The sequence below is a fragment of the Thioclava arctica genome (genome assembly GCF_040892615.1).
Classification (GTDB): domain Bacteria; phylum Pseudomonadota; class Alphaproteobacteria; order Rhodobacterales; family Rhodobacteraceae; genus Thioclava; species Thioclava arctica.
Window position 1 is genome coordinate 386,547 of record NZ_JBFRYC010000001.1, and the last position, 189,886, is coordinate 576,432.

Annotated in this window: 169 protein-coding genes, 2 tRNA genes and 4 pseudogenes (1 of these 175 running past the window's edge); 117 read left to right on the top strand and 58 right to left on the bottom strand. The window is 61.4% G+C overall.

Annotated elements, in window-relative coordinates:
* The 10 genes from soxZ to AB4874_RS02075 form a co-directional block, all read left to right on the top strand.
* On the top strand, positions 1 to 125 hold the end of the coding sequence (soxZ, locus tag AB4874_RS02030) for a thiosulfate oxidation carrier complex protein SoxZ (RefSeq protein ID WP_295536784.1). 202 nt of this gene lie to the left of the window's left edge; only the last 125 of its 327 coding nucleotides appear in the window; its start codon lies beyond the left edge, outside the window; its stop codon occupies positions 123 to 125.
* A gap of 109 nt (positions 126 to 234) precedes the next feature.
* Positions 235 to 1,095 (top strand): sulfur oxidation c-type cytochrome SoxA, encoded by an 861-nt coding sequence (soxA, locus tag AB4874_RS02035; protein ID WP_295536785.1) that lies wholly within the window; start codon positions 235 to 237, stop codon positions 1,093 to 1,095.
* A gap of 154 nt (positions 1,096 to 1,249) precedes the next feature.
* Positions 1,250 to 2,941, top strand: coding sequence for a thiosulfohydrolase SoxB (gene soxB, locus AB4874_RS02040; protein ID WP_368390746.1), 1,692 nt, complete (start codon positions 1,250 to 1,252; stop codon positions 2,939 to 2,941).
* Between the two features lie 58 nt (positions 2,942 to 2,999).
* Positions 3,000 to 4,295: a sulfite dehydrogenase gene (gene soxC / locus AB4874_RS02045; protein ID WP_295536789.1), complete on the top strand. Its 1,296-nt coding sequence runs from the start codon at positions 3,000 to 3,002 to the stop codon at positions 4,293 to 4,295.
* Positions 4,276 to 5,409 carry a c-type cytochrome gene (locus AB4874_RS02050; RefSeq protein ID WP_368390747.1) on the top strand — a complete coding sequence of 378 codons (1,134 nt, stop codon included), beginning with the start codon at positions 4,276 to 4,278 and terminating at the stop codon, positions 5,407 to 5,409. The genes soxC and AB4874_RS02050 overlap by 20 nt, the downstream gene beginning before the upstream one ends.
* 192 nt (positions 5,410 to 5,601) lie before the next feature.
* On the top strand, positions 5,602 to 6,861 hold the full coding sequence (locus tag AB4874_RS02055; protein ID WP_368390748.1) for a glycerate kinase type-2 family protein: 1,260 nt from the start codon (positions 5,602 to 5,604) through the stop codon (positions 6,859 to 6,861).
* A 348-nt stretch (positions 6,862 to 7,209) separates the two neighbouring features.
* On the top strand, positions 7,210 to 7,608 hold the full coding sequence (locus AB4874_RS02060) for a response regulator transcription factor (RefSeq protein ID WP_368390749.1): 399 nt from the start codon (positions 7,210 to 7,212) through the stop codon (positions 7,606 to 7,608).
* Positions 7,608 to 7,901, top strand: a complete 294-nt coding sequence (locus AB4874_RS02065; RefSeq protein WP_295536796.1) for a hypothetical protein — start codon at positions 7,608 to 7,610, stop codon at positions 7,899 to 7,901. The genes AB4874_RS02060 and AB4874_RS02065 overlap by 1 nt, the downstream gene beginning before the upstream one ends.
* A gap of 1 nt (position 7,902) precedes the next feature.
* On the top strand, positions 7,903 to 10,602 hold the full coding sequence (locus AB4874_RS02070; protein WP_368390750.1) for an ATP-binding protein: 2,700 nt from the start codon (positions 7,903 to 7,905) through the stop codon (positions 10,600 to 10,602).
* Between the two features lie 55 nt (positions 10,603 to 10,657).
* Entirely contained in the window at positions 10,658 to 11,878 is a 1,221-nt protein-coding gene (locus tag AB4874_RS02075) for a FliM/FliN family flagellar motor switch protein (RefSeq protein ID WP_368390751.1), read from the top strand.
* A 7-nt stretch (positions 11,879 to 11,885) separates the two neighbouring features.
* Here AB4874_RS02075 and AB4874_RS02080 read toward each other — a convergent pair whose 3' ends face one another.
* Both AB4874_RS02080 and AB4874_RS02085 read right to left on the bottom strand, forming a co-directional pair.
* A complete protein-coding gene (locus AB4874_RS02080) occupies positions 11,886 to 12,395 on the bottom strand; it encodes a DUF6691 family protein (RefSeq protein ID WP_366929961.1) in 510 nt (169 codons plus the stop codon).
* Positions 12,395 to 12,820: a YeeE/YedE family protein gene (locus AB4874_RS02085; protein ID WP_295536799.1), complete on the bottom strand. Its 426-nt coding sequence runs from the start codon at positions 12,818 to 12,820 to the stop codon at positions 12,395 to 12,397. The genes AB4874_RS02080 and AB4874_RS02085 overlap by 1 nt, the downstream gene beginning before the upstream one ends.
* A gap of 211 nt (positions 12,821 to 13,031) precedes the next feature.
* Here AB4874_RS02085 and AB4874_RS02090 point away from each other — a divergent pair, with 211 nt between their 5' ends.
* The gene (locus AB4874_RS02090) at positions 13,032 to 13,370 is read left to right on the top strand and encodes a TraR/DksA family transcriptional regulator (RefSeq protein ID WP_295536800.1); all 339 of its coding nucleotides are present in this window, start codon (positions 13,032 to 13,034) and stop codon (positions 13,368 to 13,370) included.
* 132 nt (positions 13,371 to 13,502) lie between these two features.
* Positions 13,503 to 15,434 carry an enoyl-CoA hydratase/isomerase family protein gene (locus AB4874_RS02095; RefSeq protein ID WP_368390752.1) on the top strand — a complete coding sequence of 644 codons (1,932 nt, stop codon included), beginning with the start codon at positions 13,503 to 13,505 and terminating at the stop codon, positions 15,432 to 15,434.
* Between the two features lie 8 nt (positions 15,435 to 15,442).
* Here the strand turns inward: AB4874_RS02095 and AB4874_RS02100 are convergent, their stop codons facing one another.
* Entirely contained in the window at positions 15,443 to 15,658 is a 216-nt protein-coding gene (locus AB4874_RS02100) for a hypothetical protein (protein ID WP_295536803.1), read from the bottom strand.
* Between the two features lie 142 nt (positions 15,659 to 15,800).
* Between AB4874_RS02100 and AB4874_RS02105 the strand changes: the two genes are divergently transcribed.
* A complete protein-coding gene (locus tag AB4874_RS02105) occupies positions 15,801 to 16,052 on the top strand; it encodes a DUF2312 domain-containing protein (RefSeq protein ID WP_295536805.1) in 252 nt (83 codons plus the stop codon).
* A gap of 14 nt (positions 16,053 to 16,066) precedes the next feature.
* Here the strand turns inward: AB4874_RS02105 and AB4874_RS02110 are convergent, their stop codons facing one another.
* Positions 16,067 to 16,942, bottom strand: a complete 876-nt coding sequence (locus AB4874_RS02110) for a hypothetical protein (RefSeq protein WP_368390753.1) — start codon at positions 16,940 to 16,942, stop codon at positions 16,067 to 16,069.
* Between the two features lie 222 nt (positions 16,943 to 17,164).
* Here AB4874_RS02110 and AB4874_RS02115 point away from each other — a divergent pair, with 222 nt between their 5' ends.
* The 3 genes and pseudogenes from AB4874_RS02115 to AB4874_RS02125 form a co-directional block, all read left to right on the top strand.
* The gene (locus AB4874_RS02115) at positions 17,165 to 18,757 is read left to right on the top strand and encodes an ABC transporter permease (RefSeq protein ID WP_368390864.1); all 1,593 of its coding nucleotides are present in this window, start codon (positions 17,165 to 17,167) and stop codon (positions 18,755 to 18,757) included.
* Between the two features lie 49 nt (positions 18,758 to 18,806).
* A tRNA-Thr gene (locus tag AB4874_RS02120) sits at positions 18,807 to 18,882 on the top strand.
* A gap of 64 nt (positions 18,883 to 18,946) precedes the next feature.
* Positions 18,947 to 19,352, top strand: a pseudogene (locus AB4874_RS02125) (DDE-type integrase/transposase/recombinase); the annotation flags it as partial.
* 115 nt (positions 19,353 to 19,467) lie between these two features.
* Here the strand turns inward: AB4874_RS02125 and AB4874_RS02130 are convergent.
* Positions 19,468 to 20,232 carry a beta-keto acid cleavage family enzyme gene (locus AB4874_RS02130; RefSeq protein WP_368390754.1) on the bottom strand — a complete coding sequence of 255 codons (765 nt, stop codon included), beginning with the start codon at positions 20,230 to 20,232 and terminating at the stop codon, positions 19,468 to 19,470.
* Positions 20,229 to 21,551: an aspartate aminotransferase family protein gene (locus AB4874_RS02135; protein ID WP_368390755.1), complete on the bottom strand. Its 1,323-nt coding sequence runs from the start codon at positions 21,549 to 21,551 to the stop codon at positions 20,229 to 20,231. Before AB4874_RS02135 ends, AB4874_RS02130 begins: the two co-directional genes overlap by 4 nt.
* 141 nt (positions 21,552 to 21,692) lie before the next feature.
* On the opposite strand from AB4874_RS02135, the gene AB4874_RS02140 reads away from it, so the two are divergent.
* The 4 genes from AB4874_RS02140 (at position 21,693) to AB4874_RS02155 (ending at position 26,742) form a co-directional block, all read left to right on the top strand.
* Positions 21,693 to 22,556 carry a MurR/RpiR family transcriptional regulator gene (locus AB4874_RS02140; RefSeq protein ID WP_368390756.1) on the top strand — a complete coding sequence of 288 codons (864 nt, stop codon included), beginning with the start codon at positions 21,693 to 21,695 and terminating at the stop codon, positions 22,554 to 22,556.
* Between the two features lie 53 nt (positions 22,557 to 22,609).
* Positions 22,610 to 23,587: a TAXI family TRAP transporter solute-binding subunit gene (locus AB4874_RS02145; RefSeq protein ID WP_295530626.1), complete on the top strand. Its 978-nt coding sequence runs from the start codon at positions 22,610 to 22,612 to the stop codon at positions 23,585 to 23,587.
* A 111-nt stretch (positions 23,588 to 23,698) separates the two neighbouring features.
* The gene (locus tag AB4874_RS02150; RefSeq protein WP_295530622.1) at positions 23,699 to 26,314 is read left to right on the top strand and encodes a TRAP transporter permease; all 2,616 of its coding nucleotides are present in this window, start codon (positions 23,699 to 23,701) and stop codon (positions 26,312 to 26,314) included.
* Positions 26,311 to 26,742, top strand: a complete 432-nt coding sequence (locus tag AB4874_RS02155) for a universal stress protein (protein ID WP_295530619.1) — start codon at positions 26,311 to 26,313, stop codon at positions 26,740 to 26,742. The genes AB4874_RS02150 and AB4874_RS02155 overlap by 4 nt, the downstream gene beginning before the upstream one ends.
* A gap of 303 nt (positions 26,743 to 27,045) precedes the next feature.
* On the opposite strand, the pseudogene AB4874_RS02160 reads toward AB4874_RS02155, so the two are convergent.
* Together AB4874_RS02160 and AB4874_RS02165 are read right to left on the bottom strand one after the other, a co-directional pair.
* Positions 27,046 to 28,043: pseudogene (locus AB4874_RS02160) on the bottom strand (IS3 family transposase).
* A 205-nt stretch (positions 28,044 to 28,248) separates the two neighbouring features.
* Complete coding sequence (locus AB4874_RS02165) at positions 28,249 to 28,761, bottom strand: TetR/AcrR family transcriptional regulator (RefSeq protein ID WP_368390757.1); 513 nt, start codon at positions 28,759 to 28,761, stop codon at positions 28,249 to 28,251.
* Between the two features lie 82 nt (positions 28,762 to 28,843).
* Here AB4874_RS02165 and AB4874_RS02170 point away from each other — a divergent pair, with 82 nt between their 5' ends.
* From AB4874_RS02170 to AB4874_RS02195, 6 genes are all read left to right on the top strand, one after another.
* Positions 28,844 to 29,914, top strand: coding sequence for an alcohol dehydrogenase family protein (locus AB4874_RS02170; protein ID WP_368390758.1), 1,071 nt, complete (start codon positions 28,844 to 28,846; stop codon positions 29,912 to 29,914).
* Between the two features lie 214 nt (positions 29,915 to 30,128).
* Positions 30,129 to 31,220, top strand: a complete 1,092-nt coding sequence (locus tag AB4874_RS02175; protein WP_368390759.1) for an ABC transporter ATP-binding protein — start codon at positions 30,129 to 30,131, stop codon at positions 31,218 to 31,220.
* A gap of 26 nt (positions 31,221 to 31,246) precedes the next feature.
* Positions 31,247 to 32,197, top strand: a complete 951-nt coding sequence (locus tag AB4874_RS02180; RefSeq protein WP_368390760.1) for an extracellular solute-binding protein — start codon at positions 31,247 to 31,249, stop codon at positions 32,195 to 32,197.
* Positions 32,198 to 32,200: 3 nt separating this feature from the next.
* Complete coding sequence (locus AB4874_RS02185; protein ID WP_368390761.1) at positions 32,201 to 33,895, top strand: ABC transporter permease; 1,695 nt, start codon at positions 32,201 to 32,203, stop codon at positions 33,893 to 33,895.
* Between the two features lie 188 nt (positions 33,896 to 34,083).
* Positions 34,084 to 35,892 carry a PhoX family protein gene (locus tag AB4874_RS02190; RefSeq protein WP_368390762.1) on the top strand — a complete coding sequence of 603 codons (1,809 nt, stop codon included), beginning with the start codon at positions 34,084 to 34,086 and terminating at the stop codon, positions 35,890 to 35,892.
* 77 nt (positions 35,893 to 35,969) lie between these two features.
* Positions 35,970 to 37,604 (top strand): Aq_1262 family (lipo)protein, encoded by a 1,635-nt coding sequence (locus AB4874_RS02195; protein WP_368390763.1) that lies wholly within the window; start codon positions 35,970 to 35,972, stop codon positions 37,602 to 37,604.
* Between the two features lie 595 nt (positions 37,605 to 38,199).
* Here AB4874_RS02195 and AB4874_RS02200 read toward each other — a convergent pair.
* Positions 38,200 to 38,366 (bottom strand): annotated as a pseudogene (locus AB4874_RS02200) (transposase); the annotation flags it as partial.
* A gap of 122 nt (positions 38,367 to 38,488) precedes the next feature.
* Here AB4874_RS02200 and AB4874_RS02205 point away from each other — a divergent pair.
* Both AB4874_RS02205 and AB4874_RS02210 read left to right on the top strand, forming a co-directional pair.
* Positions 38,489 to 38,707, top strand: a complete 219-nt coding sequence (locus AB4874_RS02205) for a hypothetical protein (RefSeq protein ID WP_368390764.1) — start codon at positions 38,489 to 38,491, stop codon at positions 38,705 to 38,707.
* Positions 38,708 to 38,800: 93 nt separating this feature from the next.
* The gene (locus AB4874_RS02210) at positions 38,801 to 40,108 is read left to right on the top strand and encodes a Glu/Leu/Phe/Val family dehydrogenase (RefSeq protein WP_368390765.1); all 1,308 of its coding nucleotides are present in this window, start codon (positions 38,801 to 38,803) and stop codon (positions 40,106 to 40,108) included.
* 689 nt (positions 40,109 to 40,797) lie between these two features.
* Here the strand turns inward: AB4874_RS02210 and AB4874_RS02215 are convergent.
* The 3 genes from AB4874_RS02215 to otnK are packed head-to-tail and all read right to left on the bottom strand — an operon-like array spanning position 40,798 to position 43,625.
* Positions 40,798 to 41,691: an NAD(P)-dependent oxidoreductase gene (locus tag AB4874_RS02215; protein WP_295530589.1), complete on the bottom strand. Its 894-nt coding sequence runs from the start codon at positions 41,689 to 41,691 to the stop codon at positions 40,798 to 40,800.
* 25 nt (positions 41,692 to 41,716) lie between these two features.
* Positions 41,717 to 42,355 carry a 3-oxo-tetronate 4-phosphate decarboxylase gene (otnC, locus tag AB4874_RS02220; protein ID WP_295530586.1) on the bottom strand — a complete coding sequence of 213 codons (639 nt, stop codon included), beginning with the start codon at positions 42,353 to 42,355 and terminating at the stop codon, positions 41,717 to 41,719.
* Complete coding sequence (gene otnK / locus AB4874_RS02225) at positions 42,348 to 43,625, bottom strand: 3-oxo-tetronate kinase (protein ID WP_368390766.1); 1,278 nt, start codon at positions 43,623 to 43,625, stop codon at positions 42,348 to 42,350. The genes otnC and otnK overlap by 8 nt, the downstream gene beginning before the upstream one ends.
* Before the next feature lie 199 nt (positions 43,626 to 43,824).
* Between otnK and ltnD the strand changes: the two genes are divergently transcribed.
* Together ltnD and otnI are read left to right on the top strand one after the other, a co-directional pair.
* The gene (gene ltnD / locus AB4874_RS02230; protein ID WP_368390767.1) at positions 43,825 to 44,754 is read left to right on the top strand and encodes an L-threonate dehydrogenase; all 930 of its coding nucleotides are present in this window, start codon (positions 43,825 to 43,827) and stop codon (positions 44,752 to 44,754) included.
* Between the two features lie 3 nt (positions 44,755 to 44,757).
* The gene (gene otnI, locus AB4874_RS02235) at positions 44,758 to 45,528 is read left to right on the top strand and encodes a 2-oxo-tetronate isomerase (protein WP_368390768.1); all 771 of its coding nucleotides are present in this window, start codon (positions 44,758 to 44,760) and stop codon (positions 45,526 to 45,528) included.
* Positions 45,529 to 45,547: 19 nt separating this feature from the next.
* On the opposite strand, the gene AB4874_RS02240 is transcribed toward otnI, so the two are convergent.
* The gene (locus AB4874_RS02240; RefSeq protein WP_368390769.1) at positions 45,548 to 46,603 is read right to left on the bottom strand and encodes an aldo/keto reductase; all 1,056 of its coding nucleotides are present in this window, start codon (positions 46,601 to 46,603) and stop codon (positions 45,548 to 45,550) included.
* A 40-nt stretch (positions 46,604 to 46,643) separates the two neighbouring features.
* A complete protein-coding gene (locus AB4874_RS02245; RefSeq protein ID WP_368390770.1) occupies positions 46,644 to 47,327 on the bottom strand; it encodes an aspartate/glutamate racemase family protein in 684 nt (227 codons plus the stop codon).
* A gap of 430 nt (positions 47,328 to 47,757) precedes the next feature.
* Between AB4874_RS02245 and AB4874_RS02250 the strand changes: the two genes are divergently transcribed.
* The 7 genes from AB4874_RS02250 (at position 47,758) to AB4874_RS02280 (ending at position 55,464) form a co-directional block, all read left to right on the top strand.
* Positions 47,758 to 48,720 carry an ABC transporter permease gene (locus AB4874_RS02250; protein ID WP_368390771.1) on the top strand — a complete coding sequence of 321 codons (963 nt, stop codon included), beginning with the start codon at positions 47,758 to 47,760 and terminating at the stop codon, positions 48,718 to 48,720.
* Between the two features lie 173 nt (positions 48,721 to 48,893).
* Positions 48,894 to 49,826 (top strand): sugar-binding protein, encoded by a 933-nt coding sequence (locus AB4874_RS02255; RefSeq protein ID WP_295530565.1) that lies wholly within the window; start codon positions 48,894 to 48,896, stop codon positions 49,824 to 49,826.
* A 66-nt stretch (positions 49,827 to 49,892) separates the two neighbouring features.
* Entirely contained in the window at positions 49,893 to 51,395 is a 1,503-nt protein-coding gene (locus AB4874_RS02260) for a sugar ABC transporter ATP-binding protein (RefSeq protein WP_368390772.1), read from the top strand.
* A 48-nt stretch (positions 51,396 to 51,443) separates the two neighbouring features.
* Positions 51,444 to 52,337: an NAD-dependent epimerase/dehydratase family protein gene (locus AB4874_RS02265; protein WP_368390773.1), complete on the top strand. Its 894-nt coding sequence runs from the start codon at positions 51,444 to 51,446 to the stop codon at positions 52,335 to 52,337.
* A 117-nt stretch (positions 52,338 to 52,454) separates the two neighbouring features.
* On the top strand, positions 52,455 to 53,480 hold the full coding sequence (locus AB4874_RS02270; RefSeq protein ID WP_368390774.1) for a LacI family DNA-binding transcriptional regulator: 1,026 nt from the start codon (positions 52,455 to 52,457) through the stop codon (positions 53,478 to 53,480).
* A gap of 47 nt (positions 53,481 to 53,527) precedes the next feature.
* A complete protein-coding gene (locus AB4874_RS02275) occupies positions 53,528 to 54,370 on the top strand; it encodes an SDR family NAD(P)-dependent oxidoreductase (protein ID WP_368390775.1) in 843 nt (280 codons plus the stop codon).
* A gap of 8 nt (positions 54,371 to 54,378) precedes the next feature.
* Positions 54,379 to 55,464, top strand: a complete 1,086-nt coding sequence (locus AB4874_RS02280; RefSeq protein ID WP_295530550.1) for a tartrate dehydrogenase — start codon at positions 54,379 to 54,381, stop codon at positions 55,462 to 55,464.
* A gap of 256 nt (positions 55,465 to 55,720) precedes the next feature.
* Here the strand turns inward: AB4874_RS02280 and AB4874_RS02285 are convergent, their stop codons facing one another.
* Positions 55,721 to 56,503, bottom strand: a complete 783-nt coding sequence (locus tag AB4874_RS02285) for a helix-turn-helix transcriptional regulator (RefSeq protein WP_368390776.1) — start codon at positions 56,501 to 56,503, stop codon at positions 55,721 to 55,723.
* Between the two features lie 125 nt (positions 56,504 to 56,628).
* Here AB4874_RS02285 and AB4874_RS02290 point away from each other — a divergent pair, with 125 nt between their 5' ends.
* The 14 genes from AB4874_RS02290 (at position 56,629) to AB4874_RS02360 (ending at position 72,528) form a co-directional block, all read left to right on the top strand.
* The gene (locus tag AB4874_RS02290; protein ID WP_368390777.1) at positions 56,629 to 57,975 is read left to right on the top strand and encodes a glutamine synthetase family protein; all 1,347 of its coding nucleotides are present in this window, start codon (positions 56,629 to 56,631) and stop codon (positions 57,973 to 57,975) included.
* A gap of 51 nt (positions 57,976 to 58,026) precedes the next feature.
* Positions 58,027 to 59,160: an ABC transporter substrate-binding protein gene (locus AB4874_RS02295; protein WP_368390778.1), complete on the top strand. Its 1,134-nt coding sequence runs from the start codon at positions 58,027 to 58,029 to the stop codon at positions 59,158 to 59,160.
* A gap of 64 nt (positions 59,161 to 59,224) precedes the next feature.
* On the top strand, positions 59,225 to 60,313 hold the full coding sequence (locus AB4874_RS02300; RefSeq protein WP_368390779.1) for an ABC transporter ATP-binding protein: 1,089 nt from the start codon (positions 59,225 to 59,227) through the stop codon (positions 60,311 to 60,313).
* Between the two features lie 3 nt (positions 60,314 to 60,316).
* Complete coding sequence (locus tag AB4874_RS02305) at positions 60,317 to 61,189, top strand: ABC transporter permease (protein WP_368390780.1); 873 nt, start codon at positions 60,317 to 60,319, stop codon at positions 61,187 to 61,189.
* Positions 61,182 to 62,015 carry an ABC transporter permease gene (locus AB4874_RS02310; RefSeq protein ID WP_368390781.1) on the top strand — a complete coding sequence of 278 codons (834 nt, stop codon included), beginning with the start codon at positions 61,182 to 61,184 and terminating at the stop codon, positions 62,013 to 62,015. Before AB4874_RS02305 ends, AB4874_RS02310 begins: the two co-directional genes overlap by 8 nt.
* A gap of 22 nt (positions 62,016 to 62,037) precedes the next feature.
* The gene (locus AB4874_RS02315; RefSeq protein ID WP_368390782.1) at positions 62,038 to 63,213 is read left to right on the top strand and encodes an iron-containing alcohol dehydrogenase; all 1,176 of its coding nucleotides are present in this window, start codon (positions 62,038 to 62,040) and stop codon (positions 63,211 to 63,213) included.
* Between the two features lie 56 nt (positions 63,214 to 63,269).
* Positions 63,270 to 64,040, top strand: coding sequence for a carbon-nitrogen hydrolase family protein (locus tag AB4874_RS02320; RefSeq protein ID WP_368390783.1), 771 nt, complete (start codon positions 63,270 to 63,272; stop codon positions 64,038 to 64,040).
* Positions 64,041 to 64,569: 529 nt separating this feature from the next.
* Entirely contained in the window at positions 64,570 to 65,673 is a 1,104-nt protein-coding gene (locus AB4874_RS02330; RefSeq protein WP_295530522.1) for a transporter substrate-binding protein, read from the top strand.
* Entirely contained in the window at positions 65,670 to 66,278 is a 609-nt protein-coding gene (locus AB4874_RS02335) for an ANTAR domain-containing response regulator (RefSeq protein WP_368390784.1), read from the top strand. Before AB4874_RS02330 ends, AB4874_RS02335 begins: the two co-directional genes overlap by 4 nt.
* On the top strand, positions 66,256 to 67,143 hold the full coding sequence (locus AB4874_RS02340; protein WP_295530516.1) for an ABC transporter permease: 888 nt from the start codon (positions 66,256 to 66,258) through the stop codon (positions 67,141 to 67,143). Before AB4874_RS02335 ends, AB4874_RS02340 begins: the two co-directional genes overlap by 23 nt.
* Positions 67,143 to 68,063 carry an ABC transporter permease gene (locus AB4874_RS02345; protein WP_038132514.1) on the top strand — a complete coding sequence of 307 codons (921 nt, stop codon included), beginning with the start codon at positions 67,143 to 67,145 and terminating at the stop codon, positions 68,061 to 68,063. Before AB4874_RS02340 ends, AB4874_RS02345 begins: the two co-directional genes overlap by 1 nt.
* Before the next feature lie 74 nt (positions 68,064 to 68,137).
* Entirely contained in the window at positions 68,138 to 69,763 is a 1,626-nt protein-coding gene (locus tag AB4874_RS02350; protein ID WP_368390865.1) for an ABC transporter substrate-binding protein, read from the top strand.
* Between the two features lie 6 nt (positions 69,764 to 69,769).
* The gene (locus AB4874_RS02355) at positions 69,770 to 70,729 is read left to right on the top strand and encodes an acetamidase/formamidase family protein (protein ID WP_368390785.1); all 960 of its coding nucleotides are present in this window, start codon (positions 69,770 to 69,772) and stop codon (positions 70,727 to 70,729) included.
* A complete protein-coding gene (locus AB4874_RS02360; RefSeq protein ID WP_368390786.1) occupies positions 70,726 to 72,528 on the top strand; it encodes an ABC transporter ATP-binding protein in 1,803 nt (600 codons plus the stop codon). Before AB4874_RS02355 ends, AB4874_RS02360 begins: the two co-directional genes overlap by 4 nt.
* A gap of 187 nt (positions 72,529 to 72,715) precedes the next feature.
* Here the strand turns inward: AB4874_RS02360 and AB4874_RS02365 are convergent, their stop codons facing one another.
* Positions 72,716 to 73,336 carry a TetR/AcrR family transcriptional regulator gene (locus tag AB4874_RS02365; RefSeq protein ID WP_368390787.1) on the bottom strand — a complete coding sequence of 207 codons (621 nt, stop codon included), beginning with the start codon at positions 73,334 to 73,336 and terminating at the stop codon, positions 72,716 to 72,718.
* A gap of 122 nt (positions 73,337 to 73,458) precedes the next feature.
* On the opposite strand from AB4874_RS02365, the gene AB4874_RS02370 reads away from it, so the two are divergent.
* Genes AB4874_RS02370 through speB form a run of 7 tightly spaced genes read left to right on the top strand, consistent with a single transcriptional unit; the run spans position 73,459 to position 79,380 of the window.
* Positions 73,459 to 74,520: an ABC transporter substrate-binding protein gene (locus AB4874_RS02370; RefSeq protein WP_368390788.1), complete on the top strand. Its 1,062-nt coding sequence runs from the start codon at positions 73,459 to 73,461 to the stop codon at positions 74,518 to 74,520.
* 57 nt (positions 74,521 to 74,577) lie between these two features.
* A complete protein-coding gene (locus tag AB4874_RS02375) occupies positions 74,578 to 75,393 on the top strand; it encodes an ABC transporter permease (RefSeq protein WP_368390789.1) in 816 nt (271 codons plus the stop codon).
* On the top strand, positions 75,393 to 76,181 hold the full coding sequence (locus AB4874_RS02380; protein WP_368390790.1) for an ABC transporter ATP-binding protein: 789 nt from the start codon (positions 75,393 to 75,395) through the stop codon (positions 76,179 to 76,181). The genes AB4874_RS02375 and AB4874_RS02380 overlap by 1 nt, the downstream gene beginning before the upstream one ends.
* Entirely contained in the window at positions 76,178 to 76,933 is a 756-nt protein-coding gene (locus AB4874_RS02385; RefSeq protein WP_368390791.1) for an SDR family NAD(P)-dependent oxidoreductase, read from the top strand. Before AB4874_RS02380 ends, AB4874_RS02385 begins: the two co-directional genes overlap by 4 nt.
* Positions 76,927 to 77,634 (top strand): SDR family NAD(P)-dependent oxidoreductase, encoded by a 708-nt coding sequence (locus tag AB4874_RS02390; RefSeq protein WP_368390792.1) that lies wholly within the window; start codon positions 76,927 to 76,929, stop codon positions 77,632 to 77,634. The genes AB4874_RS02385 and AB4874_RS02390 overlap by 7 nt, the downstream gene beginning before the upstream one ends.
* A gap of 11 nt (positions 77,635 to 77,645) precedes the next feature.
* The gene (locus AB4874_RS02395) at positions 77,646 to 78,416 is read left to right on the top strand and encodes a creatininase (protein WP_368390793.1); all 771 of its coding nucleotides are present in this window, start codon (positions 77,646 to 77,648) and stop codon (positions 78,414 to 78,416) included.
* A 10-nt stretch (positions 78,417 to 78,426) separates the two neighbouring features.
* Positions 78,427 to 79,380 (top strand): agmatinase, encoded by a 954-nt coding sequence (gene speB, locus AB4874_RS02400; RefSeq protein WP_438273430.1) that lies wholly within the window; start codon positions 78,427 to 78,429, stop codon positions 79,378 to 79,380.
* A gap of 191 nt (positions 79,381 to 79,571) precedes the next feature.
* Here speB and AB4874_RS02405 read toward each other — a convergent pair whose 3' ends face one another.
* Positions 79,572 to 80,093 carry a hypothetical protein gene (locus AB4874_RS02405; RefSeq protein ID WP_368390795.1) on the bottom strand — a complete coding sequence of 174 codons (522 nt, stop codon included), beginning with the start codon at positions 80,091 to 80,093 and terminating at the stop codon, positions 79,572 to 79,574.
* A gap of 295 nt (positions 80,094 to 80,388) precedes the next feature.
* Here AB4874_RS02405 and AB4874_RS02410 point away from each other — a divergent pair, with 295 nt between their 5' ends.
* The gene (locus AB4874_RS02410; protein WP_368390796.1) at positions 80,389 to 82,365 is read left to right on the top strand and encodes an AsmA family protein; all 1,977 of its coding nucleotides are present in this window, start codon (positions 80,389 to 80,391) and stop codon (positions 82,363 to 82,365) included.
* A gap of 339 nt (positions 82,366 to 82,704) precedes the next feature.
* On the opposite strand, the pseudogene AB4874_RS02415 reads toward AB4874_RS02410, so the two are convergent.
* Positions 82,705 to 83,540 (bottom strand): annotated as a pseudogene (locus tag AB4874_RS02415) (IS5 family transposase).
* 230 nt (positions 83,541 to 83,770) lie between these two features.
* Between AB4874_RS02415 and ggt the strand changes: the two are divergent.
* The 5 genes from ggt (at position 83,771) to AB4874_RS02440 (ending at position 90,808) form a co-directional block, all read left to right on the top strand.
* Positions 83,771 to 85,531 carry a gamma-glutamyltransferase gene (ggt, locus tag AB4874_RS02420; protein ID WP_368390797.1) on the top strand — a complete coding sequence of 587 codons (1,761 nt, stop codon included), beginning with the start codon at positions 83,771 to 83,773 and terminating at the stop codon, positions 85,529 to 85,531.
* A 253-nt stretch (positions 85,532 to 85,784) separates the two neighbouring features.
* Positions 85,785 to 87,656, top strand: coding sequence for a heavy metal translocating P-type ATPase (locus AB4874_RS02425; protein ID WP_368390798.1), 1,872 nt, complete (start codon positions 85,785 to 85,787; stop codon positions 87,654 to 87,656).
* 201 nt (positions 87,657 to 87,857) lie between these two features.
* The gene (locus AB4874_RS02430; protein ID WP_368390799.1) at positions 87,858 to 88,835 is read left to right on the top strand and encodes a Bug family tripartite tricarboxylate transporter substrate binding protein; all 978 of its coding nucleotides are present in this window, start codon (positions 87,858 to 87,860) and stop codon (positions 88,833 to 88,835) included.
* 3 nt (positions 88,836 to 88,838) lie between these two features.
* The gene (locus tag AB4874_RS02435; RefSeq protein ID WP_368390800.1) at positions 88,839 to 89,285 is read left to right on the top strand and encodes a tripartite tricarboxylate transporter TctB family protein; all 447 of its coding nucleotides are present in this window, start codon (positions 88,839 to 88,841) and stop codon (positions 89,283 to 89,285) included.
* Positions 89,282 to 90,808, top strand: a complete 1,527-nt coding sequence (locus AB4874_RS02440; protein WP_368390801.1) for a tripartite tricarboxylate transporter permease — start codon at positions 89,282 to 89,284, stop codon at positions 90,806 to 90,808. The genes AB4874_RS02435 and AB4874_RS02440 overlap by 4 nt, the downstream gene beginning before the upstream one ends.
* 106 nt (positions 90,809 to 90,914) lie before the next feature.
* Here the strand turns inward: AB4874_RS02440 and AB4874_RS02445 are convergent.
* Positions 90,915 to 90,989 (bottom strand) — tRNA-Glu (locus tag AB4874_RS02445).
* A gap of 145 nt (positions 90,990 to 91,134) precedes the next feature.
* Entirely contained in the window at positions 91,135 to 92,877 is a 1,743-nt protein-coding gene (gene recJ, locus AB4874_RS02450; protein WP_368390802.1) for a single-stranded-DNA-specific exonuclease RecJ, read from the bottom strand.
* 262 nt (positions 92,878 to 93,139) lie between these two features.
* Between recJ and AB4874_RS02455 the strand changes: the two genes are divergently transcribed.
* Genes AB4874_RS02455 through AB4874_RS02465 form a run of 3 tightly spaced genes read left to right on the top strand, consistent with a single transcriptional unit; the run spans position 93,140 to position 95,345 of the window.
* Positions 93,140 to 93,838 (top strand): TerB family tellurite resistance protein, encoded by a 699-nt coding sequence (locus tag AB4874_RS02455; RefSeq protein WP_368390803.1) that lies wholly within the window; start codon positions 93,140 to 93,142, stop codon positions 93,836 to 93,838.
* On the top strand, positions 93,838 to 94,866 hold the full coding sequence (locus AB4874_RS02460) for an endonuclease/exonuclease/phosphatase family protein (protein ID WP_368390804.1): 1,029 nt from the start codon (positions 93,838 to 93,840) through the stop codon (positions 94,864 to 94,866). Before AB4874_RS02455 ends, AB4874_RS02460 begins: the two co-directional genes overlap by 1 nt.
* Positions 94,867 to 94,898: 32 nt before the next feature.
* Positions 94,899 to 95,345, top strand: a complete 447-nt coding sequence (locus AB4874_RS02465; protein ID WP_368390805.1) for an AAA+ family ATPase — start codon at positions 94,899 to 94,901, stop codon at positions 95,343 to 95,345.
* Here the strand turns inward: AB4874_RS02465 and AB4874_RS02470 are convergent.
* From AB4874_RS02470 to AB4874_RS02485, 4 genes are read right to left on the bottom strand one after another with little or no spacing between them, the layout of a single operon-like run.
* Complete coding sequence (locus tag AB4874_RS02470) at positions 95,342 to 96,892, bottom strand: Ppx/GppA family phosphatase (RefSeq protein WP_295530440.1); 1,551 nt, start codon at positions 96,890 to 96,892, stop codon at positions 95,342 to 95,344. The genes AB4874_RS02465 and AB4874_RS02470 overlap by 4 nt on opposite strands.
* Before the next feature lie 39 nt (positions 96,893 to 96,931).
* The gene (locus tag AB4874_RS02475) at positions 96,932 to 99,097 is read right to left on the bottom strand and encodes an RNA degradosome polyphosphate kinase (protein ID WP_368390806.1); all 2,166 of its coding nucleotides are present in this window, start codon (positions 99,095 to 99,097) and stop codon (positions 96,932 to 96,934) included.
* 51 nt (positions 99,098 to 99,148) lie between these two features.
* Positions 99,149 to 99,823: an HdaA/DnaA family protein gene (locus AB4874_RS02480; RefSeq protein WP_368390807.1), complete on the bottom strand. Its 675-nt coding sequence runs from the start codon at positions 99,821 to 99,823 to the stop codon at positions 99,149 to 99,151.
* A 3-nt stretch (positions 99,824 to 99,826) separates the two neighbouring features.
* The gene (locus tag AB4874_RS02485) at positions 99,827 to 100,915 is read right to left on the bottom strand and encodes an AI-2E family transporter (RefSeq protein ID WP_295530430.1); all 1,089 of its coding nucleotides are present in this window, start codon (positions 100,913 to 100,915) and stop codon (positions 99,827 to 99,829) included.
* Between the two features lie 202 nt (positions 100,916 to 101,117).
* On the opposite strand from AB4874_RS02485, the gene proS reads away from it, so the two are divergent.
* Complete coding sequence (gene proS / locus AB4874_RS02490) at positions 101,118 to 102,455, top strand: proline--tRNA ligase (RefSeq protein ID WP_368390808.1); 1,338 nt, start codon at positions 101,118 to 101,120, stop codon at positions 102,453 to 102,455.
* The gene (locus AB4874_RS02495; RefSeq protein ID WP_368390809.1) at positions 102,442 to 102,933 is read left to right on the top strand and encodes a hypothetical protein; all 492 of its coding nucleotides are present in this window, start codon (positions 102,442 to 102,444) and stop codon (positions 102,931 to 102,933) included. Before proS ends, AB4874_RS02495 begins: the two co-directional genes overlap by 14 nt.
* A gap of 39 nt (positions 102,934 to 102,972) precedes the next feature.
* Here AB4874_RS02495 and murD read toward each other — a convergent pair whose 3' ends face one another.
* Entirely contained in the window at positions 102,973 to 104,373 is a 1,401-nt protein-coding gene (murD, locus tag AB4874_RS02500) for a UDP-N-acetylmuramoyl-L-alanine--D-glutamate ligase (protein ID WP_368390810.1), read from the bottom strand.
* Between the two features lie 218 nt (positions 104,374 to 104,591).
* Between murD and AB4874_RS02505 the strand changes: the two genes are divergently transcribed.
* From AB4874_RS02505 to recN, 12 genes are all read left to right on the top strand, one after another.
* Positions 104,592 to 105,758 carry a peptidoglycan glycosyltransferase FtsW gene (locus tag AB4874_RS02505; protein WP_295530418.1) on the top strand — a complete coding sequence of 389 codons (1,167 nt, stop codon included), beginning with the start codon at positions 104,592 to 104,594 and terminating at the stop codon, positions 105,756 to 105,758.
* 14 nt (positions 105,759 to 105,772) lie between these two features.
* Positions 105,773 to 106,876, top strand: a complete 1,104-nt coding sequence (locus AB4874_RS02510; RefSeq protein ID WP_368390811.1) for a UDP-N-acetylglucosamine--N-acetylmuramyl-(pentapeptide) pyrophosphoryl-undecaprenol N-acetylglucosamine transferase — start codon at positions 105,773 to 105,775, stop codon at positions 106,874 to 106,876.
* Complete coding sequence (murC, locus tag AB4874_RS02515) at positions 106,873 to 108,282, top strand: UDP-N-acetylmuramate--L-alanine ligase (protein ID WP_368390812.1); 1,410 nt, start codon at positions 106,873 to 106,875, stop codon at positions 108,280 to 108,282. Before AB4874_RS02510 ends, murC begins: the two co-directional genes overlap by 4 nt.
* Before the next feature lies 1 nt (position 108,283).
* The gene (locus AB4874_RS02520) at positions 108,284 to 108,541 is read left to right on the top strand and encodes a DUF2484 family protein (protein ID WP_295530409.1); all 258 of its coding nucleotides are present in this window, start codon (positions 108,284 to 108,286) and stop codon (positions 108,539 to 108,541) included.
* A 40-nt stretch (positions 108,542 to 108,581) separates the two neighbouring features.
* Positions 108,582 to 109,511 carry a UDP-N-acetylmuramate dehydrogenase gene (murB, locus tag AB4874_RS02525; protein ID WP_368390813.1) on the top strand — a complete coding sequence of 310 codons (930 nt, stop codon included), beginning with the start codon at positions 108,582 to 108,584 and terminating at the stop codon, positions 109,509 to 109,511.
* A gap of 76 nt (positions 109,512 to 109,587) precedes the next feature.
* Entirely contained in the window at positions 109,588 to 110,502 is a 915-nt protein-coding gene (locus AB4874_RS02530; RefSeq protein WP_368390814.1) for a D-alanine--D-alanine ligase, read from the top strand.
* Positions 110,490 to 111,443, top strand: a complete 954-nt coding sequence (locus AB4874_RS02535; RefSeq protein ID WP_368390815.1) for a cell division protein FtsQ/DivIB — start codon at positions 110,490 to 110,492, stop codon at positions 111,441 to 111,443. Before AB4874_RS02530 ends, AB4874_RS02535 begins: the two co-directional genes overlap by 13 nt.
* Positions 111,440 to 112,765 carry a cell division protein FtsA gene (gene ftsA / locus AB4874_RS02540; RefSeq protein WP_295530395.1) on the top strand — a complete coding sequence of 442 codons (1,326 nt, stop codon included), beginning with the start codon at positions 111,440 to 111,442 and terminating at the stop codon, positions 112,763 to 112,765. Before AB4874_RS02535 ends, ftsA begins: the two co-directional genes overlap by 4 nt.
* A 267-nt stretch (positions 112,766 to 113,032) precedes the next feature.
* Complete coding sequence (gene ftsZ / locus AB4874_RS02545; RefSeq protein WP_368390816.1) at positions 113,033 to 114,772, top strand: cell division protein FtsZ; 1,740 nt, start codon at positions 113,033 to 113,035, stop codon at positions 114,770 to 114,772.
* A 230-nt stretch (positions 114,773 to 115,002) separates the two neighbouring features.
* Entirely contained in the window at positions 115,003 to 115,923 is a 921-nt protein-coding gene (gene lpxC, locus AB4874_RS02550; RefSeq protein WP_295530388.1) for a UDP-3-O-acyl-N-acetylglucosamine deacetylase, read from the top strand.
* Between the two features lie 181 nt (positions 115,924 to 116,104).
* Positions 116,105 to 116,953 carry an outer membrane protein assembly factor BamD gene (locus AB4874_RS02555; protein WP_295530385.1) on the top strand — a complete coding sequence of 283 codons (849 nt, stop codon included), beginning with the start codon at positions 116,105 to 116,107 and terminating at the stop codon, positions 116,951 to 116,953.
* Between the two features lie 21 nt (positions 116,954 to 116,974).
* The gene (gene recN / locus AB4874_RS02560; RefSeq protein ID WP_368390817.1) at positions 116,975 to 118,624 is read left to right on the top strand and encodes a DNA repair protein RecN; all 1,650 of its coding nucleotides are present in this window, start codon (positions 116,975 to 116,977) and stop codon (positions 118,622 to 118,624) included.
* 14 nt (positions 118,625 to 118,638) lie between these two features.
* On the opposite strand, the gene AB4874_RS02565 is transcribed toward recN, so the two are convergent.
* Positions 118,639 to 119,034: a Cif family virulence factor gene (locus AB4874_RS02565; protein ID WP_368390818.1), complete on the bottom strand. Its 396-nt coding sequence runs from the start codon at positions 119,032 to 119,034 to the stop codon at positions 118,639 to 118,641.
* Complete coding sequence (locus AB4874_RS02570; protein ID WP_368390819.1) at positions 119,031 to 120,407, bottom strand: FAD-binding oxidoreductase; 1,377 nt, start codon at positions 120,405 to 120,407, stop codon at positions 119,031 to 119,033. The genes AB4874_RS02565 and AB4874_RS02570 overlap by 4 nt, the downstream gene beginning before the upstream one ends.
* Positions 120,408 to 120,585: 178 nt before the next feature.
* On the opposite strand from AB4874_RS02570, the gene AB4874_RS02575 reads away from it, so the two are divergent.
* A complete protein-coding gene (locus AB4874_RS02575; protein ID WP_368390820.1) occupies positions 120,586 to 121,974 on the top strand; it encodes a bifunctional enoyl-CoA hydratase/phosphate acetyltransferase in 1,389 nt (462 codons plus the stop codon).
* A complete protein-coding gene (locus AB4874_RS02580) occupies positions 121,971 to 123,140 on the top strand; it encodes an acetate/propionate family kinase (RefSeq protein WP_368390821.1) in 1,170 nt (389 codons plus the stop codon). The genes AB4874_RS02575 and AB4874_RS02580 overlap by 4 nt, the downstream gene beginning before the upstream one ends.
* A gap of 133 nt (positions 123,141 to 123,273) precedes the next feature.
* On the opposite strand, the gene AB4874_RS02585 is transcribed toward AB4874_RS02580, so the two are convergent.
* The gene (locus tag AB4874_RS02585; RefSeq protein ID WP_368390822.1) at positions 123,274 to 125,073 is read right to left on the bottom strand and encodes an aminopeptidase P family protein; all 1,800 of its coding nucleotides are present in this window, start codon (positions 125,071 to 125,073) and stop codon (positions 123,274 to 123,276) included.
* Positions 125,073 to 126,950, bottom strand: a complete 1,878-nt coding sequence (gene cobT / locus AB4874_RS02590) for a cobaltochelatase subunit CobT (RefSeq protein WP_295530363.1) — start codon at positions 126,948 to 126,950, stop codon at positions 125,073 to 125,075. The genes AB4874_RS02585 and cobT overlap by 1 nt, the downstream gene beginning before the upstream one ends.
* 185 nt (positions 126,951 to 127,135) lie before the next feature.
* On the opposite strand from cobT, the gene AB4874_RS02595 reads away from it, so the two are divergent.
* On the top strand, positions 127,136 to 127,717 hold the full coding sequence (locus tag AB4874_RS02595; protein WP_368390823.1) for an NADPH-dependent FMN reductase: 582 nt from the start codon (positions 127,136 to 127,138) through the stop codon (positions 127,715 to 127,717).
* A gap of 66 nt (positions 127,718 to 127,783) precedes the next feature.
* On the opposite strand, the gene AB4874_RS02600 is transcribed toward AB4874_RS02595, so the two are convergent.
* Together AB4874_RS02600 and cobS are read right to left on the bottom strand one after the other, a co-directional pair.
* Positions 127,784 to 128,374 carry a hypothetical protein gene (locus tag AB4874_RS02600; protein ID WP_368390824.1) on the bottom strand — a complete coding sequence of 197 codons (591 nt, stop codon included), beginning with the start codon at positions 128,372 to 128,374 and terminating at the stop codon, positions 127,784 to 127,786.
* The gene (gene cobS / locus AB4874_RS02605) at positions 128,371 to 129,342 is read right to left on the bottom strand and encodes a cobaltochelatase subunit CobS (protein ID WP_295530351.1); all 972 of its coding nucleotides are present in this window, start codon (positions 129,340 to 129,342) and stop codon (positions 128,371 to 128,373) included. Before cobS ends, AB4874_RS02600 begins: the two co-directional genes overlap by 4 nt.
* Positions 129,343 to 129,515: 173 nt before the next feature.
* Here cobS and AB4874_RS02610 point away from each other — a divergent pair, with 173 nt between their 5' ends.
* Positions 129,516 to 129,947, top strand: a complete 432-nt coding sequence (locus tag AB4874_RS02610; protein WP_368390825.1) for a DUF4177 domain-containing protein — start codon at positions 129,516 to 129,518, stop codon at positions 129,945 to 129,947.
* Between the two features lie 309 nt (positions 129,948 to 130,256).
* A complete protein-coding gene (locus AB4874_RS02615; protein ID WP_295530345.1) occupies positions 130,257 to 130,877 on the top strand; it encodes a J domain-containing protein in 621 nt (206 codons plus the stop codon).
* A gap of 115 nt (positions 130,878 to 130,992) precedes the next feature.
* Here the strand turns inward: AB4874_RS02615 and AB4874_RS02620 are convergent, their stop codons facing one another.
* The 3 genes from AB4874_RS02620 to AB4874_RS02630 are packed head-to-tail and all read right to left on the bottom strand — an operon-like array spanning position 130,993 to position 133,305.
* Positions 130,993 to 131,511, bottom strand: coding sequence for a GbsR/MarR family transcriptional regulator (locus tag AB4874_RS02620; protein ID WP_368390826.1), 519 nt, complete (start codon positions 131,509 to 131,511; stop codon positions 130,993 to 130,995).
* Between the two features lie 14 nt (positions 131,512 to 131,525).
* The gene (locus AB4874_RS02625; RefSeq protein ID WP_368390827.1) at positions 131,526 to 132,296 is read right to left on the bottom strand and encodes a 2-dehydro-3-deoxygalactonokinase; all 771 of its coding nucleotides are present in this window, start codon (positions 132,294 to 132,296) and stop codon (positions 131,526 to 131,528) included.
* Between the two features lie 31 nt (positions 132,297 to 132,327).
* Positions 132,328 to 133,305: a zinc ABC transporter substrate-binding protein gene (locus AB4874_RS02630; RefSeq protein ID WP_368390828.1), complete on the bottom strand. Its 978-nt coding sequence runs from the start codon at positions 133,303 to 133,305 to the stop codon at positions 132,328 to 132,330.
* An 87-nt stretch (positions 133,306 to 133,392) separates the two neighbouring features.
* Between AB4874_RS02630 and AB4874_RS02635 the strand changes: the two genes are divergently transcribed.
* From AB4874_RS02635 to AB4874_RS02645, 3 genes are read left to right on the top strand one after another with little or no spacing between them, the layout of a single operon-like run.
* On the top strand, positions 133,393 to 133,908 hold the full coding sequence (locus AB4874_RS02635; RefSeq protein ID WP_295530334.1) for a Fur family transcriptional regulator: 516 nt from the start codon (positions 133,393 to 133,395) through the stop codon (positions 133,906 to 133,908).
* A complete protein-coding gene (locus AB4874_RS02640) occupies positions 133,905 to 134,672 on the top strand; it encodes a metal ABC transporter ATP-binding protein (RefSeq protein WP_295530332.1) in 768 nt (255 codons plus the stop codon). Before AB4874_RS02635 ends, AB4874_RS02640 begins: the two co-directional genes overlap by 4 nt.
* A complete protein-coding gene (locus AB4874_RS02645) occupies positions 134,665 to 135,447 on the top strand; it encodes a metal ABC transporter permease (protein WP_295530329.1) in 783 nt (260 codons plus the stop codon). The genes AB4874_RS02640 and AB4874_RS02645 overlap by 8 nt, the downstream gene beginning before the upstream one ends.
* Here AB4874_RS02645 and AB4874_RS02650 read toward each other — a convergent pair.
* The 5 genes from AB4874_RS02650 to AB4874_RS02670 all read right to left on the bottom strand — a co-directional run bounded on the left by AB4874_RS02650 (position 135,444) and on the right by AB4874_RS02670 (position 139,856).
* A complete protein-coding gene (locus tag AB4874_RS02650) occupies positions 135,444 to 136,397 on the bottom strand; it encodes a DMT family transporter (protein WP_368390829.1) in 954 nt (317 codons plus the stop codon). The genes AB4874_RS02645 and AB4874_RS02650 overlap by 4 nt on opposite strands.
* A gap of 206 nt (positions 136,398 to 136,603) precedes the next feature.
* A complete protein-coding gene (locus AB4874_RS02655; protein ID WP_368390830.1) occupies positions 136,604 to 138,079 on the bottom strand; it encodes a SulP family inorganic anion transporter in 1,476 nt (491 codons plus the stop codon).
* A gap of 135 nt (positions 138,080 to 138,214) precedes the next feature.
* Entirely contained in the window at positions 138,215 to 138,877 is a 663-nt protein-coding gene (locus AB4874_RS02660) for a DUF1638 domain-containing protein (protein ID WP_368390831.1), read from the bottom strand.
* A complete protein-coding gene (locus AB4874_RS02665; protein ID WP_295530318.1) occupies positions 138,874 to 139,032 on the bottom strand; it encodes a hypothetical protein in 159 nt (52 codons plus the stop codon). The genes AB4874_RS02660 and AB4874_RS02665 overlap by 4 nt, the downstream gene beginning before the upstream one ends.
* A 122-nt stretch (positions 139,033 to 139,154) precedes the next feature.
* Entirely contained in the window at positions 139,155 to 139,856 is a 702-nt protein-coding gene (locus tag AB4874_RS02670; protein ID WP_295530315.1) for a corrinoid protein, read from the bottom strand.
* 157 nt (positions 139,857 to 140,013) lie between these two features.
* On the opposite strand from AB4874_RS02670, the gene AB4874_RS02675 reads away from it, so the two are divergent.
* Positions 140,014 to 141,108: a PA0069 family radical SAM protein gene (locus tag AB4874_RS02675; RefSeq protein ID WP_368390832.1), complete on the top strand. Its 1,095-nt coding sequence runs from the start codon at positions 140,014 to 140,016 to the stop codon at positions 141,106 to 141,108.
* Positions 141,109 to 141,225: 117 nt separating this feature from the next.
* On the opposite strand, the gene bmt is transcribed toward AB4874_RS02675, so the two are convergent.
* The 3 genes from bmt to AB4874_RS02690 all read right to left on the bottom strand — a co-directional run bounded on the left by bmt (position 141,226) and on the right by AB4874_RS02690 (position 144,809).
* Positions 141,226 to 142,236: a betaine--homocysteine S-methyltransferase gene (gene bmt / locus AB4874_RS02680; protein WP_295530307.1), complete on the bottom strand. Its 1,011-nt coding sequence runs from the start codon at positions 142,234 to 142,236 to the stop codon at positions 141,226 to 141,228.
* 95 nt (positions 142,237 to 142,331) lie between these two features.
* Positions 142,332 to 144,359 carry a phosphatidylglycerol lysyltransferase domain-containing protein gene (locus AB4874_RS02685; RefSeq protein ID WP_368390833.1) on the bottom strand — a complete coding sequence of 676 codons (2,028 nt, stop codon included), beginning with the start codon at positions 144,357 to 144,359 and terminating at the stop codon, positions 142,332 to 142,334.
* 135 nt (positions 144,360 to 144,494) lie between these two features.
* Positions 144,495 to 144,809, bottom strand: coding sequence for a DUF1476 domain-containing protein (locus tag AB4874_RS02690; protein WP_295530301.1), 315 nt, complete (start codon positions 144,807 to 144,809; stop codon positions 144,495 to 144,497).
* Between the two features lie 205 nt (positions 144,810 to 145,014).
* On the opposite strand from AB4874_RS02690, the gene purC reads away from it, so the two are divergent.
* The 5 genes from purC (at position 145,015) to AB4874_RS02715 (ending at position 149,944) form a co-directional block, all read left to right on the top strand.
* On the top strand, positions 145,015 to 145,776 hold the full coding sequence (gene purC / locus AB4874_RS02695; protein ID WP_295530298.1) for a phosphoribosylaminoimidazolesuccinocarboxamide synthase: 762 nt from the start codon (positions 145,015 to 145,017) through the stop codon (positions 145,774 to 145,776).
* 14 nt (positions 145,777 to 145,790) lie between these two features.
* Positions 145,791 to 146,030, top strand: coding sequence for a phosphoribosylformylglycinamidine synthase subunit PurS (purS, locus tag AB4874_RS02700; RefSeq protein ID WP_368390834.1), 240 nt, complete (start codon positions 145,791 to 145,793; stop codon positions 146,028 to 146,030).
* A gap of 64 nt (positions 146,031 to 146,094) precedes the next feature.
* Positions 146,095 to 146,763 carry a phosphoribosylformylglycinamidine synthase subunit PurQ gene (purQ, locus tag AB4874_RS02705; protein ID WP_368390835.1) on the top strand — a complete coding sequence of 223 codons (669 nt, stop codon included), beginning with the start codon at positions 146,095 to 146,097 and terminating at the stop codon, positions 146,761 to 146,763.
* A gap of 46 nt (positions 146,764 to 146,809) precedes the next feature.
* Positions 146,810 to 148,609 carry a sensor histidine kinase gene (locus AB4874_RS02710; RefSeq protein WP_438273431.1) on the top strand — a complete coding sequence of 600 codons (1,800 nt, stop codon included), beginning with the start codon at positions 146,810 to 146,812 and terminating at the stop codon, positions 148,607 to 148,609.
* A gap of 3 nt (positions 148,610 to 148,612) precedes the next feature.
* Positions 148,613 to 149,944: a sigma-54-dependent transcriptional regulator gene (locus AB4874_RS02715; RefSeq protein WP_295530290.1), complete on the top strand. Its 1,332-nt coding sequence runs from the start codon at positions 148,613 to 148,615 to the stop codon at positions 149,942 to 149,944.
* Here AB4874_RS02715 and AB4874_RS02720 read toward each other — a convergent pair.
* Positions 149,935 to 150,849: a LysR family transcriptional regulator gene (locus AB4874_RS02720; protein ID WP_295530287.1), complete on the bottom strand. Its 915-nt coding sequence runs from the start codon at positions 150,847 to 150,849 to the stop codon at positions 149,935 to 149,937. The two genes, AB4874_RS02715 and AB4874_RS02720, sit on opposite strands and share 10 nt — an antisense overlap.
* A 365-nt stretch (positions 150,850 to 151,214) precedes the next feature.
* On the opposite strand from AB4874_RS02720, the gene AB4874_RS02725 reads away from it, so the two are divergent.
* From AB4874_RS02725 to AB4874_RS02750, 6 genes are all read left to right on the top strand, one after another.
* A complete protein-coding gene (locus AB4874_RS02725) occupies positions 151,215 to 152,432 on the top strand; it encodes an ABC transporter substrate-binding protein (RefSeq protein ID WP_295530284.1) in 1,218 nt (405 codons plus the stop codon).
* A gap of 70 nt (positions 152,433 to 152,502) precedes the next feature.
* Entirely contained in the window at positions 152,503 to 153,273 is a 771-nt protein-coding gene (locus tag AB4874_RS02730; RefSeq protein WP_368390836.1) for an ABC transporter ATP-binding protein, read from the top strand.
* On the top strand, positions 153,270 to 153,992 hold the full coding sequence (locus tag AB4874_RS02735; protein ID WP_295530277.1) for an ABC transporter ATP-binding protein: 723 nt from the start codon (positions 153,270 to 153,272) through the stop codon (positions 153,990 to 153,992). The genes AB4874_RS02730 and AB4874_RS02735 overlap by 4 nt, the downstream gene beginning before the upstream one ends.
* A 15-nt stretch (positions 153,993 to 154,007) precedes the next feature.
* Positions 154,008 to 154,913: a branched-chain amino acid ABC transporter permease gene (locus AB4874_RS02740; RefSeq protein WP_295530274.1), complete on the top strand. Its 906-nt coding sequence runs from the start codon at positions 154,008 to 154,010 to the stop codon at positions 154,911 to 154,913.
* A gap of 12 nt (positions 154,914 to 154,925) precedes the next feature.
* Positions 154,926 to 155,921 (top strand): branched-chain amino acid ABC transporter permease, encoded by a 996-nt coding sequence (locus AB4874_RS02745; protein WP_295530271.1) that lies wholly within the window; start codon positions 154,926 to 154,928, stop codon positions 155,919 to 155,921.
* 521 nt (positions 155,922 to 156,442) lie between these two features.
* Positions 156,443 to 159,295 (top strand): Rne/Rng family ribonuclease, encoded by a 2,853-nt coding sequence (locus AB4874_RS02750; RefSeq protein WP_368390837.1) that lies wholly within the window; start codon positions 156,443 to 156,445, stop codon positions 159,293 to 159,295.
* Between the two features lie 92 nt (positions 159,296 to 159,387).
* Here AB4874_RS02750 and AB4874_RS02755 read toward each other — a convergent pair whose 3' ends face one another.
* Complete coding sequence (locus tag AB4874_RS02755) at positions 159,388 to 159,615, bottom strand: sulfurtransferase TusA family protein (RefSeq protein ID WP_295530268.1); 228 nt, start codon at positions 159,613 to 159,615, stop codon at positions 159,388 to 159,390.
* Between the two features lie 94 nt (positions 159,616 to 159,709).
* Between AB4874_RS02755 and AB4874_RS02760 the strand changes: the two genes are divergently transcribed.
* The gene (locus AB4874_RS02760; RefSeq protein ID WP_295530265.1) at positions 159,710 to 160,453 is read left to right on the top strand and encodes a cytochrome c biogenesis CcdA family protein; all 744 of its coding nucleotides are present in this window, start codon (positions 159,710 to 159,712) and stop codon (positions 160,451 to 160,453) included.
* 71 nt (positions 160,454 to 160,524) lie between these two features.
* Here the strand turns inward: AB4874_RS02760 and AB4874_RS02765 are convergent, their stop codons facing one another.
* Positions 160,525 to 162,024 (bottom strand): CoA-acylating methylmalonate-semialdehyde dehydrogenase, encoded by a 1,500-nt coding sequence (locus tag AB4874_RS02765; protein WP_368390838.1) that lies wholly within the window; start codon positions 162,022 to 162,024, stop codon positions 160,525 to 160,527.
* A gap of 110 nt (positions 162,025 to 162,134) precedes the next feature.
* On the opposite strand from AB4874_RS02765, the gene AB4874_RS02770 reads away from it, so the two are divergent.
* From AB4874_RS02770 to coaD, 3 genes are all read left to right on the top strand, one after another.
* Complete coding sequence (locus AB4874_RS02770) at positions 162,135 to 163,052, top strand: LysR family transcriptional regulator (RefSeq protein ID WP_295530259.1); 918 nt, start codon at positions 162,135 to 162,137, stop codon at positions 163,050 to 163,052.
* Positions 163,053 to 163,124: 72 nt separating this feature from the next.
* Positions 163,125 to 163,559: a CBS domain-containing protein gene (locus tag AB4874_RS02775; protein ID WP_368390839.1), complete on the top strand. Its 435-nt coding sequence runs from the start codon at positions 163,125 to 163,127 to the stop codon at positions 163,557 to 163,559.
* A gap of 91 nt (positions 163,560 to 163,650) precedes the next feature.
* On the top strand, positions 163,651 to 164,148 hold the full coding sequence (gene coaD / locus AB4874_RS02780; protein ID WP_295530253.1) for a pantetheine-phosphate adenylyltransferase: 498 nt from the start codon (positions 163,651 to 163,653) through the stop codon (positions 164,146 to 164,148).
* A gap of 4 nt (positions 164,149 to 164,152) precedes the next feature.
* Here coaD and AB4874_RS02785 read toward each other — a convergent pair whose 3' ends face one another.
* The 6 genes from AB4874_RS02785 to purB all read right to left on the bottom strand — a co-directional run bounded on the left by AB4874_RS02785 (position 164,153) and on the right by purB (position 169,256).
* On the bottom strand, positions 164,153 to 164,875 hold the full coding sequence (locus AB4874_RS02785; RefSeq protein ID WP_295530250.1) for a YfdX family protein: 723 nt from the start codon (positions 164,873 to 164,875) through the stop codon (positions 164,153 to 164,155).
* A 234-nt stretch (positions 164,876 to 165,109) separates the two neighbouring features.
* On the bottom strand, positions 165,110 to 166,111 hold the full coding sequence (gene gap / locus AB4874_RS02790) for a type I glyceraldehyde-3-phosphate dehydrogenase (RefSeq protein WP_368390840.1): 1,002 nt from the start codon (positions 166,109 to 166,111) through the stop codon (positions 165,110 to 165,112).
* A 107-nt stretch (positions 166,112 to 166,218) separates the two neighbouring features.
* A complete protein-coding gene (locus AB4874_RS02795) occupies positions 166,219 to 166,362 on the bottom strand; it encodes a hypothetical protein (RefSeq protein ID WP_295536693.1) in 144 nt (47 codons plus the stop codon).
* Between the two features lie 201 nt (positions 166,363 to 166,563).
* Positions 166,564 to 167,646, bottom strand: a complete 1,083-nt coding sequence (locus AB4874_RS02800; protein ID WP_438273432.1) for a flagellar motor switch protein FliG — start codon at positions 167,644 to 167,646, stop codon at positions 166,564 to 166,566.
* Between the two features lie 74 nt (positions 167,647 to 167,720).
* Positions 167,721 to 167,873 (bottom strand): adenylosuccinate lyase, encoded by a 153-nt coding sequence (locus AB4874_RS02805; RefSeq protein WP_295536690.1) that lies wholly within the window; start codon positions 167,871 to 167,873, stop codon positions 167,721 to 167,723.
* A 78-nt stretch (positions 167,874 to 167,951) separates the two neighbouring features.
* Entirely contained in the window at positions 167,952 to 169,256 is a 1,305-nt protein-coding gene (gene purB, locus AB4874_RS02810; RefSeq protein ID WP_295536688.1) for an adenylosuccinate lyase, read from the bottom strand.
* A 75-nt stretch (positions 169,257 to 169,331) separates the two neighbouring features.
* Here purB and AB4874_RS02815 point away from each other — a divergent pair, with 75 nt between their 5' ends.
* Together AB4874_RS02815 and AB4874_RS02820 are read left to right on the top strand one after the other, a co-directional pair.
* The gene (locus AB4874_RS02815; protein ID WP_368390842.1) at positions 169,332 to 169,736 is read left to right on the top strand and encodes a DUF6314 family protein; all 405 of its coding nucleotides are present in this window, start codon (positions 169,332 to 169,334) and stop codon (positions 169,734 to 169,736) included.
* Positions 169,737 to 170,014: 278 nt separating this feature from the next.
* Complete coding sequence (locus AB4874_RS02820) at positions 170,015 to 170,698, top strand: sugar transferase (protein WP_368390843.1); 684 nt, start codon at positions 170,015 to 170,017, stop codon at positions 170,696 to 170,698.
* A gap of 91 nt (positions 170,699 to 170,789) precedes the next feature.
* On the opposite strand, the gene AB4874_RS02825 is transcribed toward AB4874_RS02820, so the two are convergent.
* Complete coding sequence (locus tag AB4874_RS02825) at positions 170,790 to 171,566, bottom strand: metallophosphoesterase family protein (protein WP_368390844.1); 777 nt, start codon at positions 171,564 to 171,566, stop codon at positions 170,790 to 170,792.
* A 126-nt stretch (positions 171,567 to 171,692) separates the two neighbouring features.
* Here AB4874_RS02825 and AB4874_RS02830 point away from each other — a divergent pair, with 126 nt between their 5' ends.
* Positions 171,693 to 172,904 carry a glycosyltransferase family 4 protein gene (locus AB4874_RS02830; RefSeq protein WP_368390845.1) on the top strand — a complete coding sequence of 404 codons (1,212 nt, stop codon included), beginning with the start codon at positions 171,693 to 171,695 and terminating at the stop codon, positions 172,902 to 172,904.
* 148 nt (positions 172,905 to 173,052) lie between these two features.
* Positions 173,053 to 173,376 carry a hypothetical protein gene (locus AB4874_RS02835; protein WP_368390846.1) on the top strand — a complete coding sequence of 108 codons (324 nt, stop codon included), beginning with the start codon at positions 173,053 to 173,055 and terminating at the stop codon, positions 173,374 to 173,376.
* Between the two features lies 1 nt (position 173,377).
* Here the strand turns inward: AB4874_RS02835 and xrtD are convergent, their stop codons facing one another.
* Entirely contained in the window at positions 173,378 to 174,958 is a 1,581-nt protein-coding gene (xrtD, locus tag AB4874_RS02840; RefSeq protein ID WP_368390847.1) for a VPLPA-CTERM-specific exosortase XrtD, read from the bottom strand.
* Between the two features lie 117 nt (positions 174,959 to 175,075).
* Positions 175,076 to 177,532, bottom strand: coding sequence for a tetratricopeptide repeat protein (locus tag AB4874_RS02845; protein WP_368390848.1), 2,457 nt, complete (start codon positions 177,530 to 177,532; stop codon positions 175,076 to 175,078).
* 251 nt (positions 177,533 to 177,783) lie between these two features.
* Between AB4874_RS02845 and AB4874_RS02850 the strand changes: the two genes are divergently transcribed.
* The 3 genes from AB4874_RS02850 to AB4874_RS02860 are packed head-to-tail and all read left to right on the top strand — an operon-like array spanning position 177,784 to position 181,056.
* On the top strand, positions 177,784 to 178,686 hold the full coding sequence (locus AB4874_RS02850) for an ExeA family protein (RefSeq protein ID WP_368390849.1): 903 nt from the start codon (positions 177,784 to 177,786) through the stop codon (positions 178,684 to 178,686).
* Positions 178,686 to 180,194, top strand: coding sequence for a GumC family protein (locus AB4874_RS02855; RefSeq protein ID WP_295536665.1), 1,509 nt, complete (start codon positions 178,686 to 178,688; stop codon positions 180,192 to 180,194). Before AB4874_RS02850 ends, AB4874_RS02855 begins: the two co-directional genes overlap by 1 nt.
* 16 nt (positions 180,195 to 180,210) lie before the next feature.
* Complete coding sequence (locus AB4874_RS02860) at positions 180,211 to 181,056, top strand: CpsD/CapB family tyrosine-protein kinase (RefSeq protein WP_368390850.1); 846 nt, start codon at positions 180,211 to 180,213, stop codon at positions 181,054 to 181,056.
* Between the two features lie 22 nt (positions 181,057 to 181,078).
* On the opposite strand, the gene AB4874_RS02865 is transcribed toward AB4874_RS02860, so the two are convergent.
* Positions 181,079 to 181,489, bottom strand: coding sequence for a response regulator (locus tag AB4874_RS02865; protein ID WP_295536660.1), 411 nt, complete (start codon positions 181,487 to 181,489; stop codon positions 181,079 to 181,081).
* Positions 181,490 to 181,836: 347 nt separating this feature from the next.
* Here AB4874_RS02865 and AB4874_RS02870 point away from each other — a divergent pair, with 347 nt between their 5' ends.
* From AB4874_RS02870 to AB4874_RS02890, 5 genes are all read left to right on the top strand, one after another.
* Entirely contained in the window at positions 181,837 to 182,565 is a 729-nt protein-coding gene (locus AB4874_RS02870; RefSeq protein ID WP_368390851.1) for a Crp/Fnr family transcriptional regulator, read from the top strand.
* Between the two features lie 552 nt (positions 182,566 to 183,117).
* A complete protein-coding gene (locus AB4874_RS02875) occupies positions 183,118 to 183,972 on the top strand; it encodes a cytochrome ubiquinol oxidase subunit II family protein (protein WP_295536654.1) in 855 nt (284 codons plus the stop codon).
* Positions 183,969 to 186,038 carry a cbb3-type cytochrome c oxidase subunit I gene (locus tag AB4874_RS02880; RefSeq protein WP_295536651.1) on the top strand — a complete coding sequence of 690 codons (2,070 nt, stop codon included), beginning with the start codon at positions 183,969 to 183,971 and terminating at the stop codon, positions 186,036 to 186,038. Before AB4874_RS02875 ends, AB4874_RS02880 begins: the two co-directional genes overlap by 4 nt.
* Positions 186,035 to 186,679: a cytochrome c oxidase subunit 3 gene (locus AB4874_RS02885; protein WP_295536648.1), complete on the top strand. Its 645-nt coding sequence runs from the start codon at positions 186,035 to 186,037 to the stop codon at positions 186,677 to 186,679. The genes AB4874_RS02880 and AB4874_RS02885 overlap by 4 nt, the downstream gene beginning before the upstream one ends.
* On the top strand, positions 186,676 to 187,110 hold the full coding sequence (locus tag AB4874_RS02890) for a cytochrome o ubiquinol oxidase subunit IV (protein WP_295536645.1): 435 nt from the start codon (positions 186,676 to 186,678) through the stop codon (positions 187,108 to 187,110). The genes AB4874_RS02885 and AB4874_RS02890 overlap by 4 nt, the downstream gene beginning before the upstream one ends.
* 51 nt (positions 187,111 to 187,161) lie before the next feature.
* Here the strand turns inward: AB4874_RS02890 and modC are convergent, their stop codons facing one another.
* From modC to modA, 3 genes are read right to left on the bottom strand one after another with little or no spacing between them, the layout of a single operon-like run.
* The gene (modC, locus tag AB4874_RS02895) at positions 187,162 to 188,250 is read right to left on the bottom strand and encodes a molybdenum ABC transporter ATP-binding protein (protein ID WP_368390852.1); all 1,089 of its coding nucleotides are present in this window, start codon (positions 188,248 to 188,250) and stop codon (positions 187,162 to 187,164) included.
* Positions 188,243 to 188,941 carry a molybdate ABC transporter permease subunit gene (gene modB / locus AB4874_RS02900; RefSeq protein WP_368390853.1) on the bottom strand — a complete coding sequence of 233 codons (699 nt, stop codon included), beginning with the start codon at positions 188,939 to 188,941 and terminating at the stop codon, positions 188,243 to 188,245. Before modB ends, modC begins: the two co-directional genes overlap by 8 nt.
* Positions 188,938 to 189,681: a molybdate ABC transporter substrate-binding protein gene (gene modA / locus AB4874_RS02905; RefSeq protein ID WP_368390854.1), complete on the bottom strand. Its 744-nt coding sequence runs from the start codon at positions 189,679 to 189,681 to the stop codon at positions 188,938 to 188,940. The genes modB and modA overlap by 4 nt, the downstream gene beginning before the upstream one ends.
* Positions 189,682 to 189,886 lie beyond the last annotated feature (205 nt).

Sequence of the window (189,886 nt, forward strand, 5' to 3'; positions counted from 1 at the left end):
CTGTTTCGACCAACCCCTATATCGAATTCGACGCCAAAGTGCCCGAAGCCGGTGAATTCAAGTTCACTTGGTATGATGATGACGGGTCGATCTACGAAGACAGCAAGAAGATTGCGATCGGCTAAGCCATAAGGCGATGCCACGGGGGCTAAGGGAATGCCCCGAACCAAGGATAACTCTGCGCCCGATGGGGAGATCGACGGGCGCAGAGGTCACCCAGGGAGGATCAGAGATATGACGCTGCGCACCAGCCGCACCATCCTTGCCGCCACCGCCATTTTGGCGCTGTGCACGGCGCCTTTGCGCGCCGAGATGGCGGATGACGAACTCAACATCAACGGCGATTCGCCGGTCGTTACCAAGGCGCCTGCCGCCGATTTCCTCAAGGGTCACCTTGACGAAGTCTATTCCGGCTGGCTGTTCCGCACGGACGATACCCGCGCAATGGAGCAAGACGATTTCGACAATCCGGTCATGGTCTTTGGCGAACAAGGCATGGACAACTGGAATGTCGTTGACGGCTCCGAGGGCAAGTCCTGCGCGTCCTGCCACGGCAAGATCGAAGAGGGCATGAAGGGCGTACGCGCCACCATGCCCAAAGTGAATGCCAAGGGCGAGCTGTGGTCGATGGAAGACTACATCAACGACTGCCGCACCAACCGTATGGGCGCAGAAGCCTGGGGTTGGGACAGCGGTCCGATGCACAACATGACGGTTGCGGTCTCGGTCCAGTCGCGCGGCATGCCGGTCAACGTCAAGATCGACGGCGACGCCGCCCCGTTCTGGGAAAAAGGCAAAGAGATGTATTACACCCGCTACGGCCAGCTCGAGCTGTCCTGCGCGTCGTGCCATGAAGAAAACTATGGCAACTACATCCGTGCCGACCACCTGAGCCAAGGTCAGACGTCGGGCTTCCCGGTGTATCGCCTCAAAACGGCGGGCGTGGTTTCGATCCACAACCGCTTTAAGGGCTGTATCCGCGACACCCGCGGCGAAACCTTCAAGCCGGGCTCGCCCGAGTTCCACAATCTTGAGCTATATGTCGCCTCGCGCGGCACCGGGCTTGAGATCGAAGGCGCTGGCGTTCGTCCCTAAAATACGGCGCGCGGGGCAGGGGATTCCCTTGTCCCGCGTGCGTCTTTAGAACATATTCAATTTTCACTATCTGTTTGAATTTGTTAGTCAATTTTGGGTTTGAGACGATGCTTTTTCCGTCCATCGGAAAGAGGAAATGAAGGAGAGACACAGCATGATTTCCCGGCGGGAATTTCTTCAGGCAAGCTTGGCTGCCTCGACCATCCTTGGTGCATCTGGCCTGTCGCGCTGGTCGCGCGCGATGGCACAACAGACGATGACGCAAGACCAGCTTTTGCAGTTTGAACCGCTGGGCAATGTCACGTTGATCCATATCACCGACATTCACGCGCAAGCGATGCCGATCTATTTCCGCGAGCCCGAGATCAACCTCGGCGTGGGCGATGCGCGCGGCAAGCCGCCTCATGTCACGGGCAAAGACTTTCTTGAGATGTTCAAGATCAAGCCCGACAGCCCCGAGGCTTACGCGCTGACCTATGACAACTATGTCGATCTCGCCAAATCCTACGGCAAGATGGGCGGCATGGATCGGGTTGCCACCGTGGTCAACGCGATCCGCGCCGAGCGTCCCGAGGCGATCGTGCTGGATGGCGGCGACACCTGGCACGGCTCGATGGTTGCGCTCAAGACCAAGGGTCAGGACATGGTTGATATCATGAACCAGCTTGGCACCGATGCGATGACCTCGCATTGGGAATGGACCTATGGCGAAGACCGCGTGAACGAGATCGTCGACACCTTGCCCTTCCCGTTCCTTGGCGCCAATATCTTTGACGCGGAATGGGATGAACCGGCTTACGAGCCCTATAAAATCTTTGAACGCAACGGCACCCAGATTGCGGTGATCGGGCAGGCCTTCCCCTATCTGCCGATCGCCAACCCGAAATGGATGTTCCCCGACTATTCGTTTGGTATTCGCGAAGAGCGGATGCAGGAGATGGTCGACGAGGTGCGTGCCAAGGGCGTCGATCTGGTCGTCTGCCTCAGCCATAACGGCTTTGACGTTGACCGCAAAATGGCGGGCCGCGTGAAGGGCATCGACGTGATCCTGACCGGTCACACCCATGACGCCGTCCCCGAGCCGGTACTGATCGGCGAGACGATCATGATCGCTTCGGGGTCGAACGGGAAATTCGTGTCGCGCATCGATCTGGACGTGCGCGATGGCAAGATGATGGGCTTCCGTCACAAGCTGATCCCGATTTTCTCGGATGTGATCGAGCCGGACAAAGATATGGCTGCGCTGATCACCAAAACCCGAGAGCCCTTCAAGAAAGAGCTTGAGGAAGTCGTGGGCGAAACCTCGAGCCTTCTCTATCGCCGCGGCAACTTCAACGGCACTTGGGATGATCTGATCTGTGAGGCGATGTTGTCCGAGCGGGATGCAGAAATCGCGATGAGCCCGGGCGTGCGCTGGGGGCCGTCCTTGCTGCCCGGTGACAAGATCACGATGGAAGACATCCTTGGTGTTACCTCGATGACCTATGGCGAGACCTACCGCACCGAGATGACCGGCGAGACGATCAAGACGATCCTCGAGGATGTGGCCGACAACCTGTTCAACACCGACCCCTATTACCAGCAGGGCGGTGACATGGTGCGCATCGGCGGCATGGGCTATCATATTGATGTCTCCAAGCCGATCGGTCAGCGCATCTCGAACATGACCTCGCTTAAGGATGGCGCGGATATTGATCCCTCGCGCAGCTATGTCGTGACGGGCTGGGCCTCGGTCAACGAGGGCACCGAAGGGCCGCAAATCTGGGACGTGATCGCAGACCATATCCGCAAGATCGGCACCGTCGATCTGAAGCCCAATGAATCGGTAGTGGTGACGGGCGCCTAAGCCCCAACCGCACCCGATGACGTAACCCCGATTGGGGCAAGAGACTGGAGGAGACTACATGGACGAGAAGGAACGCCACGCCACTCCGGCCACTGGCACCGGCTACAGCCGCCGCGGATTTCTGCGGGCAGGGGCTGCAGCAGGGGCATTGGTCGCGGGGGCAGGTGCCGCGCGCGCAGAGCAGCAACCCGATCCGTTGATCACCGAAGTGCAATCCTGGGCTCAGGGTTGGGGCGACGGTGTTGACGCCACGCCTTACGGGCTGCCGATTGAATTCGAAAGCGATGTTATCCGGCGCAATGTCGGCTGGCTGACGGCTGATGTGATTTCGTCGATCAACTTCACGCCGATCCACGCCTTGGACGGCACGATCACCCCGACGGGTTGCGCCTTTGAGCGTCACCACTCGGGCGCGATCGAGCTGAAGAAAGAAGACTACCGCCTGATGATCAACGGTCTTGTCGATAAGCCGCTGGTCTTCACCTATGAAGATCTCGAGCGTTTCCCGCGCGTCAACCGCACTTACTTCCTAGAATGTGCGGCGAACTCGGGCATGGAATGGGCGGGCGCGCAGCTCAACGGTGCGCAATTCACCCAAGGCATGATCCACAACATGCAGTATTCGGGCATTCCGCTGCGCACGTTGCTGGAAGAAGCTGGCGTTCAGACCGAAGGCAAATGGCTGTATGTCGAAGGTGCGGATGCGTCCTCGAACGGTCGCTCGATCCCGCTGGAAAAGGCGATGGACGACTGTCTTGTCGCGATCAAGGCCAATGGCGAAGCCCTGCGCAAAGAGCATGGCTACCCGGTGCGTCTGGTCGTTCCCGGTTGGGAAGGCAACATGTGGGTGAAGTGGCTGCGCCGCATCGAAGTGACCGACGAGCCTGTGCAGGCGCGTGAGGAAACCTCGAAATACACCGACACGCTGGCCAACGGTATCTCGCGCAAATGGACCTGGGTCATGGATGCGAAATCCGTGGTCACCTCGCCGAGCCCGCAAATGCCGATCAAACATGGCAAAGGCCCGCTGGTTATCACCGGTATCGCGTGGTCGGGCCGGGGCGCTATCACCAAGGTCGACGTGTCGATCGACGGTGGCGCAAACTGGCAGGAAGCGCGTCTGGCAGAGCCGGGCGTCGACAAGGCGATGTCGCGCTTTTACCTCGACATCGACTGGGATGGCTCGGAAATGCTGCTGCAATCGCGCGCCACCGATGCCACGGGCTACGTTCAGCCCACCAAAGACGCGCTGCGCGCGATCCGCGGTGAGAACTCGGTCTATCACAACAACGGGATCCAGACTTGGTGGGTCAAAGAAAACGGGGAGTCTGAGAATGTCGAAGTGTCGTCGTAATCTCACTCTGGCAGCCTTGCTCGCAGCACCTTTGCTGGCTGCGCCAGCGATGGCAGAGACATATAATCTGGGCCGTGCCGCACTGCCCGCCGAAATGAAAGCTTGGACGGTTGAGGTCTTCCCTGATGGCAAGAACTTGCCCGAAGGGTCTGGCTCGGTCGCAGATGGGGAGTCGCTTTTCTCTGACAAATGCGCGGCCTGTCACGGTGATTTCGCCGAAGGTGTGGACAACTGGCCCAAGCTGGCTGGCGGTGCAGACACGCTGGCACGCAAGGACCCGGTCAAGACGGTCGGCTCGTATTTCCCCTATCTTTCGACGGTGTGGGACTATGCCCACCGCTCGATGCCGTTCGGGGATGCGCAAACGCTGTCGGTCGATGAGACCTATGCAATCGTGGCCTATATTCTTTACTCCAACGATCTCGTTGCTGACGATTTCGTCTTGACCAAAGAAAACTTCCTCGACGTGAAAATGCCCAATGCGGACGGGTTCATTGTCGATGATCGCCCCGAGACGGAATACCCGCTGTTTTCAAAAGCGGGGTGCATGTCGGACTGTAAGAAAGACGTGCATATCACCATGAAGGCGACCGTTCTTAACGTCACGCCCGATCAAGGTGGGGATGACAGCGCCGCTGCCGATACGCCGGCGGATGCGCCTGCCGATACGGTTGCGGCGACGGCTGCAACCGAAGGGGCAAGTGCCGAAGCGATGGCGCAAGACGCCCCCGCTGCTGCCGAAGAAAGCGCTGCCGCTGCTCCCGCGGCCACTGAAGAAACGCTTGATGCCGATCCCGCGCTGGTCGCGGCAGGCGAAAAGGTCTTCAAAAAGTGCAAGGCCTGTCACCAGGTCGGTGAGGGCGCCAAGAACAAGGTCGGTCCGATTCTCAACGGGTTGATCGGGCGTCAGGCGGGCACTGTGGATGGCTTCAAATACTCGAAGTCGATGACGCAGCATGGCGAAGACGGTCTGGTCTGGAACGAAGAGACTGTGCAAGCCTATCTGGCTGATCCCAAAGGCTATATCCCGAAGAACAAGATGTCCTTCGCGGGTCTGAAAAAAGCTGACGATGTGAAAGCAGTGTTGGCTTATATCGAAAGCCAAGGTGGTTAAAAGGTCTCGCGGGGGCCGGGTCTGGCCCTCGCTACATCGCTTGGCAAAAGCCTTCTGCTTACCGTTTGAAACGCCCGTGCTTGTCACGGGCGTTTCGCTATTTCGCCCGCGCGCTGGGGGCGTGTGCCCTTTGTCGGGCTTGCAGCCCACCGCCCCCCGAGGATATTTGAGCTAATGCGAAGGGGAGACAATATGCGCGAGCAGGGTGGGATCGACGAGATGAAGGCGCGCGTGCGCGCGATGTTTGAGGCGGGGGTGGCGGCGGCCGATCCGGCGCGCGCGGTGTCTGAGGCGATGGATTGGGCGCGCGCGGACCCGCCGGGACCGGGTGGGCATTGGCAGGTTGTGGCCTTGGGTAAGGCGGGTTTGGCGATGGCAACTGCGGCTTTGGCCGCGTTGCCCAGCGACACGGCGGCCTTGATCGTGACCAATCCTGAGAATGCGCAAGGGGCGCAATCTCCTGCGGGCGCAAGACTGATTGCGGGCGATCATCCGGTGCCGGGGCCGGGCAGCCAAGCAGCGGGGCGCGCGATCCTTGAGGCGCTCGCCCGTCTTGGTCCGCAAGACCGCGTGCTGGCGTTGATATCGGGCGGTGGCTCGGCGTTGGCGGTCGCGCCGTCGGACGGGTTGAGCCTGTCTGACAAGGCCGAGGTGAGCCGCCTTTTGCTGGGCTGCGGGGCGGATATCGCGCAGATGAACCTGATCCGTCAGCAACTGTCGCGGCTCAAGGGGGGCGGCTGGTTGGCAGCCAGTGCCGCGCCGGTGACAGGGTTGATCCTGTCGGATGTGCCCGGCGATGATCTGGCGGTGATCGCCTCAGGGCCGACAGTTGCGCCAATTGGCACCCGCGCGCAGGCCGCTGATCTGTGTCGCGATCTTGGGATCTGGGATCAGTTGCCCGCATCGGTGCGCACCCATTTAGGTCAGCCAGAGCCAACGCGTAATCGACAGCAGGCGCGCAACCGTTTGATCGGGGCGAATGGGATATCGGTTGCGGCGATGCTGGCAGCGGGCGCGCAGGCGGCCCCTTTTGCGCTGAGTGGCGATGTTGGCGATCTGGCGCCGCGTATCGTGGCGCTTCTGGCAGATCTGGCGCCGGGCACCGCGCTGGCTTTCGGGGGCGAAAGCACGGTCACCTTACGGGGCGACGGCTTGGGCGGGCGCAATCAGGAATTGGCGTTGCGCGTGGCGCTATTGGCCGAGCAAGCGGGCGTGTCGGGGCCGTGGTGCTTTTTGTCCGGGGGGACGGATGGTCGCGATGGGCCGACGGATGCCGCAGGAGGGCTGGTGGACCCGCAAACATGCGAGTCTATCCGGGCGGGTGGCGAAGATCCTCAATCCCTATTGGCCAATAACGATTCCTACCGGGCCTTGCGGGCGGGCGGGGCGTTGTTGATGACCGGGGCGACGGGCACGAATGTGGCCGATCTTGCGATACTGGCGCGCGGCTGAGCGGGTCCGCCTGCGCGCGTAATCGCGGGTTCAGTGGCTTGCTGAAACGTCTCGGCTGGGGAGCAGGCGGATGAGGACTTCGCGCAGCGCAGCGATCGTAATGATGGTGACGGCGATGGTGTCAAATCCGAACATGGCAGTGTCCTCCAACAAAATGCCTGACCCTAATCTGGGATCGTTGCGTCGGTTTTGTCCGCGAATTGGGGCGTGAAAAAGGCAGGTATGAGGCGATTATGCGCCGCGTTTCTGCCTGAGCACGCGTGGTAAACGGGCCGTGCATCGCGCGCGTGCGCGCAATCGTTTGACAGGGCTGGGCGCGGTGGCGATAGTCGGACCGGGAGAGGGACAATGCCGCAACGCCAGGTTCTGCTGATCGAGGATGAACCCCATATCGCCGAGGCGATCCGCTTTATCCTGTCTCGCGCGGGATGGGGTGTGTCGGTGCTTGCGGATGGTGCGCAAGCGATGGCGCAGATCGTCGCCCAAGCGCCCGATGCGGTGATCCTTGATCTGATGCTGCCGGGGCGCTCGGGTTTGGAAATTCTGGCCGCGATGCGCACCGATCCGGCACTTGTCGCTCTGCCTGTCTTGATGCTGAGCGCACGCGGGCAGGGACGTGATCGCGATGCGGCCGAGCGCGCGGGTGCAACCGCTTTTCTGGCCAAACCCTTTGCCAATTCCGATGTGCTCGCCCATCTTGAGGCGATCACGGGCGGCGGGGCTGGCGCGCATTGGGAGCCTGCGTAATGCCGCAACCGGGTCAGCCGTTATTCCTTGCCCGGCGGTCCTATCGGCGGCGTCGTCTGATGGATGCGGCAAGGTTGCTGCCGGTGCTGGGCGTGGTGATGTTCGCGCTGCCCGGCCTGTGGCACCCGGCCGAGACCCTAACCCCCGATACCGGACGCGGTGGGCTGTATCTGTTTGCGGTCTGGATCGCGCTGATCTTTGCCGCCTTTTTGATTGCGCGCGGGCTGAGCCCGGTTCTGGATGCCGAGGAGATGCCCGAAGAGGGTGGCCCTTCGGCACAGGAGCCCGACTAGCATGGGGTTCAATAGCCTTGTTGCGGTCTGTGTAGGCTATGTGATCGTGCTGTTCGGGGTGGCGTTTCTCGCCGAGCGACGGGCGCGGCGCAACCGCCTGCGATTCTTGCGCAGCCCGTGGATTTATACGCTCTCGCTGTCGATCTATTGCACGGCCTGGACGTTTTACGGCGCGGTGGGCTATGCGGCGCGCTCGGGGCTGGAATTCGTTACGATCTATCTGGGGCCGACGCTGGTTTTCATCGGCTGGTGGTGGGTGCTGCGCAAGCTGGTGCGGATCGGGCGCACGCATCGGGTGACCTCGATCGCCGATCTGATCTCTAGCCGTTATGGCAAATCCAACACGCTGGGTGTGATCGTGACGGTGATGTCGGTGGCCGCCGCCACGCCCTATATCGCGCTGCAATTACAATCTGTTACGCTAAGTTTCGGGGTCTTCGCCTCGGGCGCGCCCGAAGGCTGGGCGTTGCCCGATCAGGGCGCCACGGCTTTGTGGATCGCGGGCGGGCTGGCGCTGTTTACCATTCTTTTTGGCACTCGCAATCTCGATGCGAATGAGCGCCATCATGGCGTGGTCACTGCGATCGCCCTTGAGGCGGTGGTCAAGCTGGTCGCGCTGGTGGCGGTCGGGGTGTTCGTCGTTTGGGGCTTGGGCGGTGGGCCGATGGATATGCTCGCACGCATCGACGCCTCGCCGATATCGGAGTGGCAGTTGCAACCGGGCCGGTTTGCCGGGCTGACCTTTGTCTCTGCGGCGGCGGTGCTGACCTTGCCGCGGATGTTTCAGGTGCTTGTCGTCGAGAATGTCGATGAGCGCCATCTGGCCACTGCAAGCTGGGCGTTCCCCGGCTATTTGATGCTGATGAGCCTGTTCGTGTTGCCAATCGCGGTGATGGGTCTTGAACGTATGCCTGCAGGATCAAACCCTGATCTGTTCGTGCTGACGCTGCCGCTGTCGCAAGGGCAGGACAAGCTGGCGCTGCTGGCGTTCTTGGGCGGGTTTTCCTCGGCCACGTCGATGGTGATCGTGGCGGCCATCGCGCTGGCGACGATGGTAAGCAACCATATCGTGACGCCGCTGTGGCTGGCGCTGCGCCGCTCGGCCACGCGCGAAGCGGGGGATGTGCGCGGGCTGGTGCTGGCCTCGCGTCGGCTCTCGATCATCGGCGTGCTGAGCATGGGCTACATTTATTATCGCCTGTCGGGCGGGTCTGAGGCCCTGGCCTCGATCGGTCTCATTGCCTTTGTTGGCGCGGCGCAGGTCTTGCCCGCGCTGCTGGGCGGGATCTTCTGGCGTGGCGCGACTCATGTGGGGGCGACGACGGGGCTTCTGATCGGCTTTGCGATCTGGGGCTATACGCTGTTTCTGCCCTCGGTCGGAGATGCGGGTCTGTTGCCGCAATCGGTGCTGGATGCCGGGCCGCTTGGCCTTGGCTGGCTGCGCCCGCATGCGCTGTTTGGCATTGAAGGGCTGGACCCGATCTTGCATGCGCTGTTTTGGTCTTTGCTGTTTAACACTTTGGCGTTCCTGATCTTTTCGATGGCGTCTTTCCCCGGCCCGATGGAGCGGCTGCAGGGCGTGGCCTTTGTAAACGTGTTTGACCAAAGCCCCGCCGCGCGGTCTTGGGCGCAGGGCGGGGCCGAGGCCGAAGACCTGCTGTCGATGTCACAGCGTATATTGGGGGCGCAAGAGGCGCAGCATTTCTTTCAGGCGCAGGCCGCAGCGCAAGGCAAGGTGGGCTTCCTGCCTGATACAACGCCTGCGTTCACCGCCCGGCTAGAGCGCAAAATGGCCGGGTCCGTCGGCGCAGCGACAGCGCATGCGATGATCGCGCAGCTGACCGGGGGCAGCTCGGTGAGCATGCAAGACCTGATCGCGGTGGCGGGCGAAACGGCCGAGGCCAAGGAATATTCCGCCCGACTTGAGGCGAAATCAGACGAGCTGGCGCGTGTTGCGCGTGCGCTGCGCGAGGCCAATGACAAGCTACGCGATCTGTCGGTGCAAAAGGACGCGTTTCTCAGCCAGATCAGTCATGAGCTGCGCACGCCCATGACCTCGATCCGGGCGTTTTCCGAGATCCTGATGGAGCCCGATCTGCCCGATACCATGCGCGCCCAATATGGCGAAATCATTCACGAAGAGGCGCGCCGCCTGACCCGGCTACTCGATGATTTGCTTGATCTTTCTGTGCTGGAAAACCGCCGTGCGCAGCTCGATATTTCGGTGATGAACCTGCATGATCTGATCAATCGCGCGGTACAGGCGGCCTCGGCCTCGCGCCCCGAGCGCGCCTTTCGCATCGAGCGCGATTTCCCCACCGAACATATGCCCGTCTTCACCGATACGGACCGGCTGGTGCAGGTGTTCATCAACCTGATTTCCAATGCGCGTAAATATTGCGAGGCAGAGCGCCCGGTGCTGCGTATCGAGGTGAAGAAACGGGGCAAACGGGTGCAGATCGACTTTATCGACAATGGCGCGGGCATTCCCAAGCAGTCGCAAAAACTGATCTTTGAAAAATTCGCCCGTCTGACCGATCAAAGCCGCGCGGGCAGCGCCGGGCTGGGCCTTGCGATTTGTCGTGAGATCATGGCCAATCTGGGCGGCACAATTGATTATCTGCCCGGTCAGGGGGGGGCTGCGTTTCGCGTCAGCCTGCCGTTGCGCCGTCAGGGCGTGCGAAGCGCAAGCGCCACCTAACTCCCCGGACTTATACTAATTGTAAACCTTGATCTGCGAAGTTTCAGGCAAGGCTATGTCAGATTTCAAGTGGATGGAGGGTATGGCACCAGAGCAGGGCAAATCGGTGCTGCGCAAAAAGGCCGAGGCGGGGCGTCCCGTCGCGGACGGCGCTGTGATGTCCGCCGAGCGCGCGATTTCCTCGGGTTTGGCGAAGGTGGCGCAGGATATGCTGACCCTGCCGTTGCGCGTCACCGCGCTTGAGGAAACGCGACGCAGCCTTGCTGATCTGCCTGAAACGCTTGAGGATTTATCGCTTTTGGCGCTGATTGAGGGGCCATCGGAGGCACTTGGGCTGATCGCGTTGCCCCCCGCCACTTTGCAGGCCTTGATCGAGATGCAAACGATGGGTCGGCTCAGCAAAACCCCGCCCGGCCCGCGCAAGCCGACGCGTATTGATGCCGCGATGGCGGTTGATTTCATCGATTCTCTGCTGACCTCGATCGAAACCTCGCTGATTGAAGATGATGCGATTTCTTGGGCGGGCGGGTTTCGTTATGCCTCTTATCTGGATGATCCCCGCCCGCTTGGCCTGTTGCTGGAAGATGTGACGTTCCGGGTTTGGACGGTGCAGTTTGTCTTGGGCGAAAGTGGCGAGCGCGAGGGTGCCTTTTTATGGGCTGTGCCGCAAAAGGGCCGGGGGGCGCATCTCAAACGCGACCCCAGTGTGGCTTGCACGGGCGACGAGGCGGGCGCGCATAAGACCCTTGCCGCCCTTCTTGTGCCACCTTGGGAAGAGCAGATCGAGCGCACGGTGATGAGCACGCCGGCGGAACTGACAGCGGTGTTGCATCGCATGACCCTGCCGCTTTCGGCCGTTTTGAATTTCAAACCGGGGATGGAACTGCCGCTGCCCGCTGATTCGCTCGAGCAGATCACACTTGAGGCGCAGGGGCGGCGCAAACTGTCTTTCGCGCGCCTTGGCCAAAGTCGGGGCAATCGCGCATTGCGTCTGACGGGGGCTGAACGCGCCGCAACCGATCACGAAGCGCCTGACGATACGCTGAGCGTGGGGGCAAGCCCGTTTGAGGCGAGCGGTTTGCCCGAAGCGCCTTTGGGCGGTTTGGGGGACCCGATGAATACGGCCTATGATGACGACGCCAGCGTCGATCTTGACGCGTTGGGCGGTTTTGGCGCAGCCGATGATCTGCCCGATCTGGGTGGGTTTGCCCCCTTGCCCGAAGCGGAAACGGCGACAGATGACCTGCCGCCGCTCAAGATTGGATCGGGTTTCTAAAGGCGTCTCAGCGTGCCGGGGCGCGACTGTCGCGGGCGAGGGCGCGCTCTTCCTCTGGAATGTTTTCGCATGGCGGCACTTCCAGCGTCGAGCGATCAAACACTGATAACCAGCCCTTGACCCGCGGCGCCAGCGCCATGCCTACCCCCATCGCGATGATAAACAGCCAGCCTTCCCAGCCGTTGAAACTCAGCGAGCCCATTGCCGGACCCGGGCACAACCCCGCCAGTCCCCAACCCGCACCAAACAGCAAAGATCCCAAAACCAGATTGCGATCGACAAGGCGGGGAAAAGGCCCGGGCATCGGAGAGCCGAGCACCGATTTTTCGCGCTTGCTGGCGAAAATCCAGACAAAGAACATCACGCCCACCGCGCCGCCCATCACGAAGGCCAAGGTCGGGTCCCAATTGCCAAAAATATCAAGCCATCCCTGCACCTTGGCGCTATCGACCATGCCCGCGACCAGCAGCCCCGCGCCAAACAGCCCGCCCGAGAGGAAGGCAAAGAAATTGCGCATCAGATCACTCCCAGTATGTGGCGAAAGACGACCAGCGAGAGCGCCCCGCCAAGCAGGTAAAACGCAGTCGCAACAATGCCGCGCAGCGAGAAACGCGAGATCCCGCACACGCCATGACCCGAGGTGCAGCCATTGGCGATTCGCGTGCCCGTTCCGACCAGCAGCCCTGCCAGAATAAGCACCCAGATCGTATGGCTGACATGGGTGTCGACGTTGCGATACAAAGGCACCAGAAGCGGCGGCACGGCCACGAGCCCGCCCAGAAAGGCGATGCGTTCTGACACGGTATCGCGCCCCGAACCGTCGATCAGCCCGCCAATAATGCCGCTCGCACCCATGATGCGCCCGTTAATTAATAGAAATACTCCGGCCCCTGCGCCGATCATCAGACCGCCGACGAGCCCCCAAATCCAATCCTGATGCATGAGATCTCCCTCGTGCTCTGTACGCATAATATGAACAACGCATTGCTCTCCCAAGCTTGCGGGTTCTCCCAAACCTACGGGTTCTCCCAAACCCGGCGTCGATGTATGTTAGGGCGTGCTTGCGATCATACGCAAGTATTTTGATATGTTGATGTACATCATTGAGCAATGTGGCGCGCAGTGCTGTAGTTGAGCAAATGGAGGATGCGGAATGAAAAGCGATAAACTGCGCCGGGCTGAGATCGAAGAGCGCAAAATGCACTTGCTGGAGCGGATCGAAGAGATTGATGCCGAGCTTGACAGCCATGTCGAGCAGGATTGGGAAGACGCCGCGAGCAAGCAGGAAGATGACGAGGTGCTTGACGAATTGGATATGGCAGCGCGTCAGGAATTGCGTGTGATTGAGGCTGCGCTGAACCGTCTGGATGCGGGCGAATATGGGTTTTGCGTCACCTGTGGCGAGCGCATCGACGAGGCGCGTCTCGACCTGTTGCCCGCGACCCCGTTTTGCCGACTGCACGCGCCGGGGGCAAGAAAGCCGGCCCAATAAGCCTGTGAGATGCGCATTGTGGCGGGGCCGGAACCCGCCCAAGGCGCAATTTAGCATTGTTTTGCAGCGCTTTGCCCGTAAACTCACATCGAAGAATAGGTTTGTGAGGCAAGTGTGATTATGGCGAGACGCGTGAAAATCGCACAGCGTGACGGGCTGGCCTGGATCACCTTGGCCGCCTTGGATGAGCAGGGCGCAGAGGCCGGGTTTGACCCCGATCTGCGCGTGGCGCTGCACAATGCGCTTGAACTGGTTTTGAATGACAAGGCGTTGCGCGGGATCGTGCTACGGGGCGGCGCCATGGGGTGGCCCTGCGCGCCCGACCCGCTGTCGGATTACGCCCATGATCCCAGCGCCCCGGATTTGGGGGCGTTATGCGCGGCTTTGGCGGGCGCGCGCATGCCCGTTTTGGCTTGCTTGAAAGGGCGTATTCAGGGCGGGGCATTGGCGGTGTCGCAGGCGGCGTCCTTGCGCATCGCGACCGAAGATACCTGCTTTTGCGCGCCTGAATTTACCTTGGGTGCGCTGCCTGCAGCGGGTGGGCTCGTACGTTTGGCGCGCCGTCAAGGCGGGGCGGCGGCACTGCATTTGATCGCGCCTCCCGGCCAACTTGACAGTGAACGCGCGCTTGCGCTGGGCCTGTGCGAGATGGTCTTGCCCGAAATCACTCCCGCCCAAGCCATTGCTGCGCTCGATACGCTGATTGCCGAGGGTGGGGGCTCTGCGGATGCGGCGCTGGATGATCCCGCGGCCTATTTCGCCGCTCTTGAGGTTCCCAAAGCCGATCTGATCCGCGGCCCGCTTGCCTCGGTCGCGCAGCGCGCAGCCGAGGTGGTTGAGGCCGCGGTGTTGCTGCCCCTTGAAGAGGCGCTCGATTTTGAGGCGGTGGCGTTTGACGATCTCAGCGCCACGCCGCTTGCCAAGGCGCTGCGCCACGCCCGCGCCGCAGAGGTTGCGGCAGCGCACTTGCCCGGTCAATCGGCAGATCACACGTCGCCCCCCCAGCGCCGCATCGGTCTGTGGGATCAGCCCGCCGCCTTCGCGGGCGCGCTTTTGGCGGCAGGTCATGAGGTGGTTTTCGGGGCCAGCCAAGCCAAACACATACAGACCGCTTTTTCAGCTATTGCGCGCGCGCAAGAAATATCGGTGCAAAAAGGCGCGCTTGATCCCGATCAGCGCGAGGCGGACTGGGCCCGCCTTGGCGCGGCCACCGATCCGGCGGGATTGGCCGATTGCGCGCTGATCATTGCCCAAGCCGGGGTGGTGGGCTTGCCAGATGCAGGTCTTTGCGTGTTGGAAAGCCGCGATCATCTTGATCCGCCCGAGCGCGGCATTGCTCTGACCCGCGAGGGCGATGTGGTCGAGCTGGTGGCCGGGCCTGACTGTTCGCGCGCGACCGTGCACGATCTGGCAATGGTGCTGCGCCAAGGCGGGGCGCATTTGGTTTTGGGCGGTTCCGGGGCGGCGGGGATCGTCGAGCATCTGCGCCTGAGCCTGATCACGGCAAGCGGGCGCACGCTGTTGGCGGGGGCCTCGCGCGATCAGATTGATCACGCCTTCGCGCAGGCCGGATTTGTGAAATCACCGCTGCGCCTGATTGAAACTCTTGGTGCCCCGGCGCTGAATGCGCGTCGCGCCAAGGCGGGCCTTGCGCCCGATCTGCTGTTGATGGCGATGGAGACGGCCGATCTTGCCCTCTATCAATCCAAGGATAGCGAGCCCGACTGGCTTGACACCTTGCGCCGCGAGGCCGGGATCGTGGCGCGCAAACTCAGCGCATCCGAGATCATGGCCCGCGTGTTGGCCGAGATGGCCAATAGCGGGGCGTGGCTGTTGCAGCACGCTCAGGCGCATCGTGCCAGCGATATCGATCTGGCCGCAATCCGGGCATTGGGATGGCCACGCGCCTTGGGGGGCGTGATGTTCGGTGCCGATCAGGCGGGGCTGGTGGCAATGCGCAAGCGTTTGCGCGCCTTGCACGAAGAGGGCGCCAGCGCCCCGGTCACGCTATGGGATGTGCTGATCCGCAACGGCAAGCATTTCGGCGATCTTGACGGGCGCTAAGGCGGAGGTCAGCCAAGGAAAATCCCAACCACGACCATCATCAGGCCGATCACCGACACGAACAGCGCGGCCATGTTGATCACCACGACGTGCTGCAGGCGCGCCCGCAAGGCGGCATCGTCAAGGCCTGCGCGTTTGGCTTGGGCGACTGAGACGATGCACCACAAAATGCCCAAAAGCCCGACGACCGACACCGCAGCCCCTGCCCAGATCAGATATTCCATGCCATCCTCCGTCAGCGCCGCTCGGTCGGCGCGGCCTTGCCCTAGCGGCTCTGCGCCCATGTGGCAAGCGAAACGCGCACGACCTCTTGATGCGGCGCACGCAGCGGGCTAGTCAGGGCCTCGATCAGAGCAGGAGAAAACCATGCCCAGCGATGCCGCCTATAACGTCGCCGCCGACGAGCTGCGTCAATTCATCGAACAATTCGAAAGCCTCGAGGCCGAGAAAAAAGACATAGCCGAGCAGCAAAAAGACATCATGTCCGAAGCCAAGGCGCGCGGTTATGACACCAAGGTGCTCAAGAAAATCGTTGCGATGCGCAAGCGCGACAAGGACGATCTGGCCGAGGAAGAGGCAATCCTCGATCTGTATAAATCCGCGCTGGGCATGTCGTAAGACCCGCCCGGGCCTTAGGGGGCGATGAATTCGACCCCCGGCAGCCGCGCAATCGAGGCCACATCGGCGTCATATTGCGCGGTGATTTCTGCGATCAACTCGTCGGTCCAGCCCGGCAGCGGGGCGTCCATCTCGATCTCGTCGGGCTGGACGTATTTGCCCAGGAAGGCGGCGGCGATCTTGCGCCGTTGCACGACTGATTTCACCGGATGGCTCTTGAGATAGGCACGCAATCTGGCGCGCCCCTCGGGCAGCATGATCTGGTCGAGAATCAGCATATCCCCCATCAGCCCCTGATCCTCGGGCAGCCCCGAAACTGCGCGCAACACTTCGGGCCAGATCAGCGGCACGTCTTCGTTGCACCACAGCACCAACCGACGCCCCTGCGCCGCCTCGCGCATGTCGCGCACCACTGTTTCCCAGCGCAAATCGCGCGGATCAAGCCCCGACATCAGCTGTTCATAGCTACGTTTTGGCAGGCGCTGGGCGAGTTGCAAGATCAAGGTGGCGGGGTTGATCAACGCCATGTGAAACTCTGTTTCGTCCTCGGGAAACAGGTTCGCAAGCGGGGCAAGCTTACTGGCCGCGCGGGTGTAAAACCCATGCTCGGTGATCACGCGTTCAGGAATGCATAGGAAGAATTCATGGCTGAAGATCAGCCGGTCCATATCGTGCTGATCCGAGCAGGCCTCGATAATTGCATCCTGCACCTGCAGCGGCGCGGGCTCGCCATGCAGCGACACAAGCGCGTCGCGCAGCACCATCCGATATTTCTGCGGTGGCGGCACTACGATTTTGAATTTCTCTAACACCTTGGGGTTGTTCGCCAAAACGCGAACGATCCGGTCCTCATCGGTCGAATGAGCCCCTAAGTGAAAAACGACTTTCATCTGCTCGACCCCGCATGTTTCAACGGCCTTGGCGGCGCGCTTATGATTATGGCGCACTCTAGCGGTTGAAAACTGGACAGGCAAATGCGTTTCAGTCTAGAAGGTGTTATGCGATCTGACAAAAATACTCAGGAAATAAACGGCCCGCGCCGCGTCGCGCAATTTGCCTCTAATCGCCGGGCAAATCGCGCAGGCGGCGCGCTGTGGTCGCTGGGCTCTGTCATGATCGCAGCGCTAGTTCTTGCCCCAATTCTGGCCGTTGTGGCGATGGCGTTTGATCCGCGTGAAAACATCTGGCCGCATCTGATGGCTACGACCTTGCCGCGCTATCTTGGCAACACCGCAGTGATCGCGATTGGCGTGGGCGGGATCAGCGCCGTGATCGGGGCGGGGGCTGCGTGGCTGGTGGTGATGCATCGCTTTGTCGGGCGGCGAGTGCTGGAATGGCTGTTGCTGTTTCCCCTCGCAATCCCGGCCTATGTCGGGGCCTATGCGCTGAGCGATTTCCTCGATTATTCCGGCCCCGTGCAGACCGCGCTTCGGGCCAGTTTCGACTGGGCCTCGGCGCGCGATTACTGGTTTCCCGAAATCCGTTCCCGCGAGGCGGCGGTCGTGGTGCTGTCGGCCGCGCTTTACCCCTATACCTACCTGATCACCCGCGCCGCCCTGCGCGAGCAATCGGGTGCCAGCTATGAGGTCGCGCGCGCACTTGGCGCGGGGCCAGTGGCGCTGTTCTGGCGCGTCGGCCTGCCGCTGGTGCGCCCAGCGATTGCGGCCGGAGCGGCGATCGCGATGATGGAGAGCGTGGCCGATTACGGCGTCGTTGCGCATTTCGGCGTGCAGACCCTGACCACGGGCATTTTCGCGACGTGGCTGGAGGGGGGCAATGCGGGGGGGGCGGCCCAGCTGGCATTGTTGATCCTCGGTGTGGTCTTCGCGCTGTTTGCGCTGGAAAAAATCTCGCGACGCAAGGCGCGTTACTATCAAAGCGCGCGGCATTCGCGCCCGGTCACTCCGGTGACGCTGCGCGGCTGGACGGGCTGGCTGGCGGCGGGGCTTTGCGCGTTGCCGGTGATGATCGGGTTCATTCTGCCGGTGAGCGTGATGGCGGCCCATGCGCTGGCCAGCCCCGAGCCATGGTTCGGACGCGGACTTGGCCTCGCGTTGTGGCATACGCTCAGCACGGGGGGCGCGGCGGCGGTTTTGACGATCACGATGGCTCTGTTCATGATCTATGGTGTGCGCATTTCGGGCCGCTGGCTGCCCAAAGCGCTCCTGCCTGTCACGACGCTGGGCTATGCGGCGCCGGGGGCGGTCTTGGCGGTAGGGATCATGATCCCGCTGGCGCGCCTTGATCACGTAATTGCCGATGCGATTGAGGCCATTTCGGGCCATGATCCGGGGTTGCTGCTGACGGGCTCGGCGGTGGCGATCGTGCTGGCCTATGTCGTGCGGTTTTTTGCAATCGCGCAGGGGGCGGTGGACGGGGCGTTCGCGCGCGTGCCGCCCTCGCTGCCCATGGCGGCGCGCAGTCTGGGGCGCGGGGCAGGGGGCGTTTTAAGCGCGCTCTACCTGCCTTTGATGCGTGGCTCGATCGGCTCGGCGCTGCTGCTGGTCTTTGTCGATTGCGTCAAGGAACTGCCCGCCACCCTGCTGCTGCGCCCATTCAATTACGAAACGCTCGCCACGCGGGTGCAGGAAAAAGCCAGTCTCGAAAAACTGGGCGAGGCTTCGCCCGCTGCCTTGCTTGTCTCGGCCGTGGGTTTGGTGGCGGTTCTGGTTCTGGCACGCGCAAATTTGGGCAAACGCATATGATCGCACGTCTTGCACGCGCGCGCGTGCCGCGCTATTGCGGGGCCAGTAGGCCGGCGTAGCTCAGTTGGTAGAGCGTCTGATTTGTAATCAGGGGGTCGGGAGTTCGAGTCTCTCCGCCGGCACCATAAATTCAATCACTTGATGAATGAACGGCCCTGCAATGACGCGGGTTTTTGTTTTTTGGGGAACCCCACGCACCGGGCCATGATCGACTCGGATCAAGGTTCGCAGTTCACCAGCCGCGAGTGGCAAACGTTTCTGCACCAGCATAACCTCGAACCCAGCATGAACCGGCGGGGGAATTGTCATGACAACGTCGTGGCCGAGAGCTTCTTGCAGTCTTCGAAGCGGGAACGGATCCGCCGCCGGACATAGCCCACATGCGAGGCCGCAAGGCAGGATGTGTTCCCTTCTCGCGCATGCGAAGCATACGCTGCCGGGCAGCGAATTATATAGAGATGTTCTACAACCCAAAAACGCAAACACACGAACAAGGGCATGCTGTCGCTCCCTCACGGTGATTGCCTGCTGTCACCTGCTAGCGATGGTTGACTTCGAAACCAGACAGCAGAAACTGAACGAGGCGGGTGTCTAGGAAACTAGGGGCACCTCGCCGAATTTTGCTCCGCCCGCAGCAGGACTATCCCGCCGCTAGCGTTGTCCAATTTTGCACCGCCGTTCTCATCACCTGGCGCGTCCTTGAATTCGACCTAGGCGCCGATTTCGAGGGCCGCAATTTGTGCAACACGTGCGGCATTGTCCGGGGCGATGCGACCATCGGCCATTTGAAGCGCGTTCTCAAACCCGACCCTTGCTTTGCCGCCCATACGCAGCGCGGCCTCTAGGCAAGCCGTTTCCCCTTGCCCAAACGCACAAAGCGCCCAATCCGGTGCGATCGCGATGTGCGCCATCCAGTCGATGAAGGGCGTCAGCATATCGGGCGTTGAAACCTGCCCCTCAACATAGCGCCCGAGTACGAAAATCAGCTGCAAATTAGGGCTGTGCAATAAGCGCGCGGGGAGCACCTGAGCCAGCGATTCTGCATCTTCGCGCGCATATAGAATGTGCTGAACGGCAATGCCTTGCGCGTCGGCCTGCGTGTAAAACCGGGTTGCGAGCGCGCTATCATCGCGCAACATTTCCCGCGTTGAGACCGACACCATATCCGCGCCGGAGTTCAGCGCGACATAGCGTTGATGTCCGGGAAGATAGAGCCCCGCAGCCTCGGTCGTGATCTGGATTGCCATGTCGCCAAGACGCGGGCGCAGATGGGCCAACGCCTCGCGGTAAGCGCCGCTATCCAGAAGATGCCCACCCGCATCATCGCGCAGATGCAAATGCAATGCGCCCGCACCTTCCGCGCGGCAGGCGAGCGCCGTGTCGGTGATCTCATCAAGCGTGATCGGCAGCGCCGGATGATCGGCGCGGGTTTTGCGGGCCCCATTGGGGGCAACCATGATGCGCGGCAAGCTCATCCCAGCACGCTCCGGATGGCCGTGTCCAATTTATCGATCAACTCGCCAATCTGGTCGTCGCTAAGAATGAAGGGCGGCGCGAGCAGAATGTGATCGCCGCGTTGTCCGTCGATTGTGCCCCCCATCGGGTAGCAGATCAGCCCGGCCTCAAATGCCGCGCCCTTGATCTGTTTGTGCAGGGCACGGGCGGGATCGAACGGCGCTTTGGTTGCGCGATCCGCAACGATTTCGAGGCCGCGAAACATGCCGCGCCCGCGAATGTCACCGATATTGGGATGCTCGCCGAACGCCGCGCGCAGCGCCGCATCCAGCTTTTCGCCTTGGGCCGCCGAGCGCGCGACCATCCCGCCCTCGGTCAGCTTGGTAAGCACCGCATCGGCGGCGGCGCAGGCTGTCGGGTGGCCGATATAGGTGTGGCCGTGCTGGAAAAACCCCGAACCCTGCACAAAAGCGTCATAGATTTCACTGGTGCACAGCGTCGCGCCAATCGGCTGATACCCTGCGCCCAACCCCTTGGCGATGGTGACTATATCGGGCGCAATCTCGTCTTGCTCACAGGCAAACAAGGTGCCGGTGCGCCCCATCCCGCACATCACTTCATCAAGGATCAGCAAGATACCATATTGATCGCAAATCTCTCGGATGCGCTTGAAATAGCCCGGCACCGGGGGCACCGCGCCCATCGTTGCCCCCACCACCGGCTCGGCGATGAATGCGATCACATTTTCTGCGCCGAGGCGCTGGATTTCCGTTTCAAGTTCATTGGCTACGCGCAGGCCATAATCCTCGGCGCTCTCGCCGTCTTCGCGCCAGCGATATTCATGCACGGGGGCAATGTGGCTTACGTCGATCAAAAGCGGATTGAACTTCGCGCGACGCCATTCGTTGCCCCCCGCCGCCAGAGCGCCCAGCGTGTTGCCATGATAGCTTTGGCGGCGTGCGATGAAATGCTTGCGGCTCGGCTCGCCCTTCTCGACAAAATATTGCCGCGCCATCTTGAGTGCGGTTTCCACTGCCTCCGATCCGCCCGACAGAAAATAGACCCGATCCAGGGTGCCGGGCGCGTGAGCGATCAGGCGATCTGCCAGCCGTTCCGCAGGGTGGGAGGTGAAAAATCCGGTATGCGCGAAGGCGAGTTGATCGAGCTGATCCTTGATCGCGCCGATCACATCCTCGTCAGAGTGACCAAGGCACGAAACGGCCGCGCCGCCTGAACCGTCAAGATAGCGCTTACCTTGGGCATCGATGATGTAGGCCCCTTCACCCCTTGTGGCTATGGGCAAAGTCGCTTTGGTGTGGCGCGGAAATACATGGGTCATGTCGGTCCCCCCTTTGGGACAAGAAAGCGTGAAACTCGCTTATACGGAAATGAAACATATGGATCATGAGTTGACAATAGATGAAACAACTGAAACGCTCACCGCAACGAGATTAATGGTGATGGAACCTGGGGAGGGGCATTGTCGGGCAGCTTCGAACAGCGATTGGCCGCGCAATACGGCAGTCTGAGCACACGTTTGCGTCAGGCTGGCGATTATATTGCCGACAACCCGATAAGCATCGCGACGCGGTCGCTGCGGGCGCTGGCGAGCGATTCAAAACTGGCCCCTGCAACATTCACGCGCCTTGCCCATGCGCTACAGTATGAAAACTTTGAGGCGCTGCGCGAAGTCATGCGCGACCAGATCGGGCGTCGGGTGCTTCCCTTTGCGGATCGCGCAGATCGGTTGCAAAAAGATTCGCTGAACCCGGAGGAAAGCTTTCTGACGCTTTATGGCGCTGCGTGTCAGGACAATATTGCAGCCCTCTCAGCCGCGATCGAACCGGAACAGCTTGAGCGCGTGGCGGACCGGCTGGCGCGCGCGCGCCGTGTGGTTTTATTGGGCGCACTCGGATCAACCGGGATCGCCGAATACACCGCCTATATCGCGAATTTTCTGGGTGACAACTGGGAGATCGGCGCACGGGCAGGGGCCTCTCTGGGCGCCACCTTGACCGGGTTGGACGAGCGCGATGCGGTTCTGGTCATCACCAAACCGCCCTTCGCGCGTTCCTCGATCCGGGGTGCCATTTTGGCCCATGAACAAGGTGCCTATGTCACATTGATCACCGATAGCCGGGCCTGCCCGGCGCTGCATGCGGCCGATGACAGTTTTATCGTGCCCACCGACAGTCCGCATTTCTACACATCCTATGTCGCCACCATGTTTCTGCTAGAGGCTATTCTGGCAATGGTGGCACGCCGCGCGGGACCCCGCGCAACCGAACGTGTCGCCGAGGTGGAGCGGCGCAACCGACTTCTTGAAGAAGTCTATGTGCGCTGAGCCGCCCGGTGTGATCGTAACCCAAGACTGAAAACGACCAACGGGAGTCAAATATGAAGAAGTTCCTCAAACTCGGCCTTGTTGCCGCGGTCGCAGGGGCGCTGTTCGCCCCCGCCGCGCAGGCACAGAACAAGGACCAGTTCATCACCATCGGCACCGGTGGCGTGACCGGGGTCTACTACCCCACGGGCGGCGCAATCTGTCGTCTGATGAATAAAAATCGCAAAGAATACCACGTTCGCTGCTCGGTCGAATCCACGGGCGGCTCTGTTTACAACCTCAACACGATCCGTGACGGTGAACTGGATTTCGGCATCGCTCAGTCGGACTGGCAGTATCACGCCTACAAGGGTGACTCGAAATTCGCGGAAAAAGGCCCGTTCGACAAGTTGCGTGCCGTGTTCTCGATCCACCCCGAGCCCTTCACCGTGGTCGCGCGCGCCGATAGCGGCATCAAGAACTTTGCTGATCTCAAAGGCAAACGCGTCAATATCGGCAATCCGGGGTCTGGCCAGCGCGGCACGATGGAAGTGCTGATGGATGCGATGGGTTGGAAAAAGTCCGACTTCGCGCTTGCGACCGAGTTGAAAGCCTCTGAGCAGTCCAAAGCCCTTTGCGACAACCAGATCGACGCGATGGTTTACACCGTGGGTCACCCCTCGGGTTCGATCCAAGAGGCGACGACCTCGTGCGATGCGGTGTTGGTGAATGTCACCGGCCCGGCTGTGGATAAGCTGGTCGCCGATAACCCCTACTATGCTAAGGCGACGATCCCGGGCGGCATGTATCGCGGCAACCCTGATGACACCCAGACCTTTGGTGTGCGCGCGACGCTGGTGACTTCGGCAGACGTGTCTGACGATGTCGTTTATGCGCTGACCGCTTCGGTGTTCAATAATTTCGACGAGTTCAAGAAACTCCACCCGGCCTTTGCCCATCTCAAGCCCGAAGAGATGATCTCGGCCGGTCTGTCCGCCCCGATCCATCCGGGTGCGCTGAAGTATTACAAAGAACGCGGCTGGATTAAATAAGCTGCGCATAACTTGGGCGGGTGCGTTTGACGCGCCCGCCCTTTTTAGACTTTTACGAGACAAACAAGCCGCGAATATGCGGGTGGCCAGCTAAGGCTGCAGGGGGAACGGATGGCGGAAAATCGCGCCTTGAATGAACAAGAGTTACAGGAATTGGTGCAAAGCTCCGATAGCGGAGCACGCAACCCGCGCGGCTGGGTTGGCATCATGGTCGCCGTGGTCGCGCTGAGCTGGTCGATCTTTCAGATCCTGCTGGCGTCACCAATCGGTCCCTACGTGTTGCCGGGCAATATGATCAACAACGCCCGCCAGATTCATCTGGCCTATGCCATTTTCCTGTCGGCGATGGCCTATCCGTTGTTCAAATCAGCCCCCAAGAATTACGTGCCTTGGTATGATTGGGTGCTCGCCATCGGCGGTGCTCTGGTGGCGATGTATGGCTATTTCTTCTACCAGAAGATCGTCAACAACGGCGGCTTGGCCGATACGCAAGACACCTATGCTGCCCTCGCCGGTATCTTCCTGCTATTCATCGCAGCGTACCGCACCCTCGGTCCGGTGATGGTGGCGCTTGCGGTCGTCTTTCTCGCCTATGTCTTCTTCGGCTCTTCTGAGATATTCCCCGAACAGATCCGCTGGGCCGGTGCAAGTTTGCGCAAGGCGATGAGCCATATGTGGATCACGTCTGAGGGCGTGTTCGGGATTGCGCTTGGTGTCTCTACGAAGTTCGTCTTTCTCTTTGTGCTGTTTGGCGCGTTGCTGGAAAAGGCGGGCGCAGGCAATTACTTCATCCAGATGGCGTTTGGCGCGCTGGGGCATTTGCGCGGCGGTCCGGCTAAGGCTGCTGTTGTTGGCTCGGCTGCGACGGGTCTGATCTCGGGCAGCTCGATTGCCAATGTGGTCACGACCGGCACGTTTACCATTCCGCTGATGAAGCGCGTGGGCTTTAGCGCCGAAAAGGCTGGCTCGGTTGAGGTCGCCTCGTCGGTGAACGGGCAGATCATGCCGCCGGTCATGGGGGCTGCGGCCTTCTTGATGGTGGAATATGTGGGGATTTCGTATCTTGAGGTGATCAAGCACGCCTTCATCCCTGCGGTCATCTCGTATATCGCGCTGTTTTACATCGTCCATCTTGAAGCGGTGAAAAACAAGATGCCGACCATCGGGGATCGCGTGGTCTCGGTCTGGCGCACGGCCTTTGGCATGTTCATGTTTTTCGCAGGCTTTGCGGCGCTGTGCTATGTCACACAATATCCGGTACGCCTCATTTCCTCGCTGGTCCCGGAAGGGGCGGCATGGGTGCTCGCGCTGTTAGTGCTTGCGGCCTATGTGGCGCTTGTTTGGGTGGCGGCCAAGGTGCCCGATCTGGAACCCGATGATCCCACATCCGAGATCGTCAAACTTCCCGAAGTGAGCAAAATCTACAAAGCGGGGCTTTACTATCTGCTGCCCATCGTGGTGCTCGTCTATTTCCTGATGATCGAGCGTAAATCACCGGGGCTGTCAGCGTTCTGGGCTTCGTTCCTGCTGTTTGCCATCCTGCTGACGCAAAAGCCGCTCAAGGCGATGTTCCGAGGCCAAAGCGACACGATAGCGCTGCTGCGTGAGGGGCTTTCCGATCTGATCGGGGGCATGATCGACGGGTCGCGCAATATGATCGGCATCGGTCTGGCAACCGCAACGGCTGGCATCATCGTGGGCACGGTTTCACTGACCGGGATTGGTCAGGTCATGGCCGATTTCGTCGAGTTCCTCTCGGGCGGCAACCTGATCTTGATGCTGATTCTGGTGGCGATCTTGTCGCTCATTCTTGGGATGGGCTTGCCGACGACAGCCAACTACATCGTCGTCAGCTCGCTGATGGTCGGGGTGGTTGTGCATCTTGGCGCCCAATCGGGGCTCGTGGTGCCGCTCATCGCAGTCCACCTGTTCGTGTTCTATTTCGGGATCATGGCGGATGTCACGCCACCCGTGGGACTAGCGAGCTTTGCCGCCGCAGCGATCTCGGGGGGCGATGCGATGAAAACCGGCTTCATCGCGTTTTTCTATAGCTTGCGCACCGTCGCGCTGCCCTTCGTGTTCATCTTTAACACTGATCTGCTTTTGATTGATGTGACGTGGTACAAGGCCATTGTGGTGTTCATCGTCGCGACGATTGGCATTCTCGTGTTCACGGCGGCAACGATGAATTTCTTCATCACCCGCTCGCGGATCTGGGAGACGGTGGCGCTGCTTCTGATCGCCTTTACCTTGTTCCGTCCCGGCTTCTTCATGGACAAGATCGAGGCACCCTATCACGAAGTGCCCCCCGCACAGATTTCTACGCAACTTGACAAGGCACCGGTGGGCAAGGAGTTGCGACTGGTCTTCTCGGGGCCAGATTACGACACCGGCAAACCCAAGGATCTGACGGTCTTGGTCAAGGTGCCCGCAGGGGCAGACGGTCAGGCGCGGCTTGATGCGCTTGGGCTGTCCATTACCGATCAAGACGGCAAGGCCGTGGCGGATGAACCGATGTTTGGCTCGGAGTTGCAGAAGAAACTCAGCGGCTTTGACTTCTACGGGGATACGCCGGTCACGCTTTCGACGGTGAAACTCCCCAATGAACAGACGCCCAAGGAGCTGATGTTCATCCCCGCCTTCCTGTTGCTCGCCCTTATCGCCTTCTTGCAATATCGTCGCAAAGAAGATGATGACGCCACTCTTGCTCAAGGAGACCTGGCATGACCGATACGATTTTATGCGCGATCGACGTGAACCGCCCCGAACCAGAGCGCAAAGTTCTGAAATGGGCTGCACGTCTGGCTGAGGTGGAAGGGGCGCAGCTTGATGTGATCACCGTTATCCCCGATTACGGAATGTCAGTCGTGGGCGGCTTCTTTTCGGGCGATCACATGAAAAAGGCGCGCGCCCAAGCCCATGAGCTACTCGAATCCTATGTCGGCGAGGTTTTGGGCGAGGAAGTGAACGCCAAGGTTCGCCACATCGTCGGCGTCGGCACCGCGTATCACGAGATTCTCTCGGTCGCTTCAAAGGACGGCGCAGATATGATCGTGCTGGGGGCTCATCGCCCCGATCTCAGCGATTATCTGCTCGGCCCCAATGCCGCACGCGTCGTGCGCCATTCGAGCTGTTCGGTCCTCGTGGTGCGTTAGAGGACCCGAACACCCGGTCGAGGTAATCGTCTTCGGTGACGAGGAGGAGCTTTAACGACATGACCGCCCCCGGCGGCATCGATGCGCCAAGATGGGGCTGCAACGATCCACAAAGGGGGACGGTCATGTCGGAGATTACCACGGTCGGGCTCGATCCGTTGGCTGACAGGCGAATGCGTAGCAATCGCCGATAGGCTGGCGAAGAATCTGTTTCAGGTTCATGAAGCCGATGGCGCAGGTCGAGCGGTCTTGCGCAAGAAACCGCTGCGAGCGAAACTGATCTTGTCACGCTTGCGTTCCGGTTTACTCACTCATTTCGGCTGCCTTTCGTTCGAAGGCTAAGGGAGTTTTCCCACCCAGCGATGAGTGCCACCGCTGTGGATTATAGACCCCATTGATATACTGGAAGATCGCTCCTTCTGCTTGGCGTCTGGTTGCCCAGCGGTTGCGCCAGATCAGCTCTGCCTTGAGAGATTTGAAGAACGTTTCGACCCTGGAATTATCGTAACAATTTCCCTTGCCGCTTATGGAGACTTCGAAGCCATGCTTTGCCAGGCGTTTTGGGTCGTCATGTGAACGGTATTGGGCTTTGCGATCGGTGTGGTGAGTGCACCCATTTGGAGGTTGTCGCAGCGCCACAGCCATACCCAAAGCGCGGATTGCCAGATCCCGTTTCATGCGATTGCGAACGGCCCATGCTGTTACCCGGAAGGGATTTGCGTGCAAATCACGCAGAGCAATGACACGGCGGGAATATAGATCCAAGATACAGCCAGCCCACTTCTGGTTCGGCCCATCCGCAGAGAAATCCTGATCCAACAGATTAGGGGCGCTATTGAAAGCCTGCTTGCTGTCTGTTGTGACGATGTTGTTCTCGGATAGGTGCCAAAATCACCATATCATCGCGTTGTCGTCGGCTCTTTGGTCGAGCCCTCCATGCATGAAAGCCACGCGATGTGACCTGCATAACTCGGCACAGAAATGCGACCGGCCAGTCTTTCTTCCAGATGTCGATGATCGCAAATCTCACCGGGTTTGGCCTGCAAAGAAGATCGCCGCTTTTTTAGCACTTCGCTCTCCTCGTGCAGCAAGCGGACTTCCTTGCGCAGGCGCTCGTTCTCTTGCCCAACATCTTCATGCCGCCCAGACATCAGATCGTCATGCGGATGCTTGTGGACCCACTTGTTCAGCGTCGTAAGGCCAACATTCAAATCAGATGAAACCTGGGGGCGTGTCAGGCCGTTCGTGGTGGCGATGCACACCGCGTCACGGCGAAAATCGTCTGTGTATCGTGTTGCCATTCCTTGCCTCTTTCATAGCAAACATTGCTCGATAAAGACCGGCACTTAACCGTGACAAGACCGGTTCAAACGCGCAGCAATTCTGAGTGTGAAAGATCGGGTTCTGATAAAGACACCGTTTGTTGCTGCACGATTGTAAAAGTGCTTCGACCACAGCGCCTTGGTCGAATGCTAGATCAAGCGGCCTAACCTGATGTTGTTTCGTTCAGCTGTTTGGGGCTTGCAGCGCATGGCCCAGCCGCTTGGCCGCATCGACCGCCGCCGCGCCGCGCAGTGGCCATGCCTGCGTTAGCCCTTCGATGATCACCAGAAGCGCGGTGTCATCGCCACCAAGCCCACATGCTGTTGCGGCCCGTGTTGCGACCTCTGCCTTATGGCGCTCAAGAAGAGCGCGCAGGGCAGGGCTTTCTGGATCAGCGGCCACAGCCGCATGAAAGAGACAACCATGGGAGGTCTCAGTCGCCATCCAATCTCCGACGCGGCTCAGGATCGTGTCGAGCGCGACGTCAGGCTCCTCCGGCAAGCCGTCGAAGACACGATGAAGGTAGCGCTGCTGCCGGTTTTCCAGCGCGGCCAGCACCATTTCAGCGCGCGAAGGCGTGTATTTGTAAAGCGTGCGCAGGCTTACACCGGCGGCGTCCCGCAGGTCTTCTACGCTGGGCTCAGCAAAGCCGCGACGCGCAAAAGCACGCTCGAGCCCATCGGATATTTTGCGCATCGTATCTGTCATACTTGACGATGTAGAATGATCCCTCTACCTACGCAAGTAGAGAGATCATTCTACACGGGAGCATGCGACAATGACCCTTCCTGCAACGATGAAAGCTGTCCTTTTGACGGGCCATGGTGGGCTGGACACGCTTGAATGGCGCGAGGATGTGCCAGTTCCGCGGCCGGGCACAGGTGAGGTGTTGATCCGCGTGGGCGCCGCGGCGGTGAATAACACCGACGTCAACACCCGCACGGGCTGGTATTCCAAAGCCGTGCGGGGCGATACCGGCTCGGCGGCGACGCAAGGTTATGCTGGTGCCTCGGACGCCGATGGGGGCTGGTCCGGTGCGCTCAGCTTCCCGCGTATCCAAGGGGCCGATTGCTGCGGTGAAATCATTGCGCTCGGCAAGGGCGTGGACGCCGCGCGATTGGGCGAGCGCGTATTGGTGCGACCGATGTATCGCCCCGAGGGCGGGGACCCCGACGCGCTTGAGACCTTCGGCTCGGAACGCGACGGCGCGTTTGCCGAGTTCACGACCGTGGACTCCGGACATGCATTGCGGATCGACAGCGCGCTCACAGATATCGAACTTGCCTCTTTTCCCTGCGCGTTCTCGACCGCCGAGGGGATGATTCAGCGCGCGCGTTTGGGCCGAGAGCGCGTGCTGATCACGGGCGCATCCGGGGGTGTCGGATCCGCGGCGGTGCAGCTTGCCAAGCGGCGCGGCGCGCATGTCACGGCTGTGACCAGCCCGGCCAAGATGGATGCGCTAAAGGCGCTTGGGGCTGACGCAACGTTGGAGCGCAACGACGCATTCCCCGAGGATGCCTTCGATGTGGTGCTTGATCTTGTGGGCGGAGCGCGTTGGCCCGACCTTCTCAATGCGCTCGCACTCCGGGGCCGCTATGTGACCTCGGGCGCCATTGCCGGACCGATTGTCGAGCTTGACCTGAGAACCCTCTATCTCAAAGACCTGACGCTGATTGGAAGCACGCGACAGGACCCACGCGTCTTCACCGACCTGATTGGCTATATCGAGGCTGGTGAAATCCGGCCCGTTATCGCCGAAACCTACCCGCTAAACGAGCTACGAGCGGCGCAAGAGGCGTTTCTTGGGAAGTCGCATATCGGCAAAATCGGGATCCAGATCGCTAGCTGACGGTCCCATAGCCATTGTCACGGAAAGGCGCAGTCATCTGGAACTCACTGCGCCCTTCCACTCGGGCAGAGCGAAGGCCGTGTCGTCGCCGAGTGGTTTCCTCAATGGCAGGCGCAAGGCGTCAACGGATAGAAACGCTCTAACAGGCGCGGGCGCTGTCACCCAGCCGTTACATCGCTTGAATATGTCCTGTCCGTGACAATCGGACCGGACAATGCTCGAATTTAACAAACGCCAAATCGATCGCCAACCAGAGGCCAGAGCCGATGGCGCAATACCCAGCGCTATTGCGGTCAGGGCCCTGCACCTCAACTATGGCGCGGCACAGATATTGCGCGGCATTGATCTGACGATCCAACCCGGCAAGGCGCTGGCGCTGCTGGGCCCGTCCGGCAGTGGCAAGACGACGCTGCTGCGGGTTCTGGCGGGGCTTGAGACGCCCAGTGCGGGGGAAGTGTCCGTTCACGGCAAGTGCGTGGCCGCGCCTGCGCAAAACCTTTTCGTGCCGCCCGAACGGCGCGGACTTGGCATGGTGTTTCAGGATTACGCGCTTTGGCCGCATATGAGTGTGGCCCGCAACGTCGCCTTCCCGCTTGAAATGCAGGGGGTCGGGCGCTCTGAGCGCGAGCAGCGTACCAAGGACGCGCTAGATCAGGTCGGGCTTGGGGCTTTGGGTGCGCGCCGTCCCTCGGCACTGTCAGGCGGGCAGCAGCAACGCGTCGGGATCGCGCGCGCGATTGCTTCGGGTGCGAAAACCATCCTCTTCGACGAGCCACTGTCGAACCTTGATCGCGAGCTGCGCGAAAGCATGGTCGACGAGATTGCCAGCCTCGTCGCGGATCTCGGTCTGACGGCCCTTTACGTCACCCATGATCACGCCGAGGCCTTTTCGCTGGCCGATGAGGTCGCGATCCTGCGCGCAGGCCAGATCGCGCAAAGGGGGACGCCAGAGACACTGGTAAACGAACCTGCCACGCCTTGGATTGCCGAGTTCTTGCGCCTTGGCGCGGTGCTGCCAGTCGGGGCCAACGGGGTGCTTTTCGCGTATATCACCCTGCCCGAGGGCGCGACCAGCGTTCTACTGCCCCGGCGTGCCTTGAGCATTTGCGCGCCCGCAGAGGCGGTCTTTTCTGCGCATGTGCTGCGCTGCCTGTATCGGGGCGAAGATTACCAGGTCACGGTCGCTTTGCCCGGCAACGTAGAACTCCAGATCGCTTCGCCGCGCCGCGTCGCGCGCGGCGCGCAACTCAATCTGCACATCGCCCCCGAGGCGCTGCGCTGGTTTCACACGCCAAACGTTAACTGACGTCCCGATCCAACGGAGAGATACCGATGAAAACGACCCTTCGCAGCGGCCTTCTGGTCCTCACGCTCAGCCTTGCGGGCGCTAGCGCCCAAGCCGATGTCACCGTCTACACGGCGGGGCCTGCGGGGCTTGCCAAGGCGCTTGCGGTAGATTTCACCGCCCAATCGGGCATCAAGGTGAACCTCTATCAGGCGACCACCGGCAAGGTCATGGCGCGCCTCAAGGCGGAAGAATCCAATCCGCAGGCCGATGTTCTGATCTCGGCTTCTTGGGACACCGCGACGTCATTCGCGAAACAAGGGCTGCTGCTGCCCTATACCTCGCCCAACGCGGCCAAGGTTCCCGACTTCCTGAAAACCGACACCGCCGTTGCGCAAGGCGCAGCCGCGCTTGCGATCGCCTGGAACCCGAAATCGGGCACGCCCAAGCCCGAAGATTGGTCCGATCTTGCCAAGCCCGCCTATAAAAGCATGGTGACCATGCCCGATCCGGCCCAATCGGGGTCGGCATTTGAGCTGGTGGCAGCCCTTTCGGGCGCTGGTCAGGACGCGCTGTTTGGCGATCTGGCATCCAATGGCGCGCTGGTGGCGGGGGCCAACAAGGCCGCGCTTAATCCGGTTCTGCAAGGCGCCAAGGCCGCAGTCTTTGGGGCGGTCGACTACATCGCGCTTGGGGCCAAGGCCAAGGGTGAGGCGATTGACGTGATCTTTCCGAAATCGGGCACTGTCGTCGCACCACGCCCGATGATGATCCTGAAATCGACAAAGAACGCTGAGGACGCGAAGAAGTTCATCGATTTCGTTCTGTCCGAGAAGGGTCAGGAAGAGGTCGCCAAGACCTACCTGATGCCCGCGCGCACCGACATCAAGGCGCTGCGCCCGACGATCACGGAACTCAACTTGCTGCCCGGCGATGACGCGGTTTATGCCAAGCGTGGCGCAATTCTCGACAGCTTCGCCAAGGCCTTTGGGAAGTAAGCGATGCAAGGGGGGCAGGCACCGCGCGGCATTCTGAGACCGCTCACGGCTGCGGCCCTGATCGTCGTCGTGGTCCTGCCCTTCGTCTTCATCTTGCTTCAGGCGATCTTTCCCGAGATCGGGGCCGGGTCTTTTGCCCGGCCTTTCGATCATCTGCACGCCACGCTCGGCTCGGAAGATTTCACCCGCCAAGCGCGCAACACCCTGCTGCTGGGCGTCGGTGTCGTGCTCGCGTCCAGCGTGATTGCCGTGCCCCTTGCGGCGATCCGCGCGCTTTACCGACTGCCCGGCGCGCTGATCTGGGATCTGCTGTTTCTGGTGCCGTTCATGATCCCGCCCTATATCGCGACGCTCGGCTGGATCCTCAGCTTGCAACCGATGGGCTATTTGCAACAGCTTACCGGGGTCAATCTTGCGCCATTCCTGTTCTCTTATCCCGGCATCGTCTTTGTCATGGCGCTGCATTCCTTCCCGGTGATCTATTTTGCCGCCTCGCGCAGTTTCGCGGCAATTGGGTCGCGGTTCTCGGATGTAAGCCGCGTTTTTGGCGCTGGGCCGGGCCGGGCATTTTGGCGTGTCACGCTTCCCCTTGCCACGCCCGCACTGGCGGCCAGCTTGCTGCTTGTCTTTGCGATGTCGATTGAGGAATACGGCACGCCGGCCGTGCTGGGCGCGCAGTTTGGTTTCGAGGTTCTGGTGACCGGGATCGACACGTCGATCTCGGACTGGCCGATCGATCTGCCCAAGGCGGCTCTTCTGTCGCTTGCACTGATGGCGATCTCGCTTGTGGCGTTCGCGATGCAAAAACGGATTGCGACGGCGCGCGATTTTGATGTGGTGGGCGGCAAAACCCCGCGCGCCCCGACGCGCAGTCTTGGGGTCTGGCGCGGCCCGGCGCTTGGCGCGTTCGCGCTTGTTGCGTTCCTGTCAACCGGCGCGCCGCTGCTGGCTATTCTCGCCACCGCGTTAAGCCGCACGCTGTCCGGTGGGCTTGCGGTGTCGAATATGGGCCTGCAGAACTTCGAGGCCGTGCTGAGCGACCGGTCCGGCGCGCTGTCCGCGATGGGCACAAGCCTTGGTCTCGGGGTGATCGCAGCGTTGCTTGCAGGACTTCTTGGGATTGCCATCGCCTATGTGACGCGGCGTGGCCCAAAACCCGGTGGCGGCGTGATCGAAGCACTCGCCATGTTGCCCAATGCCGCCCCCGGGGTGGTGGTCGCGCTGGGTCTGATCTTGCTGTGGAACCAACCTGCGCTGCCAATCACGCCCTATAACACGCTGGCTATTCTGGTGCTCGCCTATGTGTGTATCCTGCTGCCCCAGCCGGTGCGCTACACGGTCGCGGCTTTTCAGCAGGTCAATCCGTCGCTGGAGGCCGCAGCGCGGGTGCATGGGGCGAGTGCCGCTCGTACGGCGCAGCGCATCCTGATGCCGCTGGTCGCCCCGAGCGTTCTGGCCGCGATGCTGTTGGTCTTTACGGTGGCCGCGCGTGAACTTGTCGCCTCGCTCCTTATTGCCCCCGTCGGCACCGATACGATCGGCACCTATATCTGGCGCCAGTTCGATCAGGGATCAGTGGGCGAAGGCATGGCGGTGGCCTTCCTTGCCATCGTCGTGACGACACTCATCCCGCTCGCAATCCTGTCCGCGATCCGCAAATTCGAACGCTCTGCCTCAGCTCAGCAGGCTGCTTTTTGAACCGTCTGAATTCAGGATGCCCCACGCTGTCGCCCGATGTCTGGACGTTCGCCCAATTTAGCGCAACGCGATGTTTGAGACGCATTTGGAGCGGAGCGCTTTGAGAAGAATTTGAGAGGGAAAAGCGTCACAAAATGGAATCACAATCTCGTTATGAAAAGGTGATCGCAACCAATCAAGGACCAGCTATGTCGCTTCGTTCCGCTCTTCTTCAAGCCACCGCCATTGCCCTACTGCCGCTAGCGGCTCAAGCAGGGGATCTGTCCTTCGCGCCTGTGCCTTTTGCCAAGGATGACGCAGCCAAACGTGCCGCTATCGCCTCTGAAAAGGTCACCGTCGACGGCAAGGATTACGCCATTGGTTATCATGTGATGGCGCGCTCGGGCGACAAGATCGGCGATCACACATTCGCCCTGCTGACCGACAAGGACGGCAACCCGATCAAGTCCGCCGACGGCTCCGAGCATATCTCGGAAGACGCGGATTTCACCTCGTTGCTCCGTCAGGGCGACAAGCTGTATTCGGTTACGAATTTTGAATCGCGCCCCGGTGCGATGTATCTCAGCGAGGTCGAGCAGGATGGCGAGGGCAACCTCAAGCTGATCTCGACCAAGCCGATCAATTTCGCCGAATTCCACGGCCTCTGGGTGCCTTGCGCAGGCTCGGTGACCCCGTGGGAGACCCATCTGGGCTCTGAGGAATACCCCGCCGATGCACGCGTCATCGAAGCGGCCACCTCGCTTGATGAGATCGACGATTATGATTTTCCGATGGTGCGTTATGCGGGGCTGAACCCCGAGGATATGACGCTTGATCAGTTCCGCGACGCCTACAAACCCTATCGCTATGGCTTCCCAACCGAGATCGCGATTTCCGATGACGGCGAAGGCACCGCGCATAAGCATTTCTCGATGGGCCGGGTGGCTGTCGAGCTGGCCTATGTCATGCCCGACCGCAAGACCGCCTATATCTCGGATGACGGCACGAATGTGGGCCTGTTCCGCTTTGAGGCAGATAAGGAAGGCGATCTTTCGGCAGGCACGCTTTATGCCGCGAAATGGAACCAGACCTCGGATCAGGACGGCGGAGCCGCCGATCTCGAATGGGTCGATCTGGGCCATGCGGATGATGCGAGCGTTCAAAAGGCCATCGAATCCGGCATCCAGTTCTCGGATCTCTTCGAGACCGCCGAGATCGGTGATGACGGCACATGCCCCGAGGGATTTTCGGCCACGAACGCCGAAGGCAATGCCGAATGTTTGAGGGTCAAAGACGGCATGGATATGCTGGCGTCGCGTCTGGAAACTCGCCGCTACGCCTCGATGAAGGGCGCGACGACCGAGTTCCGCAAGATGGAAGGCATTACCTACGATCCCGACAAGCACCAGATGTATCTATCGATGTCGGCGGTCGAGAAGGGCATGGAAGACGGTGCCAAGCAGGACAAGGGCGGCATGAACGCAATCCGTCTGCCCAAGAACAAGTGCGGCACGGTCTATTCGCTCTCGCTTGATGACAAGTATGACGCGACGAAGATTATGGGCTTCATTTCGGGCAAGCCGCTGACCGAAGAGCGCAAGGCCAGTGCGATGGATGCGAACTGCGATCCCACGCACGATATGTGTGGCGACACGGCTGAACTGAACTCCTGCGATATCAACGGCATCGCGAACCCCGATAACATCACCTATATCCCGGGCTATAATACGCTGATCATCGGCGAAGATACCGGCTCGGGCCACCAGAACGATGCGATCTGGGCGATGAACACCGACACCAAAGAGCTGACCCGTATCCTGTCCACGCCCTACGGGTCCGAGACCACCTCGACCTACTGGTATCCGAATATCAAAGGCCACGGCTACCTGATGGCGGTGATCCAGCACCCCTATGGCGAAAGCGATGAGGACAAGTTGACGGACCCGGCTCAGGCGCGCGCCTATGTCGGCTATGTCGGCCCGTTCCCACCGATGGATGAGGCCGCCAAGACCCACTGATTGGGCCTTCCACATGGCATTGGCGAGGCTCGGGCAACCGGGCCTCGCTTTTTCGAACGCGAACAGGACGAAACCCGATGCTGCGTATCTCGATATTGGCCTTGCTGGGCTCTGCCACAATGGCCGGGGCGGTCGATCTGAAGACCACGATCCTGGGCAATCCAACGGCCTATATCCCCTCGCAATGCTACACCAAGACGCAGGACGAGGTGGGCAATGCGCATAACCCGTGCCAGACCTGTCACACCTATCCGCGCAGCCCCAATTACGTGCGCGACGCCGATCTTCAGACCGAATACGCCTTTCCCGCGCCTGCGCTGGAAAACCCTTGGACGAATCTTTTCGTCGACCGTCGCGCCCAGATCGCCGCGACCGAAAGCGCAGAAATCCGCGCCTATGTGCGCCAAGACAATTACCACGACGCGCAAGGCGACATCGCGCTCGCTGCGAAACTGGCCGTGCCGCCAGCCGCTTGGGATGTCGATGGGAACGGCGCATGGGATGGCTACACGCCGGATGTGCAGTTTTCCTTAGACGACGAGGGCTTTGACCGCCGCCCCAATGGTGCGCTGACGGGGTGGCGCGCCTTCGCCTATCAGCCGCTGCCCGGCACGTTCTGGCCCACCAATGGTTCGACCGATGATGTGCTGATCCGTTTGCCCAAGGCCTTTCGCGAGAGGGTAGACGGCACCCCCGATTTGACCATCTACAAGACCAATTTCGCGATCATAGAGGCGCTGATCACCCGCGAGGACGTGGCGATCGCGCCCACCGACGAGAGCGCCATGGGCGTTGATCTCGACCGTGACGGCGTGATGGGCACCGCATCGCTCGTGAAATTTGCCTTCGCACCGCTCGACGGCATCACCATGCACTATGCGGGGCGCGCCGGGGCCGAGGGGGCAAAGCTGGCCGCCGGGCTTTATCCCAAGGGCACCGAGTTTGTGCATACGGTGCGTTATATTGACCCGACGCCAGCGGGAATTGCCATGGCGGCGCGGCTGAAAGAGCTGCGCTATATGCGCAAAAAAGACTGGATCACCTATGCCGCGCTTGAGGAAACCGCGCTGGCCGAACTGAAAGAAGACAGCGCCTTCCCGGATCGCACGAAACAGTTTTTCGGCAACTCCGAGACCGGTATCCCCAACGCCTTCGGTTGGCGCCTGCAGGGCTTCATCGAGGATGTCAGCGGCGACCTGCGCCCGCAGAGCTTTGAGGAAACCGTGTTTTGCATCGGCTGCCATGGCACCTTAGGCACGAATGACGATTCCACCTTTGCCTTCGCGCGCAAGCTGGGCAATGGCGCGTTTCGCGACGGCTGGTATCACTGGAGCCAAAAGAGCCTTGTCGGTACACCAGATCTGATCCGCGCCGACGGTACGGGCGACTACGCCCATTACCTCACGAGCAACGCCGCCGGGGACGAGTTTCGCGCCAATGCCGAGGTGATTGAGGCATGGCTTAAGAATGGCGAACTGCCGCCCGTCCGCGCCGCCGCGTTGCGCGACAATATCGGCGCACTGATCCTGCCCTCACCGGAGCGCGCCGATGCCCTCAACGCCGCCTATCGTTTGATCGTGCGCGAGCAGAGCTTTGTGAAAGGCCGCGATGCGACGATTGCCCCAGTCGAGAGCACCGTCTGGCGCAAGGTGGAACAGGATCAGCCCACAGGCATTCAAAAGCCGCAGCAACCTTGGTTTGAGCGTCGCTAAACCGCCGCATCCGTCAAAGACAGGCGGTGTGAAAGGTAGATCATCGGCGCAAACCCGGCTTTGACGCGCCCCTGCGGGCCTTGCGCAAGTGGACTTTCATGCACAGCGCAGAAATCACCTTGGCTGAGGGCAGTTATGCGGACAAATCGGACCTTGGCTTATGCGAACCAAGGCTTTCATCGTGAATGGTTCCTAGATGCCATTTCTTCCCTGTACTGCCGATCTGTATCGGCACTTCGCGGCGGACGATGCGGATCACCCGCGGTAAGGGTGAATAGATCGGATGCAACGGTGAGAGGGCCAAGTACGTCGGTGTTTAACGTTTCATTAAGATCACCGCCCAGCACCACAGGCAGCTTTTCGGTCTTGCGAATGTCAGCGATCACTGAGCTGCTCTCTGTCCTTCGAACAGCTTACGACGTGATTTAGGCTTCTTTTTGCCGCCGCGTTCAAGGATCGCAGTGTGGCATCAACGGGTGAAGGGCGTTTTGGAAAGGATCCAGTGGATCGCTTCAGCCCTGAACAGGAGGAGCCTCGGGTCGAAGGCCCCATCCATTGCCCGGCAGGCGAATGCAAAGCAATCGGCCGAGAGGGCTCCGTCACCAAGGACCTTGATGTCGGTGCTGTCTGTCACCCAGCAGGGCACCAGTAGGTTGAGGGGCCCCGGCGTCCGACGGTTCGAGATCCTAACAGTGATGTTCTTCTATTTGCGGGGGGGGGCGGCCAATCCAGCCCAGCCAAAGTCAGGATGATCGACACCATCCGGTCGTTTGCCAAGTCGACATTGCTGTTCGGACCAATGGCGCTTCAATGCCGACCGGAAGCAAACGCCAACGCTGGCTTAAGCTTCTTCTCGGGCTAACCACGGGGCAAAGCAGACGTCTATGCTACGTGCAGCGATAGTCCAGTCTGCGCCCGTCATGGTCTGGACGGAGCCTTATGCTGCGCAAGGTATGAATGTCGTGTTTGGGCTGGTAGCGGTCAACCGGGGCGACACCGATGACCGGCTGGCGGTGGCCGAAAGCGACTATCCGAGTGTTGCACCTCCGCTAAGCGGCTATGGTCCTGAAGCGGGCCTCGCTGGTTTTACGATGAGAGATTGAGACATATCAACGACACTGCGGCATGTCTGGCGATAATCGAACCAGACTGTGCGCATTTCGTGCTTGCAGGCCGTATCATGGAGGTCCGAAACAATGCCGACCCAGAAGAAAGATCGAGAGGAAAACGTGCTTCCAGCCACCGGGATGCTGGCGAAATCCCGCGAGTCTCTGCGCAGTGCCTGTGAGCGGCTCAGCATCCACCCCGATGTGTTCGAAGAGCTGAAATGGCCGCGCGAAACGCTGGCCGCCACTCTTTTGATCCGGATGGACGACGGGAGCCGAAGGGCCTTCAAGTCTTGGCGGTGTCGCTACAATGATCGGCGTGGACCAACCAAGGGCGGCGTCCGATTTCATCCAAACGTCTCGCTCGACGAAATCGAGACACTTTCTTTTTGGATGACGTTCAAATGTGCCGTCGCCAACCTGCCGTTTGGCGGCGGGAAGGGCGGGGTTTGCGTGGACACCAAGGCGCTTTCGGCCAATGAGTTGGAGCGGTTGAGCCGGGCTTATATCGAGGCATTCGCCCCGTTCATTGGCCCCGATCGCGATATTCTGGCGCCGGACATGTATACCAATGGCATCGTCATTGCTTGGATGGCGGACGAATACAGTTCGATTTCAGGGCAGGCGTCTCCGAGCGCAATTACCGGCAAGCCGTTGGCCTTCGGTGGCACGAACGGACGCGTCGATGCGACGGCGCGCGGTGGATATTATACCCTGCGCCATCTGGAATCCTCGCTTGCGCTCGATCCCGATACCGCCACCGTGGCGATCCAAGGGTTTGGAAATGTCGGCTATCACTGCGCCAAGCTCCTTCATGCAGACGGATATAAAATCATCGCCATCTCGGATTCTGGCGGCGGCATATACGACAAAAGCGGTTTGGATCCGCTGGCTGTCATGCAGCACAAGCATGAGACAGGCGGCGTGAAAGGGGCAAAGGGTCAAGGTAAGACGAAGGAGATTTCAAACGCCGAGCTGTTGGAGCTTGAGTGCGACGTGTTGGTGCCCGCCGCATTGGAGCGACAGATCACGCTCGACAATTGCGACAAGATCAACGCCCGCATCATTCTTGAAATGGCAAACGGGCCCGTGTCACCCGAGGCCGATCGAAAGCTGAGCGAAGCAGGGCAAATCATCGTGCCCGATATCCTCGCGAATTCTGGCGGGGTCACGGTTTCGCACTTGGAATGGGTTCAAAACAGGTCCGGTTTCTATTGGGACAGTTCGCGTGTCCGCGATCACCTGAAACAAACGATGGAGACCGAAACGCAAGCGATCTGGGCTTTGCACAACGAAATGGGCCTGTCGATGCGTGATGCGGCCTATACCCATGGCCTTCGTCGGATCGCGGAATCCGTGGAAGCCCGTGGCACCCCCGCTTATTTCGAAGGGTCGTAGCCGCGCGAAGACGTCAAAGCTCACGCCCGGGGCCTATGGACGCAGCAGAAGCGGCTCCACTTCGTCGACGGTGATGAGGATAGGTTCATACCCATCGCGGCTCATGCGTTTGACGACGCGCATGCGCTTCCCGACATCAATCAGACGCATGAGAATGCCTAGGCGCTCCTTGAGGCGATGTGTGGCGTTGCGCAAATTTGACCATGCATAGGGGCGTAAACGGGTTCCGCCCCCGTCAAGGGTTTGTCGATGCAGTGGCGCTTAGCTCGGATATTCCACAACGGCTTGTGGTCAGCGCGTCCCAGATGCGGTGGGGAAATAGCCATACAGCAAATGCTGACCACAGTCTGGCTCTTCTGAGGGTGGCGGCGCCGGGCATGACGCGAGAGAAGGTTTGTTACGGCTGCACGCAAGAGCCTGCGCCGGCAGTTGGTCTCCTGCTCGGTTCGGCAGACAATGGCAGCGCAACTCGTCCGTCTGTGCTAGCCGACGCATATCCTTGTCACAAGCATCGGGGACTGGGATGTATAGGGCAGCTCACTATGTTCTGGGGATGCTGGGGGGCGGCGATTTTGATCTCGCACACGTATAGGCGGGCTTCGCGCGCTCATGCGGTGTTTTCGCATGTGACAGTTGCGACAGCCCGGCCATTCGATGCCGGGCTACCGTTACGCATCTTCTGCGCCCTGTTAATCGAGCCCGTTTGCGCGGGCCACGAAATCCGCGAGGTGCGGCACGTAATCTTCGGAGCCGTCGCCGCCTGTGGCCATCGCCATCGCGAAGGCGTTCTTGACGGAGCTGGTCAGCGGGGTGGCAACCGTGGCGGCGTTGGCCATCGATTCGATGTAGCGTAGGTCCTTGTAGGCATTAGACAGCGTGAAGCGGTGCGCCTCGCGGTTGCCCTCAAGCGCGTAGCCCATGAAGGTCTGATAGAAGCCGCAATCCATTCGGCCGCCGCGGATCACCTTGTCGAATTGCTCGATAGGTATGCCGACTTTGCGCGAGAGCGCGAGCGCCTCGGAATAGAGCGCGGCATAGCCAAGTGAGATAAAGTTGTTGAGCAGCTTCATGCGGTGCCCGTCACCCAAGCCGCCCACGCGCACGATTTTGCCAGCCCAGGTGTCGATTACCGGCTCGAGTCGCGCGAACAAGTCTTCGTCCGCGCCGACCATGCAATCGAGCGTTCCTTCCCAGGCTTCTTTCGGGGTGCGGCTGAGCGGAGCGTCGGCATAGGCCACGCCGATCGCTTCCATGTCCTGCGCAAGCTTCATCGTCACCGTGGGCTCGCCCGTCGAGCAATCCACGATCACGCTGCCGGGCTGCAATCCGGGCCGCAATTTTGCCACCGCCTCGGCAGCCTCGGGGGCACCGGTCAGGCACAAGAAGATGATTGAGGAACGGCTGGCAAGCTCTTCGTAGGAGCTCGCCTCGGTCGCGCCGCGCGACACCAGATCCTCGATCGGCTTGCGGTTGCGATGGGCAATCACGGTAAGCGGAAAGCCTTTCTCGACGATGTTTTTGGCCATGCCATGGCCCATCAGGCCGGTGCCGATGAAGCCGATGGTTTCTTGGGGTTTAGTCATTGGATACTCCGCTAAGGTCGATGGGTCAGAGATTGAAACGTGCACGCAAGTCAGAGACCTGCGCCGGGGTCAGCGGGCGGATGGCGTGCCCTTGCAACGCGAGGAACAGCTTGGAGGTCTCCTCCAGCTCCTCGGCAGCATATTGTGCGTTTGACAGGCTGGTGCCAGCGACGACGGGGCCGTGATTGGCCAGCAGGACCGAGTGATGGGCGCTCGCAAGGGAGCGCACGGCCTCGGCCAGTTCGGGGTCGCCCGGCGCGTAATAGGGCACCAGCGGCAGCTTGCCCACGCGCATAATGTGATAGGCGGTCAGCGGTGGCAATACGTCCTCGGGGTCGATGTCGCGCAAGATCGAGACGGCAGTCGAATGCGTTGAATGCAGGTGGATCACCGCCCCGGCGTCGCGGCGCTCGTCATACATCGCGAAATGCAGGAAGGATTCCTTGGTCGGCTTGTCGCCCGAGACGAAGTTGCCATCGCCGTCGAATTGCGAAATGCGCGCCGGGTCGAGCGTGCCGAGGGAGGCATTCGTGGGCGTCATCAACCAGCCGCCATCGGGCAGTCTGGCAGAGATATTGCCCGAGGAACCGGCGGTCAGGCCGCGATCAAAGAGCGAACGCCCGATGGTGCAGATTTGGTCGCGCAGGCGGGTTTCGTCAGACATGTTCTGCCTCCGGCTCCAGCAGGTCCCACGCCTTGAGGAAGAAATCCTCGGAGCCGAAATTCCCCGATTTCAGGGCCAGCGCGAGGTGCGGTTCTGACAGGCTCGCCGTCCAGGGCACACCGGGATCGATTTCGGGGCCGATCTCGAGCAAGCTGACGCCAAGGGCTGCGGTGACCGCCCCCGAGGTCTCGCCACCCGCGATCAGCATGCGGGTGAAACCTGCGTCGCTCAGGCGCTTGGCGACAGTCGCGAGCGTGTCCTCAACCAGCGCACCTGAGGCCTCACGGCCCAGACGGGACTGGATTTTGGCAAGCTGCCCGGGCTCGGCGCTCGAATAGATGAGCGGCGTGCTGTCGGCAGGCTGCGCGATTGCCCAGTCGGCGATCTCAGATGCTTCCTGTAGGCCCTCGCTTAGCGCGTTCACATCAATCGCGTAGCTCGGCAGACCCGCGGCCTGCGCGGTCGCGATCTGGCCGCGCGTCGCAACCGAGCAGGATCCCGCAAGGATCGCTGTGCGACCCGCCGGTGCGGGCATTCGGGTCGGGGCAGGGCGCGGATCGGTCTGTGCGCGCAGCGCGGCGGCCAAGCCCAGCCCGATCCCCGAGCCGCCTGTGATCAGCGGCATGTCGGCGCAGGCCGCGCCGAGAACCATCAGGTCCGTTTCGTCGAGCGTGTCGGTGACAACGATACGCGTGCCAGCTTTGCGCGCCGCGTCGAGGGCCGCGCGCAGCGCCCCCTCTCCCTGCCGGATCGTCGTGATATCGATGCAACCGACCGGGAGTCGGGTCTGCCGCCCCAATACCCGCACGAGGTCAGAATCGCGCATCGGCGTGAGCGGGTGATCCTTGAGCGGGCTTTCCGAGAGCAGCCGGTCACCCACGAAGAGATGGCCCTTGTAGACTGTGCGCCCGGTGGCCGGGAAGGCGGGGCAGGCGATTGTCTGCTCCGCGCCGGTGAAGTCCATCAGCGCCTCGATGACAGGGCCGATATTGCCCGCATCGGTTGAGTCGAAGGTCGAGCAATATTTGAACATGAGGCGCTGCGCCCCGGCATCGCGCAGGGCTTGCGCGGCTTGCAGCGACATCTCGACGGCCTCTGCGGCGGGGATCGTGCGCGACTTGAGCGCTACCACCACCGCGTCGGCGCCCGACAGGTCCGTATGCGGCCCGGGCAGGCCGATCACTTGCCGGGTCTTCAGCCCGCTGCGCGACAGCATCAGGCACAGGTCCGTGGCGCCGGTAATATCGTCGGCCACCGCTCCTATCAGCATAAAATTTCCCCCCTCAATGCATGCCTCACTGGTCGCCCCGATAGCTCGGGGCGGTGATTTCACATAGCCCTTGCAATGCCATCATGGCTCGGGCTAACGATGTAATGACAACGCTATCATTCCAGCAATGCAAGCGCAAGAACGACGCTGGAGGGGTGCGGGATTGAGATAAAAAATCGGCTATTGAGAGGTATTCTGGATGAAGTCACCCCATGAGACGAAGGTCTGCGTTATCGGTCTGGGATCGATGGGATTCGGCATGGCCGAGAGCTTGCTGCGCGCTGGGTTCGCAGTGACGGGCGTCGATGTGAATGTCGAAGCGATGGAGCGATTCGCAGCCCTGGGCGGTGCCGTGGCGCCCGATCCCATGACCGGAGCGCAGGCTGCGGACCTTGTGATCGCGGTGGTCGTCAATGCCGATCAGACCGAGCAGGTGCTGTTTGGCCCGCGCGGTGCTGTCGCGGCTATGGGGTCGGGCGGCGTCGTGATGTCATGCGCCACGATGGCCCCTGACCGCGCGCGCCAGTTTGCGGCGCGTTGCGTCGAGGCGGGGCAGGATTTTCTTGATACGCCAATCAGTGGCGGGGCCCTGCGTGCGGCAAGCGGCGAGTTGACGGTCATGGGCTCGGGGCCGTCCGAGGTCTTCGCCCGGATCCGCCCGGTGCTCGATTGCGTCGCGGCCAAGGTCTATGAACTGGGCGAGGAGGCCGGCACGGGGGCTGCCTTCAAGGTGGTCAATCAGCTTCTTGCCGGGGTGCATATCGCGGCCGCCTGCGAGGCGATCACCTTCGCCAAGGCGATGGGTCTCGATCTTGAGAAGGTCTACGAGGTGATCACCGCCTCAGCCGGAAACTCCTGGATGTTTGAGAACCGCGTGCCGCATGTGCTTGAGGGCGATTACAGCCCGCGCAGCGCGGTGGACATCTTCACCAAGGATCTCGGGATCGTCGCCGATATCGGACGGCACCTGAAGTTCCCGACCCCGATAGCAAGCACCGCCTTGCAGATGTTCGTCATGACCGCTGCGGCCGGGATGGGGCGCGACGACGACGCGTCTGTGGCACGGATGCTGGCCAATATCGCGGGGCTTGAATTGCCCGCGGCGGGCGGCTTGGTGGGCGAGGGTTGAACGATGCCGAAATTTGCCGCCAACTTGACGATGATGTTTACCGAGCACGATTTCCTCGACCGGTTCGGGGCGGCCCGGCAGGCAGGGTTCGACGCGGTCGAATACCTGTTTCCCTACGATCACCCGCCGGAGGCGATTGCCGAACGCTTGCAGGCCCATGGGCTGACGCAGGCGCTCTTTAACCTGCCGCCCGGAAACTGGGCGGCGGGTGACCGGGGGCTGGCCGCGCTTCCCGAGCGAGCCGAGGAATTCCGCGCGTCGATCGATACCGCGCTGCGCTATGCTGAGGCGACCGGGGTCGGGCGGGTGCACATGATGAGCGGCCTCGCGCCGCGCCAAGAGCCAGCGGCGCAGCAGGCTTATCGCGAGGCGCTGCGGCGGCTTTGCGATGCGGCTGGCGCGAAGGGGCTTGATGTGGTGATTGAGCCGATCAACAGCCGGGATATTCCGGGCTATTTCCTGAATGATTTCGCGTTCGCTGCCGAGTTGATCGATGCATTGGGCCTGCCCAACCTCAAGCTACAATTCGACATCTACCATCGACAGATCCTGCATGGCGACGTGCTTATGGGGCTGCGAGAGTTGGCGCCAATCATCGGGCATGTGCAGATCGCGGCGGTTCCCGACCGGCACGAGCCGGGGAGCGGCGAGCTTGATGACATACGGGTGCTGCGCGCGCTTGATGCGCTGGGCTATGACGGCTACGTGGGGTGCGAATATCATCCTGCGGGACGGACCGAGGACGGTCTGGGTTGGATGCGCGCCTTCGCCTGAGACGAAAGCGCGCCCGACCTTAGCTGCCCATGTAGTCGCGATGGAGCGCCCAGTCACCCGGGCTGAACCGACCCGAAGCGAATTGTTGCTGGTGCCAGTAAGGGTAAATCAGCGGCAGTTTGCTGACCTCGTGCAATCGTTTCAGCTCGTCCTCGCTCAGTTCCAGATCCACGGCGCGGAAATTGTCGCGGAACTGCTGTTCGTTGCGCCCGCCGATCACCAGCGAGCTGACCGCGGGACGGGTCAGCAGCCAAGCCAACGCGACCTGCGCTGCCGAGACGCCATGCGCATCGCCGATCTCGACCAGTGTATCGACAATGTTCCACAGTTTCTCCTCATCGCGGATCGGCGGTTCGGTCCAACCGGCGAACTGCCGCGAGCCTTCGGGTGCGCCCACGCCCCTACGGTGTTTGCCCGAGAGCAGGCCCGCGGCCAGCGGGCTCCAGACGAGTACGCCAAGCCCCTGATCGACCGAGATCGGCAGCAGTTCGTATTCCGCCTCGCGGGCTTCCAGCGTGTAGTGGATCTGTTGCGCCACGAAGCGCTCGCGAAAAGCGCGGTCGCTGACGCCGAGCGCCTTCATGATGTGCCAGCCCGAGAAGTTCGAGCAAGCGATGTAGCGCACCTTGCCTTGCTGCACGAGCGTGTCGAGCGCTGAAATCATCTCCTCCATCGGGGTCACGCCGTCCCATTCGTGCATGTGGTAGATGTCGATCCGGTCGGTGCGCAGCCGCTTGAGCGAGCGTTCGCACTCACGGATCAGATGGTAGCGCGAGACCCCCTCGTCGTTGGGCCCGTCTGCGATGCGCATCCGTGCCTTTGACGAGATCAGCACATCGTCGCGCCGCCCGTCGAGTACCTCGCCGAGGATCTCTTCCGAGAGGCCCGTCGAATACATGTTGGCCGTGTCATAAAGGTTGATCCCGGCGTCGATGCAGGTGTCGACCAGACGCTTTGCTTCGGGCACGCCTTGGCTGCCGACGGCCTTGAAGGCCCCCGCGCCGCCGAAGGTGAAAGTGCCCATCGTGAGCACCGAGACTTTGAGGCCCGATCGTCCGAGTGTTCTGTATTTCATTGCTATCTCCTCCTGTTGGATGTCTTTTCGCCGGCCGGGATCAGCGCGGCAGAATTTTTGCGATATGGGCGATACCGAGGGCCGGGCTTGTCAGCACTGGCGGGCCGTTCGGGCGGGGTTCGAGCCGGTCGAGCGCGCGTGCCATCGAGGCTTGCGCCAGCACCACCACGTCGCTTTCGAGGGCAAGTCGGGCGATTCCCTCGGCCACCTGCGCGTCGTGCTTTTCGCGGTCGCCCGACTGCAGCGTCTCGAAGGCGCCCTCGACCAGTTGGCTCGTTACCGTGCAGGACGCGCCGGTCTCGCGGGCCACTGCAGCGATCAGGTCGGCGGTGGGCGTCAGCGTGGTTTGCAAGGTGGCGAGCACGCCAATGCGACCGCCATTCGCCACCGCCGCCTGCGCCATCCCGGCGTCGATCCGCAACAGCGGCACGGGGCAGAGCGGGGCGATCATCTCGACCGCATTTCCGAGGCTCGAGCAGGTCACAAGCACTGCGTCGGCCCCGGCGTCGACGGCCGACCATATCATCCCTGTCAGTCGGCGCGCGGTCATTTCGCTGACGGCGCCGTCGCGGATCGTTAGGCGCAGCAGGCTTTCGTCGAGCATGTTGAAGACCTGCCATTCCGGCAGGTGTTTCCGGGTCAGCGCCTCAAGATCGGGAATCAATCCCGCGACGGTATGGATCATTGCCAGTTGGTTCGGTGATTCGTGTCTTCGTTCGGGCATGGTGTGGCTCCTGTCGGGCTTGCGGTGGCGCGGACACCCAGTAAGGCATGACAGCGCTGTCATTTTTGTCGATTATCATCACGGAGATGCTCGGATGACAAGCCCAATGTCCCGAAAGCCTTGTATGAAACGCCTTTAGCGGCCTCTGAGCCGCGTTCCGGCAACGGGCAGGTGGCCTTGCGGTGCGCCTGTGAAGTCAAGTTTTTGCTATTTGCTAATTGACAACTCTATTATGTCCACCGCAGTATGACAGCGCTGTCACAAAAGAAATGGCAGCGCTAGCATTTCGGATAATTCCTCGTCCGTCCCTCCAGTCCCCAACCGATACGTTCGGCTCTGGGATTTGTGCGGAGAGCGTCGGGGAAGCCGAGAAGGGAGGGGCGTTTTGGCACTGTCTGATAATTCGGTCGCGCCGACGGAAAGGAAATCCATGCGAGTTCTGCAACAATTGCTTCAACTGCGGCAAATGCGCGAATTCAACGTGCTGATCGCGCTGGTCCTAATGGGAGTGCTGATCAGTCTGTTCACGCCGTATTTCCTTACCGTGTCGAACCTGATGGGGGTGTCGCGGGCATTCTCGCTCACCGCGATCATGAGTATTGGCATGGTGATGGTCATCATCACGGGCGGGATCGATCTGTCCGTCGGCTCTGCTATGGGGTTGGCGGGATTGATTACCGCGCTGTGTTTCGATGCGGGTTTTTCGCAATATGTCGCGGTCGCCGCGGGGCTTGGCGTTGGGTTAGCCTTCGGCTTGACCAACGGGCTGCTGATCACCGCGATTGGCTTGCCGCCCTTCATCGCGACGCTGGGCACGCTCAGTATCGGGCGCGGCCTGATGTATATGATCACTCACGGGGTGCCGCTTACCCCCGACACCCCCGAGAGCTTCAGCGTGCTGGGGCAGGGCTATGTCGGACCGGTCCCGGTGCCGGTGGTGATCTTGCTGGTGCTGACGCTCGTGTTCACGATCATCATGACGCGCACCCGCTTTGGTCGCCACGTCTACGCGACCGGCGGCAACGAAAACGCCGCGCGACTGAGCGGGGTCAAGGTGCAGCGCGTCAAGCTTGCGGTCTATGTCTTGTCCTCGACGATTTCCGCGCTTGCCGGGGTGATCGCCTTCTCGCGCTACCTGTCGGCAGAACCTGCCTCGGGCTTCGGTTCCGAACTTGAGGTGATCGCTGCGGCCGCGATCGGTGGGGCAAGCCTCGCAGGTGGGATCGGCTCGGTGCTTGGCGCGGTCATCGGCGCGGCCTTGATCGGCGAAATCGCCAACGGCGTCGTGCTTCTCAATATCAACACTTATGCCCAGCAGGCCATTACCGGCGGCGTGATCTTGATCGCGGTCAGCCTGGATGTGCTGCGCAACCGGATGGGTGGGCGCGGCTGAGCCGCCCTGCTCGGGAGAAATAAAGACCAAGAAGTCGGGCCGCGTCTCGCCAGAGGAGAGGGCGCGCGCGAAACCCGAACGACCACAAGGCCCCGGTGCGGGGTGTGAAACTGAAACTGCATCAACAACAGGGGCTCGCCGCAACAAAGGTCGAGTCCGGAGGAGGAAAAAAGATGCGTATTGGAATGAAAGCCGCCGCGGCGGTTATGGCCCTCGCAACGGGCATGGGGGCGGGCGCCGCGCTTGCCAAGGACATCACCGTGGCACTGGTGCCGAAGGTGGCTGTGCCGTTCTTTGATGACTGCAACACTGGCGGGGCCGAGGCCGCCAAGCAGATGGGTGTGAACTACCAGTGGGTGGTGCCCGCCAACACGCAAGGCGCGACCCAGGTCAAGATCATCGAAGATCTGATGGCGCGCCACGTCGATGGCATCGGGATCTCGGTCAATGAGCCGAAATCGGTCGAGGGCATCATCAAGCAGGCCACTGCCGCTGGCATCAAGGTCGTCACCTTCGACAGCGACAGCGCCAATAGCAGCCGCAGCATGTATATCGGCACGATCAACAAACAGGCCGGCGTGACCATGGGCAACACCATGGCCAAGGCGCTTGGCGGTAAGGGCGAGGTGGCGATCGTCACCGGTCAGCTTGGCGCATCGAACCTCAATGAGCGGATCGACGGCGTGAAGGAAGCGTTGGCGCAATATCCCGACATCAAGTTGGTCGCAACCGAGGGCACCGAGGACGATCTGGCACGCGCCGTCTCCGTCACCGAGGCGCTCCTGCGCGGCAATCCCAACCTGTCGGGCATCTTCGGCATCAGTCAGGTCGGTGGTCCGGCTGTGGCCAAAGTGCTTGCGCAGCAGGAATTCAGCGACATGAAGGGAAAGATCAAGGTCTTTGCCTTTGACGATCTGCCCGACACGATCAAGGGCGTGAAGGAAGGCTTCATCGACGGCATCATGGTGCAGCGCCCGATCACGATGGGCAAGCTGGCGGTTGAGCATCTCGTGGCCCAGATCAAGGGCGAAGAGACCGATCCCCAGAACGTCGATACCGGTGTGACCGTCGTGACGGCCGACAACCTCGATAGCTACACCAAGTAAGCTCTGACAAGATCTGGGCGGGGCCGAAAATGGTCCCGCCCAATATTCCCCATGCCCGAGGCTGCGATGAAACCGTTTCTCGAAATGACCGGCATCTCCAAGACCTTTCCGGGGGTCAAGGCGCTCGACCGTGTCGACCTGCATCTTAACGCCGGGGAGGTGCATGTCCTGGCCGGTGAGAACGGGGCCGGCAAGAGCACTCTCATGAAGATCATGACCGGGGTGCTGCGCGCCGATCCGGGCGGTGAGATCCGGGTCGATGGCGAAACGGTCGTCATCAAGAACCCGGTGCATGCCCGCGCGCTCGGCATCTCGATCATCTACCAAGAACTCGCGGTGGTGAACAATCTTACCGTGTCCGAGAACGTCTTTCTGGCGCGTGAGCCGCTGGGACCGACTGGCCTGATCAACCGGAAACGGATGAACGCTGACACCCGTGCGGTGCTGGCCGAACTGGGCGTCGAGATCGACCCCGAAGCACTGGTCGGCACGCTCTCGATCGGGCAGCGCCAGCTCATCGAGATCGCCCGCGCGATTTCCTATAAATCCAAGCTCATCATCATGGACGAGCCGACCGCCTCACTAAGCCATCACGAGTCATCCACACTTTTGCGCATGGCGCGCAAGCTGACCGCGCAAGGTGTCGGCATTGTCTTCATCTCGCATAAGCTCGAGGAAATCTTCGAGATCGCCGACCGCGTTACCGTGCTGCGCGACGGGCGCACCGTGGATACCCGCCCGATCAGCGACATGACGAGCGACTTACTGGTGCGGCTGATGGTTGACCGCGAACTCGATCAGCTTTTCGGGCATCATCGCAGTCACGCCACCGACGAGGTGCTGCTGTCGGTGCGCAACCTGACTGAAAAGCGCGCGAAAGACGAAGGCGTCTTTGTGCGCGATATCGAATTTGATCTGCATCGTGGCGAGGTGCTCGGCTTCTTCGGGCTGGTCGGTGCGGGTCGGACCGAGGTGATGGAGATGATCTTCGGGAGCCGGCCCTATAGCGGTGAGATTTCCATCAACGGCACCCAGGTGCGCATCGGCTCGCCCTCGGATGCGATCACGCAGGGTATCGGTTTCGTGACCGAGGATCGGCAGTCGCGGGGGCTTGTCCTCGGCATGTCCGTGCGCGAGAACTTCTCCCTGACGCATTTGAGTGACTATTGCAGCCTGAACTTCGTGAACCGCAGCAAGGAGACCGCAGCCTGCGCCGACTACATCCGGTCGCTTGGCATCAAGACCCCGTCGCCCGAGCAGAAGGTGCTCAATCTTTCGGGCGGCAATCAGCAGAAAGTTGTGCTGGCGAAATGGGCCGCGCGGCGCCCGCGGATCCTGATCGTGGACGAACCCACTCGCGGGATCGACATCGGCGCCAAGGCCGAGGTTCATGCGCTGCTGGGCAAGATGGCCGAGGAAGGCATGTCGATCATCGTGGTCTCGTCGGATCTGCCAGAGATCTTGGCGATCAGCGACCGGGTGATTGTACTGAAAGAAGGACAGATCAGCGGAGAGCTACCCCGAAAAGATGCAACGCAGGAAAGTGTGATGCTGGCGGCGACCGGCTAAGGCCATCCCGCAAAACCTTAGAACCGAAAGAATGAAACGGAGACTGAAATGACCAAGCGCGTAGTGTTTACAGGCGGAACCGGCAAAGCGGGGCGTCATGCGGTGCCATATCTGCTGAGCAAGGGCTACGATGTGCTCAACCTCGACCTCAAGCCGCTTGATGTGCCCGGCGTGAATACGCTGATCACCGATGTGACCGATAGCGGCGCGGTGTTCAACGCATTGACCACGCATCACGACTTCGGCGGGTTCGAAAAGGGCGCGCCGCCCTCGGCCCCCGATGCGGTGGTGCATTTCGCCGCGATCCCGCGGGTGCTGATTGAGCCCGATAATGTCACCTATCAGGCCAATGTCATGAGCACGTATAACGTGATCGAGGCGGCGATGAAGCTGGGCGTTCGCAAGGTGATCATTGCATCCTCCGAGACGACCTATGGCGTGTGTTTCGCCGAGGGCGACAAGGATTTCCATTCCTTCCCGCTCGAAGAGGATTACGATAGCGACCCGATGGACAGCTACGGTCTCTCGAAGGTCTGCAACGAAAAGACCGCGCGTGCCTTCGCTGCCCGTTACGGTGCGGATATCTATGCGCTGCGCATCGGCAACGTGATCGAGCCCGATGAATACGGCATGTTCAAGAACTTCCTTGCCGAGCCGATGAGCCGCAAGCGCAATGCCTGGAGCTATATCGATGCCCGCGATCTGGGCGAGATCGTGCATCTGTGCATCGAGAAAGACGGTTTGGGCTATCAGGCGTTCAACGCGGTCAACGACACCATCACCGCCGATATGCCGACCACCGAGTTCTTGCAGAAATACTGCCCTAACACGCCGATCACGCGCGAAATGGGCCCCGACGAGGCACCGATTTCGAACCGCAAGGCACGCGAGGTTCTCGGCTTCAAAGAGGCCCATCCGTGGCGTAACTACGTCGATCTGTGATCGACGAGAGCGGGTCGGGACTTTCGGGTCGGACTTAGAGAGTCTAGGCAAACACGTCCGCAAGATGCATTGCTTGTCATCAACGGGCTTGTCCGAACCGAGCTGGAGGAAAGCGTCATGGGAACCAAGCAGCGATTGCCCGACCGCAAAAGCAAGATCACGGTGCGCGAGGTCGCGCGCCGTGCCAATGTCAGCGAGTCGACGGTATCGCGCATCATGCGCAACAAGGGGCTGGTCGCCGAGGCCACCCGCGAGAAGGTGATGGAAACAGTGCGCGCGATGGGCTACGTGCCCAACCGCATCGCTGGCTCGCTTGCCTCGCTTGACTCGTTCCTGATCGGCGTGGTCATCCCGTCGCTCTCCAATATTGTCTTTCCTGAGGTGTTGCAGGGCGTCCATGCCGGGCTCGAAGGAAGCGATCTGCAACCCGTGATCTCGACCACCGACTACGACATCGACCGCGAGGAGGTCGTGGTGCGCGGCATTCTTGCGTGGAAACCCGCCGCGATCCTGCTGGCGGGGTTCGAACATACCGAAGCCACCCGAAAGATGCTCGATCAAAGTGCGATCCGCGTCGTCGAGATGATGGATATTGACAGCACCCCGATCGACATCGCCGTCGGCATGTCCCATCACCGCGCGGGGCATGCGATCGGGCGCCACCTGATCGCGCGCGGCTATCGCCATTTCGGCTATGTCGGTCATGACTGGACTGCCGATCGCCGCGTCCGGCTGCGGTATGATGGGCTTTGCGAAGCGCTTGCCGAATCCGGCCTGTCAATTGAGTCCAAGGCAATGACCGATGGCGCCAGTTCGGTCGCAGAGGGCCGGGCGCAGACCGCACGGCTGCGCGCCCAAGCGCCGCAAATCGATGTAGCGGTCTATTCCAACGACGACATGGCGGTGGGCGGCGTGTTCCATTGTCTATCCGAGGGCATTCGATTGCCCGACGAGTTCGCCGTTTTCGGCTTCAACGGGCTCGATATCGGCAAGGAGCTTCCGCAACCTCTTTCGACCGTGCGCTCGAACCGCTATCTGATCGGCAAGAAGTCGATCGAGGAGGTTCTGGCCTCGCCCGAACGTCCGCCAAATCCCACAATTATCGACACCGATTTTGAGGTGTTCGCTGGCGCAACCGCCTGAGTGCGGCCCGCCGGTTCACCCGGATATCGATCAGAAAGGAGTTTCCCATGCATTCCGCTCTCGCCAATGGCAATGTCGCAGTCGTCACAGGTGGTGCTTCGGGCATTGGCCTTGCCGCCGCCAGCCACCTTGCGGGGCTTGGGTTGCGCGTCTGCATCGCCGATCTGCCGGGGCCTGCACTTGATGCGGCCGCAAGCGTCTTGATCGCACAGGGTGCCGCCGAGGCGGATGTGATGGCTCTGGCCACCGATGTATCGGACCGTGCAAAACTCACCGCGCTGGCCGATGCGGTCGAGGCACGCTTTGGCTCGGTCAACGTGCTGATGAACAATGCCGGGATGCAGCCGGGCAGCTCGATCTTCGACGCCGAGGGCAACTGGGACCGCATCCTGGAGGTCAATATGGGCGGGATCATCCGTGGCAGCCAGATCTTTGCGCCGCGCATGATCGCCTCGGGCGCGCCGGGGCTGATCATCAATACCGGCTCGAAGCAAGGCATCACCACACCGCCGGGCGACCCGGCCTATAATGTCTCGAAGGCCGGGGTAAAGGCCTTCACCGAGGCCCTGCAGCATGAATTGCGCAACCGCGAGGGGGCCCGCGTCGAGGCGCGGCTGTTCATTCCGGGGTTCGTCTACACGCCGCTTACCGCGAATGGCCGCACCGAGAAACCCGACGACGCCTGGACGCCCGAACAGGTCGTGGCGTTTCTCTTCGAGTCGGTCGAGCGCGGGGATTTCTACATCCTGTGCCCCGACAACGATGTCGATCATGCCACCGATGTGAAACGCATTCTCTGGGCCGCCGGTGACATCACAGAGAACCGCCCGCCGCTCTCGCGCTGGCATCCCGATTACGGGGATGCCTTCAAGGCTTGGCTGAAGAAATGAGCGCCGCGATGACGCGTGTGCACCGCATTGCGGCCATTCCCGGCGACGGGATCGGCCCCGAGGTTATCGAGGCCGCGCTGGACGTGCTTGACCATCTTGGCCGACAGAGCAACGCATTTCGGCTTGAGGTGGAGCGCTTCGACTGGGGGTCCAAGCGCTATCTGCGGGAAGGGGCGCTGATGCCCGAGAACGGAGTCGCGGCCCTGCGCGCCTTCGACGCGATCCTGTTCGGCGCGGTTGGTGCCCCCGATGTGCCCGACCATGTAACGCTCTGGGGCTTGCGCCTCGCGATTTGTCAGGGGCTTGATCAGTATGCCAACCTGCGCCCCACGCGGATCCTGCCGGGGCTGTCGAGCCCGCTTTCGGGCGTCGGCCCGGGCGATCTTGACTGGCTGATCGTGCGCGAGAATTCCGAGGGAGAATATGCCGGGCAGGGCGGGCGCAGCCATCGAGGCCAGCCCCATGAGGTCGCGACCGAGACCGCCATCTTTACCCGCGCGGGTGTCGAGCGGATCATGCGCGTGGCCTTCTCGCAGGCCCGCGCGCGCCCGCGCAAGCACCTGACGGTCGTGACGAAATCCAACGCGCAACGCTACGGACTCGTGCTGTGGGATGAGATTGCCGCCGAGGTCGCGACCGAGTTTCCCGACGTGACATGGGACCGGATGCTGGTCGATGCGATGACCGTGCGTATGACGCTCGATCCCGGTTCGCTCGACACGATTGTCGCGACGAACCTGCATGCAGACATCCTCTCGGATCTTGCTGCGGCGCTTGCAGGCTCTATCGGGATTGCGCCAACGGCCAATCTCAACCCAGAGCGCGCCGCGCCCTCGATGTTCGAGCCGATCCACGGCTCGGCCTTTGACATCACGGGCAAGGGTGTCGCGAATCCGATCGGGACATTCTGGAGCGCGGCGATGATGCTGGGCTATCTTGGTGAGACAGAGGCCGAGGCGCGCTTGATGCGCGCGATCGAGGTCGTCACCAGCGATCCCGAAAGCCGCCCGCGCGACCTTGGCGGGGCGTGCAGCACCGCGCAGGTGACGGCGCGGCTTTGCCAGGCGCTTGACGCGGAAGGGCCGACAGGCTGACGGTCCTTAATGTCCGGATCTGTCGGCCTGTATCCCGACGGACGCGCCAATAGATAGCGGTACGTCCGATGAGGGGGCCGGGATGTCGCCCGTTGAGACGACGCTGTAGTCATAACCCATGGTCTTGCCACTTGTCGTCTTCACCTTCGACCCAGCAAAGTCGAACGCAGTGACCTGATAGGGTCAGGTGCCGCAAGTAATGCGGTCCTTTCAAGAACCGCCAACGCGATATTCTGATAGCTTGGCTGTTAGACGATCAAGATGGTTCCAGCGCGCTTAGAAATAGCGAAAAGAGCTGGGCTTGGGACGATATCGACAGTTTGCGATACGCGTTCTTGCGATGGACCTTCACCGTCTCGTCGCTGATCGAAAGATGCGCGCCAATCGCTGCGGTTGAATAGCCGCGCAGCACCATGGCGATCACCTCGGTTTCGCGCGGGGTCAGCACGCCACCGGCGATCCGATCCAGCAGAATTTGCAGGGGTGGAAGGGCAGGGGCTAGCGGATTGGCAAGCGCGCCGCGCGCCGCCGCGCCCCTCCAATGCGCGCGCATCAATGCTTCAATCACCGGGCCCACCACGGCCAACCGTTCGCGCTCGCGCGCGCTGAACACCGGTTCCCCACGTTCGCGCGCAAAGCTGATCACGGCCACCCGGCGCGGGCCGATTTCGGCAAAGATACCGATTTCGTCACGAATACCCGTGCGACTGTAATGCTTGGCGTAATATTCCGACTGAAAGAATTTGTCCGGCGCCATCTGTCGCAACCCGACCATCCCCGAGCAGCGGCCCGCCTCGGTCTGGGCATAAAACGGGTCCAGCAAATAGGGACCCGTGCAGTAATCCCATATGACGATCTGCGCCGTCTCGGGCGGTAAATTGTGATACAGAGATTGCGGGGTCGCATTGCCTTCATAGGCAAAGATCATGCAGATTTTATAGCCAAACAGCGCCTCTGTCGCCCGATCGAGCGCGCATGCGAAACCCTCCGTTCCCACGGCGGTAATCGCTTCGGCCAAGCGCTCGTTCCAGTCTGACATCGTTTTGGGTCTCGCTTCGTTGCGGGGCCAAGCCTTTGGGGAATGCTCTACCCCTCGGGGGGTATTGGTGGGGGCGCGCAATTCCCTAAGCTGAACCGTATCAGGAAAAAATGGAATGCGCCCGAATGCAAGCCGATAGCCCAAATGACAGCGATATGCACGAAATGCTCGACCGGATCGGCGCGCAGCATGTTCATATCGGGATTTTCGATCAGGACGGGATGTTCCGCGTCAAACGGGTGGCGCGCGCCAAGGCCGAAAAGCTGGCGCAAGGCGGCTACCCGTTTTGCGACGTGCTTTATAAATGGGACAGCGCCGAGGAAACCTATGGCGGGGGCGATTATATCGATGTCCCCGCAAAAATTTTCCCCGATACGGTCCGGGCTTGGCCTTTTGAGGGCGATCAGGCGATCTGCATTGCCGATTTCGCGATGCCCTTCGGAGAACACTCGGCGCGCAACCAGCTGATCGGGCAGATCAAGAAGGCCAAGGATATGGGGTTCTCGGTCCATTCGGCGTTCGAATTTGAGTTCAACCTGCTTGATGAAACCGCCGCGAGCCTGCGCGAGGGCGGCTTTGCCGCGCCGAAACATTACGCGCTGGGCAACAGAACCTATTCGCTTGAAACGCTGGCCAATGAACATGCGCTTCTGACGGGTCTCGAGGCGATGATGGATCGGCTGGGGATTGGCATGGATGCGCTGCATACCGAGCTGGGTCCGGGCTGTTTTGAGGTGCCGCTGACCCATGCGCAGGGGGTTAAGGCGGCCGATGATGCCGCGCTGTTCAAGAACTTTGCCAAGACCTATTTCCGGCGCAACGGGCTGACCGCCTGTTTTATGTCGAAGCTGAATGAAAACCTGTCGGGGCAGTCCGGCCACCTGCATGTCTCGCTGCGCAACTTGGCCGATAACAGCCCCGCTTTTGTTGATCTGAACGATACTGACGGTCTAAGCCGCACCGCGCGCCATTTCATTGGCGGGTTGGTCACCTTGATGCCAGAGATGCTCGCGATGTGCAGCCAGACGGTGAATGCTTACCGTCGGATGGTGCCGGGAATGTGGGCGCCGATCTCGGCCTCGTGGGGTATCCAGAATCGCACGGTCGCAGCCCGGGTGATGAATGACAGTCCCGATGCAACGCGGGTGGAATTTCGCGTCCCCTCTGCAGATACCAACCCGCATGTTGCCTTGGCGATGTGTTTGGGGGCCGGCCTTTGGGGGATCGAGAACGAAATCGAACCGGGGGCGCCCATATGCGGGGATCAATACCTTGCCACGCCCGCGCCCGAGACCCGCTTCCCCACCGATCTCGGCATGGCCGCCGATTGGCTGAATGAGAGCAAGGTCGCCCGGGCGATCTTTGGGGATGTCTTTATCGACAGCTTCGTGCGCGCGCGCCGACACGAGTATGCTGCTTTTGCGCGTCATGTAAGCGCTTGGGAGCGTGAACGATATCTAGAAGTCGTCTGAAATAGAAAAAAGATAACAGGCGCTTATCAATCCAACCGGGAGTAAAGAAAGATGAAGAAAACCAAGGGAATACCGATGTTCTCTCCGAACCGCCGCACCTTCCTGCAAGGGATGGGCGCGGCTGGTCTGGCGGGGGCTGGCCTTGTGCCGGGGCGCGCCGAGGCCGCGACCTCGATGAAATTCATGTGCTGGGAGGGCTATGACAGCCCGGCAATCATCAAACCCTTCGAGAAAGCCAATGATGTTTCGGTCTCGATCGACCTGATCACCGACAGCCCCGGCGGGTTTGCCAAGCTGGCAGCAGGTGCATGGCGCGATTTCGACGTGGTGGCGACGGACAGCCCCTGGGTGCAGCGGATGGGACCGGCCGGGATCGCTGAATTCCTTGATGATGGCGAATTTGCCGATGTTTACGAGGACTTCTATCCGCAGTTCCGTTCGCCCTTCGCGCCGCTTGAATTCGAGGGCAAGACGACCGGTCTTCCCACCCGCTGGGGCTGGGTCGGACCGACGGTTAACACCAAGTTCGACAAGCTGGAAACGTGGCGCAGCTATGCGCCTTGCTTTGATCCGGCCTATCGGGACAAGATCTGCGTGCTTGATTGGGGCGACTGGCCGATCATGCCGATGGCGCTGTATGCCGGGATCGACCCCTACAAGGAACTGGATGACAAGGAGCTGAACGAGATCCGCCTCGTGTTGCGCGCGCTCTTCAAGAATACCCGCGCGGTCGTGGGCGATCTTTCGGTCGCGCAGAAGGGGCTTATGGATGGATCGTTCCGCACGCTGATCGGGGGCGGCACCTACTGCACCTCGGCGCTGCGCAAGGATGGGCAGAAAGACATCATGTCGATCGTCCCCGAGCCGAAGGACGGTCTCAATCAGGGCATCATCTGGATGGAAGCGGGCGGCGTGGTCAAGGACCCGGTCGATGGCGCCAAGGCCAATGCATTGCTACGCACGCTGACCTCGCCGGAGGTGGCGGTCGAGCTGGCCTGGACCGAAGCGACCTGCAACCTCGTTCCCTCGCAAAAGGCCGAAGCGCTGTTCACAGACGAGCAGAAGGACGTTTTGCAAATGGATTACATGTGGGAGGCCTGGGACAAGTCTCACTTTCATAATGTTGCGCCCAATATGGACCAGATGCTTGAAATCTGGTCGCAAGAATTGGCTGCTGCGAATTGATCCTATGCGTTGCAGGGGCGGCGCGTGCCGCCCTTGCTCCCTTATCTGAGACAGGAAACACGCCTTGGCTTCTCCCATCATCCAAGCCACCGGAATCGAAAAATATTACGGCACCTACCGCGCCCTGACCAACATCTCGCTGAGCGTGGCCAATGGCGAGTTCCTCGCGCTGGTCGGGCCCTCGGGCTGCGGCAAGACCTCGCTGCTCAAGATCCTTGCCGGGTTCGAGGATTTGTCCGGCGGCAGCCTGATCATCGACGGGCAGGACATGGCGGGCATGCCGGCCTCGGCGCGCCCGACACGCATGGTGTTTCAAAAGCTGGCCTTGTTCCCGCACAAGACCGTCGCGCAGAATATCGGCTTTCCGCTGCATCTGGCCAAGCGCCCCAAGTCTGAGATCGACACTGCTGTGCGTCGGATGCTTGAGCTGATGCATCTGAAGGAAAGCTATCTCAACCGCTACCCGCATGAGCTGTCGGGCGGCGAGCAACAGCGTGTGGCACTGGCGCGCTCGATGATCTCGCAACCGCCCGTGCTGCTTCTTGATGAGCCGATGAGCGCGCTCGATGCCAAGCTCAAGAAATCGCTGCAGGCAGAGTTGAAACACTTGCACCGCCATGTCGGCACCAGTTTTGTTCATGTCACCCATGATCTGGAAGAGGCAATGATGCTGGCCGACCGGATCTGCGTGATGCGCGCGGGCAAGATCGTGCAGATCGGAGAGCCGTCCGAGATTTACTACCGACCGGCGGATGCCTTTGTCGCCGGATTCATTGGGGACACGAACCTTCTGCCCGCCAAAATCACGCGCGCGGGCGAGGGGTTTGAGTTCTCATGCGATAACTTGCAGTGCAGCGCGCCACGACTTGGCGCCGATCAGGTTGCCGCGGGGGTTGCTGCCGGGGCAGATGCGCTGCTGATGATCCGCCCCGAGATGCTGCGGCTTCTGGCGCCGGGTAAAAGCGCCGATTGCACCCTTGCGGGCACGGTGAGCGAGTATTTCATCCGTGGTGCCTCGATCCAGTATCGCATCACAGTCGCTGACACCGAGATCGTGATGGATGTTCCGGGCACCTCCGTTCTACCCGCCAAGCAGGGCGACGCGGTGCAGCTTGGTCTTTCGCTGAGCGATCTGTTCGCTGTGGAGGCCTGAGCCATGGCCGAGATGCAGAAATCGTGGCGTGATGGAGCTTTGCGGCTCTCGACCTTGCCCTTGCTTGTGCTTATGGGCCTGTTCTTCGTGATCCCGCTGATCATGACGGCACTCCTTAGCTTTCAGGGCACGCAGTATTACCGGCTTGTCTGGACTTGGGATCTGAACGTCTGGACCGATGTGTTCAGCCAGATCCACTATTGGAAGATCATGTGGCGCACCTTGACGATGGCGCTGGTTTGCACGCTGCTCTGCACGGTGCTGGCGATCCCGATTGCCTATGGGATGCTGCATCGCCTGTCGCGTTGGTCCGATCAGATCACGCTGCTCATGGTCTTTGCATTCCTGACCGATGCGGTGTTGAAAACCTTTGGCTGGGTGCTGTTTTTGGATCGCTCCGGCGTGCTTAACGGCACGCTTGAGTCGATCGGGTTTCCTCCCGCTGCGGTGAATGTGCTGTTTTCGCCAGATGCGACGATGATCGGCATGGTTTACAACCTGTTGCCCTACACCATCTTCACCACGGCGCTGTCGATGGCGCGGATTGACCGCGATCTGGTTCTGGCGGCGCGCGATGCCGGTGCGACGCGGCTGCGGGCCTTTCTCGAAGTGACCTTGCCGCTGGCCAAACCCGGCATCTGGGCGGGCGCGGTGCTGGTGTTTGTGCTCAGCCTTGGCGTGTTTCTGGAACCCAAGGTGATGGGTGGGGGCACGTCGCCGCTTGCGGCCGAACTGATCCGTCAAAGCTTTGAGACGCGGGTGAACTGGCCTCTCGGTGCGGCGCTGACGCTTGTTCTGATCGTGATCGGGGCCGCGGTTCTGGCTGTGGCCGGGGCGCTGGCTTTCTGGCAGGCACGGAGGGGCTCCAATGACTGATCAGATGGAAAAACGCCTTGCGGATATCGTCCTGTATGGCTCGGTGATCGCGGTGCTGATCTTCTTCTATATCCCGATCGCGACACTGATCCTGTTCTCCTTCACCCAAAGCCGGTTCCTGTCCTGGCCGATTTCCGAGTTCTCAACGCGCTGGTATGGCGCGTTGCTGGCGGATCGGGATTTCTGGTCGTCGCTGGGCAATTCCGCTTTGTTGGCGGTGCTTGCGACCGTGTTCGCTACACTTCTCGGGATTGGCGGAGCCTTTGCTTGGAGCCGCTACAAGTTTCGGTTTCAGTGGGGCTTCCGCATTCTGACCTTCGCGCCGCTCCTGTTCCCGCAATTGCTGCTTGGGGTTGTGATGCTGCTGTGGTTTTCCGTGCTGGCGGGGTGGCTGAACCTGTCGCCGGGGCTTTGGTCGGCGGTGATCGGCCATGTGATTTACATCACGCCGTTCTGCATCGTCATCATTTCGGTTCAAATGCAGGGCTATGACGACACGCTTGATTACGCCGCCGAGGATGCGGGGGCGACGCGCTGGCAGATATTGCGCGAGATTACCTTGCCGCTGATCTGGCCCGGAATCTTCTCGGCCGCGATCTTTGCCTTCCTGCTGTCTTGGGGAAATTTCTACATCACTTACAGCCTGTCGGGTTCGACACGCACGCTGCCCACTTTCGTGTTCTCGGGCATCGCTGTGGGATCGTCGCCGATCTATCCGGCGCTGGCCACGTTGACCTTTCTGCCAGCCTTGGTGCTGATCTTTGCCGTCGGCAGTCTGCGCAAACGCGCCGCCCGCCGTCGCCTGATCAAGATCGCTGAGGGCTGATCCATCCAACGGAGTTTGTCCGATGACTGCACATGACTTTACGACGCTGAAAACCCGCTGGAGTTTCCCGACGCTGGTCTGGTTCGGGGCAGGGCGGTTGGCCGATCTGCCCGCGGGGCTGGCCGAAATTGGGGCGCGCGCACCGCTGATCATCAGTGATCGCGGGCTTGCGGCCTCGGACATCGTTGCGCAGGCGAAGGCGGCGTTTGAAAGTGTCGGCATTGCGCCCGGCCTGTTTTGCGATGTGCAACCCAACCCGAGCGTTGAAAACGTCATGTCCGGTCTCATGGCCTTGCGCGCAGGGGGGCATGATTGCGTGATCGCGCTGGGCGGCGGCTCGGCGATGGATGCGGCCAAGGCGGTCGCGATGATGGCCGGGCAGGATCGCCCATTGCTGGATTTCGAGGATGTCGGCGACAATTTCCGCCGCGTCCAAACCGAAGGGATGGTGCCGGTGATCGCCATTCCGACCACCGCCGGGACCGGTTCTGAATTCGGGCGCTCCTCGGTGATCACCGACACGGACAGCCATCGCAAGGTCATCATTTTTCACCCCGAGATGCTTCCCGAGCTGGTGATCCTCGACCCGCAGGTGACGGTCGGTCTGCCGCCTCGTTTGACGGCCGCGACGGGAATGGATGCGCTTTCGCACGCGCTTGAAGCGCTCTGTGCGCCGGGCTGGCATCCGATGGCAGATGGTCTGGCGCTGACGGCGCTAAAGATGATCGACGAGTCCTTGGCGACGGCCTATTCGCAGCCGGGCAACCTTGGCGCGCGTGCCAACATGCTGGCCGCCTCGGCCATGGCTTGCACCGCTTTGCAAAAAGGGCTGGGGGCAGTTCACGCGCTGGCACACCCGTTGGGCGCGCGCTATGGTGCCCATCACGGGATGCTCAACGCCGTGCTGATGGCGCATGTGCTGCGCTTCAATCTCTCGGCGGTGGGCGCGCAGATGGCGACGCTGGCACATGAATTGCGGCTGGAGGGCGATGATCCCGGTGCGGCTGTGCTGGACTGGCTAGAGTCGTTGCGGGCGCGTATCGACATGCCTTCGACGCTTAGCGGCATGGGCGTTGACGTAGCCGAGTCCGATATTGCGGCGCTGGTGGCCGATGCCTTGCGCGACCCGTGCGCGGGCGGAAACCCCGTTCCCTTGACGGCGGGTGGGGTTGAGCAGATTCTGCGCGCCGCACTTTGAGCCAGCTTGATCCGGTCCGCGCGGGGCAGGCAAATCAGCGCCAACAGGAGAACGCCATGAAACTCGCCCTCGTTCAGCCGCAGCCGCTTTCTTCTGACCCAGCGCAGATTCTGTCGGTCATAGAGGTTTGGGTCAAAGGGCTGGCCTCGCTAGGCGCCGATCTTGTGGTGCTGCCCGAACTGATCCTGCCCGGCTATAATCGCCCCGAGGCCCATCACGCAGAGGCCCAGCCATTAGACGGAGTCTGGTGCCGCGCCATGGGAGAGATCGCGCGCCAGACGGGGTGTGCGATCTGTTATGGCTGGGCCGAACGGCTGGGGAATCAGGTTTTGAATGTGGCTTCGGTGCTGGATGAGACCGGCGCGCGGATCGCGCATTACCGCAAGATCCAGCTGTTCGGGGCTATGGAAAAGGCGAGTTTCGCCTTTGGCACCCAAGCGCCGCCCGTCTTTGAGCTGAACGGCACACGGATGGGACTGTTGATCTGCTACGATATTGAGTTTCCCGAACACGCGCGGGCGCTCGCGCGAGCGGGATGCGAGCTGATCCTCGTGCCCACGGCGAACCCGGTGGGCTACGATCATGTGCCCGATCTGCTGGTGCGTGCACGCGCGAATGAGAACGCCGTGACGGTGGTCTATGCAAATTATTCAGGGCCCGATGGCGGTATCAGTTTCGGAGGGAGGTCAATTATTGCCGGGCCAGATGGGCTGCCGTTGGCGCAGGCCGGCACAGGGCCCACAATGCTCGTTGCAGACATCCCGCACCGGGCTGAGTATCCGCCAGAGGTGATGTCGCTCCAGTTCAAAGATCTGCGCCAGTACTAGGATAAATATCTTTACCTGATGCCATGTCGCCACCCGCGTGCGTGACGCTATTTCGATCAATCTAATCCGCAAAAATGGGCGGGCGTGGAAGGACGATTGCCCGGTTGCACGGGGTCGAAACGAAGCCTTGCGTGCCACCCGGCACTACGTCTGGACGTGCAGGACAGGACCCCACGCTCGAAGTCGCATCGAAGCGAACCCTTTCATGGTTTGCCATCTAGAGCGAGAGTTGAGGGAGTGGATTTCTCGTCATGGCAGAGCTCTGCGCCGCTCGGTAAGTTAGCATCTGATGCAAAGATAGCCATACCAGCTTAAAAATTATGCAATTGCGCTGATTTCTCTCATGCAGGGTCACCTTGCATACAGGTTTGTGATTTTGCCCCTTGTTTTGAAACGTAGCGAAATGGCACGCTAAAGACACATCGGAAAGGTCCGAACGGCATTTGCGCCTCGCTTTGACTCCGCTTTTCAGCGGTCGGTCAGCGGGGCGTTTTGCATTTTTGGAGTTTCGACAAGTCGAAGGAACGTCATGAAAGAACGCATTGAACTGGGTTTGCTTTACTCGAGGTCGGGAAGCTATTCGCTGATCTCCGAGGCCTGCCGCAGCGGCGTATTGGGCGCGATTGCCAAGATCAACGCCGATCCCGACATGCCGCTTAGTTTCGTTGCTGTCGAGCGCGACCCGCAGGGCAATGCCGATGCTTACGGCCCGCTTTGCGAGGAAATTTTGAACCAAAGTTCGGCGCGTCATGTGATCGGCTGCGTTACCTCATGGAGTCGCAAAGAGGTCATCCCGACGCTCGAACGCGCGGGCGGCACGCTGTGGTACACCATTCCTTACGAGGGGTTCGAGGCCTCCGATCACGTGGTTTACACCCATGCCTGCCCGAACCAGCACCTGTTGCCGCTGCTGGGCTGGGCCTTTGCGCGGCTGGGGCGGCGGGGCTACCTGATGGGGTCGAATTACATCTGGGGCTGGGAGATGAACCGCCTCGCCCGCGAGGTGATTTCGGGTGCGGGTGGCGAGGTGCTGGGCGAGCGTTACTTGCCGCTTGGCGCGCTGGAAATCGAGCGCCTGATTGCCGAGATCCGCGCCACACGTCCTGATTTCGTGCTCAATAACCTGATTGGCCCGTCGCAATATGCGTTCCTTGAGGCCTATCACCGTCTGGGTCAGGAGGATGCGCATTTCCGCCCCGAGACGTGCCCGATCCTGTCGTGCAACCTGACCGAATGCGAATTGCCCGCGATCCATCCCGATGCTGCCGAAGGGCTGGTGGCGGCGGGGCCTTATTTTCGTGGTGTGCAGGGCTGGCCCGATGGCGGACAGAATTTCGGCTCCTCGCATGAGGCGGCGGCCTATTCAGCGGTGCATCGACTGGCGCGCTTGCTGTCGGGGCATGCAGGGGCGGCGCGGGAAAGCCTGTCGCAGCTTCTGGCTCATGCGCCCGGTGGCAGCGAAGGGATCGATCTGGCCACCCATCACACGCAGCTTCCCGTGCTGATCGCGCAGGTCGAAAACGGCGCATTCGTCCCGCGTGAACGCTTTGCGCCGGTGGCGGGCGATCCCTACCTCGCACATGGGCGCGAGGCGATCTTGCAGGGGGCTTCCAGCTTACGGGTGGTGTCATGACAAGGCGCATTCGCATTCCCGTTTTGGGCGGTGCGCGCGTCTATGTGCTGCACCGTCCTCATCCCACGCTGCAAGCGCTGGATCGGCAATTGCGCGCAATCGGGTTGGATGTGGTTCAGTGCTGGCCCGAACTGCCCGCCGAAGCGCTGTCGGGGGATTTCGTCTTTTTTGATGCCGATCAAGGGTATGACGCGCAATTTCCCTGGCCTACCGGGCAAAGCCCAATGCCGATGATTGCGTTGATCGGCTCAGAAGCGCCCGGACGCATCGAGTGGTCGCTTGAGACGGGCGCGCATGCGCAACTGCTCAAACCTGTAGGCGATGGTGGGGCCTATTCGGCGCTCCTGATTGCCCGCATCGCCTTTGAGGCGCGCCAGTCCTTATCCGCCGAGATCGCCGATCTGCGCCGCCGCCTTGATGAGCGCCAAACTGTCGTGCGCGCGGTCACGTTGCTTGCCGCGCGCGGCAAATCCGAGTCCGAAGCCTATGACCAGCTGCGCCAGATGGCGATGGCGTGGCGGGTGAGTTTTGAAGATGGCGCGCGCCGCGTTGTTGCCAGCCACGATGCGCAAGGGGGTACAAATGACCGATCTGACCTTGGCTAAGGGTGCGACTGGCCCGCAAAGCGCTTGGCGTCGTTTGCTGGGACGCAAGCTGGCCCTGTTGGGGTTGGCGTTGATTGCGGTCGTTGTCGGCGGAGCGATATTTGCGCCCTGGATTGCGCCCTATCAGCCACAAGAGCAAATGTTTGACGGGCTCACGCTGGAAGGCGCGCCGATGCCGCCGGGGGCACAGTTTTGGCTGGGCACCGATTTGTTGGGGCGCGATCTGTTCTCGCGCATCCTGTATGGCGCGCGCACCTCACTGATTATCGGGGTGGTCGCCAATGGACTGTCGCTGATTATCGGTACCTTGATTGGTGTCACGGCGGGATATTTCCGCGGTTGGATTGGCGCGGTGCTGATGCGCTTCACCGATCTGATGATGGCATTTCCCGCGCTATTGCTGGCAATTTGTCTTGCAGCGATTTTCACGCCTTCTCTGTGGATCGTGGCGATGGTGATCGCGCTGGTGAACTGGGTGCAGACGGCACGTGTGGTCTATACTGAAACCTCGGCGCTGGCCGAGCGCGAATTCGTCGCGGCTGAAAAGACGCTGGGCGCGGGAACGGCGCGCATCCTGTTTCGCCATATCCTGCCCCATCTCGTGCCGATGATCATCGTTTGGGGCACGCTGGGGATTTCGACCACGGTGCTGCTGGAGGCCACGCTCAGCTACCTTGGCGTCGGCGTGCAGCCCCCAACGCCAAGCTGGGGCAACATCATCTTCGAAAACCAGACCTATTTTCAGGCCGCACCTTGGCTCGTGTTTATTCCGGGCGCTGCGATCTTGTTGCTGGCGCTGGCCTTCAACCTTGTGGGCGATGCGCTGCGTGATGTGCTCGACCCGACGCAAAGGGGGCGTTCGTAATGCTGGCCTATCTTGCCCGCCGCCTGATTCAGGCCGCGCTGATCCTGCTGGGTGTGTCCTTCATCACCTTCTTCCTGCTCTACGTACTGCCCGCCGACCCGGTGCGTCAGATTGCGGGACGGTCCGCCACCGCGCAGACGGTCGAGAATATCCGCCATCAGTTGGGGCTCGATCAGCCGTTCGTGGTGCAATACTGGCGCTATCTGGTCGGATTGGTGCAGGGCGACATGGGGCGCAGCTACCTGCAAAAGACAGATGTCGCCACGCTGATCATGGCGCGCTTGCCTGCTACGCTGCTGTTGATGCTGGGCGCTATCGTGGCCGAGTTGGTGATCGGTTTGACACTGGGCATCATCGCCGCAATCCGGCGTGGCGGCGCGTTGGATCAGACGCTGATGATCACCTCTTTCGTAGCGGTGTCTGCGCCGCAATTCGTGGTAGGCCTGCTGCTGCTCTATGTCTTTGCGGTCAAGCTAAGCTGGTTCCCAATCGGCGGCTATGGCAGCTTTTCCAACCTTGTGCTGCCCGCACTGACGCTGGGGATCATGGGGTCGGGTTGGTATAGCCGGATGATGCGATCAAGCATGATCGACGTGCTGCGCTCAGACTATATTCGCACCGCGCGCGCCAAGGGGCTGCGCCGGTCGCGCGTGCTGGTGTTGCACGCCATGCCCAACGCCATTTTGCCCATTATCGCGATGATCGGCATTGATATCGGCATCTTCATGTCGGGCATCGTCGTCGTCGAAAGCGTCTTTGGCTGGCCGGGCATCGGCCAGCTCGCCTGGCAGGCGATCCAGCGCGTGGACATCCCGATCATCATGGGCGTCACGCTGGTTTCGGCCTGCGCCATCGTGCTGGGCAACCTGATTGCCGACATGATCACCCCCTTCATCGATCCGCGCATCAAGCTGCGCTGATCGCAACCAGACCCCCGGCCAAACGGGGCAAGACTGCAAGAAACGTTCAACAGACGGAGAGAAAAATGAGCCTGATGAAAACCATGCTGACGACAAGCGCGCTGGCGGTGTCGCTGTCATTCGCCGGTGCCGCGCTGGCGCAAGATTACCAGCCCGACCCCAATGCCAAGCCCGGCGGCAATATCATCGTCACCTACAAGGATGACGTGGCCACGCTTGATCCCGCGATCGGCTATGACTGGCAGAACTGGTCGATGATCAAATCGCTGTTTGACGGGCTGATGGATTACGTCCCCGGCACGACCGAGCTGCGCCCGGGGCTGGCCGAAAGCTATGACGTCTCTGATGACGGGATGACCTTTACCTTTCACCTGCGTCCCGGCGTGAAATTCCACAATGGGCGCGAGATGACCGCCGAGGATGTGAAATACTCGCTTGATCGGGTCACCAACCCGGCCACGCAATCGCCCGGCGCGGGCTTCTTTGGCTCGATCATGGGCTATGACGCGATGGCGGATGGCTCGGCCAGCGAACTTAGCGGTGTCGAGGTGGTGGATTCTGCGACCGTCAAGATCACGCTCAGCCGTCCCGATGCGACCTTCCTGCATGTGATGGCGCTGAATTTCGCCTCGATCGTGCCGAAAGAAGCGGTCGAGAAATGGGGCGCCGATTTCGGCAAACACCCCGTTGGCACCGGCGCCTACAAGCTGGCGGATTGGACCATCGGGCAGCAGTTGGTCTTTGCCAAGAACACCGATTACTGGCGCGCGGGCGTACCTTATCTCGACCAGATCACCTTTGAAGTCGGTCAAGAGCCCATCGTGGCGCTGCTGCGCTTGCAAAAGGGCGAGGTAGACGTGCCCGGCGATGGCATTCCGCCTGCGAAATTCGAAGAGGTCATGAACAACCCCGCCGAAAAAGCCCGCGTGGTCGAGGGCGGTCAGCTGCAGACCGGTTATATCACGCTCAATGTCAAAATGCCGCCCTTTGACAATCTCAAGGTGCGCGAAGCGGTCAATATGGCGATCAACAAGAAGCGCATCACGCAGATGATCAACGGGCGAGCGATCCCGGCCAATCAGCCGCTGCCGCCCTCGATGCCCGGCTATATCAAAGATTACAAAGGCTATTCCTTTGACGATGCCGCCGCCAAAAAACTGCTGGCCGAGGCCGGGTTTGCCGATGGATTCACGACCGAGCTTTACGTCATGAACACCGATCCCAATCCGCGCATCGCGCAGGCGATCCAGCAGGATCTGAAGGCGATTGGTATTACCGCCGAAATCAAATCGCTGGCTCAGGCCAATGTGATCGAGGCGGGTGGCGCGGGCAAAGCGCCGATGATCTGGTCGGGCGGCATGGCGTGGATTGCCGACTTCCCCGATCCCTCGAACTTCTACGGCCCGATCCTGGGCTGTGCGGGCGCGGGCGAGGGCGGCTGGAACTGGTCGAAATTCTGCGACCCCGAGATTGACGCCGAGGCCACCAAGGCCGACAGCTTTACCGATCCCGCCGATCCCAAGCGTCTTGCGATGTGGTCGGATGTCTATGCCAAGGTGATGGAGCAAGCCCCATGGGTGCCGGTCTTTAACGAGCAGCGCTACACCATGAAATCTGAACGGATGGGCGGGGCAGACAACCTCTACGTCGATCCGGTCTCGATTCCGGTCAACTATGATTATGTTTATGTGACGAAGTGAGAGAACATGTGCAAAGCCTGTGACTACACGATCCATGGCGCACAACACCATTTCGGCTGGGACAATTCGCTTGTCCCGGCCGAGACGGTAGCCCCGGGATCGACCATCGAATTTTACTGCCATGATAGTTCAGCCGGTCAGCTTGGCCCGTCCTCGACCGTGGCCGATGTTGCAACGCTGGATTTCGGCAAGATCAACCCGGTCTCCGGGCCGATCTATGTTGACGGCGCTATGCCCGGTGATGTGCTAAAAGTAACGATCGACAGCTTCACCCCGCGTGAGGCCGAGGGGTCCGCTTGGGGCTGGACGGCCAATATTCCCGGCTTCGGGCTGTTGGCCGATCAGTTCACCGACCCTGCGCTGACGATCTGGAAATATGATGCCGCATCGCCTGATAAGGCGCTGTGGGGACGCGAGGGCAAGGTGCCGCTCAAGCCGTTTTGCGGCACGATCGGGGTCGCCCCTGCCGAGGCCGGGCTGCATTCCATCGTGCCGCCCCGGCGCGTAGGCGGCAATCTTGATATCCGTGATCTGGCGGCGGGCACCACGCTTTATCTGCCCGTCGAGGTCGAGGGCGCGCTGTTTTCGGTCGGCGATACCCATGCCGCGCAGGGCGATGGAGAGGTCTGCGGCACCGCGATTGAAAGCCCGATGAACACCGTGCTCAGCTTTGATGTGATCAAGAACGAGCCGCTGAAATTCCCGCGCTTCACCACGCCGGGCCCGGTTACGCGTCATCTTGACGGCGCGGGCTATGAGGTCACGACGGGCATTGGCCCCGACCTGATGTCTGCGGCGCGCGACGCGGTGGCAGGTATGGTCGATCTGCTCTGTGCGCAGCGCGGCATGGCCCCGGTTGATGCCTATATGCTGGTCTCGACCTGTGGCGATCTGCGGATCTCCGAGATCGTCGATATGCCCAACTGGGTTGTCAGCTTCTATTTCCCGAGATGTGTCTTCGAATGAACCAGAACCCTACAGTTCAGTCTGGGGCCGTGTCGGCCCCAGATGTCGCCCCGACCGTTCTTGAGGTTGCGGGGCTGACGATTTCCGTGCGCGCCGAGGGCGTCGAGCGGGCCTTGGTCAGTGATCTGAGTTTCACCCTTGCGCGTGGCGAAACCATCGCCATTGCGGGTGAAAGCGGCTCTGGCAAGTCTTTGACATCGCTCGCGATCATGGGGCTGTTGCCGCCACCTGCGCTGCGCGTCAGTGCCGGGGCGATCACGCTCAATGGTACCGATCTGACGGCGCTGCCCGAGACCAAGATGCGCGCCATTCGCGGCGATCGTATCGCGATGATTTTTCAAGAGCCGATGACCTCGCTCAACCCTGTGCTGAGCATAGGGCTACAACTGACCGAGGCCATTCGCGCCCACGAGCCGATCTCCAAGAGCGAGGCTGCGGCACGAGCACTTGAGGCGCTCAAAGCGGTGCGCATTTCCGAGCCGGAACGCAGGATGACGCAATATCCGCATGAATTGTCTGGCGGAATGCGTCAGCGGGTGATGATTGCAATGGCGCTGGCCTTGCGCCCGGATGTGCTGATTGCGGACGAACCCACAACCGCGCTTGATGTAACCGTGCAGCGCGAGGTGCTAGACCTTTTGCGCGATCTGCAACGCGAAATGGGCACCGCGATTATCCTGATCACCCATGACATGGGCGTGGTGGCCGAGATGGCCGAGCGGGTGATTGTGATGCAGCAGGGCCGCGCTGTTGAACAGGGCGCGGTGAACGATATTTTCGCCACCCCGCGCGCCCAGTATACCCGCGATCTTTTGGCTGCCGTGCCGCGCATGGGCGATGGTAGCGGGGCTAGTTTAGACGATGCGCAAACGGACATCGTGGCCAGCCTGCGCGATGTGCAGGTGCGCTTTGACATTCGCGGCGGAATCTTGTCGCGGGTCACGCACCGGGTGCATGCGGTCGAAAATGTCAGCTTTGATATCCGCGCGGGCGAGACGTTTTCGCTTGTCGGCGAGTCTGGCTGTGGGAAATCCACCATTGCCAAAGCGCTGGTCGGGCTGGTGCCGCATCAGGGCCGCATCGAGGTGGCGGGCCATACGCTTGGTGGGTTAAACGGCAAGGATATGAAAGCGTTACGGCGCGATGTTCAGATCGTTTTTCAAGACCCGATGGCCGCGCTAGACCCACGTATGCGGGTGGGCGATCTGGTGGCAGAGCCGCTGGTTATTCACGCGATCGACACACCCGAGCAACGCCGTAATCGCGTGGCGGAACTGTTCGAACGCGTCGGACTGGCCCCCGATCACCTTGATCGCTATCCCCACGAGTTTTCCGGCGGCCAGCGCCAGCGCATCTGCATCGCGCGCGCCCTTGCGCTGCAACCCAAGCTGATCATCGCCGATGAAAGCGTCTCGGCGCTGGATGTGTCAGTGCAGGCGCGGGTGCTGGATCTCCTTGATGCGCTCAAGGGTGAATTTGGCATCGCCTATCTGTTCATCAGCCACGATATGGCGGTGGTCGAGAATATCTCGGACCGGGTGGCGGTGATGTATATGGGCCAGATCGTCGAAATGGGCACACGGGCGCAGATTTTTGGTGATCCGCGCCATCCCTATACCAAGCGCCTTATGGCGGCAGTTCCGGTGCCCGATCCGACCTATTCCCGCCCGCCCGTTGCGCGTCTTGCCTCAGAAATCCCAAGCCCGATTTACAAGTTGGGTGCCAGTCCCGCGCGGATGGCGTTGCGCAATGTCGGTGACGGGCATCTGGTCGCTGACGCGTTGTCACTGGCTAAGTAAGCGTTCGGGTTTAATGACGGCTCTTTGAATCTGCTGATTTGGTGGGGCGCATTATGTTGGCGCGGCTTGGCCAAAACGGGGTGTGCCCCGCCATATGCCCAATAGCGTCAATCGTGACTGTAGAAGTCCGTCCACTTTCTGCACGGGTCTTCGCGTTTCAGACGCGAAGGCCTTAAAAATCTGGCTCCTAGCGAGGTAGCAAGGCGTTCAGATCGTTGCGCAAATCCCGCAATGCCTGATCCTGATGCTTACTGTCGGAGGCGATGAACTCGATGAAGCGAGCGTTTTGCAAGTTGAATAGCGCCCAACCGAGATGGATCGAATTGGTGTCGTCATCAAGCCTCCCTGCCGCTTTCATATTCTCAATCTCGCGGATCAAAACCGAGGCCAGACGGTGGTCAAGCTCACGGTAAAGCTTGCTGAAACGAGGCTCGGTTCCGCTGATGGACGCCGAAATTACCTGTCGCCAAACAGGTTTATCGAGATGCGTCAGCGTGTGGTCGCAGATGAGCGTAAAGAACCGCAGCACAAGATTAACCAGATCGGGCGGTGGGTCCGCCAGATTTCGATCAAGCGTTTCAAGAAGCTCGCGGTCACTTTCGGCGACCAGTGCAAGGAGCACGCCTGATTTGGTGCCATAGTAATTATGCACCGTGACGCTTGAGACACCGGCAATCTCGGCAATCGCTTCGATAGTGATATTGTCCAGCCCAGCCTCAACGAAAAGGCTTTTGGCCGCGGCGATGATGCGCGCGCGTCTGCCCTCTTTTTGCCGCTCTCGCAGGCTCAATGTTTGTGATCGTTCCATAGGCGTATTTTCGAGATGTGCGGCGGGAAATGCAACCTAAATTTTAGTGATGTGAAATTTTTAGTAGACTAAAAAATTTTGTTGCGTATATTTTTTCGAGTAACCGCATCTGGGAGCTGATCATGCGTAAACTCACCTTCGCCCTGTCGATCGCCAGCGCCATGTTGGGCAGCGCTGCTGCTGCGCAGGCAAACGAAACCATCAATGTCGGAATCTGCGTATCTTGGCCGGGCTATGCCATGATGGACGTAGCCAAGCAGAAAAACCTGATTCCCGGCTATGACCTGAACATCGTGAACTTCGAGGATCCGCTGGGTGGGCACGCTGCGCTCGCGGCGGGGCAGATCGACGTCTATGGCTGCACGGCGGATTATATCCCCGTTGCCGTCGATGCGGGCCTGAATGAAGTCAACGTCGCCTATCTCAACCCGTCTTACGGTGTTGATCACGTGGTTCTTGCCGCCGGGATGACGCCAGAGACGCTTAAGGGAAAGAAGGTCGCCGCACCGCAAGCCTATATTGGTCAATTGCTGATGGGGCTGTGGCTGGACCGCGAGGGCATAGCGCCGGGCGATGTGGATTGGGTGAACCTGAACGCGGATGAGGCCGTGGGGCCGATGCTCTCGGGTGACCTTGCTGCGGCCTATATGTATGAGCCGTGGATCTCAAAGGTGATCGAGGCCGCACCTGGCACCAAGTCAATCGTCGACACCACGGATCCGGAAATGCTCAAGACCGGCATTTTCATGGATTCGCTTTTCATGAACAAAGACTTCATCGCCAAGAACCGTCCCGCGGCATTGGCCGTGCTGAAGGCCGAGTGGGATGCCCGCGCCTACTGGCATGCGAATGTCGAAGAGACCAACCAGATGATCGCCGAATATCTGCAATGGCCGGCTGCAGATGTGGCCTCGGTGATTGGCACCAATGGCAAAAGCCTTTCGGGCGGCATCTATATGTTTGATTTCGATGAATCGGCGCGCACCTGTGGCGTTCTTGATGGGGCGCCGCCTTTTGGATTGCCCAATGGCTCAATGGCCGGATCGGTGGCACTGACCAACGAATGGTGGATCAAGCTTGGCCTTATGAAGAACACGATCGATCCGGCTGTCGGCATTGATTGTTCCTTGATGGGCGACTTGGTCAAATCCGGCTATCGCCAGTCCTTCCAAGCGACTGAGTAACCCTTTGTCAGTTACCTCCCCTCGACTTCGGTCGAGGGGCCCTTGCGGGAGCCCATCATGCGGCAAAAGTTTCCAACCCGGCGCAAGCCCAAATTCTTACAGGTGCGCATGCCGGTGTCATCGCGCCAAATGCTGATCTCGGCGATCGGGATTTGGGCCGGGTTCTTTGGCATCTGGATCCTCGCGACCAGCTTGCATTGGGTGAACCCGCTTCTGGTTCCGGCACCCGGCGATGTCCTGAGTGCGACTGTTCGCCTGTTCGCTAGCGGTTTTGGTAGCGATGTTCTGATCTCGATGATGCGCGTTCTTGTGTCGTTTACGCTGGCCTGCCTTGTGGCCATACCGCTGGGGGTGGCGATGGGGGCCTTTCCGGCGGTCGATGCGATCTTTGCGCCGTTCGTATCAGCCTGGCGCTATCTGCCCGCGCCCTCGTTCATTCCGATCCTGCTGATGTGGTTTGGCACCGGTGAGGCGCCGAAACTGGCGCTGCTGTTTCTGGGCGTGATCTTCTTTCTCATCACGCTGATCGCGGATCACACCAAAGAAATTCGCAAAGAGTTGATTGAAACGGCTCTTACGCTGGGGGCCGGGCGGTGGGCCACCGTCTTTGGCGTGATGCTGCCCGCCGTTGCCCCCAATATCCTGACGGCGATGCGCCAGATGTTGGCCGTGGTCTGGACCTATCTGGTGATCGCCGAGATCGTCGCCTCAACCACGGGTATCGGCGCGATGATGATGCGTGCACGTCGCTTTCTGCATACCGACGAAATCCTGTCGGGTATCATCGTGATCGGTGTCTTGGGGCTTATTTTCGACAAAGCCTTCGCGATCCTGCACCGCCGCCTCTTTCCCTATCTTCAAGAGGTGCGCTGATGTCTCAACCTTTGCTTCAGATTAATAACGTCTCGAAAACCTTCGCCTTGTCCAAAGGGCAGTCTCTAACGGCTGTCGATAATGTTTCTTTTGCGGTTGAGAAGGGCTCGATCTGTGTCCTTCTGGGGCCATCAGGTAGCGGCAAATCAACCATTCTGCGGATGATCGCTGGGCTTGAGACGCAAAGCAGCGGGACGATCGCGCTGAAGGGGGCCGAGATTGACGGCCCGGCGCGCGAACGCGGGATGGTCTTTCAGGCTTACACGTCGTTTGACTGGATGTCGGTTGGCAAAAATGTCGAGTTCGGGATGAAGGTCAACGGCGTCCCGGCCAAAGAACGGCGCGAGCGTGCAGCCCATTTCATTGGTCTCGTCGGGCTGTCAAAGTTCATCGACACCTATCCGTCCCAGCTTTCGGGCGGGATGCGTCAGCGGGTGGCGATTGCGCGGACCTTGGCGAATGCGCCCGAAGTGTTGCTAATGGACGAACCGTTCGGCGCGCTGGATGCCGAAACGCGCTGGCAGATGCAGGAATTGATGATCGAGGTCGCCGAAGCCTCGGGAACGACGATGATCATCGTGACCCATGACATCGAAGAGGCGATTTTTCTGGCGGATAAAATCGTCTTTCTGTCCAGCCATCCGGGTCGGATCAAAGAAGAGATCATCCCCGATTTCAAACCGGCAGAACGACTGCGCAGCAAGGAAGAGTTGCTGGAATGTCCGGGGTATATCGACATTGAGCGCAAGATCATGCGGATGATGCGTGAAGAGGGGCAGCACGGATGACACTCTCATTCTCCGGACGCAGCGTTGTCATCACCGGCTCAAGCCGCGGGATCGGATTTGGCATCGCACAGGGCTTTGCGCAGGCGGGCGCGCAGCTACATCTGATTGCCGATGACGCCGCCATCCATGAGCGCGCGGCAGAACTGGGCGCGACATCGGCGCAGGCAGATATCTCTGACAAGGGACAGGTTGCCGAAGCGCTGGCTCCGCTTGGTCGGATCGACGTGCTGATCAACAATGCCGGCTTGGAGCTGATGACGCCCATCAGTGACGGTTCTGACGCGGTCAGCGATGCGTTTCGCCGGGTGATCGACATCAATGTCACCGGGACGGCATTGGTGACCGCCGCAGCCTTGCCGCGCATGGGCGCGGGGGGCGCGATCGTGAATACGGCTTCAATCTGGGGTCGGGTCGCCGAGCCGGGCTTTGGCGCCTATGTCGCCTCGAAACACGCGATCATCGGGCTGACCAAGACCTGGGCGCGCGAATTGGGGCCGCGTGGCATTCGCGTCAACGCGGTCTGTCCCGGCTGGGTGCGCACCGAGGCCTCGATGCGTTCTCTGGGCCGGATCGCTGCGGAGTCAGGGGAGGACGAGGCCGAGTTGTTGGATAGCATCGTTGCCGGGCAGGCTCTGCCGGGGCTGATGGAGCCACCCGATATGGCCCAGACCTATCTGTTTCTGGCCTCGGACTTGGCCAGCAATATCACTGGCCAGTCGCTGGGCGTGGACCGAGGAGAAGTGCCGTGGTGAAACCGTTGCAAGGCAAACGCGCGTTGGTCACGGGGGCCGCCAGCGGGATCGGGCGGGCCATCGCCTTGGCGTTGCACGATGCCGGGGCCAAGGTGATCGGGCTTGATCTGGTTGCGTCCGAGGGCGACATCGCGATCCTGCCCTGTGATCTTGTCAATGAGGCTCAGATCAAGACCACCATTGGCGAGGCGGCCCGACGCTTGGGTGGCATCGACATTCTGATCAACAATGCGGGCATCTTCGAAGAGCGGTCCTTGGCCGATCTTAGTGCCGATCATATCGACCGGATGACCACCATCAATCTGCGCGCGCCAATGCTGGTCGCGCGCGAGGTTTTAGCACATCTCCCCGAGGGCGGGCGGATCATCAATGTCGTATCGGAGCTGGCCTATCTGGGGCGCGCGGGGGGCTCTGTCTATGCGGCCACCAAGGCGGCGATGCTGGGGGCCACCCGATCTTGGGCGCGCGAATTGGCGCCGCGCATTTTGGTAAATGCAGTCGCGCCGGGCCCCACCGATACACCGCTGCTGGATTTCGAAAACCTCAGCCCCGAGGGCAAGGCCTTGGAAACCAACAACCCCCTTGGCCGCATTGGCCGCCCCGAAGAAGTGGCCGCGGCGGTGGTCTTTCTGGCCGGGCCGGGAGCCACCCTTTTTACCGGGCAATGCCTTGGCGCCAATGGCGGCGCGGCCATGACATAATGGATCAGAGTATGACAGATAGTGTATTTTACGCAGAGCTTCCTTGGCCCGATGTCGAGGCGCGCATTGCTGCCGGGGCGCCCGTTTTTCTACCCTTAGGCGCAACCGAGCAGCATGGTCGCCATATGGCGCTGAATGTCGATGTGGTGATCCCCACGGCGATTGCGGCACGTGCGGCGGCTGAACTGGGCGGGCTGGTCTTGCCCACCGTTGCTTATGGCAATCGCTCGCAGCCCAAGACGGGCGGGGGGCCGGGCTTTCCCGGCACGCTCAATCTGAGTGCGCATACGTTTTCGCTGATCGTGCGCGATGTGATCTGCGAGTTGTTTCGCCAGAACGTGCGCAAGATCGTCACCGTGAATGGGCATTACGAAAATATCGGTCCGACGATTGAGGGGATCGAACTGGCGCTGGATGCGATCGGTCGCGACCGCGCTGCGGACCTTGTCATTTTGCGCGTCGATCATTGGGATATGGTGCGCCCCGAAACGCTGGATCGCATCTTCCCCAATGGCTATCCGGGGATCGAGCTGGAGCATGCCTCGGTGCTGGAAACCTCGATGATGATGGCGCTGCGCCCCGAGTTGGTGGACCTGTCCAAGGCACGCCATGACGGCCCCGCCGCCTTCCTGCCCTATGATCGCTTCCCCAAACCTTGCGCCGAGGTCCCACCCTCGGGCGTGCTGTCGCTGACCGAAGGGTCATCGGCCGAGAATGGCGAACTGTTGCTCGCCGATTGCGTGGCGGGCATCACAGCCGCTGCTGCGCGAGAATTCAACTGAGGATATGCCCATGACGACCTTTCACCAGCCCGTTGACGCTGCAAAAGTTCCCCGCTTTGCGGGTCATTCGACCTTCATGCGCCTGCCTGCCGTGCCGACGGCCGAGGGGCTTGATATCGCGTTGGTTGGCATTCCGTGGGATGGTGGCACCACAAATCGGGCGGGCGCGCGTCACGGCCCTCGCGAGGTGCGCAATCAATCAAGCCTGATGCGCGCGGCGCATCATGCGTCGGGCATAGCGCCGTTCAGCATCGCCAATGTTGCCGATGTCGGGGATCTGCCGGTGAACCCGATTAACCTGCTTGATGGGTTGAATTTGATCGAGACGGGGATGGCGAAGATCGTGGCCAGCGGTGCGCTGCCGCTCTCGTGTGGCGGCGACCATTTGACGACGCTGCCGGTGTTGCGCGCCCTCGCCAAATCAGGGCCTGTCGGGCTGATCCATTTCGACGCGCATTCCGACACCAATGACAGCTATTTCGGCGACAACCCCTTTACTCACGGCACGCCCTTCCGGCGCGCCATCGAAGAAGGCCTGCTAGACCCGCATCGGATTGTGCAGATCGGCATCCGGGGATCGGTTTATGAACCGGGCGAGCATGATTGGGCCAAGGCTCAGGGCATCCGCATCATCTATATGGAAGAGTTCGTGCGTCGCGGCGTCGCCGAGGTGATGGCTGAGGCGCGTACCATCGTGGGGGACGCCCCGACCTATGTCACCTTCGATGTGGATTCGATTGATCCTTCGATGGCGCCGGGCACTGGGACCCCTGAAATCGGCGGGTTTACCACGCGCGAGGCGCAAGAGATGGTTCGGCTATTGGCCGGGGTGAACATCATCGGTGCTGATGTGGTCGAGGTCGCGCCTCCGTTCGATCTGGCGGGCATGACGGCGCTTGTCGGCGCGACGCTGATGTTCGAGTTGCTTTGCGTGATGGCTGATTTGGTGGATCGTCGCCGCTAAGGTCAATCTGCAATTTGCATTCGATACCGTAGCAAATGGCATCTCTGGGCAGTCATGTTTTCACCAACGAGAAATTGCGGTGACAAGGTTTCTCATGGCGACGGCTAGGCGTTGTGGCTCGGCGGGTTTTGATGGTCACGGCGCTTGCTTCACAGGCAGCGTGCCGTGCGCCCGTCCAGAAAATTGCGAAATCAGATGGGACACTTGGGCATCGCAGCCGACGCCATGTCGCCATTGATCTTGTGCAGCGTTCCACCCGCAATCCGGATTGGATCGAAGGGCACAAAATCCTGCACGCCCGCTGATACGCGCACGACATCATAACAGCCGGCATAGGCTTGGCGCGTGCCGGAATCCGAGAGGGTCTCGATCACCACGGGCACCGCGTAATGGGTCGTGCTCATTGCGGTGTCCGATGTCACGAAGCCCAACTTCAACCAGACATGCGCGGTATCGGAAAATCCATCGCGAAATTTCGCGTAATCCGCCGCAAGCGCGTTTGCGTCAAGCTCGGGCGTGCCGCGCAGTTTGTAGCTATAGGCGCGGGCATATTGCGACAGGTTGATGGCGTTGTAATAGGATCTGATCACATCAACCGCGCTGGAGCGATTGTCGGAATAATCGGGGCGGGTAAAGGGCTGGGGCGCTGATTGCTGCGCGTTTGCGCAAGACATACAGCTAAGCACGATCAGTCCGCCAAGAGCTATCCGCATGATGTTTCTACCCTTTTCGATCTGTCTGTGACGGGGGACGGGGTCTTGCGATTTTCGTCAGCCCCAAACCTATCCAGGTGAGGCTTTGGCAGCAATGCACGCAGCGCGCGCCTCACGCGGAAGTTGGTTTTTGCGCGGCGCGCCGCCAGAAATGCGGGGTCTTGGGTGCCTGTCGCCACACTTGCCCCCGCAGCGCTTCCGTGGTGTTCTCAGCGCAACCCGTTTGTCCTTGCGCGCGCTGCACCCCTTTTCTTGCACATCGGCCAATGCCAAACGCCAAATCCCCGGAGGCCCCATGCGTTGGATCGTTCGCGCCATTGCTCTTATCTTGCTGCTTGCACTGACGGCCGGGGGGGCGCTGCTGCTGATCCCGTCGAAAAAGATCGCCCAGATTGCCGAGACCCAGTTTGAGGCCGCGACCGGGCGCAAAATGACTCTGACGGGCGCGGTTCATGCAACGCTATGGCCGCAGTTGGGGGTGCGCATGGGGCCGGTGGAAATCGCCAATGCGTCTTGGGCCAAGGACGGGCCGATGCTGTCTGCCAAAGAGGTCGAAATCGGGGTTGAGCCTGCGGTGCTGTTTGGCGGGGAGATCCGCGTCTCCAAGGTCAAGCTGCTGGCGCCCCAGATCCTGCTTGAGCGGCGCAAAGATGGCACGGGCAATTGGGAATTTACCCCCCCGGCCAAGCCCGCCAGCACCGACCCCGCCGGGAAGAAGGTCCCGAGCGCGGGCAGCGTGAGGCAGGCTTTCAGCTTGGATCAGGGTATCATCAGCGATGGGTCGCTGACTTGGATCGACCAAGCGACGGGCCAGCGCATCGCCCTGTCCAAGATCGACGCGACGCTGGAAATCCCGTCCTATACCGGCCCGGCCAATTTCAACCTCAAGGCCGAACTCAATGGCCAGCCGATGACCCTGACGGGCACGCTGGCGCAGTTTGCGGCGGGCTTGACGGGCAAGGCGGTGCCAGCGGATGTGACGGTTGGGGTAGGGGCTTCAAACGTGGCGTTTAAGGGCAATCTGGGCACGTCGCCACTGGCTGCGCAGGGCAAACTGGTCGCTACTCTCAAAAATCCAGCGGCGCTGGCGGCCCTTGTTGGCCAGTCGATATCTGATCTGCCCCAAGGGTTGGGCCATGACAGTATCACCGCCAAGGGGGATGTGACGCTCTCGCCAAACGGAGCGCTAGACCTGACGGGAGGTCAGATTACGCTCGATAGCAATGCGATGCGCGTGGCGGGCGCTCTGACATTTCCCAAGGGCAAGCCCAAGATCACTGCGCAGATTGATGCGGATGCGCTGAACCTGTCCGCGCTGGCGGCATCAAACGGGGGCGGCGGAGGTGGAGGCACGGGCTCTGGCACCAAAGCGGCCAGCGGCTGGTCAACCGCGCCCATTGACCTGAGCGCCTTGCACATGGCGGACGCGCAGATCACGCTGAACGCCCCCTCGATCGACCTTGGGGTGAGTAAGCTGGGCCAGACCCGCGCGCAGATCACGCTGGAAAATGGCCGCGCAGTGGCCGATCTGCGCCAAGTGTCGGCCTATGGCGGCGACATCTCGGGGCAGGTGGTGGCCAATGCGCGCGGCGGGCTGTCAGTGGCGGCTAATCTGGTGGCCAAAGGCGTTTCATTAGAGCCGCTTCTCAGCGATCTGGCCGATTACAAGCGCCTCGATTCCGAGGCCGATGTGACGGTAAAGCTGCTGGCCTCGGGCAATAGCGAGGCGGCGCTGGCGCGCTCGCTGTCGGGCTCGGGCAATTTCACGCTGGGAAAGGGCGCGTTGCAGGGGCTTGATTTGGTGGGCATGCTGCGCACGCTGAACCTGAACTATGTGGGCGAGGGGGCGAAGACGATCTTTGATCAGATCAGTGCCAGCTTCACCATTGATAAAGGGGTGCTGAGCAATGATGACCTAGCGCTCAAGGCACCGCTGCTAAGCGCGGCTGGCAAGGGGCAGGTGAATGTCGGCGCGCAGACGCTGAATTACACGCTGACACCCACCGCGCTGAGCAAGGCTGATGGCAGCGGCGGCGTGCAGGTGCCGCTGACAATCACCGGACCCTGGGCCAAGCCGAAATTCGGCCTCGATATGAATGCGATCACCGGCGACAAGGTCGATGCGGCCAAGAAAGACCTTGAAAACAGGGCTAAGTCCGAGGTTGCCAAGAAGCTTGGGATCACGCCTCAAGACGGCCAGAGTGCGCAAGACGCCGTGCGTCAAAAGCTGGAAGACGAGGCCAAGAAGGGGCTTTTGAAACTGTTCAAGTAATGCGTTGCAGGCAGGGCCGGTTCAGGCCTGTCGTGCCCAGCCCACGCATCTTTCGAGACGTTTTGGCGTGAAAGGCAGGCACGGGCCGCGCAGTGTTTTGGGATGGGTATGCGAGGGGGCGGTGGCGTTGGCACCCAGTCAAAGGCCGGAGCTGGATCCGCGTCTTCTGCGCTATCTTGAAGCGACCGAAGCCGTCTTGTGGCAGGGGTATCCGAAAGCCGGCAGCTTCTTGCCGCGGGCACAAATTGCCAGCGTCGTCGCCCTTATTTTGCTGTCGGTCTTTCTTTGTTTTGGCGCGATGGGCTTGGTCGGTCGCACTAGGATCTGGCTCATTGAGGTTCAAAGCCAGTAGATGACGGTTGCCGCGAGGGCGATGGCCGAGAGGAAGACTTTTGGGCATCTGTCGTATCGGGTTGCGACGCGCCGCCAGTCCTTGAGCCGACCGAACATGATCTCGATGCGGTTGCGTCGTTTGTAGCGGCGCTTGTCGTATTTCACGGGCGTATTGCGTTGCTTTCGGCCAGGGATACAGGCGCCTATCCATTTGTCTTCAAACGCTTCTTTGAACCAATCGGCGTTATAGCCGCGATCTCCGAGTAACCAATCCACGTTTGGCAGGCTGCTAAGCAATGCCCGCGCTCCGATATAATCACTGACCCGCTGCCCGGCAGGCGACGCAAGCATCGCCGAGAGGGGGCCCTGCGGTCACGAACAGGTTGAGCGGGCGCCCCTGGCTGTCGCAGATGGCATGCAGTTTTGTCCCTCTCGGGCCATTGCTGCGCAATGCCCTGCCGGGCAGTGGTTCATCCCGCCCTTGGTTCGGCCAATCAGACGGCCACGCCCCCCTTTTTCGCGCCCATACTGGCCGCTGTTCGGTGGGCCTTGAGGTAGGTCGCGTCAATCATGACGGTCTTCTCCTCGCGGTGCTCCGCTGCGAGGCCGGCCATGATCCGGGCAAAAACGCCCTTTTCACTCCATCGCTTCCAGCGGTTATATAGCGTCTTGTGCGGGCCGTATTCCGCAGGCGCATCTCGCCAACGTAACCCATTGCGATTGATGAATATAATTCCACTCAATACTCTGCGGTCATCGACCCGTGGCTTGCCATGGGGCTTGGGGAAGTAGGGCTCAAGACGCGCCATCTGCGCATCGCTCAACCAGAAAAGATCAGACACGGCACTGCTCCGTTTGCGGCGTCGTGATTCACGCAGCGAGCCTGAAATCAATGGGTCCAGACCCTAGGAGGATTGCGAAATCTTTGGGTTCAAAATTGTGGGCGAGGGGGGCGACGCATGGAGGGGCTTGCGGCGTTGGTCCATGATCTGGGCGCATAGGCGGCTGTTCAAGCTCGCGATCCGCTCTATCTGATTGGCGCAAGACTGAACGCCATCAAGGAGCCTTGCCCATGCGCCGCGCTGTCGCCCTTTTCTCCGCCTGTCTTCTGCTTGCATCTCCGGTCTTTGCTGACACCCAAGGCAGTGCCGCCTCGGCCTTGCCCGATCTCGGCGTGGTCGGTGCGAGCCGCGCCAAGATTGCGGCCGCTCAACCGGTGACGGCCAAACATGCGATGGTGGTCACGGCGCAGCATCTGGCCACCGATATTGGCGTCGATATCCTGCAGGGCGGGGGCAATGCGGTGGATGCGGCGGTCGCGGTGGGCTACGCGCTGGCGGTGGTGCATCCGTGTTGCGGCAATCTTGGCGGGGGCGGCTTCATGACCGTTCATCTGGCCGATGGCCAAAACCTGTTTCTCGATTTTCGCGAAAAGGCGCCGTTGGCGGCGACGGCGGATATGTTTCTGGATGCACAGGGCAATGCCGACCCCAAGCTGAGCCGGGATTCGTGGCTCGCAACGGGCGTGCCGGGCACCGTGATGGGGATGGAAGAGGCGCGGGCTAAATATGGTACGATGACGCGCGCGCAGGTGATGGCCCCGGCGATCAAGCTGGCGCGCGACGGGTTTGTGCTCAACGCGGCGGATGTGAAATTGATGGAGCTGCGCACCAAGCTATTTGCCAGCCAGCCCAATGTCGCGAAAACCTTTCTGCATCCCGATGGCACGCCTTATGTCGCGGGCGAGCGGCTTAAGCAGCCCGAGCTTGCCAAGACGCTGGAGCTGATCTCAGACCAAGGGCGCAAGGCGTTTTACGACGGCCCGATTGCGAAGGCGATCGTGGCCGCCAGTCAGGCGGGGGGCGGGCTGTTCACGATGCAGGATTTCGCCCAATACACCGCCCCCTGGAGCGCACCTGTCAGCTGTGACTATCGCGGCTATCAGGTCGTTTCGGCCCCGCCGCCCAGTTCTGGCGGCACCACGGTGTGTGAGATCATACAGATCATCAAACCCTATCCTTTCGCGAAATGGGGCTATGCCTCTGGCGAGGTCACCCATGCGTTGGTCGAGGCCGAGCGGCGTGCTTTTGCGGATCGCAACACCTATCTGGGCGACCCGGCCTTCGTGAAAAACCCGGTTGAAACGCTGATCTCGCCCGAACATGCCGCCGGCCTGCGCGCTACGATCCAGCCAGATCGCGCCACGCCGTCCTCGCAGATCACGGGCAGTCTGGGGGCGAATGAGGGGCAGCACACGACGCATTATTCCATCGTGGACGCCAAGGGCAATGCGGTGGCCGTGACCTACACGCTCAACTTCTTTTTCGGGACCGGCAAGATCGCGGGCGATACCGGGTTTTTCCTTAACAATGAGATGGATGATTTCACCGCCAAACCGGGTGTGCCCAACGCCTTTGGTCTGGTGCAGGGCAAGACCAATGCAGTCGCGCCCGGCAAGCGCCCGCTGAGTTCAATGACGCCCACGATTGTGCTCAAGGATGGCAAGCTGTTCATGGTGACTGGCAGCCCCGGCGGCTCGACCATCATCTCGACTGTGCTCGAAAGCATCCTGAACGTGGTCGATTTCGGGATGAACATGCAGCAAGCCGTCGATGCGCCGCGTGTCCATCATCAGTGGTTGCCCGATCTGGTTTCTGTCGAGCCCGGCTATCTGACGCGCAAGACGCAATCCGCGCTAGAGACGATGGGCTATACGTTCAAAGAGCGCTCGCCTTGGGGCGCGGATGAGGCGATCTTGGCCAATCCCGCGACCGGGCTGCTGGAGGGGGCAAATGACAACCGTCGACCCTCTGGTCTGGCGAAAGGGTATTAAACGCGCGGCGGGAACATCGCTGTTCAAAGCTTTGGCCCGGCTGCAGAATTTTGGCGCGATGCCCGAAAATGCGATGTCTGCAAGGGCGCGATTGAATTCGCGCTGGCTCTTGCCGGGGTCCGGTATTTCTGAGGGCTAAAGACAGGCCGATCTTTCTTGCGCGACAGAAACAGGGCGGATGACATATGAAAGACCTGTCATATGATGTCAGTGCTGGCTTAACCTTCCCAAGAAAGCCCGAAAAAGGAAGCCCATGAAGAAACCGGCTCAGTTGCAAGACCGTTTGAAAACGGCCCTGTTGGTCATCGCGGCTCTCGGGCTGTTCGCGGGTTTGGGGGTCATGTTTGCGGGCAAACCCGATCTGGCGACGCTGATTTGGTGGGGCGCTGTCGTGCCCGTGCTGATCGGCCTTGTGGTCGAGATAGCGCAGTCTTTGGCCAAGGGTGAGGTTGGGCTCGACATTGTGGCCGCGCTGTCGATGTCTGCAGCGCTGCTGTTTGGCGAGGAACTGGCGGCGGCGGTGGTGGCGCTGATGTATTCCGGGGGCACGTACCTCGAAAGCTTTGCCGAAGGCCGGGCCCGCCGCGAGATGAGCGATCTGCTCGCGCGCGTGCCACGCAGCGCCACGCGACACCGCGAAGGCGCGCTGGACGACGTGCCTCTGGACGAGATCGTGCCGGATGACCTGTTGCTGATCCGGCAGGGCGACGCGGTGCCTGTCGATGGCACGCTTGCGACAGAGTGGGCGATGCTGGACCAGTCCGCGCTGACGGGCGAGTCGATGCCGGTGCGGATGCAGCGCGGGCAAGAGATCATGAGTGGGGCCACCAATGCGGGCGATGCGTTTGATCTGCGGGTCACGCGGCGGGCGGCGGATAGCACCTATGCCGGGATTGTCCGGCTGGTTGAGGCCGCGCAAGCCTCAAAGGCTCCGATGGCACGTCTGGCGGATCGCTATTCGCTGCTGTTCCTGATCGTCACAGTGGTGCTGGCGACGGCGGCGTGGTGGTTGACGGGCGATCCGATCCGTGCGGTGGCCGTTCTGGTGGTCGCAACGCCTTGCCCGCTGATCCTTGCGGTTCCGGTGGCACTTGTCGCGGGGCTGTCGCGGGCGGCGCATTTCGGCGTGTTGATCAAAGGGGCCAAGCCGCTTGAGGCGCTGGCGCGGATCAAGACGCTGATCCTTGATAAGACGGGAACACTGACCGACGGGCGCCCGCAAATCGTGTCCATCGAGGCGTCGGGGGAGCTGTCTGAAGACGAAGTTTTGTATTTCGCAGCCGCGCTCGATCAGGCCTCGAAACATCCGATCGCGCAGGCAATCGTTGCTGCGGCCCATGCACGCGGGGCAGAACTGCCGATCCCGCAAAACGTGCTTGAGACACCGGGCGAAGGCGTGGCCGGAACCGTTGACGGCCGTGCGGTTGTGGTGGGTGGCGCTGCGTTTGTCGCCACGCAGACCGGAGCCCCGGCGCTGGAGCGCACGATTATCGAGGCCGGGTCGGTGGTCGTGTCGCTGGCGGTTGACGGCAAAGCGGTGGGGCATCTGGTGATGGCCGATGCGCTGCGCGCAGGCACGGGGGATCTGCTGGCGGGGCTGCGCGCGCTCGGGATCGGGCGCGTCTTGCTGGCCACCGGTGATCGCCAAGCGGTGGCCGCGGCGGTGACAAAGGGGCTTGGGCTGGAGGGCGTGCGCGCCGAGCTGACCCCGGATCAAAAGGTCTTGCTGGTGCTAAGCGAGCGCAAGAACGGCCCGGTCATGATGGTCGGCGATGGCGTGAACGACGCGCCCGCTTTGGCCGCCGCCGATATTGGCGTGGCGATGGGCGCGCGTGGGACTGCGGCCTCGGCGGAGGCGGCGGATATCGTCTTGCTGGTTGACCATCTCGACCGCCTGTTGGCGGGGGTCGAGATTGCGCAGCGCGCGCGCCAGATCGCGCTGCAAAGTGTCGTGGTCGGGATCGGGCTTTCGGTGCTGGGCATGATCGCGGCGGCGTTTGGCTATCTGACGCCGGTTGAAGGTGCGCTCTTGCAAGAACTGATCGACGTCGCCGTCATCTTGAACGCCTTGCGCGCGCTCAGGATCGTGCCCAACCGATCCGGGCAGAGCGCCCAAGGCCAATAGTCTTGCGTTGGTCTGATGGGGCTGCTCTCAAGTGGGGTGAAGGCGTCGATCACGCTCTGCGCATGACGATCCGACCACGGTCAGGCCTGCGCGCGGCGATTTCGCGCGTCGAATTGCGCGACCCTTGCCAAGGGGAAGTGTTTCCGCAATCTTGCGCGATGACAGTGCTTTGATGCACGACACATCCGGGGGAAGACAGCCATGACCATCACGCGCCGCGCGGCCTTTATGGGGGCGGCCGCCCTTACGCTTTGCAAGCCTGCTTTCGCACAAGCCGCATGGCCCACCAAGCCGCTGCGCACCTTCGTGGGCTTTCCTGCGGGCTCCTCGCCGGACTTGTTGGCGCGGATCGTGACGGACCCTCTCGCCACCGCTTTGGGCCAGCCGATCGTGATCGAGAATAAACCCGGCGCGGGCGGTGTGATCGGTATTCAGCAGATGCTGAACGCCAAGGACAAGGACTACACGTTTGGCACCACGATCAACGGGCCGATGACGACCGCGCCGCGCCTGATGCCGAATCTGGGCTATGACGTCGCGACCGACATCATGCCCATCGTGCTGGTCGCCACCTCGCCGCTGGTGCTGGTCGTGGCGGCGGATTTCCCGGCCAGCGATCTGGCGGGTTTCATCGCCGCTGCGGGCAAAGAGCCAGAGGCGCTTAGCTATGGCTCGGTCGGCAAGGGATCTGGCGCGCATCTGACGGCTGAACTGTTCTCGGATCGCGCGGGCGTCGAGATGCTGCACGTGCCCTTTACCTCGTATGCTCAGGTCACCACCGCGATCATCGGTCATGAGATCGACGCCGGTTTCATGGCCCCCTCGGCGGCGATGCAATATGTCAAGGCGGGCACGCTGAAGATCCTCGGGATCACCTCGCAAAAGCCCTTTGCCCAAGCCCCCGGTGTGCCGGTGATGGCCGGGCAGGCCGGGCTGCCCGCCGATTTCCGGGCGGAATTGTGGAACGCCTTCATTGCCCCCACCGGAACCGATCCGGCGATCATCAAAACGCTCAACACCGATATCAATACGATCCTCGCGGATGGGGCGGTGCAAAAGCGTCTTGAGGATATGGGCTGGCAGGCGGCGGGGGGCACGCCCGAGGATCTGCAACAGCGGATTGCGCAAGACACCAAGATCTGGGGGGCCGTGCTGGACCGGATCGACGCGAAAAACTGATCGATGAAGCACGATATCCACGATCTGGCGAGCGGCATTCTTCTTGCCGCGATCGGCCTGTTTGTCGCCCTCTATGCTGTTGGCCATTACGATATCGGCTCGCTGCGCCGGATGGGGCCGGGGTTCTTTCCGGCAATTCTGGGCGGCGTGCTGGCGGTGCTGGGGCTGATGATCGCGCTGCCCGCTTGGGCGCGCGCAGGCCATCGGGGGCGCATCGCGTGGAAAGAGGCCGGCGCCGTTCTCGCCGCGATCCTTGTTTTCGCGGCAGGGCTGGAACCTGTGGGGCTGGTGCCGGTGACGCTGGCGAGCGTTCTTATCGCCTCGATCGCCGCGCCTGATCGCCGGGTCGGCTGGCGGCTGGCTTTGGCGCTGGGCATCACCGTGCTGTCGGTCGTGGTGTTTCATTTCGGACTGAAAATGACGGTCCCGCTTTGGCCGGGGCAAGCATGAGCGGCTGGGACGGCTTTCTGCATGGCTTGAGCGTTGCGCTGCAACCGGGCGTGCTGATCTATTGCGTGCTGGGCGTGGTGCTGGGCACGTTCGTGGGCGTCTTGCCGGGGATCGGTGCGATGGCCACGATCTCGCTTTTGCTGCCGATCACCTATTACCTCAGCCCGGAGGCGGCGCTGATTATGCTGGCGGGGGTCTATTACGGCTCGCAATATGGCGGCGCGGTGGCCTCGATCCTGCTGCGGCTGCCGGGCACGCCGCAATCGGCGGTGACCACGCTGGATGGCTATCCGCTGGCGCAGCAGGGGCGCGCGGGTGTTGCGCTGTTCACCTCGATGATCTCAAGTTTTCTGGGCTCGTTCTTTGGCATCTTCGTGTTGATCTTGCTGTCGGGCATCTTGTCGCGCGCGGCCACGGCTTTTGGCGCGGCGGATTATGCCGCGATGATGCTGCTGGGGCTGGTTGCCGCCTCGACCATCGGTGCCAAGCACCCGGCCAAAGGCTTTGCGATGGTGGTGCTGGGGCTGATTTTGGGCTGCGTTGGCACCGATGTGAACTCGGGCGAGCAGCGATTTACCTTTGGGCAGACCGAGCTGATGGACGGTGTGAACCTTGTGGCGCTGGCGATGGGGCTGTTTGGCGTGGCCGAGGTGATTGCCAATATCCACGTCGCCGAACGCACCGGCGTGCCGCGCCGCATCGCGCTGCGCGAGTTGCTGCCCAGCCGGGCCGAGCTGCGCCGCATTCCCTTTCCGGCGCTGCGCGGCGCAAGCCTAGGCAGCTTCTTCGGCGCGCTTCCGGGCACCGGCTCGACGATCTCGTCGTTTCTCGCCTATGCCGCCGAGCGCCGCATCTCGCGCCACCCCGAACGGTTCGGCAAAGGAGCGATCGAGGGCGTTGCAGGCCCCGAAGCCGCCAATAACGCCGCTGCGATCAGCGCCTTTGTCCCAACACTCACGCTGGGCATTCCGGGCGATCCGATCATGGCGTTGATGCTGGGCGCGCTGGTCATTCACGGCGTGCAACCCGGTCCCCTGATGCTGGCAGAGCGCCCCGACATGTTCTGGGGGCTGATCGCGAGCTTCGGGATCGGCAACCTGCTGTTATTGGTGCTGAACTTGCCGCTGATCGGCATCTGGGTGTCGATGCTGCGCATCCCGTTTCGCTGGCTCTATCCGGCGATTCTGATTTTTGTCTGCCTCGGCGTCTATTCGGTGCGCGGATCGAGCTTTGACATCTTCGCGGTCGCGCTGATTGGGGCCATCGGCTACGCGCTGTCGCTGGCGCGGTTCAACCCGGCGTTGCTATTGCTTGGCTTCGTGCTGGGGCCGCTGATCGAGACCAATCTGCGCCGCGCCCTTCTGATCTCGCGCGGCGATCCGATGGTGTTCCTGCACCGCCCCATCGCGGCCGCTTTCGTGCTGGCCACGGCGGCCCTATTGGCAATGTCGCTCCTGCAAGCCATCCGGCGCAAATCGCGCGGGCCAGATCGGGCCGCGTCGGTCAATGGCGAGGCCGAGTAGGCGCCACAAGTCACGGGAATCGAACAAAACCCACAACGTAGCAAGTCGTGGACCAATCCTGACGCGTTCGCGCAGGGTCTTAATTTCATGGGATTTATCAGAAAAGTGGCAGCCCGTAGGGGAATCGAACCCCTCTTTCCAGGTTGAAAACCTGGCGTCCTAACCGATAGACGAACGGGCCACTTACGACGATCAAGCGCTTGGCTTGTCAGCGTGGGCGGTGTTTAGGCCAGAGCTTGGTGACTCGCAAGGGGGTTTTTGATGTTTTTGCGAATCTTTCGCATCGAGATCGAATCCGCGCCGAATGCGGTGTGAAAACAGCGGCTTCAGGCGCGCGCTGCATCTTCAAGACGCAGCTGCACCTTGTTGCGCCCGCCCCAGGAATTGATCTCAAGACGACCAGCCAGATGAAAGCGCTGTGCGCCGCGTTCGCTGAGCGCGGGGCCAAGCGGGCCGTCGAACGCGCCAAAGTTTATCGCCTCGATTCGTGCGCCCATCCCATCGCCAAACATGAAACGCAGATGGCTTTCGCCGATCGGACGTGGCGAGACGATTTCCATATTGGCAAAGGCAAATCGCGGGGCGGGCGCGCCTTGGCCGAAGGGGCCGGCGCGGTCGATATCCTCGATCAGTTGCGGGGTTGCGGCGCCGGGCATCAACAGCCCATCAAGTCGCAAATCGCGCGGGCCCTGCGTTCCAGCCCCTTGCTTGGCCAGCAACTCGGACAGGCGCGCCATCGCGGCCTCCAGTTTGCCCTCTTCAACAGTCAGCCCGGCGGCCATGCGATGTCCACCGCCCTTGAGCAGTAACCCTTCGGCGGCGACGCGTTGAATGGCCGCGCCAATATCGACGCCATTGATCGAGCGCGCCGAGCCTTTGCCAATGCCGCCCTCCAGCCCGATCACCACGGCGGGGCGGTTGCTGGCCTCTTTGAGCCGCGCGGCCACGATGCCGACCACGCCGGGATGCCAGCCTTCACCCGCCGCCCAAACGAGCGGCCCGTCCAACCCGCGTTGCTCGGCCTGAACCAGCGCCGAGGCGCGCACCGCGTTCTCAACCTCGCGACGTTCCGAGTTGAGCACATCAAGCCGCTCCGCCAGAGCCAGCGCTTCGTTGGGATCATCCGTGGCCAAAAGCCGCGCGCCCAAATCGGCGGCACCGATCCGCCCGCCCGCATTGATCCGCGGCCCCAGCACGAAGCCCAACGAATAGGCGCTTGGCGCGCGATCCAACCGGGCGACATCACACAGCGCCACAAGGCCGGGGCGTTCGCGCCGCGCCATAACTTTGAGCCCTTGGCGCACCAGCGCGCGGTTGCAGCCCTGCAGTGGCGCGACATCGGCCACCGTCGCCAGCGCCACCAGATCAAGCAGCGCCATCAGGGGCGGGCCCTGCACATCCTGCGCGCGCAATTGGCGATTGGCCTCGACCAACATCAAGAACACCACCGAGGCGGCACAAAGATGCCCCAGATCGCCGGTTTCATCGAGCCGATTGGGGTTCACGCAGGCCAGCGCGTCGGGCAGGGGCTCGCCGCCTAAGTGGTGGTCGAGAATGATCACATCGGCGGGTTTGGCGGCCGCAACCGGTCCGTGGCTAAGCGTGCCGCAATCGACGCAGACGATCAGCGAATGATCGCGCGCCAAGGCCTCCATCGCGGGCTCGTTGGGGCCATAGCCCTCGTCAATCCGGTCGGGAATATACAGCGTCGCTTGGCGGCCCATGCCGCGTAACCAATGGATCAAAAGCGCCGCCGACGAACCGCCATCCACATCGTAATCGGCAAAAATGGCGATGTTTTCATGCGCATTTATCGCTGCGAGAAACCGCGTCGCGGCGCGCTCCATATCCTTGAGGCTGCGCGGGTCGGGCAGCAGGTCGCGCAGGGTCGGCTCAAGGAACCCCTCGGCCTCCTGCGGGCTGACGCCACGCGCCACAAGGATGCGTGCAAGCGGCAGCGGCAGGCGGGTGGTTTGCGCCATCGCCTCGGCAAGACGGTCGGTCTCGGGGGTGGGACCAACCCAACGCCGCCCGCTCAATGAATGATCAACGGAGAGAAAACTGCTCATGCAGTGTTCATAGCCAAATGCAGGCGTCCCCGCCAGAGGGCGCAGAGTGCGGCTTGGCATGCGAAAGGCGCGGGCATGACGGGATATCCGTGCGCCATAAATATCCATTTTTCGATGTTTTGAGACACTCGGGCATCGTAATCTATCCCAGAGCGTCCTTTTATCGACATTACAGCGTTGTAATCCGGCTGCGTATTTGAACGGGTGCAAATCCGAAACGCGCAGGGTAAACTTTGCTGCGCAGAGTCAGATCTGGGATGGTATGGATAAACCACTTTCACTTTGGTCGCGTATCGCGCAAGCCTTGTCCGCCCTTGGGCGGGGCGAGGGGCTTTCGAGTGTCTTTGACAACCTGCGCGAACCGCCAGAACGCTCGGTTGCCTTCACCATCGCGGTGATTGCGCTGGGGGCCAAGATGGCCAAGGCCGATGGGCAGGTCACCCGCGATGAGGTCGCCGCGTTCCGGCGCATCTTTCAGATTCCGGCGGGCGAAGAGGTCAACGCGGCGCGCGTCTTTGACATGGCGCGCACCGATGTGGCGGGCTTTGACGCCTATGCGCGCAAGATCGCGCGGATGTTCGGGCCCGGCGCGGATGTGCTTAAAGATGTGCTCGAGGGGCTGTTCTTTATTGCGATGGCCGATGGCGATTACCATGAGGGCGAGGATGCGTTCTTGCACGAAGTCGCGCGGATTTTCGGGCTGGAAGAGTGCTGTTTTCGCGCGATGAAGGCCGCTTTCGTGCCCGATTCCGCGCCTGATCCGTGGTCGGTACTTGAAGTGGCGCCCGGCACGCCGATTGCCGAGGTGCGCAAGATTTGGAGCGCCAAGGTGCGCGAGGCCCATCCCGATCGCGCGATTGCCCGTGGCCTGCCGCCCGAGGCTGTGCAACTGGCCGAACAACGCTTGATTGCACTCAATGCCGCGTGGGAAGAAATCCGCGATTCTGCGGCGCATCCCTGATGCGGGTGGCCACCTGGAATATCGAGTGGTTCACCAACCTGTTCGACCGCAACGGTCATTTGTTGGAGGATGGCGAATGGTCGGCGCGCTATAGTGTGACGCGTGCCGAGCAGATCGGGGCGATTGGCATCGTGCTGAGCGCTTTGCAGGCCGATGTGCTGCTCATCGTCGAGGCACCTGACGACAATCGCCGCCACAAGACGGTCGCGATGCTCGAAGAGTTCGCGGCGAAATTCGAGCTGCGCCAGCGCAAGGCGCTGATCGGGTTTTCCAATGACACACAGCAGGAAGTTGCGTTGCTCTATGACCCGGATGTGGTGCGCGCACGCCATGATCCGGGGCAAAGCGAGGCTTGGCCGCGCTTTGATGGTGTGCTGAAAATCGACCTCGATATTGATGCGCAAATGGACACGGTGACCTTTTCCAAGCCGCCACTTGAGGTGAGATTGGAAACAATTGCAGGTCGCGTGATTCATCTGATCGGGGTGCATATCAAATCCAAGGGGCCCCATGGTGTGACCAGCCGCGAGGCCGCGATCCGGATCGGCATCGAGAACCGGCGAAAGCAGTTGGCGCAATCAATTTGGCTGCGCGGTCGCATCGAAGAGCATCTGCGCGCGGGCGATAGCCTTGTTGTGCTGGGCGATTTCAACGACGGTCCGGGGCTGGATGAATATGAAAAGCTGTTTGGACGCTCGGGCGTGGAAATCGTGGCGGGCGAGGGCGGGCCGGAGGCGTGGCGCTTGCACGACCCGCACGCGCGCCTGAGTGCCGCCCATCAAACCTCTGCCGCGCCCAGTTCTGCGCGTTTCTATCTGGTTGAGCAGAAACAGTATTTCTCGGCGATGCTGGATTTCGTGATGCTCTCACCTGATCTGGTGGCGCAGGCGTCAGCGTGGCGCATTTGGCACCCGTTTGACGACCCGGCAATCTATCGCGTGCCCGAATTGCGCGAGGCGTTGCTGCAAGCTTCGGATCATTTTCCCGTCTCGGTCGATTTGCAGTTCGGCCCTGTCGAAGAGGCGTGATTTTTGTCGTTTCTCGGCGTAGGCTGGAAGCTATGAAAGCATTTACGGTTCCCATTTTGATGGCCTGTCTTGCCGCGTGCCCAGCGCAGGCGCAGACGCCCGAAAGCGATGCCGATCGCGGATTTTCGCTGCTTGAGGAGGGCGCGCAACTGCTGTTTCGCGGCATCATTGATCAGATGCGTCCCGAATTGGAAGACATGCAAAAAGGGCTGGGCGATGCGGCCGAGCAATTTGGCCCGAAGCTGCGTCAATTCATGGCGTTGATTGACGATGTGAAAAACTACGAAGCCCCCGAGCGGCTGGACAATGGCGATATCCTGTTGCGCCGCCGTGCCGATGCGCCGCCACCACCGCCACTTATGACCGAACCGCCCGAGGCCCCGATTCCGAACACGCCACAGCCGAAAATGCCGCGTCCGGGTCGGCCAAACTTGCCGCCGGGCCACCCGCCAATTCCCAATAACGGGATCGAGCTTTAGGACACTTTCGCCTCGGCCTTGAGCGCGCTGGCAAGCGAGCGGAACCGCGCCTCGGCGACCTCGCCAAACAGCGCCTTGCCGCGTTTGGTTAGCTTGAGCTCCAACACGCCAGCCTTGGACGAATAAGACAACTCACCCGCATCGGCCGGGCTGTGCGTGGCAAACATCGCGCCAAATCGCATCGCTTTGCCCAGCACCTCTGCCTCTTGCAGACGTTCCTCAGAGAGCAGGCCAAACAGCGGTTCAAGCTGCGAGCCAGAGCGCGAGTTTTTGTAGCGGTGCAACAGCGCAAGGCCCAGAAACACCCGCTCGGTATGCGACATCGCCGAGTAATTCGCGCGCGTGACATTTTCAAAACAGGCCTCGGCGCGGTAATCTGGATGGGTGCGCCATGTGGTGTCGTGCAGCAGGCAGGCGGCACGCACGAGGCGGAATTTCTCGGGTGGCAGCGGGCCAAAGATCGGCTCGATAAAGGCGTGCAGTTTCTTGCCAAAACCGGGCATGCGCGACATCAGGCGTTCGGTGTGGCGACAGGCCTCGACCAGCGGATCGCGCCGCCGCAACCGTTCGGGCATCTGCTCATACAGCAGGCCCTCGCGGATGCCGTAAGCCGAGACGTCGATCTCGCGGGGCTGGAACTGTTCGATCAACTCGCCCAGCACCTGACTGGCCAGCGGCACAAGCTCCATCCGCGCCGAGGAGGTGCCGGTTTTCGCGCGCAGCTTGTCCATGTCGGACTTGGCGATCCAGTCGATCGTTTCGCGCAGATCATCGGGGCTCATGCGGTATTCGTGGAGCACCAAAAGCGGATATCCGCGCCGCTCCATATCGAGTCGGGCAATCGCGCGCCACGATCCGCCCACCAGATAAATCCGGTCGTGATTGGTGCCAACTTGGGCGGCCAGATCGGCAATCGTGTCGCGGATATGCGCCGCGAGCGCCTTTTTGCCGCCTTCGACCATCTGCAAGCGAAAGGGACCAAGTTGCGAGGTGGCCCGTCGCCAGACCTTGCCGTTCTTGATCTCTGCCAACTCCATCGAGTTGCCGCCGATATCGCAGACCAACCCCTCGGCCTCGGGCCAGCCCAAAAGCACGCCCTGCGCGGAAAGCCGCGCCTCTTCGATACCGTCGATCACATGCAGCTTGAGGCCGGTTTCGCGCTCGATTTCGGCGTGAAATTCGGGGCCATCCTCGGCGTCGCGCATGGCGGCGGTGGCGACGCAGGTCAGCGGGCCGATCTCCATCCCCTCGGCGAGCGCGGCAAAGCGTTTGAGCGCGGCCAAGCCCCGCACCCGCCCGTCAGCGCTCAACTTGCCGGTTTCGGCCAGACCTTGGCCCAGACCCGCCATCACCTTTTCATTGAAGAAATAGGCCGGGCTGCGCGCGGCCCCGTCAAAGACCACCATCCGGATCGAGTTCGAGCCGATATCGACCACACCGACGCGGCTGAGCGCACGCACCGACGGGTCATCGAAAAGCGGCTGGCCAAACGGGTCCCAATCATCATTGCCTTGGGTGGTCGGCTGCGCACTATTTTTGGATTTCATCGGCCCGTCCGGTTGAGTCGTCTTATGCGCACGCTAGGGCTAGTCGAAGCTATGAGCAAGTTTTGGAACGTCGCTTGCCCCTGCGGAACCCCGCCCCGAGAGTGAGGGGAATTCCATGAAGAAGCGGTGGCACGAGAACAGCTTTTCGCGATCTTCGGGCAGGTGGCGGATGAATTTGCCATCGGGCTGCAAGATCCAGCTTTGCGCCTCATCGGCCATATTCGCGGCCATGATCTGGCTGACGATCTGGGCTTTGACGGTGGGGTTTTTCGCCTCGACCAGCGTTTCGACGCGCCGGTTGAGGTTGCGCCCCATCCAATCGGCCGAGGAAAAGAACACCCGCGCCTGATCTGAGGGCAGGCCGTGGCCATTGCCAAAACACACGATGCGGGAATGTTCCAAGAACCGCCCGACGATGGATTTCACCCGGATATTTTCCGACAATCCCTTGATGCCGGGGCGAATGCCGCAAATGCCGCGCACCACGAGCGAGATTTTCACCCCCGCCTGCGAGGCGGCATAGAGCGCGTCGATCACCTCGGAATCGATCACCGAGTTCATCTTGGCCCAGATCGAGGCTGGCTTGCCCGCCTTGGCAAACGCGCTTTCGCGCGCGATCATCTCCAGCAGGCGCGGTTTCAGCGAAATCGGCGAGATCGCAAGGTTTTCAAGCCCTTCGGGCTGCACATAGCCCGACAGGTAGTTGAACACTTTGGTCGCATCGCGCCCCAGCGCCGCGTCGCAGGTGAAAAAGCTGAGATCAGTGTAAATCTTGGCGGTGATCGGGTGATAATTGCCGGTGCCGTAATGGGTATAAGTCACCAGATTCTCACCCTCGCGGCGCACCACGGTGCTGATCTTGGCGTGGGTTTTGTAGTTCATGAAGCCATAAACAACATGCGCCCCCGAGCGTTCCAACCGACGCGACTGGCGGATATTGGCGGCCTCGTCAAAGCGCGCTTTCAGCTCGACCAGCGCGGTGACGGATTTGCCCGCCTCGGCCGCCTCACAGAGCGAGGACACGATCGGGCTGTCTTTCGAGGTGCGATAGAGCGTCTGTTTGATCGCCAAGACATTGGGATCATTGGCCGCCTGATCGAGAAAGCGCACAACCAGATCGAAGGTTTCATAGGGGTGGTGCAGCAAAATATCCTTTTGCTTGATCGCGGCGAACATGTCGCCCTCGTGGTCTTGCACGCGCTCGGGCACGCGGGGCGTGAAAGGCGGCCAAAGCAGATCGGTGCGGTTGTTGAGCACCAGTTCCTTGACATCGGCGATGCCCACAAGGCCCTTTTCGGCGACCACCTCATCGGGATCGACATGCAATTCGCGCATCACCAGCGCTTGCAGATCGGCGGGCGCGCCGGCGGAAACCGACATCCGAATGACTTGACCGCGCCGACGCCGCTTGAGCGCGGTTTCAAATTCGCGCACCAGATCTTCGGCCTCGTCTTCAACTTCAAGATCGCTGTCGCGCAGCACCCGAAAGCTGCACGATCCAACGTCGCGATAGCCCGGAAACAGCGATCCAAGGTGGATCATTAGCAACTGTTCAAGCGGCAAGAACCGCGCCTCGCCGGGCAGGCGCACGAAACGGTCGATCTGCTGAGGGATCGGAAGCAGCGCCTGCAGGCGGCGTTTGTCGGTGTCGCGCTCCAATTCCAGCGCAAGACAGAACCCGGTATTGGGGATGAACGGGAACGGGTGGGCCGGGTCGATCGCCAAGGGCGAGAGCACCGGGAACACCTTGTTGAGAAAATGCTCGGAGAGATAGTTCAGATCGGCCCGGGTCAACCGAGAGCGCGACACAACGGTGATCCCTTCGCGCTCCATCTCGCGCTTTAGCGCGGACCACGTCGTTTGCTGCGTGTCCATCAGCTTGCGCGCGTCGGCGTTGATCCGGTTCAGCTGCTCGGCTGGGGTCAGCCCATCATCTGAGGGGTTGATATTGCCCTCACGCACCAGCTCCATCAGGCCTGCGACGCGCACTGAATAGAACTCATCCAGGTTGGTTGCCGAGATCGACAGGAACCGCACCCGTTCCAGCAGCGGCACACGCGGGTTGCGGGCCTCTTCGAGCACGCGCCAGTTGAAGGCCAACCAGCTCAGTTCACGGTTAAAGAACCGACCTGGCCCCAAGATTTCCTCTTCGGGCAGGGTAACGGGCGCAGGGAACGGGGTCTTGAGGAAATCGGCTTGGGTCATGTCCGCGCTTATCGTTAGGGTTTGTAAAGGCGCTGTGACAGTGTGCGCAGCTTAGTCCAGACTGTCCAGCACCTGCGCCGCTAAAGGGCGCGTAATGGCGCGTTTTTCGGCCAGTGCGCGGGCATCGAGCGCGACAACCAGACGGCGCGCGGTCGAAAGCGAGCGATCCATGCGCGTCACCAGCCACTCGATGAGCATGGGCGTGACGCTGAGTTGGCGGTCGTCAAACAGTTTGACCAGAACGGCGGCCAGAAGCGCGTCATCGGGGGGCGTGATGCGCACCGTGGCGCAGGCCTGCATCCGGCTGATCAGATCGGGCAGGCTTAGCCCCCAATCGCGCGGCGGGGTGCGTGCGGTGATCAACAGCTTGCCCCCTTCGGCCTGCATCAGATTGTGCAAATGAAACAGTGCTTTCTCGCACGTCGGGTTGTCGCGAAGGTCATCACCATCCTCAACCACAGCCGCGCCCTGGGCGGAAAGACGCGGGGCGTCGGCATCGCTCAGATCGGCGGCACGGATGGTTTGCGCGCCCTGTTCCTGCGCCCAGATCGCGGCGAGATGCGTTTTTCCCGCCCCCTCTGGGCCGATCAAGATCATCCGCCCGTTTGGCCAGCTCGCTGGCGCATCAAGCGTGCTGAGCGCCAGCGCATTCGCCGGGGCGATAAAGAAATCCTCTCGCCCCTGCGCCGAGCGGATTGGCAGGGGAAAGATCAACTGCTCGGCCATATGTCAGCTCTCGTTGTCCTCAGGGTCGCAGGGCAGGATTTGCCCGACTACGCCGCCATACAGCGCCCCATGCAGATATTGATTGATCAGGAACCTTGCAACCACCCCGATCACCGCTGCCACCGGCACCGCGACCAACATCCCGACAAAGCCAAACAGCGTGCCAAAGGCCGACAGGGCAAACAGCAACCACAGCGGATGCAACCCAACGGAATCGCCGACCAGCTTGGGGGTGATGATATTGCCCTCCATGAACTGGCCAAAGGCAAAGATCCCCGCAATGATCCCGATCTGGAGCCAATCGCCCCAAAACTGGAACAGCGCCAAGCCGATCGCCAGAGTGCCCCCGATGATCGCGCCGATATAGGGAATGAAGGTCAGCGCACCCGCGACCGCGCCCACCAATAGCCCAAGTTGCAGCCCCGCCAGCATCAAGGCGATCGCATAGAACGTGCCCAGAATCAGACAGACCGTGACCTGTCCGCGCACAAAACCCGACAGCACCCGATCAATATTATGTGCGATTTCGCGGATGGTGGGGGCGTGATCGCGCGGCAGCCAACTATCGACCTTGGCCACGATCCGGTCCCAGTCCAGCAGCATGTAAAACGCCACGACCGGCACCACGACGATGAAGATCACCAGATTCACAACCGTCATCGCCGAACTCAGCAGCGTGCTCGCCAATTGACCGCCCTGCGCCTTGATCGCGTCACCCACTGCGGTGAGCGTGTCACTGACCACCGAATTTTGCACCAGATTGGGGAAGCGATCGGTCAAAAAGGCCTGGAACGATGCCAGCAAGTCCGGAGCGAGCGCGATCAACTGCCCTAACTGGCGCACCAGCATGGGCAGGACCGCCAGCGACAACACGACAAAGGCCAGCACCCCAACCAGTGCAATCAGAATGGTCGAGACGGCCCGGCTTAACCCCAGCCGTTCAAGCCAGTCGGCAAGCGGGTCCAGAAAATAGGCAATGGCGCCGCCCATGATGAAGGGCAAGATCACATCCCCAAGGCGCCACAATGCAAGAACCAGCACCACAGCGGCGAGGGTCCAATAGATCATTTGCTGTCGAACGGGCAGGGCCATCGGGGCTCCTTTTCAAAGCGGTCGTCTTAACGTGGCGGATAATCGGGGGAAATCAAGCACTGCCTGCTTGGATCAGACCCAAACGGGGCGCAAGGGCGCTGTTGTTTCGCAAGGGGCTTGTGCGTAACCGCCATCTTGCCCACGCCCCCCATTTCCTCTAGGCCATTTGCCAACAGATCACCCAACGCCCAAAGGACCGCACATGCGCCTGTCCCGCTATTTTCTACCCGTTCTCAAGGAAACCCCCGCCGATGCGCAAATCGCCAGCCACCGGCTGATGCTGCGCGCGGGCATGATCAAGCAGCAGCAGGCCGGGATTTATTCCTGGCTGCCGCTGGGCTTCAAGGTGCTTAAGCGCATTGAGCAGATCGTGCATGAGGAACAGGTGCGTGCCGGTCACATCCCGCTGTTGATGCCCACGCTGCAACCTGCCGATCTGTGGCAGGAATCGGGGCGTTATGACGCTTATGGCCCCGAGATGCTGCGCATCAAGGATCGCCATGGTCGCGACATGCTGTATGGGCCGACCAACGAGGAAATGATCACCGATATTTTCCGCTCGCATGTGGAAAGCTATAAATCGCTGCCCCTCACGCTGTATCATATCCAGTGGAAATTCCGCGACGAGGTCCGTCCGCGTTTCGGCGTGATGCGTGGGCGCGAGTTCCTGATGAAGGACGGGTATAATTTCGACCTGACCAAGGAAGATGCGCTGCACGCTTATAACCGCCACATGGTCAGCTATCTGCGCACTTACGAACGTATGGGGCTGACGGCGATCCCGATGCGCGCCGATAGCGGCCCGATTGGCGGCGATGATACGCATGAATTCCTCGTGCTGGCCGAGACTGGCGAATCCGAGGTGTTCTACGATGTGCAAGTGCCCGATCTGAAACTGGGTGAGCGCCGGGTGGATTACGACAATCGCGATGAAGTCGCTGGTATCTGCGAAGAGTTCACGACCCTTTATGCGCGCACCGATGAGACCCATGATGAAGCGCTGTTCAACGCCATCCCCGAAGAGCGCCGCCGCGTGGGCCGGGGCATCGAGGTCGGCCAGATCTTCTACTTCGGTACCAAATATTCCGAGGCAATGGGGGCCAGCGTCAACACCCCCGATCAGGGCAAAGTCCCGGTGCATATGGGCAGCCACGGCATTGGCGTCAGCCGCCTTGTCGGCGCGCTGATCGAGGCCAATCACGACGACAAGGGCATCATCTGGCCCGAGGGCGTGACGCCGTTCCATGTCGGCATCGTCAACCTCAAGCAAGGCGATGTCAGCTGTGACAGCGCCTGCGAGGCGCTTTATCGCGCCTTTGTCGAGGCCGGGCTTGAGCCGCTTTATGATGATCGCGCGGAACGCGCTGGCGCGAAATTCGCGACGATGGATCTGATCGGTCTGCCTTGGCGCATCACCGTTGGCCCGCGCGGGATTGCGTCGGGCAAGGTCGAACTGACCTCGCGGCGCACCGGCGAAAGCGAAGAGATGTCATCAGAGGAGGCGGTCGAAAAGGTCGCAGCGATCTATGCGGCGCTGTAATCTGATGCTGGCAGCCGCGCTTGCGCTGGTCGCGCCGATGGCGCAGGCGGCGGGGCTGGTGGCGTGGTCCAGTGACAGTCTCGGGATTGCCGCGCAGGTGCCCGAAGGCTGGCCCTCAGCGCAGATGTATGGCGGTGGCTATCTGTTCACCGCTCCGGGGTTTGAGCGCCATGTCGCCCCCCATGTCGCCTTGCGCGCCCATCCCGATAGCGGGGCAGATTTGGGTGCGGCGCATGATCAGATGCTGCAGTCTTTGCTGCTTGATGGCGATCAGGTGATATCGGATCAGCATGACAAGGCGGGGTTTGACCTGCGCTCTTTGACCGCGCTGGGCAAGGTCGAGCTGCGCAAGACCGTGCGTCTCAATTGCAAGGGCGGTCCGATCTTGGCCGAGCTGCGCATTGATTACATGCAAGACCAAAGCGCCGAGATGGCGCCGCTTCTGGCCGACATCCCGGGTTCATTGGCCTGTAAATAAGCGCGGTTCTACGGTTGATCAGCTTAGCCGGGCAGGGGCTTAGCCGGGCAGGGCCGCGACCAGTTCGGCGAAATGCTCGCCGCGCTTTTCGAAATTGGGATATTGATCGAAACTGGCGGCGGCGGGGGCCAGAAGCACCGTGTCTCCCGCCTCGGCATCGCGTGCGGCTGCGGCCACGGCGGCTTCCATCGTTTCGCAGATTTCATGGTTTAACGGCGCAAGTTCAAGGGCGAAATCGCGCGCCGAATGTCCGATGAAATAGGCCTTCTTGACGGACCCCAGATGCGGTTTTACGCTTGAAACGCCACCTTCTTTGCCCAAGCCCCCCGCGATCCAGAGGATATTGTTGAATGCTTGCAGGGCCTTGGAGGCACTGTCGACATTGGTCGCTTTGGAGTCGTTGACATAGCGCACGCCGGCTTTGTCCGCCAAGGTCTGGCTGCGATGGGGGAGCCCGCCAAAGCTGTGAAACGCGGCCTCGATCTCGCGCGGGGCGACCCCAAGCGCGCGCACGGCCGCGTAGGCAGCGCAGGCGTTTTGGTGGTTATGCGCGCCCGGTAGTCCCGTCACGTCGCGCAGATCAATCGAGGCGATCTGGCGGCCCTTGCGCCACTCGCTCAAGAAACCCTTGCGCGCGAAAACCGACCAGCCCCAATCGCCCAGCTTGCGTCCGGCCGACACCCGGATCACGCGATCATCGCTGCGCGATACCGCCAGTTGATTGGCCAGATAGGTGCCCTCGGGCTCATCCACGCCAATCACGGCGCGGTCCGGCCCGCCCTCGGAAAACAGGCGGCGCTTGGCGGCGAAATAGCCCCCCAAACCGGCGTGACGATCCAGATGATCGGGCGAGAGATTGGTGAACACGGCGATATCGGGGGTCAGCGCGCGCGCCAGATCGGTTTGATAGCTCGATAGCTCCAGCACAACGACCTCACCCGCTTCGGGCGGGTCGAGATCAAGCACGCCGCGCCCGATATTGCCCGCCATTTGCGACGACCGCCCGGCCTCGGTCAGGATGTGGTGGATCAGTGCTGTGGTGGTGGATTTCCCGTTCGATCCGGTGACACAGATCGTGCGCGGGGCAATGTCGAAATTCTCCCATTCGGGCGTGGCCCAAGAGGCAAAAAACAGCCCGATATCATTATCGACCGGCACGCCAGCCGTCATCGCCGCCGCGATCACTGCGTTGGGGACGGGGTAAAGATGGGGGATGCCGGGCGAGGTGATCAGCGCGGCAATATCGTCAAACGCGCCCTGTTTGCTCAGATCGGTGCAGGTGAAACCCGCCGCTTGCGCGCGCGCGCGCCCTTCGGGGCTGTCATCCCAGCAGATTGGGTCTGCCCCGCCTGCGCGCAGGGCTGCGGCACTTGCCAGACCCGAGCGGCCCAAACCCAGCACCGCCACTTTTTGCCCGTCATAGCCCTGAACCGGTATCATGCGTGTCTCCTGCGCCAAGCGGGGGCCAGCCCCCGCACCCCCGGGATATTTGAACCAAGGGGAAGGGGAAAGGGATTTCCTGCGCGATCGCGCCAAGAAGCGCCGCGCGATCCCCTTCGCCGCGCGCCCTTTCTTCTAGCCAGCCCAAGCGATTTCGGTTAGAGTTTCAAGCAGACCCGGCAAACGGGCGATTTGAGGCAGAGACGGCGGTATTACCGATGACAGAGATGGCCTTTGGCACTGTGCCTGTGCGCGCAGGGGAGCCTGTTCTTCCGAAATGGTGGCGCACCATTGATAAATGGGCGCTTTCAGCGGTGCTGATCCTGTTTGGGGTTGGCATGTTGCTGGGGCTGGCGGCCTCGGTTCCGTTGGCTGAGCGCAATGGGCTGGAGCAATTCTACTATGTTAAACGGCAGGCGGTGTTTGGCGCTATTGCGCTGATCATCATGCTGGGCATTTCGATGCTGGACCCGCGCCAGATCCGCCGGCTTGGCGTGATCGGCTTTGCGGGCGCGTTTGTTGCGGTGATGTTCCTGCCGATTTTGGGCACGGATTTCGGCAAAGGCGCGGTGCGTTGGTATAGTTTGGGATTTGCGTCGATTCAGCCTTCGGAATTTCTCAAGCCCGGATTTGTGATCATCTCGGCTTGGTTCATGGCGGCGGCGCATGAGGTCGGCGGCCCGCCCGGTCGTGCCTATTCGTTCTTGCTGACCTGCGTGATCGTGGTGGCGCTGGCGCTGCAGCCCGATTTTGGGCAGGCCTCGTTGGTGCTGTTCGCCTGGTCGGTGATGTATTTCGTCTCGGGCGCGCCGATTGCGCTGTTGACGGGCATCGGCGGGCTGGCGATCACGGGGGGCTTTTTCGCCTATAACTTCTCGGATCACTTCGCGCGCCGGATTGACGGGTTTCTCTCGACTGATGTCGATCCGCGCACGCAGATCGGCTATGCGACCAACGCCATTCAAGAGGGCGGGTTCTTTGGGGTCGGCGTGGGGCAGGGCTCGGTCAAGTGGTCGCTGCCAGATGCGCATACCGATTTCATCATTGCCGTGGCGGCCGAGGAATACGGGCTGATCCTAGTGCTGTGTATCATCGCGCTTTACGCCACTGTCGTGATCCGCTCGATGTTGCGCCTGACGCGCGAGCGCGACCCGTTTACACGGATTGCGGGCACCGGTTTGGCCTGTGCCTTTGGCATTCAGGCGATCATCAATATGGGTGTTGCAGTGCGGCTGTTGCCTGCAAAAGGTATGACCTTGCCGTTTGTCAGCTATGGTGGCTCGTCGGTGATTGCCTCGGGGATCGCGGTGGGCATGTTGCTTGCGTTGACGCGCACGCGACCGCAGGGGCAGATTTCTGATATCCTCGCGCGGCGTGGCCGCTAACCCAGGAGGGTGACATGGCCAAGGATAAAACTCCGTTATTGTTAATCGCTGCAGGAGGCACGGGCGGGCATATGTTCCCCGCCCAAGCCTTGGCCGAAGCGATGGTGCGTCGGGGCTGGCGGGTCAAGCTGTCAACGGATGCGCGCGGCGCACGTTACGCAGGTGGATTTCCGCATGTGGTCACGATCGAGCAGGTCAGTTCAGCGACCTTCGCGCGCGGTGGCGTGTTGGCGAAACTGACCACCCCGTTCAAGATTTTCGGCGGCATACTCTCGGCCATTTTGCGCAATGTCTCTGATCGCCCCACGGTGGTCGTCGGCTTTGGCGGATATCCGACGATTCCAGCCCTGGCCTCGGCCACGTTCTTGGGGCTGCCGCGCGCCATTCATGAACAAAACGGTATTATGGGGCGCGTGAACCGGGTGTTTGCCAAGCGGGTGAACCGCTTTGCCTGCGGCACTTGGCCCACCGATGTGCCCGAGGGCGTGCAGGCGGATTATACCGGCAATCCGGTGCGTGGCTCGGTGCTGGAGCGCGCAGGGGCTGCCTATATTGCGCCCGGCGATTACCCGATGTCGATCCTAGTAATCGGCGGCTCGCAAGGTGCGCGGATCCTGTCTGATATGGTGCCCGAAGCCATGGCGCGCCTGCCCGAAAACCAGCGCGCCAATCTGCGCGTCGCCCATCAGGCGCGGGCCGAGGACTTGGATCGTGTGAACAAGGCGTATCAGCAGGCCGGGATCGACGCCGAGGTCGCACCGTTCTTCAATGACGTGCCCCGCCGCTTGAGCGAATGCCAACTGGTGATCTCGCGCGCCGGAGCCAGTTCAATCGCCGATATCACCGTGATCGGGCGTCCCGCCATTTTGATCCCTTATGCGGCAGCTGCGGGCGATCATCAGGTTGCCAATGCCAAGGGGCTGGCCAAAGCAGGCGGCGCGATCACCATTCCCGAAAGCAAACTCGACCCCGACACGCTGCGCGATCAGATCGCGCTGGTGCTGGACAATCCCGATGGTGCGCTGCAAATGGCGCTCGCCGCCGTTTCCTACGGCGTTCCCGATGCGACCGAGCGGCTTGTGGCGCTCGTGCAAGACCTAGCAGGACAGAATACATGAACGCGACCAAACTGCCCGGAGAACTCGGCCCCATCCATTTTGTGGGCATCGGCGGGATCGGCATGTCCGGTATTGCCGAGGTGTTGATGACCCAAGGATTCACCGTGCAGGGATCGGATGCGAAGGCGTCCAAGATCACCAAACGGCTCGAAAGCCTTGGCGCTACGTTCTTCGAGGGTCAGCGCGCCGAAAATCTGGGCGAGGCGGGCGTTGTCGTGATCTCGACCGCGATCAAACGCGGCAATCCCGAACTGGAAGAGGCGCGCCGTCGTGGCCTGCCCGTGGTGCGCCGCGCCGAGATGCTGGCCGAGCTGATGCGGCTCAAATCCAACATCGCCATCGGTGGCACGCATGGCAAGACGACCACCACGACGATGGTGGCCACGCTGCTTGATAAGGGCGGTTTCGACCCCACCGTGATCAATGGCGGTGTCATTCATGCCTATGGCTCGAATGCGCGCGCGGGCGAGGGCGAATGGATGGTGGTGGAGGCCGACGAGAGCGATGGCAGCTTCAATCGCTTGCCCGCGACCATCGCCATCGTGACCAATATCGACCCCGAGCATATGGAGCATTGGGGCGATTTCGACGCGCTGCGCAAAGGGTTTTACGATTTCGTCTCCAACATCCCGTTTTACGGGCTGGCGGTGTGCTGCACCGATCACCCCGAAGTGCAGACGCTGGTCGGCAAGCTCAACGACCGCCGCGTGGTGACGTTTGGCTTCAACGCGCAGGCCGATGTGCGCGCGGTGGGCCTGCATTACGACGCGGGCGTGGCCCATTTCGACATCGCGCTGCAAGGCGAAGAGGGCAAGCCGGTGATCGAGGGCTGCACCCTGCCGATGCCGGGCGATCACAACGTCTCCAACGCTTTGGCGGCTGTGGCCGTCGCGCGCCATCTGGGCATGAAGCGCAGCGAGATTCGCGCGGCGCTGGCGGCGTTTGGTGGCGTGAACCGGCGCTTTACCAAAGTGGGCGAGGTGCTGGGTGGCGTCACGATCATTGATGATTACGGTCACCATCCAGTTGAAATCGCAGCCGTTCTTAAGGCTGCGCGGCAATCTGTGAAACCCGGCGCGCGCGTCATCGCGGTGCATCAACCGCACCGCTATTCCCGCCTGCATTCGCTGTTTGACGATTTTTGCACCTGTTTCAACGAGGCCGATGTGGTTGCCATCGCCGAGGTTTACGCCGCAGGCGAAGACCCGATCGAAGGTGCGTCGCGCGACGATCTGGTCGCAGGGCTGATCGCGCATGGCCACCGCCATGCGCGCGCGATCCTCTCTGAGGATGACCTTGCCCGGCTGGTGCGCGAACAGGCGCGTCCCGGCGATATTGTCGTATGCCTTGGCGCGGGCACGATCTCGACCTGGGCCAATAACCTGCCTGAACAACTGAAAGCGTAATATGACCACTCCCTTGACCCTCGCATGTATCTGGGCACTGGCTGCCAGCCTTGCGGCGATGGCGCCGGGGCGCTTTCATTGGCCTGCCGCTTGGGTGCTGATCGTGCTTGGTGTGCCGTTGCTGGGCTGGATCACCTTCGTGCATGGGCCGGTGGTCGGGCTGTTGGTGCTGGCGGGCGGAATGTCAGTTCTGCGCTGGCCGGTGATCTTTCTCCTGCGCGCGCTGCGCCGCGTCGCCACTTCGACAGATCGCCCCTAGTCTCTTGCCTGATTTGCGTGACCCCGCTAGGAGAGCGCCCATGACCAACCCGTCCAGCTATACGCCGCGTGGCGCGCTTACGCAGAACCGGCCCTTGGCCGATCTGACATGGCTGCGCGTGGGTGGCCCGGCGGATTGGCTATTTCAGCCTGCAGATGCCGATGATCTGTCCGATTTCTTGCGCGCACTACCAGACGATGTGACGGTATTCCCGATGGGCGTGGGCTCAAACCTGATCGTGCGCGATGGCGGGTTGCGCGCGGTGGTGATCCGGCTGGGGCGTGGATTTAATGCGATTGAGATCGAGGGCGCGCAGGTCACTGCCGGGGCGGCCGCGCTGGATGCACATGTGGCGCGCCGTGCCGCACAGGCCGGGCGCGATCTGACATTTTTGCGCACCATTCCGGGCAGTATTGGCGGCGCGGTGGTGATGAATGCGGGCTGCTATGGCGCCTATGTCGCCGATCACCTGATTTCGGCGCGCGCCGTGACCCGCAGCGGCGAGATCGTGACCTTCACGCCTGCAGAGCTGGATTTCGGCTATCGTCACAGTGACTTGCCCGAAGGTGCTGTGCTGATTGAGGCGGTATTTCGCACCGATCCCGGCGATCCTGCGGCGCTTGAAACGCGCATGAACGATCAGCTTGCGCGTCGCGACGCCAGCCAGCCGACTAAGGAGCGCTCGGCCGGTTCGACCTTTCGCAATCCAGCCGGATTTTCCTCGACCGGGCGCGAAGATGACGTGCATGATCTCAAGGCGTGGAAATTGATTGACGATGCGGGGCTGCGCGGCGCGCGCCTTGGCGGGGCGCAAATGTCAGAAAAACATAGCAATTTCTTGATCAATGCGGAGCAGGCAAGTGCTGCTGATCTGGAAAACCTTGGTGAAGAGGTGCGCAAAAAGGTTTTGCACAATAGCGGAATTTCGTTAGAGTGGGAAATCAAGCGCGTGGGCGAATTCGGGACGTAAGATCACCGGCCTGCGACGTGGATACCGAATAAGGTTAGACGGGGGATAACCCCCGCAAGTGGCGAAAGTGGCGGGCATGTCGAGCAGGGCATCCCAACGTGTGGCAGTGTTATTGGGCGGCCCTTCTGCAGAGCGGGAGGTGTCTTTGTCCTCTGGGCGCGAATGCGTCAAGGCACTGCGCGCGGCGGGATTTGAAACAATCGAGATTGACGCGGGGGCGGACCTCGTTGAGCGTCTTTTGGACGCGAAGCCCGACTGCGTTTTCAACGCGTTGCATGGCCGTTGGGGCGAAGATGGCTGCGTTCAGGGCATCCTTGAATGGCTGCGTATTCCCTATACCCATTCGGGCGTACTGGCCTCGGCGCTGGCGATGGACAAGGCGCGCACCAAGCAGATTTATGCCAATATTGGCCTGCCGGTGGTGCAATCTGTGATCGCCTCCAAGGCCGATGTGATGGCGCGCCATGTATTGCCTGCGCCCTACGTCGTGAAACCCAATAACGAAGGCTCGTCTGTCGGCGTTTATCTGGTGATGGAGGGGGCCAACGACCCGCCGCAATTGTCCGATGAAATGCCCGATCAGGTGATGGTGGAAACCTATGTTCCCGGCCGGGAACTGACCTGCTCGGTGCTGGGGGATCGCGCGCTCTGTGTGACCGAGCTTATCACCTCTGGCTGGTATGATTACGCTGCAAAGTATCAGGTCGGCGGGTCGCGCCATATCTGCCCCGCCGAGCTACCCGACGAGATCACCGAGGCTTGCCTCGATTATGCCCTGCGCGCCCATGACGCATTGGGCTGCCGTGGCCTCTCGCGCACCGACTTTCGCTGGGATGATACACGCGGGCTGGCTGGCCTCGTACTGCTGGAAACCAACACCCAGCCGGGCATGACGCCGACCTCGCTTTCCCCCGAACATGCCGCCACCTGCGGAATGGATTTCCCCGCGCTGTGTGCGTGGTTGGTGGAGGATGCCTCATGCGATCGTTGACGCGCTCGCCGCTGTTTGCGGCCGCCGATCACCGAGGCGGGGTGGCTGCGCATGTCTATCAACGCGCGCGTCGCCCCGGCACGCGCGACCCGGCCCCCTCGAGGCTGTCCTTCCGGCTGCAGCGGCTTTGGCTGACGCCCGCCGTGCGCGCGCTGACGCGGATCGGTGTGCCCGTGTTCATCGTGGTTTTGGGGCTTGGTATCTGGCTGGGCGATCAGGGGCGGCGTGCCGATCTGATCGCGCAATATCAGGACCTGAAAGACAAGATCGAGCATCGCCCCGAGTTCATGGTCTCGCTGCTCAAGATTGATGGCGCAGGCCCCGAAGTGTCGCGCGCGATCCGCACCATGCTGCCCGCGCAGCTGCCCGCGTCTAGCTTTGATCTCAACCTTGATGCCTATCGCGACACGATCCGCAAGCTGGATGCGGTGGCCGATGTGACGCTGGTGATCCGTCCCGGCGGCGTGCTTGAGGCCGATGTGACCCAGCGCGTGCCCGCCATTTTGTGGCGCAAGCCGCAAGGGATCGAGATGCTGGATGTGACCGGGCATCGCGTCGCCACGCTGCTGACGCGTGAGGCGCGCCCGGGTCTGCCGCTGATCGTGGGACAGGGCGCAGACAAAGCGGTGCCCGAAGCGCTGCGTCTGATCGCGGATGCCGGGCCGATTTTGCCCCGTTTACGCGGTCTGGAACGGGTCGGTGAGCGGCGCTGGGATCTGGTGCTTGATCATGACCAGCGCATCATGCTGCCCGAGGCCGATCCGCAGGCAGCCCTTGATCGCATCCTTGCGCTCAATACCGCCGAGGATCTGCTCGCACGTGATTTCACCGTGATTGATTTTCGAAACAAGGACCGCCCGACGATCCGCCTGAGCGAACACGCGCTTGATGCGTTCCGTCAGGTGCAATCCGACAGTCTCAAAGTAAGGGCCAGCCAATGACCGATTTGTATGAGTCCCAGCGCGCGATGCGTAACATGCGTAAGGCGGCGATGCAGCGCGGGGTGATCGCGCTGCTGGATATCGGCACCTCCAAGATTGCCTGTCTCGTGCTGCGCTTTGACAGTCCCGGCGGCACCGAGGGCGAAGGCTCGCTCGCCGGTCATGCGGCGGCGCGCGTGATTGGCGCGGCGACGACCCGCTCGCGCGGCGTGCGCTTTGGTGAGATCGACGCGATGGCGGAAACCGAGCGCGCCATTCGCACAGCCGTTCAGGCCGCGCAAAAGATGGCCAACACCCGCGTGGATCATGTGATTGCCTGTTTCTCGGGCGCTCAGCCGCGATCGTACGGCATTGAGGGCGCGATTGAGCTACAAGGCGATCAGGTCTCGGAGAGCGATGTCGGCCGGGTGCTGGCCGCCTGCGACATGCCCCCGATCGGACATGGCCGCGAGGTGTTGCACGCGCAACCGGTGAACTTTGCGCTTGATCATCGCTCGGGGCTTAGCGATCCGCGTGGCCATGCTGGTGCGCGCTTGGCCGTCGATATGCATCTGCTGACGGTCGACGACACCGCTATTCAGAACCTGATTTACTGCATCCGGCGCTGCGATCTGGAACTCGCCGGGATTGCCAGCTCGGCCTATGTGTCGGGCATTTCCAGCCTTGTTGAGGACGAACAGGAACTGGGCGCGGCCTGCATCGACATGGGCGGTGGCGCGACGGGCGTCTCGATTTTCATGAAAAAGCACATGATCTATGGCGATGCGGTGCGGCTGGGGGGCGATCACGTCACCCGCGATATCGCGGCCGGGCTGCAAGTGCCGATGGCGGTCGCCGAGCGGATCAAGACCTTCCATGGCGGCGTGCATGCAACGGGTATGGATGACCGCGAGATGATCGAGTTGGGCGGAGATTCCGGTGATTGGGAAAAGGATCGCCGTCAAATCAGCCGCGCTGAACTGATTGGAATTATGCGTCCACGGGTCGAGGAGATCCTTGAAGATGTGCGCGCGATCCTGGATGCGGCAGAGTTTGAGCATCTGCCAAGCCAACAGATCGTGCTGACCGGTGGCGCAAGCCAGATACCGGGTCTGGACGGGCTGGCAGCACGGATTTTGGGGCAAAATGTGCGTCTGGGACGGCCCATGCGGGTGCAGGGTCTGCCACAGGCTGCGACCGGGGCGGGCTTTTCCTCGGTGGTTGGCTTGGCGCTGTTTGCTGCGCATCCGCAAGATGAATGGTGGGATTTCGAAATTCCCGCTGAAACGATGGGCGGACGCTCAATCCGTCGGGCGATCCGGTGGTTCCGCGATAATTGGTGAAATGTTGAAAAAGTGAAATTTCGGGAAACACGCAGCGGGATGTCATTTTCATGATGTAGCGCAGGGGCAGCATCATGCCCGCTAACACCCACAATATTCAGCGCAATGCGCGAAATACCGCTTGTCACGGGAAAGGGAACTCCAGATTTTGTGTCTTGGGGTCAGTTTTTGCGTGACGCTGAAGCGATTCAAGGCTAAATTAGACCTAATTTCTATTCATTACGGTCTGGGACAGGGCCGGGCAGCAGCAACAGGCGGATAAACCACATGACGTTGAATCTCATGATGTCAGAGCATCAAGACCTCAAGCCTCGGATCACTGTTTTCGGTGTTGGGGGCGCAGGCGGAAACGCGGTCAATAACATGATCGAACAGAAGCTGGAGGGCGTGGAGTTCGTGGTCGCCAATACCGATGCACAGGCGCTGCAACAGTCCAAGTCGCAATCACGCATCCAGATGGGTGTGAAAGCGACCGAAGGCTTGGGTGCCGGCGCGCGCCCCTCGGTGGGTGCGGCCGCTGCCGAAGAGAGCATCGAGACGATCGTTGATCACCTCGCGGGCGCGCATATGTGCTTTATCACTGCCGGTATGGGTGGTGGCACGGGTACGGGCGCTGCGCCGATCATCGCGCAGGCTGCGCGCGAATTGGGCGTGTTGACCGTGGGCGTTGTGACCAAGCCGTTCCAGTTTGAAGGCTCCAAGCGGATGCGTCAGGCCGAAGAGGGGCTTGAGGCGCTGCAAAAGGTCGTCGATACGCTGATCATCATCCCCAACCAGAACCTGTTCCGTCTGGCCAATGAAAAGACCACCTTCACCGAAGCCTTCGCGCTGGCCGATGACGTTCTGTATCAGGGCGTCAAAGGCGTGACCGACCTGATGGTGCGTCCCGGCCTGATCAACCTTGATTTCGCCGATGTGCGCGCCGTGATGGACGAAATGGGCAAGGCGATGATGGGCACGGGCGAGGCAGATGGCGATGACCGCGCCGTTCAAGCCGCCGAAAAGGCGATTGCCAACCCGCTGCTGGACGAGATTTCTCTGGCTGGCGCGAAAGGCGTGCTGATCAACATCACCGGTGGCTACGATCTGACCCTGTTCGAACTGGACGAGGCCGCAAACCGGATCCGCGAAGAGGTCGATCCCGAAGCCAATATCATCGTCGGCTCGACGCTTGATCCCGACATGGAAGGCTCGATGCGCGTTTCGGTGGTTGCCACCGGTATCGACGCCGTTGTCGCCACGACCGATCTCCCGGTGCCGCGCCGCTCAATGGCGCAGCCGTTGAAGCCGGCCGCTGAGGCGATCGAAGCTGCGACGCATCACGTCGAAGATTACGCCCCGCAGCAAGCCTATGAGCCCGCTCCGGCCCCCCAGCCTCAGGCGCAGCAGCCTCAGCAGCAGCCTGCGGCCTTGTCGGCTCAGCCGGCTGCGCGCCCCGCGCCGCAGCCGCAGATGGCGCAGCCCGCGCCTCAGCAGCCCCAACAGGCCCCCGAGCGCGCCACCGAGCGCACGCTGTTTGATGCCCCCGCCGCGCGCGCAACCGCCGCACAAGCGGGCGACGACCTGCCGCCCCCGGCCTACAGCGCCCCGCGTGAGCCCCAGCCCGATCTGTATGTTGAGGATGAGGCACAGGGCTATGTCGCCCCGCGTCCGCGTCAGCCCGGCACGCCGTCCCCCGAAGCGCTGCGTCGTCTTGAAGCGGCCGTGGGCAAGGCTCCGATGTCGCAGCGCCCGATGGCAGCAACCCGCCCTGCGCATCCCCAGGATGCGCCCCATCCGCAGGCCGATAAGCCGCGCTTTGGGATTAACTCGCTGATCAATCGGATGACCGGCCACAGCGGTGAGGGCCATGCTGCCCAACCCCAAGCTGCGCCGCGCGCGCAAGCCCCTGCGCAACCGCGCGCGCAAGCCCCCGCGCAACCGCGCGCCGAGGTCTATGACGACGAACAAACCGACGAACAGGATCGCGTTGAGATCCCCGCCTTCCTGCGTCGTCAGGCAAACTAAAAAAAACGTCATCACAAAACTGTAACAAGGGCCGGATTTTTCCGGCCCTTTCTTTATAAAAAACAATATCTTAAATGGCTCTGAGCGGTGTTTTGCCCCGGCCATGCCTCATTGTTTCACTCCGTTACAAAGAGTGAGTTGAGATGCGGCGTCCACCTGACTAACTGAGACTGCGGTACCGGGAATTGATATTTCGTTACCGCCAGAGATAAAAGTTGTGAGGTCACCCCGTGCAGACAACCCTTGCCAGATCCGTGCGCTTTTCGGGCGTCGGGCTCCATTCCGGGGCTGCGGTCGAGATGTGTGTGCATCCCGCACCCGCGGGCAGTGGAGTTGTGTTTCGCCGCACCGATGTGACCGGTGTGAACCCGCGTATCCCGGCGCTCTGGAGCAATGTGCCCTCGGCTCAACTTTGCACCAAGATCGAAAACGCCGATGGCGTTCAGGTGTCCACGATCGAGCATGTGATGGCGGCGCTTGTCGGCTCGGGGGTGCATAACGCGCTGGTCGAAATCGACGGTGCCGAAGTCCCGATCCTTGATGGTTCTGCCGCGCCCTTCGTAGCTGCGTTCTGCGCGGCGGGGCTGCGCCAGTTGAGCGGTGCGGTGCGCGCGATCCGGGTGCTCAAATCGGTTGAAGTGCGTGAGGGGGCTGCCGTGGCCCGGCTGGAACCGGCCGCAGCGCTTGAGATCGACTTTCACATTGATTTCAGCGATGCCGCGATTGGTGTGCAGCGCAAACGGTTGAAAATGTCGAACGGGGCGTTCGTGCGCGAGTTGATGGACAGCCGCACATTCTGCCGTCGCGCCGACGTGGATATGATGCAAGCCAATGGCCTTGCGCTTGGCGGCACCTATGAAAACGCAGTTGTGATCGAGGGCGACAAAGTACTAAGCCCCGGCGGTCTGCGCCATGTCGATGAGGCGGTGCGCCACAAGATGCTCGACGCGCTTGGCGACCTCGCGCTGGCAGGGGCACCGATTCTGGGGCGCTACACCGGAACGCGTTCGGGCCATGCACTAACGAATAAACTGTTGCGTGCCTTGTTTGCGGATCCCACCGCCTGGACGTGGGAAGAGTGTTCGGACGCGCAGGCCTATAGCTTGCCGGGTGCCGGTGTTTGCCCAGCAAAGGCGCTGGTTTCGGCCTGATTTGCTCTGCGCCAGTCGAACCGGTTTGTCACGCTACGCAACCTTGGGCAAAAAGGCATCAAAGGCATTTTGCGCCCCGGATTTTTCTGTGCTAGGACAACCCAAACCCCCCGCGCGAAGCGGGTGTCAGGATACGGGTCCGGGGCCTTTCCCCCGGTAGTGAAGAGGAATGGGGCAGGGCATGGGGCGCGGCAAAACAGCGGCAGCGAAACTCGGGGCTCTTGGTCTTGTGACCGTTTTGGCCGCGTGCGGTGGAAATTCAAAGGCAACGCCCAATCTGGAAAACTTCACCGCGCAACAAATCTATGAGCGTGGCGAATATGAGCTAGAGGTCGGCAATCCGCGCCGCCCCGCCGATGCGCTCAAGTATTTCTCCGAGGTCGAGCGGCTTTACCCCTATTCACAATGGGCCAAGCGCGCGCTGATCATGGAAGCCTATGCCCAGCATCGCGCGAAGAAATACGAAGAGGCACGGGCCTCGGCGCAGCGCTTCCTTGATACCTATCCGGGCGATGAGGATGCGGCCTATGCGCAATATCTTCTCGCGCTGTCCTATTACGATCAGATCGACGAGGTGGGCCGCGATCAGGGACTGACCTATCAGGCGCTGCAGTCGCTGCGTGATGTGATCGAGAAATATCCGAACTCGGAATATGCGCAATCCGCGATTCTGAAATTCGATCTCGCCTTCGACCATCTGGCGGGCAAAGAGATGGAGATCGGGCGCTATTACCTCAAGCGGGGTAATTATACCGCTGCGATCAACCGGTTCCGCGTCGTGGTAGAGCAATTCCAGACCACCGCACACACGCCCGAGGCGCTGGAGCGTCTGGTCGAGGCCTATCTTGCCCTTGGCATCAATGATCAGGCACAGACCGCGGGCGCCATTCTGGGCCATAACTTCCAGTCATCGCCCTTCTATCAAGACGCCTATAACCTGCTTGAGAAAAAGGGCCTCAAGCCCGAAGCCAAGGGGGATGGTTGGCTGGCGAAGGTCTATCGGCAGGTGATCAAAGGCGAATGGCTCTGATCGCATGCGAGGCTGGCTGACATGCTGCGTTCGCTCGAAATCCGCGACATCTTGATTATAGACCGGCTCGAACTCAGTTTCGGAGCCGGTCTGAACGTGCTGACCGGTGAGACGGGGGCGGGCAAGTCGATTTTGCTCGACTGTCTGGGCTTTGTGCTGGGGTGGCGTGGGCGCGCGGAATTGGTGCGCCAAGGGGCCGATCAGGGCGAGGTCACGGCGGTGTTCGAACTGCCCCTGACCCATCCTGTGCGCGCGATCTTGGCCGAGGCGGGTTTGCCCTGCGAAGACGAGCTGATCTTGCGCCGGGTCAATGCGCGCGATGGCCGCAAAACCGCCTGGATCAATGATCGGCGCGCCAGTGGCGAAGTGCTGCGTCAGGTCTCGCAATCGCTGGTCGAATTGCATGGTCAGCAAGATGATGGCGGGCTTTTGAACGAACGCGGACACCGCGCACTGCTGGATCTGTTCGCCGATCATCCCGCGCTACTGGCTGCGAGCCGGTCTGCATGGAAAGCGCGCTCAAGCGCGCAGCGCCAGCTGGACGCCGCGCGCGCCGATCTTGAGGCAGTGCGCCTTGAAGAAGATTTCCTGCGCCATGCCGTCAAGGAACTCGACGCGCTTGATCCCCAGCCCGGCGAAGAGGGCGCGTTGGACACTCAGCGCCGTCAGATGCAGGGGGCTGCAAAAATTCGCGACGATGTGGCCAAGGCCGCGCAGGCTTTGGGCCCCGAGGGTGCTGAGGGTGCGATGCGCGATGCGGATCGCTGGTTGCAGGGGGCGGCCGCGCGCGCTGAGGGGCGTCTGGATGGCCCGCTTACAATGCTGGAACGTGCGCTGTTTGAACTGGGCGAGGCGGCGCAGGGGGTCGACGACGCGCTGGAAGCGCTTGATTTTGATCCCCGTGCGCTGGAGGCCTGCGAGGAGCGCTTGTTTGCGATCCGCGCGCTGGCACGCAAGCACGGCGTTTTGGCCGATGATCTGGGCAGTTTTGCTGCGGGGCTGCGTGATAAGCTGGCGGCCCTTGATGCCGGGGCTGAGGGGATCGAAGAGCTGGAGGTCGAGTTGGCCCGTGCCGGTGCTGAATTCGAACGCGCAGCCAGTGATCTGAGCCGCGCGCGCCTAGCCGCCGCCACCCGGCTTGATGCTGCGATGGCGGGTGAGTTGGCCCCGCTCAAGATGGAACGCGCGCTGTTTGAAACCCATATCACGCAAGGCGATCCGGGGCCGGATGGGCGCGACACGGTGGCCTTCACTGTTGCCACGAACCCGGGTGCGCCCGCAGGTCCGCTGAACAAAATCGCCTCGGGGGGCGAGTTATCGCGCTTCTTGCTGGCGCTCAAGGTGGTGTTGTCACGCGGGGCCGATGCGCTGACGCTGATTTTTGATGAAATTGATCGCGGCGTTGGCGGGGCGACGGCGGATGCTGTGGGTCGTCGGTTGGCCAAGCTGGCCGAGGGCGCGCAGGTGCTTGTTGTCACCCATTCCCCGCAGGTCGCCGCGCGTGGGGCCACCCATTTCCGGGTCGCAAAATCGGTGCAAAATGAGATGACGACGTCGCAAGTGCGCGCCTTGCCCGAGGCCGAGCGCATCGACGAGATCGCGCGCATGATCGCAGGTGCCGAAGTGACGGACGCCGCGCGCGCTGCTGCGAAATCACTGCTGGCAGGCTGACGCGGCGCGGGCGATTACACTGCGGGTTCGACCACGAATTGCGCCGCCACGATCTGCCAACCCGCGTCCGACAGCCCCATCGTCGCGGCCAGCACGGCCCCGACACGGCCCGCATCCGAGCCATCCGCATGCACGATTCCCGATAGCACAAAGCGCTGGATCACCACGCAGGCCTCTGATCCGATAGGGCGCATCTTGACGCGCCCCGTCACGAGGCGCGCGCGCGCGAACGCCCCGCTTAACTCGCCCGCCAGCAATTCGGCGATTTCCTCGCGCCCGACCGCTGCGCCGCCGGTGAGCGATAGAAAATCTGCATCCGGCACGAAATAGCTCGCCAGCGTCAGCGCATCGCGCGCCCCCCAAGATCGTGCGAAGGCGCGCGGCAGATCATCGGGCGTCTCAAAGCTCATGCATTTTGCTCCACCAGCTTGCCGGGGTTGAGGATGTTTTGCGGATCAAGCGCGGCTTTAAGCGTGCCCATCACATCCCAGCCCGCCCCGTGTTCGGCGCGCATATAGCCGATCTTGCCCATGCCGATACCGTGCTCGCCGGTGACCGTGCCGCCCATCTCAAGCGCGCGCTTGGCCATCTTGCCAGCCACGTCCTTGGCGCGTTTGAATTCGTCTTCATCATTGGGATCAAGCAGCATCACCGAGTGGAAATTCCCGTCGCCCACATGGCCCACCATCGGCCCGATCAGCCCCGCTGCCGCGATTTCATCCGCCATCTCGGCCACGGCCTCGGCGAGCCGCGAGATCGGCACGCAGATATCGGTCACCAACCCCATGCAGCCGGGCCGATGCGCGATCGAGGCCGGATAGGCGCCATGACGCATCCGCCAAAGCTTGTTGCGATCCTCGGTCGTGGTGGCCCATTGGAAATCGGCCCCGCCCATATCTGCCACCACCTCGCCAAAGCGTTCCGACGCCTCGGCCACCGCCGCGTCCGAGCCGTGAAACTCGATCATCAGATGCGGCTTGGCGGGGAAATTAGTGCCATTCGCCTCGTTGAAAATCTCGGCCGTGAGTGCGTCGACAAATTCGATCCGCGCCATCGGAATGCCCATCTGGATCGTCAGCTGCACGGTTTCGACCGCCGCCTCCAGCGTCTCAAAGGCGCAGACCGCCGATGAGATCGCCTCGGGCTGACCGTGCAGGCGCAGGGTCAGCTCGGTGATGATGCCCAAAGTGCCCTCGGATCCCACCATCAGCGCGGTCAAATCATAGCCAGCGGCAGATTTCTTGGCGCGGCTTCCGGTGCGAATGATGCGCCCGTCTGCCAGCACGACCTCAAGCGCCGCCACATTGTCGCGCATCGAGCCATAGCGCACCGTCGTTGTGCCCGAGGCCCGCGTCGCCGCCATTCCGCCAAGCGAAGCATTCGCGCCCGGATCGACGGGAAAAAACAGCCCCGTCGCGCGCAGATCGTCGTTCAGCGCCATACGCGTCACGCCGGGCTGAACCCGCACCTGCATATCCGCATCCAACACTTCGAGCACGCGGTTCATCCGGCTCATGTCCAGACTGATCCCGCCGCACAACGGCACTGCATGCCCCTCAAGCGAGGTGCCTGTGCCCCAAGGCGTAATCGCCACATCATGGGCGGCACAGATTTTCACCAGTTCCGCGACCTCTTGCGTGGTCTCGGGATAGGCCACGGCATCGGGCGGGCAGAAGGGAAACCAGGTCTCATTGCGCCCATGCTGATCGCGATCCCCGGCCGAGCGATTCAACCGTTCCCCCAACAGCGATTCGAGCGCGCTCAACGCCTCAGAAAATGCCATGTCCCAGTCTCCTTTAGATGCTGCCCAAGTCTTAGGCGTCTGCGCTTGCACTGGGAAGGGGGGCTGGAAAAACTCGGCGGTTTTTGTCTCGGATCAAGGATTTGTCACGGTTTAGGGGCTAGGTGAAAGCAGCGCGACCCGTCAAGGTGGGCGCGCCGAAAAGGAACAGGAGACCGCGATGATTTTGGAAAGCCGGAAATGGGATGAGATGGAGGTCGGCCAGAGCGCAGAGCTGAAACGGCTGTGCACGGCGGATGACTTTTACGTCTTTGCCGCGGCTTCGGGCAATCACAACCCGGTCCATCTTGAGGCCGAGGACGGCGATGGTGACGGGGTGCGCGAGGCCTATGCGCCGGGCATGTTCGTGGCCTCGCTGATCACGGCGGTGCTGGGCAATCTGCTGCCCGGTCCCGGCACGCTCTATCGCTCGCAGATGCTGAACTTTCATGATCACGCGATGGCAGGCCAAGAGCTGTGCGCGCGCGTCGAGGTGGTGGAAAAACTGGCCGATGGCGCGGTGCGCTTTGCCACGCAGGTGACGCGCGTGTCCGATGGCGCGCTGATCGTGGATGGTATGGCCGAGGTGTTCGCCCCCAAGAAGCACCTGAAATTCGACGCGCTCGAAGTGCCCGGCCTGATCAGCCAGCGCCATCGCCATTTCGAGAAACTGCTTGAGCGCGCCGAGCCGCTGCCCGATCTGGTCACCGCCGTGGTCTGTCCCGAGGAACCCGCCTCGCTGGAGGGCGCGATTCTAGCTGCTGAGCGGCGCATCATCGAGCCGCTGTTGATCGGGGATCCTGAACGGATCATGCGGGCCGCAGCGGATTGTGGACTTGATGCGACCCGCTTTGAAATTCTTCCCGCCGAGAACGCCCGCGACGCAGCGCGCCTTGCCGTGCAACTGGTGCATGAGGGGCGTGCGGGGGCGATCATGAAGGGCCATCTGCATACCGACACGCTGCTCAAGCCGATGCTGGACAAGGCGACCGGGCTGCGCACGGGACGCCGCTTTACCCATGTCTTCGTGATGGATGTGCCCGGTATCTCGCACCCGCTGATCGTCACCGATGCCGCCATCAACATCGCGCCCGATCTGGTGACCAAGGTCGATATCGTGCAAAACGCAATCGATGTGGCGATCTCGATCGGCATTGCCGTGCCCAAGGTGGGCGTGCTGAGCGCGGTAGAGACCGTAACGCCCTCGATCCCGTCCTCGCTGGATGCCGCCTTGCTGTCCAAAATGGCCGAGCGCGGGCAGATCACCGGCGGTGAGGTGGATGGTCCTTTGGCGATGGACAATGCGGTGGATCTGGGGGCCGCGCGCATCAAGGGGTTGCGTGGTCAGGTCGCTGGTCGCGCCGAGGTTCTGGTCGCGCCGGGCATTGATTCCGCCAATATGCTGGCCAAGCAACTGGCCTATATTTCGCATGCCGAAGGAGCGGGGTTGGTGCTGGGGGCAAAGGTGCCGGTGATCCTCAATTCGCGCTCAGATAGTGCTATGGCGCGGCTGGCCTCGGCGGCGGTGGCCTCAATCCATTACCACCGGATGCGGGGGGAACAGGAATGACGCGCGCTATTCTGACGCTGAATTCGGGGTCTTCCTCGCTCAAGCTGGGGCTGTTTGACGAAGATCTCAATGCGCTGGCGATGGGCCATGTCGATCGGATCGGGCGCCGTGAGGCGGCGATGAAATTGACGGGATCGGATGGCGCGCCGCTGCCGCTGCCCGAGACCGCCCCCGAGGCCTTCGCCACAAACGCCGCCGCGCTAAAGACCGCGCTGGCCGCCTTTCACGCCGATTTTGAGCGCCTCGAAATCGTCGCGGTTGGCCATCGCGTGGTGCATGGCGGGATCGATCACGCCGCCCCCGAAAGGGTGACGCCCGCGCTGATCAAGGATCTTGCGCGGCTCGCCCCGTTTGCGCCCTTGCACCAACCCCACAACCTCGCCGGGATTCGCGCCGCAATCGACGCCTTCCCCGGGGTGCCCCAGATCGTTTGCTATGATACGGCCTTCCATCGCGGCCATCCATTTGTGTCGGACGTCTACGCCCTGCCGCGCGCCTATTATGACAAGGGCGTGCGCCGCTACGGGTTTCACGGGCTGAGCTATGACTATATCAACGGTGAATTGGCGCGTCGCGAACCGGGGCTTCATGCGGGGCGCGTGGTGGTGGCGCATCTGGGATCGGGCGCGTCGATCTGCGCGCTCAAGGGCGGTAAATCGATCGCCTCCAGCCTTGGGTTTTCGGCGCTGGATGGTCTGCCCATGGGCACCCGCTCGGGCGAGTTGGACCCGGGCGTCGTACTGTATCTTATGGATCAGGAAGGGATGAGCGCCGCTGATATTTCGGACCTGCTCTATAAGAAATCAGGGCTGCTCGGCCTGTCGGGCATCTCCAATGACATGCGCACGCTCGAGGCAAGCGATCATCCACATGCCGCCCAAGCCATCGCCTATTTCGCGTTCCGCATCAAACGCGAGATCGGCGCGATGGCGGCCGCCTTGGGCGGTCTAGACGGGGTCGTGTTTTGCGGCGGGATCGGGGAAAATTCGGCGCGGCTACGCGCTGAAGTCTGCGCGGATATGGGCTGGCTTGGAATCGCACTTGATCCTCAAGCGAATGCGCAAGATGCCCCCGAGATCGGATCTGATCGGGTCCGCGTCTTGGTGATCCCGACGAATGAGGAAATCGTGATCGCGCGCGCGGCGCGTCAGGTGCTGAGCCAATAACTGATGCGGCTTGGGCCGACCTCCGGGACGCTCCGCGGGGAGTATTTAATGGCTAGATGAAAGCGACCTCCCTTTCATCTAGCTAGAAATACTCCCGCCGGAGGCATCCGAGATTTTCAACGCAGGGCCGCATTTAAAGCGGCGCGCAGGCGCTCTCCAGCCAGACTTTCGCAGCCGCGCTGACATGCGGGCCAATCTGATCAAGCACTTGCGCATGATAGGCGTTCAGCCAGATGCGCTCATCTGGTGAGAGCAGGCCCGAGTCGATCAGACGGCGCTCGATGGGCACCCAGGTGATCGTGTCAAAGCTGAGTTGGTCGCGATTGTCGCCTTTTGCGGGCGCAATCTGTGTGACGATCAGGTTTTCGATGCGGATGCCGAATTGTCCTTCGCGGTAATAACCGGGCTCGTTTGACAGGATCATGCCGGGTTCCAACGCGATTTCGGAGACCCGTGAGATCCGCGCGGGGCCCTCGTGCACACTTAGTGCTGCGCCCACGCCATGACCCGTGCCGTGATCGTAATCCCAGCCCTCGGCCCAAAGCGGTGCGCGGGCCAGAGCGTCAAGATGCGCCCCCGCGACCCCGCGTGGAAACCGCGCGCGCGACAGAGCGATCATGCCTTGCAGCACACGGGTGAAGGGCGCGCGAGCCTCGGGCGGCACGTCGCCCACGGCCACGGTGCGGGTGATGTCGGTCGTGCCATCGACATATTGCCCGCCCGAATCCACCAGCAGCAATTCGCCGGGGTTGACGGGGCGGTTGGTGGCCTCGTTGACGCGATAATGCACGATTGCGCCATTGCCGCCTGCGCCGCAGATCGTATCAAAGCTGATATCCAGCAAGGCGTTGGTATCGCGGCGGAACCCCTCTAGGGCGGTGACGACGGCAATTTCGTTCAGCTTGCCTTTGGGGGCCTCGGCATCCAGCCAAGCAAGAAATTCGACCATCGCGCAGGCATCGCGATGATGGGCGGTCTGCATGCCTGCGATTTCGGTCGCGTTCTTGCGCGCCTTGGGCAAAATGCAGGGATCGCGCGCCCATGTGATGTGGGTGTCGTGATCGGCCAGCCGCAGGCTGACCGCAAGGGGGGCTGTATCGGGATCGACCAGCACCGGGCCTTCGATCGCCTCAAGCGCCGCTTCGAATGCATGCGGGGGCAGAATGGCAATCTGATCGCCCAGATCGGCGCGCAGGCTGTCGTCGAACTTTGCGGCATCGGCAAACAGCTTGACCCGGCCATTGGCAAACAGCACCGCGAAGGCCTGCACCACCGGGTTGCGCGCAATATCGCTGCCACGAATGTTCAACAGCCAGCAGATCGAGTCGGGCAGGGTGAGGATAGCCGCTGCGACACCTTGGGCGCGCAAATCGGCGGCCAGACGCGCGCGTTTGTCAGCAGCCGTTTCGCCTGCGAATTCCGGTGGATGGAGGCGTGCGGGCTGGCTGGGCGGGGCAGGGCGGTCGGTCCAGATCGCGTCGATCAGATTGGCGCTCTCAATGAGGGCGATGCCGCTGCCTTCCAGATCGGCGCGGATCTTGGCGATCTCGGATTGGGTGTGCAGCCAGGGATCAAAGCCCACCGTCGCGCCCTCGGGCAGGTGGTCACGCAGCCAAGCGCCGGGTTTGACCTCGGGCCAGTTGACGGGGCTAAAATGGGCCAGATCGACCTCGGCGCGCACTTGCACGCGGTAGCGGCCATCGACGAACACGCCCGCCTGATCGCGGGTGGCGATGCAAAATCCGGCCGATCCGGTAAAGCCCGTCAGCCATGCCAAACGCGCATCGCAGGGGGCGACATATTCGCCCTGATGGGCATCGGCGCGGGGCACGATGAACCCGTCGAGATCGGCTTTGGCCATTGCGGCGCGCAAATCGGCCAGCCGGGGCGGGCCAAGCTCGGGGCGCGACTGCACCGAGAAATCCTGAAACATCACATTGCCTTTTTGATACCCAGCAGGCGCGCGCGCGCCCGCGGATCGCTGTCAAACAGACCGGCGAGTTGCTCGGTCATTGCGCCGGCCAATTGCTCGACATCAGTGATCGTGACGGCGTGCTGGTAATAGCGCGTCACGTCATGGCCGATCCCGATGGCGATCAGTTCGACCGCGCGGCGTTTTTCCACCATTGCGATCACGTCGCGCAGGTGTTTTTCAAGATAAATCGCGGGGTTGACGGACAAGGTTGAGTCATCCACCGGCGCGCCATCGGAAATCACCATCAGAATTTTGCGCGCTTCTGAACGCGCCATCATCCTGCGATGTGCCCATTCCAGCGCCTCGCCGTCGATGTTTTCCTTCAGCAACCCTTCCTTCATCATCAGGCCCAGATTGGTGCGCGTGCGGCGCATCGGGGCATCGGCGCGCTTGTAGATGATGTGACGCAGGTCGTTCAGGCGACCGGGCGATTGCGGGCGCCCATCAGCGAGCCATTTCTCGCGCGATTGCCCACCTTTCCACGCCCGCGTGGTAAAGCCGAGGATCTCGACCTTCACGTCGCAGCGCTCGAGGGTGCGCGCCAGAACATCGGCGCAGATCGCGGCAATCGAGATCGGGCGGCCCCGCATCGAACCGGAATTGTCCAGCAGCAGCGTCACCACGGTGTCGCGAAACTCGGTATCCTTCTCGACCTTGAAGGACAGCGGCATCGTCGGGTTGGCAACCACGCGCGCCAAGCGGCCCGCGTCAAGCATGCCTTCTTCGCGGTCAAACTCCCACGAGCGGCTTTGCTGGGCTTGCAGGCGGCGCTGCAACTTGTTGGCGAGGCGCGACACGGCCCCTTTCAGCGGTTCCAACTGCTGATCGAGATAAAGACGCAGGCGTTCCAACTCGGCGGGTTCGGCCAGATCCTCGGCGGCGATTTCCTCGTCGAACGCGGTTGAATAGACCGTGTAATTCGGATCGGCAGCGGAATGGGGCGGCGGCGGCGGGGGCTCCAGTGGCGCATCGGCCTGAGGCATGTCCACCTCGTCGCCCATCTCCTGATCGGCGAGATCGTCGGAACTGACGGTCGTCTGGCTTTGATCTTGCTGGGTTTCCTGACTGGATTCAGGCGCGGCGTCGGCGTCGTCTTCCTCGCTTTCGTCGCGGCCCTGATTGTCGCCCTGCTCGTCGTCTTGCTGGGCTTGATTGTCGTCCTCGCCCTCGTCCCCGGCCTCTTCGTCGGGATCGTCACCCAGTTGATCGCCATAGCCCAGATCGGCGATCACCTTGCGCGCCATACGCGCGAACGCCGCCTGATCTGAGAGAACGTGATCGACGCCCTCCAGATCATCGCCTGCCGATTGCTCGATGAAGGGGCGCCACAGATCAAGCACATTTGCAGCGCCTGCGGGCAATTTGCGCCCCGTCGCCAATTCGCGCACGAAATAGCCCGCCGCGACCGACAAGGGGGCCTCTTCGGGAGCGCGAATCTGGGCATAGCCCTTGCGCTCGGCCTCATGTGCGATCTTGGCGTCGATATTGGTCAGCGTGCCGGGCATGTCGCGCGCGCCCAAAGCCTCGCAGCGCGCGGTTTCCATCGCCTCATAAATCGAGGCCGCCAGTTCGCCCGTGGGCGCATAGCGGGCGTCGATTTTCGCATTGTGGTGGCGACGGCGCATCGCCAGCGCATCTGCGGTGCCGCGCGCCAGCAGCACCTCGTCGCGCGTCATTCGGCGCGACACCTGCGGCAGGCGCATCGTGTCAGAGGTCATCCCAGAAGGGTCGACCGAATAGCTCACCGTCAATTCAGGCGCATCGGCCATCGTTTTGGTGGCCTCGGCCAGCGCCTTCTTGAACGGATCAGCGGGGTTATCGGAGGGCTTGCTCATATCCCAGATAAAGCACCGCTCGGGCGCGCCCGCAAGAGGGGGCAAGGGTTCCCTGCAAATGCGCGCGCTCCCGGTTCAGGGGCGCACAGTCTGCGGGGTTGGAACGTGGCCTGCTAAACCTAATATCTTGTTTGAGAATTTCGCCTGCCGTCCCGCGCAGGCCAGAGGCAAAACAGGAGAGCGCTATGACGGATAAACTCAAAATCGGGATCGTTGTGGGCACCACGCGCGACGGGCGCTTTGCTGATCGGGCGTTGGAGTGGTTCGAGGGCAAGATCGCGGCGCGCGATGATCTGACCTATGAGGTGTTGGATCTGCGTGACGCTGCCTTGCCGTTCTTTGATGAGGTCGCTCCGCCTGCTGCCAAGCCCGTGACCAACGTCGCCGCGCAGGCGTGGGAGAAAAAGCTTGAGGAATGCGATGGCTTCATCGTGCTCACGGCGGAATATAACCACTCGATCCCGGCCACGATCAAGAACGCCTTTGATTATGCCTTCAAGGGCTGGCATCGCAAACCGATTGGCACGGTGGGCTATGGCGGTGTGGGCGCGGCGCGCGCGGTCGAGCATTTGCGCCTGATCGCGGTGAATTTCGGCATGGTGCCGGTGCGCGGCGCAGTCACGATTGGCGGCGCGGATTTCGTAAAGGCCAGCCAAGGCACGCCGATTGGCGAGCTGGGCGATCACCTGAACGGACCCACCAAAGAACTGCTGGACGATATGGTGTTCTGGGGGCGCGCGGCGAAATGGGCCAAGGCCAACGTCTGAGGTTAAACCCGCCACAGTATGAAACGCCCGGTCGCAAGGCCGGGCGTTTCGCACATTGTCGCGAGTCTAGCGGTCGAAAATCTGCTGACAGATACCGGGAATGAAATCCGGGCCCAGCTTGCTTGCATCAAAGGCGCGCAGGTCTTGCTGGCCTTTTTTGGTCTGGCTATCGAGCGTGATCTCATAGCCGCCCGTAAGCAGATTGACGTCGCACGCGCCCTGAGATTCGGGGTCGATACGGTCGTAATATTGATAGCTGTAGCCCGAGACGACGAACTGCTCGTCGCGCCAAGCAATGGAAAACGTGGATTCCCAAGGTGTGCGGCCAAAGCCGATCTGTTCTTGGTGCAGCGAGAAGGTCGAGGGCGAGAGCGCGGCCAAACTGGGGGTCTGCCCGCCACCCTGACCCGAGAACACCACGCGCGTGAGCGTCAGCGCAGGCTTCAGGCCATAGACCGCATCGCCAAGGTAGATCGTCAAATCGGCGGCATCGCTATCATTTTGCGTCAGCGTGGCGGCATCAGGGAGCCCGTCGCCGTTCCAGTCGCCCGACAGCGCCGCGATCAGATCGCCCGGTTTGGCCGGGACACTGGTGTCTTGCGCCGCCGCAAGAGCAGGGGCGAGCCCCAACACCAGTGCCGCCAGCGCCCGGATCACTTTGCCATCGCAGCCGCAGATTCGGGCAGTTCTTCGTCAAACAGGCGCTGGTAGAACTCGGCGACGGTCTGGCGCTCCAGCTCGTCGCATTTGTTCAGGAAGGACAGGCGGAACGCATAGCCGATATTGTTGAAGATGCGCGCGTTCTGCGCCCATGCGATCACCGTGCGCGGGCTCATGACGGTGGACAGATCGCCATTCATGAACGCCGTGCGCGTCAGATCGGCGACGGTCACCATCTGGCTGATCGTCTTGCGCCCGGTCTCGGTGTTGTATTGCGGGTTTTTCGACAAAACGATGGCGACCTCGGCGTCATGGCTGAGATAGTTCAGCGTCGACACCAGACTCCAGCGGTCCATCTGGCCTTGGTTGATCTGCTGTGTGCCGTGATACAGGCCCGTCGTGTCGCCCAGACCCACGGTGTTGGAAGTCGCAAACAGCCGGAAATAGGGGTTCGGCGTGATCACCTCGTTTTGATCCAGCAGCGTCAGCTTGCCATCGGCTTCCAGCACGCGCTGGATCACGAACATCACATCCGCGCGCCCCGCGTCGTATTCGTCAAACACGATCGCGGTCGGGTTGCGCAGCGCCCAAGGCAGGATGCCCTCGTGGAACACCGTGACCTGCTTGCCATCGACCAGCTTGATCGCATCCTTGCCGATCAGGTCGATCCGGCTGACATGACTATCAAGGTTGACGCGCACGCAGGGCCAGTTCAGCCGCGCAGCCACCTGCTCAATATGGGTGGATTTGCCCGTGCCGTGATAGCCCTGAATCATCACCCGGCGGTTATAGGCAAAACCTGCCAAAATCGCCAAGGTGGTGTCGGGATCGAACTTATAGGTGGAATCGATGGCAGGCACGCGCTCGCTGGTTTCGGCGAATGCCTTGACCTTCATATCGGACTCGACGCCGAAAACTTCTCGGATATCAACCTCTTCAGTCGGTTTGGCGTTCTGATCGAGCATCTCGGGCGTCCTTTCCTTGCTTGACGCGATTTGTGGACCATCAGCGAGAGGGGTTCAAGAGCCGCAATTGTCTCAGTTACACGCGGCTCGGCCCGTTCCCGCCACCTCACGGGTGTTTCGGTTGACCGGGATTGCGCATGCGATAGAAAGACCCCCAAGCAAAAGGTGGCCAAATGCAACATTTCGAATACAAAGTCATTCCCGCCCCGGCGCGGGGAGAAAAAGAGCGTGGGCTGAAGACCGGGATCGATCGGTTTGCCCATACCCTGTCGGGTTTGATGAACGACATGGCCGTGCAGGGCTGGGAGTATCTGCGCGCCGAGACCCTGCCTGCCGAAGAGCGCACGGGCCTCACGGGCAAGACCACCGTCTATCACAACCTGCTGGTGTTTCGCCGCGCGCTGTCGCTGGAACCCGCGCAGGGGATCGGCGCACATCTGAGCAGCCATGACACGGCTGCAAATGTCGAAGGCGCGCCCAAGGTCGCCCCGAAAGTGAGCCTGATGGCTGAGGGCGAGAAACCGGCCGAGCGTAGCCTGAAGGCCGAAGCGCCTGAAGGGCGTGCGCCCAGCCTGCGCGCCAGCCGGTCCGAGGACGACAGCTAAGAGATTGGGCGCACGCGCTTGGGTGAGAGACGCCTGATAGGGTATTGATCTGGCAAGAAAATCCGCCTGTAAGGCGGTGGCTGGGCCTATTCTTGGGCCGCGCGCGTCGCTCCTTCGTCTTTCTTTGCAGGAAACAAGGGCGAACCGGGCGCGTCGAGGTGCAATTCTTGCGGATCGGCGTTTTTGTTTGGCTCAAAGGGCTCGCCCCCTTCCCTCAAGCGCTATTTCCACTAAACTGCGTGGCCCGACTCGGCGTGTAGGTCCACTCGCTTTCACCGAACCAGGCATCGGGCAGAACAAGAGGCAAGCATGAGCAAGAGCGATCCTTTCGGGTTCAATATTTCGGCCGCCGCCGACAAGAAGCGCCGCTCTAAGGGGCGCCGTGGCATGTCAGGCGCGTTTGAATCGTCCACCCGCGTGTGCGATCACGCAGGCTGCGAAGAACCCGGCAAATACCGCGCGCCCAAAAGTCCAAAAGTGTTGGATGATTACTATTGGTTCTGCAAAGACCATGTGCGCGATTACAATTTGAACTGGAACTATTTCCAAGGCCAGTCCGAGGAAGAATTCCAGAATTTCCTTGATAATGCGACGGTGTGGGAACGCCCGACCAAGCCATTTTCCAAGGCCAAAGAGGAACAGGGCTGGGCGCGTCACGGCATTTCCGACCCCCATGAGATGCTGGGCGTGAATGCCACGCTCAATCCGGGTCGCTCGCTGGGGCGCAAATTGCCGCCGACGGAAAAGCGCGCGCTGGATATTCTCGATCTGCGCGACAGCACCACAAAGGCGGATATTCGCAAGACCTACAAGGCGCTGATCAAGGTGCTGCACCCCGATATGAATGGTGGGGATCGTTCTCAGGAAGACATGCTGCAAGAGGTGCTTTGGGCTTGGGAACAGCTTAAAGAAAGCCGCAACTTCAAGTAAGGTTCGGGGCTTGGGCCGGGTATGAAAAGGGGCGCCGTGTGGCGCCCTTTTTAATGCTTGGTGCGCAGCTATTGCCCGCTCGCGCCTTTGAAGATGCGGGCTCGTGACCGGGGGCTTACGTAGCCGCCTTATCTGCCTTCTTTTTCTTCTTCTTGCCGCTCGATTTCGGGGCGCTGCGCGCAGGATCGATCTGGGTGGCCAGCGCTTCAGGGGTGAGCCGTGACAGTGCGCTCATATGGCCTGCGACGGCATCCAGCACCTCGCACAGGGCCGCTGCGCGCGGATCGGCGCTGCGGGTTTCCAGCGCGGCCAACTGATCGCGCGCAGGTCCGATCACGCGGCGCGCGCGTTCGCCCAGCACCAGCCGTGCCAGTTCCCACGGATCGGCGGGGGCGACGAAAAATTCCTTGCGCGAGCCCGGCGTGCGCGCGCTTTGGATCAGCCCGGCCTCGCGCAGCTCTTTCAGCGCAACCGAGATGTTAGAGCGCGACAATCCAAGTTGATCGACCAGATCCTCGGCGCTGGGCGCTTGTGCGGCGCGCCAGATCGCCCCAAAACAGCGCCCCGCCGGACGGCTCAGCCCAAAACGCGGAGCAATTTCGCCAAAGCTGTCAGACAGATCCAGATCGGTCATGAGGCTGGCTCCCTTCAGCGGTTGCGGGCTTGGGCCAGCCCTGCGATCAGCGCGGCCTCACCATCGCCCAACGTGACCTGTGCACCTTGGCTTTGCAAGGCGCGCAGGCAAACCTCGCCCCAGCCCGGAGCGGTGGGTGAGCTGAGCGCCAGCACGGGCTGGCCAAGCCACCACGGGCGCGTTGCGGCCAATTCCAGCCCCAGAACCGCCCCCGCCGCGCGCTCTGATTGTCCGTTCAGCGCCAGCGCGCCAAGATCGCGGCTGGCCCGTTCGGGGCGTGACAGCGCGTCGCTAAGGGCGGCGTCAAACGCAGTCCCCGCGTCCAGTTCAGCGCCAAGCCCCGCCAGTATCGCCGCCGATCCGGCCCGCGCCGCGCTGACGACTTCGCCCGCCGAGATATGCGCCCAAAGCGCAGTTGCGCCGCAAATCCAGATCACCCCGTCAAATTGCGGTGCGCCCGCCAGAATGCCCGCGATGCGCGCAGCCTCGGGCGGGGTTATCGGGTCACGCGGCTGGGTTTGCAGCAAGCCGGGCAGGGCGGGCAGGGCGCGATCCGCGATTTCTGCCACGGGCCAAGCCCCCTCGGGCAGCGGCGTGCAAGGCAGCGCGCGCGTCTCAAGCCCGACAGAGGCGGCGGCCAGCACCACCTCTGTTTGGGGATCGGTCTGGGGCAAAAGCGGGCGCGGCGATGGGTTGGTGCGCGACCCTGTGATCGCGCCCGTGCCATCCACGCTGAGAGCACGCCAGCGCCCGGCTTCTTCTATTAATGCAATCCAATCAGTCATTGGATGCAGATGGCATGCCTACGCGGCCAGATCAATCCTGCGAGGACAGGCAGGTGGTGATCGTGTCGGCGGTCTTTTGCATCAGCGCTTCATACAGGCCCGGCCCATAGGTCAGCGAACTGCCCGAAGGATCCAGCGCGCCGCCCAGCTTGACGGGCGTGCCGTCGACCAGAATATCGACCATTTTGGGATCATGCTGTGCCTCGGGGAAGGCGCAATAGATCTTGGCCGCCGGGACGGTTGCTGTCGCTTCCTTGCGCAGGCTGATCATATGCGCCGCCCCGGGTGCGGTTGCATCACTGGGCGAAAGCGCCCCTGCCACGTTGAGTTCGTAGTGATCCGCAAGATAGCCATAGGCGGCGTGATAGACGAGAAAGGCTTTGTCCTGCACCGGGGCAAATTGCGCCTTGATCCGGGTGTCCATCGCACTGATGCGTTCCTGGGCGGCTTTGGCATTGGCCGCATAGGTTTGGGCATGTTCGGGATCAAGCTTGCCCAGATCCTGCGCGATCAGGCCCAGCCAGACCTTGGCATTGTCGGGGTCAAGCCAGGCATGGGGGTCTGTATTGGCATCGGTTTGCGTCGCCTCGGTGGCGTGTGTGTCATGCGCGTCGTGGTCTTCGTCCTCATCCAGATCGGCGCTGTGATCATGGGGGTCGGCGGCGCTGAACTGGCGGGTATGCGAGCCGGGCGCGCCCAGCAAAGTCAGGGCATGATCCTGCGCGTTGATCCCGTTCAGCGCGCGCTCCAGCCACGGGGTCAGGCGCGGCCCGATCCATACGATCAGGCCCGCATCCTGCAGCGCCCCCGCTTGGCTTGGCTTGAGCTGATAGTGATGGGCGTCGGAATTCTGGCCCAGCAGCACTGAAGGCGTGCCCAAATTGCCCATCACCTGCGCGACAAGCGACTGCACCGGGGGGATATCCGTCACCACTTTGGGCACCTCGGCCTGAGCGAGGCTCGCAAATGTGCCAAAGGCGGCAATCGACAACGGAATTATGAAGCGCATCTGTCTCTCCTGAACTTGATCTCGGCGTTGATAGATGTATGTTATAAAATCACACGTCAAGTGAAAATGTGATAAGGTAACATATCAGTGGCCCAGCCTTGCGACCCGAAATCCCATGCAAACAGCGCTTTCGCGCCCCATGATCATGCCGGTTGCGCCGCAAGCACGCTGCATCGCGCGCAAGAGGTCGCACAGGAAAAAGGGGCGCGGCTGACCCCGGTGCGCCAGCGCGCGTTGGAGATTTTGCTTGAGGAGCATCGCGCGATGGGGGCCTATGAGGTGCTGGATCGGCTGGCGGCAGATGGCTTTGGTAATCAGCCCCCCGTGGCCTATCGCGCGCTGGAATTTCTGGTCGAGAACGGCTTGGCGCATCGGGTGCGTCGGCTCAATGCCTTTGCGGCCTGCATGCGGCCGGGCGAAGATCACGCGCCGGTTTTCCTGATTTGTCGCGACTGTGGCGAGGTCGCCGAGGCGGGCGCGGATGAGGTGCGCAGCGCCTTGCTCGCCGCCGCCGCACGCCATAATTTCACCGTCGAACGCGCCACGGTCGAGGCTTTGGGCCTGTGCCCGCGCTGTGCGCAAACACCCGAGGCCGAGGCATGAAAGACCTGATCACCGCGCAGGATCTATCCGTGCGCCATGGCGCGACCGAGGTGCTCTCAAACGTCAATTTCACCATTGCCCAGGGCGAGATCGTCACCGTGATCGGCCCCAACGGCTCGGGCAAATCCACGCTGATCCGCGCGCTGATCGGGCTGCAGCCTGCGGCAACCGGGCAGGTAGTCCGCGCGCCGGGGCTGGCGATTGGTTATGTTCCCCAAAAGCTGCATATCGACGCCAGCCTGCCGCTAACGGTGCGCCGGTTCTTGTCGCTGCCCAAGCGCGTCTCAAACGCACAGGCCCAAGAAGCGCTGGAGCGCACGGGCGTTGCAGGCCTTGGCGCGCGCCCGATTGCGCGCCTCTCAGGGGGGCAGTTTCAGCGCGTGCTTCTGGCGCGCGCCTTGCTGGTGGACCCTGAAATCCTGATTCTGGACGAGCCGACGCAAGGGCTTGATCAACCCGGCACGGCGGCGTTTTACAAGCTGATTGAAGAGGTGCGCGCGCAGACCGGGGCGGCGGTGTTGATGGTCAGCCATGATCTGCATGTGGTGATGTCGGCCTCGGACCGGGTGATTTGTCTCAACGGCCATGTCTGCTGTCAGGGCGCGCCCAAGGTGGTGGCCGAAGCACCGGAATATCGCGCGCTGTTTGGCATGGGCACGCGCGGGGCCTTTGCGCTGTATCAGCATGATCACGATCACGGGCATGAGGCGGGCGCCGAGGGTGCTGCTTGCAGCCATGAAGGGCATAAGCACGAACATGTTTGACGATTTTCTGATCCGCGCGGGGCTTGCCGGGATTGGCCTGACGCTGGCAACCGGGCCGCTGGGCGCATTCGTGGTGTGGCGGCGCATGGCCTATTTTGGCGATGCGACGGCGCATGCTGCGATCTTGGGCGTGGCGCTGAGTTTCGCCTTTGGTACCTCGGTTTATCTTGGCACGCTGGGCGTGGCGCTGGCGATGGCGCTGACGGTGGCGCGGCTGTCGGGGCGGGGCCATGCGATGGATACGATGCTGGGCGTGCTGGCCCATTCGGCGCTGGCGCTGGGGCTGCTGGCGGCCTCGTTCCAGACGGGGTTGCGCGTCGATCTGAGCGCGTGGCTGTTTGGCGATATTCTGGCGGTGTCGAAAACCGATCTGGTGATCGTGTGGGGCGGGGCGGCGGTGGTGCTTGCGCTGCTGGCATGGCGCTGGCAAGGGCTGCTGACGGCCACAATCAATGATGAATTGGCGATGGCCTCGGGCATTAATCCCAAACGCGAGCAACTGGTGCTGACGGTGGCGCTGGCGCTGACAGTAGCGGTCTCGATCAAGATCGTGGGGGCGTTGCTGATCGCAGCCCTGCTGATCGTGCCAGCCGCCAGCGCGCGTCAACTTGCGCGCAGCCCCGAGACGATGGCGGCGGGCGCGACGGGTGTCGGCATCGCGTCGGTGTTGCTGGGGCTCTGGGCCTCGATGCAGTTTGACACCCCCGCTGGCCCCTCGATCGTGTCCGCCGCGACGGTGATTTTCATGGTCTCGCTGCTGTTTCGGCGTCGCTAGCGATCAATGCGGGCGCGGATCTTGCGCGCCGGTGCGCCCGATTTGCGCTCGCGGTAAAACACATAAATTCCTGATGCGAGGATGATCGACGTGCCCAGTATCGTCAGCGCATCGGGAAAATTGCCAAAGACCAAATAGCCCACCAGCGTGGCCCCCAGAATCTCGAGATATTGCAGCGGAGCAAGTAGACTGGCCTCGACCTTGCTGAAGGCCAGAGTGATCAGCAAAAAGGTCAGCGCGATCAGCGCCCCCGAGGCAAATAGCGCCCCAAGCGCCCAGCCCGGCAGGGCCGATAGCGGCGTGGTGTGGCGCCCCATCAGCCCCAGCGCAAGCTGCGCCCCCCCGAGAATGGCCGCCCCCGACAGCGCCACCCCGATCTGAAACGACAGCGCCGAGCGGTGCTTGCGCGTAGCCTTGCGCAGCACGATCATATTGAGCGCATAAGCCAGCGCGCCAAGGGCTGGCAGCAAAACTACCGGCCCGAAAATCTCGAAATTCGGGCGGATTACGATCAGCGCGCCGATCAGCCCGATCGCCACCGCAATGTAGCGCCGCATCCCAGGTTTCTCACCCAGAAACGGGCCCGCGAGCAGCGTCAGCACCAAGGGCTCGATAAAGAAAATCGAGATCGCCGTGGCGATGGGCATGGTTCGATAGGCATAGATCAAGCATAGCGAGACCACCGCCACCAGCGCCCCGGACAGCACTGCAGGCCAAGACAGCACCGATCCCCGCAGCCCTTTGCGCGCCAAAAGCAGCAAGGGCAAAAACCAGATCGCCTGCGCCAATGTGCGCCAGACCGTTACGTCAAAGGGGGCGGCGAACCCGGTCAGCGTTTTGGAAATCGCATCGCCGATCGGAAGCAGCGCCATTGCTGCACACATCGCCATCATGCCGGCGATCTGGGAGGGCGCGGCGTCGGGCTGGGCGCTGAAATCGGCGTTGGACATTGAAACCTCCCGCAAATGCTCCGTGAAAACGGGGCAACATCTTTGATCCGGGCGTTCAGGATGGCTGTGAAACCTGCGGAGAGGCCGGGCGACGCCATCGCCCTTGCGGTCTTGGTTAGCGCCGGGTCGCGATTGCGTCAAGCCGGGCAGTCGGGAGCGGGCAGTCAGGGCAGGGGGCGCAACGCTCTGCGCCCCCAAAGCCTGGGTTAGTGATCGGTGACCGCTTTGCCGCCATTGGACAGCCGGTCGATGATCGTTTCGGTCGCCTGGTTCATGCCCACGACCTTCACATCGGTGCCTTGCATGCGGAACTTGCCCACCGCACGATCCAGTGCGGCCACCGAGGAAATGTCCCAGATATGGGCATGCGTTAGGTCGATCACGACGCGATCCAGTTTCTCGCGGAAATCAAAGGCGCGGTTGAATTCCTCGACCGTGGCGAAAAAGATCTGACCCTTGATGTAATAGGTGCGCAGGCGGTGTTCCTCGTTCAGACGCGAGGACATATCGGTCATCTTCGCGATCTTGCCGGCAAAGAAGATCCCCGACAGCAGCACGCCCACCAGCACCCCGATGGCGAGATTATGCGTGGCCACGACAAAGCCCACGGTGGCCAGCATCACGATATTGGAGGACATCGGCATCGTGCGCAGCTGGCCCAGCGAGGCCCAGCTGAACGTGCCAATCGACACCATGATCATGATCGCAACCAGCGCGGGCATCGGGATACGCCCGACCCATTCGCCCAGTACAACGCAAAAGATCAGCAGCGACACGCCCGCCACCAGCGTCGACAGGCGCTGGCGCCCGCCCGAGGTCACGTTGATCACCGACTGCCCGATCATCGCACAGCCCGCCATGCCGCCGACAAAACCGGTCGCAAAATTGGCGATGCCTTGGCCGTAACATTCTTGACGGCGATCTGAGATCGTGTCGGTCATCTCATCCACGATATTCTGCGTCATCAGGCTTTCGAGCAGCCCTACGACCGCCACGGCGACCGAATAGGGCAGGATGATTTGCAGCGTGTGCAGGTTGAACGGCACGTTGGGGATCAGGAAGGAGGGCAGCTCATCAGGCAACGCGCCCATATCCGAGACGGTGTGCACATCGCCCAAACCCAGCCCCATCGTGATCGCTGACAGCACCAAGATTGCGATCAGCGGCGAAGGGATCGCCCGAAACACGCGCGGCAGCAGATAGATGATCGCCAAGCCAGCCGCGACCAGCGCATAGGTGATCGGGGGCACTTTGGAGGGGTCCAACTCGGGCCATTGCGCCATGAAAATCATGATCGCGAGCGCGTTCACGAACCCCGTCATCACCGATTTCGACACGAAACGCATCACATGGCCCAAGTTCAGCAAGCCCGCGATCATCTGGATCACGCCCGCCAAAATCGTGGCCGCCAACAGGTAATCCAACCCGTGCTCGCGCACCAAGCTGCCCATCAACACCGCAGTGGCTGCCGTCGCCGCCGAGATCATCCCCGGCCGCCCACCGAAAAACGCGGTGATCGTGGCGATCATGAACGAGGCATAAAGCCCCACTTTCGGATCCACCCCGGCGATGATCGAAAACGCGATGGCCTCGGGGATCAGCGCCAGCGCGACGACAAGGCCGGACAGGATATCGGTGCGGACATTGCCGAACCATTGGGTCCGCCAGATTGAAAAGGTCATAGGACACTCCGGGAATGCAAAGGCCCGCAGCGGGGGAGGCGCGGGCCGAACGACGTCAATTTGAGGCTGGACATATCGCCGCAACGTCGAAAAGCCAAGCAAACCTTGGCGGATTTCAGAGAAACTTAAGGCCGGTTAAGCCGATGTGACGGGTTTATGCGCAAAATCTGCAAGGCTTGTGGCCAAATCGCCATAGCCAGTAAAGCGCCGTTCATAGCGCAGACCCAACCGCGCTGCCGCCTCGGCAGCCTTGGCATCAAGGGCTGGATCGTTGGTTTGCGCCTGATAGATCAGCCGGTCGTAATTGCCAAACATCATCTCGATCAGCTCGGGATGGCGATCAAACCCCATCGGGCGCCACACGAAAGCATCGAATTGGCGCACCAGAAAATCGGTGAGATAGAACGCGGTGATTTCATTCTCGGCAGTCTGGGCGAAGGCCTCATTTCCTTCAAAGAAGGAATAACAATGCGGCCCGGCGATCATCTCGACGCCCAGTTCCTTGCATTTTTCCAACAAGTGTCCGCCCGTGCCACAATCTGCGTAAACGACAAAAATATCATCGTAATCCGCGCGATGTTTGACCACCGCATCGGCCACCGCTTGGGTGATCTTATCGGGATACAGGTGGAGATTGGCGGGCAGGCAGGTCAGATCCAGATGATCCCAGCGATTGATCCGCTTGAGGTCCAAAATCTCTCGCGCCAACGCGCCACAGGCAATCAACAAAAGCCGACCAGAGCCTTGCGGGGCCAACCCGTCTTTGGACAGGATACTGTCCCCGGGAAGCTGGGTCATTCCACCCGTGCCATCAACCGCATCACACCCGCCGCAATCAGAACCATCAACCCCAGCGTCGCAATCGGCATGCCTGACATGGCAAACGCCCAAATCGTCACCCCGGCCATCACGATGACAAATACGATCAGCATAAGAAAATGTGGTAGCGGCATGCGCGGTCCCTCCATTGTTTTAAGTATGGGGCGCGCGAAGCCAAAGGAAAAGGCCCCGACGAAAAAAATCGGAGCCTTTTGTCAGGTCAAATGTCGCGGTCGCGCCGCGCAGGTGGGCAAGATCACGCCGAAAGTTGGTTATGCTTGCGTGCGATGAAATCCTTGGCCGTTTCCACCGCGACGGCAGCATCGCGGCAATAGGCATCTGCACCGATCGCGCGGCCGAATTCCTCATTCAGCGGCGCGCCGCCGACCAGAACGATGTAGTCGTCGCGAATGCCCTGTTCCTTCATCGTGTCGATCACGACTTTCATATAGGGCATCGTGGTGGTCAGCAGGGCCGACATGCCAATGATATCTGCGCCTTCGGCGGCTGCGGTCTCAAGATATTTCTCGACCGGGTTGTTAATGCCAAGGTCGATAATCTCAAATCCGGCCCCTTCCATCATCATCGCGACAAGATTCTTGCCGATGTCATGGATGTCGCCTTTGACCGTGCCGATGACCATCTTGCCCATGCGCGGGGCACCGGTCTCGATCAGCAGCGGCTTGAGAATTGACATGCCGCCCTTCATGGCATTCGCCGCCAGCAGCACTTCGGGGACAAACAAGATGCCATCGCGGAAATCATGCCCCACGATCGTCATGCCTGCGACCAGTGCCTTGGTCAGAATGTCATAGGGGGTCCAGCCACGATCCAGCAGGATATGGGTGGCCTCTTCGATCTCTTCCTTGAGACCGTCGTAAAGGTCGTCCATCATCTGCGCGGTCAGCTCGGCATCGTCGAGCTCGGAGAGGATGATGTCTTCGTTGTCTTCGGCCATGTGCCTGATCTCCTGATAGCCGCCTTGACCCTGTGGTGGGGCGCGTGGCCCGTCAAGTCTTGGCGAATTGCGACATACGCGGTGTTTCGTGCGACGTCACGCGCTGTTATGCGGTGGCGTCTTGGCAAACGTTCCTATTTCGTTCTAGATTGGCGGCATGAGTCTGCCATTCGATCTGCCGCCCACCGATCCCAACCTGCGACTGCGCGCGCGCGGTGCGGCCGCGCAGCCTGCGGGCCGGTTTGAACCCTATGCGCGGGCACCCGAGCATGACGGCTGGGACATCCCCGAGGAAGAGCGACTGGCGCGCACCGAGGTCAGTGTCGAGCGCCCGCGCTCTGTTATCACGCGCAACGACTCGCCCGATCTGCCCTTTGACCGCTCGCTCAACCCCTATCGCGGCTGCGAACATGGCTGCATCTATTGCTTTGCGCGCCCCAGCCATGGCTATCTGGGACTCTCGGCGGGGCTGGATTTTGAAACCCGGCTGGTGGCGCGCCCCGAGGCCCCGCGCGTGCTGGAGACGGAGCTGCGCAAACCGGGCTACAAGGTGCGCCCGATCGCGATTGGCACCAATACCGACCCCTACCAGCCGATCGAGCGAAAATGGGGTGTGATGCGCGGCGTGCTTGAGGTGTTGGCGGCCCATCGCCACCCCGTCGCCATCGTAACGCGCGGCTCGTTGATCTTGCGCGATCTGGATTTGCTGAGCGACATGGCTGCTGCTGGTCTGGTGCAGGTCGGTATCTCGATCACGACGCTCGATGCCAGCCTTGCGCGCGCAATGGAGCCGCGTGCCCCCAGCCCGCCGACGCGCATCCGCATGATCCGTGAACTCGCGCGCGCCGGTATCCCGGTGCGGGTGATGGCCGCGCCGATGATCCCCGGCCTCACCGATCACGAGCTCGAAGCGATTTTGACCGAGGCGCGCCGGGCCGGAGCCAAAGCCGCCTCGATGATGCCTTTGCGCTTGCCCCATGAGGTCGCGCCGCTGTTTGCCGATTGGCTGGAACGCCATCGCCCCGGTCAGGCCGCAAAGGTGCTTGGGCGCGTGCGCGATATGCGCGGTGGCAAGCTGAATGATCCGCGGTTTGGTACACGGATGAAGGGTGAGGGCGAGATGGCCGAGCTGCTCGCGCAGCGTTTCGCACTGTCGTGCAAGCGATTGGGGCTGGCGCGTGCCTTGCCCGATCTGGACTGCGCGCAATTCCACCTGCCCCCGCGCGCGGGCGATCAGTTTGAATTGTTCTGAAAGCACGGCCATGATCCAATCTCTCCCGCACCGAAGATTTCTGTCTTCGGTGGCCCGTTTCATCTGGCAAGAAATACTCCCGCCGGAGGCATCCTGCCCCCGCAACAGGCGCTCCGCTTAGCTGCGGCGGCGTCCACGCCGTTCGCGCTTAGCGCCACCTTCACCCAGCCCGTCATCTTCTGACGAGAAGCCGCCCAGCTTGGCGGAAATCTCTTCCAGCGTCGGGCGCTCGCCACGCGGGGTGTTTTCCAATGCGGCCCGCATCGCGCGCAGGTGATCGGGCATTGTGCCGCAGCAGCCGCCGATGATCGTGGCGCCGCAATCGCGCGCCATCACCGCATAGGCACCCATCAATTCGGGCGTGCCGTCATAATGGATATGGCCATCGACATATTTCGGAATGCCCGCATTGCCCTTGGCGATGATCGGGCGTTCGGTTCCCGTCGCGGCAAAGCCCAGAATCGTGCGCAAAAGATCCGCCGCGCCGACCCCGCAATTGGCGCCAAAGGCCATCGGCGGATGCGCCAGCTTTTCGACCATCGCTACCATCGCGGTCGAGGTCAGCCCCATCATCGTGCGCCCGGCGGTGTCAAAGCTCATCGTGCCACACCAAGGCATACCCGCCAAATGGCAGGCCTCGGCGGCGGCCTTGTATTCCTCGGGCGCGCTGATCGTTTCGGCCCAAAGCACATCCGCGCCGCCTTCTTTCAGACCCTCGGCCTGTTCGTGAAACATTTCCACTGCCAGCTCATGGGTCAGCGTGCCCATCGGCGCGAAAATATCGCCCGTCGGCCCGATCGAGCCCGCCACGATCACCGGGCGGCCCGCAGCATCCGCGACATCGCGCCCGATTTCGGCCGCCAGTCGGTTCAACTCGCGTACGCGGCTTTGCGCATCATGCAGTTTGAGGCGCGAGGCATTGCCGCCAAAGCTGTTTGTGAGGAAAATATCCGAGCCCGCATCAACCGCCAGCGAATAAAGCTGCTTGATCTTGCCCGGCTCATCGGCATTCCACAGCTCGGGCGCATCCCCCGAGGACAGCCCCATATTGAACAGGTTGGTACCCGTCGCGCCATCGGCCATCAGCCAATCGCGAGTTTCCAGAAGGCGGCTTAGCGCATCGGTCATCAGTGCCTCGATTCCATGGCGTTGTGGGGCGCGCGGTGGGGCGGCCCTTTTCTCTGTCCTGCCACGCTGGGCGACAATTGGCAAATTCCTTTCCTTCAAGATGATCTTGAGCAGGATTTGAACGGGGCGCGCGCAGGCGGATGAATTTGCCCCTCGTTTGGCTCGGAAACTGGCGTTTGGGAGGGGGCGCATAGGGCGGGTGGCGCATGGATTGCGCGCGCGATATCCGCCGCCCCGAGCATTAACGCCCCGCGTGAGGGCGCGGCGATGTAGCGCGGGCTCAGGCGGGGCGCAAAACCCATCTTGAACTGGCGCAGCCCAGCAGCGCTGGCGCCCTTTTCGGCGCGATCCCAGATCTTGCGCGCAGGCCCAGCGATATCGGCGGCGCGTGGGGGCAGGGCGGCCAGCGAAACGCGCGAAACACCGCACGCACGCGCGGCGTCAATCGCCGCCAGTATCAGCGCATGCATCGTGCCATCGGGCGCATCTGGGGCTGGGCGCATTAGGTCCAGAACCCAAGCGGCGTGACCGGTATGAAAGCTGGCAAATCCGATGATCGCGCCGTTGTGGCGCGCGACAATCACAGCCTGATCTGCGACATATGCGGCGCTGAAACGGCCCATCGAAAAGCCCCGCTCGGCCCCGCGTGCGTACGCCCAAACTGCCGCGATCCGTGCCAAATCACCCGCATCCGGAGCGGCCTCGAACGCGCAGCAGATCCCAGCCTTTTCGGCCTTGCGCAGCTTGCGTCGCAGACCGGCGCGCGCGGGCGTTGCAAGCTGAAACTCTGACAGGTCCAGCCAGCATTCCAAGGCCACGGGGGCCACATGCCAGCCAGATTTGCGCGCAATGCTGGCAGAGCGCGGGCCGAGTTTATAGGCGCAAGCGATCCGCCCTTCATCGCGCGCATTTTCGCGCAGTTGGGCCAAATGGGTTGGCATATCGACATCGCCAAAGGGGTCAAGAAGACCGATCAGCGCTTGGGATGTGCGCCCGATCATCCAGCCGCTGCGCGCATCAGGGCTTAGCAGCACCGAATGCTCGCCTTGACGTAGCAAACCAAGCTCTGGCTGATCCGATTGCCCGATCAGATGCGCCAAACGCGGTGTGAGCACGGGGGCGGGCGGCACGAGATGGGGGCGCAGGCGCGCGGGATGCGCGCGATCCGAGAGTGCAAGCGCCGCCATCGCCAAAAGGGCAGGCGCCCCGTAATAGACCAGCCGCCACGCAAGAATTGCCGCCAACAACGGAGCGGTTTCGGGCTGAGGAAGTAGCGCCAGAAGCGTCACTTCGAACGGACCAACCCCTCCGGGTGAGCCAGAGACAAACCCCGCCCCAAGTGCGATCAGAAAGGCCGGATACAGCGCCAGCGCGCCGATCCCACTGCCCGTAGGCAGCAAAAGCCACAGCGCCAGTGCCGCAAAGGCGGTATCGAGCAAGCACAGCCACAAAAGACGCCCCATGACGGGCAGCGTCGGCAGGCGCAGATGCCAGCGCGCGATTTTCATCCCCGGCTTCCATAGCGCCACTCCGGTCAGCACACCGCCCAACAGCAAAGCGATGCCCGCCATGGCGCGCACGGCCCAAGCCCCTTGGTCCGCCAATGGCACAGGCAGCGCGATCAGCACCAAGGCGCCAAGCAACGCCCAGGCAGCCAGAAAACTGGCCGCGACTGCGGCAGTCAGGCGCGACGCCTCGAGCAGCGACATTCCCGGCAACATCCGCCAGCGCACCAGCGCGCCCGAAATCAGGCCAAAGCCCACGGTTTGCGAAATCGCGATGGCAACCCAGCCGGCGCGGCGCGCCCGCTCGGGCGGCTGACCCGTGCCAAGCGCGCGATGCAACAGCGCGTCATAATTGGCCAAAGCCGCGAAGGAACAGGCGCTGGCGAATGCGGCGAGGGTCCATTGCAGCGGCGACACCTGCGCGAAAGCGGCCGCAATCGCGCCCCAGTCAAGCGCCGCAATCCGTTCGCGCAGCAACAGCGCAAAGCAAGCCAACAGCGCGATCACCACGATCTGACGCCTCAGCGCGCCCGCCCAACCGGGCAGGCGCATCTGGCGCGCTTGCACCGCCGAACGGGCGGACCCTGTTCGCGACGTGCTGGACTTGTGTTGCGCCATTAAATTGCTCCTGGCCGACCCCAACTTGTCGAACAGGCTAGCGCAGAGCCGTTCACAGGCGCTTAACGCCCACACAGCAAAACGCCGGGCGCAACGGCTGCGTCCGGCGTGAGATATCGGCGTGAGGCTGTGGGATCAGATTTCTTCGAGGACCTGACGACGGGCCTCAAGCATGCATTCCGCCATTTTGGCCCGGATCGCGGCTTCATCGGCTTTGCCATCCAGATCGGCGGCCAGCTTGCGATAAACGTCCTCATGACCGGCTTCTTCGAAATCGGCCGTCACGACGGAGCTGATATAGTCAGCCGCTGCCGGTCCGGTCTTACCCAAAAGATCTGCCGCCCAGACGCCGAGCATCTTGTTGCAGCGCGCATCGGCCTTGAACTGCAATTCCGCATCATGGGCGAATTTGTTCTCATAGGCGTTTTCGCGATCATCGAACGTGGTCATCGGCTGTTTCCCCCGAAGTAAGTTTTTCGTTATCTCTTGATATGCACACCCTTCCCCCACATCGCAAGAGGAACCGCGCGCGGGCGCATGAGAGTTTGCGCAGTTTGCCTTGCCCCAGCGGCGGGCCTGTTCTATAGGGCAAGCAAGGGTCTCCCATGCCGCCCGCGCCCGGGCTGACAGGGAGCGCAGCGAGAACGGAGACGCCATGGCACCGCGGCGCAAGAAAATCTACGAAGGCAAGGCGAAAACGCTGTATGAGGGCCCCGAACCGGGCACGCTTGTGCAGTATTTCAAAGATGACGCCACCGCGTTCAATGCTCAGAAAAAGGCAACGATCGAGGGCAAAGGCGTTCTCAACAATCGCCTTTCTGAGTATTTCATGACGGGTTTGACCAATATCGGCGTGCCAAACCACTTCATCAAACGGCTCAATATGCGTGAGCAGTTGATCCGTCAGGTCGAGATCGTACCGCTGGAAGTGATCGTGCGCAATTTTGCGGCCGGCTCAATTTCCAAGCGCCTTGGACTGGAAGAGGGCACGCCTTTGCCCCGTCCGATCGTGGAATACAGCTACAAGAACGATGATCTGGGCGACCCGCTGGTGCCCGAGGAATATATCATCGCGTTCGGCTGGGCCAATCAGCAGGATCTGGATGACATCGTGGCGCTGGCGCTGCGGGTGAATGATTTCCTGACTGGCGTGTTTTATGCCGTTGGTATCAAGCTGATCGATTTCAAAATCGAGGTTGGCCGCGTTTGGGAAGGGGATTTCATGCGCCTTCTGGTCGCCGATGAAATCAGCCCCGATAGCTGCCGTCTGTGGGACATGAAGACCGGCGAGAAGCTGGACAAGGATGTGTTCCGGCGCGATCTGGGCAACTTGACCGACGCCTATACCGAAGTTGCGCGGCGGCTGGGCGTATTGCCCACCAATACCGCGCAGATCAAACCGACCCTGATCAACTGAAAGGAGCCCCGGCGATGAAAGCGCGCGTGCATGTGATGCTTAAGGATGGGGTGCTTGACCCGCAAGGTGAGGCGGTGCGTCATGCACTGGGCCATCTGGGCTTTTCGGGGGTTGAGGGCGTGCGTCAGGGCAAGGTGATCGAGCTGGATCTGGCCGCAACCGATGCCGCAAGCGCAGAGGCGGAAGTGCAAAAGATGTGCGACAAGCTGCTCGCGAACACCGTGATCGAAAAATACACCGTCGAGATCGTCTGAACCCGCCGGGGCGCTGCTCCGAACCTCGGGATATTTCAAACACTTGAAAGCAGGAGCCGCTGCGATGAAAGCCGCTGTCATCACCTTTCCCGGGTCCAATTGCGACCGTGATCTGGCCGTGGGCTTTGAAAAGGCCGGCGCACAGGTGATCAAGGTCTGGCACAAGGAGACCGAACTGCCCGACGGGATTGATGTGATCGGCGTGCCGGGCGGGTTTTCCTATGGCGATTATCTGCGCTGTGGGGCGATTGCGTCGCGCTCTCCGGTGGGGCAGGCGATTGCCGATTTCGCCGCGCGGGGTGGCTATGTTCTGGGTATCTGCAACGGGTTCCAGATCTTGACCGAAATGGGCCTGCTGCCGGGCGCGTTGATGCGCAATGCTTCGTTGAAATATATCTGCAAGTCAGTCGCCTTGACCGTGGCCAGTGCCAACAGCCCCTATACCGAAAGCTACGGGGCGGGGGCGCAGGTGACCTTTCCGATTGCGCACCATGACGGCAATTACCAGATCGACCCCGAGGGGTTGGCCGCGCTGAAAGCCGAGGATCGGGTGGCGTTTCGCTATGTCGACAACCCCAATGGATCGGTTGATGACATCGCCGGAGTGCTTAGCGAAAACCGCCGGGTTTTGGGTATGATGCCCCATCCCGAACGCGCGATTGAGCCTGCGCAAGGTGGCGCCGATGGGGCGGCGCTTTTCCGCGCGTTGTCTGGGATCATGGCAAGCGCCTGAGAGCGCATGCTTGCCCGCGCTCATTGCACTGGCGTAAGTTGGCGCCATGTCTGATGAAACATCGCAAGATCTGATATTGCCCGAGGCAGACGAGCCCGCGCCCAATGCGCGCCGCGTGCGTGCCCGCTGGCTGATGCGGATCGCTGTGGCGGCGGTTTTGGTGCTGGCCGTGGCGGTGATGTGGGTCAGCAATCTCTGGCTGACGCAGCGCTTCACCGAAACCACGCGCGTGCGCGCCGAGTTGCGACTGGCCCTATATACCGGCAACATCATGTCCGAGTTGCAGCGCACCAATGTTGTGCCGCTCTTGCTGGCGCGTGACCCGCAACTGATACAAGCGCTTGATTCAAATGACTATTCTACGGCCTCGGCGCAGTTGATCTCAGCGCGCAAAGAGGTGGCGGTGGCCTCGATCCGCTTGCTGGACATGCAGGGGCGGGTGGTGGCCTCAACCAACCGCACGCAGATCGGCATGGGCTTTTCCACAGAGGCGTTTTTCGTCGATGCAACGCGCTCGCGCGATACGATCTTTTCGCTTAACAGCAATACGGCGGGGGGCGCGGAGTTCGACTATTCGCGCGCCGTCGTTCAAGACAATCGCCCCGTCGGGGTGATCGTGGTTGAGGCCGATCTTTCGAAATTCGAGCGCTCTTGGGCGGGCATTTCGGATGCGGTGGCGGTGACGGATAGTGCGGGCACGATCATTTTGACGACCGAGCCGCGTTGGCGCGGGTTGACGATGGCGCAGGCTTTGGCGGCGCGCTCGGCCCCCACGGCGATTCAGCGCGCGCTGCAAGCCACAGCCGATTGGGCCAATGAGGCCCCGGATGCCTATCTCAAGGGGCAGGCCGTGATGCGCACCGAGGCGCGCGTGCCGTTCCGCGGTTGGAAAATGATCGCGTTTACCAGCTATGATTCGGTCCGCGAGCGGGTGAATGCGGTGCTGGCGCTGGAAATCATGGGGTTCGCGATCTTGTTGGCGCTGGTGTTTTACGCGCTGTCGCGGCGTGCGCGGCGCCAAAGTCAGGCCCTGCGCGCCGAATCGGCAGAGCTGCGCACCCTGAACGTGCGCCTGTCGCGCGAGATTGCCGAGCGCGAGAAAGCCCAGATGGACCTTGCCGTGGCCGAACAAACCTTGGCGCAAAGTTCCAAACTCGCCGCTTTGGGCGAGATGTCGGCGGCAGTGAGCCACGAGTTGAATCAGCCGCTGGCCGCGATGAAAACCTATCTGGCGGGGGCGAAACTGCTGCTCCAGCGCGCGCGCACCGAAGAGGCGCTCTCCTCGTTCCAGCGGATTGACGATCTGATCGGGCGGATGGGGGCGATCACGCGTCAGCTGAAATCTTATGCCCGAAAAGGCGGTGAGGCGTTTGAGCCAGTCGATCTGCGCGCCGCGCTCTCTGAGGCGCTCGCGATGATGGAACCGCAGCTTAAAACCCGCAAATTGCACATCATCCGCACGATGCCGCGCGGATCTGTTATGGTGATGGCAGATCGCATCCGTTTGGAGCAGGTTATCATTAACCTGTTGCGCAATGCCTTGGACGCCACCAAGTCAGTGGCCGAACCCCAAGTCGAGCTGATGCTGACGGCGGGGGAGACTGCCGTTTTGAGCGTGCGCGATAATGGCCCCGGGATCAGCGATCTCGACAAGCTGTTCGAGCCGTTCTGGACGACAAAGAAACCGGGCGAGGGAACGGGGCTTGGCCTTGCGATTTCCTCGTCCATCGTGGCTGATTTCGGCGGTCGCATGACCGCGCATAATTCTGAGGGTGGGGGCGCTGTGTTCGAAGTGCAGTTGCCGCTTTTGTCGGATAAGAACAGGTCCATTAGGGCTGCGGAGTAAGATATGGCTAGAATGATGAAGGTCGCGATCGTCGATGATGAAGAGGACATGCGCCAATCGGTCAGCCAATGGCTGGCGCTGTCGGGGTTTGACACCGAGACCTATCCCACTGCTGAGGATGCGCTCAAGGAAATTGGCGCGGATTGGCCGGGCGTTGTGATTTCCGACATTCGGATGCCGGGGATGGACGGCATGGCGTTTCTCAAGCGGTTGATGGGCATTGATAGCGGTTTGCCGGTGATCATGATCACCGGGCATGGCGATGTGCCCATGGCGGTTGAGGCGATGCGCCTTGGCGCGATGGATTTCATGGAAAAACCCTTTAGCCCCGACCGGATGACCGAGCTGGCCAAACGTGCCACGCAAGCCCGGCGCACCACGCTGGACAACCGCGCTCTGCGTCGTGATCTGGCCAAGGGCGAAAAGGTGATCGGCAAGCTGATCGGCACCTCTGAACCGATGGAGCGGCTGCGCGAGGACGTGCTTGATCTCAGTCAGGCCGATGGTCATGTGCTGATTGATGGCGAGACCGGGTCGGGCAAGACCTTGGTGGCGCATGCGCTGCATGCCACGGGCCCGCGCGCGGGTAAGAAATTCGTCATGGTTTCCTGTGCCGCCTTCACCGAAGAGGCGCTGGCGGCCAAGCTGTTTGGCCCCGTCGAAGAGGGCGGTTTGCCCCTTGTCGAAGAGGCGCGCGGCGGCACCCTTTGCCTTGAGGATGTCGAGGCGCTGAGCCAACCGCTTCAGGCGCGGTTGCTGCAATTCATCAACGATCAAGGCACGCCTGCCGAGACCCGGATCGTGGCGATCTGCAACACCCATGGCGAGGGCAAGACGGTCGAGGATGCGCTGCGCCCCGACCTGTATTACCGCCTTGCCGCGTTGAAAATCACCCTGCCGCCGTTGCGTGCGCGCGGTGAAGATATTCTGACACTGTTCAACCGGATGTCGGAGCAATTCGCCGATGAATATGGCTGCGACGTCCCCGAGGTGACCGCGCAAGAGGCCGCGCAACTGCTGCAAGCGCCGTGGCCGGGCAATGTGCGCCAGCTCATCAACGTGGCCGAGCGTGCGGTGCTGCAATCGCGGCGCGGTTCGGGTTCGATTGCTTCGCTTCTGATGGCCGATGACGAAGATACCGGCCCGGCGGCGATCACCACCGAGGGCAAGCCGTTGAAAGAATATGTCGAGAGCTTTGAAAAAATGCTGATCGACAACACGATGCGCCGTCACAAGGGATCTATCGCGGCGGTGATGGAAGAACTGTGTCTGCCGCGCCGCACCCTGAACGAGAAGATGGCGAAATACGGGCTTCAGCGGTCAGATTATTTGTGACAGGGCAGCGGCGCGTCGGGCAGAAACTCGCCACGCGCCGCCCCCACCTGATCGGCGATAAAGCGCATCGTGGTGCGCACCCGCGCGCTGTCGCGTAAATCCTGATGCGCTACCAGCCAGAATGAACGCCGAATTTCGATCTGCTCGGGCAGAACGGCGATCAATTCGGGGCTGTGTTGAGCCATGAAATCGGGCAAAATCCCCAGACCTTTGCCTGCCGCCACCGCGCGCATCTGCGCAAACAGGTTGGTCGAAGACAGCTGGGGCACGTGATCGCCCATCACCAGTGACAGGTAATCCAGCTCGGGCGTGTAGATCAGCTCGGGGATGTAGCCGATCAGCAGATGCTGGCCCAAGGTTTCGGTATCGGTGACGGGATGAGCGTCTAGATAATCGGGCGCGCCATAGAGATGCAGCGTGTAATCGGTCAGTTTGCGCGAAATCAGCCGTCCCTTTTCGGGCCGTGACAGGGTGATGGCGATATCGGCTTCGCGTTTGGACAGGCTGAAAATGCGCGGCGTGGCGACCAGTTGCACCTCGAGGTCGGGATTGTCGCGCGCGAAATCGGCCAGCCGCGGAGCAAGGAAAAACGCACCGAACCCGTCGGGTGCGCCGATTCGCACCGAACCCGACAGCGCATATAGCTCGCCTGCGATATCGTCATGCACCTTGGCTGCGACGCTTTCGATCTGCTCGCCATGACGCAGCAGCCGCTCGCCCGCGCTCGTCAGTGCATAGCCGCGCGGGCTGCGTTCAAACAACTGCGCGCCAAGCTGTTTTTCCAGCGCCCCCACCCGGCGCGACACGGTCGCATGATCCGATCCGATGATCCGCGCTGCCGCCGTCAGACGACCCGCGCGCGCCACGGCCAGAAAATAGCGAAGATCGTCCCAATCGAAAGTCATAACATCTCCTGAACGGGTATGGGCATTTGCGCACATCAACTTCGCAAATCGTGGCATGGCCGCGCGGCGGCTCCCACCTATCCTTTAGGCCTAGATTGGTGATTGCTTGTTTTGCGTGTGATAACGCTATGTTGACTCTGAGTGAGGGTCGTGGCGGTTTATGCAACACGTGAACGTGTGAGTGCCGGTCTGGCAAGACTTCACGACGCACCCCATTGGAGGACGGGGCCGGGGTGTGTGAGGATGGCGCAAGAATTGCGTATCGCCCCCCAAGGCTGGGGCTCGCGCGATCAAGACGGATCCAAACGATGCCGCTTGCGGGTGGTTTCGGGCGGACAATAGACAACAATCAGGGAGGAAGATTCATGAAATCAACAATTTATGCAGGTGTGAGTGCCGCAGCGCTGATGCTGGCTGCAAATGGCGCGCTGGCGCAGGACGCGGTTTCGGACGGTGTCGTGAAAATCGGTGTGCTGGGCGATATGTCGGGCGTCTATTCGACCGGCTTCTCGGGCAAGGGCGCTGTCGATGCGGTGAACATGGCCGTGCGTGATTTCGGCGGCACCGTTCTGGGCAAGCCGATTGAAGTGATCTCGGCGGATCACCAGAACAAGGCCGATGTGGCCTCGGCGACCGCGCGTCAGTGGATCGACGAAGAGCATGTCGACATGATCACCGATCTCACCAACTCGGCGGTGGCGCTGGCGGTGCAGAAACTGGCCTCCGACAAGCATGTGATCACGATGGCAACCGGCGCGGCGTCTGCTGCGCTCACGGGTGCGGATTGCACGAAATACGGCATCCACTACGGTTATGATACGCACGCTCTGCCCGTGGGCACGGCGACGGCCGTCGTGAAAAACGGTGGCGATAGCTGGTATTTCATCACCGCCGATTACGCCTTTGGTCATGCGCTGCAAGACAACACCACCGAGGTGATCAACAGCCTTGGTGGCAAGGTTCTGGGCAGCTCGGACGTGCCGCTTAGCTCGACCGATTTCTCGTCTTACCTGCTGCAGGCGCAAAGCTCGGGCGCGAAGGTGATCGGTCTGGCCAATGCGGGCCAAGACACCGTGAACGCGATCAAGCAGGCGCATGAATTCGGTATCGTCGAGGGCGGTCAGCAGCTGGCAGGTATGCTGGTGCTGATTTCGGACGTGAAATCGTTGGGCACGGATGTGGCCAAGGGGCTGCAATTCACCAGCGGCTGGTATTGGAACTCTGACGACAAGTCCAAAGCGTGGAAAGCCGAATACGAGAAATTCTCGGGCGGTGAGGCTCCGACCTTTGTGCATGCGGCGGATTACTCGCTGACGATGGCCTATCTTGAGGCGATCAAGGCGGCTGGCACGGATGATCCCGACAAGGTGCGCGAACAGCTTGGCAAAATGAAGATCGACGATTTCTTCGCCAAGGGCGGTCAGATCCGTCAAGACGGTTTGCTGGTGCATGATATGTATCTGCTCAAAGTCAAAGACGGCGGCACCGACCCGTGGGATGTGGCCGATGTCGTGCGCACCATTCCGGGCGATGAAGCCTATGCGTCGCTTGCGGCTGGCGGTTGCCCGCTCGTCAATAAATAAGCCAATCAAAACACGGACGGGGGCGACCGACAGGCCGCCCCCGAACGCGTATCAGTGCGAAGGCCAGACCATGAGTGACATCATCCTCGAGGCCCGCAACCTGACCAAAAGTTTTGGCGGTTTTGTGGCTGTGAACGGGGTTGATCTGCGCATCCAGCGCGGTTCGATCCATGCCATTATCGGGCCCAATGGCGCGGGCAAGACGACAATGTTTAACCTGTTGACCAAGTTTATCACGCCCACTTCGGGCAAGATATTGTTCAACGACACCGATATTACCAATAAGAAACCCGCCGAGATCGCGAATATGGGCGTTGTGCGCTCATTCCAGATTTCGGCCGTGTTTCCTCACCTAACCGTGCTGGAAAACGTGCGCCTGGCGCTGCAGCGCGGGTTGGGAGTGAGCTATCATTTCTGGCGCTCCAAGGCGTTGCTGCATGATCTGGATGCGCAGGCGATGGCGCGTCTGGAACAGGTGGGGCTGGCTGATTACGCCACCCTGCGCGCGGTCGAGCTGCCCTATGGGCGCAAGCGGGCGTTGGAAATCGCGACAACGCTGGGGCTGGAGCCCGAGTTGATGCTGCTGGATGAGCCCACGCAGGGCATGGGCACCGAAGATGTGGGTGCTGTGACCGAGTTGATCGGGCGTGTGCGTGAGGGCCGCACGATCGTGATGGTCGAGCATAACCTTGGCGTCGTGGCCGAACTGGCCGACACGATCACCGTGCTGGCGCGCGGCGAGGTTCTAGCCGAGGGGCCATATTCCGAGGTGTCCAAGAACCCGCATGTCATGGAGGCCTATATGGGCGTCTCTGCCGATGAGCAGGAGGAGGCCGTATGAGCACGACAACCCTGATCAAACCGATGCTGAAAATCGAAAACCTGCATGCGTGGTATGGCGAATCCCATGTCCTGCACGGGGTCAATCTGGAACTGGGCGAGGGGCAGCTGATCACGCTGCTTGGGCGCAACGGGGCAGGGCGCTCGACGACCCTGCGTTCAATCATGGGGATGGTGGATCGCCGGACGGGTTCGATTGCGATCAACGGTCAAGAGTTCATCACCAAGCCCGCGCATCGTATCTCGCCCGATGGCCGGATCGGGTTTTGCCCCGAGGAGCGCGGCATCTTTGCCTCGCTTACGGTGGAAGAAAACCTGCTGCTGCCGCCAATGGTGGGCGCCGATGGTATGTCGATTGAAGAGCTGTTCGACATGTTCCCCAACCTCGCCAATGTGCGCAAACGCATGGGCACGCGTCTGTCGGGGGGCGAGCAGCAGATGCTTGCGATTGCGCGTATCTTGCGCACCGGCGCGCGGTTGTTGTTGCTCGATGAGATCACCGAAGGGCTGGCCCCCGTGATCGTGAAAACGCTGGGCCGGGTCATTCGCGACCTCAAGACGCGGGGCTACACGATTGTGCTGGTGGAACAGAACTTCCGCTTTGCCGCGCCCTTGGCCGATCGTCATTACGTCATCGAACATGGCGAGGTGATCGACACGATCGAGGCCGCCGATGTCGAGGCGAGCATGGACCGCCTCAATCATTACCTGAGCGTGTAAGGAGGGAGACCAAACATGGACCCTATGATCCGACTGATCCTCGCCCAGGGTATGCTGGGCCTAAATAACGGCGTGTTCTACGCGATGCTAAGCCTTGGCTTGGCGGTGATCTTTGGCCTGCTGAACGTGGTCAATTTCGCCCATGGCGCGCTGTATATGCTGGGCGCGTTTCTGGCGCTGATCCTGTATTCCTATGCCGGGGCATGGGTGGGGCTGGATGCGCTGCATATCGGCTTCTGGCCCGCGCTGATCCTTGCGCCACTGATGGTTGCGGGGTTCGGGATGCTGATCGAGCGCTTTATGCTGCGCCGTCTCTATAAACTCGATCCGATCTATTCCTTGCTGCTGACCTTTGGCGTCACACTGGTGCTGCAAGGGCTGTTCATCAACTTCTTCAACGCCTCGGGAACGCCCTATCCGGGCATGCCCGAAAGCCTGCGCGGGGTGGTGAACCTTGGCTTTATGATGTTCCCGAAATACCGCCTGTTCGTGATCATCTTCTCGATCATCGTCTGTTTCGTGGTCTGGTACATTATCGAGCGCACCCGGATCGGCTCGCGCCTGCGCGCCGGCACGGAAAATCCGGAACTGGTGAAAGCGTTTGGCATCAACGTGCCCTTGATGGTGATGCTGACCTTTGGCTTTGGCACCGGGCTTGCGGGGCTTGCGGGCGTGCTGGCCGCGCCGATCTATTCGGTGAGCCCGTTGATGGGGGCTAACCTGATCATCGTGATCTTTGCGGTGGTGGTGATTGGGGGCATGGGCTCGATTGCGGGGGCGGTGGTGACTGGCTTCTCGCTGGGTCTGGTCGAGGGGATCACCAAGGTCTTTTACGCACCCGCCGCCAATACCGTGATCTTTCTGTTGATGGTGATCGTCTTGCTGGTTCGGCCCAATGGGCTGTTCGGGCGTCAGAGTTAAGGGGTGCAAGATATGAGCGATACGACCACCGAAATCGGCGAGTTCGAGGAAAACACCGGAGAACCCGAACACCGCACGCGCTCGCGGATCTGGCAAGGGGTGTTCTGGGTCGCGTTGATCGGCTTCTTGCTGATTGCCCCGACGCTTTTCTACCCGGTCTTCGTGATGCAACTGCTGTGTTTCGCGCTGTTTGCGGCCGCCTTCAACCTGCTGATCGGCTTTACCGGGCTGTTGTCCTTTGGCCATGCCGCCTTCTTTGGCGGCGCGGCTTATATCGCGGGGCATGCGCTCAAGGTCTGGGGCTTTCCGCCGCTTTTGGGGATCGCTGCGGGCACGCTGTTTGCGGCTGCGTTGGGTTGGGCCGTGGGATCATTGGCGATCCGCCGTCAGGGGATTTACTTTGCGATGATCACGCTGGCGCTGGCGCAGATCGTGTATTTCTTCGTGCTGCAGATGCCTTTCACCGGCGGCGAGGACGGCTTGCAAGGCATTCCGCGCGGCCATCTGCTGGGCTTCATCGACCTCAACCAACCACTGGCGATGTATTACACGGTCGCGGCGATCTTCCTTGTCGGGTTCCTGGTGATCTATCGGATCATCCATTCGCCTTTCGGTCAGGTCTTGCAGGCGATCCGCGAGAACGAACCGCGCGCGCTGTCGCTGGGCTATAATGTGGACCGTTTCAAGCTGCTGGCTTTCGTGCTGTCGGCGGCGCTGGCGGGGCTTGCGGGCTCGACCAAGGCGCTGGTGTTCCAGTTCGCGTCGCTGACGGATGCGCATTGGCAGATGTCGGGTGAGGTGATCTTGATGACGCTTCTGGGCGGCATGGGCACGATCTTTGGCCCCGTCGTGGGCGCGTTCGTCGTGGTCACGTTGCAGCATGTCCTAAGCGGCATCGGGTCTTGGGTGCAGGTCGTGATCGGGGGCACCTTCATCGCCTGCGTGTTGCTGTTCCGCCGGGGTATCGTGGGCGAGTTGGCGCGCCTGCTCAAGATCAACTCGCTTTAAGTTTCGCGCCCGCGCGGCGCGCGAAACCTTGCAATCAGCACGCCCCCTCGGAGGACCTCCGAGGGGGCGTTGTGCGGTCTGGGCGGTGCGATTAACGCAAGCGCAACGAAAATTCGATTGTATTTCGGGCAAACGTGCCGCTATGGTCATAAACAGTCGGTCGCACTTTGGCACTGCCCTATGTGACCCACCGAAATTCGCTGATCTCCAAGCAGCCCCGATGCGCAAAATACGCGCAGGTGGCGCGTGTTTTGGATCAACCGATTGGCCGCAAGGCCGCTAGTTTGCCTCCCTCTGCCGATTTCAGGGCAAGGAGGTTATGAATGGGGTGCCGGAACAACCGTGCGCCTGGGAAAGAACCGCGATGATGCGTGTCGAGCTGAGGCAAATGATCAAGGGTGGGCCAGAAATGGCCGCGCCCGCTTGCCTGTGCCGCCCGCCCATCGCCTCATGGACACATCATGCTGCTTGTACGTTGGACCCTCCGGGTTTGGCGCCAAGGGCATGGGCAATGGAATTACATGGCAAAGAAGATGCTTATCGATGCAACCCACGCGGAAGAAACCCGCGTCGTGGTGGCAGACGGCAACAAGGTCGAGGAATTTGACTTTGAAACCATCAACAGACGGCAACTCGCCGGCAATATCTATCTGGCAAAAATAACGCGGGTGGAGCCTTCGCTCCAGGCCGCTTTTGTCGATTACGGTGGCAATCGTCACGGATTTCTCGCTTTTGCGGAAATCCACCCCGATTATTATCAAATCCCGGTCGCTGACCGTGAGGCTCTGATCGAGGAAGAGCGTCAGTTGGCTGAGGCCGCCGAGGCCGAAGAAGACAAACCCAAACCGACGCGCCGCCGCCGCTCGCGCCGTCCGGCCAAGGCCGAAAAGGCCACGAACGATGAGGCCGTCGTCAGCTCGGACGAAATTCCGGGCATGGCGATTGTCGATCACGAGGCCGACGACGCGCAGGATGGCGATGCGGCGCAAGCTGTGGCCGCTCCGGTCGGGACAGATGATGGCGCGCAAACCGTCGCAGCAGATGTCCCCGCCGAGGATGCGCCTGTTGCAGAGGCTCCTGTTGCTGATGAAGCCGACTCTGACGCCAGCGATGACGAGTCCAGCGATGATTCCGACGATGACACGCAAGACGATGACGACAGTGACGCCGCCGAACGCGCCGTAGACAGCGGCATTGAATCGATTGCCGATGAGGACGTTCAGGAAGAAATGCGCACGCCCCGCAAGGCCCGCGCACGCCGCTACAAGATTCAAGAAGTCATCAAAGTGCGCCAGATCATGCTGGTGCAGGTCGTCAAGGAAGAGCGCGGCAACAAAGGCGCGGCGCTCACCACCTATCTGTCGCTTGCCGGTCGCTACTGCGTCTTGATGCCCAACACCGCGCGTGGCGGTGGCATTTCGCGCAAGATCACCAATGCCGCAGACCGCAAGAAGCTCAAGGAAATCGCCAGTGAGTTCGACGTGCCCAAGGGCGCGGGCCTGATCGTGCGCACCGCTGGCGCGCAGCGCACCAAGACGGAAATCAAGCGCGATTACGAATATCTCATGCGCCTGTGGGAGCAGATCCGCGATCTGACGATGAAATCCATCGCCCCCGCGCCGATCTATGAAGAAGGCGATCTGATCAAACGCTCGATCCGTGATCTGTATTCGAAAGAGATCGACGAGGTGCTGGTCGAGGGCGAGCGCGGTTATCGCGTGGCCAAAGACTTCATGCGCATGATCATGCCGAGCCACGCCAAAAACGTGAAGCATTATCAGGAATCGCTGCCGCTTTTCGCGCGCTATCAGGTCGAAAGCTATCTGACGGGCATGTTCAACCCGACCGTGCAGCTCAAATCGGGCGGCTATATCGTGATCGGGATCACCGAGGCGCTGGTGGCGATCGACGTGAACTCGGGCCGGGCCACCAAAGAGGGCTCGATCGAGGAAACCGCAACCAAGACCAACCTTGAAGCCGCCGAAGAGGTGGCCCGCCAGTTGCGCCTGCGCGATCTGGCCGGTCTGATCGTGATCGACTTTATCGACATGGATGAGCGGCGCAACAATGCCGCGGTTGAGAAGCGTCTGAAAGACAAGCTGAAAACCGACCGTGCGCGCATTCAAGTCGGACGCATCTCGGGCTTTGGTCTGCTGGAAATGTCGCGCCAACGTCTGCGTCCGGGGATGCTGGAAAGCACCACGCAGCCGTGCTCGCATTGCCATGGCACGGGGATTATCCGCTCGGATGATAGTCTCGCGCTGTCGGTTCTGCGCGCGATCGAAGAGGAGGGCACGCGCAAACGCTCGCGCGAGGTTCTGGTGCGTGCGCCGGTGGCCGTGGCCAACTATCTGATCAACGCCAAGCGCGAACATATCGCCTCGATTGAGGCGCGCTATGGCATGTCCGTGCGCATCGAAGCGGCCCCCGATCTGATCTCGCCCGACTTCACGATGGAAAAGCTGAAAACCGCGACCCGTCTGGTGCCCGAAGTCTCCAGCGCGGTGGTGTCTGCCACGGCAAGCCTGATGGCTGAGATTGATCTGGATGAAGAGGATGAGGCCGTTGAAGAGGCGGAAATCGTTGAGGCCGAGGCCGAAACGCCCGAGCTGAGTGAAGACGATCAGCCCAAGAAAAAACGTCGTCGTCGTCGTCGTAAGAAGCGCGGCAATGGCGACGAGGGCGCGCAGAATGGCGACGAGGGCGAGAGCGATTCGCAAAACGCCGCTGATGCGGTGCAAGCGGACGGGGCGGATCAGCCTGCTGCGAGCCCGGTTGAGGCTGCTGTGAGCGAAGAGGCCGTTGAAGAGGCCCCCAAGCCCAAGCGTCGCACGCGGTCGCGCAAGAAGGTCGAAGCCCCTGTGACTGAGGGAGAGGCCGTTGCCGAGGCCGCGCCTGCGACTGAGGAGGCTGAACCGGCTGCCGAGGAAGAGGCACCTAAGCCGAAACGGCGCACCCGCTCGCGCAAGAAGGTTGAACCCGACGCCGTGGCTGAAGGCGAGGCTGAGGCTCCGGTGGCTGAAGAGGCCCCCAAGCCGAAACGCCGGACGCGCACGCGTAAAAAGCCCGAGCCGGTCGCTGCCGAAGCTGTTGAAACGCCGGATGTTCCTGCAACGCCGCAGCCCGACGCACCGGTTGAAACGCCGCCTGCGCCGCAGCCGGATGCGCCGGTCGAAACCCCGCCCGCACCCAGCGAAATGCCGGTGCAGGTGCCTGACGAAACCCCGGCAACCCCGCCAAGCGAAGCGCCGGTGGAGATGCCTCCCGAGGCACCGCCCGAGGCCCCCATCGAGATTCCGCAAGGCGACACGATGGTTGAGACAAAGCCCGAGCCCGCCAAATCCCGCCGTCGCGGCTGGTGGAGCCGGGGTTAAGATCGCGCTGTGAAACATGTAAAAGGCCGGGCACAGCGCCCGGCCTTTTTGCTATTGGGTGGGGGCACATGTCCGCCGTGGGCGGGGCGGCCTCAGCCCTTGCGCACCAAATAGACCTTCACGCCCTCCCAATCCTCGGCCGAGATCAGCGTATGGCCGCATTGGGCGCAAAAATGGGGTACGTCGACCCAGCTGGCGCCATCGGTCGCCTCAAGGCGCACCAAAGTGCCGGGGGCGCGCCCCTCCAGCGCCTTGCGTAGCCGCAAAACGGGCAGCGGGCACAGCAGGCCACGCGCGTCGATCTCTAGGGTATCGCTCATGAAAATCGCATTAGGCCGCGCGCGCCGATTTGTCCACGAGGTTGTTATCTCACGGACAGGTGACCGCGCCTGCGCGATAGGGTAAGGCTGTGGCATGTTTGGAATCGATCTTGCCAGTGCCGCCTTCCTGCCCGCCGCGTTTGTCGCGTTATCTGCGGGTCTTTTGTCATTTTTGTCGCCCTGTGTGCTGCCCATTGTGCCGCCCTATCTGGCCTATATGGGCGGGGTGAGCATGGGCGAGCTGCGCGAGGGGAAACGCTCGGCTGTCGTGCCTGCGATCTTCTTTGTGCTGGGCCTGTCGACGGTGTTTTTGTTCCTCGGCTTCACGGCCTCGGCTTTCGGGCGGTTCTTTTTGACCAATCAGGTGCTGTTCGGGCGTATCGCGGGCGGTGTGATTGTCGTGCTGGGCCTGCATTTCCTTGGCCTGTTCCGGATCGGATTTCTCGACCGTGAGGCGCGGCTGGACGCAGGGGATCGCGGCGGCTCCAGCTTAGGCGCTTATGTGTTGGGGTTGGCCTTTGCCTTTGGCTGGACGCCCTGCATCGGCCCGCAACTGGGTGCGATCTTGTCGATTGCAGCACAAGGCGGGGATATGGCGCGCGGCACCGGATTGCTGGCGGTCTATGCGCTGGGGCTGGGGATTCCGTTCCTACTGGCGGCGCTGTTCATCCAGCGCGCGATTGGCGTGATGAACCGCATCAAGCCCTACATGGGCATCATCGAAAAAACGATGGGCGCGTTGTTGGTGATTGTCGGGATTTTGCTGCTGACCAATGCGTTCTCGAACATTAGTTTCTGGCTGCTTGATACTTTCCCGGGGCTGGCAAAGCTTGGATAGTCGTTTGGGTTAGCGATAAAGGAAAAGGCCGCGCGTGATGCGCGGCCTTTTCGTTTGTATCGGGGGCGCGATCAGTCGAGCGCTTTGAAGTTCAGGCTCGCGCCATCCTTGATGCCCGAGAACCAGCGCGCCGTGACTGTCTTGGTCTTGGTGTAGAAGCGGAACGCGTCGGGGCCATATTGGTTAAGATCGCCAAAGCCCGACTTTTTCCAGCCACCGAAGGTGTAATAGCTCAGCGGAACCGGGATCGGGAAGTTGATGCCGACCATGCCCACATTGACCTTCGCGGCGTAGTCGCGTGCGGTGTCGCCGTCAGCGGTGAAGATCGAGGTGCCGTTGCCATAAGGGTTGTCGATCACCAGATCGAGCGCCTCTTCATAGGTTTTCGCACGCACCATCGACAGGACGGGGCCAAAGATTTCTTCTTTGTAGATGTCCATCTCGGGGGTGACGTTGTCAAACAGCGACGGGCCGACGAAATAGCCGTCTTCATAGCCTTGCAGGCTGAAGTCGCGGCCATCACAGACCAGATTCGCGCCTTGCTCGACGCCCGAGTTGATCAGGCCAAGGATGCGCTCTTTGGCGGCTGCGGTGATGACGGGGCCGTAATCGACATCATCGCCACCCGTGTAGGGGCCGACTTTGAGCTTTTCGATCTTCGGCACGAGGCGTTCGATCAGCGCGTCTGCGGCTGCGTCACCCACCGGCACTGCGACCGAGATCGCCATGCAGCGTTCGCCCGCCGCGCCAAAACCCGCACCGATCAGCGCATCGGCGGCCTTGTCCATATCGGCATCGGGCATGATCAGCATGTGGTTCTTGGCACCGCCGAAACATTGCGCGCGCTTGCCGTTATTGGCGGCGCGACCGTAGATATATTGCGCAATCGGGGTCGAGCCGACAAAGCCGACCGCCTGAACGGTTTCATGATCCAGGATCGTATCGACCGCCTCTTTATCGCCGTTGATCACCTGCAAGACGCCATCGGGCAGACCGGCCTCTTGAGCGATTTCAGCGAGCATAAGCGCCGTGCTGGGCGTGCGCTCGGACGGTTTGAGGATCATCGCGTTGCCCGAGGACAGGGCTGGGCCCATTTTCCACAGCGGGATCATCGCGGGGAAGTTGAACGGCGTGATACCCGCCACGACGCCCAGCGGCTGACGCATCGAATACAGATCAATGCCGGGGCCGGCGTCGCCGGTAAATTCGCCCTTGAGGAAAGCAGGCGCGCCCATGCAGACCTCGATCACCTCAAGACCGCGCTGCACATCGCCGCGTGCATCGGGCAGGGTTTTGCCATGCTCGCGCGAGAGAACTTCGGCGAGCTTGTCCATGTCGCGCTCGATCAGCGCGCCGAATTTCATCATCACGCGGGCGCGGCGCTGCGGATTGACCTTTTGCCAATCCAGCTGCGCCTTGGCGGCATCTGCGACAGCGGCGTCGATTTCCGCCGGAGAGGCCAGCGCTACGCGCGCTTGCACTTCGCCAGTGGCGGGGTTGTAGACATCGCTAAAGCGGCCCGACGTGCCTGCAACGCGCTTGCCGTTGATCCAGTGACCGATCTCTTCCATTGGGTTCTCCTCCAAAAGGGTTTGTGGTTTGGCATAACAATAGCCTTGCGAAAATGTAGATAAAAGGGGAAGTAACTCAAAAGCGTTTTGCAGTTTTGCAAAGGTGAGTGATGCTCGATTGGGATGATCTGCGCATATTTCTGGCTGTGGCGCGGGCAGAAAGCCTGTCGCGGGCGGGGCGCGCGTTGAAACTGGATGCCGCGACGGTGGGGCGGCGCGTCGCGCGCCTCGAAGAAGCGCTGTCGGCCAAGCTGTTCGTGAAATCGCCGCAGGGCTATGCGCTGTCCGAGGCGGGGGACCGTTTGTTGCCCCATGCCGAGGCCGCCGAGCAGGCCTTTGGGGGCGCGCAAGAAGAGCTGTCGGGCACCGCGGGCCAGTTGAGCGGGCAGTTGCGCATCGGTGCGCCCGATGGTTGTGCGAATTACCTGCTGCCACAGGTTTGCGCCAAGATTTCAGACGCCAACCCGGGGCTGGAAATCCAGATCGTGGCACTGCCCCGGGTGTTCAACCTCTCCAAGCGCGAGGCCGATATGGCGATCACCGTGTCGCGCCCGACGGCGGGGCGGCTGACGGTGCAAAAGCTGACCGATTATCACCTGCATCTCGCCGCGCATCGCGATTATCTGGCCAGATCGGCGCCGCTGACCTGTAAGGGCGATCTGCGCGCGCATCGCATGATCGGCTATATTCCCGACATGATTTTCGACAAAGAGCTTGATTACTTTGCCGAAACTGAGGCGCAGGTGGTTGGGCTGGCCTCAAACTCGGCCTCGGTGCAGACGCGCATGGTGCAAAGCGGGGCGGGGATTGGCATCGTGCATGATTTTGCCATTCCCTTTGCGCCCGGTGTGGTGCGGGTACTGGCCGATGAGGTCTCGCTCAAGCGTGCTTTCTGGCTGATCCGTCACGCGGATGACCGACGCTCGGAACGGCTGACGCGCTTTGCCGAGGCGCTGGGGCAGGGCTTGCGCGACGAGGTTTCCCGGTTGGAGCGTCGTGCAGCTGATACAACTCTGGCGACGCCGTGATCGCCTTTCCGTTGACAAACCGCTCTTCGCGGTGAGACGCTTGATTCAACGAGAAGTTTCAGGGAGACCGCCATGCAAGTGATGCAAATTTTAAAGGATAAGGGCCAAACATCGGTGATCACGGTGACGCCGGACACCAGTTTGGCCGATGTCGTGGCGACTTTGTCGGCCAAACGGATCGGTGCGGTGGTTGTGTTGGCCGATGGTCACAATGTCGCCGGTATCGTGTCCGAGCGCGATATCGTGCGCGAAGTGGCGCGGCGCGGTGCGGCATGCCTGACGCTCAAGGCCTCCGATGTGATGACGCGCGAGATCAAATGCTGTGGCCCGATGGACAGCACCGATGAGGTGATGGAGCGCATGACCGCAGGGCGTTTCCGCCACATGCCGGTGCGCGACAAGGGTGAGATGATCGGCGTGATCTCGATCGGCGATGTAGTCAAGGCGCGCCTGGCCGAGCTGCATATGGAAAAAGAAGCGCTCACCGGCATGATCATGGGCAACTGATGCTGCGTCGCGGCAACAATGGTCTTGCATTCGGGTGCGCAATATAGTTGCGTGCGCGCACCCGAAAACGGGGACTTAGAGGAGGGTTGCCATGCGCATCGGTCTGTATCCCGGAACATTCGATCCGGTCACGCTTGGTCATATCGATATCATCGAACGCGCCTTGGCGCTGGTGGACCGGTTGGTGATTGGCGTCGCGATCAACCGTGACAAGGGGCCGCTTTTCACGCTTGAACAGCGGGTGGCGATGCTCAAGGCCGAATGCGGCGCTATCACCGCGCGATGTGGCGGTGAGATCGTTGTGCATCCGTTCGAGAATCTGCTGATTGATTGCGCCCGCGATGTTGGGGCCAATGTGATCATTCGGGGGCTGCGCGCCGTTGCCGATTTTGAATATGAATTTCAGATGGTTGGGATGAACCGGGCACTGGATCCGCAGATCGAGACGGTGTTCTTGATGGCAGATGCGCGCCGTCAGGCGATTGCTTCCAAGCTGGTCAAAGAGATCGCGCGGCTCGGCGGGGATGTGTCGAAATTCGTAACCCCCGCCGTGCGCGAAGCTATTTCGCAAGCCTATTCAAAGGACTAAAGTCTTAGCCCGCTGTTTTGGCGCTTGGCGTGGTGGTTTGCGACGTTTGCGTGTTTCCGGCCTGTTGGGGCAGATCGTTCAGCGCCCATTGGTCAATCACCACGCCTTCTTCAACACCTTTGAGCGCAAGATTGGCCTCGTAATAGCTGCCTTTCTTGATCAGATTGGCGGCATCTTGCAGATGTGTCAGCGAGAGTTTCGTAGGCACCAATGCCGCGCTTAGCGAGACTGCGATATCGCCGGATTTAAGCGTCTCCGCAGCACCTTTCGCATCGCCTTTGGCCATCTGGTCATTGGCTTTGCTCACCGTTTTGGCGTTATCCGGCGTGACGGAGAAATCTTCACCCAGTGCGATTGAGCTGTCAAAGGGCACATAGGTGACGCCCTGTTTGCCCGCTTTCGATGTCACGCCCCATTTCGCCTCAGAGGCTTGGGCTGACTTCATCTTGGCGATCGCGTCATTGGTCATCTTGCCGGCCATGTCGGTATTGCCGTCAAACAGGGCAAGCCGCGCCGCGCGCACATCGCGCATCGACGTATAGGCATCATTGACTGTGGTCAGCAGTTGTTTGTTGGCCGAACTTGCGGTGGCTTTGGCGACAGAGTCTTTGGTTTGCGTGCTGGCGGCGGGCGTGGAGCCTGCAAAAGCGGGCGCGATATAGCTCATGGGCCCTGCAATAAGCGCCCCGGACATCGCCAAGGCGAGCAATGTGGTGTTCCGTTTCATGACTCAAATCCCTTTACAAAGATGGGTTACGTCCAAGGCAGCCCAGTGCCGCTTTGGATATTTGAGAAACGTCTGGGGCGGGATCTGGTTCGCTCAACCCTTTTCAAGCTGGGGGCATCGCGGGTGAGCAACCGTGCGCTACCTGTGAGGCGCGCGTGATGGGCAAAAAAGAGGGGGCCGCAACCGGGCCCCCTCATCGCGTCAGCTTGGTCCGGGGGCTGGCCCCCGGCTTGCTCAGATCAACTTGCCCATCGCGACGGCGGTGTCGGCCATGCGGTTGGAAAAGCCCCATTCGTTGTCATACCAGCTCAGGATCCGCACCATCCGGCCATCCATCACCTTGGTCTGGTCCATGTGGAAGATCGAGGAATGAGGATCGTGGTTGAAGTCGCTGGAAACATTGGGCTTATCGGTATAGCCCAGCACGCCTTTCAGCGGGCCATCGGCGGCCGCGCGGATCGCGGCGTTGACCTCTTCGACCGAAGTGTCGCGCGCGGCTTCAAACACCAGATCGACGACCGAGACGTTGGGCGTGGGCACGCGGATCGCGACGCCATCCAGCTTGCCTGCGAGTTCCGGCAGCACCAGACCTACCGCTTTGGCAGCGCCCGTCGAGGTCGGGATCATGCTCAGCGCCGCGGCGCGTGCGCGATAGAGATCGCTATGCATCGTATCCAGCGTCGGCTGATCGCCGGTATAGCTGTGGATCGTGGTCATGAACCCCTTGGAGATCCCGATTGCATCGTTCAGAACCTTGGCCACGGGCGACAGGCAGTTCGTGGTGCAGCTTGCGTTGGAAACGACCAGATCGTCGCTCGTCAGCACGCCGTCATTGACGCCAAACACGATGGTCTTGTCCGCGCCCGCAGCCGGGGCCGAAACCAGCACGCGTTTTGAGCCGTTTTCCAAATGGAAGGCCGCTTTTTCACGCGCGGTGAAGATGCCGGTGCATTCCAGCGCGATATCGACATCCCCCCAGGGCAGTTCCTTGGGGTCGCGGATCGCGGTGACCTTGATCGGCCCACGGCCTGCATCAATCGTGTCGGCGGTGGTTTTCACATCGACCGGAAAGCGGCCATGCACGCTGTCAAATTGCAGCAGATGCGCGTTGGTCTCCACCGGGCCGAGATCGTTGATCGCGACCACCTCGATATCGGTGCGCCCCGATTCAATGATCGCGCGCAACACGTTGCGCCCAATGCGCCCAAAGCCGTTAATGGCAACTTTGACGGTCATGTCCTTCTCCTCTGGCTGGCTGCCCTGCAAGGAGTTGCGCGGGCAGAAATCCCGTTGCGGTTAACAAACGCCTTTAAGGCGAAAGGTCAACCGGTCAGACGTGTATGCTAGCGCCAGAATGCGACATATTGAACGAGATCAGCGATTCTTCGGCCCAAAAACAGCAAAGCCTGCCCTTGGTTGAGGAATATATCCGCCAATATCAGCACTATCAGGATGGCCCCCAGCCAAAGCGCAATCCGATCGGTCATCACTGTCCCTTCGCGCCCCGATTGCCGAAGCGTCCCCTATGCCCGCCCCGTCTGCTGCGCCAAGGAGGCGCTGTGCGGGGTGGGTCTTTCTCTCTGAAAGAGCAGACGCGTGCGCAGCAATCAACCAAGCAAATCAGTCTGTTCTGATGTGACGTTAATAGATTGCGGCCAGCGAGAGAAGGGGTAGGCGGATGCGTGTGTCTAGGCCTCGTCCTCGGCGACAAGGAAGATTTCGCCAGCGGATTCCATTTCACGGATCGCCGCCACGATTTCGCCCATCGCCTCTTCGGAATCCTTTTCCTTCACTTTGCCCAGATTAGTCATCTCGTCGCGCAAGGATTGCGCCATGCGTTGGGACATATTGGTCAGGATGAACTCCGCCGATGCTTCGAGTGCGCCCTTGGCCCCTGCCAATGCGGTGACCAAACGGGCCTGATCGACATTACGCAGGATTTTTGGCACGTCGCGCGGATCAATCCGCGCGGGAATATTGGCGAATGTGAAGATCGCCTTGCGCACTTGATCGGCAAAAATCTGATCTTCCTCGTCAAGCCCTTTGAGCACCGAATCGCGGGTGCTGGATGCGGAATAGTTCAGGATCGCGCCGACGCGCTCCACTGGTCCAGTATCAAACGCCTTGGCGGGTTGCGCGTCCAGCTGTGCCGATAGCGCCTGCCCGATCCGGTGCACGGTTTCTGGCGCGACATTGCCGGTGAGAGAGACCGCATAGGCCACGCGCCGTGCCTTGTCGCCGGGCAAAAGCCCCAGCAATTCCGCAGCTTTCGCGACAGACAGCTTGGACAGCATGACCGCGCCAACCTCAACGCTTTCCTCTTCGAGAACGGGGCGGAGCAGTTCGGCGGAGAGGCCTGTGATACGTTCCCACGGGTCGGCGCGTGAACTGCCAGAGGCGAGACGGCGCAGACGTGTCGAGGCCGATGGGGAAAGCTGTCCGTCCAGCAGGGTCAGCGCACCATCAAGACCGCCGGGAAAGGCAAACCCAACCGCTTCCAGCTCGGCGCAGAATTCATCCACCACGGCGCTGAGAGTGTCGCGATCAATCAGGCGCAACCTGCCAACCGCCTCTGTCAGTTCGGTTTGGTGATCATCGCTCAGATCGCTGAGCGGCAGTTTCAGCCCCTCAGTGGCCAAAAGGCGCACCACGATGGCGGCCTTTTGCTTGCGTGTCAGAGTGGCTGGAGCGCTTGGAGCCATAAGTCCGGGTGCCCCTCCCATCCCTGCCAATTGGCCGAGAGGCTGCAATTTTGCGACTGCGTTCACCAACGTTCTCCGATTCCCTTGAATCTTTCGATCAAGGTGGCACAGGGTCGGTTAATGCCAGCTTAGCAAAACCGGAATTAGCTGGCTTGCAACACGCAGGACTTGGCGTCTTTGTCCCAGACATGGCCTTGCGGGCACGACATCGAGGCTTGATGTTCGCGCATGCAATCGGCGCTGGCCGCAAGCGGTGCAAGGATAAGGACGGCGGCGGCAAGAATCGTTCTAGTCATCACGGATCTCCCTTGGCTGATGACCCAGCGTAAGCCGAATCACCGCCTTGAGACCAGTGTCAGATCACGTAGTCGCGATTATTCCCCGAAAACGCGCTTGAAAATCGTGTCCACGTGTTTGGTGTGATAGCCGAGATCGAATTTTTCGTTGATCTCATCCTCGCTTAGCGCGGCGCGTACATCGGCATCGGCCAGCAATTCCTCGCGGAAATCAGCGCCCTTTTCCCAGACCTTCATCGCGTTGCGCTGCACCAGCTTGTAGCTGTCCTCGCGCGACACACCCGCCTGCGTCAGCGCCAGCAAGACCCGCTGGCTCATCACCAAGCCTTTGAATTTGTTCATGTTCGCCAGCATGTTGTCAGGATATATCACGAGGTTTTCGATCACGCCTGCCAGACGGTTGAGCGCAAAATCGAGCGTCACGGTGGCGTCAGGGCCGATCGCGCGCTCGACCGAGGAATGCGAGATGTCGCGCTCATGCCAAAGCGCCACGTTCTCCATCGCGGGCACCACGGCCATGCGCACCAGACGCGCCAGCCCGGTGAGGTTTTCCGTGAGCACCGGGTTGCGTTTATGCGGCATCGCCGAGCTGCCCTTTTGGCCCTTGGAGAAGAACTCCTCGGCCTCAAGCACCTCGGTGCGCTGCATGTGGCGAATTTCGATGGCGACGTTTTCGATGCTCGAGGCAATCACACCTAGGGTGGCAAAGAACATCGCGTGACGGTCGCGCGGGATCACTTGGGTTGAAATCGGTTCAACGCGCAGGCCGAGTTTTTCGCAGACATGTTCCTCAACCGCCGGGTCGATATTGGCGAACGTACCGACCGCGCCGGAAATCGCGCCGGTGGCCACTTCCCAGCGGGCCTTTTCCAGACGGTTCTTGTTGCGATCCATTTCGGCGTAAAAGCGCGCGAAGGTCAGCCCCATCGTGGTCGGTTCGGCGTGAATGCCGTGGCTGCGCCCAATGCGCACGGTGTCTTTATGCTCAAACGCGCGCTTTTTCAGCGCGGCAAGCAGGCGGTCCATATCGGCGAGCAGGATATCGGTGGCGCGCACCAGCTGCACGTTGAAGGTCGTGTCCAGAACATCCGAGCTGGTCATGCCCTGATGGACAAATCGCGCCTCGGTCGAGCCGATATGTTCAGCCAGATGGGTCAGGAAGGCGATCACATCATGCTTGGTCACGGACTCGATTTCGTCGATGCGCGCGACGTCGAATTCCACATCCTTGGCCTTCCAGACAGCCTGTGCAGATTCGCGCGGGATCACGCCCAGATCGGCCTGAGCGTCGCAGGCATGGGCCTCGATCTCGTACCAGATCTTGAACTTGCTGGCAGGTTCCCAGATATCGACCATCTCTTTGCGGGAATAACGCGGGATCATGGGCGCGGCCTTTCGATTGCAGGTGGTTTAGGCGGCTTGTTAGACTGTGCCTGCCTTTGGGGCAAGGGAGCGGTGATGATCAAGCTGTGCGATTTTGAAGGCGCGTGGGTGTTGCGGCGCCAGATCCGTCACAGCGATGGCCGTGTCGCGCGCTTACAGGGTAGGGCGGTGTTCACGCCGCGCACGGGCGGGCTGCATTATCGCGAGAGCGGCGATCTGATTTTGCCCGAGGGCACGCGGTTTCACGCAGAGCGCTGCTATCTCTGGCACGCCGATGGGGCTGGCATTGCCGTCAGTTTTGAAGATGGCCGCGCATTTCATCACGTCGACCCGGCTCGCCCAGAGGCCCAGCATTGGTGTGATCCTGACACCTATCATGTAACCTATGGCTTTGATCACTGGCCCCAATGGCAGACCGTGTGGCGCGTGCATGGCCCGCGCAAAGATTACGTAATGGAGTCGCACTACGCGGGCGAATGAGTGCGCAAGTGACGTGCGAAAAACACGGGCAAGCGGGGCGCGGCCTTAGTGCGTTCACTGTCGTGCCACAATTGCGTGAAATGAGTTATATTGTTGATTTAAAATGATATTTTTGTAAGAAAATCGCAAAAATCAAGGCTTACTTAACCACATTTGCCGCGAAAGAGGCGCAACATCTGTCCGCTTTGGCCACAGATTTGAACGATTCTCTAACCATAACGCATCGGTGAAGGGTGGCAGGAATAGCCCCCGCTGAGGTTAGGATTGGGACACAGGCCATGAGCGAATTCACCACCAATATCGCGCTGAAAAGCCAGACGGTTGTGCATGCGCCTTTTGCAGGTGCTGCGCCCTACCGTGCTGTTGGCAAGCGGATGTTTGATATCGCGATGGTTCTGGCTGTAATACCGGTGCTGTTGCCACTGATCTTGGTGCTGGCGGCTTTGGTCTGGCTTGATGGCGGGCCTGCGTTTTTCGCCCAACCCCGGATCGGGCGTGACGGTCGGAGTTTCAAAATGTGGAAACTGCGCACGATGGTGGTGGATGCCGAGGCAAAGCTGAAAGCGCTGTGCGATTCTGATCCCGCGATTGCCCAAGAATGGGCAGTGAACCAGAAGCTCGTCCATGATCCGCGCATTACCCGTATCGGGGCGTTTTTGCGCCGCACCAGCCTTGATGAGCTGCCGCAATTCTTCAACGTACTGTTTGGCTCGATGAGCCTTGTCGGCCCGCGCCCCTTCCTGGCCTCGCAAGAAGCGACCTATCAGGATGCGATGGGCCGCGCCTATTACCGGATGCGTCCGGGCATCACCGGGCTGTGGCAGGTGGTGGGTCGTTCCTCCAGCGCCTTCGTGGATCGTGTCCGCTTTGACGAGCGCTATTACGCGAAAATGTCGCTGATGAATGATGTGATGTTGTGCCTGATGACCGTCGCGGTGGTGTTCAAACAAACTGGCAAGTGATCAAGTGGCTTCCAAAGGATCACGGTCTTCCGGCGTGATTTTCCCTTTCAAGCGATCTGCAAGCGTCCCGATATTGGGGCGCTTTTGCATGTCATCCCTGAATGGTTAGAAACTTCAGACCATTGCGGTCAAACCATGCCGCGCTTAACCGCCCCGATTTGCTGGCCCCGGTATCAAGCGCCACACGTCCGCGATCGACAAAGGGCTCGGCTACCACCCAGTGACCATGCGCGATCCATAGCCCGTCGCGCCGCGGAGCTGTGCCAAACCGCGCATGCCCCCAAAGCAACGCATCGGGGTTTTGGCGTTCCAACGGGTGATAGGGATCGGCCCCCGCATGGGTCACCGCAAGCCCGCCTTCACGCCAATAGAGCGGGCGGGAATCGAGCCAGCTAAGCAGGTTGGGACCGATTGCGCGCGCCAGATCCATGCGCAACGCGTCCAGTGCATCCGTGTCGGGACGTGTCATATCCGGCAGGCTCAGGCCGTAACTGCGCAGGGTCGCCGCCCCGCCCAGTTTCAGCCAACGCACTGTCTGCGCATCTGGGCTGATCAGAAAATCCAGCATCATGCGTTCATGATTGCCCATCAGGCAGATCATGCGCTGAGGCGCGGCCCGTTGCGCGGCCTGCAACGTCGACAGCACCCGCGCGCTCTCAGGCCCCCGATCAATCATATCGCCCACCGTGATGACACGCGCGCGCTCTGATCCGGGCTGGTCGCTGATCCGCTCGAACATCGCGTCCAGCAAATCGGCACGCCCATGCAAATCGCCAATCACGCAGACCGGGTCTTGCGGGTGGGGCAGGCCGGGGGGCGCTGTGCTTTTGGCGGGGCGCGCGAACTTATTGAGCAATGTGGTGAACATGTCTGAAAGGGTCTCTCGCGCAGGGCTGGAATCCCGTGTGTTTTGGCGACATAACCATGTTCAGGATAAAGCGGAAGGGGCTCACGCAAAGGTGGGCAACAAACCGCTGCAAGCAAGGGGCGAGCAATGGCACACGAAACAGCGGGCAGGCGCGTTTTGATCGTGGTGGAAAACCTCCCCGTGCCGCTGGACCGACGCGTCTGGCTGGAGGCGACGACCCTGGCGGGCGCGGGCTATCAGGTGTCGGTGATCTGCCCGATGGGACGGGGGTGGGATGCGCCTTATGAGGTGATCGAGGGCATCCATATCTATCGCCATCCCGCCCCGCCCGAGGCGCATTCGGGCGCGGTGGCCTATGCGCGCGAATATGGCCACGCGATCTGGCACTGGTTTCGCCTTGCCCGCGTGGTGCGGCGCGAGCGTGGTTTTGACGTCATTCAGGGCTGCAACCCGCCCGATCTGATCTGGCTGCTCGCACTGCGCTATCGGCTCGCGGGCGTGCGCTATATGTTTGATCACCACGATGTCTGCCCCGAACTGTTCGAGGCGAAATTTAACAAAAAGGGCCTGCTTTGGGGCGTGATGCGGAGTTGGGAGCGTATCACATTCGCCTGCGCGTCCGTGTCGATGGCCACCAATGAGAGCTTTCGCAAGATCGCCATCGCGCGCGGCAAAATGGCGCCCGAGGATGTGTTCGTCGTGCGCTCTGCCCCGCGTGTTGAAACCTTTCTGCCCGGTCCGGGCGATGTTCGCTATCGCCACGGCGCGAAAACGGTGCTCGGCTATATCGGGGTGATCGGTCAGCAAGAGGGGATGGACCTTCTGATCGAGGCTCTGCAGATCCTGATCCGCGATCTGGGCCATTCGGATGTGCATCTGGTGATCGTGGGGTTTGGCCCCGAAGTGCCGATGGTGCAGGCCGATGTCGCTGCGCGTGGGCTGTCTGATCACGTCACTTTCACCGGGCCGCTTTATGGCGATGAGATGCTGGCGGCGATGAATGCGATTGATATCGGCGTCGCCCCCGATCCGAAAAACGCGATGAATGACATTTCGACCATGAACAAGGTCATGGAATATATGACGCTGGAAAAACCGCTCGTGCAGTTCGATCTGACCGAGGGGCGGGCCTCGGCGGGCGAGGCGGCGCGCTATGCCCGTGCCAATGATCCAAGTGATTTCGCCGCCCAGATCGCGGCGCTGATTGATGCGCCCGAGGCGGCGCGCGAAATCGGGCAGGCGGGGCGCAAGCGGGTGCTGGAATCGCTGGCTTGGGATTTCTCGGCCAAGCAGCTTTTGGCGGCCTATGATCGGATATTCTCCAAGTTTGGGAAATAATGCGCCCATTTCTGGGGTGATTGTTTCATAACGCGCGAGAAATTAGCCAAATATTGACGCATTTGTGCTTGATAGGTGCCGCAATCTAGACACAAATATTCCCAACGCGCCCCTGCTTGCCGGGGCATTTATCCGCTGGGGGGCTGATATGACGCGAAACAGACATATGGGCTTCGGGGCTGTTGCCTTGCTGTTGGGTGTCATTGTGGCAGGCACGGCGGGGGCGGGCGATTTGCGCCAGATTGCCCCCGTCGAGGTCGCGGATACGGCCTTGAACCAGATCACGGAAGAGATTACGGGGCGCGCCGCCTATGATCCGGTAGCCCATGCGCTGGCCATCGGGCTGACGCCTGAGCGCGCCGATGCGCTGGTGGATCAGGCGATGAAAGTGGCACAAAGCTGCCCGCTGGTCTTTGATACCCAGCAGTCGATCGCGCATTGCTGGGAGGCCTCAAGCGGGGCTGGCTCGTAACTCAATCTGGAACGTAAGCCCCTAGCCCGGGCAGGCTGTGCGCGATGAACTGCGTCAACCGCGCATCGGCCACCGACACGTTTTCGCCCGGGCCAATCGGCGTGACATAGCGGATCAGCGCGCCATCGGTGCGCCCGCGCGTCACACCATCGACAATCACCGACAGTTTCGCGCGCCAATCGTTGATCATCGCCACTCCACGCTCGTCAAACCAGTAATAGACAAGCTGCCGGTTCAGCCCCTTGGTGATCACCGCGCGATTGACCGCAAAGGACGCGCGATGGGGCAGGGTGAGGCTGCGCGGCCCGAAATTGCTCACCTCCCAGCCCCCGACGGGCAGACAGACCTCGGGCGAATGGATGCCCGCGCCCCCGGTCTGATCGGCATACCACGCCACGAACAAATTGACCGCTGCGCTGCGATCGGGGCTGGCATAAACGGCGTTCAGATAGTCGGTTGCGCCCAACACCTGCACGGTTTGCGGCTCAAGCGCGCGCATCTCGCCCTGCCAGCCCTCGATGCTGCGCGGAAAGGTCGAAAAGTCGCTGCGTGCGGGGGACAGGGCCTCGGGGCGGGGCAGGGCAAGCCAAGCGGCACTGGCCAGCGCCGCCAGCCCAAGCGCCACGATCAGCGCGCGCGACGGAGCGATCTGGGTCAGGCGACGTAGCTCGGGGGCGAAGCGGGTGTAGTTCAGATCAAGCGCCTCTGATAGCGGGCGCGGGTTGGGCGTCAGGCGCTGCAGCCCGACGGCCGTGAGGCTGAGGATCGCAATCGCCGCGCCGAAAATCACCCAGCCCTCGAACACATGCAAAAACCCTTCGGCCTGCCCGATCCCGTAGCTGTTGACCAAGATCGCCACCACGCCGATGCGTAAGCTGTTCAGACCCACCGTCAGCGGCGCGGCCATCGCAAACAGCACCGCCTTATGCCAGAACGGGCCACGATAGAGGATGCCGAACAGGTAGGAAAAACTGAGGATCGGGAACAGGTAGCGCAGGCCAGAACAGGCCTCGGCGACCTGCAATTTATAGACGCCCAGATCAATCACATTGCCCGACAGATAGACCGGAATGTCAAAGGCGCGTACCAGCGCCACGCCCAGTTCCGACGAGATCAGTTGCAACGCGATCGTCAGCTTCCAATACAGGATTTGGGGCAGCGGCAGCATGAAGATCAGATGCAGCACCGGCTTCCAGTGAAGCCGCCCCGCTTGCCAACCCATGACCAGTAACACCACGCCCATCAGCCAGCCGATCAGCGCATAGGTCACGATATCGGGGATCTGCGCAAGGTCGCCAAACGCCGCCACAGCCAGCGCGGCGATGATCACGACGACCCCTTGCCAGCGGGTGTGTTGCGGGCTGGAATGTGCCGGGGCGTGGCGCAGTTCGCGTGCGAAAAGATAAAGCGAAATCAGGGGGATCAGCGGGCCGTGGCTATATTCCGGCGTGGACCAAGCCGCGCCGAGGCTTTGCAAGCCCAACGCAAAGAATGGGGCGCAGGCCAGCGCCAGCGCGCCCAGCCCAAGAATGCCCCACGGCAGGCTGCGCGCGGCGCGCAGATTGGTGCTTGCAATGCTCATGACTGCTCTCATTGACGGGGTGTCTGATGCGCCCCTTTGATGTGATCATACCGCGCAACCGGGCTCAGCCAAAGACAAAACCGTGGCCAAGACAGGGCAAGCCTGCCGATCTGTGCCCTAATTCCCGCGCTTTGCGCTGGCGCGCAGCTTTGCCAATTGGGCAGGGGCGTCTTGCATTTGCGCGGGCAGATCAGCTCCGGCCAGATCAAGCGCCTTTTGCAACTGCGCTGCGGCGGTGGTCTCGTCGCCGCTGGCCAGCAGCACCATCGCATAGTGATATTGCGCCAGGGCCGTGTCGGGCAAACCCGCAGCGGCGGCCGCCAAAAGCGGCTCGGCCTGCGCGAAATTGCCCAAACGATATTCCGCCCAGCCATAGGTGTCTTTGAAGGCAGGCTCGGGGCTTTCACGAAAGCGCTGGGCGATGGCGGCGGCGCGCGCAAGGCTGGCGGGATCGTCGCGGTGCTGGCTGAGCAGGCTGGCAAGGTTATTCGCCAAGACGGCATTGTCGGAATTGCGTTGATATAGCGCGTCATAAGTGGCGATGGCGGCCTCATAATCGCCCGCTTTGTTCTGCGAGCGCGCGCGATAGAGCAACAGCAGCGGATCGGGGGCGTCGCCTTGCGCCTTCAGGGTCGCGTCGATGATCTGCCTAGCCTCTGCGTCGCGCCCGGCCGCGGCAAGCAGGCGGTAAAGTTGGCGTGCGGGCTGGCTGTCGGCGGGGCGCTCAGAGCAAAGCGCGCGCAGGCCTGCCTCGGCTTCGGACCCGTGCCCGGTGAGCGAGTCAAGATTGGCGCTTAGAAGACGTAATCCGCGATCTTTTGGGGCGGCGGTAAGCTGATCGGCAAGGTAGCTGCGCGCGGCATCCGTCCGTCCGGCGGCAAGCTGGGCCTGTATGACGGCGGCAATTGCACCGTTATTGCTGGTGCTGTCGGCCAGCGATTTCAGCGTGTCGATCGCCGCATCGCTTTGCCCGCGACCCAGCAAGATCGCGGCGCGAATGGATTGCGCCAAGGCTGATGCTTCGGGGCGTTGCAGCGTATCCAGATGCTCGGCGATGCGCTGGGCTTGCGCCCAATCGGTCTGGCTCAGCGCCAGATCGGCTTGGCGATGCAACAGCCCCGGATCATCGGGATTGTGCTGAATCGCCTCGGAAAGCAGCGCCGCAGCGGCGGTAGGACGTTTCTGATCCAGTAAGAAATCAGCGTAGTTGCGGGCCTCGGCGGCGCGACGATTGCTTGCCTCATAGGCTTGGGCCAGCAGTGTGCCGGCCAGATCGGGCGCACCCTCGCGCATGTTGGCTTGCGCCATCAGTGTCAGGGTGGGCGCATCTTGGGGGGCCTGTTGCAAGGCACGGCGCAGCGCCACGAGCGCATCCTCGGGGTTGTCGGCATCGATCAACCACTGGGCGCGCAGGCGCAAGGCTGGCACCAGATCGGGCGCAACTTTGAGAGCGGAGTCAAGCTGGGTTTGCGCTGCCTTGCGCTGTCCGGCGCGATCAAGCATCTGCGCATAGCTCACACGCAGCCGGTCGGTCTGCTCGCTTTCAGGCGCGTCTTGGAGCAGCGCTTTCATCCGCGCGAGCGCTTTATCTCGTTGGCCTGCGGTGAAATCCAGATCGGCCCGCATCGCGCCAAACAGCCGCGCATTGGGCGTGCCCTTGGCCTGCGCGATCAGCGTGTCCAATTCGGTTGCCGCCGCCTGCGCGCCCCGGCTTTGCGCCAGGAATTGCACCAGTTGCACATAGCCATCGCTTTCCGAGGCCGGATCGCCCGCCAGTTTGCGCAGGAAATTGGCCGCGCCATCGGGGTCATCGCGCAGCACATACCACGCGATCAGGGCGGTGCGGGTCTTGGGGTCGTCGGGAAACAGCTCTTGCATCCGCTTGAGCTGTGCGCCGATCTGATCGTTGCGCTTGAGCGCGGCCAGCAGTTCAAGCCGCATCACCTGCAACCGATATTGCGCAGGCTTTTGAAGCAGCGCCGTCTTAATTGCGCTGAGCGCGCCCTCTTGATCCCCCTGCGCATTCAACGTGTCAATCAGCACATGCCACGCGGTCGCGACATCGGGCGCGCGTTGCGTCAGGGCGCGGGCTTTGGCACCGATATCGGCGTAGGCCGAGGTTTCGTTGCCTGCCATTGCCGCGCGCAGTTGCAAGGCCAGCCCCACCGCCAGCGCGCCCGGATCATCGGGGGCCAAATCCAGCGTGGTGTTCATCTGGCGGCGCGCCTCATCCATATTGCCCGAGCGCAGCGATAATTCCGCCAGCAAGCGATGGGGATCGACCAGATCGGGATATTGCTCGCTCAGGCGCAGATATTGGCCATAGGCCTCTTGCACGCGCCCGGTTGCCAAAAGCAGATCGCCATATTCGCGTCGCGCCGCCTTATGAGAGACGTCGTATTGAAACACGTTGCGCAACTCGATCATGGCGCGGGGCACGTCGCCTTTTGCAACAAGCGCCATCGCCGACTGGTAATAGTCGTCCGCTTTTTCCTGTTTGCTCTTGCAGCCTGCCAATGCGAGTGCTGCACAAAGCAAGATCACGGCGGGTTTTGCCCCGATGTGTCGCGCCATCTGCCCTTGCCTCAATATTTACTCATGCGCTCTGAGTGGCGCTTTGCGACAGATTAGCCACAAATGGGTGATCAATAAAGACATTCTCGGGGCACAGGGTGGCACGGAGCCCCTTTGATACCCGTTTGGTACGAAAACTGAGGCCATTGCGCCGCATATTTCGCCGCTCATGCAAGCATTTGTTGCGAAATCCACCGATTTACGCTTCATTAAGCGCGAACGATAACGAGGCCAAAGGCCCGGATACAGGCATGGATGAGATTTACACCGATTTTTTCGGGCTGAAGGAGCGACCGTTTTCGCTGCTGCCAGATCCCGAGTTCCTCTACTGGTCGCCCGAGCATAAGCACGCGGCGACGATGCTCGAATATGGGCTGTTTTCGCGCGCGCCGATCACGCTGATCACGGGCGAAGTGGGGGCAGGCAAGACCACCTTGCTGCGTCATCTGATGGCCACGATCACCGAAAACGTCACGATCGCGCTGGTCTCTAATGCGCGCGGCACGCGCGAGGATCTGATCCGCTGGATCATGCTGGCCTTGGGTGAGCGGGTCGCGCCGGGCGAGGATTACGTGCTGATCTTTGACCGGTTCCAGCAGTTTCTGATCTCGGAATATGCGGCGGGGCGGCGCGTGGTCGTGGTGATCGACGAGGCGCAAAACCTTGATGCGGGTGTTCTGGAAGAGCTGCGCATGATCACCAATATCAACGCCGACAAGGATGAGCTGGTCCAGCTGATCCTGATGGGGCAGCCCGAGCTGCGCGATTTGATCGCCCAGCCACAGTTGCGCCAGTTCGCGCAGCGTGTCGGGGCAGGGTTCCATCTGGGGCCGATCGGGGCGGATTGCGCCCAGCCCTATGTTGCCCACCGCCTTGAGGTGGCCGGTGCCACGCATGAGATTTTCACCCCAGAGGCCGCGCAAAAAGTGCATGCCTATACCGGCGGCATCCCGCGGCTGATGAACCAACTTTGCGATCTGGGGATGGTCTATGCCTATTCGGCGCGCTCTGATCAGGTCAGCACAGAGATCATCGACAAGGTGATCGAAGACAACGTCTTTTATCTGCCCGTCGAGGCGCAGGGCAAACCCCGCGTGGTATCAGGTGCAAGCACATTCCGATCCGGGCGTGCGGCGGTGCAGGGAGGGGCGTGATGCAAGGCGCGCGTTTCTATCTCAACATGCTGCTGCGCCGCATTCACTGGCTGATCCTGCTGACGCTTTTGGGCACGGCAGCGGGGCTGCTGGTGGCGCGCTCCATCAACCCGATCTATGAGGCCGATGCGCTTTTGGTGGTTGAGGGCGATAGCATTCCCGACAAGCTGGCGACGAGCACGGTGCAGACCGACACCAACGCCAAACTACAGGTGATCCGCAAGCGCGTGATGTCGCGCGAAAGCCTGCTTGATATTGCCAAGCGGATGAACCTTTATTCGAACCTGCGCCTCGATTCTGGCGCGCGCGATGCCGATGCTGTCTTTGCCGCGCTGTCCAATTCGATCAAGATCGAGATCACCGGTCAGACCAAAGACCGCCGTGCGCCCGAACAGGCGACCTTTCTGACAATCGCCTATCTGTCTGGACGCCCCGCGCAGGCGGCGCAAGTTGCCAATGAGTTGGTGACCCGCGTGCTGAAAGAAGACAGCGATATTCGCACGAAATCTGCGCGCGACACGCTTGATTTTTTCACCCGCGAGGCTGATCGGCTGTCGGGGGAGTTGTCGAAATCCTCGTCTGCGATCTTGAAGTTCAAGCAGGAAAACGGCGAAGCCCTGCCCGAGCGGCTGAATATCATGCGCGATCAGGCGACGGAATTGCAGAGCGAGCGGGCCAAGATCACCGCGCAGAAAACCGCGCTGGAAGATCAGCGCGACAAGCTGATCCGACGCCATGAACTGTCGGGCGACAAGGTCAATCTGGATGCGATCTACCCGCCGCAGCTGCGCAATCTGGCGCAGTTGAGCGCGCAGCAACTGGCGCTGCAAGCCGTCTTGGCGCAAGACGACCCGAAACTGGCCGCGCTGGGGGCACAAATTGCCAGCCTGCGCTCCAAGGGGCTGCCCGCCATGCCGAAAAATGGCGATGCCTTTGACGCGCGGTTGCGTGAGTTGGAAGACGATATCTTTACCGCCGATGCGCAGATGCAGGCCAATCGCGAACTCTATAGCCGCATCCAAAGCGATATTTTGCGCGTGCCGGCGAATGCCGCGACGCTGGATGCGCTTCAGCTTGATCACGACAATTTACGCGATCAATACGACAAAGCGATCAGCGCGCGTGCTATGGCCACGACCGGCGACACGATTGAATCGCTGTCCAAGGGCGAGCGGCTGACGGTGATCAATCAGGCGGTTGCGCCAAGCGCGCCGGTCAAGCCCAATCGCAAGACGATCATGCTGGCGGGCTTTGGTGCGGGCTTTGTGCTGGGGCTGTTGGTGATCGTGGCGTTTGAGCTGCTCAATCCCGGAATTCGCCGCCCCGAAGACCTGACCTCCAAACTGGGCATCACCGCGTTTGCCACGCTGCCCTATGTCAGCACGGCGGCGGATAAGGCGTTGAAACGGCGTCGTCTGGTGCTGTCCTCGGGGGCGGTGGGATTGGCGCTGATCGCGGTGGTGGTGTTGGTGGGTGTGCTCTACAAGCCGCTCGATCTGGTGTTTTAAGAGAGGGGGCGGAGCCATGGTAGAACGACTGCGCGATGCGATCGCCCAAGCCCGCGCAAGCCGCGAGAGCAAACCTCTGAGCGAGCTGCGCCCACGCGCCAGCGAACGTGCCACGATGACGCTGCGCCCGGGCGTTTCGGGGGCGGCGTGGCAAGCGTTTGATCCTTGGGCGCCCTCGCCACGGCTGATGGAGGCGGCGCGGATCGTCACCACCGAGCCGCGCGCCGAAGCCGCTCCGTTTGATCTGATGCGCACCAAGATCTTGCAGCAGATGCGCGCCAATGGCTGGAAACGTCTGGCGATCACCTCGCCCTCGGCAAGCTGCGGGAAATCGACGATTGCGCTCAATCTGGCGTTTTCGCTGGCCCGTCAGGAAGAGCTGTTCAGCGTGCTGATTGAGGCCGATCTGCGCCGCCCCTCTTTGGCGCGGATGTTGCAGCTAGACAGTGGCGCGCAGGTGTCTGAGGTTCTGGATGGCTGTGCCGATCTGCGCGAGCATGCGTGTCGCTACGGGTCAAACCTTGCGATTGCGACGAATGCGCGGGCGGTCGAAAACCCCTCCGAGCTGATCCAGTCGCAGACCTGTGCGCAGGTGCTTGACCGGATCGAGGCGCTGTATCAGCCCGATCTGATGGTGTTTGACACCGCGCCCGTTCTGGTCAGCGACGACACGTTGGCGCTGGCGGCGCATGTGGATTGCGTACTGATCATCGCAGCCACCGAAGAGACGACGATCAAAGAGATCGACATTTGCGAACGCGAATTGGCTGAGCGCACCAATGTGATGGGCGTCGTGGTCAACAAGTTCCACTTTTCAGGGCCGCAATATGGCTATGGTTACGGCGCAGAGACTGGCCGTTAACGCCCGTTCGCATGGGGCACCCTCAGCCACGGCGCCGTGAAAACCCCATGCCACACAGGGCTTTTGACATATCCTCGGCGGTGTAGGGCTTGCGCAGCATCGCGCCGCTGGGGAAATCGGCAATCGCGCCTTCGACCTCGTCATAGCCGGTCGAATACAGGATCGGCACTTGCAGCCGCGCCAGCGCGAGCGCGGCGTCCAGCGAGGTCTCGCCCCCCAGATCAATATCAAGCAGCGCCAATGTCGGCACCAGCCCGCCCTCGATCAGGCGCAAGGCCTCGTCCAGTGTGCCACAGGTTTGCACCTGATGCGCGCCCAACTCATTAAGCATCTCTGCCGCGTCATAGGCCACGATCAGCGCATCCTCAAGAATCAGCGCCGTGCCATCTAGGTGGCGCGCGGCATGGCTTAATTCAGGTGTGCAATCATTCATAACACGACCCCGCACAGGCACGCCGCCCAGCCAAGGGCTGAGCGAACATAAAAAGTCTCAGCACATGAAGACGTCATCACAAACCCCCAAGACAGCAGCACGCCCCAATTTGGGAAATGATTTCCGCACAGTGGCCAATTTCTCGGCCCGTGTCGTTAATCTATGACATGAACGTCTCGCAAAAGCGACAAACGCCTGTTTGGGTTGCACAACCTGCGGATTTCCGCCGATCCGCGTCGCGATTCCGCCTAGGTAGGCCAAATCCCTCACGAAAGTGGCGCGGTTTTTAGGCAGGGAACCGCTTGAGCGATCCTGACGTTTAACATTTGACATACAATGAGGTTCAAATGGCCCGCAAATGTGACATCTGCCCCTTTGCCGAAAACCCCGGCTTTCAAGCTCCGTCCAAAGAAGACTGCGCCGTCGTCAAGATGCACCGGGTCGGTGAACTGCAAGTTGAGGCGGGGCGGCCGATCTTGGAGGAGGGCAGCGATCCGCAGCGGTTTTTCACTTTGCTGGAAGGGCAGGCGCTGCGCTATCACACGCTGGAAGATGGTCGCCGTCAGGTGCTGAATTTCCTGTTTCCGGGGGATTTGATCGGGCTGGAGCCGATCATGCTGGGGGCCTCAAGCCACGCGGTTGAGGCGCTGAGCCCGGTGACCCTGTGCGTCTTTGATCGCGCTCAGGTTTGGAAAATGTTTTCGCAAATGCCCGAACGCGCCTTCATGCTGACATGGCAGGTGGCACGCGAAGAGCATTTTCTGGGCGAGGCTCTGATCTCGGTCGGGCAGCGCTCGGCGCGCGAATCCCTGGCTTGGGCGTTTGTGTCGGTTTGGGACCGCGCCGGGCAGTCTGGCTTGGTCAAGGGGGGGCAAATGCCCTTTCCCGTGCGCCAACAGGATTTGGCCGATGCGCTGGGGCTGTCACTTGTGCACACCAATAAAACGCTTTCGCGGCTGCGCGCCGAAAATCTGGTCAAGTGGCGCGACGGCGTGTTGCGCCTGCCGGATCGCGACGCACTGGCTCGCGTCGGTTTGGTTGACGAAACTGTCATCAGAAAACGCATCTACCTGTAACGGTGAACGTACGGCGGAAAGGCTTGTCTGTCATCGCAGATGAGCCCCTGAATATGCGGGCTTTGTGTCTGTTTTCGCGAGGACGCGGCGCGAAGAGGTGCAAGCGGGAAATCTGCGTCACTTTGCTCCTTCATCCCTTTGAGAACGCTCAAATCTTCACGGAATGATCACGCCGAGATCACAAGGCAGAGAGTTTCGGCGCAATGGCCTGTATTTTTGCCCCTGATTTCAACCTTTCGCCCCTGAATTTGTTGATAAAAAAATTGAGTGTCGCAGGCGCGTGATAGGATTTGTTATTTAAAAACAAAAGGTTCCACGCTCAGGTGCGACATTTTGTCAAGTTTGATTGACCTGCGACAACCTGCCCTAGGTGACATTTCATCGCGCGTAAGACGGCTGTAAGACCGCCTTCAGATACGTGTGACGGAATGGGGAATAGAAAGGTATTCCAGGGTGTTTAAAAACTTGTACCAGCGCTCGCGCCACCTGACCCTTCCCGCCCTTTTGGCGGGTTCGGCTGTGTGGTTGTCGGGGTGCGCAGAGAATGGGGTCATGTCACCGCTCGGCCCCATCGCGGCGGCTGAAAAGTCGCATATGATTGTGTTCTTTCTCTGGATGCTTCCGGTGTGCCTGCCGATCCTGATCGGCCTGCCGTGGATCCTGATTAAATATCGCCGCAAGGGCGGCACCGGGGCTTATCATCCGGAATGGTCGCACTCGACCTTGGCTGAGGCCGTGATCTGGGGCGGCTCCAGTGTGGCCGTTGTCATTCTGGGCGTTCTTGTCTGGATGAACACGATCTCTGAGGACCCCTACAAGCATACGGGCGCAAACCCGATCAAGGTGCAGGTTGTCGGGTCCGAGTGGAAATGGATGTTCATTTACCCCGGCAAAATGGCGAGTGTGAACAAGGTCGTGCTGCCTGAAAATACTCCGGTTGAGTTTGACATCACCGCGACAGGCGCGATGCAAAGCTTCTGGATTCCGCGTCTGGCCGGGCAGATCTATGCCATGCCGGGCATGCAGACCAAGATGAACATGACCACCGGCGAACTGGCCCAACTTGAAGGCTTCAACAGCCAGTTCAACGGCGCCGCTTTCCCGCTGGACAAGTTCGAAGTCGACGTCGTGACCAAGGCTCAATATGACGCCTTCTTGCAAGAGCCGCGCAAGCCTTGGGCCGATCTGTTGACCCAGTTCAAAAAGGTCGCGACCTGGGACGGTCCGCAGATTTTTGACGCTCCGCCCAAAGGCTGGTGGGACAAGGCGTCGATGAACCCGGACCTCGCGAATGAGGGGGGGGCTGCAATTCTGCCCGACGCCGCGCCCGAGCAAAAGAAGATCGACGATGCCATTCGCAACGAGCTTCATATTTCCCAAAATCAATCCCAAGGGGACGCGCAATGAGTATTCTTGGTAGCCTCAAATGGGACGATATTTTTATCGTTCCCTTCTTTAAGGAGCCGTCGCTCTCGACCGGTATCGCGGCCGCCGCAGGCGGGATCGTGGTGCTGGGCGCGTTGGCGGTGCTGGTATTGCTGACCGTCAAGGGCTGGTGGAAGCCGCTTTGGACGCATTGGATCACCACGCTTGATCACAAGAAAATCGGTGTGATCTATATCGTACTGGCGGCGATCATGCTGATCCGGGGTATCCTGGAGGCGGTCGTGATGCGCGCTCAGCAGGTTGCGCCTGCACCGGGCTTTCTGTCGGTCGAACACCATGCCGAGCTGTTCTCGACCCATGGCACGATCATGATCTTCTTTGTCGCGATGCCGCTGTTGATCGGCTTGATCAACGTGGTGATGCCGCTGCAAATCGGCGCGCGCGATATGGAGTTCCCGTTCATGAACGCGATCTCGCTGTGGCTGTCGGTTGGCGGCGCGGCGCTGGTCATGGCCTCGCTGGTCGTTGGCCATTTTGAGACCGGTGGCTGGACGGCCTATCCGCCCTACACGGGCATCAAACTGTCGCCCAATGAGGGGGTGGATTACTGGATCTGGTCGCTGATGCTGACCGGTATCGGCACCACGCTGTCGGGCATCAACTTTGCCGTCACGATCTACAAGCAACGTGCCCCCGGCATGACGCTGATGAAGATGCCGATCTTTGCCTGGACGACGCTGTGCACCGCGATCCTGATGATCTATGCAATGGTGCCGCTGGCAGTCGCCTCGGTGATGCTGGCGCTGGATCGCCACGCGGGCTTCCACTTCTTCACCGCCACGCAGGGCGGCAACATGATGAACTTTGCCAACCTGTTCTGGCTGTTCGGTCACCCCGAAGTTTACATCCTGATCCTGCCGGCCTTTGGTGTGTTCAGCCATGTCATCCCGACCTTCTCGGGCAAGAAGCTGTATGGTTACACCTCGCTGGTCTGGGCGACAGTCGCGATTGCGGTGCTGTCCTTTACGGTTTGGGTTCACCACTTCTTCACGATGGGTCAGACCGCGCATCTCAACGCAATTTTCGGCATCGCTACGATGACGATTGGCGTGCCCACGGGTGTGAAAGTCTATAACTGGATGCTCACGATGTGGCGCGGCAAACTGCGCTTCTCGACGGCGATGCTGTTCTCGGCGGGCTTCATGTTCACCTTCGTGATCGGCGGGATTACGGGCGTCATGCTCGCCAACCCGGTGATCTCGTTTGCAGCCCATAACTCGCTGTTCTTGGTGGCGCACTTCCACAACATGCTTATTCCGGGCCTGCTGTTTGGGATGTTCGCGGGTATCAACTACTGGTTCCCGCTCGCGTTCGGCTTCCGTCTGGACGAAACGTGGGGGCGTCGCAGCTTCTGGCTGTGGATGGTTGGCTTTTACCTCACCTTCATGCCGCTCTATGCGATCGGTCTGATGGGGGCGCCGCGCCGGATGGCCTTCTTTACCGACCCGGCCTATCTGCCGTGGCTGTTAGTCTCGATGGTTGGTGCGCTTGCGGTGCTGGGCGGTTTGACCTCGCAGGTCATTCAGGTCTGGGTGTCGATCAAGAATCGCGAAAGCCTGATGGTGCCCGCGGGCGATCCGTGGGATGGCCGGGGTCTGGAATGGTCGCTGGGTTGCCCGGTGCCCGAACATGACTTCACCACGATCCCTAACATCACCTCCCGTGAGCCCTGGGTCGAGGCGAAAGAGCGCGGTTTGCGCGTCATGGAGCCGACCGAATTCGTCGACATCCACCTGCCCAAAAACACCTCCATGGGGTTCTTGGTCGCGATGGTGGCAACCGTTGGCGCCTTTGGCCTGATCTTTGAAATGTGGTGGCTGGGTGCGCTGTGCTGGATCGCGATGTTCGTGCTGGTGCTGATCCGCTCCTATGACACGGATTGGGAAAAAACCGTCACCGCCGAGGAGCTGCGTGCCGATTACGAGCGTCACAAGCATGTCGTCGAGACGACCCCCAAAGTCAGCCTTGATGACGAATTCACCACTAAGAACCGTGGCTTGGTCTTCGATATGGAGAAAGCAGTATGAGTGCGACAACCACCAATCTGGGGGCACATGCCCCCAGCGATCAGGGTCACGACCACGGCCACGCCCATGGTCATGACAAATCGGGGACGGTGATCTTCGGCTTCTGGATTTTCCTGATGTCCGACCTCATCGCGTTCTCGCTGTTCATCGCAACCTATGCCGATGCCGAATGGCATGGCATCGCCAGCGGCCCCAGCCCGCATCAGTTGTTCAGCCTTGGGCTGCCGACGGTGGAGACGATGGCGCTGTTGATCTCGACCTTCACCTTCGGGATTTGCACGCTGGGCATGAAATACAATGCCACCATGCGCCGCACGATCGGCTGGCTTGTGGTGACGCTGATCTTCGGCGCGATCTTCCTTGGGATTGAACTCTATGAATTCCACGAGTTCTGGATCGAGGGGAACACGCCGCAGGTCTCGGGCTTTCTGAGCGCCTATTACGCGCTGGTCGGGATGCACGGGCTGCACGTCACCAGCGGCATCATCTGGGGCCTTCTGTTGATCGTTCAGATGAAAACGATGGGCATGACCGAGCTGGTCAAAACCCGTCTGATGCGTCTGGGCCTGTTCTGGCACATGCTTGATATCGTGTGGATCGCGCTGTTTACGAAAATCTATCTGATGGGGGTGCTGTCATGAGTGCGGTTTCTTCTGATCTCGGCATGGATAGCGCCGAATATAAACGCGATATCGCGCGCTATGGCTGGGGCTTTGGCCTGTCGGTGGTGTTGACGCTGGCCTCTCTGGTCATCGTCGCGGGCGGGCTGTTTCCCGGCGTCGCCTGGGGCACGGTTGGCCTGTTGGGCATCGCCCAGCTTGTGATCCAGTTCTGGGCCTTCATGCACCTCGATTTCTCGATGGAATCGCGTCGCGATCTGTATCTGGTGATGTTCTCGTTCCTGATCGTGATCATTTTGGCGGGAGGCACGGTCTGGGTGCTGGCCGATCTGGCAAGCCGGATGGGCATGGGCGACATGAGCAAGATGTCTACGCCGATGGTCACCGATATGGGCACGCCTGCTACGCAGGCCCCTGCGACGGGGATGAAGGAGATGTCGGGCTCCAATTAAGAGCCAGACCTCGAACAGATCAGGAAAGGGCGGCCCTCGGGTCGCCCTTTTTCATGCGCGCTGCGTGACGTCTTGCGAGGCGAGCGACACCGCCTTGATCATTGCATGACACTCCAGTCCCGCGCGCAACCCAAGCGCGGCAACCGAGCGCGTGGTGAGGCGCGCCAACAGCCGTTCCTCCCCCAGCGCCAGTTGCACGAAAACCGAGGGGCCGTCGGGCGCGCCGATCGCCAGCACCGTGACGCGCAAGATATTGAGCGCCGAGACCTGCTCGGGCCGCGCCAGCGCCAGCGTCACATCCGCGCCGTGAATTTGCAGCCCCAATTGCGCACCGATCGGGGCGCTCGGCGCTTCAAGGAAAATCGCCCCGCCCGCCGTCTCGACCCGCGCCAGACCATCGCTGTCTTGCGCCACGACCCGCCCCGAAATCAGCGCTCCCGCCGCGCGTCCGCCAAAGCCCCCCGCCGCGCCCGGGTCGGCCAGCACATCGCGCGCCGGACCAAAGGCGCGCAGGTGCCCGTCCTCAAGCAGCGCGACAGAACTGGCCAGCCGCGCGACCTCGGCCGGGGCATGGCTGACATAGAGGATCGGTAGCTTGACCTCATCGCGCAGGGTCTCGAAATAGGGCAGGATCTCGGCTTTGCGCGCACTGTCGAGCGCTGCCAGCGGCTCGTCCATCAGCAACATGCGCGGCTTGGACAACAGCGCGCGCCCCAAAGCCACCCGCGCGGCCTCGCCCCCCGACAGCGCGCCGGGACGCCGATTCAGCAGCGCGCCAAGCCCAAGCATCTCGACCGCGCGATCAAAGCGGATCACGCCGGGGCCGGGGGCGGCAAAGCGTGCGCCGTAATTCAGGTTCGCGCGCACGTCGAGATGGGGAAACAGCCGCGCCTCTTGAAAGACATAGCCGATGCGGCGGCGATAGGGGGCAAGGTTGATGCCCGCCTCTGTGTCCAGCACCACATCGCCCCCCACCGCAATGCGCCCCCAATCGGGGCGCAGTAGCCCCGAAACCGCATTCACCACCGTGCTTTTGCCCGCGCCCGAATGGCCAAACAGCGCGGTGATCCCGCCCGGCGCGTTCAGCGCCAGATCCAGCGTGAAGCCCGCGAACCGATGTTTGAGCGCAATCTCAAGCATCGCGCCCCGCAATCCGGGCGGCAACCCGTTTGGCCAAAGCCTCTGAGACCAAAAGCGCGCCCAAGGCCAGCGTGATCGAGATCACCACCAGCTTCACCGCAGAGCCCTCGCCACCGGGCACCTGCAACGCGCTATAGATGGCCAGCGGCAGGGTCTGGGTCTGGCCGGGAATGTTGGACACGAAGGTGATCGTTGCGCCAAATTCGCCCATCGCCTTGGCAAAAGCGGTGATCGCCCCGGCAATAATGCCGGGCACGATCAGCGGCAGCGTAACGCTCACAAAGACCCAAAACCGCGACGCTCCCAGCGTGGAGGCCGCCGCCTCGAGCTTAGGGTCCACCGCCTCGATCGCCAACCGGATCGCACGCACCATCAGCGGGAATGCCATCACCCCCGCCGCCAGCGCCGCCCCCTTCCAGTCAAAGGCCAGCCGGATACCAATGCGCGCCAGCGCCGCCCCGATCACCCCATTGGGCGCAAAGCCCATCAACAGCAGATAGCCCGTCACAACGGGGGGCAATATCAGCGGCAGATGTACGATCCCGTTAAGCAATCCATGCCCCACAAAGCGCCCGCGTGCCAAAGCATAGGCCACCGCGACGCCCAGCGGCAGTGAACAGGCCGTGGCCACCCCCGCCACCTTGAGCGATAGCGTCACCGCCTGCCAATCCTGTGGCGAGAGCCAACTCACGGCAGAACCACGAACCCTTGGGCGCGAAAGATTTTGGCGGCTTGGGGGGTACGCAGCGCGGCATAAAAACTGCGCGCAGCTTGGCTGTCGCTCAGGCGCGCGGCGGGGTAGCGGATCGGCGGGTGGCTGCCCTTGGGGAAGGTCGTCACCACATGGACGCGCGGTTCGGCCACCGCATCGCTTTCATAGGTGATGCCATAGGGCGCGGCCCCGAGCGCCACCATCATCAGCGTGGCGCGCACATTGTCGCCCTGTGCCACATCGGGGGCGATGCCCTGCCAGAGCCCGAAATGCGCGAGCGCTGCCTTGCCATATTGACCCGCAGGCACCGCATCGACCAGCGCCATCGCCAACTTGCCGCCCTTTAACAAGGCTTTCAGATCGAGCTCGGAGGACAGCGTGACGGGGGGGGCGCTTTCATCATGCGCGATCACCACCAGATGATTGGCCAGCAAATCCTCGCGCGCCTTGATATCGCCCGTCTTGGCCACGACCTCCATCCAGCCGGGATTGGCCGAGATAAAGATATCGACGGGCGCCCCGGCCGCGATCTGGTGCGCCAGCGCCCCCGATCCAGCATAAGAGATATGCGCGACATTGCCGGTCTGCGCCTCCCAGCCTTGCGCCAACTCATCCAGCGCCGTCTTCATCGAGGCGGCGGCAAACACCGTTACCTCACCAGCGCGCGCGGGCAGGGCAAAACCGAGGGAGAACAACAACAGAGCGAGGAACCGGATCATGGGCGCAGACCTTTTGCAAAGCCGATATGTTTGAGAGAACATATTGCATACTGTATATCTATGACAAGCCGCTTTTCGCCCGCCGACTCTGTTGCACAAATCAGCTGCCGGACATAGTTCCCCTTTCCCCAGACGGATTCACCCCACCTTTTTCGTGACGGGGATGCCAAGGGCGGTGTAGCCATTCAGGATCGCGATACGCACC

Coding starts and splice junctions, on each gene's coding strand:
- soxA (WP_295536785.1), top strand. CDS start 235: ATGACGCTGCGCACCAGCCGCACCATCCTTGCCGCCACCGCCATTTTG.
- soxB (WP_368390746.1), top strand. CDS start 1,250: ATGATTTCCCGGCGGGAATTTCTTCAGGCAAGCTTGGCTGCCTCGACC.
- soxC (WP_295536789.1), top strand. CDS start 3,000: ATGGACGAGAAGGAACGCCACGCCACTCCGGCCACTGGCACCGGCTAC.
- AB4874_RS02050 (WP_368390747.1), top strand. CDS start 4,276: ATGTCGAAGTGTCGTCGTAATCTCACTCTGGCAGCCTTGCTCGCAGCA.
- AB4874_RS02055 (WP_368390748.1), top strand. CDS start 5,602: ATGCGCGAGCAGGGTGGGATCGACGAGATGAAGGCGCGCGTGCGCGCG.
- AB4874_RS02060 (WP_368390749.1), top strand. CDS start 7,210: ATGCCGCAACGCCAGGTTCTGCTGATCGAGGATGAACCCCATATCGCC.
- AB4874_RS02065 (WP_295536796.1), top strand. CDS start 7,608: ATGCCGCAACCGGGTCAGCCGTTATTCCTTGCCCGGCGGTCCTATCGG.
- AB4874_RS02070 (WP_368390750.1), top strand. CDS start 7,903: ATGGGGTTCAATAGCCTTGTTGCGGTCTGTGTAGGCTATGTGATCGTG.
- AB4874_RS02075 (WP_368390751.1), top strand. CDS start 10,658: ATGTCAGATTTCAAGTGGATGGAGGGTATGGCACCAGAGCAGGGCAAA.
- AB4874_RS02080 (WP_366929961.1), bottom strand. CDS start 12,395: ATGCGCAATTTCTTTGCCTTCCTCTCGGGCGGGCTGTTTGGCGCGGGG.
- AB4874_RS02085 (WP_295536799.1), bottom strand. CDS start 12,820: ATGCATCAGGATTGGATTTGGGGGCTCGTCGGCGGTCTGATGATCGGC.
- AB4874_RS02090 (WP_295536800.1), top strand. CDS start 13,032: ATGAAAAGCGATAAACTGCGCCGGGCTGAGATCGAAGAGCGCAAAATG.
- AB4874_RS02100 (WP_295536803.1), bottom strand. CDS start 15,658: ATGGAATATCTGATCTGGGCAGGGGCTGCGGTGTCGGTCGTCGGGCTT.
- AB4874_RS02105 (WP_295536805.1), top strand. CDS start 15,801: ATGCCCAGCGATGCCGCCTATAACGTCGCCGCCGACGAGCTGCGTCAA.
- AB4874_RS02110 (WP_368390753.1), bottom strand. CDS start 16,942: ATGAAAGTCGTTTTTCACTTAGGGGCTCATTCGACCGATGAGGACCGG.
- AB4874_RS02115 (WP_368390864.1), top strand. CDS start 17,165: ATGATCGCAGCGCTAGTTCTTGCCCCAATTCTGGCCGTTGTGGCGATG.
- AB4874_RS02130 (WP_368390754.1), bottom strand. CDS start 20,232: ATGAGCTTGCCGCGCATCATGGTTGCCCCCAATGGGGCCCGCAAAACC.
- AB4874_RS02135 (WP_368390755.1), bottom strand. CDS start 21,551: ATGACCCATGTATTTCCGCGCCACACCAAAGCGACTTTGCCCATAGCC.
- AB4874_RS02145 (WP_295530626.1), top strand. CDS start 22,610: ATGAAGAAGTTCCTCAAACTCGGCCTTGTTGCCGCGGTCGCAGGGGCG.
- AB4874_RS02150 (WP_295530622.1), top strand. CDS start 23,699: ATGGCGGAAAATCGCGCCTTGAATGAACAAGAGTTACAGGAATTGGTG.
- AB4874_RS02155 (WP_295530619.1), top strand. CDS start 26,311: ATGACCGATACGATTTTATGCGCGATCGACGTGAACCGCCCCGAACCA.
- AB4874_RS02165 (WP_368390757.1), bottom strand. CDS start 28,761: ATGCGCAAAATATCCGATGGGCTCGAGCGTGCTTTTGCGCGTCGCGGC.
- AB4874_RS02170 (WP_368390758.1), top strand. CDS start 28,844: ATGACCCTTCCTGCAACGATGAAAGCTGTCCTTTTGACGGGCCATGGT.
- AB4874_RS02175 (WP_368390759.1), top strand. CDS start 30,129: ATGCTCGAATTTAACAAACGCCAAATCGATCGCCAACCAGAGGCCAGA.
- AB4874_RS02180 (WP_368390760.1), top strand. CDS start 31,247: ATGAAAACGACCCTTCGCAGCGGCCTTCTGGTCCTCACGCTCAGCCTT.
- AB4874_RS02185 (WP_368390761.1), top strand. CDS start 32,201: ATGCAAGGGGGGCAGGCACCGCGCGGCATTCTGAGACCGCTCACGGCT.
- AB4874_RS02190 (WP_368390762.1), top strand. CDS start 34,084: ATGTCGCTTCGTTCCGCTCTTCTTCAAGCCACCGCCATTGCCCTACTG.
- AB4874_RS02195 (WP_368390763.1), top strand. CDS start 35,970: ATGCTGCGTATCTCGATATTGGCCTTGCTGGGCTCTGCCACAATGGCC.
- AB4874_RS02205 (WP_368390764.1), top strand. CDS start 38,489: ATGCTACGTGCAGCGATAGTCCAGTCTGCGCCCGTCATGGTCTGGACG.
- AB4874_RS02210 (WP_368390765.1), top strand. CDS start 38,801: ATGCCGACCCAGAAGAAAGATCGAGAGGAAAACGTGCTTCCAGCCACC.
- AB4874_RS02215 (WP_295530589.1), bottom strand. CDS start 41,691: ATGACTAAACCCCAAGAAACCATCGGCTTCATCGGCACCGGCCTGATG.
- otnC (WP_295530586.1), bottom strand. CDS start 42,355: ATGTCTGACGAAACCCGCCTGCGCGACCAAATCTGCACCATCGGGCGT.
- otnK (WP_368390766.1), bottom strand. CDS start 43,625: ATGCTGATAGGAGCGGTGGCCGACGATATTACCGGCGCCACGGACCTG.
- ltnD (WP_368390767.1), top strand. CDS start 43,825: ATGAAGTCACCCCATGAGACGAAGGTCTGCGTTATCGGTCTGGGATCG.
- otnI (WP_368390768.1), top strand. CDS start 44,758: ATGCCGAAATTTGCCGCCAACTTGACGATGATGTTTACCGAGCACGAT.
- AB4874_RS02240 (WP_368390769.1), bottom strand. CDS start 46,603: ATGAAATACAGAACACTCGGACGATCGGGCCTCAAAGTCTCGGTGCTC.
- AB4874_RS02245 (WP_368390770.1), bottom strand. CDS start 47,327: ATGCCCGAACGAAGACACGAATCACCGAACCAACTGGCAATGATCCAT.
- AB4874_RS02250 (WP_368390771.1), top strand. CDS start 47,758: ATGCGAGTTCTGCAACAATTGCTTCAACTGCGGCAAATGCGCGAATTC.
- AB4874_RS02255 (WP_295530565.1), top strand. CDS start 48,894: ATGCGTATTGGAATGAAAGCCGCCGCGGCGGTTATGGCCCTCGCAACG.
- AB4874_RS02260 (WP_368390772.1), top strand. CDS start 49,893: ATGAAACCGTTTCTCGAAATGACCGGCATCTCCAAGACCTTTCCGGGG.
- AB4874_RS02265 (WP_368390773.1), top strand. CDS start 51,444: ATGACCAAGCGCGTAGTGTTTACAGGCGGAACCGGCAAAGCGGGGCGT.
- AB4874_RS02270 (WP_368390774.1), top strand. CDS start 52,455: ATGGGAACCAAGCAGCGATTGCCCGACCGCAAAAGCAAGATCACGGTG.
- AB4874_RS02275 (WP_368390775.1), top strand. CDS start 53,528: ATGCATTCCGCTCTCGCCAATGGCAATGTCGCAGTCGTCACAGGTGGT.
- AB4874_RS02280 (WP_295530550.1), top strand. CDS start 54,379: ATGACGCGTGTGCACCGCATTGCGGCCATTCCCGGCGACGGGATCGGC.
- AB4874_RS02285 (WP_368390776.1), bottom strand. CDS start 56,503: ATGTCAGACTGGAACGAGCGCTTGGCCGAAGCGATTACCGCCGTGGGA.
- AB4874_RS02290 (WP_368390777.1), top strand. CDS start 56,629: ATGCAAGCCGATAGCCCAAATGACAGCGATATGCACGAAATGCTCGAC.
- AB4874_RS02295 (WP_368390778.1), top strand. CDS start 58,027: ATGAAGAAAACCAAGGGAATACCGATGTTCTCTCCGAACCGCCGCACC.
- AB4874_RS02305 (WP_368390780.1), top strand. CDS start 60,317: ATGGCCGAGATGCAGAAATCGTGGCGTGATGGAGCTTTGCGGCTCTCG.
- AB4874_RS02310 (WP_368390781.1), top strand. CDS start 61,182: ATGACTGATCAGATGGAAAAACGCCTTGCGGATATCGTCCTGTATGGC.
- AB4874_RS02315 (WP_368390782.1), top strand. CDS start 62,038: ATGACTGCACATGACTTTACGACGCTGAAAACCCGCTGGAGTTTCCCG.
- AB4874_RS02320 (WP_368390783.1), top strand. CDS start 63,270: ATGAAACTCGCCCTCGTTCAGCCGCAGCCGCTTTCTTCTGACCCAGCG.
- AB4874_RS02330 (WP_295530522.1), top strand. CDS start 64,570: ATGAAAGAACGCATTGAACTGGGTTTGCTTTACTCGAGGTCGGGAAGC.
- AB4874_RS02335 (WP_368390784.1), top strand. CDS start 65,670: ATGACAAGGCGCATTCGCATTCCCGTTTTGGGCGGTGCGCGCGTCTAT.
- AB4874_RS02340 (WP_295530516.1), top strand. CDS start 66,256: ATGACCGATCTGACCTTGGCTAAGGGTGCGACTGGCCCGCAAAGCGCT.
- AB4874_RS02345 (WP_038132514.1), top strand. CDS start 67,143: ATGCTGGCCTATCTTGCCCGCCGCCTGATTCAGGCCGCGCTGATCCTG.
- AB4874_RS02350 (WP_368390865.1), top strand. CDS start 68,138: ATGAAAACCATGCTGACGACAAGCGCGCTGGCGGTGTCGCTGTCATTC.
- AB4874_RS02355 (WP_368390785.1), top strand. CDS start 69,770: ATGTGCAAAGCCTGTGACTACACGATCCATGGCGCACAACACCATTTC.
- AB4874_RS02360 (WP_368390786.1), top strand. CDS start 70,726: ATGAACCAGAACCCTACAGTTCAGTCTGGGGCCGTGTCGGCCCCAGAT.
- AB4874_RS02365 (WP_368390787.1), bottom strand. CDS start 73,336: ATGGAACGATCACAAACATTGAGCCTGCGAGAGCGGCAAAAAGAGGGC.
- AB4874_RS02370 (WP_368390788.1), top strand. CDS start 73,459: ATGCGTAAACTCACCTTCGCCCTGTCGATCGCCAGCGCCATGTTGGGC.
- AB4874_RS02375 (WP_368390789.1), top strand. CDS start 74,578: ATGCGGCAAAAGTTTCCAACCCGGCGCAAGCCCAAATTCTTACAGGTG.
- AB4874_RS02380 (WP_368390790.1), top strand. CDS start 75,393: ATGTCTCAACCTTTGCTTCAGATTAATAACGTCTCGAAAACCTTCGCC.
- AB4874_RS02385 (WP_368390791.1), top strand. CDS start 76,178: ATGACACTCTCATTCTCCGGACGCAGCGTTGTCATCACCGGCTCAAGC.
- AB4874_RS02395 (WP_368390793.1), top strand. CDS start 77,646: ATGACAGATAGTGTATTTTACGCAGAGCTTCCTTGGCCCGATGTCGAG.
- speB (WP_438273430.1), top strand. CDS start 78,427: ATGACGACCTTTCACCAGCCCGTTGACGCTGCAAAAGTTCCCCGCTTT.
- AB4874_RS02405 (WP_368390795.1), bottom strand. CDS start 80,093: ATGCGGATAGCTCTTGGCGGACTGATCGTGCTTAGCTGTATGTCTTGC.
- AB4874_RS02410 (WP_368390796.1), top strand. CDS start 80,389: ATGCGTTGGATCGTTCGCGCCATTGCTCTTATCTTGCTGCTTGCACTG.
- ggt (WP_368390797.1), top strand. CDS start 83,771: ATGCGCCGCGCTGTCGCCCTTTTCTCCGCCTGTCTTCTGCTTGCATCT.
- AB4874_RS02425 (WP_368390798.1), top strand. CDS start 85,785: ATGAAGAAACCGGCTCAGTTGCAAGACCGTTTGAAAACGGCCCTGTTG.
- AB4874_RS02430 (WP_368390799.1), top strand. CDS start 87,858: ATGACCATCACGCGCCGCGCGGCCTTTATGGGGGCGGCCGCCCTTACG.
- AB4874_RS02435 (WP_368390800.1), top strand. CDS start 88,839: ATGAAGCACGATATCCACGATCTGGCGAGCGGCATTCTTCTTGCCGCG.
- AB4874_RS02440 (WP_368390801.1), top strand. CDS start 89,282: ATGAGCGGCTGGGACGGCTTTCTGCATGGCTTGAGCGTTGCGCTGCAA.
- recJ (WP_368390802.1), bottom strand. CDS start 92,877: ATGAGCAGTTTTCTCTCCGTTGATCATTCATTGAGCGGGCGGCGTTGG.
- AB4874_RS02455 (WP_368390803.1), top strand. CDS start 93,140: ATGGATAAACCACTTTCACTTTGGTCGCGTATCGCGCAAGCCTTGTCC.
- AB4874_RS02460 (WP_368390804.1), top strand. CDS start 93,838: ATGCGGGTGGCCACCTGGAATATCGAGTGGTTCACCAACCTGTTCGAC.
- AB4874_RS02465 (WP_368390805.1), top strand. CDS start 94,899: ATGAAAGCATTTACGGTTCCCATTTTGATGGCCTGTCTTGCCGCGTGC.
- AB4874_RS02470 (WP_295530440.1), bottom strand. CDS start 96,892: ATGAAATCCAAAAATAGTGCGCAGCCGACCACCCAAGGCAATGATGAT.
- AB4874_RS02475 (WP_368390806.1), bottom strand. CDS start 99,097: ATGACCCAAGCCGATTTCCTCAAGACCCCGTTCCCTGCGCCCGTTACC.
- AB4874_RS02480 (WP_368390807.1), bottom strand. CDS start 99,823: ATGGCCGAGCAGTTGATCTTTCCCCTGCCAATCCGCTCGGCGCAGGGG.
- AB4874_RS02485 (WP_295530430.1), bottom strand. CDS start 100,915: ATGGCCCTGCCCGTTCGACAGCAAATGATCTATTGGACCCTCGCCGCT.
- proS (WP_368390808.1), top strand. CDS start 101,118: ATGCGCCTGTCCCGCTATTTTCTACCCGTTCTCAAGGAAACCCCCGCC.
- AB4874_RS02495 (WP_368390809.1), top strand. CDS start 102,442: ATGCGGCGCTGTAATCTGATGCTGGCAGCCGCGCTTGCGCTGGTCGCG.
- murD (WP_368390810.1), bottom strand. CDS start 104,373: ATGATACCGGTTCAGGGCTATGACGGGCAAAAAGTGGCGGTGCTGGGT.
- AB4874_RS02505 (WP_295530418.1), top strand. CDS start 104,592: ATGACAGAGATGGCCTTTGGCACTGTGCCTGTGCGCGCAGGGGAGCCT.
- AB4874_RS02510 (WP_368390811.1), top strand. CDS start 105,773: ATGGCCAAGGATAAAACTCCGTTATTGTTAATCGCTGCAGGAGGCACG.
- murC (WP_368390812.1), top strand. CDS start 106,873: ATGAACGCGACCAAACTGCCCGGAGAACTCGGCCCCATCCATTTTGTG.
- AB4874_RS02520 (WP_295530409.1), top strand. CDS start 108,284: ATGACCACTCCCTTGACCCTCGCATGTATCTGGGCACTGGCTGCCAGC.
- murB (WP_368390813.1), top strand. CDS start 108,582: ATGACCAACCCGTCCAGCTATACGCCGCGTGGCGCGCTTACGCAGAAC.
- AB4874_RS02530 (WP_368390814.1), top strand. CDS start 109,588: ATGTCGAGCAGGGCATCCCAACGTGTGGCAGTGTTATTGGGCGGCCCT.
- AB4874_RS02535 (WP_368390815.1), top strand. CDS start 110,490: ATGCGATCGTTGACGCGCTCGCCGCTGTTTGCGGCCGCCGATCACCGA.
- ftsA (WP_295530395.1), top strand. CDS start 111,440: ATGACCGATTTGTATGAGTCCCAGCGCGCGATGCGTAACATGCGTAAG.
- ftsZ (WP_368390816.1), top strand. CDS start 113,033: ATGACGTTGAATCTCATGATGTCAGAGCATCAAGACCTCAAGCCTCGG.
- AB4874_RS02555 (WP_295530385.1), top strand. CDS start 116,105: ATGGGGCGCGGCAAAACAGCGGCAGCGAAACTCGGGGCTCTTGGTCTT.
- recN (WP_368390817.1), top strand. CDS start 116,975: ATGCTGCGTTCGCTCGAAATCCGCGACATCTTGATTATAGACCGGCTC.
- AB4874_RS02565 (WP_368390818.1), bottom strand. CDS start 119,034: ATGAGCTTTGAGACGCCCGATGATCTGCCGCGCGCCTTCGCACGATCT.
- AB4874_RS02570 (WP_368390819.1), bottom strand. CDS start 120,407: ATGGCATTTTCTGAGGCGTTGAGCGCGCTCGAATCGCTGTTGGGGGAA.
- AB4874_RS02575 (WP_368390820.1), top strand. CDS start 120,586: ATGATTTTGGAAAGCCGGAAATGGGATGAGATGGAGGTCGGCCAGAGC.
- AB4874_RS02580 (WP_368390821.1), top strand. CDS start 121,971: ATGACGCGCGCTATTCTGACGCTGAATTCGGGGTCTTCCTCGCTCAAG.
- AB4874_RS02585 (WP_368390822.1), bottom strand. CDS start 125,073: ATGTTTCAGGATTTCTCGGTGCAGTCGCGCCCCGAGCTTGGCCCGCCC.
- cobT (WP_295530363.1), bottom strand. CDS start 126,950: ATGAGCAAGCCCTCCGATAACCCCGCTGATCCGTTCAAGAAGGCGCTG.
- AB4874_RS02595 (WP_368390823.1), top strand. CDS start 127,136: ATGACGGATAAACTCAAAATCGGGATCGTTGTGGGCACCACGCGCGAC.
- cobS (WP_295530351.1), bottom strand. CDS start 129,342: ATGCTCGATCAGAACGCCAAACCGACTGAAGAGGTTGATATCCGAGAA.
- AB4874_RS02610 (WP_368390825.1), top strand. CDS start 129,516: ATGCAACATTTCGAATACAAAGTCATTCCCGCCCCGGCGCGGGGAGAA.
- AB4874_RS02615 (WP_295530345.1), top strand. CDS start 130,257: ATGAGCAAGAGCGATCCTTTCGGGTTCAATATTTCGGCCGCCGCCGAC.
- AB4874_RS02620 (WP_368390826.1), bottom strand. CDS start 131,511: ATGACCGATCTGGATCTGTCTGACAGCTTTGGCGAAATTGCTCCGCGT.
- AB4874_RS02625 (WP_368390827.1), bottom strand. CDS start 132,296: ATGACTGATTGGATTGCATTAATAGAAGAAGCCGGGCGCTGGCGTGCT.
- AB4874_RS02630 (WP_368390828.1), bottom strand. CDS start 133,305: ATGCGCTTCATAATTCCGTTGTCGATTGCCGCCTTTGGCACATTTGCG.
- AB4874_RS02640 (WP_295530332.1), top strand. CDS start 133,905: ATGAAAGACCTGATCACCGCGCAGGATCTATCCGTGCGCCATGGCGCG.
- AB4874_RS02645 (WP_295530329.1), top strand. CDS start 134,665: ATGTTTGACGATTTTCTGATCCGCGCGGGGCTTGCCGGGATTGGCCTG.
- AB4874_RS02650 (WP_368390829.1), bottom strand. CDS start 136,397: ATGTCCAACGCCGATTTCAGCGCCCAGCCCGACGCCGCGCCCTCCCAG.
- AB4874_RS02655 (WP_368390830.1), bottom strand. CDS start 138,079: ATGACCTTTTCAATCTGGCGGACCCAATGGTTCGGCAATGTCCGCACC.
- AB4874_RS02660 (WP_368390831.1), bottom strand. CDS start 138,877: ATGACCCAGCTTCCCGGGGACAGTATCCTGTCCAAAGACGGGTTGGCC.
- AB4874_RS02665 (WP_295530318.1), bottom strand. CDS start 139,032: ATGCCGCTACCACATTTTCTTATGCTGATCGTATTTGTCATCGTGATG.
- AB4874_RS02670 (WP_295530315.1), bottom strand. CDS start 139,856: ATGGCCGAAGACAACGAAGACATCATCCTCTCCGAGCTCGACGATGCC.
- AB4874_RS02675 (WP_368390832.1), top strand. CDS start 140,014: ATGAGTCTGCCATTCGATCTGCCGCCCACCGATCCCAACCTGCGACTG.
- bmt (WP_295530307.1), bottom strand. CDS start 142,236: ATGACCGATGCGCTAAGCCGCCTTCTGGAAACTCGCGATTGGCTGATG.
- AB4874_RS02685 (WP_368390833.1), bottom strand. CDS start 144,359: ATGGCGCAACACAAGTCCAGCACGTCGCGAACAGGGTCCGCCCGTTCG.
- AB4874_RS02690 (WP_295530301.1), bottom strand. CDS start 144,809: ATGACCACGTTCGATGATCGCGAAAACGCCTATGAGAACAAATTCGCC.
- purC (WP_295530298.1), top strand. CDS start 145,015: ATGGCACCGCGGCGCAAGAAAATCTACGAAGGCAAGGCGAAAACGCTG.
- purS (WP_368390834.1), top strand. CDS start 145,791: ATGAAAGCGCGCGTGCATGTGATGCTTAAGGATGGGGTGCTTGACCCG.
- purQ (WP_368390835.1), top strand. CDS start 146,095: ATGAAAGCCGCTGTCATCACCTTTCCCGGGTCCAATTGCGACCGTGAT.
- AB4874_RS02710 (WP_438273431.1), top strand. CDS start 146,810: ATGTCTGATGAAACATCGCAAGATCTGATATTGCCCGAGGCAGACGAG.
- AB4874_RS02715 (WP_295530290.1), top strand. CDS start 148,613: ATGGCTAGAATGATGAAGGTCGCGATCGTCGATGATGAAGAGGACATG.
- AB4874_RS02720 (WP_295530287.1), bottom strand. CDS start 150,849: ATGACTTTCGATTGGGACGATCTTCGCTATTTTCTGGCCGTGGCGCGC.
- AB4874_RS02725 (WP_295530284.1), top strand. CDS start 151,215: ATGAAATCAACAATTTATGCAGGTGTGAGTGCCGCAGCGCTGATGCTG.
- AB4874_RS02730 (WP_368390836.1), top strand. CDS start 152,503: ATGAGTGACATCATCCTCGAGGCCCGCAACCTGACCAAAAGTTTTGGC.
- AB4874_RS02735 (WP_295530277.1), top strand. CDS start 153,270: ATGAGCACGACAACCCTGATCAAACCGATGCTGAAAATCGAAAACCTG.
- AB4874_RS02740 (WP_295530274.1), top strand. CDS start 154,008: ATGGACCCTATGATCCGACTGATCCTCGCCCAGGGTATGCTGGGCCTA.
- AB4874_RS02745 (WP_295530271.1), top strand. CDS start 154,926: ATGAGCGATACGACCACCGAAATCGGCGAGTTCGAGGAAAACACCGGA.
- AB4874_RS02750 (WP_368390837.1), top strand. CDS start 156,443: ATGGCAAAGAAGATGCTTATCGATGCAACCCACGCGGAAGAAACCCGC.
- AB4874_RS02755 (WP_295530268.1), bottom strand. CDS start 159,615: ATGAGCGATACCCTAGAGATCGACGCGCGTGGCCTGCTGTGCCCGCTG.
- AB4874_RS02760 (WP_295530265.1), top strand. CDS start 159,710: ATGTTTGGAATCGATCTTGCCAGTGCCGCCTTCCTGCCCGCCGCGTTT.
- AB4874_RS02765 (WP_368390838.1), bottom strand. CDS start 162,024: ATGGAAGAGATCGGTCACTGGATCAACGGCAAGCGCGTTGCAGGCACG.
- AB4874_RS02770 (WP_295530259.1), top strand. CDS start 162,135: ATGCTCGATTGGGATGATCTGCGCATATTTCTGGCTGTGGCGCGGGCA.
- AB4874_RS02775 (WP_368390839.1), top strand. CDS start 163,125: ATGCAAGTGATGCAAATTTTAAAGGATAAGGGCCAAACATCGGTGATC.
- coaD (WP_295530253.1), top strand. CDS start 163,651: ATGCGCATCGGTCTGTATCCCGGAACATTCGATCCGGTCACGCTTGGT.
- AB4874_RS02785 (WP_295530250.1), bottom strand. CDS start 164,875: ATGAAACGGAACACCACATTGCTCGCCTTGGCGATGTCCGGGGCGCTT.
- gap (WP_368390840.1), bottom strand. CDS start 166,111: ATGACCGTCAAAGTTGCCATTAACGGCTTTGGGCGCATTGGGCGCAAC.
- AB4874_RS02795 (WP_295536693.1), bottom strand. CDS start 166,362: ATGACCGATCGGATTGCGCTTTGGCTGGGGGCCATCCTGATAGTGCTG.
- AB4874_RS02805 (WP_295536690.1), bottom strand. CDS start 167,873: ATGACTAGAACGATTCTTGCCGCCGCCGTCCTTATCCTTGCACCGCTT.
- purB (WP_295536688.1), bottom strand. CDS start 169,256: ATGATCCCGCGTTATTCCCGCAAAGAGATGGTCGATATCTGGGAACCT.
- AB4874_RS02815 (WP_368390842.1), top strand. CDS start 169,332: ATGATCAAGCTGTGCGATTTTGAAGGCGCGTGGGTGTTGCGGCGCCAG.
- AB4874_RS02820 (WP_368390843.1), top strand. CDS start 170,015: ATGAGCGAATTCACCACCAATATCGCGCTGAAAAGCCAGACGGTTGTG.
- AB4874_RS02825 (WP_368390844.1), bottom strand. CDS start 171,566: ATGTTCACCACATTGCTCAATAAGTTCGCGCGCCCCGCCAAAAGCACA.
- AB4874_RS02830 (WP_368390845.1), top strand. CDS start 171,693: ATGGCACACGAAACAGCGGGCAGGCGCGTTTTGATCGTGGTGGAAAAC.
- AB4874_RS02835 (WP_368390846.1), top strand. CDS start 173,053: ATGACGCGAAACAGACATATGGGCTTCGGGGCTGTTGCCTTGCTGTTG.
- xrtD (WP_368390847.1), bottom strand. CDS start 174,958: ATGAGCATTGCAAGCACCAATCTGCGCGCCGCGCGCAGCCTGCCGTGG.
- AB4874_RS02845 (WP_368390848.1), bottom strand. CDS start 177,532: ATGGCGCGACACATCGGGGCAAAACCCGCCGTGATCTTGCTTTGTGCA.
- AB4874_RS02850 (WP_368390849.1), top strand. CDS start 177,784: ATGGATGAGATTTACACCGATTTTTTCGGGCTGAAGGAGCGACCGTTT.
- AB4874_RS02855 (WP_295536665.1), top strand. CDS start 178,686: ATGCAAGGCGCGCGTTTCTATCTCAACATGCTGCTGCGCCGCATTCAC.
- AB4874_RS02860 (WP_368390850.1), top strand. CDS start 180,211: ATGGTAGAACGACTGCGCGATGCGATCGCCCAAGCCCGCGCAAGCCGC.
- AB4874_RS02865 (WP_295536660.1), bottom strand. CDS start 181,489: ATGAATGATTGCACACCTGAATTAAGCCATGCCGCGCGCCACCTAGAT.
- AB4874_RS02870 (WP_368390851.1), top strand. CDS start 181,837: ATGGCCCGCAAATGTGACATCTGCCCCTTTGCCGAAAACCCCGGCTTT.
- AB4874_RS02875 (WP_295536654.1), top strand. CDS start 183,118: ATGTCACCGCTCGGCCCCATCGCGGCGGCTGAAAAGTCGCATATGATT.
- AB4874_RS02880 (WP_295536651.1), top strand. CDS start 183,969: ATGAGTATTCTTGGTAGCCTCAAATGGGACGATATTTTTATCGTTCCC.
- AB4874_RS02885 (WP_295536648.1), top strand. CDS start 186,035: ATGAGTGCGACAACCACCAATCTGGGGGCACATGCCCCCAGCGATCAG.
- AB4874_RS02890 (WP_295536645.1), top strand. CDS start 186,676: ATGAGTGCGGTTTCTTCTGATCTCGGCATGGATAGCGCCGAATATAAA.
- modC (WP_368390852.1), bottom strand. CDS start 188,250: ATGCTTGAGATTGCGCTCAAACATCGGTTCGCGGGCTTCACGCTGGAT.
- modA (WP_368390854.1), bottom strand. CDS start 189,681: ATGATCCGGTTCCTCGCTCTGTTGTTGTTCTCCCTCGGTTTTGCCCTG.